The following is a 230686-nucleotide window of genomic DNA, read 5'->3' as shown; positions in this document are numbered from 1 at the left end:
GCCAAAGTGCTGAATGAACCTATCAGCAGCTTTAGCCCTTCATTGGCAAAAGAGTTGGCGAAGATGGCGGAAAGTTTGTCTATATCTACCCGCAGCGGACTAAATGATAAACCGGCGGGATCGGTTGCCAACAGTTATCCGCTGATCAGTTGGATCAGTGCGGGCAACTGGTATGAAGCAATAGAGCCCTATACCCTGCGCGATATTGAAATTTGGCCGGAGTCGACCAAGAATGCACATGACAATGCATTTTGGTTGAGTGTAAAAGGCGATTCTATGACCTCGCCGTCAGGTATCAGTTTTCCCGAAGGGATGATTATTCTCGTCGATCCGGAAAAAGAACCGATGCCAGGTAATTTTGTTGTCGCCAAACTCACTGATGATAACGAAGCCACATTTAAGAAATTGATCGTCGATGCCGGGGTTAAGTATTTGAAACCATTGAATCCTGCCTACCGATTAATTGAACTCAATGGTAACTGCAAGATACTCGGTGTCGTGGTCGATGCCCGCTGGTTAGAGATAGATTAACCAGATACATCTATTCTGATCATTTACTGCTTCGGCAAAAAAAATCTAAATTGCCTGCATAAACAAGCAGATAAAATCTCAAACAAAAAATAACCGCCAGTGATTACTCAATAAATCACCTGCGGTTATTTTCAATATAGCCAAATCGCCTAAAAAACAGTCAGTTAACCTAATTCCTTGCCCACAAAGCTAAAATCCTATTGTCTCACACCCAATATAACTGTATATTAATACAGTATTTTAATTTGAGAAAACTTAGGAAGAAGCGATGCGAGTTGAATTAATTTATGACAAACGGAATGTCGCCGGCCTGACCAATGCGAATGAAATGATTAAGGCGGAACTGACCAAGCGCGTACACCAGATATTTCCTGATGCAGAAGTTAAGGTCAAGCCGATGCAAGCTAACGGCATAAATACCGATGCCAGCAAACAAGAGAAATCGGTACTCAATCGTTTAGTTGAAGAGATGTTTGACGAGGCCGACCAGTGGTTAGTCAGTGAATCATGATTATCTTATAAGCTCGAATATTTAGCATCAATCTAGATACATCCCCGGATTTCAGCCGATTGGTGCTTATTTTACCCTTTAAATCTCTCTATTTTTTTCAACTTTATCGCTATTCAATCCAATAAATTCAAGATCAAAAAACAACCAAGTTTATGTTTTCATTGGATATCGATATCAACAAAATGGACCACTGTCGTCACTATTACATAAAAAAGAATTAACAATGGTGCATATATTACACTTTGTTACTGTGACTCAGCTCAAGTTTCCCTACGCCAAGCCGTTACTTGAATCATGCATTCCCCTTTACTTAGGACGCTCTATGCTTGATTCCATTCGTTCACGTATCTTGGCTGCCTGTATCATTATCGTGGCGTGTTCCCTTGCCATTAATACTTACTTTAACTATTCCGTTGCTAACAAATATAACAGCAGTGCCATTGATAATACTCTGACGGCAGTGACTGCCAGTCATGGTGTTGGCATTGCAGACTGGGTCGCCTCTAAAACACAAATGATTGTGTCACTCAAAGACACGGCTCTGGCGGCTGATCCAACCGCCGCACTGCGTCAGGTTGCGGCGGCCGGTAATTTTATTAATGTGTATATTGGTTACGCGAATAAGACTGCCATCTTCTCTAATCCTGAGGGTATTCCTGCAGGTTACGACCCCACTGGACGCCCATGGTATTTGCAAGCTGTGAAAGCAGGAAAGCCTGTCGTCACGCCGCCTTATGTCGATGCCGGAACAAATCAGTTAGTGGTCACCTTTGCATTACCCATCATCCAAGATGGCAGTGTTAAAGGAGTATTGGCTGCCGATGTCACCATGGACAGTGTGATTGCAAACGTAAAATCTATACACCCAGCGGAAGGTAGCTTCGGGATGTTGATTGATGCTGATGGCACCATCATCGCCCACCAAGACGCGCAATTAACCCTCAAACCACTGAGTGAAATTGCCCCCACACTGGATCTTAAGGCACTCTTGTCCGCCACTCAGCCTATGACTGCCGATATCGGTAGCAGCAGTAAGTTATTGCTGGCGCAGGCCGTGCCGGGTACACAATGGTTTACTGTTGTGGCACTGGACAAAGCTCAGTCTACTGCCGGGATGCGCTCATTATTAACCACTTCGCTGGTGACGCTGATTGTGATTATCCTCATTGCCGCAGTGATTATTGGCCTTATTACCCAGCGCGCTCTGACACCACTGACCCACGTGCATAAAGCCATGGATGCAATCAGTTCGGGTACCGAGGATTTAACACAGCGTTTGCCGGTAGAAGGCCGTGATGAAGTGGCAAAAATAGCGCGTTCATTCAATAACTTTGCTGACAAACTCAGTGCTGTCATGACTCAAATTCGCGATACCAGTGAGTCGGTAAGAATTGCCGCCAATGAAATTGCCGCTGGAAATCAGGACTTGTCGGGCCGAACTGAATCAGCGGCCGCCAGCTTGCAACAAACCTCTGCGGCATTAGAACAAATTTCAGCAACTGTGGCTCAGTCGGCCAGTGCAGCAAGGCAAGCTAACACTGCGGTGCTCTCCGCAGCCAATGATGCCTCGCGTGGTGGCGATGTTATCGCCAAAGTTATCACCACCATGGAATCAATTGAGGCGGCATCTGGCAAAATCGGCGATATCACCAGCGTGATTGATGGTATTGCCTTCCAGACGAATATTTTGGCACTGAATGCGGCGGTAGAAGCTGCCCGAGCAGGTGAACAAGGTCGCGGTTTTGCCGTGGTTGCCGGTGAAGTGCGCACATTGGCACAACGCAGTGCACAAGCCGCGAAAGAGATAAAAACATTAATTGAATCAACCGTCAGCAGTGTAGCCTCCGGTTCGGGTCAGGTACGTCAAGCCAGTAATACCATGACCGAGATTGTCAGCAGCGTCTCTGATGTCACCACCATCATGTCAGAAATCACCAACGCCGCAGATGAACAGATGCGCGGCATTCATGAAATCAATAGTGCAGTGGCTCAATTGGATACCATGGTGCAACAAAATGCGGCACTGGTGCAGGAATCAACTGCCGCCTCTGCGGCATTACAAGCTCAGGCGGCTGATTTGACCGGTGCCGTGAATCAATTCAGAATCTAGTGCATCAAATTCAATAAAAACTGAGGGTTAGCTTCAGCGGGTGGTCATTAAACCCGCTGGAACGCCCTACTCCAGCACTATCCGTGCGCCAATCTTAATCGGCGCAAAATTCTCTTGTGAAACACCGGCTTCAGCTAACGCCAGCGCTAATTGTTGCGGCGGCTCATCCAGTGACTCATCGGCCAATTCAAATACCCCCCAATGCATAGGCACTGTCATAGGTTGCTGTAATTGCTTAAATAATTGTACCGACTGCTGCGGATCCATATGTTGTGCATTCATAAACCAGCGCGGAGCATAAGCGCCAATAGGCAAGGCCGCGTAGTTGAATGGCCCCAATCTTTCGCCAATGGTCAACAGTTGCTGACAATAGCCGGTATCACCGGTGAAATAGAAGTTAACATTGTCGCGTTTAACCACCCAGCCCGACCATAGACTTTGGTTACGATCCCACGGCGTGCGCATACTCCAATGGCGCGCTGGGACACAATGAAACTCAAATTCAGCAGCCAGATGCTTGTCCCACCAATCCAACTCATGAACATGCTGCGCACCATGTTGTACGAACCAACTTTTTAGCCCTAGTGGCGCCAAAAAAACCACCTCGGGGAAGCGCCGGATTAATTGGGTAATGGTCGTCACATCCAGATGGTCATAGTGATTGTGAGAAATCACCACCACATCAATAGGTGGCAACTCTTTTACACTGGCGGGAGCCGGGGTTCGGCGTGCTGGCCCATAAAAATTGAGGGGCGAAGCACGGCAAGAGAGTACCGGGTCGAACAGGACAGTTTTCCCCCCGACGCGCAATAATAATGAGGCATGACCCAACCACCACAAGGCATCTTGTTGACCACCGAAATCCGCCGCTTGCCACCAGTCAGTGACAAACTGGGCATAACCCTGCTGCGGAGGTTTGGGTAACGACTGGCGTTTGCGCTCTTCGCGCCAACGTTTTAGATCCTGCGGGTGGTGGATAACAGGTTCCAGATTCTGAAATCCAAATTCGGTGTGGTGTGGCTTACTGGCATCATAATAGGGGTTTTTCTTCGCCATTTTACATCCTTCACTGCTAGCCACTGGTGCAGCCAGAATACATTCATATGCTACGGAACCATTCCCATATATCAAATATTGATATTTTCACTATGTACGCAACAGACTTAATACAGATGCCGATTTTTCATGCCATTGATTAAAATCTTGCCACATTTGTCACGGTGATGATTGCCGTAAAAGAGCATTATCACTCATTAGTATTCTTATGGATATTTTGTTTTTTTGCCGAATATTCCCTCCATCCATTAACTTGATTCACATCAATTTTTACTGTAATTCGCGCCATTTCAGATCGAAAAACCCTTTTTCGTGATCGACCACTCATTTTTATGAACGCCATACCTTTATAAAGAAAACGCTTATCCATTATTAATGAAACATTGTTTTAATTTGAGGTGGCGGTAAAAATGAGTAAAGCTATTACAACAAGACATACCTTGGCGTATGGGAGCGCTAACTTACTGGGGAGCGGCGCACTGGCAATTAGCGGTGCCTGGCTGATGTATTTCTACACCACCTTTTGCGGACTCTCTGTCGTAGAAGCTGCCACTATCTTTTCAATCGCTAGTATTATCGATGCCATTAGTAACCCGGTAATGGGTTATATCACAGATAACTTTTACAACACTCGACTGGGCCGCATCTTTGGCCGCCGTCGCTTCTTCATTTTAGTGGGGATCCCACTGGTATTGGTCTATCCAATGCTGTGGATGAGTGGCTTTGGCTTCTGGTATTACCTACTGACCTACGCACTGTTTGAACTGATTTACACCTCGATCATGGTGCCTTATGAAACACTGGCAACCGAGATGACCACCGATTTTGCCAAGCGCTCAAAACTGACGGGCTCTAAAGCTATCTTTGGTAAAGTCGCTAACTTTTTAGCTGCTTTCATTCCCGGCCAGTTTATTGCCATTTATGGTAAAGATTCAGCGACGCCATTCCTCTATACCGGGATCGCCTATGGTCTGATTATGTGCTGCGCCATGATCTGGCTTTACAGCTCATCTTGGGAACGTCCAGCCAGCGAAGTGGTTAGAGAAACCACGAGCAGCTTAGGCCAAGCCCTGAAAAAACTCTGTGTGGATATGGCATCAACTTTCCATCTGCGCATTTTCCGCAAACACTTGGGGATGTATTTGTTTGGTTTTGGTGCTGAATGGTTGTTCGCTTCCGCATTTACTTACTTTATTATTTTTGGTTTAGGTCAGGATGCCGCGCTGGTCTCTCAGCTCAATAGTTTTAGCTCAATCATGCAGCTGATTTCTACCGCGATCTTTATTGGTATCTGCGTCAAAATGGGCTTTGCTCGCCCGTTCCGTATCGCGCTGCAAGTCGTGATTGTCAGTGTGATTGCGTATGCCGCACTCTATTTTACTGGCTGGTCTCAGACCACCACAGTGATTGTGTTGTTCTGCATCACTGCTGTTTTCGGTTTGAGTACCGGCGGCATCTACTACATCCCATGGACGGTTTATACCTTCCTGGCTGATGTGGACGAAGTATTAACCGGCCGTCGCCGTGAAGGGATCTATGCCGGGGCCATGACTTTTGCCGGTAAAATGGTGCGCTCGATTATCGTCTTCGCCATGGGGTGGACGTTAAGTCGCTTTGGTTTTGTCTCTGGGCAATCGAGTCAGCCGGAAATGGCTGTGCAAGCCATTGTCGGGGTCTTCGCTATCGGCGTTATTGCTCTGGCATTAGTGGCTATCTACTACACCACGCAGATGAAACTGGACCGTAAAAACCACAAAATCCTGCTGGAAGAAATTGAGCGGATTAAAGGTGGCGGCGCCATGGCTGATATCCCAGCCCATGCTCGAGCCGTCGCGGAAGAACTCACCGGCTGGAAATACGAACAGTGTTGGGGCAATAACCCACTCGGTATGAAAGAGTCATCTAACGTGGTGCCTAAACCGGTCACTGAAAGCTAATAGATGTCTGATAGTCAGCGCAAACCGCACCGGCCCTAACCCGGTGCGGTTTTTTATCATGCTGAATATCATTACCATTCTACTATTTCCCCTCTCCCGCTTTCCCTTTCTATCATGCTATGGTGTTTAGCTCCCCTTTTCTCCAACAGGATATTGGCTAAAATGATTGTAAGAACTTGGCATGGTTGTGTCCCAGTAAAATATGCGGAAGGATTCAGGCAGCATTTGGAGCTCACCGGTGTGCAAGATGCCACAGGAATTGCAGGGAATAGAGGTGCATTTGTACGCCATGAAACTCAGGGGATGTGGGAGCATTTCTTTTTAGCCACTTACTGGCAAGATATTAATGCCGTTAAAGCATTCGCTGGCGAGAATTATCAGGTGGCAGTCACCTATCCCGATGACGAACAGTTCGAATTACTCTCAGACCCTTACGTTTTTCAGCACGAGGTTCGTCAGATATCCCCTATCTAAGCCACGTCTAATGTAATAACAGGATATAAAGCAGAAAAAACAGAGTGGCTCTCTTTGTGGGTTGACTCGCAATGAGGCCACTGGCCCGATAAGTTCTGCCCGCTAATGTAAATTATTCGTCTATCTGAAAATTTCAGCATGTTTTATACAAATATCCGATTACTATAAGTCCACGACCACTTATTTATTTTTTGAACATGGACAAAAGATTGCTGAAACATTTCTCCGCCCCATTGCTAGCCGCTGCATTATTTACAATCCCTATGCACAGCTATGCCAATACTGAGCTTTTGACATCACAAGTTGTTGATCAATATGCTGAACATATCTTCTATAACAGTGGGGCCATGGGAATGGCACTGGTGGTTATCGATAATAATCAAGTGGTCAACCGCAGTTTTGGTGAAACCAAGCCCGGTAATAATCTGCGCCCGCGGCCAGACTCATTGATTCGCATTGCTTCTATCACCAAGCTGATGACCAGCGAAGTGATGGTTAAGCTGGCTGAAGATGGCACGGTAAAATTGACCGACCCACTGCGAAAATATGCGCCAAGTGGGGCCAAAGTTCCGGCTTATAATAGTAAGCAGCCAATTACCCTGCTGAATTTGGCCAGCCATACCAGCGGCCTGCCGCGTGAACAACCGGGTGGCCCGCAGAAAAGGCCAGTGTTTACCTGGCCGACTAAAGATAACCGCTGGCAGTGGCTTAAACAGGCAACTGTCGCTGTTCCCCCCGGTGTAAAAGCGGCTTATTCCAATTTGGCCTACGATTTGCTGGCGGATGCACTTTCACGGGCCTCCGGCAAACCTTATACCAGCTTATTGCGCGATAAAATCACCGCTCCGCTAGGAATGCGCAATACCACCCTCACCCCGACGGCAGAGCAATGTAGCCGTTTGATGGTTGGTGTTGGCAGCAGCCGTTGTGAGAACACCACAGCCGCCGCTGGCAGCGGTGGGATTTACTCAACACCGGAGGATATGCAGCGCTGGATGCAGCAATTCTTATCTTCAGATAACAGCGCGCGTAAGAATTCAGCCAAACGTGAACAAACCCTGTATTTCCAACGCCGCGACTTAGTTTCATTAAAAGGGATGGATGTTGCCGGTCAGGCAGATGCACTGGGTTTGGGATGGGTTTATATGGCACCCAATGATGAACTACCGGGAATTATGCAAAAAACCGGTGGCGGCGGCGGGTTCATCACCTACATGGCCATGATCCCGGAAAAGAATATCGGCGTCTTCGTGGTAGTGACCCGCACGCAGTTGACTAAATTCACCAATATGAGTGATGGCGTTAATCAGCTGGTGGCCCAACTAGCCAAGAACAGCTAATGCTATTGGCGGCAGCGACGGTAGCTGCCGCCATTTCGATAGATATGAGCCACCCCGCCTCGCTGAGCCGCGATGTAAAGCTCATAGCAAAAAGCCCGCTATCTTATTCAGATAGCGGGCTTTTAATTGGTGCCGGCACCAAGAGTCGAACTCGGGACCTACTGATTACAAGTCAGTTGCTCTACCAACTGAGCTATGCCGGCGTAATTTGGCGGAAGGATAGAGATTCGAACTCTAGGACCTGTTACAGTCGACGGTTTTCAAGACCGTTGCCTTAAACCACTCGGCCATCCTTCCAATGAGCGGCATTATCATCTATAGCGTGATGATATGTCTAGTGTTTGGTTCAGAAAAAATTGAAATTCGGTTCGTTTGGTTAAACTTCATGCCGAAATTGGTCAAAAAAAGCCAGCTTGGTCAAAAACGCAACGATGCTGGATTGGGTTACTGCTCGGTTACAGCAATGACAGGTATAAAAAAACGCGGCCAAATGACCGCGTTTTATCAGAACCTACCCTGTTATCAGGATTAGAACTGGTAAACCAAACCAACCGCTACGATATCATCAGTGTTGATACCGGCATTTTTGGTGAATTGGTTTTCATCCAACAGGTTGATTTTGTAATCAACATAGGTGGACATGTTTTTGTTGAAGAAGTAAGTAGCGCCGACATCAACATATTTCAGCAGATCTTGGTCACCATAGCCGTTGCCAAGGTCTTTACCTTTAGATTGCAGGTAAGCTACGGATGGGCGCAGGCCGAAATCAAACTGATACTGAGCCACTAACTCAATGTTCTGTGCTTTGTTAGCAAAGCCGTAAACCGCGTCAGCATCGTCATTGCTAAAGTTACCGAAACGGGTCTGGTTGTAAGTCTGAGTATAAGTTGCGGCCAGATAAACGTTGTTGGCGTCATATTTCAGACCACCGGCATAGGCATCAGCACGATCACCATGACCATATGCCAGTTTATTTTGATCAGTAGTACGCAGAGAGCTTGCCATCGCAGCAGACGCACTCACGCCCCAACCAAGGTCGTAAGATACGGACATACCGTAACCGTCACCATTCTGACCTTGTACATCACGGCCATTGTTGGTTTCAGTGCCGCTGCCGTTCTTGCCTTGATATTGCAGAGCAAAGTTCAAGCCATCAACCAAGCCAAAGAAGTTGGTGTTGCGGTAAGTCGCAATGCCGTTACCACGTTGTGACAGGAAGTTATCCGCACCGTAAGTATCGCCACCGAACTCTGGCAGTACGTCAGTCCATGAGTTTACGTCGTAAAGCACACCATAGTTACGGCCATAATCGAAAGAGCCGTAATCAGCAAATTTCAAACCAGCGAAACCAATACGGGTAAAGTTACCTTGGTCTTGATCTTCAGCTTTGTTTAAATTTGCCTGATATTCCCACTGGCCGTAACCGGTCAGTTGGTCGCTAATCTGAGTTTCGCCTTTCAGGCCAAAACGCATGTAAGACTGGTCGCCATCTTTGCTCTTATCATCAGAAAAATAATGCAAACCATCGACTTTGCCGTACAGATCCAGCTTGTTGCCGTCTTTGTTGTAAATTTCAGCCGCGCCTGCACTACCTGCGACTAATAAGGCTGGAACAAGCAGGGAAAGAACTCGAAGTTTCATCGTTATTATCCTCTAATTATTAGATCTAACTATGCCACTGCTCTTGCGAGCATATAATCCCAATGGGGTTATTCTATTGTGGTAATAAGATTAGGATTTATCTATACAGAAAATGCTACCAAGTCTCGGATAATGTTTCATATGTCCAAAAATCATTTCAAAATGTAAATGGTGGCGAACTTTCACAAAAATAGAAAATACCAAGAAATATAGCACCTATAATCAAGAATGATTATTTTTTAAATAAATACAATAAGTTACAAGAAAATTCATACCGCACAAATTGACAAGTAATATCTTAGAAACAGCAACTATAATAAATCCGCTATCATCATTATTTTACTATTACTTTCATTGTGGCCTCCGCGGCCAGATAATTCGTTAGTGTTACGGCCGGTCTTTTGACCGGCTTTTTTATTGTCTGCAATATATATAGTGAAGTATATTTATAATGATGGGCATATTTCCAAAATGAAATAATAGGCAAAACATATAGTTTCATCATAATATTTGAGCACGAATAGCTTAAACATCACGGGCTAATAATTAGCCTGATTGGTTAACTAGCATCCAACTATTTATTGGCATAGTTTAAAATTTATCAGCAAATAAAGGGCATTCAGCGTCAACTGTAAAACGCCAATAGAGACAAATAATTAAGCAGCATTATTAGCGCTCCCGCAATGCTTCATTCACTTTATTCAACGGCTTTATTAGGTAGTCTAATACCGTTTTCTGCCCGGTTTTAATTTCTACACTCGCCACCATTCCCGGTAATATTGGAAATGACTTCCCGGCTTTATTCGTCAAATCAGCCCGATTAGTGCGCACATAAATACGGTAGTAAAATTGGTCTCGTTTAACTTCATCTTGCAAGGTATCCGGCGACACCGTCTCTACCTCGCCATTCAGATTGCCGTAGATGGATGAATCATAAGCGGTTATCTTTACCGTCGCCGGTAAGCCGGGGCGGATGTAAGCAATGTCACGCGGGTTAATACGCGTTTCAATCAATAATTGCTCTTCGATAGGGACGATTTCCATCAACTTACCGCCGGGTTGCAGCACCCCCCCGACGGTGGAAACCTGAATATCCTTTACGATCCCACGAACCGGTGAAATGAGTGTGGTTCGCGTGAGTTGATCCTGCTTGCCGGAGACCACCTGCAACTGTGCATCTAAATCGGCATTATTTTTAAGCTGCTCCTCTCTGGCTCTAACCGCATACTGGTTGCGAGCTTCATCAATTTTGCCTCGCAGATCACTGACTTGCCGCTGTAGCCGGATCACCTCGACCTGGCTGGCGGCACCTTTAGCCACCAGCGGTTCGGTCATGCGCAGCTCCTGCTGGACCAGTTTCAGTGATTGCTGCAAATTGCTGACAGTTTCATTGAGATTTTGCCGGCGAGAGAGATAGAACTGAGTCTCGCGCGCCACCAGTTCCGGCTCTTTTAAGGTATCGACACTGAAAGCCAATGCCGCACCGGTGAGCTCAGCGCGCAAGCGTTCTGAAGAGGCGCGCAAAGTACGCACTCTGGCGGCGGCTTCGCCGTAGTTAGATTGAAAACGGGTGGGATCAAGGCGGGCCAGAATTTGCCCTTTATTGATGATAGCCCCTTCATGCACCAGCAACTCATTAATGATACCGCCATCCAGACTCTCTATTAGCTGCGCGCGGCTCGAGGGCGTCACTTTCCCAGTACCCACAGTGACTTCATCCAGCGTGGCGAAATAAGCCCAGATAAACATCACTATCATCCCCACCAGCATGAGCCACACAATGGCCGACATGCGCCGCTCCTGCTGTACCCTTTCTTGTTGCAGGCTGAGATTGCTCATGACCAACTCCTGTTAGGCAGCACCTTGTTGAGATTTATTGCTCATCGCATTGAGAATATGGTCGCGCGGGCCATCAGCCACCACTCGGCCGTTATCCATCACAATGATGCGGTCTACCAATTTTAATAATGCAGGTCTATGGGTCACTAGCACCAACATGCGGCCATCCAACCAGCTATCCATTTGACGAATGACATAATCTTCCAGTTGTTCATCCATTGACGCCGTCGGTTCATCCATCAGTACAACCTGTGGATTACGTAAAATCATCCGGCTCAGCAATACCATCTGCCGCTGCCCGCCGGATAACCCTTGCCCCCCTTCATTAATAATCCGATCAAGGCAAGCCGCATCCTGCTGCACCATGGCGATTGCGCCACTGATCCGCAGCGCCTGAATCATCTCCTGCTCGCTGGCATGGGGGTGGCCCAGCATCAGGTTTTGCCGCAGTGAGCCAAAGAACAGGCGAGAGTCCTGCGACAGAAAGCCCAGTTGACGGCGTAAATCTGCCGGTTCTATCCGCTTGATATCAACTCCGTCAATCACCACTTTGCCTTGCGTGGCACTGGCCTGACCGGCTAACAGCTTCAGTAAAGTAGATTTACCGGCCCCTACTTTGCCCAGAATTGCCACCTTCTCACCGGGTTTGATTTCCAGAGATGCAATCGCAATGACGCTTTGCCCTTTCTCTTCATCATAGGTGTATTGCAGGTTGTGCAGCTGATAGTGGCCGTTCAGTATCGGGCAGTGAGCCAATTCACTCTCATCTGGGCGATCTAGGGGTTTTTTGAGTAATTCATTCAAGCCGGTCATGGCGCTTTTCGCATGTTGCCAACGCGAGAAAACCATGGTCAGTTGCATTAACGGCGCGATAGTTCTTGAGGAGAGCAAACTGCTGGCGACCAGTGTCCCGGTGGTTATCTCCCCGGCCAACACCAGATAGGTGCCAAAAACCAGCATGCCCGCATAGGTCAATTGTGAAACTGTCGAGGCCCAACCGGTAAGGCGCGCGCCCCATAAGCGCTGTTTCATCCCCACCGCCGCGCTCACCTCGTGGGTTTGCTCCCATTGGCGCTGAAAATAAGGTTCGGCCTGCAATGCTTTGATATCTTCAATACCTTCAATGGTTTCAACCAAAATGGCATTGCGCAGTGCCCCTTCACGCATTCCTTCCTTCGCCAGTTTCGCCATGGGGAACTGAATCAATAAGCCGGGGATAACAATTAGCGGAATAGCCAATAGCGGGATAATAACCAGAGGGCCACCCATAAAAGCCATGATGACCAGAAACAGCAGCACGAACGGCATATCGGCCGCTGCCCCTACCGTCGTGGATGTGAGTAATTCACGAACTTGATCAATTTCACGCAGTTGAGAAATAAAGGAGCCAGTCGACTTGGGGCGAGCTTCATTTTTAATCGCCATCGCGCGGACAAACAGCATCGACGAAACATTGAGGTCGATTTTTTTACCCATCAAATCAGAGATCTGAGTCCGGGTCAGCCGAATGACATACTCCATAACCGCGGCCAGCAACACACCGAAGAACAGCACCCACAATGTAGCGTAAGACTGTGCTGGAATTACCCGGTCGTAGACTTGCATGGAGAACAGAATCCCCCCCAGTGCCAGCACATTACCCAGCACCGAGGCGAGAGAGATCTCAGCAATTTTACGCCCGGCACCCCGGAAGTTTTGCCAGAACCAGTGCTTGCGATAGGGTCTGACAAACTCATCAATCCGTTGATCACGGCCGCGCATGGCGGTGCCCACCATAACCACCCGCCCCTGACTGCGCGCCAGCAACTCGGGTAGGCTCGCCTCACGAATCACATCACCGCCATCACTGAGCCAATAACTCACCTGCTCGTCATCACTCAGGTGTTCTAATACCGCCACACTGCCGGGTTCCAATTCCAGTAACACCGGCAGCAGTTCATTGCGCCAGCGGACTTTCTTCAATGGCATCACGTTGACCTGCAAACCCAGCAGGCCACTGAGTCGCTCCAGTTGACGCAAGCCATTTAATTGCTCAAACCAGCGCATTTGCTGGGTCAGAAAATTAACATCAGCGGGTTTGCCATAACGGCTGGCAACCCTCGCCATTGCGGTTATCCAGACTTCTGTTGGCGTAGATTGCGTTGTCATGTTACCCCTGTTGCGCGCACATTTGCGTCAATGAAACCCGATACCCCACCCCGTCAGTGGCAGGTGAAAATACCGCTATCAGAGTGTCGGTAACCTTTCGCCACTTTGAGCAACCCGGTCGATACCGAGCATATCGACCAAATTATCGACCGCCGAGGCATAGCGCGCGGTGGCATCCCAGCCGTCATAGAGCGCCATCAATCGCATTGAATCTGCCTGTGATACATCCTGCTCAACACTCAGTAAGTCATTCAGGCTGCGTTTGCTTAACTTATATTCATCCTGATAGACACTGCGGGTATGGCGGGCACTTTCCAGTTGCTGCTCCCCTGCTTGCTGGCGCTGTATGGCACCAATCATGTCGGCGTATGCCGTTGCGGCTTTTTGATTCACATCCAGCTTGGCTTTTTCAACTTCCGCCTGTGCCGCCGCGCGCGCACCTTCTGCCGCACGAACTTTGGCACTCACCGCGCCGCCCTGATAAACCGGGGCTTCAACTGCCAGTTGCACCTGATCATCCCAATAAGAGCGGGAGTCATTTTCATAGCGTGTCCGGCCCGCCTGAATCTTTAAGGTTGGCCAGTGTTGCGCCTGACTCTGCCGCACCCGCTGCATGGCGGCCTGCTGCTTAGCCTCGGCACTGCGCACTGCGCTGCTGGTATCGTAAGGAATAGCGTTGAGCGTGATTTTTTGCTTGAGCAGATCTTTGGGGAGATCCGGCAGATTGTCGGACACAACACCGGTCAAGACCGTCAGTTGCGCCTGCGCTGAACGCTGCTGCGCGCGATACTGTTCCAACGTGGCAACCATACCGGCGATGCGGGTTTCGGCTTGTAAAACATCAGATTGCGAGCTCAAGCCAGCATCAGCCCTGAGTTGGGCAGTCTCTTTAACACTTTCCAGCGAGGCAATATTACTGCGCGCGACCACACTTAATGCCTGATAGCGCTTGACCTGCAAATAAGCCTGAACCGTACTCAGCCCCACCGCGGTCATGGTGTTAAACAGTTCATAGCGATAAGCATCTGACAGCGCTTGTTGCTCATCAATACTGCCGCCGGTTTTACCGAAGTCATACAATAGTTGGCTCAGTTGAACCCCGGCAGAAGCATTGCTATTTAAGCTGCCAGCAGAGTCGGTTTGATGCGATTTCCCGGTCGTGCCTTGTAGGGAAATTTGCGGATACCAGCCACTTTCGGCGATATCCAAATCACCTTGCCCCACTTTGATCTGCGCCGCCGCTTGGGCAATTTGCGGATTACGGGCAAAAGCCCGCAAGATAGCTTCACGCAAGCTGAGCTCCGCCAATTGCTCTTCGCTCGGTGCGGCCTGCCAGTTAAAAGCCGCCACCGGTGGGGGTTGTGCCGCCCACAGCGGCGGCCCTCCCAGTGTGATTAACGCCGTAATACCCCATAATGCGCCGGGAATGCACCGGCCAGTAAAGCCGCTTATTTTTCTATTCATCGCCGACATACTCCCGTGCCGATCATTTTCTAAGTGTTTTTTGCTCTTAACCGAGCCGGTGGTTTCACACTAAATGCACTTGCAAACCGTGCTGAATCAACACATCTCCCAATGTGTTGCTGCTATCCAGTGATGAGTTGTGGTAGACGTCAAATGCTTGCCCATCAACATTGCGTTGCCCGACACTGCTCCACACTCCGTCTGGCGTATTGCTGAGTGTGACTTGCCCGCCCTCTGCTCCTTTAATCAACAAGTCATCTTGCGGTTTATCGGTTAGCGTCAGCGCATCATGCAAATCAAGCTGGATACTGTTGGTGCCGCTATTACCTAAATCAATGATTTCGATATGCTCCACCTTCAGCCCCAAACTGGTCAGATCCAGGACCTGATGAGTCCCGCCCAGCAGCAAGGTATCCATCCCCAAACCGCCGTCGATATGGTTGAAATTCAGGGAATTGACTGTGAAAACATCTGCGCCGCTGCTGCCGGCCAGTGCTTCACCGGACATCACCACACCATCCGCCAGATTGAGCGTGACGCCGCCGATGGTATAGCCGCCTTCGGTCACCGTGGTGGTCAACGTGCTGTCGATAGGCGCAGTCAGCGATTCAGCAGCTGTGGACTCCACCTGAGCAGTGGCTGATTGAGCCGCAACCGAGTCGGCCGAGTGCTCGCTAGTGGTCGCCACGTTTTGGCTTGTCTCTGTTTGATTGGTTGCGCTGGCAGAATGCGATAAATCACTGTCAGGGGTGACCATCATACTGGCGGCCTGAATATCCTGGTCAGCAGAGAGTAACTGAATCCCCGAGCCCGAGAGCAAACCGACCGCGATCGCTTTGTGGTTACCGGCTTCATCGGTGACCGATACCGCCACCGTGGTGGTCAATATGCTGACAACATTCAATGCACTAAGGAAACTCCCATAGAATTTGACACTCCAGTGGCCCGTGCTGTCGACCGTGCCCTCAAGGGATTGCCCCAGCAGAACCACGGTGACCTTAGTATTGGGCAACACATTTAAGCTGGAGCCAGAAACAGTCAGTCCGTTAGCCGGCAGTTGCAACAGATTGCCGACATTGCCAAGCACGTCGACCCCCAAGAGCGGTAAGGCATGGGTTTTTACTGTGAAATCAGTGTCTACCGCGACCTGATTGCCGACGGCATCAGTGACCGAGACAGCAATTTTGGCGGAACCGTCCGCCAGACCGGTCAGAAGTGACGGCGTAATCGGCACACTCCAGCTACCATCACTGGCAATGGTTCCAGTGAGAACCGTACTACCGATGGTCACCTTAATCTGCGAGCCGGCGGCGTGGGTGCTGGTACCGGAAATCACTTGTGCCGCGGTTGATTCAGCGCCATTGAGATAGTGATCGGTGGCAAAGAAAGGATTCAGTGTCAGTGTTGGTAAGCTGATCCCAACCGTAACGGGCGCGGTGGCGCTGGTACTGTGCCCGGCGGCGTTAGTCAAGCTGGCACTGGCGGTAAAACTCCCATCCAGCAGACCAGCCAACATCAATGGCGATACCGCAATGCTCCAAGTGCCGTCAGCTTTTACGGTGGTATTTAGCGTCAGATTACCGACAGTCACACTCAGATTGGATCCGGCGGCAAAAGTACTGTGCCCACTGATGGTTTGGGTCAAGAGTGCATCAGCAGCATTGAGTAGACCATCACCAAAGATAGGGTCCAGTGTCAGGGTCGGCAAACCATTGGCTATCACATTCAGAATGCCAGAACCGTTGGCCAGATTACCCACAGCATCTTGCAGCTCGGCAGTCACTGTCAGGTTACCATCGGTCACCAATGTTTTTAAATCAATAGGTTGAACCAGTACACTCCAGTTCCCCCCCGCGCCAACCGTGGCAACGTAGGGTTTACCATTTAGCGTAATATTAATTTGGGTGCCCAATGCCACATTGGTGGTAGTGCCGCTGATGGTCTGCGCCACCAGCAAATCCGCCACACTCAGGATGCCATCGCCAAAAATAGGATTGACTGACAGTGTCGGTTGGGCATGAATCAGCACATTGACTAACCCGCTGGCGCTACTGGTATTACCGACACTATCAACCAAGGATGCACTGATTGTTTGGCTACCATCCAACAACCCACTCAATATATTGGTCGGAACCTGCAGGCTCCACGAGCCATCGCCCGCCACAATTGCCGTCAGTTGGTTAGTACCCACCTGAACCAGTATCTGCGTACCGGCAATGCCATTGACGACCGTCCCGCCGATAGTTTGCGCCTTTTGGCTATCCAAAATGCTCAGCAGCCCGTCACCAAAAATCGGGTTCAGTACCAGCTTAGGCACATTATTGATAATGACATTGGCATTGCCGGATGCTGCTCCGGTGTTACCGGCTAGGTCGGTAACCGAGACGTTGACCGTCAAATTGCCATTCGATAACGCGGTCAAGTCAGTCGGTTGCAGCGTCACCGTAAAACTGCCATTGGCGGCGGTGGTCGCAAAGAACGTTTTCCCGCCGACTGTGACACTGACCTGAGTTCCAGCCGTCACTCCGCTGACGACCCCACCAATGGTTTGGGCAATCGCGGTATCCGCCAAGCTAAGTTTGCTATCATCAAAGATAGGACTTAGCGTGATGACAGGTAGCGTCACATCCACCAGTAATGGGCTCGTCGCGCTACCGCTGTTCTGGGCAGAATCGGTCACCGTGGCAGTGACATTGAGGGTACCGGCGAGCAAGCCATTCAATATGCTAGCATCGACTGGCACACTGAAAGTGCCATCCGCATTCACGGTTGCCTCTAGCGACGCCGTCCCCAATTTAATGGTGACCTTGGCACCGGCAGGCAGATTTTTAATCGTGCCGCTGATGGTTTGGGTTAGCAGCAAGTCAGCCGCATTAAGAATACCATCGCCAAAGATAGGATTAAGGCTAACCTGCGGCAGATTATGGATAAGAACATTGGCCGTGGCTTGGGTATTGACGATATTCCCCGCCACATCTTTAACCGAAATATTAACCTGTAAACTACCGTCTTGCAGGCCGCCGAGCAGGGACGGCAGTAAGTCAATATGCCACACACCCCCGGCCAGTACTTGTGTGGTCAACACTTGGGTGCCGATGGTCACCGTGACCGTCGCCCCTACAGCCACATTATTAATCACCCCACTCAGTGTTTGCGTTGTCGCCGCCTCCACCGCATTAAGAATGCCATCTGCACCAAACAGTGGGTCTAATGCGCCAAACGTCGGCAGATTGTGTGTCAGCACATTCAACACCGGTGCGGGGCTGACGTGCACCACATTATTATTGGCATCAACTATCGTGAGATCCAGTGACAGCGGGCCATCCGCTAATTGACTCAGCTGTGCCGTTGGTAGCGTCAGCGACCATTTGCCATTAGCCCCCACATCGGCCGTCAGTTCGACACCATTGATAGTCAGTTTTACCTTGGCACCCAGACCGGCATTTTGTGCCGTACCGGACAAAATTTGATCCACTGTCGAGCCAATGGCATTGAGATAGCCGCCGTTGAACAGAGAGTCGACCGCCAGAGCCAACCCTTTATTGAGCGCGACATTGACTGTCACATTGCTGCTGCTTGGGTTACCGGCAGTATCTGTCACACTTAATCCGACAACCAGTGGGCCATCCGCAATACCGGATAAATTCGCCGGAAAAACATTGATACTCCATTTACCGTCATTTCCTACCACTGTCGTCAGTAAGGTACTGCCCAAGGTCAGCGTTAAGGTTTTCCCTTCTGATCCCAGCGCCGTCCCGGACAATATTGAGCCCAGGAGATTGCTGTTAAGGATTGGCGCACTGACATCCAAGGTGATGAGTGTCGGTACCGTATCAACCAAAACAGTGATTGGCGTGGCATTGCCACTATTTCCCGCCAAGTCGGTCAAGGTCGCCGTCAAGGTATTATTGCCCTGTGGCAACGCCTGCAAATCGGCCACCGGAATAGCGACACTCCACGCGCCATCCGCCCCTATCAGAGCCGAATAATTTTTACTGTTTAGCGTTACCGTCACCGTGCGGCCAATGTCATTCGCTGAGGCAATACCGCTGACCAGTTGCGGCTCTTTGGATTCCAGCGCATCTACTATGTTGTTGAGAGCAAATGGCTCCAGGGTCAAGGTCGGAGGAACTCGGTCAACCAGCAGTCCGACCTGTTCGGAGGCAGTGCCCCCAACCAACGACACGGTTATTTGATAATTGCCATCCGGGAAGTCACCTTTGGGCAGGGTCACTGACCAACTCCCATCAACCCCGATGGTGAGCGGTACGCCAATTATGCTGCCATTGATTTTAAGTATGACGGTGTCGCCAGTGGTAGCGCCGGTAACGTTACCGCTAATAATGATGTCCTGCGGGTCATTTAGCTTATTGATAATATTGTTAGTGGTGATTGGATCTATCGTGAGCACCACCGGAGGAGCAATGATATTCACATCGACGTTAATTGGAGCGAGGGTATGGCCCTCATTGCCGACACTGTCGGTGACTGATGCATTGATCGTCACATTTCCGGGTGCCAAACTCCCCAACTGAGCACTGCTCACCGTGGTTGACCACACCCCATTGAGCCCCACAGTCGCGGTCAGATTAAGGCCACCAAAAGTAATATTGACCAGACTGCCGACGGCCATATTGGTGGTGGTGCCGCTGATAATCTGTGGCACTTTACTCTCGAGGAAGTCTAGTTCAGCGCCAAAGAGTGGAGTATCAATGGTGACCGTTGGCAAAGTATGAGTTTGTACACCGATGCTAAGCGAGCTGCTGCCGCTATTACCGCCGCCATCCAGCACATCCACCTTGATAGTAGGGTTGCCATCAGGAATAAGTTTTAAATCTGCCGTCGGCAACGTGACCGTCCATACTCCCGTCGCGGTATTAACATCGGCGTTGTATTGCTTGCCATTGAGGGTGACTTTCACGGTTTGCGCGGTGTTCAGCAATCCGGTGGTGCCAGTCAATATCTGGTCAGTCCCGGCCTCATTCAGATTCAGTACTGCGCCAAACGGCGGTGTGTTAATGGTCGGCAGAGATGGCGTTAGGAAGCTATCAAAACCGAGCAAGCCGGTATTACTGTTCCCTGCGGAGTCAGTGACAATGACATTAATTTGGTGTGAACCATTAACCAAACCATTAAGTGCCCCTGACGGGAGAGTGACCGTCCAGTCGCCGGTGATGGGATCGACCACACCAGAGTAGCTTATTCCGCCGACATCAATCTTCAACTGCACATTCTGGTTATTACCGATTATCCCGGTTTTACCGGTGATAGTGATTGCCGCTCCAGCCTCAGCAATATCAACACTGGCACCAAAGGACGGTGTATTGATGGTTGGCTGCGGCAGCAACTGTTGCGAAATAAAGATGATGGGTTGGTTTGGCAGAATATCCACCACATTGCCGCCGCGATCGGTGACCGTCACGCCAATGGTATGTGAGCCGCCACTTAACCCGGTTAATAGCCCCGTCAGCAGTGGCAGTGACCAACTGCCATCCGCACCGGCAATCACAGTTTGTATCAACCGGCCATCAATAGAGATAGCCACTGTTTGCCCGCTGCCCGTCACCCCAGTGGTGCCGGTCAATGTCTGCCCAGTCAACGCCTCCAAATGGTTTAGTACTCCATCGCCAAATGGCAATGTCAGTGTTGGCTGCGGTAAATTATGGGTCATGACCTCCACGTTTCCGCTCAGGGAGCCGGTATTGCCCGCCGCATCTTGCGCGGTAACCGTGACAACCCAAGTTCCCTCCGGCAGGGCTTGCAACACGGTTGGCGTCAAGGTCAAGGTCCATTTACCGTCTTCGGTGACAGTTGCCGCGTAACCGGTGCCATTAATATAGACGGTGACCTGTTGTAGCTTATCGCCCACAATCCCGGTGGTTCCGGTTAAAATTCCGCCAGCGGCGGCTTCAGCCGCATTGAGAATACCATTGATAATTGGCCCGGTATCAAACGTAGGGGCTGGGCTAAGCACCAATTGAGAGTTGAAGTTAACCGACTCAGTATCGCTGTTACCCACCCGGTCAGTCACTGTGACCGAAATCGTATGTGATCCGTCCAATAACCCACTTAATGCCCCGGCTGGCAGAGTGCAAGTCCAGGTTCCATCAGTAGCCACCGTGGCCGGGTAGCTCACGCCATCAATTTTCAGCGTGATGGTTTGCCCACTCCCGGTGGCTCCGCTGTTCCCGGTCAGCGTCTGGCTGGCGGCGGCTTCTAGCTTGTTTAGGTAACCATCACCAAACGGCAAGGCTGGCAGAGTAATATTGGGGACGTTATGAATTAAAATATCGAGGTTGGCGCTGGCTGAGGCACTGTTTCCCGTGTCCGCATCAATAGCACTGACCGTCACTTGAGTCTTACCGTCAGCCAGACTTTGCAAAGCTGCGGCGCTGATATTAACCGTCCAGACCCCAGCCGATGTCACACTGCCGGGGTAATCTTTACCATTAATCGACACCACAACCGCGGTACCGACAGCCAAATGGTCACAGCTGCCCGTCAAGGTTGCATTTGCACTTATCTCGTTAACACTCAATATGTTATCGCCAAAGAGCGGCGCAATTGTCAGTGTCGGCACATCATTGATAGCCACTGTGATATCAGTAATATCGTGGCTTTCATTACCGGCGATATCCGTTACGCTGACTTTAATCCCCCCCGCCAGAGTGCCATCCCCCAAGAGCAACAAATCTGCCGATGGAATCGTCAGGCTCCAGGTGCCATCACTCTGCACCGTAGTTTTGTAATCACGACCATTAAGTGTGACTGTCACGGTAAGCCCGGCATCACCGGCGCAGGTTCCTTTGACAACCACCCCCAGCAAGGCATCAGCCAGATTCAATACATTGTCGAGACTGGTTTGGACATCAACAGTGAGGATCGGCGGGTGAGTATCAACCGTGACATTGTGGCTGGTGTTGGCCGGGTTTTGTGCCACATCATTTACCGTGGCGGTAATGACATTAGTGCCCTGCGGTAGCGCCTGTACATCCGCGACAGGCACCGAGACACTCCAGCTACCGTCGGCCAGTACCACCGCCTGATAGTATTTACCGTGCAAGCCAATCGTCACTGTTTGCCCTGCCTGCACATGCAAGCTGTTGCCACTGATGGTCAGTGCTGACTGACTTTCCTGATAGTTGATGATGTCGTCACTGGTGACTGTCGCAACCGTTAAGGAGGGTTGGTCAGCCAGAGAGGCAATCACCGTCACCTGATGGCTACCACTGGTAAGGTTCCCCCCCAGATCAGTGACCGTCGCCACTGCTGTGGAAGGCCCTTCCGGCAATAGATTCACATCTGCCGCCGGGACTGTCACTTGCCAGCGACCATCACTTTGTACGATGCCCGTGTAGCTCTTGCCACCAAGAGTGACGGTGACAGTGCGCCCCGCTTCTACATGGGTCGACACCCCGTTGATGAGTGCGTCCTGCGCATATTCAATGCGATTAATAAAGTTATCGCCTGAGATAGTGTTAATGGTAACTGTCGGCAGATTAGCCGAGTCAGCATCAATTATCAGGGTGCGATCGACAACTGTCTGGTTGCCAGCGCTGTCGCTGAGGGTAACTCGAATCGGATAATTGCCATCAGTCAGGCTTTGCAACAGCGTGTTGCTCAGCGGAATACTCCAGGTGCCATCCGATTGAACCAGACTGCTGTAGGTCACACCGTTTAGCACTACAGAAACCATACGCCCGGCGTCTGACAATGGCGCGCTCCCGGTGATATTGACGGTACTCAATGCTTCGGTGGCATTGATAATATTGTCGCCACTGATAGGGTCTACCACCAATGCTGGCGCAACTTTATCCACAATGGCACCACCGGTGAAGGTGCTGCTGTTGCCTGCACTGTCCGTGGCCGTAACCGAAATGGTCAGATTGCCGTTGGGCAGATTTTGTAATTCAGATGGCGGTAGAGTGAGTTGCCAGTTGCCGTTATTGTCGGCAACCAGCTGATGGGCAACACCACCCACCGTCACTACCACCGTCTGCCCTGCACCACTGACACCGGTGGAGCCGGTCAGTGTCTGGCTGGTGGTCACTTCTGCTGCATTAAGGTAACCATCAACAAAGGGAATATTCAGTGAGGGGGCCGGAACCGCGTGAGTCACCAGTGTAATATTGCTCACTTGGGTGGTGGTATTCCCCACACTGTCGGTGGCCGAAATGGTAATCGGGTAGCTTCCGTCCGCCAATAGATTCAGGGTGTTGGCGGGGATACTCACACTCCAACTCCCGGAAATACCTACCGTGGTGCTGTAAGTTTGACCGTTAATCACCACATTGATGGTGGCCCCAACGTCATTGGAAGTACCAAATACCGAGATACTGGCTGCCGCTTCACTGGCATTTATCACTCCATCACCAGCAATTGGCCCCACCGATAACTCAGGGGCCAGAGTATCTACCGTTATCGGGGTAATCTGGCTATTGCTGTTACCGGCGGCATCCGTCACCAAGACTGAAATTGACTGCCCGCCTTGCGCCAGCCCCTGCAATACACTGCTGGGTAATGTTAGTGACCACTGGCCGTCATTGCCGACCAGTGCCGCATAGGTTTTGCCCCCGATAGTCACCATCACGCTCTGTCCGGCCCCCAAGATACCGGTGGAGCCGTTTAAGCTCTGGCTGATGCCCGCCTCGACTTTCGTTAGCGTGCCATCACCAAAGGGCAGATTAGTGATGGGTGCTGGCAGCGTATGGATATAGATCCCAAGCTCGCTGCTGGTGGAGACAATATTGCCCGTGCTGTCAGTTGCGGTAGCGGTCAATGTTACTTTACCATCCAATAACAGGGCTAAATCACCGGCGGGTATATTCAAGCTCCAATTGCCACCGACCCCGGTGATAGCGGAGTAAGTTTTGCCATTCAGCGTCAGGATAATCGTCTGATTAGGATTGAGATTACTGGAGGTGCCATTAACAGTGACACCTGCTGCCGCCTCTTGTGCGTTGATCAGATTGTCACCGGTCAACGGGCTGATACCAATCCCGCTCTGAGCATTGTTGACGATAATACCCTGGCTACCACTGGCCGCATTGCCATTCACATCGCTGACAGTCGCCGTGATGCTGGTCATACCATTAGCCAGCAACGCCAGATCAACTACCGGGATTTTCGCACTCCAATTGCCCGAAGAATCCACCGTCGCGGTATAAGTTCGGCCATTAAGAGTGATGGTAATCACCCGCCCAGCCTCTATTGCAGTCGTGCTGCCGCTGATGGTCTGACTGACCAACTGCTCAGCGCCATCAAGAATATTGTTACCGGCGAAGGTGTTAATGGTGAGAGTCGGCAAATTGAGAGGGTCGGCATCCAAGGTGACATTTTGGGTCACTGTGGTGCTGTTACCGGCAGCATCCAGCACCTGGGTACTAACCAGATAACTCCCATCACTGAGGGATGACAATGCCCCGGCAGGGATAGTGATGCTCCAACTGCCATTAGGCTGCACCACACCGGTGTAGAGTTGCCCGCCAATAGTGACCTTCACAATGGCACCAATCTCTGTACAACTGCCATTCACCGTAATACTCGCCGCCGCCTCTGCGCCATTGATAATATTATCCGTCGCAATTGGCGCAACGGATAAACCGGGCGCTTGGGTATCAACCTTAAATTGGCTGTTTAGGATATTGCTATTACCGGCTGCATCACTGGCGGTAATCACCAGCGGCTGATTACCTTGCCCCAAGCCTTGCAACACATTGGTGGGTAGCAACAATGTCCAACTGCCGTCGGCGGCAACCGTGGCTGAGTAGGTCACACCGGCGAGTGTCACACTCACCTGCTGACCACTGCCCGCAATGCCGGTGCTGCCGCGCAATGTTTGACCCAGCGCGGCTTCCGCACTATTGAGTATGCCATCGCCAAAAGGAGGAATCAGGCTGGCGGTAGGTAATGCATGGGTATAAATTCCCAAGCTAGTGGTGCTGTTGACCGGGTTGCCAGCAGCATCGGTGGTAGCAGCAGATAACGTCACACTGCCATCCGCTAACTGCGCCAGATCCCCTGCCGGGATCTGAGTGCTCCAGTTGCCCCCCGCGCCCACTGTTGCGGTATAGGTTTTGCCATTCAGTGTCAGGGTGACAGTTTGGCCGCTATTAACATTGGACGAGGTACCGCTGACCGTCACTCCTGCCGCCGCTTCAGCAGCATTGATGAAGTTATCGCCGGTAACCAGATTGATACCCAGCCCCGACGAATAATTATCAATAGTTATATTGTGGGTACCAGCGGCGGGGTTACCGCTCACATCGGTGACTGTTGCCGTAATGTTGGTGCTGCCGTTTGCCAATAAAGCTAAATCAGCCGCACTAACTTTCGTGCTCCAACTGCCATCTGCCGCGACAACCGCCGTATAGGTTTTGCCATTCAGTATGATGGTCACGACTCGACCGGCTTCCACTTTCGTGGCCAGCCCACTGATTATCTGGTCGACTCGCTGCTCTGCTCCATCCAGAATATCGTTACCGGCAAAGGTGTTAATGGTCAGGGTCGGCAAATTAGCCGGGTTAGCATCTAACGTCACATTCGAGGTGACGCTGGTCGTATTGCCTGCGGCATCGGTTATGGTGGCGGTTAATGGGTGGCTACCATCTGCAATAGCAGAGAGATCATTGGCAGGAATATTAACCGCCCAAGAGCCATTCGACGAGACGGTTGCGGTATAGGTTTTCCCTTCATAAGTGATGGTGACTGTACCGCCTAGCTCGGAACTGCGCCCACTGAGTGTTATCACTGCTGCGGCTTCAATGGCGTTAATTATACCGTCACCGGCCACCGGATTTACCACTAGCGTCGGTGCTTGAGTATCGACGTTAACCACCAGCGACTGGCTATCACTGTTACCTGCGGCGTCGCTGACCGTCACCACCAGCGGTAGACTCCCTTGGCCCAATGCCTGTAAGGCCGCGGGGGGTAAAACTAATGACCAACTGCCATTAATGTCGACTGTCGCCTGATACGTCACACCGTTAAAGCTCACCGAGACGGTCTGACCCGCTCCCGTCACCCCTGTTGACCCGGTGACGGTTTGGCTTACATTGACTTCAGCGCCATTGAGCTTCCCATCACCAAAAGGTTGATTAATGTTAACGGCTGGCAAGCTGTGGGTGTAAATACCGAGTGCAAGGCTACTGTCTGGTACACCAGTGGCCTGAACAGTTAATGTTATTGAACCATCAGCCAGTAAGGCTAAATCCCCTTTAGGGATAAGTACACTCCAGTTGCCATCTGCATCAACTAAGCCGGTATAAGTTTTGCCATTTAAAGTGACGGTAACCTGTGTGCCTAGAGCCAAGCCCGCCGACGTGCCAGTTACGCTAAGGTTAGTTTGTGCTTCGATGGCATTTATCAGGTTATCGCCCGCGACGGTGTTGATACCCAAACCGCCCTGGGTGCTATCGACGGTGATAATGCTGTCTTTACTGGCCGGGTTACCGGCGATATCCGTGACCTGTGCATGAATAGTGGTGCTGCCATTGGCAATCATTGCCAAGTCTGCCGCCGGAATCTGAGTGCTCCATTTGCCATCAGCCCCGACAGTGGCGGTATAAGTTTTATTATTCAATGTGATGAGGACTAAGCGGCCAGCCTCAACATGGCTGGTTGTGCCGCTCAATGTCTGACTGACTTTTTGCTCTGCCCCGTTAAGGTTATTGTCTACGGCAAAGTCATTTAGCGCCAAATTAGGGAGGTTGGCAGGATCGGCATCAATGGTGACACTCCCGCTAGCACTGGCACTGTTACCGGCACTGTCACTTACCGTAGCAGATATCGCTTGTGAACCATCAGCCAGCCCAACCAGATCGCTGGCAGGGACATTCACACTCCAGCGACCATCACTTTGCACCGTGCCGGTGTAGGTTTTTCCATGGAAGACCACAGTGACGGTGGCACCAATGGCCGATGACGTCCCGCTAATCGCCACTGTTGCTTTGGCTTCTGCCGCATTGATAATGCCATCCCCGGCGACCGGAGAAATTGTCAGGGTGGGGGCTGTGGTATCAACGACCAGAGTCACAGTTTGCTCCGCAGTCTGGCCGCTACCATTTGAAACGGTGACCACGACGGTATAACTACCATCGTGTAAACCTTGCAATACCGAGGCCGGAAGTAAAATGCTCCACGAGCCATCCGCTGCAACTTTCGTGGTGTAGGTCGTGCCGTTAATGCTGACATTGACCGATTGCCCAGCCGCAACACCGGTGGTGGTGCCACTCAATGTTTGGCTAACATTGACCTCACTGCTATTGAGCAGGTTATCGCCAGTCAATGGATTAACTTTCAAGGTCACTGCGGGGTCTGGGTTGCTGGTCGGTGGATCAACATTACCGCCGTTATTACCGCCGGAGTTGCTGTTATTGGAATTGCTATTACTGTGGTGTGATGCGGCAATGCCGATGCCTCCCGCTATCGCCAGAAAGCCCAGCGCCCCCGCCAATAACCCGGCAGAGCTGGCGCTGGCACCAACAGCCAAACCAGCCACACTGTCTATTGCGGTAAATTGCGGTACTAAGATGGCATCACCAGCAACTGCGGCGGCCCCTACAGCAGCAGGGAAAGTGGCATGTATCGGTGGATTAATACCATCATCAAACACCAATTCGCTGTAATTGCCGACACCATCGGTGGTGAAGAAGTGCTGGTAGCGCACGGTAGTGCCGTCTTTCATGTGCAAAATCAGGTCATTACCCTGGCGCTCATAGCTGGCAACACTTTCCGGCGTGCCATGAATACGCACAATGCTCAATCCGTTAAGCGCGACAACCTGCTGGTTACTTGCAACCTCTGAGATCAATGCCCCATTTTGCCGTGAAATAATATCAATTGAACCAGCCGCTGAATTCGCCATTGATAACCTCAAAAATCAAGCAAGATGATATCTCCACGTAAGAATATATCTGGGGGAGCCCCTGATAAGTCGGACGCTGGAGGGTAAATAAACACCTCAATAAAGAGGGTCTAAGCTTGTTTCTGGTGTGATTAACAACAACAAAGAAATCAGCACAATAGGTACATTTAGTTTTTATACATTTTTTTTAATGTGAACTCGAACAATAAGTTGGCGAGTCATTACTTAGATATAAGTAGATATTTCACAACTGTACAATAAAATTTCCCATTTTATTTACAATCATTAATAATTGAAATGATAAGAATTAGATTGAAACCAAAGGAAATGACTTCTAATGTGTAATTTAATTAATTGATTATTATCATAATTAATCGTTTCAGCATAGAGAGAAACTTAGCGTGGGCAGCAAAACAAGGTTAGATGGGCACCAGACAAATGATTAGCAAAATTAATGACTATTAGTTTACACTTATGCAACATACGCAAGAATAGATACGTATATAGTTTAGAATTATTGCATTAAATCAATCCTATCGCTTTGCCATTGATCTTCATCCTCTGTAGCGGTTATGCCAGCAAGCGAATACATAAGATTGCCAAGTATTATGATAATCCGGATAAATCCCTTCGACCCGCATTTCGCTTTGTGATAGAAACGTCTGTCTATATTTATTATTCATATCAATCGCAGATCCGATACCTCATGACCACCAAAACACTCCAATCAACAGTGCAACCAGGTGTTGCACAGCAAGTCTCGACTCGTCTGGCTTTTTTCATCGCCGGACTGGGCATGGCCGCATGGGCACCGTTGGTCCCTTTTGCCAAGGAGCGTATTGGTCTAAATGATGCGTCACTGGGCTTACTGCTATTATGTATTGGTGTCGGCTCAATGCTCGCCATGCCGTTGACTGGGGTGCTTACCGCAAAATGGGGCTGTCGGGCCGTGATTTTACTGGCCGGCGCGGTACTCTGCCTCGACCTACCCTTGCTGGTCTTGATGAACACTCCGCTGACCATGGCTCTGGCGCTGTTAATCTTCGGTGCCGCGATGGGCATAATAGATGTTGCGATGAACATTCAGGCAGTTATTGTCGAGAAAGCCAGTGGTCGGGCAATGATGTCCGGTTTCCACGGGCTATTCAGTGTCGGCGGGATAGCCGGGGCCGGTGGCGTCAGTGCTTTATTATGGTTGGGTTTAAGCCCATTGACCGCCATTATTGCCACCGTGGTATTAATGATTATCCTGCTACTGACAGCCAATAAAAACCTGTTGCATGGCAGTGGCGAACCCCATGACGGCCCGCTATTTGTTTTACCTCGTGGCTGGGTGATGTTTATCGGCTTTTTATGCTTTGTGATGTTTCTGGCGGAAGGCTCCATGCTTGACTGGAGTGCTGTCTTCCTCACGACATTGCGCGGCATGGAACCCTCTCAGGCCGGTATGGGCTATGCCGTATTTGCCATCGCGATGACTCTCGGGCGCTTAAATGGCGATCGGATTGTCAACGGATTGGGCCGATACAAGGTATTATTAGGCGGCAGTTTGTGCGCCGCTATTGGGATAATTACCGCGATAAGTATTGATAACTCACTCGCCGCCATTATCGGCTTTATGCTGGTGGGGTTGGGTGCCTCAAACGTGGTGCCCATCTTGTTCACTGCCGCGGGTAATCAAACGGTGATGCCAGCCAATTTGGCCGTCGCATCCATTACCACTATCGGCTATGCCGGGATTCTAGCTGGCCCAGCGGCAATTGGTTTTGTCGCCCAGTTAAGTAACTTATCGGTCGCTTTTGGCTGTGTGGCCCTGTTATTACTGACAGTGACTGCCAGCGCCAGAGCGGTCACGCGCTAACCAAGGAATATGCATTATTTCTATGCAAAATAATTCGCCATCCACCAGTTCAGTTAATATTACTCGCTGCTTCTGGCTATTTATTGTATTGCTGCTCATCACGATGGGGTTGTATGGCTACAACTATACCAATGCTTATCTGACAGATAAAAAGCACGCATTAACCAATATTGCCACCGGTTTGCAGCAACGTATTGATGACTATCGTTACCATACTTATCAAATCTATGATTTAGCCAATAACCCTACTCTATCTGATAAGCATATTCTCACTGCGCAGGAAATCCGTCTGCGCCCCGACATTTACTATATTGAAAAGCCGCGCAGAAAAACTGACGCCGTCATTTTTGGTAATCACGAGCCCGCAACGCTGCCTATGACATTGCAGTTGTCCGATTATCTCGACAACCACTGGGGCTCCCAGAATGATACCTACTCAATGTATTATCTGAACGGCCAAGATAATAGTCTGGCACTCATTACCACTCAGGCCTTAAAAGAAGTCACTTCGCGCTTTAAAGAGAGTTACTTGACGGCTGCGGCAGAGTCTCGCCGGGCAGAAATGCTCCAGCAGGCCAATACCTTAGATGAAAGAGAAAGTTTCTCGCCACTGCGAAAATTGCGCTTCCAGAATGCCTACTATTTTACGCTACGAACCACCTTTAACCATCCCGGTCATCTGGCGACCGTTATTGCCTTTGATTTGCCCATTAATGACCTAATTCCGCCCAATATGGCGCGTTCGAGCTTTCTGCTTCAACAGGATAAAACCCCCATTAATGAAGGTATGGCTCCAGAGGATATTGCCGCAGCCAGTGTGACACTCAATGGCTACTGGGTTGAATTCTCCGCCCCGCTGACAAACGCCACACTGAAAATTGTTTATCGTGTGCCGATCAGTGTGCTGGCCATCGATTTGCTGAGGAACAACTTCTGGCTGATCCTGGCCAATATTCTGCTGCTGTCATTGGCCGTGGTAGGAATCTATTTTATTCGCCGCCAATTCGTACGCCCTAGCGCCGAGATGGTCGATCAATTAGAAACGCAGAAGTCATTGAGCCAGGAAATCATTACCAGCCTGCCACAAGGATTGCTGGTGTATAATTTCAGCAACAATGCTGTGGTCGCCAGTAATCAGATAGCAGATAACCTGATGCCCCACCTTAATCTGCAAAAAATTGCCCATATGGCAGAGCAGCATCATGGGGTAATTCAGGGCACCGTGAATAATGAAGTTTACGAAATCCGCATGTTCCGCAGCAAAATTTCACCGGAAACTTATCTTTTCCTGCTAAATGATCAAGATAAAGAAGTGTTGGTCAATAAAAGGCTGCAACAAGCCAGACGTGAATATGATAAGAGCCTGCAAGCACGGAAACTGATGTTGCATAATTTGGGGATTGAGTTGAATCAGCCGGTGAATCAGCTCAACCAGCTAGCCAAAACATTACAAAACACCACTGATGTTGAGTCGCAGCATGAATTGACGGCTAAATTGGTCGAACAATCTGAAGATATCATTGAGTTGATTGACAACATCACCCTGCTGACTCGTCTGGAAACACAAGATTGGCAACCGGAGCAGCAAAGTTTCTCTCTATCAGCATTAATCGACGATCTACTGCTGGAGTTGCTGCCGGCGATTAATCGCAAGGGGTTGACTCTGTTTAATCACTACCGTGTCAATATTGACCAGAATTATATCGGCGATGAAAAAGTATTACGCAAAATACTTTCACTGTTGCTGCATTACTCCATTATTACGACGGCTTACGGTAAAATCACGCTAAATGTTGACCACGAACCGGGTCACCCTGAGCAACTGCTTATTCAGATAATTGATACCGGCGCGGGTATTTCTGACGAAGAGATCAGTAACCTTAATTATCCTTTCCTCAGCCAAACACTGGTCGATAGATACAATCACAGCTCGGGGTTAACATTCTTTTTATGTAACCAATTATGTAAAAAATTAGACGGTCAATTAGAGATTCGCAGCAAAGTGGATATAGGCACTCGTTATACTATCCGAGCGACAATTGCTGTTCAGAATGAAGAAGCGGAGGAACCAGAGAAGTTATTGGACGGTGTTACGGCTTTATTAGATATAACCTCTGAAGAAGTGCGTTCTATCATCACAACATTATTGAATTCGTTCGGTGCTAACTGCATTATCGTGGATGACCGTTTACCCGGTAGGGACTACGATGTAACGCTAACGGATAACCCGCAACACTATGATAATTTTACTTTATTACTGGCACCAGACGAAGTCGGCTTACAGCAGTTGCAGGATAATTATATTCGGGTAAATTATAATTTAGGAAGTGCAGTCATTGATGCAATATTATTATTAATCGAACAGCGCATTTTATCAGATGAATCCTCTGGAACTTCTGAATCCATTGCTGACGATGATATAAATGCATACGAGCAACAACTAAAATCCAGTGACTATTATTCCTTATTTGTTGAGACAGTACCGGTAGATCTGAAGAAACTGTATACTGAACTTCAGCAACGTGATTTCATATCGCTTTCGCAGACCGCACATCGATTGAAAGGCGTATTTGCTATGTTGAATCTGCTTCTCGGCAAACAACTATGTGAAACATTAGAACAGCATATCGCAGATGGCGATCGGTTGAAGATCGAAAATAGCATCAGTCAAATTGATTCTTTCGTCACCAGACTGTTGCAGCAAGGTAACCCATAACCATGAACAACCTTAATGTAATTATTGCTGATGACCATCCAATTGTGTTGTTTGGCATCCGAAAGTCGCTTGAGCAAATTGAATGGGTAAACGTTGTTGGGGAGTTTGAAGACTCCACTGCGCTTATTAACAATTTGTCTAAACTTGATGCCAATGTGCTAATTACCGACCTCTCCATGCCTGGAGATAAGTACGGTGATGGCATCACGTTGATTAAATATATAAAACGGCACTACCCTGATTTAGCCATAATTGTACTAACAATGAATAATAACCCAGCTATTCTCAGTTCAGTTTTGGACTTGGATATTGACGGGATTGTATTAAAGCAAGGCGCACCAGCTGACTTACCTAAGGCCTTGGCTGCATTACAGAAAGGGAAAAAATTCACTCCTGAGAGTGTGGCAAAACTACTAGAAAAAATCAGTGCGAATGGCTATGGTGATAAACGTTTGTCACCGAAAGAAAGTGAAGTTTTACGGTTATTTGCTGAAGGTTTCCTGGTTACAGAGATCGCCAGAAAGCTTAATCGCAGTATTAAAACCATCAGTAGCCAGAAGAAGTCAGCGATGCTGAAACTGGGCGTTGATAATGATATTGCGCTGTTAAACTATCTTTCTTCCGTCACTATCGGTCAAGATAAAGAATAACTCTCGGCCCTAAACCCGTGGTGTTATTAACAACACCACGGGTTTATTTATTTCTGCCTTTCCATTCGCGCTACAAATGTATTAATCCCTGACGACTTTAATGGCAATAGGTTTAACGCGCGCGTCGTACCTTGTCGCTGTAATAACGCAGCATTTGCCGCAAGGTATCCAAAGTCACAGGCTTAGATAAACAGTTATCCATCCCCGCTTCAATACAGCGTTGTTTACCTTCAGCTAATGCATTAGCCGTGACGCCAATCACTGGGAAGTTATGATTCAATTGACGCAGGCGCTGCGTCAAACGATAACCATCCATATTTGGCATATTCACGTCAGTCAGCACAATATCAACGTTATTAGCACTCAATACCGCCAGCGCATCCAGCCCATCATTCGCCGTAATCACTCGATAGCCCAATGTGGTGAGCTGATCGGCCAATAACCGCCGATTGATAGGATGGTCATCCACAACCAAAATTTGCAGGTCATCATTATCATCCTGATTGGTTCTAGCCGCTGGCAATTGCAATGGCGCATCCTCAGCCAATGATTGCTCCAGTAGTATGTTGTCCAATAATGGGATGATTTCCAGCAGCGTCGATGTACTCAGCAGCCAATAGCCTGGGCGCGTCTCTTGCGGCAAGCCAATATGTTCGATGGATAGCTGAATCCAGGTCGACAGTGGCGAGTTTATCTGCGGTAGATAATCACAAATCAGGACTTGATCTTGCAAAGTCTGTTCATTGCTATAGCGCTGGATGGTGGCACCGAAATGACTTAACAGATCGAGTAAATAGCTTTCGAGGCGCGCATTGCGAATATCCAACCACAGTACTTTTCCTTGCCAGCGGTCACTGGGCGGCAATACCGTATTTTTAGCCTGATACAGCGGAATACGAATAGCAAAAATACTGCCCATTCCCAGCTCGGAAACAACCTCAACGTCCCCGTCCATTAAGTTGACCAACTTCTCACAGATAGCCAAACCTAATCCCGTACCTTGAAAATGGCGCTGAACTCCAGTTCCCACTTGGAAGAAGGGATCGAATAGCTGGTTTATCTCGCGGGCATTAATTCCCACCCCAGTATCCCGTACCCGGAACTCAAGATAATAACCACGAACCCGGACCTGCAAGATGATGCAGCCAGTATCGGTAAATTTAATAGCGTTATTCAACAAGTTAGAAATCACTTGTTGTAAGCGAACCGCATCCCCCAGCATCAGACGAGGGACATCTGGCTCAATAAAGCAATACAGGCCTAAGCGCTTTTTCACGACCAGTGGCAAATAGTTTGCGGTGATATGCGTTATCACCTCCACGGTAGAAAACTCGCTCGGCTCAATTTTCAGTTGCTCAGATTCTATTTTGGAGAAATCCAGAATGTCGCTGATAATTTTCAGCAACAAACCAGATGAGTTATTCATCGCGGTAACTAACCGGTCAACGCCTTGAGGCAACTCTTTGGTTTGCAATAAATCGAGGTTACCTATAATGCCATACAGCGGAGTGCGCAATTCATGGCTGACGGTCGCCAAAAACATCGATTTGGATTGGCTGGCCTGCTCTGCTGCTGCGGCCATCTCTTGCAACGACTCCTCCATTTTTACCCGCGAACTGACATCCACCAGCACGCAGATAGCCACATCTTCATTACGATAACGCGAGTGAACAAAGCTGATTTGCAGATTGTTATTATTACTGGTCATCACATCAACAAAATTGGCTTGCTGCTCACAAATAATGCGCGTAATACGCTCGCGATCCTCATTTGTCAGCAAGTTAATATAGTTGTGTGCTAATTCATTACTGAGGATATTGGTGCCATCGCTAATCCGCAGGATGGAGATTCCCACTGGTGCAGAAGCAACAATTTTGCGATTAAATTGCTCATGTTCTTCCAGCCTTAACGCATTGTCTTCAGCCGGGTGGAACATTTTGCGCTCAAATAACCAGGCCAGAGTGAATATCACCACAGCAGAGAGCGTATTGAGCAGTAATGCATTAAAAATTAATAGCTTGAATATCTCTATAATCGTTTTAACAGGCAAAGAGTAAGCAATGCTTAGCGGGGATGGCAGTAAATTCTTTTTCAGAATAAGGTAATTATAATCATCCACATAGCCAAAATAAGAGGGTGTATCTGGATAGTCATTCAACATCGAGGCGGAGCGCTCCCCCGTTGCCAAACGCAATACCGGTTCATTGTCCTGATCCAGCAGAGTCACCCCCACTGGCAGCGGCCCTGACGAGATAAAATCTTCCAAACGAATAGTTTGCTCAGTCCCCACCAAAGCTTCTAACTTGTTGCCGACATAAAGTGGGCTCATAACATATAAGGTGCCAATTTCAGGGCGCACGCCAGGTACAATCCAATACAGGGTGCTGTCTTTATCCTGATTATTGGCCTCACGATATTTTAAAATATGTTCATTCAGTGACTTGAGTAAGCTCTCTTGCTCCATCGGGACATTACGAATATCGAAGTCCACCATGCACAAGGTATCACTGCCAATGAAGAATATCCGATTCAGGTCATAAGCGGCGGCGAAGTTCTCTTTCCAGTACAAAATAAGGTTACTGAGAGAATCTAATGACGAGTGACGCGATGAGTTAAGGGTGGCGCAGTCGGCCTGTGAGCTGAGCGGGTAATATTTGGGGGTGGTCTTATTTTTAATAAAAGCCCCGGCCGCGATATCGCTGCTCGCCGAATTCTGGCTTAAGCGGTTTTCCGCCATGTATTTGATATCGCGAATAATGTCAGAAGAGTGCCTAATGTAGCTCTGGGCTTGATCAAAGTTAGTATTATATTCCTGACGAATATCAGATTTTTTCTCATTAAGAATGTTCAGGATATAAAAAGTGGTCAACAGCGCGCCCAGTGACCATAGCATGACGGCCAATACCCGAAATAGGTAGCGGGATATTTTCAGTGTAGTGCGAAATGAAGAAAGATATTTCAATCTGATACCATGGTTAAAGCATCGCCCGACAGGCTGAGTGAGTAACAGAATACACTACCAATAAGCCATAAAAAAGCCAGCTCGTAAGCTGGCTGTTTCATTTACAGATGACGCGTTATGCGTTGTCGTCTTCTGCTTCATCGGCAGCAGTGTCATCTTCTTCCGGTGTGTTCAGTGTCGCGTTTTCTTCGCCACCTTCTTCACCTTCCAATGATTCGCCATCAAGGATTTCATCATCCTCTTCTGGCTCTGCTACACGTTGCAGGCCGACCACATGCTCATCTTCCGCAGTACGGATCAGTGTCACACCTTGGGTATTACGCCCCACGATGCTCACTTCAGACACGCGGGTGCGCACCAGAGTACCGGCATCAGTGATCATCATGATTTGGTCGGTTGGTGTCACTTGGACGGCCCCCACGACTTTACCATTACGTTCACTGACTTTAATGGAGATAACCCCCTGAGTCGCACGGGACTTAGTTGGATATTCTTCCACTGCAGTACGTTTACCGTAACCATTTTCAGTCACAGTCAGGATTTCACCATCACCGCGTGGGATAATCAGAGAAATAACCCGATCATCGCCATTGAGGTTGATACCACGTACACCGGTTGCAGTACGGCCCATAGAGCGAACCTGTGCTTCTGGGAAGCGGACCACTTTACCCAACGCGGAGAACAGCATAACTTCATTGCTGCCGTCGGTCAGATCCACACCAATCAGCTCATCGCCTTCATTCAGGTTGACGGCAATAATACCGGCACTGCGTGGGCGGCTAAACTCGGTCAATGCGGTTTTCTTCACGGTACCGCTGGCGGTAGCCATAAAGATGTGGCGACCTTCTTCATATTCCCGAACGGGCAGAATGGCGGTAATACGCTCATTTGGCTCAAGCGGCAATAAGTTGACGATCGGACGCCCACGGGCACCACGACTGGCTTCCGGTAACTGATAAACCTTCATCCAGTAGAGACGACCACGGCTGGAGAAGCACAAAATAGTATCGTGGGTGTTGGCAACCAACAGGCGATCAATGAAGTCTTCTTCTTTGATACGTGCCGCTGATTTACCCTTACCACCACGACGTTGAGCTTCGTAATCACTCAGCGGTTGATATTTGACATACCCCTGATGGGACAATGTCACTACCACATCTTCCTGATTAATCAGGTCTTCGATATTGATGTCAGAGGTATTCGCAGTGATTTCAGTGCGGCGAGCATCATTATATTGCTCTTTAATTGCCACTAACTCTTCGCGGATAACTTCCATCAAGCGCTCTGGGTTTTCCAGAATAAAGATCAGTTCACCAATGATGGTCAGCAGCTCTTTATACTCATCCAGCAGTTTTTCATGCTCCAGGCCGGTCAGTTTCTGCAAGCGCAGATCCAAAATCGCCTGAGCTTGTTGCTCGGTGAGATAATACTTGCCGTCACGGATACCGAACTCAGCTTCCAGCCATTCAGGGCGGGCAGCATCATCACCGGCACGTTCCAACATTGAGGCAACGTTGCCTAATTCCCATGGGTTGGCAATCAGACCCGCTTTCGCTTCCGCAGGGGTTGCTGCACGGCGAATCAATTCGATAATCGGATCGATGTTAGCCAATGCAATCGCCAGCGCTTCAAGGATATGCGCGCGGTCACGAGCTTTACGCAGTTCAAAAATAGTACGGCGTGTCACCACTTCACGGCGGTGGCGCACAAAGGCAACCAGAATGTCTTTCAGGTTAAGCAATTTAGGCTGCCCTTGAGACAGAGCCACCATATTGATACCGAAAGTCACCTGCAATTGCGTCAGAGAGTAGAGGTTATTCAGAACCACTTCCCCAACCGCATCACGTTTGATTTCAATCACGATACGCATGCCGTCTTTATCAGACTCATCACGCAACGCACTGATGCCTTCTACACGTTTTTCTTTTACCAGCTCGGCGATTTTTTCAATCAACCGCGCTTTGTTCACCTGATACGGGATCTCGTGAACAATAATGGTTTCACGACCCGTTTTAGCGTCAGCTTCGACTTCAGCACGGGCGCGGATATACACCTTGCCACGACCGGTACGATAAGCTTCTTCAATACCACGGCGACCATTGATAATCGCTGCGGTTGGGAAGTCTGGCCCCGGAATATATTCCATCAGCCCTTCAATGCTGATGTTTTCATCTTCGATATAGGCCAGGCAGCCATCAATAACCTCAGAAAGGTTATGTGGCGGAATATTGGTTGCCATCCCGACGGCAATACCTGACGAACCGTTAACCAACAGGTTAGGGATTCGAGTCGGCATTACGGCAGGGATTTGTTCCGTACCATCATAGTTAGGCACGAAGTCAACGGTGTCTTTTTCTAAATCCGCTAACAACTCGTGAGCAATTTTAGACATACGGATTTCGGTATAACGCATCGCTGCGGCGGAGTCGCCATCAACGGAACCGAAGTTACCCTGCCCATCCACCAGCATATAGCGCAGTGAGAACGGCTGGGCCATACGCACTATTGTGTCGTAGACCGCGCTGTCACCATGCGGGTGATATTTACCGATAACGTCCCCGACTACACGGGCCGATTTTTTATATGGTTTATTCCAGTCATTACCCAGTACATTCATCGCAAACAGTACGCGACGGTGAACCGGTTTCAGTCCATCCCGGACATCTGGTAAAGCACGTCCGACAATAACGGACATCGCATAATCCAGATAGGAGCTTTTCAGCTCTTCCTCGATGTTGACCGGTGTGATTTCTCTGGCAAGGTCGCTCATTGAGCCGCTATCCCTCTACTAATTACCGGATTTAAAGGTACGAAACTATATCACAAAACCCAGATTTTGGCGAAACTACATTACGCTCAGCTGAAACAGCATTGCGCTTAAGTCGTAGACACAAAACTGCGCCAATTGATGGGGAACATGTATAATCCGCGCAAAGAAACACAACAGTGAGAACCGGTCATGCGTGCAGATACCACAGCCCCTCATCATAATGTCGATGAACAAGAAATCGCTAAGTTTGAGGCAGTTGCCTCTCGTTGGTGGGATTTGGAGGGGGAATTTAAACCTCTCCACCGCATCAACCCCCTGCGGCTTGATTACATTTTGCAGCGCTCTGGCGGTATTTTCGCTAAGAAAGTGCTGGATGTCGGTTGCGGTGGCGGCATTCTGGCTGAAAGTATGGCGCATGAAGGGGCACAAGTGACCGGGCTGGATATGGGCTATGAGCCGCTACAAGTCGCTCGCCTGCATGCGCTAGAAACCGGCACTAAACTGGATTATGTTCAGGAAACGGTTGAAAGCCACGCGCAAAAGCACCCGCAACATTACGATGTGGTGACCTGCATGGAGATGCTGGAGCACGTTCCTGACCCCGCTTCAGTTATTCGTGCTTGCGCGCAACTCGTCAAACCCGGCGGTCATGTCTTCTTTTCCACTATCAACCGCAATACCAAATCCTGGCTGATGGCGGTAGTTGGCGCGGAATACATTCTGAAAATGGTGCCAAAAGGGACCCATGATTCGAAAAAGTTTATCCGCCCATCAGAACTTATCGGCTGGGTAGATCAAACGCCGCTGCGCGAGCGCCATATTATCGGGCTACATTACAACCCGATAACTGACCATTTTAAGCTCGGTCGCAACGTCGATGTGAATTATATGGTTCATACTCAGAAAGCAGACGACAGCACCGCGGTGTGACGTATAAAAACTAAACAATGCCCGATAGATTTCGCGTTGTGGCTAGCATCACTGCGACGCGAAAGATAAAGGATATTTCCAGCGTTTAATAAATCAGCAAACGGTCAAACTTTTAGGATTTTCAGCAGAATCTTATCCCCCAGATTGGCAACCGAAGATCGCCAGTGCTGACGCAGGTTGTGAGGGTTTCGTAACAATTCACCCCCAAGTTATCCACACAATTCATCGATCTTGTTCACTTGCCAAAAGTCTCAATACTCACTATCTTGTTATCTATCTACTACCCACCCCCTATATATTGTGTTTACATACTGAACAATACACTACGACCTCAATGATTATCGCAATCATGGAGAGCGTAAATTTGTGCTGTATAGACATAGAGTAAGGGGGAACAAAGGTCCCGAACACATGAACCAAAGCCTACTTGTTACTAAACGCGATGGCAGCAAAGAACGCATCAATTTGGATAAAATCCACCGGGTCATCGACTGGGCCGCGGAAGGTTTACATAACGTCTCAGTATCTCAAGTAGAGTTGCGTTCACACATTCAGTTTTATGATGGTATTAAAACTGCTGATATCCATGAAACTATCATCAAAGCTGCCGCTGATCTGATCTCGCGCGACGCGCCGGATTATCAGTATCTGGCTGCACGTCTGGCTATTTTTCATCTGCGTAAAAAAGCCTACGGTCAGTTTGAACCGCCGAAATTGTTCGACCATGTGACGAAGATGGTCGATATGGGCAAATACGACAAGCATCTGCTGGAAGATTACACCGCAGAAGAGTTCGAACAGATGGACACTTTCATCGACCATTGGCGCGATATGAACTTCTCCTATGCAGCGGTTAAGCAGTTGGAAGGCAAATATCTGGTGCAGAACCGCGTCAGCGGTGAGATCTATGAAAGTGCCCAATTCCTGTACATTCTGGTTTCTGCCTGTTTGTTCTCAAACTACCCACGCGAAACCCGTCTGGATTACATCAAACGTTTCTATGATGCGATTTCTACCTTTAAGATTTCGCTGCCAACACCGATTATGTCTGGTGTTCGTACCCCAACTCGCCAGTTCAGCTCTTGCGTGTTGATTGAATGTGGTGACAGCCTGGATTCTATTAATGCCACCTCCAGCGCCATTGTGAAATATGTGTCACAACGTGCCGGTATTGGTATCAATGCGGGCCGTATCCGCGCGCTAGGTAGCCCAATTCGTGGCGGTGAAGCCTTCCACACCGGGTGTATTCCATTCTACAAACACTTCCAGACCGCCGTGAAATCCTGCTCACAGGGTGGCGTTCGTGGCGGTGCGGCCACTCTGTTCTACCCAATGTGGCATTTGGAAGTTGAGAGCCTGTTGGTGCTGAAAAACAACCGTGGCGTTGAAGGCAACCGCGTACGTCATATGGATTACGGCGTACAAATCAACAAACTGATGTATCAGCGTCTGTTGAAAGGCGAAGATATAACGCTGTTCAGCCCATCCGATGTGCCGGGGTTGTATGATGCGTTCTTCGCTGATCAAGATGAATTTGAGCGCCTTTATACTCAATATGAGCAAGATGACAGCATCCGTAAGCAACGTGTGAAAGCCGTCGAGTTATTCTCTCTGATGATGCAAGAACGTGCCTCTACTGGCCGTATCTATATTCAGAACGTGGATCACTGCAACACCCACAGCCCGTTTGACCCGAAAATTGCGCCGGTGCGCCAGTCAAACCTGTGTCTGGAAATTGCGTTGCCAACGAAACCGTTGAATGACATCAACGATGAAAATGGTGAAATCGCGCTGTGTACCTTGTCAGCATTCAACTTGGGTGCCATTGACAGCCTTGATGACTTAGAAGACTTGGCCGTGCTGGCGGTACGTGCGCTGGACGCCCTGTTGGACTATCAAGATTACCCGATTGCTGCGGCACAACGTGGTGCGATGGGCCGTCGTACCTTGGGTATTGGCGTGATTAACTTTGCTTATTATTTGGCGAAGAACGGTGTTCGTTATTCCGATGGCAGTGCCAACAATCTGACGCACCGCACCTTTGAAGCTATTCAGTACTATTTGCTGAAAGCCTCGAATGCGCTGGCCCGTGAGCAAGGTGCTTGCCAGTGGTTCAACGAAACCACCTATTCGCAGGGTATTCTGCCGATCGATACCTATAAGAAAGATTTGGACAATATCAGCGACGAGCCGCTGCATTACGATTGGGAAACGCTGCGCAAAGACATTCAGACTTACGGCCTGCGTAACTCCACGTTGTCAGCGCTGATGCCGTCCGAGACCTCTTCGCAGATTTCCAATGCCACCAATGGTATTGAGCCACCACGCGGATATGTCAGTATCAAAGCATCGAAAGACGGTATTCTGCGCCAAGTGGTTCCTGAGTATGAACGTCTGAAAGATGCTTACGAACTGCTGTGGGACATGCCAAATAACGACGGTTACCTGCAACTGGTCGGTTTGATGCAGAAATTCGTCGATCAGGCGATTTCAGCTAACACCAACTACGACCCAACTCGCTTCCCGTCCGGCAAAGTGCCAATGAAGCAGTTGCTGAAAGACTTGCTGACGACTTACAAATTTGGCGTAAAAACCCTTTACTATCAAAACACCCGAGATGGTGCTGATGATGTGCAGGAAGATATTCAGAGTCAGCCTGGTGATGATGACTGTGAAGGCGGTGCATGTAAGATCTGATTTTTAGTTCCGGCCCTCCCCCGGTTCAATAAGGCGTGTTCGTGATAACGCGCCAACCGGGGGATGATTCATTTTGTCGCTAAATACAGAATGTCATGGGCCTCTCTTCATTTGCCTTTTGCTGTTCCCTGAGGAAATCATGGCCTATACCACTTTTTCGCAAAATAAAAACAACCAGTTGCTCGAGCCGATGTTCTTTGGTCAACCCGTCAATGTGGCGCGTTTCGACCAGCAAAAACACGCTATTTTCGAGAAACTGATTGAAAAGCAACTGTCGTTTTTCTGGCGTCCGGAAGAGATTGACGTCTCTCGGGATCGTATCGATTATCAGAATCTGCCAGAACACGAAAAACACATTTTTATCAGCAACCTGAAATACCAAACCTTGCTGGACTCTATTCAGGGCCGCAGCCCTAATATCGCCCTGTTGCCACTCATCTCGATTCCTGAGCTGGAAACCTGGGTTGAAACTTGGTCATTCTCGGAAACCATTCACTCACGTTCTTACACGCATATCATCCGCAATATCGTTAATGACCCTGCGATTGTTTTCGATGATATCGTGACCAACGAAGAGATCCTCAAGCGCGCGAAAGATATCTCGGCGTATTATGACGATCTGATTGAGATGACCAGTTACTACCATCTGCTGGGCGAAGGCAGTCATCAGGTTAATGGCAAAACGGTGGTGGTTAATCTGCGCGAGCTGAAAAAACAGCTTTATCTGTGCTTGATGAGTGTGAATGCACTGGAAGCTATTCGTTTCTATGTCAGCTTCGCCTGTTCCTTTGCCTTTGCCGAGCGCGAACTGATGGAAGGCAATGCGAAAATCATCAAAATGATTGCGCGCGATGAAGCCCTGCATCTGACGGGCACTCAACATATTCTGAATTTGATGCGCTCAGGCGAAGACGATCCTGAAATGGCCGAAATTGCCCAAGAGTGTCAGCAACAGTGCTATGACCTGTTTGTTTTGGCCGCAGAACAAGAGAAAGAGTGGGCCGAATATCTGTTCCGCGACGGCTCCATGATTGGTCTGAATAAAGATATTTTATGCCAATATGTTGAATATATTACTAATATTCGCATGCAAGCCGTGGGTCTCGGTGTGCCATTTGCTATTCGCACCAATCCAATTCCGTGGATCAATTCGTGGTTAGTTTCCGATAACGTGCAAGTTGCACCGCAGGAAGTTGAAGTCAGTTCTTATCTGGTCGGTCAGATTGATTCAGAAGTCAGTGCTGATGACCTGAGTGATTTCGAGCTGTAATCGATGAAATCTCTAGTGACGTTGAGCACCACCGGTGCTCAACTTACCCCCCCAGCGAATAGCCGCAATTTGTTGGAAACGCTCGAACACCATCAGGTACAAATCGAGTACCAATGCCGCTCCGGCTATTGTGGCTCTTGCCGCCTGCGTTTGCTGAAGGGCGAGGTTTGCTATCACCAGCAACCGCTGGCCTTTATCCAAACCGGTGAGATCCTGCCCTGCTGCTGTCAACCACAGGGTGATATTGAAATCGAGCTTTAGTGACCGACCCTTATCGAGAGATTGTATTGTCAAAACATAAGCTTGGCTTATTCCTCATCAAGAAAGTTCGGATTTCACCTATAATCAGACTCCCGGTTGTGTGATATTTTACTGTCGGTATTACCTGATAAATCATAGGGACAAAAAATGAAAATAGTGTCAATCGCGATAACCAGCCTGTTAATGGCAGCATCGGTCAGTACTTTTGCCGCCACAGAGCCGCAGCTTGATCGGCAACAGCCGTTAGAGAAGATTGCGCCTTATCCACAAGCTGAAAAAGGCATGAGCCGCCAGGTAATTTTCCTTGATCCACAAGAAGATGAAAGCCGCTTCAAAGTTGAATTGCTGATTGGAAAAACCCTTGAAGTTGACTGTAACCGTCATATGCTCGGTGGCAATCTGGAAACCAGAACTCTGTCTGGTTGGGGATTTGACTATCTGGTGATGGATAAAATCTCAGAACCGGCCTCTACCATGATGGCCTGCCCGGATAACAAGCGCCGCCCACAATTTATCGCCGCCAATCTGGGTGATGCCGGAATGCAGCGCTACAACAGCCGACTGCCAATTGTGGTGTATGTACCGCAAGGTGTTGATGTGAAATACCGAATTTGGGAAGCAGGCAAGGAAGTCAGAAGTGCGCAGGTGAAATAACCCGCGCGATAAACTCAATAACACAAAAGGCAGAATATAAATTCTGCCTTTTCGTTTCTGCGATAATTACAAAATCTCAACCACTTCCAGCCAGCCGTGTTGACCGCAGACTGGGCTGCCCTTCAGCCAGCGGCGTAACATATCCAATGCCAGCATGGCGCTACTTTCCTGACGAATACGCAATCCATGGCGGCTGGCCTGATAACGTACTGTCTGGGCAAAAGTCCCATCAGGGGTATGCAGCGCCACACTTAAACGATCATTTTGCATGGTACTCACAGCCAGCACCACCTGCGCACCGCACAGCATAGATAATGACTGAGCACGGCTGGCAACTTCGGTTAAGGATTCTTGGCAATGAGCCGGTAATAGCTCGCCCCCCGCCAATGGCGCGCTCGCACTCTGTAACTGCCAGTGCATCAATCCGCCAGTAAATTGCTCGCTGACCGCCAACAGCAACCCGCGCTGCGTCAATTGTTCAGCCAACAATGCTGGCAAACCTTGAGTACCTTCAAAGATGGTGCTGTCGCCCGCCACCGCCCTTACCTGCTGCCACACTTGCTCCATCGCCGCACGCTGCGAGGCTGGTCCGGTTAACTTCAATTCAATGATAGGTGCAGATGAACGATAACCGAGCACCGCCCCCTGTGGGAGTGACAGCGGGTCTAGCTCTAGCGCCAAATCACTTTCAGAGCGACCAAAGGTGGTCATTCGTAAACATAATGGTGGCTCAGCCACCTCAAAATGCTGGCGTAACCGCGGCATAATCTGCTGCTTAACCATCACTTTAAATTCTGACGGCACGCCGGGGGTGAAAAACATTAAGCACTTATTAAGCTGTAATGCGAAACCACAGGCAGTACCAACCGGGTTATCCAGCATTTCTGCATTGGCCGGAATATGGGCTTGCTTGCGGTTAGTCGACGACATCACCCTGCCGCGCTCATGAAAGAAAGCCTCCATCCGCGCAATCCATTCAGGATGCTCAATCAGCTCCGTTCCAGCGGCTCGCGCTGCCGCCAATGCACTCAGATCATCACTGGTTGGCCCAAGCCCGCCATTGACAATCAACACATCGGCCACCTGGCTGCGCTCAGTTAACACCTCAATAAGAGCCGAGAGTGAATCACCGACAGTTTCCCTACTGCTGATGGGTAATCCCTGATTAAACAAATAATCTGCCAGCCATGCAGCATTGGTATCAATAATCTGCCCATGTAGCACTTCATCCCCGGTACTCAACATCTCAACTCTGATCATTTTCTTCTCCGTTCAACCCATACCACTCACTTTATGAATCTCAGCACCTAAACACAATCATTTCCCACTGGGATAAAAAATAAGCGCAATAAATGTATCTGTTTTCATACACCTATTAATGTAAACATAATATTACACTGCGCGTAACGTCGATTTGACACAAATAGGCCAATCTACTACTCTGCTGCACTCAATAATTCCAATAAATTGTCATGTAGTAGAGGAAAGCGTGAAGAATCGCACTCTGGGCAGTATATTTATCGTTGCCGGCACCACCATTGGTGCAGGTATGCTGGCTATGCCACTGGCCGCTGCCGGTGTTGGCTTTGGCGTTACACTTGCATTGTTAATTTCTCTTTGGTTATTAATGTGTTATACCGCATTACTCTTAGTTGAAGTCTATCAGCACGAAGCGGCAGATACCGGGCTGGGTACCTTGGCTAAACGTTATCTCGGCAATCGAGGCCAATGGATCACCGGCTTTAGCATGATGTTTCTGATGTATGCACTGACGGCAGCCTATATCAGTGGTGCAGGCGAATTGCTGGCAACCAGTATCAGCCAATGGACTCAGCACTCATTTCCCACCTCACTCGGCGTGCTGCTGTTCACCCTGGTTGCCGGTGGCGTGGTCTGTATCGGAACCCACTCGGTCGATTTATTTAACCGTATCCTCTTCAGCGCCAAAATTATCTTCCTGATTGTGATGTTGGCATTGATGATGCCGCATATTGAAAAAACCAACTTATTGACGCTGCCATTGGAACAAGGGCTGGCTCTCTCGGCTATTCCAGTGATTTTCACTTCATTTGGTTTTCATGGCAGCGTACCAAGTATTGTCAATTATATGGGCGGCAATATTCGCAAACTGCGCTGGGTATTTATTATCGGCAGCGCCATTCCGCTAATTGCTTATATTTTCTGGCAATTGACCACGTTAGGCTCTATTTCCTCCCCGACTTTTATGGGTATTTTGGCGCAGCAAGCTGGTTTGAATGGGTTATTGCAAGCGGTGCGCGATGTGGTGGCCTCTCCCCATGTTGAGCTGGCGGTTCACTTGTTTGCCGATTTGGCGCTGGCAACCTCATTCCTCGGAGTGGCATTAGGGCTGTTTGACTATCTAGCAGACTTATTTAAACGCCGTAATTCAGTGCGCGGCCGCCTGCAAACCGGCGTCATTACCTTTGTGCCGCCGCTGCTGTTCGCGCTGTTTTATCCACGTGGCTTTATCATGGCGCTGGGCTTTGCCGCCGTCGCACTATCCGTGTTGGCATTAATTCTGCCCGCGATGCTGGCGTGGAAAGCACGTAAAATCCATCAGGGAAGTTATCGAGTCTGGGGCGGGAAACCGGCACTGGCCGCGGTATTTGCTTGTGGAGTTGTGGTCATTAGTATTCAGGTGGGAATTGTTACTGGCGCGCTACCTGCGGTTGGGTAAGTTTTCCCCGGTAATCAGTTTTAACCATACAACCATTAAGGCGTAGCGCGCTAAGTCAATCTGAGTGCGCCCAGCGCGGCGTGATGACGCGCAGTAGCCAAACGCCCGCAGCCATTGGGGCTACAGCAAGGCAGCAAACGAACTCATCCCGATGAGCTGACTTAAGTCAGTGGTTCGGGGGAGTAAGTGCCGCTAACACCGCTGTAGCCTCAAGGGCATATGGGAATTAGAAGTTCAGGCCGGCACCAATATACACCCCATCCGCCAGGCGATTATCACGATGCCCTTCTTTACCTTCCATATTGATATAGCGATAACCGACATCAACAGTCAGTGGGCGGAAGACACTCCAGCGCACGCCACCGTTGGCTTCGCTGTAAGATTTCATGCCGCTAGTCAACTCTTCTGGGGCGAAATAGCCTTCACCGTATAAAGTGAATGACTTGTTGATTGGATAGGTTAAACCGCCGCCAATCGCAATCGCACCGCCATTGCTACCGTCTTCTGGTGACATATAAATGCCTTTCCCGCCGACAGTGGCCATCATTGGGCCAATCGGTAAATTGAAGCCCAAGCCCATGCCGTAGATATCTCCGTCATGGTCACTACGCGCCCAGTTACCACTGATAGCCAGGCCGCCAGTGTTAGTGCCAAGGCCGAATCCTAAGTTGGTGTAATGACGCCCGGTTTCGGCGTTAAAACTCACTGCACTGGCTGAACCCGCCACAAACAGCAAGCTGGCAGCGCCCGCAATTAAATGCTTCTTCATATTTTTCTCTCATTATTCGTGATGTCACCCATGAGCAAACTCTGGCTAACAGGTTTTTCCTGTACCGAGTTTAACCGAAAAAAAGCCCATAAACACACGGAAAAAACGATTAAATACCACAGTATTTCAAATGATTGTAAATAGTTATGCAATTTATATGTCTTATGTTGGCGATAGTAACGATAAGGCGTGCCTATTTGCTGAATCGCGGCAATAAGGCTACAACTAGTGTGGAGATCAAAGAATAAATCCCTGATGTTGTTTAAGTTATTATCTTGTCAATCAGGCTTTTGGCGCGATGTAATGCTTTAAAACACCCGAAAACGCAATCAATTCAACAGCTATACTGGAGAAAATGATGAGCAAAAAGAAAGGATTAACGACCGCAGCTGGTGCTCCCGTTGTTGATAATAATAATGTTGTTACTGCAGGCCGACGTGGCCCGATGTTACTGCAAGACGTGTGGTTCCTGGAAAAACTAGCCCATTTCGACCGCGAAGTTATCCCAGAGCGCCGCATGCATGCTAAAGGTTCTGGTGCTTACGGTACGTTTACCGTGACTCACGATATTACCCGATACACACGAGCAAAAATTTTCTCCGAGATTGGTAAGCAAACTGAAATGTTTGTCCGCTTCTCAACCGTTGCTGGCGAACGTGGTGCTGCTGATGCTGAGCGTGATATTCGTGGTTTCGCCATGAAATATTACACCGAAGAAGGCAACTGGGATTTAGTCGGTAATGACACGCCAGTGTTTTATTTACGTGACCCGCTGAAGTTCCCCGACTTAAACCACGTAGTAAAACGCGACCCACGCACCAACCTGCGTAACCCAATTTATAAGTGGGATTTCTTCTCCCAGCTACCAGAATCGCTACACCAGCTCACCATCGATTTCAGTGACCGCGGCCTGCCAAAATCTTATCGCCACATGCACGGATTCGGCAGTCATACCTTCAGTTTTATCAATGCCAACAATGAGCGTTTCTGGGTTAAATTCCATTTCCGCTGCCAACAAGGCATTGAAAATCTTATGGATGATGAAGCTGAAAAACTGGTTGGCACAGACAGAGAAAGTTCACAGCGTGATTTGTACGAAGCAATCGAACGTGGTGACTTCCCGCGTTGGAATCTACAGATTCAGATAATGCCAGAGCATGAAGCATCACAAACGCCTTATAATCCGTTTGACCTGACCAAGGTGTGGCCACACGGCGATTATCCATTAATTGATGTGGGTTTCTTCGAGTTAAACCGTAACCCGGAAAACTACTTCGCCGAAGTTGAGCAAGCCTCATTTAACCCCGCCAACGTGGTTCCGGGAGTGAGTTTCTCTCCTGACCGTATGCTGCAAGGCCGTCTGTTCTCCTACGGCGATGCTGCACGTTATCGTTTGGGGGTTAACCATCATCAGATCCCGGTGAACAGTGCTAAATGTCCATTCCACAATTATCATCGCGACGGCGCAATGCGCGTTGATGGTAACAGTGGCAATACCGCGACTTACGAACCAAACAGTTTTGGTTTGTTCCAGGAACAACCTGATTTCAGCGAACCGCCATTAACACTGGAAGGGGCGGCAGATCACTGGAATCATCGCGAAGATGAAGATTACTTCTCACAACCACGGGCGCTATTCAACCTGCTCAGTGCAGAAGAACATCAACGGATGTTTGCCCGTATTGCCGGTGAACTATCTCAAGTTCCGGAAGAGATCCAACGTCGTCAGGTAGAGCTGTTTACCAAGGTTCATCCTGATTACGGTAATGGCGTGAAGAAAGCGCTGGGATTAAATTAAGACGTTTATAAAAAACCCCTCGCTTGAGGGGTTTTTATTTTGCTGTTTTTAAATGGAGTTCATTTTTAATAAACTCAGCCACCAACCGCCGCGAAACCTTAATTCCGCCGTTTTTCAGTTCATCAGGTAAACGATAAAAAGCCAGCGGGCGCTGGAATACAGCTAATTGCGGCCTAAGCCAATCGGCTAGCGCTGCTTCATCCAGCATGCTATTGGTATCAATCACGGCGACCGGACGATGACCAAATTCTGGGTCGGGGATGGGCAGTATAAAGGCTTGCTGTATGCCGGGATATTGCAGCAAAATCCGCTCGATATCTTCGGGTTGGATACCCTCGCCACCACTGAAAAAGACATTATCCAGCCGCCCAAGAATCCGCAGCTCATCTTGTTGCCACATACCGCGATCACGGGTGTGGAACCAGCCATCACTGTCGGTCAGTGGCTGTAGCTGGCCTTGTCGCCAATACCCGGCAGCCAGACAATCGGCTTTAACCCAGACTTCCTCTGCAACCAGCTTCACTTGCCGCCCCGCAAGAGCGATACCGACACCGGGTAAGCCGTCGGCCCGCTTGGCACAAACTGTCGAGGCGGCTTCAGTCAAACCATAGCCACACCAACAGCGAATACCACGAGCCTCTGCTTGCTCGGTCAGTTCGGTTGGAATACTCGCCCCCCCTAGCAGCACCTCTTGCAAGCTAAGCTTACTGTCGGCCCCCTCTAACAGACGCCAGAGTTGGGTCGGCACCAGTGACGCGTGGCTGCATCCGGCTAAGGCATCGGATAAGTTCATACCGGTTTGCACCACCAAAGTAGCTCCGACACTTAACCAGCGCCAGACAATGCCCTGCCCCGACACATGAAATAGCGGCAACGAGAGCAGCCAACTGTCTTCCGCTGTGAAATGCATTAACTGCAATACGCCCTCTGCACTGGCCAGATGGGCCGCCAGAGTATGGACCGCCGCCTTGGGCAAACCCGAGGAACCAGAGGTTAATGTCATAGTCGCCAGTCGCTGGCTATCCCATGGCACCACTTGAGGCGCGAAATTCTCAGCACTGAGATGTAGCGGAAGAAAGGTTAATGGCGCAGGTAATGGATCAGCCAGATTCAGCATAAAATCAATATCAAACTGTGGCAGCAGTGAGGTTAACAACGCCTCGGGCAATTGAGGATTGAGGGGTAAAATGCGCGCCGCACATTGCAACCCGGCCAGATAGGCCAGCAGCAATGAATAACTGTTTTTACCCCGCAGCACGATAGCGCTGCCGGGCGTTACGCCTTGCTGCTGAAAACTACCGGCCAGATTATCAATATCCGTAGCGAACTGTTGCCAACTGATCAGCTGCGACCCCACACGGAGCGCGACTGTCTGAGGCCGCTGATTGGCCCAATGTTGCCAGGGCCAGTCGGTTAGCTGTGCCATAACACATCCAGTTGGTCCAGGGTTACTAACGGCAAACTGCTCTCAGGCCATGGGCGTATTAATTGCGCTTGCATCAAATCCAGTGTATCCAACCCCGGAACCGTTGCCGGTGTCAGCCAGTTCGCTAACCGTGCTAATTGAGTCAACCCCAGACTCGACTCAATACTGGAGCTGATAACCGCCACCAACCCCGCCTGATGGGCTTGCTGCACCAGCTGTTGGCAACGTGCGATGCTGCCCACGAGCGTCGGTTTGATGACTATCGCGGCGACGCCCGGCTCGGCTTCCACCTGAAAATCAGCCTCGCGAACACTTTCGTCCCAAGCGATGGCAATCCCGGTGTCACGAGCAAACTCGCGGGATTCAGCCCGGGTTTTGCACGGTTCTTCCAGAAATGCGATGCGCGAACGCAGTTCAGGATTCACATATTTGGCAAATCCATCGGCCTTTGCTCTGGTCCAACTGCGATTAGCATCCAGCCGCAGTGTTAAGTCAGGTAAGGCTTCCAACAGCACATTGACGATCATCCCGTCACGCACAGCTTCATACAGCCCGACCTTCACCTTGGCAACCTTCTCACCGGGCAGTGCCTGAAGCACGGCGAACAACTCGTCAGGATCGCCACTACAAAGTGGCGCTTTGCGGTAATCGGCGGTCATTGGCAAAGATTGCTCAAGCTCTGCTTGCGCGCAACTGAGGCCAAAAGCCACCGAAGGCAGCGTGCCGAGTGAGAGTTCCTCACCCTTGACCCAGTTTTGTAGCCACTGAGTGGCCGCCGTTTGCGCCTGATCCAGGGTTTCCTGACTGAACTCCGGCAGGGGAGCAATTTCCCCCCAGCCGGTTTGCTCGCCTTGCTGCAACTTCACCAATAACCCATCACGACTTTTCAGCCGTTGATGACGCAGGATCACCCCGGCATCCATCGGGATGCTATAGCGGTAAAGTGTGGCCGCGCGCATTATGGATTACGCTTGAATTTGCTGAAGTCTGGCTGGCGTTTTTCATTGAATGCATTACGCCCTTCCTGGCCTTCATCTGTCATATAGAACAGCATAGTGGCATTGCCCGCCAACTCTTGCAGACCCGCCTGACCGTCGCAGTCAGCATTCAGCGCGGCTTTGAGGCAACGCAATGCCATTGGGCTGTTTTGCAGCATTTCGCGACACCAGCGTACCGTCTCTTTTTCTAACTCAGCAAGCGGTACCACGGTATTGACCAGTCCCATATCCAGTGCTTGTTTAGCATCATATTGGCGGCACAGGAACCAGATTTCACGCGCTTTCTTCTGACCCACAATCCGCGCCATATAAGCCGCGCCCCAGCCACCATCGAATGAACCGACTTTAGGGCCGGTTTGGCCGAAAATGGCATTATCAGCGGCCACGGTAAGGTCACACATCATATGCAATACATGGCCGCCACCAATAGAATAGCCAGCAACCATTGCCACAACGGGTTTTGGACAGGTGCGGATCTGGCGTTGGAAATCCAGAACATTCAGGTGATGAACACCACTGTTATCTTGATAGCCGCCGTAGTCACCACGGACTTTCTGATCACCGCCAGAGCAGAAGGCTTTTTCACCTTCACCGGTCAGAATGATCACTCCGATATTGTCATCATAGCGAGCATCAGCCAGCGCCTGAATCATCTCTTTAACCGTTAACGGACGAAATGCATTACGCACATGTGGACGGTTAATGGTGATTTTGGCAATCCCATCGCTGGATTTGTGATAACGAATATCTTCAAACCCGGCGGAGCAATCCTGCCACTCGATGGCGGCGTACAGTTGTTCTTCGCTCGGATACAGCATAGTAAGCATTCCTTTAACGGGAGAGGGACAAAAACGAAAGTACCTGCGCGGCAAAAGCGCCGGGATTTGCCCGGTGCGCATTGTGCCCAGCGCGGGCCAGTGTGCGTAATGGCAGCTGATATTGATGAGCCAATTGCTGGAATTTACTATCTTTTGCGCCACACAAATAAGTATAAGGGACATTAAGTCTCTGTAAGGCTGGTAATAGCCAAGGCTGATGCCCAAGGGAGGTGGCTTCCAGCATATCGGCCACCGCCGGGCCATGGTTAGCGGCGCGCAATAACACTAATTGTTCCCGTTGCTGCGCATCTAAATCAGCAAACACATCCTGCTGATACCAATCTGCCAATACTTGTGGCAAAGGTTCGTGACGAAAACGTTGTGCCCATTGACGGTCTTGCTGTAACCGCTGAGCCCGTAATTCATCACTTTCCAACCCGAGGTTTCCCCCTTCGACCAATAACCCCTGCATACCGCGATGGCTACCATAACAAGCATGATACATCGCGATTCTGCCGCCTAAAGAGTAGCCTGCCAGCCAATATTCGTGAATGCCGTTAGCCTGCAATGTTTGTGCTAACTGGCGGCTGATATCAGCAAAGCCGCTGGTGGTCAGAGTGGCAGAGTTACCGTGGCCCGGCAGATCAACCAGCAGTGAGGGATAATCACCACACAATTCTGCTACCGGCAGCCAATCCTGACCGCTGCCCAATAAACCATGCAGCCAGACCAGCCATGGCCCGCTATGTTGCTGCGCAGAGGATTGCGGGTGTGGATCGAGTTTACGGCAAGCCAGTGTCATAGTTGGGCCACCTGTTGCACCAGTTGTTGCAGCGTTTCTGCCCCTTGGCTTGGTGGTACCACGATTTCAATCAGTGTCACACCGCCGTGTAGCCAACATTGTTCTATCTGCTGTTGCAGCATCAACATGCTCTCTGGCCGGGCATAACCTAAGCCAAACATAGCAGCGGCATGTTCAAAATTCACATTTTGCGGCATGCAGTAAAAGCGTTGGCGGTCTGCTTCTGGGGTCGGCAACAGAGAGAAAATCTGCCCGCCATTATTGTTCATCACCAGCAGCACGGTCGGCGCTGAACTTTGGCGCAATAATGCCAGGGCATTAAGATCATATAGAGCCGATAAATCCCCGACAATCGCCAGTGTCGGCTTAGCAGTGGCTCGCTGAACACCGGCTGCAGTCGATAACAGACCATCAATACCGCTGGCCCCGCGGTTACTGTAAACCGGATAGCCCACCGGTAATTGCCCCAGAGCGTCAATCAAGCGAACAATCAAACTGTTACCGACAAAAAGCTGGCCATTATCCGGCAATAATTCGACAAGTTGATGCGCTACTGCCGCCTCACTGAATTGGTCGTTCAATGTTTGTGCCACCAGGGCATGGGCATTTTCTGACCACAGAACAAGCTCGGTCGCCCACGGAGTACGGCGCTGTGCCGGGTGCTGTTCCAGCCACTCATTTACTGGCGAAATAATTCTACGCCCCCGATGATTAGCCGGATCAAGGCGGCCCGGTAATGAATCCACCAGCCAATACTCCTGCGGCTGGCACTGCTCTTGCCATTGCAACAGGCGCTTACCGGTCAGGCTGCTACCAAACTGCAACACTATCTGTGCCTGTGCCAGAACACGCTGAGCGCCCGGATGCTCGAGCCATAAATCAGCGCAAGGTAAGGGCTGGCCGGTTTGTGAGAGCACATCGCCAATCAATGGCCAGCCCAACAGTTGCGCCCATTCAGCCAGTTGGCTCCCCTCTTCGGCACTCATCCGACCGGCAATGACGACGCCGCGTTTTTGACGCCAGGAGAACCAATCGGCTTGTTGTATATGGGGTAAATTGCGGGACTGACGTAACCACGGATGGCAATCTTGCCACCAGTCACCCAGGCTGGCAGACCAATCAGCATAAAGTTGGTCATCACCGCCATAGAGCGGCTCCGCAAATGGGCAGTTAACATGCAGGCCGCCATGATGTAATTGCGCCATGGCACTGTCGAGGGTAGACACCAGCCAACTGGCTGGAATATCGGGGGTGGGACGCGGCAAATTAAGTGTGACAGTGGGATGGCTGGCAAACAGCCCTGATTGTCGAATGGCCTGATTCGCCCCGCAATCAATTAATTCCGGCGGGCGGTCAGCGGTCAGTAATATCAAGCGCTCCCCCGTCAGTCCGGCCTCAATTAAGGCCGGATAGAGATTGGCAGCAGCAGTGCCGGAAGTGACAATCACCGCCACCGGCTCAGTGGAGGCTTTCGCCAACCCCAAGGCCAGATGCCCTAAGCCACGCTCATCAAAATGGGTATGACAAACCAGTGACGGGTTCGCGGCAGCCGCCAAAGTTAAGGGTGTTGAACGGGAACCCGGAGCAATACAGATATGACGTACACCGTGGCGAGTTAACGCCTCCAGTAGTAATGCCGCCCAACGACGGTTAAAAACGCTTGTCGACATGGTTCGCCCAAAAGTCAGTTAACAGACACTGCGATCCCGATAATCAGCACGAGGAACAAAATTGTCCTCTGAAAAATCCCGGAGTGACTGATTAATGGTTAAATTTTTACCGATCTATACAACATAAGTGGCTTACATTTGCCGAGTTGTGACCTTTTTTGACAGTTTACACCTGCCGCATAGGAGCCACAATCTATCCACATAACTGGTGCGGTTAATTACCGCATTTTATGAAATATTATGTTGCTGTTGCTGAGTGAGCAACGTTCGCAAACCAGCCGATTTATTATTAATTTCATGCCACTCTTGCTCGGCATCAGAACCCGCAACGATACCTGCACCGGCATACAGATGGAGCAATTGTTCCTCCACCCATGCTGAACGCAGAGTGACACTGAATTCACTCTGTTTCTGTGAAAGATATCCCGCCGAACCGGCATACCAGCCGCGAGAAAAAGGTTCATTTTCTGCAATAAACTGCCGGGCAATATTGCGCGGTAAACCCGCTACCGCTGCGGTTGGCTGGAGCCGTTGTAAGCAATCAGTATCACTGGTGCGATGAAGTTCGGCATGAATGCGACGGCGTAAATGCTGGACTTTACGCAACCTGATAACTTCCGGCGGCATCACATCCACCGCGACAACTCCACCTTGTAAACGCTGACAAATATCATCAACTACCAGTAAGTTTTCCCGCTGATTTTTTTCATCATTCATCAGCCAATGAGCCAGTTCGCTGGCTTGCGCGGCATCATCGTCATTTGACACCGTACCCGCCAATGCTTCGGTTTCCAGATGGCAAAGTTGGCGCAGATACAGGCGCTCCGGGCTGGAGCCGAGGAATGCCCGCGTTGCATCAAAGCGCAACATATAATGGAAACAATGGTGATTAACCTGACGGCTGGCGGCCATAAAAGCGGTGCAAGAGAGCGGTTTATTCAGCCTTAAATGAGTGGCTCGCGCCAACACCACCTTTTCCATCTTTTGCTGTTCAATGCAGCCCAGAGCTTGCTGAATCAGGCTGCTCCATTGCGGATATTCCGGCATATGGCTGGCATGCTCAATCACCTGGTCCAGCACCGGGAGCGGTTTGGCGGCAACCAGTTGATCAATAAAGGTGATGGCGAGTAACGCATCTTGCTGTAGGGAAAAGTCGCTAACCAGATTGAGTGTCAAATGGGTGTTATTACCGCGACGTAAAATTTCAATACGGGGCAAAAACAGGAAGCTGGTTTGCGTGGGTTGAACATTATCGGGATTATCAGTTGTGGGCGCGGCAACACTCACGGGTTCAAATGCATTCAGCCCCCAAACTCGCAGCCCGCTGACCGCGTGGTGCTGCTGGATAAACTGATCTGCCGATTGTACATCATTAAACTGGCGGGTTTGACCACAGACAGCGGCCTCTTCATGACCATCACGATGATGCCAATAGAATTGCGGGAAATGGCACTGAGCCGCCAGCCACTCCAGCAATTGGCTCCCCACTTGCCCCGGCGCGGGCAAGATAATTTGCCGAATACCGGCCTGGTCAGGGAAACCGGCGCGCAGCTTTTGCCGTAATTCGCCCAACAAACCAGAAAGTTGCTTCACGACCACCTCGGCAAATCAACAGAAAGAGTGGGATTATACGGGCCATGAATAATAAAAAAAGTCAGATTGAAAAGTTATTGTTCGTTATCACACTAATATTTGATATCGGTAGCTATCCTTACCTCTTAATAGGGTGAAAAGGCAGGAATACACCCACCCTTCACATGGGTTTAAGGTGCTTGGCGGGTACGAGAGGTCACTTAGCGGCGAGCCAATAATAAGCCCACGACCAACCCCACCGTTGCGCCAATCCCCACACTGCACCAAGGTTTTTCGCGCACATAATCATCGGTACAGCACGCGAGCGCTTTCGCCCGTTTGATATAGCATTCACTGCGGCCACTCAAACGGTATTGAACCTCCTTTAATGCTTTCTCCGCCCGTGCTTTGATTTCCTGATAACTTTCATCGGCAGCATCACCAGAAGCCCGCAACACCTCTTCCAGCGTATCAGTCAGCATAGTCAGATCGTCATCCAGTGAGGTTTGCTGTTCTTTATCTCGATTCATATGCGTTCTCCATGATTAAAAAAGATCATCCTGTAAGGATAGTCTATCTGAGGAGCGGTGGGGATGATTTGGGTGGATGATGAGTTTGTGGGTTAGGTGAGCCGTTTTGGCTGTTAGAGTTTCACGGCTCACTCTACCCTCCATCCTTGTCGGCAATATTCCTGATGGCGCTCAACGTCAAAACCATGAATAAAAAGATCCAAGATCTGGGGTTCAGTGCATCTTGTGCCCCTTTGGCGGCTGGGGCATCTGAGGAGAGGTGGCCACTAATCGCATGTCAACCGAAGCGGATCACCCAGCCCAAATCAACCATAAACACTACATGCCCCCTGCTCTGCGCCGGTAAATCTCTCACGTAGCGCACCAAATAACTCTCGGCCAGACCCCACGTGGAACGCTGAAATATCCGGCATTTCCGGGTGGCGGCTTGCTAATTCGGCTTCATCCACCAGCAGTGAAAGCTCACCACTAACACCATCCACCCGCACCCGATCACCATTACGGATTTTTGCCAGTAAACCGCCACAATAAGCTTCTGGAGTCACATGAATCGCTGATGGTACCTTACCCGATGCGCCGGACAGACGACCATCAGTCACCAGTGCTACCTTAAAACCACGATCCAATAACACCCCCAGTGGTGGCATCAATTTATGCAGCTCCGGCATACCAATAGCCCGCGGCCCTTGATAGCGCACCACCACCACGCAGTCCCGGTCCAGTGCACCGGATTCAAATGCTGGCCCGACGTCATGTTGACTTTCAAATACCACTGCTGGCCCTTCGATAATTTGATGGTCATGCGGCACTGCCGAGGTTTTCATCACCGCTCGCCCCAGATTGCCACTTAATACTTTGGTGCCTCCATGTGGCGAGAACGGCTGAGCTAAACAGGCAATCACTTGATCATCCAACGACTGCGCAGGCCCACTACGCCATTGCAGTTCGTCGTTTTCCAAATAGGGCTCCTGAGTATAACGTTGCAGGCCAAATCCCGCCACGGTATGCACATCTTCATGCAGTAAACCGCCTTGCAGTAATTCTCTTACCAGCAAGGCCACCCCACCGGCAGCCTGAAAATAATTAATATCAGCCGGGCCATTGGGATAAATCCGGCATAGCTGAGGAATCACTTCCGATAGCTCGGAGAAATCATCCCAATCAATCATAATGCCAGCGGCGCGTGCCATTGCCACCAAATGCATGGTGTGATTAGTCGAACCACCGGTTGCCAGCAAGGCCACGATGCCATTGACCACCACTTTTTCGTCCACCAACTGACCAATAGGCAGATAGTTGCCACTGATTTGTGTCAGGCGAGTGACCTGACGAGCCGCCGCCGCAGTTAAAGCATCACGCAGTGGCGTGTTAGGCTGGATAAATGAAGAGCCGGGCAAGTGCAGCCCCATCACTTCCATCACCATCTGATTCGAATTGGCAGTGCCGTAAAATGTACAAGTTCCGGCACTGTGATAAGAGGCTGCCTCGGCTTCTAATAGCGCATGCCGGTCAACTTTCCCTTCAGCGTAGAGTTGCCGCACCCGCACTTTTTCTTTATTGGATAAGCCGCTGCTCATCGGCCCGGCGGGAACGAAAACCGCCGGTAAGTGACCGAATGACAAAGCAGCCATCAGTAACCCCGGCACGATTTTGTCACACACCCCAAGATATAAAGCGCCATCGAACATATTGTGTGATAGGCCGATAGCCGCTGACATGGCAATCACATCGCGGCTCATCAGCGACAGTTCCATACCATCTTGCCCTTGCGTTACCCCATCACACATGGCGGGAACCCCGCCAGCCACCTGCCCGACCGCCCCCACTTTATGCAGCGCCTCTTTCAACTGTTGCGGATAATGTTCATACGGTTGATGGGCAGACAGCATATCGTTATAGGAAGTAATAATGGCAATGTCACTGCGCACCATATTTTTCAGTGCGGCTTTATCGTCAGGTTGGCAAGCAGCAAAACCATGAGCCAGATTGCCGCAAGCCAGTTGCGAACGGTGAACCGTGTTTTCTTTTGCCGCACTGATTCGCTGTAGATAAGCCGTACGAGTCGCCGCAGACCGCGCAATAATACGCTGCGTAACACGAATGAGAGTCGGGTTCATCGCCATTCCTTATTCACTCAAGGGAGTCAAAAGTTCAATACTGCCCGCAGGAAGACCGATAAAGTCGGCCAATACTTGCAACAGTAAATTGTGATCATCTAAATGTGGCGCGCCAGAAACGTTCACGCTGCCAATAATTCCGGCCTGTTTAATCTGTAGCGGGAACCCGCCACCTAGTGCAGCATAATCGCGCGAACTGACGCCATAGCGCGCCTCAAGTGAGGTCTGCCGCTGTTGCAGCATTAACCCGGCGGCATAGGAACTGGTGCCCAATAACGCCACAACATTGCGTTTACGCCGTAACCAATCACGGTTCTCAGCACTGGTGCCGGGCATGGCGTAGCTAAATAAAGTCTGCCCGTTCACCGTGATATTGATAGCCAGCGCCACACCTTGTTGCTCGGCCTGATGCTTTATTTTTTCACCTAACAACCAAGCAGTTTCATGATTGAAATGCGTCAGTTGCAACAGCTGTTGATGCTGGTGGCTGTGGGCGAGTTGCTGCGATAAATTCATGAGTTCCTCCGATGATAGTTAGCGGGCGGCATGGCTATTTCAGCGGATGCCGCCGACCGACTTAAGCGCGTTTTGCCTTGGCTAAGTCTTTGTCAGCAAGCCCCTTGGCGGTGACTTCAACATCACACTCCTTCGGCAGACTCAAGGTAATCAGCCCAGCGATAATCAAGGAACCGGCTAGCATACAAACCGCCGCGCTTTGGCCGTAGAAGAAGATCATCACACCGACCAGATATGGGCCGCAGAAACCGCCCAAATTACCTAACCCGTTAATCACACCACGCGCCCCACCCGCCACTTCCGGCACAGCAATACGCCCAGGAATAGACCAGAATGGACTGGTCGCGGCTTTCAGGAAGAAACCACACACCACCAATGCCAAATAAGAGATCAATACGTTGTGACGGAAAATAACCGATGTCACCAGACCGGCAGCAAAGCAGAACAGGGAAATCATAATTAACAGGCGGCGTTTACCGGTTTTATCCGCTAGCGCAGAGATGACATAAATACCGGCGGTAGTGGCGATAAAAGGCAGAATGGCCAGAATGCCGACAGAGGCCATATTGCCGCCAGTAAGATTTTTCAGGATAGTGGGCAACCATAAGGTGTAGCCATAATCCCCGGTCTGATAAAAGAAGTTCAGCGCGACCAGTTTCATCAAACCTTTATTCAGGAAAACAGCTTTTAGCGGTGCATTAGTCACTGGCGCATCCAGCTTACGCTCAGCACGTTCCCGAGCCAGCTCGGTGACCAGATAATCGCGCTCTTTTGCTGATAGCCATTTGGCCTCTTCTGGCCGGTCACTGATAACAAACCACCACATCACCAGCACCACGGCTGACAGCGAGCCTTCCAGGAAGAACAGCCAACGCCAATCTAGCGCATTGATGATAAAACCGGATAGCGGTGCGGTGAACATGCCGCCGATGGGGGCAAACATCATCACGAAAGCATTGGCGCGGCCAATTTCACGTTCCGGGAACCAGTTGCTGACCATGGTCAACACCACCGGTAACATGCCGCCCTCGGAAACCCCCAGCACAAAGCGCAGGAATAACAGTTGATAATGGTTAGTGACAAAGCCCGTCAAGATAGAAACGACGGCCCAAACCATAAGAGAGTAAGCAATAAATTTTCTGCCGCTGCCATGAACAGCAATACGGCCACCCGGTACTTGTAAAAATAAATAGCCAATAAAGAAAATACCGCCCGCTAAACCGGCCATTTGGCTGGTAATAGCCAGATCACTTTCCATACCGCCCGGTAGTGCAAAACTAATATTAACCCGGTCCATAAAAGAAATAATACAAGCAATCATTATTGGAACAATAACGCGAAACCAACGGGCATTAGGGATCTTACTGTCCATATATATACGCCTTATGATAATAGCAAAGTATTACCCTGCACCACGAATAAAGGTGCAGGATAGGGCGAAAGCAAATAAGGGATATTTGCTACTGTTAATTAAAATTCACAAAATATTTTTATTATTACTAATATTTAGTTTATTTATAGATGATTGCAGTTGGCGCTGTTTTACCGGAGAAATGGGCTAGAATATTTGAGAAGACAATATCGCTCATTTGAATTCGAGTTTCAGTCGTAGCACTGGCAATATGCGGCAGCAATACAACATTACCCATATCAATCAAGGCTTGTGGCACATTAGGTTCATCTGCAAATACATCTAAACCAGCACCACCAATCTCTTGCTGCTGTAATGCGAGAATTAAGTCATCCTGATTAACCATGCTGCCACGCGCAATATTGATCAGCAGTGCATGATTTGGCATAGCCGCAAAAGTGGTTTTATTCACCAGACCGGCACTGTCTTTCCCACCCGAGATAGCCACCACCAAAATATCACTTTGTTTGGCAAGAGTGATTAAGTCCGGCACATATTGGTATGGCAGGCTCTCGATATGTACAGTGTCGGTATAAGCAATTGGCATATCGAAACCCGCGGCACGGCGGGCAATGGCCTGACCAATCCGCCCCATACCAAAGATACCCAGACGTTTACCCGTCACTTTAGCGGATAATGGCAGGCTGCTATGTGGCCACTGCCCGGCACGCAGGAATTTATCGGCCTGGCATAAACGGCGCGAGGTGGCAATAATCAGCCCCAACGCGGTGTCAGCGACATCGTCAGTCAATACTCCCGGTGTCGTGGTCACAATGATATTACGCTCACGAGTCATATCCAGATCCACTGCATCCGTGCCCACCCCAAATATTGAGATAATCTGCACTTCAGGTAATAACGCCAGCACCTCGTTGGTCACACCAATATCACCGCGGGTCACAATACCTTTAATATTCTTGCCCTGCTCTGCTAGAAATTCAGCTGGATCAGTCACCTGGAAGAGTTTATGAACAGTAAAATTTTGTTCCAGCTTCTCAGTTAAATAGTCCATTACCGGGGCGATAATCAATACGGCTTGTTTGCTGTTTTTCATTACGAGTACCTGATCATGTCAATAAATCAAAAAACCAGAATGGCGGCAGGTAATCATTGGATGATTGAGCCATTCAGCGAATGTGGTTATGAGACCTGTTTTCAATGTTTTATTTTGTGATGTGGGTCACTGTAAATCATGTTAAGAAAACATGTTACCGGTAACGTGATCGACTTATCATTGCTTATGCTGAATTGTTTCAGCCAATCAAATAGGCGTTAATGATTTATGTAACTCATTAATTAAAATGTTATCGGTTGGCGCTATTTGTTATGGCGGGAAATACAATTATGCTTGGGTCATTAGCGGGGAAAGCCACTGCCATCGACGAACACAATGGCAGTTTTTGGCAGTAGACCGGCCTTTTAACAACGGCGTAAAGGTTAAATAGTTCCGCCGAGTGAAATACGATAATGGAGATCAACTTGTTCAATTGTAGGGATTTTTTTGATTTTCTTAATCAAGATTTCCGCTGCGACTTTGCCCATTTCAAAACGTGGCGTGGTGACACTGGCCAGCACCGGTGTCGTCGCCTGACCAATATCCAACCCATGGAAACCGGAAATTGCCATTTCCGCTGGCACCGCCATACCCAGTTTTAAGCATTCTTGTAACACGCCCACAGCCATATCATCATTGGTACAAAAAATAGCATCGACCTGCGGATACATTTGTCGTGCCAATGCCAACATGCCAGCACCAATAGAGACTGACGAAACTTTATTTGGGGTAATGTGCAAAGGCGAGAATCCAGCATCACTCATCGCTTGGCTATATCCTTGATAACGCTTGCGATCTCGCACATCGGACATCGAGCCAAAATAGACAATATTCTGTTTACCACTGGCCAACAGTGTTGCCGTCATATCATAGGCTGCCTGATAATTATTAAAACCCACAGTAATGCGATTGGATTGTGGCTCCAGATCCATTACCTGTGCCACGGGAAGTTCCGAAGCATTCAAATACTTATCAGCACGTAAGGTATGTTCAGAGTCAGTCAGAATCAGCCCTGAAATCTGGCAGGAGAGTAGATTGATTATCTGCTCCTCTTCACGTTCTTTATTGTAGTTATAGTTAACGACTAACGTTTGATAGCCGCTCGCCGCAGTGACCGATTCAATACCCGCCAGTAAATCAGAGAAAATCTGGTTATTAAACGATGGTACCAAGATACCAATGCGCGGGCTTTTTTGATTAAGACTAGTTTCCCCATCAGAATCAACGCTGTAATTTACTTCAGCCATCACCTGAGCAATACGCTCACCGGTTTCCGGAGCCACTTTTTCCGGCGTGCGTAAGTAGCGGCTGACGGTCATTTTAGTTACACCGGCTAGCAACGCGATATCCTGTAACGTAACACGCTGGTTTTTCATGGCTTATACCTGGCAGTCGGGTGCGGGAAGAGTGAAAATGATTATGCACTGTTAGTACGGATAATGAAAAGCATGTTACGGGTTAAAAATGCCATAACAACCATGCTGGATATTATTAAGTTAGTTTATTATCAATATGTTAATTCTATATCTCGTCCTAAAATGGTCAAGACTTTGGCTGATAGACCGATTTCGTCGTCATCAAGGCGATGTCGCTCACGTAAGTGGTAACAGCTTGTCGTAACATGATTTAAAGTGATCTGCATCACAGTTTACTAAGACGGAAAACGGTTTGATAGGCACATGTTTTCATGTCCACCACTTTATAGATTTTCATATTACTGACAGTTAAGTTATTACTGTATTAATTCGGCAGTAATCCAGCAGTGATTTTTATTTTATATGTCGCTTAATTCGCGTCATCAGGAATTAATTATGAAGAATTTATTTTCGTTAGAAAAACGCAAAGTATTAATTACCGGTTCTGCACAAGGTATCGGATTCTTATTAGCAAAAGGCCTGGCTGAATTTGGTGCGGAAATCATTATCAATGATATTACCGCGGAACGTGCAGAGAAAGCAGTTGCTGAATTACGTGCCAGTGGTTTTATTGCTCATGCTGCCGCATTTAATGTGACTGACCATGATGCAGTTAATGATGCTATTGCACAAATAGAAAACAACATTGGTGCTATTGATATCTTAATTAATAATGCCGGTATTCAGCGTCGCCATGCTTTTACTGAATTCCCGGAAAAAGATTGGGACGATGTTATTGCAGTCAACCAAAAATCCGTATTTTTGGTTTCACAAGCAGTGTCCCGCTATATGGTCAAACGTCAACGCGGCAAGATTATCAATATTTGCTCAATGCAGAGTGAATTAGGCCGCGACACTATCACGCCATATGCCGCCTCTAAAGGAGCAGTCAAGATGCTGACGCGCGGCATGTGTGTCGAACTGGCCAGATACAACATTCAGGTCAATGGTATTGCTCCTGGCTATTTCAAAACGGAGATGACAAAAGCACTGGTCGATGACCAAGCCTTCACCGATTGGTTGTGCAAACGTACCCCAGCAGCTCGTTGGGGTGACCCGGAAGAGTTGATTGGTGCCGCAGTGTACCTGTCTTCCAAAGCTTCTGATTTTGTTAATGGTCACCTGTTATTTGTTGATGGTGGCATGTTGGTCGCTGTTTAATCTTCGCCATTGACGTTGCGAAGCGTTAACCCATTAACGAATTGCCGAGGGAAGTTATGTCCGGTAAATGCATTATTGTCATGGGCGTTTCCGGCACCGGTAAATCCTGTGTCGGCCAAGCATTGGCACAAGCGCTGAGTGCCAAATTTATAGACGGCGATGACTTGCATCCTCGCGCTAATATCCAAAAAATGGCGTCAGGTCAGCCTCTTAATGATCAAGACCGTGCCCCTTGGCTCGAGCGACTAAGTGACGTGGCCTATAGCCTGCAACAAAAAAATGAAGTGGGTTTCTTAGTGTGTTCAGCCTTGAAAAAACAGTATCGCGACCGCCTGCGTGAAGGTAATCAGGGGGTGCGTTTTCTGTGGTTGACCGGTGATTATGATTTGGTATTGCACAGAATGCAGCAGCGGGCTGGGCATTTTATGCCGGAGAGCCTGTTAAAAAGCCAGTTCGCAACACTGGAAACCCCAGATGCCCGCGAGCCAGACGTGATTGCCATCGATATCTCACCCGATGTTGCCGGTGTTGTTGAACACTGCATTGCCGCGCTAGAGCAAGAGAGCAACGTGAGCCATTGTGCTTAAGCACTCTCGGCATAATGCCGACCTAAGAATTTAGGAATTGTTATGATACTTGATGAACTGAAAAATGCGGTGAATAACCCACTCTATCCAGATGCTATCCGCCGCACACTGGCTGCGATCGCTAATATGGATTTAGCTAATCTACCGGCGGGCGAACAAGAAATTGAAGGCCGCGAGATTTACCTGAATCATATTATTGCCAGCAGCAAGCCACTCTATGAACAAGCCCCTGAATTGCATCGTTACTACATTGATATTCATATTCTACTGGAAGGCAGCGAAGTGATTGGAGCGTCGCCCTCAACTCAGGGCCAGCGCCCAACAATGGATTTTGATACTGAGCGCGACTACGGCTTGTTTGAAGGGATCACCACGGAAACCTTGTTAACACTGGCTCCCGGTGATATCGCCATATTGTTCCCTGGCGAGTTGCATCGCCCAATGGGGACATTGACCGAGGTCGCCCCACTACGCAAAATAGTGGTTAAGGTTGCGAATCATCTGCTGTAATGTGACTTTGCTAAGGTTTTATCCAGCAAGCAATGGTGTCTTTCATCACCGCCAGACGTTTTTCTAATGCCTCTGGCGTGGTGAGATCCTGCTGATAAACAATCGACAATGTCGCGTTGTTTATCAGATAAAAAAACCCTAACGCGGAAATAGAAATATTCAGCTGCATAGCATCAATGCCCGGTTTAATGGTTTTTTCCCGCTCACCGCGCTCAATCAATGTTTGAGAAATACCCCGCCAGCTAAGGTTAATATCATCAATGCTTTTTGACTGCTGAAGATGTCGGGCTTTCTGTTGGTTTTCACTACTAAGCAGGCGAATAAATTCAGGATGCGCCAAATAGTAGCGCCAGGTAAAGTCCACTAATTCAAGAATGGCTTCATTAGCGGGTAAATGGTCAAGTTGCAGGGCCGCTTCTTGTTCACGAATATTACGATATGCATCTTCCAACACGCGAGTAAAAAGCTCGTCTTTATTCTTAAAATAATGATAGATAAGCTGTTTATTGATATCTGCTTGCGTGGCGATTTGCTCAACACGCGCACCATCAAAACCTTTCTGGGAAAATTCTTCGGTTGCCGCTGCCAGGATACGCATCTGTGTTTGTGCAGCATCCCGTTTACGTATTATTTTTCTATCTTCGGTCACGTTGCAGCCTCTGTCTTTGTCCAATTTACCGCCTGAAAACATGCTAATCGGCGCCTAACTAGCTGATGACTATAGCACAGCCACCACTCTCATCATAAAACTCAGCTCACGCTTAAGCCTAGTTAACATGCTCTAAAAATAATCAACCATTTGGTTGGTTATGCGAGGCAGATCATTTTTTTCTTGCCAAGAAAGCTCTAGTATCTTAATCAACCAAACAGTTGGTTAATTGTAACATAATGAATTTAATATAGATATGGAGTGAATATGGCGATTTCATCTCGACCGGTTGCTCTGGTCACCGGCTCCACCCGAGGCATTGGCCGACAATGCGCATTCTGGCTAGCTCAGGCTGGATTTAACGTGGTCATCAATGGTCGTCGTTCGCCTGACAGCATGGCGCTACAGCAGCAATTAGTGACTGAGTTGAGTCAATTTGGCGTGGAAGCGTTGGCTTGTCCCGGTGATATCGCGGAGCAAGAGCAACATGAATTGATGCTGGATGCGATTTTCGACCGCTGGGGGCGGCTTGACTGTCTGGTTAATAATGCGGGTACCGGAGCCAAGCAGCGTGGCGATATGCTGGAAATCACACCAGAGAATTATCAATACTGCATGGATGTGAATGCTCAGGCGATGTTTTTTCTCAGCCAGTCGGTCGCCAAAAGGATGTTGCAACAAGGCGAACTCGATAACCAACATCGCAGCATTATCAATATCACTTCCTGTAGCGCATCCGTCCTTTCCATTAGCCGCGCCGAATACTGTGTCTCAAAGGCGGCGGCCAGCATGATCACGCAACTTCTGGCACTGCGTTTAGCGCAAGAGAACATTGGGGTGTATGAGATTCGCCCAGGCATTATCAATACTGACATGACAAAAGTCGTGAAGCCGAAATATGACCAACTCATTGCTGATGGGTTAGTACCCATGAAGCGCTGGGGTGAACCGCAGGATATCGCGCAAGTGGTGCTCAGTTTAGCCAGCGGCAAATTGCCTTTTACGGTGGGCCAAATTATTGATGTCGATGGCGGATTGGCTAAGCCACATTTTTAACATTACCTATTTTTATCGCCTTCTTAACTTCAGGGGAATAACTCATGGCAACATTACGTATTGGCATCATCATGCACGGTGTGACTGGCCGTATGGGGAAAAACCAGCACTTAATTCGCTCGATTGTGGCGATCCGCGATCAAGGCGGCGTGACATTGACCAATGGTGACCGGGTGATACCGGACCCCATTTTGGTAGGGCGCAATGAAGAGAAAATTGCGGCTCTGGCGCAGCAATATCAGATTGAGCGCTGGACTACCGATCTTGACGGCGCATTGAGTAATCCTGACGACATTATTTTCTTTGATGCCGCTACCACACAGGCCCGTCCTGGCTTGTTAAAAAAAGCCATTGCCGCAGGCAAACATGTTTATAGCGAAAAACCGGTCGCCGTTAGTCTGGAAGAAGCGCTGGATCTCTATCATTTTGCACAAGAGCGCGGCGTCAAACACGGCGTAGTGCAAGACAAACTGTGGCTACCTGGGCTACAAAAACTGCAACTGCTCAATAATGCAGGATTTTTTGGCCGGACACTGTCAGTACGCGGTGAATTTGGTTACTGGGTATTTGAAGGCGATTTGCAGCCAGGGCAACGCCCTTCCTGGAATTACCGTCAACAAGACGGTGGCGGCATCATTCTGGATATGATCTGCCACTGGCGCTATGTCATCGATAACTTGTTTGGTGAAATCAAGAGCTTGAGCTGCCTGGGTGCCACTCACATTCCTGAACGTTGGGATGAACAAGGCCAGCCTTACGTCGCGAATGCTGATGATGCCGCCTATGCCACCTTTGAACTGCATAACGGCACTATTGTGCAAATCAATAGTTCGTGGTGCGTGCGAGTCAGACGTGATGATTTAGTCACGTTCCAGGTTGATGGGGTCAATGGTTCTGCGGTTGCAGGCCTGACAGATTGTCGTACCCAAGCACGCGTCAATACTCCGAAACCAGTGTGGAATCCAGATGTTCGGCAAACCCATGACTTCTTTGATGACTGGGTCGAAGTTCCAGATAACCAAGTCTATGACAATGCCTTTAAAGTTCAGTGGGAACTCTTCTTGCGCCATGTTTGTGACAATGGTGAGTTTAAATGGAACCTGCTGGAAGGGGCTAAAGGCGTGCAGTTGGTTGAATTGGCGCTACAAAGTTGGCAGGAACGCCGCTGGATAGATGTTCCGCCACTCACTCGTTGAAATCAGCCCATATCACATTAGGAGTGATCGCCATGTCTGGAAATACGACTTCACCATCTGTCTCGTCATCCATCTCACAACAGCCGGATGCCAACTTATTGTCAATTAATACCGCGACCGTTCGCCAACAATGGACACTGGATAAAATCATTGAAGGTTGCGCTCGCCATGAGATACGCGGTATCTCGCCGTGGCGCGATCAAACTCAGGCGCTTGGTGTGAAAGAGACTGCTCGCCTGATCCACAGCCATGAATTAACCGTCACTGGCTATTGCCGTGGCGGTATGTTCCCCGGCATCTCGCCGCAACAACGCCAGCATAACAATGATGACAACCGCCGCGCTGTAGATGAAGCGCTGGAGTTGAATGCGCAATGTCTGGTGCTGGTAGTCGGCGGCTTACCGGCGGGCAGTAAGGATTTGTCAGGGGCGCGGATGCAAGTGCGCGACGGGCTGGCAACCTTGCTCGACTATTCACGTTCAGTATCGATGCCGCTGGCTATTGAGCCACTGCACCCGATGTACGCCGCTGAGCGCGCTTGTGTCAACACACTGGAACAAGCCAACGATTTATGCGACGAACTGGGGGATAACGGCCTTGGGCTGGCTGTCGATCTTTACCACACGTGGTGGGACCCGAAGTTTTTCGCCCAAATCAAACGCGCTGGCCTGCGGCGTTTACTGGCTTTTCATATCTGTGATTGGTTGGTGCCAACACAGGATTTATTAAATGACCGCGGCATGATGGGTGACGGGGTGATTGATATCCGTGCTGCTCGGCTGGCAGTTGAAGCTGAAGGATACCGGGGATTTCATGAAGTGGAGATCTTCTCTGCTAATAACTGGTGGAAAAAAGATGCCAATGAGGTGCTGATGACCTGTAAACAGCGGCATCTGGACTGTTGCTGATGATTCAGCATGGTCACTGAGTTTTCTCTGGCCCTACACAAAAAACCGTGCTGAATCGTACTCTTACGCCGGTGTTGAATTCTATTCTCGTCATTAAAAACACAATAAGTCGAGGAAGTTATGAACACAGAAACAAAGAAAATGATATTGGTATCAGTCCTCTGCGGTCTCGGTTATATGATGTATTCCGTCGACCGCATGACCGTCTCTTCCGCCATTGGGTTAATCTCGCAAGATTTTGGTTTAGAAAAAGGCAGTTCGGGCATTTTATTAAGCTCGTTCTTTTATGGTTTTATCGGCTTTCTGTTTATTTCCGGCATTATTGCCGACAAGCTCAGCGGCAAACCGGTGCTCATCCTCGGTCTGATGATATTTTCACTGGCAACCATCTTTACTGGTCTTGCCGGGAGTTTAAGCGCGCTGATTTTCTATCGTGTGATGACCGGGATTGGTGAAGGGATATTCTGGCCTGCCGCCTCATTGGAGGTCGCTAACGTCACCACAGAGAAACAGCGCACCACGGTGATGTCATTATACTGGATGGGTTATCCCATCGGCGGCTTCCTTGGTACCTGGTTAGGAGCGATGCTGGGGCCCGTGTATGGCTGGCGCGTGGTGTTCTACGTCGCCGGTGCTATGGGGGTCGTGGTCGCTATCCTCTATGCCATTTTAGTCAAAAATGAACCCAAGCCGGCAGAGGCTAAAACCAAAGTAGTGAAAGAAAAAGTCCCTCTGCGCCTATTGTTTACCACCCCTTCCGTGATCCTGATGGCCCTCTACTACTTTGTTCTGCTGTGCGGCTGGTGGATAGTGCTGCTCTGGGCACCAACCTTCTTAATGAATGCCAAACAGATGCCCATCGGCATGGCTGGGACCATTGCCAGTTTACTGGGGCTGACCGGCGCCTTAGGAGGATTCCTGCTCGGACGTTACTGCGACCGGGGGAATTTTAACCGCAAACGCTGGGTGCTGATCAGTATTACCTTGCTCAGTGGCGTCTTGATGGCTGCACTGGTAGCCGATTTGCCTATTCCGGCGGTCGTAGTGTTGGTGATGTTACTGGGCTTTATCGGCTATCCGATCACTCCATTAGTATTGGCATTTACCTCTGAGTTGGTGCCCGCCTCAATTCGCGGCGCGGCTATCGGTTTTGTGATGAATGTGGGGATGACGGCAGGCGGCATCTCTCCGGTATTGGCGGGCTATCTGGCGGAACGTTATACCTTGTCGCCAGTCTGGCTATTCTCCGCCTGCCTGATGGCTTCAAGTAGCTTGTTATTACTGCGGGTGCGGAAAGTTGAAGTCACCATCGATGAACCCGTGGTATCTGGCGAACTGACTAAAGCTAGCCAATAACCCGGTTGGTTTTATCTGCCCCGACAACTGACTCGTTAAGAGATTGAACATGACAATGACTATCCCGCAGGAGACATTGGATCAATTAACCCATGTCCCAATGCCTAAACACGTTGCCACGCGCCAGCCTAATGAAATGCTACAGCTAGGGGCAGATATTATTCCAGTCTATCGCAGTGAAGCATTGGTGATTGGCAGCGGTGCTGCCGGGTTGCGTGCCGCCGTTGAACTGCGCCGCCGTCATATTGATGTGCTGGTCGCGACTCAGACGCTGTTTTGGGGCACCTCGGCCTGTTCCGGGTCGGATAAGCAAACACTGCATACCGCAGCTACCAGTAAGCAAGGCGATAATTTTATTAAACTGGCACAGGCCTTGGGCGCTGGTGGAGCAATGGATGCCGACACGGCTTATGTCGAGGCTGTCGGCTCAGTTGAAGCCTTTGCTGGCCTTAAATATATCGGCCTACCCTTACCAGAAGATCGCTATGGCGCTATTTTGCGCTACCAGACTGACCATGATGAAGCTGGGCGGGCAACAAGTTGTGGCCCGCGCACCTCACGCCTGATGGTTAAAGTATTGGCAGAAGAAGCTATTCGGTTGGGTGTGGCTTTTGTTGATCACTCAACCGTGATTCGTCTGTTAGTGGCGGGGGAAGGCCGTGAGCGCAAAATTGCCGGAGCCATCGCCATTAATAGTGGCGATCGCGGCGAGAATAATCCAACCGGGCTTGCTATCTATCTTTGCCCGTCACTGGTATTAGCCGCCGGTGGGCCAGGAGAGTTATTCCGCGACAGTGTTTACCCGAAGCGCTGTTTTGGCTCATTGGGTTTAGGGCTAGAAGCTGGGATCACGGCGGTGAATCTGACTGAACATCAATTTGGTATTGGTACACGCCGCGATGAGTTTCCATGGAATCTGTCGGGCACTTATGTGCAATGCATGCCTTATATCTATTCTGTCGATGACAAAGGCAATGAGCATAACTTTCTGGCGGAGTACTACCGCACCACACAAGAATTGGCAGCAAACATCTTCAGGAAAGGCTATCAATGGCCAATCCATGCGACGCGAATGTTAGATTTTGGTTCCAGTTTGGTCGACTTGGCGATATTTAGTGAGTCGCAATCTGGCCGAACCATCTTGATGGATTTTAATCGCAATCCGCAGCCGGTAGCGGGTGATGAGTCTTTTAGTCTGGAGCGGCTGGAACCGGATGTGGCATCGTACTTATCCAATAACGATGCATTATTGCCGTTACCGATAGATCGCTTGCGTCGTATGAACCCGCTCGCCATCGAGTTGTACAAATACCATGGGCAAGATATCAGCCAGGCACCGCTAGCATTTAATGTTAATCACCAGCATATGAATGGTGGTCTGGCCGTTGATACTTGGGGTCAAACTTCACTATCGGGCTGCTATGCCATTGGCGAAGCGGCGGGAACACACGGCGTGACCCGCCCAGGAGGGGCTGCATTGAATGCGGGACAGGTATTTGGTTTGCGTTGTGCCAAACAAATAGCTAACCAAACAGCGTCGCCACCCTTAGCTGTCGCCCAGCTACATAAGCAAATAGCGCAATGTATGGCAGACATAACACAGGGGCTAAGTAATGAGAGCGGGTTAAGCCTGCAACAGATTAAAGCCGATATTCAGCAGCGAATGAGTGATAAAGCAGGCTTTATTTGCTATGCCGACGAGGTGAGTGACGCTCTACAAGCCGCGCAGCAGCTAAATCAGGTTATTCAACAGCAGGGAATTGCTATTCCATATGTCAATAAAGTGGCGGTGAGTTTCCAATGGCGGCATATGGCACTGGCGTCGGAAGCGTTGCTGACGGCTCTGGATTTCTATATCTCACAAGGCGGGGGCAGCCGTGGAGCCAGAGCCATCTGTTCGGCCCAGGGGGAAGCGGTCCCTGAATCACGCCAAGGCCCACTGGCCGACTATCGCTTCATAACTGAAAAGCCTGAGCATCGCCAGCAGCAGTTGACTGTCACTTATCAGCAGGGGAAGTTTGCTGTTACTGTCTCATCTCTGCGTCAACTCGATGATCTTAATGCTATTTTCTTTGAAAAAAATTGGCCCGATTTTCTTACTGGAGCATTATATCGCTAAAATTCGTGCTCTTGTTCGCCCAGTAACCCTTGCAACCCAACGTATTCCGTGGGCTTTTTATTGCAGTAAAACGCCGCTTTACTCTGCATCGACTGAAGGTTCTAAGGTAGCCCCCTTCCCTTGGCGGCTGCGTTTTGCAGCCAACCACAGTCCGCTGTTTTTCATCGCGTAGCCAAACACAACGCCGACCAACACCGAGGCCGTCACTAATTTCCAGTCACCATTAGCGGCAAAAGTGGCACAAGCACCGATAAAGGTACCGGGTACAAAGGATAGCCATTGCTGACACGCCTGAATGCACATCAAAAATGCCACAATTCCGGTTAGAACATACCCAAGGATTGTCCATTCAGGTTGTAACGCACTGCCCTGAATAATCATCATCGCCCAGAATACTCCGCTCATACAGGTGAGCAGAGTGATTAGCAAACCTTTCAAACCACCTTGCGGACAGGCGAAATACGCCGTACAGCCAAGAAAACCGGCCCAACTGATCAGCCCCAAGCTAACCGCGACCCACCCCCAAATACCTGAAAGCACGCCGGTGGTAATAGCAATCATCAAAATAATATTCATTCACGTCACTCACGAAAAAGTCAATCAATAGGGATCAAGCAATGAACATATTTTACCCGAACTTAGGTAATATATGGCGATGAAAGTCACAAATTAAATGATACGAATGCAATTAAATTTAATTTATTGTGATTTAAATCACAAAACAATCGATGGAGAGGTTGAATGCTACACCTGCTGTGTAGATCGAAATAGATATAAATATTTAATAACCACTGAAAATTGGTGAGTATTTAGTTAGTAACCAAATAAAATTAACTATTTTAATAAAACAACAATTAAAATATATTATTTATTACATCCATCAATTGATTTACTTTAAAACATCTAAAAACAAAATTTATAGTAAGGTGTTTATATAAATGAAAAAATTTATTTATATGATGATTCCAATTATTTTATACAGTGGAACAGCCCCTGCTGATCAAATTAATCTCGTCAACACTCGTAAAGAAGATATGGCATGCTTTTATAAGGACAACAATTATTCAAATGAAATGTTTTGCGTAGAGAACAATACAGCTATTGGTCAATTAGGTAATAATCACAATAATAATGCATCCTCCATTAAAGTTCCACGAGGTTTAGCCGCAACTATATACCAAGACTCTTATTACAAAGGAGAAAGCACTATAATTTATACTGACACCAATATGAAAGAGTTAGAAGCTTTAGGGTTTCAGGATAAGATTAGTTCATTTTATATAACCTCCGCAGCGTGTTTCTATACTGAGGATAACTTCACCGGCTTACAACATTGCCTGGCAACCGATCACAATGAAAATTTCTATAAAAACTCAAAAAGTAAAATTAGAAATGACAGTATTTCATCAATTTACATCCCCAAAGACATCTTGGTGTCTATATATAAAAATGACAATTTCAACCCGCCATATTATTTAATCCATGAGAGCATAGATGCTGATGGATTACGTAAAATCGGCATGTTAAATGATATATCCAGCATTCAAACATTTAATGACAAATATGCTTTCTGTATTGATAAATGCGTTATCAATAAAGTGATTAACTATCCTCTCAATTCAATATTTGGCACCTACTGGAATAATGATAGCCTTCCATACAAATATGTACTGTTAAATATGAAGAGAACTCAGAATGATAACTATCAAATAGTTTTATTCGAGGACAGTAACATTTACGTTAACTATCCTACCATTACCTTTAAACATAGAAACCAGCAAGAGGAATTTACCTTTAACCTGAATGAACACTCTAATGAAATAACACTGCTCATCAGAATTAATGATCCTTCGATTGAGATTCAGTATGTGGAGTCTTATAACACGCAGTATATAAACAGTTCACCGTTAATTGCGTTCGAATCGGAAAATATGACAGAAATAGAACCTAACATCATTGTTTTTAATAAAGAGATGGAGTGGCCTTTAATCATTAACAGTGCCGTATTTGCCGTGAAGCAAGGGCTTTCCTTACCCAAAAGAAATACCAATAACGTTATGATTTGTATTACCAATCCATTACTGGGACTTTATAACTACGTAGTGCAAGGGCGCTGCAATCAGCCAGAACTCTTCGTCACTAAGTTAGAGAGATTGTTCAGCGACAATGCTGCCGGGCACCCCGAAAAAATATTACAGGTGGCTGGCAGTGCCAAGCCGTTGACGCCACTACAAAATAATACGCCAAAACACCCTGCGAGCGCTCATCCTCTGCTAATGCAACTCACACACATTAACGCTGATACCCGTGGGCATACACTGTCCATCGCGGGTGCGGCATTCGCCTGTAAAACTCCCTTAGTGGGTGGAATCCATCATATAACCCGCCGCCAAATAAAACCTAATCTGGACCCACATTGCATTTTATGGACTATGGATATTCTGACCGATTATACCCTGCTGTTTGGCAGTAGCATCATCACTTGGAACCGCAATCATTTTGGTCAAGTTATCAGTAATATCATCGCCCATGGCGCGACCGGATTTGCCGTTCGCGATCCTCATATAGAAGCTCGATTGGTGGCCTCGGTGTTAGAGCACCTACATCCCACAAGTCCAAATGAAATAGCGCACCTTAAAACTGCCTTTGATTATGCCCAACTGACTTATGTTGGTTATCAAGAACTCAATGCTCTTGCGACAGACCAAGAAGAGTCCTTTACTCTGGCAAGAGAACCTCGACAGGCACAGGCTTTGCCGATGGGCCGCTATGAACTTCAGCTTAGTAGTTACATGTATCGAGAAGTCGTCCCCAGGATTCGTGAATATCAACAATGGGTTGAACACCCTGAATTACGTTTTGACGTTGAGGTGATAAGCGGCACCCCAGCAGAGACATCAGCAGCCCGCCAACGAGTGCTACTTACCGCCGAACAGTGGCGGGAAACCTATTTTCGCCAGAGTATTCCCCGCGTCCCCAGTGGTCAGCCAAATTCTCAAGCCGCCACCTTTATGCAAACCGGTCGAACCGTCAGTGATATCGTCCGAAGTTGGCTGCGTACCCCTAGCGAAGATTATATTTATATTGTCGTGAGACTGCGCGGAGAGATTGTCAGTTTGGCTGTTGCCACAGATATCGGTAATGATAACGTTGGGTTAGCAGCATCAATTACCGCGCCCGCTTATGTCATTAACCCCGTCGCGGAAAATGCAGTTCGAGGTAGCGGTACTGCCGCCGTGCATGCGCTAGCCAAATATCTGAAAGAGAAAAAGAAAAAGAGTTTGGTTTCCATCGTAATATCCCAACCCTCGGCGATTGTGAAAAATAAGTTGGGCTTTAAATTCATCGAGGATATGTAGTTTGCCGATAGAAAAACAAAACCCCCTGTCAGCCGACGCTCACAGGGGGTTTATTTGACCTTTACCGCCTGATTACATCAGCGGCTGAGCCATTTGTACCAACGTAATCAGTGGTTGTGGATAGATACCCAGCACCAGTACCAAAATCGCGGAAATCAGCACCACGACACCGCCGGCAGTCAATGCCCAGTTATTTGGCGTGTCGCGAACCAAGGTTTCCGGCGCACTGAGGTACAGACTGACCGTCACGCGCAGATAGTAATACAGGCCGATGGCACTGCCCAATACCACCGCACCCGTCAGCCACCACAGGTTAGCACTGACACCCATTGCCACGACAAAGAACTTACCAATAAAGCCCAGTGTCATTGGGATACCGGCCAGTGACAGCATCATCACCGTCATCACCGCAGACAGAATCGGCTTATGCCAGAACAACCCACGGTAGGAGAACAGCGACTCTGCATCCGGGCCTTTGTATGGGCTGGACATCAAGCTGATCACACCGAAAGCACCCAAGCTGCTGAACAGGTAACCGGCCAGATAGACACCGACGGTTTCCAGTGCCAACTGATGAGTTTGTACCGCCACCAGCGCAATCAGCAGATAACCAAGGTGCGCGATAGAGGAATAACCCAACAGACGCTTAATGTTGGTCTGGCTGATTGCCATCAGGTTACCGAACAGAATCGAGGCCACCGCAATCAGTGAAAGAACCAGACGGACCGCTTCACTGTCAGCCGCGGGCGCATACAGGAACAAGCGCATCACCACGGCAAAGATAGCAATCTTACTGGCCGTTGCCAGGAAAGTAGATACCGGGGCAGGAGCGCCCTGATACACATCCGGCGTCCACAGTTGGAATGGCACCAGTGACAATTTAAAGCCGAGGCCGACAATCATCATCCCCAGACCGGCCAGAATCAGCGGCTGATGGATAACAGAATCACTCAGGCTTTTGCCCAGACCGGCGAAAGACAAGCTACCGGACTCTGCATACAACAGCGCCATCCCGAACAGCAGGAATGATGATGCTGCCGCAGACAGCAGCATGTATTTGATACTGGCTTCCAGTGAACGCTTCTGACGATAGGCGTAACCAATCAGGCCAAACAGCGGCAAGGAGATCAGTTCGATACCCAGGAACAGCGAGGCCAGATGATTGGCACTGGCCAGCAGAATGCCACCCATGGTCGCAATCAGCACCAGCAGGTAGAACTCTTCGCGGTTATCCGGATAGCCATTGAGCCACGGATAAGCAAAGGTGCTGGTTGCCAGACTGGCGGCAATCACTAACCCGGTATAGAACATCGAATAGCCGTCAACCCGCATCAGCGGTGTGACATCCATCGGCCCGACCTGACCGACAAAGTAAAGTGACAGCAATGCCAGGTTAAGCCCGATAACCGTCAGAGTGGCGTTGAGAAAGTGATCGCGTCGCCACGCAATGGACAGCATCACAACCACCACCGTCAATCCGACGATCAACAGCGGTAGCATTGCGATCAGTTGTTGAGGAGTTATTGTCATGGCGAATTACGGCCTTGTTGTTGGAATAGATGAAGCTGAGAACCACTGCTGTACATTACTCATCGCAGCATGGGAAGTGTCGAGAATTGGCTGCGGGTAAACCCCCAGCAACACTAACAACACCACTAACAGCAGGATGATGGACAGTTCCCTTGCACTCATGCCCGGCAATGCTTCTTGTGATTTTGGCGCGCCATAATAAGCACGTTGCATCATAATCAGCGAGTAAACCGAAGCAAAAACCAGCCCGAAAGTCGAGATCACGGTAATCACCGGCACCACTTGGAAGCTACCGAACAGAATCATAAATTCACCAACGAAGTTACCGGTACCCGGCATCCCCAATGTCGCTACCGCGAAGAACAGCGACAGCGCAGGCAAGTATTTGATTCGGCCCCAGAGGCCACCCATTTGGCGCATATCACGGGTATGCAGGCGCTCGTAAAGCTGACCACAGATGATGAACATACCGGCAGCAGAAAGGCCGTGAGCAATCATCTGAATAACCGCACCTTGGTAAGCCAGTTGGCTGCCGGTATAAATGGCAATCAGGACAAAGCCCATGTGCGATACGCTGGTATAAGCAATCAGACGTTTGATGTCTGTCTGGCAGAATGCCATCCATGCGCCGTAGAAGATGCCGATAACCCCCAACCACATGGCGATAGGAGCAAACTCAGCGGATGCATTCGGGAACAGTGGCAGGCTGAAACGCAGCAAACCATAAGCTGCCGTTTTCAGCAAAATCCCGGCCAAGTCAACAGAACCTGCCGTCGGTGCCTGACTATGTGCATCTGGCAACCAACCGTGCAATGGCACCACGGGCATTTTTACCGCGAAAGCGATAAAGAAGCCCAGCATCAGCAGATATTCAACATGATGTGACATCGGAGTTTTCAACAAATCTTCGTAGTTGAATGTCCAGACGCCGGTGGCGTTGTAGTGCACAAACACCAGCCCCAAAATGGCAATCAGCATGATAAGGCCGCTGGCCTGGGTATAAATGAAGAACTTGGTTGCTGCCGCGATACGGGTTTTACCGTCTGATGCTTTGTGACCCCACAAGGCAATCAGGAAGTACATCGGCACCAACATCATTTCCCAGAAGAAGAAGAACAGGAACATGTCGATGGCGAGGAACACGCCGATAACCCCACCCAGAATCCACAATAGATTCAGGTAGAAGAAGCCCTGATTGCGCTGAATTTCACGCCACGAACAGAGGATAGCCAGCACGCCCAGTAAGCCCGTCAGAACCACCATCAGCAGTGACAAACCATCCAAAGCCAGATGGAAAGCAATGCCGAACCGTGGGATCCACGGCAAGGTAAATTCTGATTGCCACTGCGGGATACCCGCTGGGTTAACCAGTGAATAGCTGCCCTGCACCCAAAGTTGCAGGGAAAGCACCAATGTCAGCCCCATCGCGAGTAGCGCTATCCAGCGCGGTACTCTAGTACCGAAGCGCTCACACTGCCAAGACAGTAAGCCGCCGATAAAGGGGATAAGAATTAGCCAAGGTAATAGCATGGCGTTTTGTGTCCCTAATTAAACGAAAAGCAACAGAGCCAGTACAACGACTGCACCCAAACCCATAGACGCGACATACCAACGCACCTGTCCATTTTCACTGACGGTCAGACCGCGATTACTCCAGCGCGAAAGTATCGCCGGGGTATTCATCAGTGAGTTCAGCGGATCACGTTGCAACAGTCTTGCAATCCACAGATACGGGCGAACAAACACGTTTCGGTACAGCCAGTCGAAGCCCCACGCATGGAACCACCAGACCGTAAAGAAGCGGCCCAGCGCACTTTGCGCAATGCTGTTTACCAACTGACGTTTACCCAGATACAGTGCCGCTGCCAGTGCAATACCGACCACTACCAGCACACCAGAGAAGATCTCCAGCGGCATTTTGCCCTCTTCACCGAAGTGAAGCTCTGGCAACACACCCGCCAGTGGTGGTGTTATCAGCGCGCCAACAAATGTCGACAGCACCAGCAACACAATCAGCGGCAGGCTATGAGTGATCCCTTTGACTGGATGCGCTTTGGTTTTTGGCTCGCCATGGAACACAATGAAAATCATACGGAAGGTATACAGCGCGGTGAGGAATGCCCCAACCAGCCCCGCAACCATCAGATTGATATGGCCACTGGCCAATGCGCCCCACAGAATTTCGTCTTTACTGTAGAAGCCTGCGGTGACGATTGGCAATGCTGCCAGCGCCGCACCACCCACCAAGAAGCAGATATAAACCAATGGGATAGTCTTACGCAGACCACCCATTTTGAAAATATTTTGCTCGTGGTGACAGGCCAGAATTACTGAACCGGAAGAGAGGAACAGTAACGCTTTAAAGAAAGCATGGGTCATCAGGTGGAAAATCGCCGCATCCCACGCCTGAACGCCCAGCGCCAGGAACATGTAGCCAATCTGGCTCATGGTGGAATAGGCCAAGACCCGTTTGATGTCGGTCTGTACCAAGGCGGCAAAACCGGCCAATACCAAGGTGACTGCCCCAATAATCCCCACCAGATGCAGAACTTCCGGTGCCATCAGGAACAGACCGTGAGTACGGGCAATCAGATAGACCCCAGCGGTAACCATGGTTGCCGCATGGATCAGCGCGGAAACCGGTGTCGGGCCCGCCATCGCATCAGCCAACCACGTTTGTAACGGCAACTGCGCCGATTTACCGACCGCGCCACCCAACAGCATCAGCGTCGCCCAAGTAATGGCGGTGGAGCCCATTTCCAGTTTCTGCGGTGCCAATACCATCAGCTCGCGAATGTTCAGCGTGCCCAGTTCTTGATAGAGAATGAACAAAGCGATGGCCAGGAACACGTCACCCACACGGGTCACGATAAAGGCTTTCATCGCCGCAGCGCCATTGGCAGGATTGGTGTAGTAGAAACCAATCAGCAAGTAGCTGCACAGGCCCACGCCTTCCCAACCCAGATACATCAGCATCAGGTTATCCGCCAGCACCAAGGTCACCATACTGGCGATAAACAGGTTGGTGTAAGCGAAGAAGCGGGAGTAGCCCTCTTCCCCACGCATATACCAAGAGGCATACATGTGGATCAGGAAGCCCACCCCGGTGACCACAGACAACATGGTCAGCGACAGGCCGTCCAGTGTCAGAGTCAGCGGAATGTTGAACGCGCCGACAGACATCCAGTTCCACAGGGTTTGGTTAAACACCTGTACCCCGGTGGCTTTTTGACTGAGGAAATCCACTGCAACATACAGTGTTACCAGCGCAGTTAGGCCAATAGAGCCAACCCCGACAGTGGCGGAGGTGTTTTCAGACCAACGCCCACGGGAGAATGCCAACAGCAAGAAGCCCAGCAGTGGCAGCAGAATTGTTAAATATAATAGGTTCATCCGCGCATCTCACTGACTGTATCGATATTCAGAGTATGACGGCGACGATACAGCTGTAGCAGCAATGCCAGGCCAATACTGGCCTCCGCTGCCGCTAGCGTAATCGCCAGGATATACATCACCTGACCGTCAGCCTGACCCCAATAACTGCCCGCCACCACAAAGGCGAGCGCCGCTGCGTTGATCATCACTTCAAGGCTTATCAGCATAAACAGCAGGTTGCGACGAATCAGCAACCCCGTCAGCCCCAGCACAAACAGAATGGCCGCCAGAATCAGGCCATGTTGTAGAGGGATCATGCTTGTTCCTCCGTTTTTCTTTTCGCTGAATCGCTGGCGCCCAGCACTTCACCCGGCTTATGTTCACGCCCGATATGGAAGGCAACCACCAGACCTGCCAGCAGTAGCATTGAAGCCAGTTCAACTGCCAGCACATAAGGGCCGAACAAGCTAATACCGACGGCTTTGGCATCCACCATTTCACCGCTGATACCTGAATCGGTGACTGAGCTAATGGCATAGATCAGTACCGACAACAGCACCAGTGCCAATAAGCCGGGGCCAATCCACAAACTTGGTTTCAGCCAGTCGCGCTCTTGTTGTTCAACATTGCCAAGGTTCAGCATCATCACCACGAACACGAACAGCACCATAATGGCACCGGCGTATACGATGATTTCCAACGCACCGGCAAAGTAAGCCCCCAGCGAGAAGAACACGGCTGAAATAGCCAGCAAAGAGATAATCAGGTACAGCAACGCATGTACCGGGTTGGTATGAGTGATAACGCGAATAGTCGCCACCACTGCCACCAATGCTGCAATATAAAATGCAAATTCCATGGAAGCTGGCTCCTAAGGCATCAGACCTTTAACGTCGATCGGTTTGGCTTCATTTTCGGCTTCGCCTTTCTGCTTGCCGTCAATTGCCATACCGGACATCCGGTAGAAGTTATATTCCGGATATTTACCCGGCCCCGAGATCAACAGATCTTCTTTCTCATACACCAGATCCTGGCGTTTGAATTCACCCATTTCGAAATCCGGCGTCAGCTGGATAGCGGTGGTCGGGCAAGCTTCTTCACACAGACCACAGAAAATGCAGCGCGAGAAGTTGATACGGAAGAACTCCGGATACCAGCGACCATCTTTCTGCTCAGCTTTCTGCAATGAGATACAGCCGACTGGGCAAGCAACAGCACATAAGTTACAGGCAACGCAGCGCTCTTCACCGTCGGGATCGCGCGTCAGCACAATCCGGCCACGGTAGCGCGGCGGCAGGTAAACCGGCTCTTCCGGATACATTTGGGTTTCGCGCTTGTGGAAGGCATGAAGGCCTATCATCCACAGGCTGCGCACTTGGGTGCCGAAACCAACCACTAACTCTTTCAACGTCATGGTTCATTCACCCCTTATTGAGCGTTGTACAAAATGACCGCGGCAGTCGCCAGCAGATTCAGCAGGGTCAACGGCAGGCAAACTTTCCAGCCGAATGACATCACTTGGTCATAACGTGGGCGCGGCAAGGATGCACGGATCAGAATGAACATCACCATGAAGAAAGCCGTTTTCAGCGCAAACCAGATAAATGGCGGCAAGAACGGACCTTGCCAACCTCCGAAGAACAAGGTGACTATCAGTGCAGAGACGGTCACGATACCGATGTATTCACCGACGAAGAACAAACCGAATTTCATGCCGGAATATTCAATGTGGTAACCATCGGCCAGTTCTTGTTCAGCTTCTGGCTGGTCAAAGGGATGACGGTGACAGACTGCAACACCCGCAATAGCAAAGGTCACAAAACCAAAGAATTGCGGGATGACATTCCAGACGTGCTCCTGAGAGTTAACAATATCCTGCATGTTGAACGAGCCTGCCTGTGCTACCACGCCCATCAGCGACAAGCCGAGGAACACTTCGTAGCTCAGGGTTTGCGCAGATGCACGCATCGCCCCTAACAGAGAATATTTGTTATTACTGGACCAACCGGCGAACAGCACGGCGTACACCGCCAGCCCCGCCATCATCAGGAAGAACAAAATACCGATATTGAGGTCTGCAACCGCCCAGGTCGGGCTGACCGGGACAATGGCAAAAGAGAGCAAAAGTGAGGTAAAGGCGATAACCGGTGCCAGAGTAAAGATAGCCCGGTCGGAGAAGCGCGGTACCCAGTCCTCTTTGAAGAACATTTTGATCATGTCAGCAACCAGCTGCAATGATCCGCCCCAACCGACACGGTTTGGTCCGTAACGGTTTTGGAACAGACCCAGCAGGCGGCGCTCACCAAAGCTCATAAATGCGCCGCAGGTCACGACCACCAACAGAATCACTACCGCTTTCAGGACAGAGATTAAAATCTCAATCAATTCAGGGGTAAACCAGCTCATAGTACTGCCTCCCGCAGATTCTCAACACGCGCACCCACCATAATCGGTGGAATGCCCGGTAAGCCAAGCGGCAAGCCGACCTGACCCTGAGCCAAGGTTTCACTCAAACGTACTGGCAGGCGCAAAGTCTGACCCGCGCAGTTGAACTCCACCAGCGTACCGAGGTTGACCCCAAGCGTGGCGGCATCAGCCGGGTTGACCATCACGTAAGGTGCAGGCATCCGTTGCTGAATCACATCTGAGCGCTGAGACATCTCTTCACTACCAAACAGGTGATAGTAAGGTGCGATCTGCCAGCTGTCGGTGTTAGCGGTAAAGGCTGCAGGTACCGAATCAAAGTAACCGAGAGTTCCCTCCCCTGCTTCAATCAGACGGACACCCGGATCGCCGAAGCGCAAATTGCCACCCACTTCTGCCTGGAATTTGTTCCATGCTTGCGGTGAGTTCCAGCCTGGTGCCCAGGCAAATGGAATCTGCTGACGATCAGCCAGTGGGCTGTTGTTCCCTTCCATTGAGAAGGCAAACGGCGTGTCGATATCTTGCGGCTGACGCGGTTCATGCACACTAATATCTGCGCGCATGGCAGTACGGCCACTGTAACGAATCGGCGAACGCGCCAGTTTCTGACCACGGATACGGAATGTCGCATCCGGCGCGGCTTCAACAATGCCTTCTAACTGCGGCAATGCAGCCACACAAGCTTGAATCACGTGATCAAGCTGAGTCCAGTCAACGTGGCGGCTGGTGTAAGTTGAGTGCAGGGAATGCAACCAACGCCAGCTCTCCAGCATAATGCTGCGGCTTTCAGGTTTTTTCGGATCATCGTAGTAAGTCGGGTCATACACTTGGAAGAAGCGCTGAGCGCGGCCTTCCTGATTGACCAAGGTACCGTCACTTTCCGCGAAACTGGCAGCAGACAGAATCAAATCCGCTTTATCCATAATCGCTGTGCGCTGGTGATCGACCACGATCAGATTTGCTGTTTTCTCCAATGCGGCATCGACTTTGTCTTTTGCAGCATGGCGATACAGGTCGTTTTCCATCACGATAACGCTATCCGCGTCACCTTGGGTCAACAACTCCAGTGCTTGATCCAGTGAACCACCGCCGATCATTGACAGACCAATACTGTTGGCGGCACTGGCAACAAAGGTAATGCCGACATCAGAGCCACGGCCTTTCAACGCTTTTGCTACGTTGGCTGCCGCTTCAATGATGGCGTCGCTGCCCGCACTGCTGCCGGTAATAATCAGTGGTTTTTTCGCACCGGCCAGCGCCTGTACGATGATATCCACTTTACCTTTCAGTTTACTGTCGAGATCAGAGACTGCCGGGGCCGACTCATCCAACGCGTGAGCAATGGCGAAACCTAAACGAGCCTGATCATCCACCGGAGCACGGTAATTCCATGCCGCGATATCATCCATGCGGGTGTTATCAACGTTAGTGATAAACAGCGGATGTTTGGCATGTTGACCAATGTTCATAATGGCGGCAATTTGCCAGTCAGCCACTTTTTGTGCGGCGGCCATTTCGCGGGCTTTACCTTTCACTGCCTGACGAACTGACAGCGCAATACGTGCGCCAGTCTGAGTCAAATCTTCACCCAGAATCAGCACGGCGTCGTAGCTTTCAATTTCGCGTAATGCTGGCGTGTAAATACCGCCCTCACGCAGCACTTTCAGCATCAATTGCAAGCGTTGTTGCTCACTTGCGGCGATACCGGTGTAGAAGTTTTCAGCACCAACCAACTCACGCAGCGCGAAGTTACTTTCCAGGCTGGCACGCGGTGAACCGATACCGATGGTTTTCTTCGCCTGACGCAGAATATCCGCCGCACCTTGCATCGCTTGTTCAGCGTTCAGGTGGATCCAGTCATTACCACGCAGTTGCTGTGGTTGACGTGGGCGATCTTTGCGGTTGACGTAGCCATAACCAAAGCGGCCACGGTCACACATAAAGTAGTGGTTTACCGTGCCGTTGTAGCGGTTTTCGATGCGACGCAATTCACCATAACGTTCGCCCGGGCTGGTATTACAGCCCACGCTGCACTGCTGGCAGATACTTGGCGCGAACTGCATATCCCATTTACGGTTATAACGTTCGGAATGGGTTTTGTCGGTGAATACACCGGTCGGGCACACTTCTACCAGGTTACCGGAGAACTCGCTTTCCAGCGTGCCGCTCTCAGTACGACCAAAGTAGACGTTATCGTGCGCGCCGTAGACACCAAAGTCAGTGCCATCCGCGTAATCTTTGTAGTAACGCACACAGCGGTAACAGGCGATACAGCGGTTCATTTCATGGGAGATGAACGGGCCGAGGTCCTGATTTTGGTGAGTCCGTTTGCTGAAGCGATAGCGGCGGAAACTGTGACCGGTCATCACTGTCATATCTTGCAGATGACAGTTACCCCCCTCTTCACAGACCGGGCAATCGTGTGGGTGGTTAGTCATCAACCATTCAACCACACTCTCACGGAACGCTTTGGCTTCGCCGTCATCAATGGAAATAAAGGTTCCATCAGTGGCCGGGGTCATACAGGACATCACCAAACGCCCACGAGTGTCGTCCGCGTTTTGGTATTGCTTTACCGCACATTGGCGGCAAGCGCCGACGCTTCCCAGCGCCGGATGCCAGCAAAAATAAGGAATATCGAGTCCCAGGGAGAGACAAGCTTGTAACAGGTTGTCGGCCCCGTTTACGTCGTATTCTTTGCCGTCTACATGAATCGTAGCCATATGCATGCTTCCAAGTGACCTGTGCGTGAACACGTTTAATATCTGTTGCGCTCGGTGATACTTCGTCAAAAATCAGCCCGAAATGCTCATTTACCAGAGTAAATTCCGCTTTCTTTCTGATTTTTTCCTCGTCTGACCGTCGCTCACGACGACTTTAAACGGTTCGTTTACAAGCGTTAATCAAAAAATCTGACCCTTACTGAAAATAGCAAGGGCGTCAATACTGCTACCAACGCGCTTTTAATAGGTTCGGTTGAATACCGGCTATGGCTCGGGTATTGCCATAATCCTTAGCTGCGATCCCGGCTTCGAATTCTTCCCGGAAATATTTGATCGCGCTTTGTAGTGGTTCAACCGCGCCCGGCGCGTGAGCACAGAAGGTTTTGCCCGGCCCCAAGAAGCGGCACAGTTGCTCCAGCGTCTCGATGTCGCCCGGCTGACCTTCGCCGCGCTCCAGTGCACGCAGGATCTTCACGCTCCATGGCAAACCATCGCGGCAAGGTGTACACCAGCCACAAGATTCACGGGCAAAAAACTCTTCCAGATTACGCACCAGCGGAACCATACCAATTTCATGGTCTACCGCCATGGCCAGTGCAGTCCCTAAACGGCTACCTGCTTTAGCGATATTCTCGAAGTCCATCGGCAAATCCAGATGGTCGGCGGTCAGGAAGTCAGTACCCGCCCCACCCGGCTGCCAAGCTTTGAATTTCAAGCCATCGCGCATGCCACCGGCATAATCTTCCAGAATTTCACGGGCGGTGATACCAAACGGCAGTTCCCACAGACCCGGATTTTTCACCCGACCAGAGAAGCCCATTAACTTGGTACCGGCATCGTTACTTTTACCGGCAGTGATCCCCTGATACCACTCCACACCATGCTCAAGAATGGCTGGAACGTTACACAGCGTCTCAACGTTATTCACGCAAGTCGGCTTGCCCCAAACACCTGAAGATGCAGGGAAAGGTGGCTTGGAACGCGGGTTGGCACGGCGGCCTTCGAGCGAGTTAATCAATGCGGTTTCTTCACCGCAGATATAGCGGCCAGCACCGGTATGCACAATCAGCTCAAAATCAAAGCCGCTGCCCATGATATTCTTGCCCAGCAAACCGGCTTCGTTAGCCTCGGCAATCGCACGGCGCAAGTTAGCGGCAGCTTCGATATATTCGCCACGTAAGAAGATATAACCACGGTAGGCTTTCAACGCGAAGGCACTGATCAGCATCCCTTCCACCAGCAAATGAGGCAATTGCTCCATCAGCAAACGGTCTTTATAGGTGCCCGGTTCCATCTCATCGGCATTACACAGCAAATACCGGATATTCATGCTTTCGTCTTTTGGCATCAGACTCCACTTCAAACCGGTGGAGAAGCCAGCGCCGCCACGCCCTTTCAGGCCCGCGTCTTTGACCAAGCTAACAACATCAGGTGGTGCCATGCCTTTTAACGCTTTTTCAGCACCTTGGTACCCGGTTTTGCTGCGATATTCATCCAGCCATACCGGCTGTTTGTCATCACGCAAGCGCCAGGTCAGCGGGTGCATTTCCGGTGTACGGACGATCTCTTTGGTAAAACCTGAAGTTGTTGTCATGGATATTGCTCCAGTAACTTCTCAATATCTTCAGGTTTCAGATAGCTGTGAGTATCGTCGTCGATCATCATGGTCGGGCCACGATCACAGTTACCCAAACAGCAGGTTGGCAGCAGTGTAAAGCGGCCATCAAAAGTCGTCTGACCTGGCTGAATACTGAGTTTTTTCGAAATCGCAGCCTGGATCCCCTGATAACCGGTGATATGGCACACCACACTGTCACAGTAACGGATCACATGACGCCCGACAGGTTGGCGGAAGATCTGGCTGTAGAATGTCGCCACACCTTCAACGTCGGAAGCCGGAATGCCCAGCACATCAGCAATGGCATGAATCGCGCCATCCGGTACCCAGCCCCGTTTCTTCTGCACGATTTTCAGTGCTTCGATTGACGCGGCGCGAGCATCTTCGTAATGGTGTTTCTCATGTTCGATAGCATCACGTTCTTCAGCACTCAATTCGAAAACGTCGGTCGTGGTCGCCGGTTCAGCCGCATTGACTGCCAGGTTCGCCACATCTTGGCTTTCGTTACTTACCTGAGTCTCTTTTTGATCACTCATAATTAGCGGTCCACATCAGACATTACAAAATCGATACTGCCCAGATAGACGATCAAGTCAGATACCAGGCTGCCACGGATAACCGATGGGATCTGCTGCAAATGGGCATAGCTAGGAGTACGTATCCGGGTGCGATAGCTCATAGTGCTGGCGTCACTGGTCAGATAGTAGCTGTTGATCCCTTTGGTCGCTTCAACCATCTGGAATGATTCGTTAGCTGGCATCACTGGGCCCCATGAAACTTGCAGGAAGTGAGTAATCAGCGTTTCGATATGTTGCAGCGTACGTTCTTTCGGTGGCGGTGTAGTCAGTGGATGGTCAGCCTTGAATGGCCCTTCTGGCATGTTTTTATAACATTGCTCCAGAATGCGCAGGCTTTGACGCAACTCTTCCACTTTCAGCATCACGCGGTCATAGCAGTCACCGTTGTTACCGATTGGCACTTCGAATTCAAAGTTTTCATAACCGGAATAAGGGCGCCATTTACGCACGTCAAACTCAACGCCTGTAGCACGCAGACCCGCACCGGTCACCCCCCACTCCAATGCTTCTTTGGAGTTATAGGCGGCCACACCGACCGAACGTCCTTTCAGGATACTGTTCTGTAACGCCGCTTTGACGTAGGAATCCAGACGTTTTGGCATCCAGTCAAGGAAGTCGCGCAGCAGACGTTCCCAGCCGCGTGGCAAGTCGTGCGCCACACCACCAATACGGAACCAGGCCGGGTGCATACGGAAACCGGTGATAGCTTCAACCAAATCGTATACTTTTTGCCGGTCGGTAAAGGCGAAGAACACCGGTGTCATGGCACCAACGTCTTGGATGAAAGTACTGATGTACAGCAAGTGGCTGTTGATACGGAACAGCTCAGACAGCATCACACGAATGGTTTTAACGCGATCCGGTACCTCAATACCGGCCAGTTTTTCAACTGCCAGCACGTAAGGCATTTCATTCACGCAACCACCGAGGTACTCAATACGGTCGGTATAAGGAATGTAGCTATGCCAAGACTGGCGTTCGCCCATTTTCTCCGCACCACGGTGGTGGTAACCCACATCTGGCACACAGTCGACAATCTCTTCACCATCAAGCTGCAACACGATACGGAACGCACCGTGTGAAGAGGGGTGGTTCGGGCCGAGGTTCAAGAACATAAAGTCCTCGTTTTCGGTCCCACGCTTCATTCCCCAATCTTCTGGTTTGAAGGTCAGTGATTCCATTTCCAGATCCTCTTTCTGCTTGGTCAGCACAAAGGGATCGAACTCGGTGGCACGCGCTGGGTAATCTTTACGCAGTGGGTGACCTTCCCAACTCTGCGGCATCATAATGCGCGTCAGATGCGGGTGGCCATCGAAAGTGATACCGAACATTTCCCAAGTTTCACGTTCATACCAGTTGGCATTAGGGAAAATCTTGGTGGCTGTGGACACGTGCATGTCTTTTTCAGACAGTGCCACTTTCAGCATAATGTCGCGGTTGCGTTCGATGGAAAGCAGATGATAGAAAACAGAAAAATCCGCAGCAGGGAGACCCTGGCGGTGAGTTCGAAGGCGTTCATCTACACCATGCAAGTCAAACAGCATGACATACGGCTTCGGTTGTTTTCTCAGGAACGTCATTACTTCCAGTAATTGTTCACGCTTGATCCATACCACGGGCATTCCGGTACGGGTAGCCTGAACAACAAAGGCCTCAGGCCCAAAACGGTTCGACAGTTCACCAATCACCGGATCATCGAGATGATCCCGGGTCTGCCATGCAGGCTGGGTGCCGTCGGACGTCGTTAAATCGGTCATTATTTATTCACCACACTGTTTTTTCACCACACTGAATGTGTCATTTTGTGGTCATTTGCCGCACACATGTTTTGGAAGAAAAACGGTTCTCTCCAAAAACAAATCACTTACGCACCAAGGTCTTAGCCGCTATTTTTACAAAAATAGCAAACTTAGATCTCGTCAGGTGTACGCAGGTTAGTTACTGCAATTCGTTCAGCATGCTTACGTTCTCTTTCTGGTTGCATGTTGGCGCGGTAAACACCTTGATCACCAACAACCCAAGAGAGAGGACGGCGCTCTTTACCGATAGATTCCTGAAGCAGTAGCAGTGCTTGCATATAAGCTTCTGGGCGCGGTGGGCAGCCAGGAATATACACATCTACTGGCAAGAATTTATCCACGCCTTGTACTACAGAATAGATATCGTACATGCCGCCAGAGTTGGCGCAGGCACCCATGGAAATAACCCATTTAGGTTCCAGCATTTGTTCATACAAACGCTGAATAACTGGGGCCATTTTGGTAAAGCAGGTACCGGCTACGACCATGAAATCGGCCTGACGTGGGGAAGCACGCAATACTTCTGCACCAAAGCGTGCCACGTCATGTACGGCGGTGAATGAGGTCACCATCTCCACATAACAGCAGGAAAGGCCGAAGTTATACGGCCAAAGAGAGTTCTTACGCCCCCAGTTCACCATGTCATGCATGGCGTTCTCAAGTTTACCCATGTAAACACTACGGTGGACATGTTGCTCGAGAGGATCGCCGCTGACGGTTTCCTGAGTTTGCAGGGGGTAACGGTCGTTCTCACCGTTAGGGTCTATGCGGGTGAGCGTATAGTCCATGTTAATGCCTCGCTATATTATTGGCGATTATCTTGTGCTTGCGGATGACTGCTGGCGTATTTGACTATGCTCGGTTTGCTCACGCGACGATTAGAACGCGCAGGAGTCCAATCCAGAGCGCCGATGCGCACCAGATAAACCAAACCAGCCAAGAGCACCAAAATGAAAATGGTTGCTTCGATAAAGCCTACCCAGCCACTCTCACGGATAGAGATTGACCACGCGTACAGGTACAGGGCTTCAACATCGAAAATAACGAAGAACATGGCGACCAGGTAGAACTTAGCAGACAGGCGCATACGCGCGGAGCCTACTGAGTCAATACCAGACTCATAGGGGACGTTTTTGGCACGGGCCCGAGCTCTCCCGCCCAGAAAGAACGCACCTAGCAGCATCAAACCGCACAGCCCGATAGCGCCGATCAGGAATACAGCGAACGCCCAATGATGAGCGATAACTTCAGTGGTTGTTGACATACTCATTGCTTACTCATCAAAAGTGGCGTCGGACATCCTGCTCTTGTGTTGGCAGTTAGTGCACCACATCGATTCAAAGGGAAGGATAAAAACCACACAAAACACACTGTCTTTACAACTGTTTAGCCAGTGTTTTACTGTGGGCTTTTTACTCCTTTCAGTAACCTTTTGTCAACTTTGACAAAAGTAACTACAGATTAATTTACAAACGCACGATCATACTTAACATTTGGTGCGACTTGATAAGCTAAATCGAGTCAGTAATTTGTTAAGTCAGAACATACACATATAAACCAACATGGATAGTTCTCTTTAACTATACCATTGTCTCAGGAATAACCTGTTCTTCCACTCACTAGCTAGGGGTATTTTTTTGATCCAGAACACGTTTTGAGTGTTATTTCATAAATATTCGGCATGAAAAGTTGCTATTAAATTTTTAAAAATAATGAAACGTCGTTTTGATAAAAAATAAATAACTAATAATAAAAACAGATATTAACCATTACATTATCAGGCTTATTCGTCATCATCTGATACGGATAAAGGGCAATAAGTGAAATAAAACGACAGTCTTCAGCAGAAATTAATCTGAAGCGAGTGAAAAAGAGTATTTAGAAAAAAATGATAAAAAAAAGCCCCTAGAATAAGGGGCTTATGATGATTACTTAGAGTAAATGCTTAATTTTGATCATCGATTAAATAATCAGAATCCAGCATCAAATCCGATCCAGACTGTAGGCCGTGTTGATGGCCGGTCTGCATAGCATCGAAGATAGCTAATGCCAGCTCGTTGCCACACTGACTGTCTTTACATAGTGAGTAATTGGTCTCAGGCAGGCGAGGTAGCCCTTCTGTTTCACCCAATACACGTAAATCAGGACTCATCATCTCTATTGGCCTGGCGGTCACACCTAACCCTGCCCTCACCGCCGCTCGAATGGCAGAAAGAGAAGAGGCAACATAGGCGATACGCCAGGCTATACCCGCTCGAGTCAGATGCTCTATTGCCATATCACGAAATGGACTTGGCTCATCCATCACCACTAAAGGTACTGATTCGCCGGGCTGGAACTGATAGTCGGCGGAGCAATACCACAGTGTCGGTGATGTTCTTAAGATCACATGAGGATGAGTGTCAATCTTGGCGGTAGTAATAGCCAGATCCACTTCGCCTTGACTCAGCATGTCAACGATGAGTGGGCTACGTTTCACCCGCACATCGATTGCCAGCCGAGGATACAGCGTTGCCACTCGGTTTAATAAGAAAGGCAGCAGCGTATCGGCAGTATCATCAGATGCGCCGATAATGAGTGACCCTTCTATATTACTGTACATAAGTGACGTACAAGCTTCATCGTTGAAACGTAAAATTTTTCTGGCATAGCCAAGTAACTGGAGACCATGTTCAGTGAGTAATTTGTTACGCCCATGACGGGCAAATAACTCCTTACCTACCAACTGTTCTAACCGTTGCATTTGTTGGCTAACTGCTGACTGAGTTCGACAAACCGCTGCCGCGGCAGAGGCGAAAGTATTCAAGTCAGCAACAGCTACAAAGGTTCTAAGCAGATCGAGGTCGAGATTAATTATCGGACGATTTGCATTTGTCATAGTGTATTCTTCACTTTTTTGAATTCTAATTACAAACTACCCTGGTGTTTAAGTATTAGCGCTATCAATAAGGAACAACGCTAAGTATGACAGTACCCCACTCATTAGAGTAGGGCAAAAAATTTACTTATATTTCGTTACCGCTATCTCTTTTTAAAAAAAACTATTGGCACAACTCTGTATTTGTTTGTGAATTCGGTCATAAAAAACCGCTAAATCTTCGATAAATGAAGATTTTTTCCTTTAGCAACTCTGAATTTTTGTGATGCTTATATGGCAACTCATCTCTATTTTAATTAAATCATCAGAGCTAACCAGTTAAGAAATATTAAAAAATATCAATGTATCTTTGTGTGGTTTTTTTATTGAATTGAGTAAATTCAACTATTAAGATTTGATAGCCAGTGAGATCTCGCAACGATAACATTAATCATTCTTAATAGTTTTCCTATTTACAATTACGTCTTTTTTTGCATTTTTAAATATGTATGATGATATAAACTGTTGAATTGAGATCTTTATAGCGACAGCAGCACACAATGGAGGGCGAGGGTTGTTTTACCACGCGGCCTTTATGTAAACGAAAATGAACCTTATCTTGGCGAAAACATTTTTTTTGTTAACGATTGTGAATCTCAAGATCCGTCAGGATAAAACTTCAGACAAACTCATCAATCGGACATAACCAAGAGGGTTAAACAGCAAAAAGCCCCGCGCAATCCCCTACTTTTTTCACTCAACAGACATTTGCACTAAAGATATGCATATAACTTCAAAAATCGGCGGCGGCGGAGTACATTGGATGCCTTGCAGTGTTCCACGCTGAGGACACGCTTTTACCAGCAAAAGGCTCAATTTTTTATGTCCCCCATTGAGAAATCCAGCAAACTGGACAACGTCTGTTATGACATTCGTGGCCCAGTGCTAAAAGAAGCTAAGCGTCTTGAAGAAGAAGGTAACAAGGTCCTGAAACTGAATATCGGCAACCCTGCGCCGTTTGGTTTCGATGCACCGGATGAAATTCTGGTGGATGTGATCCGTAATTTGCCGACTGCACAGGGCTATTGCGACTCCAAAGGCCTGTTTTCGGCGCGCAAAGCCATTATGCAGCACTATCAGGCACGCGAGATGCGCGACCTGACGGTAGAGGATATCTACATTGGGAATGGCGTTTCCGAGTTGATCGTGCAATCCATGCAAGCATTGCTCAATCTTGGCGATGAAATGCTGGTACCCGCTCCCGACTACCCGTTATGGACGGCAGCAGTGTCGCTTTCAAGCGGTAAAGCCGTGCACTATATGTGTGATGAAGAGTCCGGTTGGTTCCCTGATTTGGATGATATCCGCAGTAAAATCACTCCACGGACTCGCGGGATTGTCATTATCAACCCAAACAACCCGACTGGCGCGGTATACAGCAAAGAGCTGTTGCTGGAAATTGTCGAAATCGCCCGTCAGAATGACCTGATTATTTTCGCCGATGAGATCTACGATAAGATTTTATATGACGAAGCCCAGCATCATTCTATTGCCGCTCTGGCGCCTGACTTGCTGACAGTGACGTTCAATGGTTTGTCCAAGACTTATCGCGTTGCCGGTTTCCGTCAGGGCTGGATGGTACTGAATGGGCCGAAAAAACACGCCAAAGGTTATATCGAAGGCTTGGAAATGCTGGCATCCATGCGATTGTGCGCCAACGTGCCAATGCAGCATGCGATTCAAACAGCACTGGGTGGCTATCAGAGCATCAGTGAATTTATCCAACCCGGTGGGCGTTTATACGAACAACGTGACCGTGCCTGGGAACTCATCAACCAAATCCCGGGGGTTTCTTGTGTGAAACCTCAAGGCGCGCTGTATATGTTCCCGCGTATTGATGCCAAGAAATTTAATCTGCATGACGACCAGAAGCTGGTGCTGGACTTGCTGTTGCAAGAGAAAGTATTGCTGGTGCAAGGCAGTGCATTTAACTGGCCGTATCCGGATCATGTGCGGATTGTGACATTGCCGCGTGTCGATGAGTTAGAGATGGCCGTTAGGAAGTTGGGGCGTTTCTTAGAGACATACCACCAATAGTGAAACAGGGCTTGTTTGACAAGCCCTGTTTTTCATACCGCGATTATCCTGCACAGCCTAGTATTTCTTTTTCTTGGCGATCCACTAAAATCTTTGCCGCATCATTAAGACTAAGTGATCGCGCTGAGCGTTGTTTTGCTTTCAACTTATTACATCGCTGCTTTTGCTCGGCTGCGATATGCCGGGCACAAAACTCCTTCCCGAACGGCTCCACATTTCCCCCCTCACAAATCTTAACTTGAGCTGGCGCGGCGACGCTGAATAATAAAATGGATACGGACATAAATAATAATTTCATCTGAACATCCCTAGTTTTATAATATAAATAAATTCATATACTTATTTAATTCCCAGTCAGATGGGCAAAAGAACAATAATTGCTTCGCGTATCATACTCAATAGAGTTAATGTTAAATAATTTATATTATAATTAATGAGATAGATGAATATAATAAGGATGAAATACCAGGTAAAAATGAGGGTTTAATAAGAGTTTGAAGCATTGTGAGAGTATTTAATTAACTCATTGTCTAATCGAGAGAATCGATTTGGTGTTATCCTCGTTGCCTGAAGGTTGTTTCCATCATTTGCATGGTTCTGATATTAAAAAGAGAGAACACTATGAGTCACTTCTTCGCTCACCTATCCCGCCTGAAACTGATCAACCGCTGGCCGCTGATGCGCAATGTCCGCACTGAGAATGTTTCTGAGCACAGTCTGCAGGTGGCGTTTGTCGCTCATGCATTGGCTATCATTAAAAACCGTAAATTTAATGGCAATCTTAATGCCGACCGTATCGCACTGCTGGCGATGTATCACGATGCCAGTGAAGTCATCACCGGTGATTTACCCACCCCTATCAAGTATTACAATCCTCAGATTGCTCATGAATATAAAAAGATAGAAAAAGTCGCACAGCAAAAGCTCATCGAAATGTTGCCGAAAGAGTTGCAGCACGATTTTCGTTGTCTGTTGGATGAGCATTATTACAGTGAAGAGGAAAAAGCACTGGTTAAACAGGCGGATGCCCTGTGCGCTTATCTAAAATGTCTGGAGGAGTTATCTGCGGGGAATAATGAATTCATTCAAGCTAAGGCTCGATTAGAGAAAACCCTCGCCATGCGCCAAAGCCCGGAGATGGATTACTTTATGGAAGTATTTGTTCCCAGTTTCAGCCTGTCTCTGGATGAAATCAGCCTCGATTCACTGGATTGATCACCATAAGAAAAAATCTATAAAATAGTGGATTATCCAAAGTCATTGGCGCTACAAGTAGGCGGCCAATGAATGAATCCCGATGAGCTGGCTCACGCCAGTGATTCGGGTAAGTGAATGCAGCCAACACCCTTGTAGCCCCAAGGACACGGGATAATTAGAATGGGAATAGTAGCGGCACCACCATCACACTCACAATCATCACCAGAAAAGTAAATGGCACCCCCATTCGGACAAAATCACCAAATTTATACCCCCCGGGGCCTAACACCAGCGTATTGACTGGGGATGACACCGGCGTCATAAAGGCCGCTGAGGCTGCAATACCAATGATCATCGCGAAGGGATAGGGGGAAACTGACATTTCACGGGCAGCCGCAATTGCAATCGGCGCCATCAAGACCGCCGTGGCCGTATTAGAAATAAACAGCCCAATAGTGGCGCACAGGATAAATAAGCACAGCAACATCACCCGTGGCCCCATCCCGCCGGCGACATCCATTAACCCACGGACGATTAAATCAACCCCACCGGTTTTCTGTAATGCTTGGGCAAAGGGCATCATCCCGATAATCAAAATCAAACTTGGCCAATGAATTGAGCGATAAGCACTTTCCATATCAATACAACGGAACTGCCCCATCAACAAACAAGCCACCAATGCCGCAATCACATTTGGCACTTCATCGGTCAACATCATTGCCACCATCAGCGCCAAACAGAATAAAGCGTGAGGTGCTTGGGAGATAGCCGGGGCCACTTCGTCAACTTCAGCAGGTAGATTCAGCACGATAAAGTCGCGAGTTTTTTGCTGTAATTGACGGATCAATTTCCAGTCGCCGATCACCAGCAAGATATCGCCAAACTGCAATTTGTCATCGACCAGTTTGCCTTCCAACACCTTACCGTTGCGGCGGATACCGACTACATTTAAGCCATAGCGGGTGCGGAAAGTAGCTTCACGCAAACTCTTCCCCAGCAAAGCAGAGTCAGGAATCAGCGAAACTTCGGCCATCCCGACGTTGCGCGCCTGTTCTGAGAAATATTCACCGCGCAGCACCATCGGTTCTAACTTTTGCTCGGTGCAGAATTCGCGTAAATCCATGTCACAATCAGACATGTCAATCAGCAACACGTCATTCTCATGCAGTTCAGAGGAACCCGTCGCGCTCACCATCACTCGCCGAAAACGCTTCCAGCGCTCAATCCCCACCACATTCGCACCATAGCGGACACGCAGATGCAGTTCATCAAGAGAACGGCCAATTAGCGGAGAATCATGGCGGATAGCCAAACGACGAGCACGGCCTGTCAGTTTGTAATCGCGGATAAGATCACGAAAAGTACGGCGTTTCCACTGCTGTTCTTTCTCTGAGCTTTCCTGTTTACCCCCCAGCCAGCGCCGGGCAACTAACATGTAACCCACACCCATCAGCAAAATAATAAGGCCAATTGGCGTCACACCGAAGAAACCAAATCCTTTGATACCTTCACGTAATAATTCACTGTTAACCACCATGTTGGGTGGGGTCGCGACCAGTGTCATCATGCCGCTGATAAGCCCGGCAAAACTCAGGGGCATCATCAAGCGCCCAGGGGAGATTTTCATTCGGCTGGCCACACTCAGTACCACCGGGATAAAAATCGCCACCACGCCGGTTGAGCTCATAAAGGCCCCTAACCCCGCCACAGTCACCATCAGCAGTGCCAGCATTTTGGTTTCACTGTGACCGGCCACTTTTACCAGCCAGTCCCCGACCTGATAGGCCACGCCGGTTCTCACTAACCCTTCACCAATCACAAACAGTGCCGCGATCAAAATCACATTGGGATCGCTAAATCCGCTGGTGGCCTCGCCTAATGACAGCGTGCCACTCATCACAAAGGCAATAATCACCAACAATGCCACGACATCCATCCGCAGTTTATTGGTAGTAAACAGCACAATAGCTATCAGAAGTAGCGTCAACACCCACAATAGTTCGCTGTTCAAAATGGCCTCGTTGGCAAAAAGTGAAAGGGAATATCCGGCTATGGTAGTAAAACATCAAATTAAATCGATACCGCTGTTTGAGATCAATAATGACTGTAAATTTATGTGCTTACCATCCCACCACAGCATTAATTGCATTTTTTTTCTGAAAAAAAATTCGTCAATATGTGATGAAGGATTCGTCAGTTGAAAAAACATTGCTCAAATATTCGGATATTCACGCGTATTTAACCATCTGACTATACTGGTAATAGTGGACAGCAGGCACTCATTAGAATTATTTGGATTGGAGCACTGAATGAGCAATATTACGGATTATCCGATTGTCCTTTTTCTGCTGTCCTTGGCCCTGCTATATAGCTCAGCTTATGTGGGTCAGGCCTTTTTCCGCCGAGGACGAGATCTGGATGACAATATTCGTGAGAATTTCACCGTTATCCAAGGGGCGACACTGACCTTACTCGGCCTGATTATTGGTTTTAGTTTTTCAATGGCTATCAATCGCTATGACCTCCGTAAAAATTACGAAGAGGCAGAAGCCAATGCCATTGGTACTGAATATTTGCGTGCCGATTATCTACCAACCGCATCCAGCACCGCCACCAAAGCGCTGTTAATACAGTATCTTAATCAACGAGTCCTTTTTTATACTACCCGCGATGAAGGCCACCTAATTGAGATTAATAACCGGACCAATCAACTGGAAAATGCACTTTGGCTCGCGTTGCAAGAACCGGTAAATCAGCACCCTGACCCGATAAGAGCATTGGTCGTTGCCGGGATGAATGATGTTTTAAACTCTGCGAGTTACACACAAGCGGCGTGGTGGAACAGAATCCCGCATGCCGCTTGGTTATTGATGCTGATTATCGCGGTTTGCAGTTGTACTTTGGTAGGTTATGGTTCGAAACAGGGTAGAAATGGCAAGATTATGACATTGATATTGCCATTGGTGATTTCATTCTCTTTTATGCTCATCGCCGACATTGATAGCCCGCGAGGTGGGATTATTCGGGTCGTACCGCAAAACTTACATAGTCTGGAAGATAGTTTGCTCCCTGCCCCCACACAATCCAACGCGGCTCAGCACTGAGCCGTCAGCCTCCGATAACAAAAGAGCGCCATCAGGCGCTCTTCTTCAATAGATTCACATAATTAGCCGACAACACGAACCACTGCACCCTGTGCAGTGGCTTCGACTGCAATGTGCTCAAGTGAACTGAGAACCAAGTCCACTTGGTCTAACTTTGGCGTGTCAGCAGGGGCGTTCACAGCAATCACTTGGCAACCGGCGGCCAGACCGGACAAAATCCCAGCCGGAGCATCTTCCACCACAATGCAATCAGCCGGTGCCAACCCTAAACGCTCAGCCCCCAGCAAATAAGCATCTGGCTTAGGTTTGCCATGCTTGACCTGTTCGGCGGTCACGAACACTTTAGGCTCCGGTAAATGACCCGCCGCACGGCGAGCTGAAGCCACAGGAACAGAACCGGATGTGACGATGGCCCACGGAATAGACAGGCTGTTGAGCCGCTCCAGCAGCGATACCGCTCCCGGCAATGCCGTCACGCCATCGGTATCATTGGCTTCAATGTGCTCCAATGCCAAAAACTCGGCCTGGAGTTCCGCATCACTGGCACCTGGCATAAAATGACGAAGAGAGGTAATTGCTTGTTTGCCATGGATAAATTCGAGTACTTCCGATGGATCAATGCCGCGACCTTGCGCCCAGCCAATCCAAGCTCGTTCAACAGCAGGTAATGAATCAACCAGAGTCCCGTCCAAATCAAAAAGAAAACCTTTACACTCCACAAGCACATCCTCATCAATAAACCAATATATTCAATAGCCTAACTAGCTCATTAGGCATTGATAATTTGCGAAATTTCTACGGCACTCAAGTGATATTGGCGCGGGCATGATTGCCAGATAGCCAACATACGTTGGTATTTGTCCCACATTGGCGTTTGGGAATTAAAACCATGAGTCCCAGAGTCAAAATGGGTATAGCGCCCTTCGGTATTCACCATAAAGCGCACATAACTCAGGTAACGGGATTCAGTGGCAGCATCAAAACCGAGGAATGCAATGCGACGTTCATCCAAATCTTGCTTATCTTTAAGATTGCCGCAGGAGACTTGCAGAGCATGATGCATCTCCATGATATTAATGATGGTACGGCAAGTCTCTTCGCTCATCTCACCAAAGTCGCGGTCCAGTTCACGCATCTGCAAACCAAGGCCACGTTCGACAATAGTTTGCTGGCGACGATAGCGCTCAGCGTTTTCCGGGTCTAGCATGGTCATCATTTTGTACTGATTCGAGAGAATCAGTCGTTGGGCGTTTGTCATATCCATCACTAAACTCCTAAGACATAAATAATGAGGAAATCATCGCATACAGAGTTGGGTCATACTTTGATTTGACAGGGGATTTTGCGCTGCTGTTAACAGATGCATAAAAAACCCCGGTGGCATACTAAGCCCCGGTATCTGTTCTTCTACCATGCCACTGCGGTCAATCAAAAACAGCTGTAACCCTCAACGAGGGCTACAGGTCATCAAGAAACGTTTTATCCAACTGTTTAAAGGCGCGTTTTAGCACATCGGCCAGCGACTGGTAAGTTGGCGTCTGTTCAATTGGAGCAACCGCCTGCCCAGCTTCCGCCAGCTTGTTACGCACCTCGTGGAACCACTGTAATAATGTTGGCGGTAACGGCGTAATTGCGCGCTTACCCAACCACCATAATCCTTGCAGTGGCAAGCCGCAGGCGAACAGTGCAGTGGCTATCGCTGGGCCTAATTGACCACCCAGTGCTATCTGCCAAGTCAGCGTAAAAATGGCCAACGGGGGCATAAAGCGAATACCAAAACGAGTGGCTGTTGACACACGATTCTCCGGAAACACCGGTGCCAGGCGTTTATCAGTAGGCCAGGTCTTCATATAGTGCTGACCGCGCTGGAGTACCTGAAACCAGCTTACGGTGTCAGAAGGTTTTGTTGTCATGGCTCACCTCAACTTCACAAGCAAAAATTAAAATTATTTTTGTAATTCACAAACTAAAAATTAGTCTGTTAAATATATTTTGTTTTTAGCCGGCGCTATCGGTATCCTAGTCCGGCCTTTAGGCCGCTAGAAGATGACGCTAAATATGTCAACTTTTCGCAGCATTTAAATCATTTTTGTTAAATCGCGCAGGTTTTTACCACCAGGCATTAACGTTTTATCAGCGATTTTTTCATCATCATGCCTTTTTCGCTATCGCATGATGTTAATCATTAATGTCGACGCCAATATGCGCTACGCTTTTGGACAGATTGACGTTTTATTAACCACGTGTTTTTCGCTGTTTTTGTACTCCCGATGCACTGTTTGTATCGTTGATGCCAAAACAAATGTCGAACACGATTATAAATAGGTACTTCCATGTCGAGTAAGCTAGTACTGGTTCTTAACTGCGGTAGCTCTTCCCTGAAATTCGCAATCATCGACGCAACCAACGGTGAAGAACACCTCTCTGGTTTAGCCGAATGCTTCCACCTGCCAGAGGCACGCCTCAAATGGAAAATGGAGGGTGGTAAACACGAAGCCGCATTGGGTGCTGGTGCAGCACACAGCGAAGCACTAAATTTCATTGTTAATACTATTCTGGCACAAAAACCAGAGCTTTCCGCTCAACTGACTGCCATCGGTCACCGCATTGTTCATGGCGGCGAGAAATTCACTGCATCAGCTATCGTTACCGAAGAAGTTATTCAGGGTATCAAAGATTCCATCCCGTTTGCACCACTGCATAACCCTGCCCACCTGATCGGTATCGCTGAAGCATTGAAATCCTTCCCAAATCTGGCTGATAAAAATGTTGCAGTTTTTGATACTGCCTTCCATCAGACCATGCCGGAAGAGTCTTATCTCTACGCCCTGCCGTACAGCTTATACAAAGATCACGGTATCCGTCGCTATGGCGCACACGGCACCAGCCACTTCTATGTGAGCCAGGAAGCCGCTAAAACCCTGAACAAACCACTGGAAGAACTGAACGTAATCACTTGCCATTTGGGCAATGGTGGCTCAGTGACTGCGGTTCGTAACGGTAAATGTGTTGATACTTCTATGGGCCTAACGCCACTGGAAGGTCTGGTCATGGGTACCCGTAGTGGTGATATTGACCCGGCAATCATTTTCCACCTGCATGATTCAATGGGGATGAGCGTTGATCAAATCAACAAGCTGCTGACCAAAGAATCTGGCTTGCTGGGCCTGACTGAAGTGACCAGTGACTGCCGCTATGTTGAAGATAACTATGAAACCAAAGCAGATGCACGCCGCGCAATGGATGTGTTCTGCCACCGTCTGGCTAAATATATCGGTGCCTACACTGCACTGATGGATGGCCGTCTGGATGCTGTCGTCTTCACTGGCGGTATCGGTGAAAATGCCGCGATGGTGCGTGAACTGACGTTGGACAAACTGGCTCTGCTGGGCTTTGAGATTGACCACGAACGCAATATGGCAGCTCGCTTCGGCAAGTCTGGCACCATCACCAAAGATGGCAGCCGTCTGGCTCTGGTTATCCCAACCAACGAAGAGCTGGTTATCGCGCAAGACGCCTCTCGTCTGACCGCGTAAGTATTCTTTATACTTATATATATCCAAAGAATTTGGTGTTGCAGGCAGGTAGCAAACGAACTTATCCCGATGAGCTTACTCTAGTAAGTGATTCGGGTTATTGAGCGTAGCCAACCCACATGCAGCTTGAAGTATGACTGGTATATATACCCAATAGATTTCGAGTTACAGGTAGACGGCAACAGAATGAGCTCAAACAGTTGAGATAACTCAATGACTTGGGTGAATGATGGTAGCCAACAACTCTGCAGTTTGGAAGATGACGGGTATAAAACCGTAAAGAGGTTTAACCGTGTCCCGTACAATAATGTTGATCCCTACCGGCACCAGCGTTGGTTTAACCAGCGTCAGCTTGGGTGTCATCCGCTCCATGGAACAAAAAGGTGTACGCCTGAGCGTATTCAAGCCAATCGCACAGCCACGTGCTGGTAACGATGCACCTGACCAAACCACCACCATCATTCGTGCGAACTCCAGCATTACTGCTGCTGAGCCGCTGAATATGAACCATGTGGAAACCTTGCTGAGTTCTAACCAGCAAGACGTGTTGATGGAAGAAATTGTTGCCCGTTATCATGAAAACACCAAAGACGCCGAAGTGGTTCTGGTTGAAGGTTTAGTGCCAACCCGCAAACATCAGTTTGCCAATGCACTGAACTATGAAATCGCTAAAACCCTGAATGCTGAAATCGTGTTTGTGATTTCACTGGGTAATGATTCACCGGATCAATTGAAAGAGCGTATCGAACTGGCTCGTTCCAGCTTCGGTGGCAGCAAAAACAAAAACATCACCGGCGTTATCATTAACAAACTGAATGCCCCGGTTGATGAGCAAGGCCGTACCCGCCCTGACCTGTCTGAAATCTTTGATGATTCAACCAAGGCCAGCGTTGCTAAAATCGATCCAAAACAGCTGTTTGCCAACAGCCCGCTGCCGGTTCTGGGCTGTGTGCCTTGGAGCTTCGAGCTGATTGCCACCCGTGCAATCGACATGTGTAAGCACCTGAATGCGCGCATTATTAACGAAGGTGACATCAACACTCGCCGCGTTAAATCGGTGACTTTCTGTGCCCGTAGTATCCCACACATGCTGGAACACTTCCGTCCGGGTTCTCTGTTAGTGACTTCTGCTGACCGCCCAGATGTGTTGGTTTCTGCTTGTCTGGCAGCCATGAATGGTGTTGAAATCGGCGCTATCCTGCTGACCGGCGGCTATGCCATCGACGAGCCAATCAAACGTCTGTGTGAACGCGCCTTCCAAACTGGCCTGCCCGTCTTTATGGTTGATACCAACACTTGGCAGACCTCTCTGAGCCTGCAAAGCTTCAACCTGGAAGTCCCGGCAGATGACCACGAACGTGTTGAGAAGCTGCAAAACTACGTTGCCAGCCATATCAGCAGCGAGTGGATTGATTCTCTGACTGCAACATCTGAGCGCTCACGCCGCCTGTCTCCACCAGCATTCCGTTATGAACTGACTGAGCTGGCACGTAAAGCGGGCAAACGTATCGTGCTGCCAGAAGGCGACGAGCCACGTACCGTGAAAGCAGCCTCTATCTGTGCTGAACGCGGCATCGCGACTTGTGTGCTATTAGGTAACCCAGAAGAGATCCAACGTGTTGCTGCGGCTCAAGGTGTTGAGCTGGGTAAAGGCGTTGAAATCATTGACCCGGTTGCTGTGCGCGAGCAATATGTTCCGCGTCTGGTTGAGCTGCGTAAGAGCAAAGGCATGACCGAAGTGGTTGCGCGTGAGCAGTTGGAAGATAACGTGGTTCTCGGCACTTTGATGCTGGAGAAAGGCGAAGTTGACGGTCTGGTCTCTGGTGCCGTTCATACCACCGCCAACACTATCCGCCCACCGTTGCAGTTGATCAAAACCGCACCGGGCAGTTCACTGGTTTCTTCGGTGTTCTTCATGCTGTTGCCTGACCAGGTTCTGGTTTATGGTGACTGCGCGATTAACCCAGATCCAACGGCTGAACAACTGTCAGAAATTGCTATCCAGTCTGCTGATTCTGCTGCAGCATTCGGTATTGAACCGCGTGTGGCGATGATCTCTTACTCCACCGGTAATTCTGGTGCTGGTAGCGATGTAGAAAAAGTTCGCGAAGCAACTCGTTTGGCTCAGGAAAAACGCCCAGATCTGATCATCGATGGTCCATTGCAGTATGATGCGGCAATCATGGCTGATGTAGCGAAATCCAAAGCGCCTAACTCGCCAGTTGCCGGTAAAGCGACCGTGTTCATCTTCCCTGACTTGAACACCGGTAACACCACCTATAAAGCGGTACAGCGTTCTGCCGACCTGATCTCTATCGGGCCGATGCTGCAAGGCATGCGCAAGCCAGTTAACGACTTGTCCCGTGGTGCGCTGGTTGACGATATCGTCTATACCGTAGCACTGACAGCAATTCAGTCAGCACAAGCTGACGCGTCTTAATCTTCCAGTTAAGCCGTATACAAACGCCAGCCTCGTGCTGGCGTTTTTGTTGGGTTATTTATACCCTTGACTGATGCTGTCAGGTACTTTGCCTTGGTTCGAACTTATAGCTAAAACTCTGACTAAGAGGTTCATCTTCCTCGTCGTCGTCATTATCTAGCATATTAATCAGCATCTTACCGGCTTCTTTCCCCATTTTTTTATAATCAATGCGCATTGATGTCAGGGTGGGATGGGTTTGGTCGCAACTGTCAGAACCGTCTAAACAGGCCACTGCAATTCCGCTAGGTATTTTCAACAGCCGCCGTTGGCACTCAAATAACACACCAAGAGCAATATCTTCATGGCTACATATCACTGCATCCAATTCAGGTTGGCGCTGGAGTATTTCTGTCAGGGCATAACGACCAAACTGTAAACTGGCACTCTCCGGCGTAGTGACGGTTTGATCGCCATTCTTGTAATGCTCTAACATCGCTTTATGCCAGCCATTCAGTTGCTGGCGCTGCAAGCGGTTATCCATATGAGCGCCAATAAAGCCAATATTATGGTAACCCCGCTCCAACAAATGACGGCTCAATTCATAGGCTGACTCAAAGAAAGCCGCCTCAAGGGTAATCTTCGCCGCTTTGAAATAAGACCCAACCACGTTAACTGTTGGAATATTCGCCCGCTCAAGCAGCTGATAAGTTTTATCCGCTAATTGTGAGCCAAATATCACCACGGCGGCCGGATTGCTCTGTAACAAGGTCATCAGTATTTCAGCTTCTTTGCGCTGATTATATTCATGGCAACCAAGTAATAACTGAAACTCATTTTTATTCAGAATCTGTTGCAGCGCCTGCATAAATCGGGAGCTGGCTTTATCCGTCAATGACGGTATTAAAACGGCGATGGTATCACTGTGGCCGGATGCTAATGCCCCAGCCGCACGGTTAGGAATATAGCCCAGTGTTTCAACCGCTTGTTCTATTTTCTCACGTAACTTATCTGAAACCTGCTCCGGCGTTCGCAGCGCTCTGGAAACAGTCATCGACCCTACCCCGGCGTAATTCGCCACATCCGATAGAGTGACCCGCCCGGTATTACGGCGCTTGCGCGTTTTTTCCATGCTGATTTCCTGCCTGATTAAAATTTCTTGCCTTATAGCAACCAGCCATTCCGCATTGGCCCCGACAATACATTGCATTGTATATGGCTTATTCCTAGATAGCCAAAGCCCAGGGTGCGGCAAATGATAGCGCTATCACAAATTTTGATAGCGCTATCAGGTAGCGCTATCATTTGAGATATTCATCACATTAATAGCAGTGATAACTATCTACTCTCCTGTTAACAGTCATTGGGAGTCATAAATATCATGTTAAAAACACTGTTAACGCCAGACGTCATTCAGGTGGTCAGCCACGCAAAAGATTGGCGCGATGCCATCGCGATTTCATGCCAGCCGTTAATTGATAATGGCTCCATTGAACCTCGTTATGTCGAGGCGATTTATCGCTCCCATGAGGCCATTGGCCCTTACTACGTGGTCGGACCGGGGATTGCTATGCCGCATGCCCGCCCGGAAGAAGGGGCGAATAAACTCTCTTTGGCATTAACCGTCATCACCGAGGGCGTCACTTTCAATGCTGAAGGTAATGACCCGGTAAAACTGCTCATAGTGTTAAGCGCGACAGACAGCACTAGCCATATCGAGGCTATTTCTCAACTCGCTCAGTTGTTCGATAACGATAACGATGTGACCACCTTACTTAATGCCAAAACGCAGCAGGATATTTTGTCAGTCATTGCGCGTTATTAAGCACCACATTAGGTTCAGATAATAATTCTATACCCAAAATAATTCGAGTTGCAGGAAGGCGGCAAACGAGATAATCCCGATGAGCTTACTGTGGTAAGTGATTCAGGTTATTGAGCATAGCCAACGCACGTGCAGCTTGAAAGATGGCGGGAATAAGGGGAAAGAAAATGAAAATTACAGTGGTTTGCGGTAACGGTTTAGGTACCAGCCTGATGATGGAAATCAGCATCAAAAACATTCTGAAAGAATTGGCGGTCAGTGCTGAAGTTGATCATGTTGACTTGGGCTCTGCCAAAGGGACACCCAGTGACATTTTCATCGGCACCAAAGACATTGCCGAGCAGTTAGTTGCTCAGGCTGTCGGCGGAAAAATCGTTGCGTTGGATAACATGATCGATAAGAAAGCCATGAAAGAACGTTTGTCTGTGGCTTTAACCGAATTAGGCGCTTTGTAACCGGAGGCTGGCATGGATTTCTTTCGCTTTTTAATGAGTGATGTTCTCTCCGAACCGGCGGTGTTGGTAGGTCTGATTGCTTTAATCGGCCTGATTGCACAGAAAAAACCGGTCACGGAATGTATCAAAGGCACCGTCAAAACCATCATGGGTTTTGTGATTTTGGGTGCCGGTGCTGGCTTGGTAGTGTCATCTCTGGGTGATTTCGCCAATATTTTCCAACATGCTTTCGGTATTCAGGGCGTCGTGCCCAATAACGAAGCCATTGTGTCAGTAGCACAAAAAAGTTTTGGTAAAGAAATGGCGATGATTATGTTCTTCGCTATGGTTATCAATATTCTGATTGCTCGCTTTACACCTTGGAAGTTTATCTTCCTGACCGGGCACCACACGCTGTTTATGTCGATGATGGTGGCCGTTATTCTGGCAACTGCCGGGATCAGTGGGGTAACACTGATTGTTATCGGTTCGCTGGTAGTTGGGGTTGCCATGGTCTTCTTCCCCGCGATCGCTCACCCTTACATGAAAAAGGTGACAGGTTCTGATGACGTGGCAATTGGCCACTTCTCTACTCTGTCTTATGTCTTAGCTGGTTTTATCGGCAGCAAATTTGGTAATAAAGAACATTCGACTGAAGACATGAATGTGCCAAAAAGCCTGCTGTTCTTGCGTGATACACCGGTCGCTATCTCCTTTACCATGTGTATTATTTTCATCGTCACCTGCCTGTTTGCCGGGCCGGAAGTGGTGAAAAGCCTGAGTGGCGGCAAAAACTGGTTCATGTTCTCACTGATGCAATCCATTACTTTCGCCGCAGGTGTGTACATCATCTTGCAAGGTGTGCGTATGGTTATTGCTGAGATAGTGCCCGCGTTTAAAGGGATTTCAGACAAGTTAGTCCCTAATGCTAAACCTGCGCTGGATTGCCCGGTCGTCTTCCCTTACGCGCCAAATGCCGTATTGGTTGGCTTCTTGAGCAGCTTTGCTGCAGGTCTTATCGGGATGTTCGCGCTGTATTTGATGAACATGACGGTAATTATCCCAGGTGTCGTGCCTCACTTCTTCGTCGGTGCTGCTGCCGGGGTGTTTGGTAATGCAACTGGCGGACGCCGCGGTGCCATTCTGGGGGCATTCGCACAAGGCTTATTAATTACCTTCCTGCCAGTGTTCTTGCTGCCAGTGTTGGGCGATATCGGTTTTGCCAACACCACATTCAGCGATGCTGACTTCGGTGCTCTGGGTATTTTGCTGGGTATTATTGTTCGATAATCAGTAAGAGAAAGGCAATAACGCGAAAAGCCCCTGCTAAGGGGCTTTTTTATGGCTGATGTAGATCAATTTTCTCGCGGGGTGATTTTTCCGTAATCCTGTTCATTATTGCGTGTTAGCCACAGCGACAGGGCTTTTAGGGAGTCTGGCGTGAACTCGTCGCAGCGGGCGGTAATTTCTTCCGGCAGCATCCAACGAACTTCATCTATCTCTTCTGCCTGCAATGCAAATGGCCCATGGGAGACACAGCTGAACAAGGCCCCCCACACGCGGCAGCACTCTTCTTCAAAGTAAAACTGACCATGCTCAGCGAAAGGCACCCCTGCAATCCCTAACTCTTCTTCCGCTTCGCGACGGGCTGATTCAAGGTAGTTTTCACCACTTTGCACCACTCCACCGGCGGTTGCGTCCAGTTTTCCGGGATAGAAATCTTTGTTCTCAGTACGACGTTGTACCAGAATTTTGCCCATTCCATCGTGCACCACAATATAGGTAGCACGGTGGCGTAGTCGTTGAGCTCGCATTTGTTGACGACTGGATTGAGCAATAACTTCATTTTGCTCATCAACAATATCAACCCACTCGATGACTGCTGCTGGATTTTGCTCCACCATCCTCTGAAACCTTCTATCTGGGCGCGTATCCGCGCAATTGTTAATCAAGAGGTATATATATTTATTTAGTTTTTAATGCCAACTGGGCGACAGGTTCATCATTTTGTAGGGTCAGAACCTGTAAAACACCGCCATCCAACATGCCATAACTCGCCGGGTATCCTCCTTTTGGGATACTGACCGAGCCAGGATTAAAGCATATCACCTCATCCTGCCACTGTGCCTGAGGCAGATGAGTATGACCATAAACTAAGACGTCCCCATGACGCAACGGAGGAAGAGCAGCGGGATGATAAAGGTGACCATGCGTCAAAAATAGGCGCGTTTCTGGCATAATAATCTGCTGCCAACCCGCCATCATCGGGAACTGCAATAACATTTGATCGACTTCACTGTCGCAGTTGCCACGCACCGCGATAATGTTGTTTTTATAGGGATTAAGGCATTCTGCTACCGCCGCTGGCTGATAGCCTGCCGGTAATGCATTGCGAGGCCCATGATTGAGCAAGTCACCCAATAGCACCAACCATTGCGCCTGACTACGTTCAAAAATTTCCAGAACTTTTTCTGTAGCCGGTAGCGACCCATGCAAATCAGAAGCAAACATTAACTTCATGGTATCGTCGTCTCTTAGGTTTAATCTCATTAAATCAGGCTATGCATACAACCAAGGTAGATAATGAGAACTCAATGTGGCTTTATTCTATCATCCAATCCGTCGGATTAATCCGATAAAAGCCATTATCCGCCATAAGAAAATTTTATCGTAAAAGACACCGCCGACATTACAGAATAATGTCAGCATTGTGTGAAGAGAAATCGTTATAGTGAAGGTTGCGATACCAGTTCATCCAGTGTGAGCTGATTGAATAAATACCCTTGCATAGCATCAATATTACTGCCCTTGAGCTGTTCTGACTCATCCTGATTTTCTACGCCAACGACAATAACCCCGAGACAATATTTCTTAATATTATTTATTAAGATAGGGAAAGTGTGCTTGTTATGCTGCCAGAAGAAATGCTTATCAATTTTTACGTACTCAAAAATATTGGCAGTGACTGCATTCAAAGTGGAATCACCTCTACCCAAATCATCGAGCCATAGTGGATACAACTCAGCCAATTCACGTAGCAATGGATTATTCATTCCATCGGATAAATTGGAAAATGTCTCCATGATTTCCAGCCTTAAGAAAGGCATTTCATCTAGCATTTGGCGAGTCGAATCATCAGTAACAATCACACTGGCCAAGTCAAAATCGATATTAATCGAAAGCAAAACATTGTTAGTGATAAACCAATCGCTGTGGGCTTTCACCGCACGTAATTGGTCTTGGAATAAATCAGTCTTTCCACCCACATCCAATTCTTTAATAAAATGTTCGACATCAATGGGGGTATCGACCGATTTAGCTGAAAATCGGCTTAATAGCTCAACCGCTAATAAGCTACCGTCTTGCTTATGTATAGGCTCACACACATAAGAACAATTAACTTCGATGTTTAGCTTCATGCGCACCTGAAAAAGTGTATGAACAACAATGAGATCACAACCAGATCTCAGCCGGAGGATTTATAAGCCACCGTGAGTTTTTATAAAACACCCAACATTTTTTATAAAACATCCAACTTCACTAGGGGAAAGGGCTGGCAGCCTCTTTTCTATTCAAATTAGTATGTTTACTCTAGCAGAAAATCATCAATTCAGTGTTTTAAAAGTCGTCGCGTATGCCTTAAAACCATTGTCAGCGCTCAGAAGTAATAAAGTACTTAGGCCACAACTGCACCTGCAAACTGGTAATACCTGAACGCACAATACTGTATTAATCGGACAGAATGCGGGATTTATTTAGTTATTATTTTTTTATTTTCTCAAATGATGCCGCTGACAACATATGGACATTCTTCTTACCCGTGATTGAGCTGCTAGCGGCATACTCTCTGGATGAAAAAATTAATCCAGGATGTGCTCAGCATCGTAGGAGAAGCACCCAGAATCACCTATGCTAAAAGAGAAGCCGATAAGCAGACATTACCGCTACCACACAAAAGCAATAAGGGATAAACGGAGATTGGCTATGCGTATTTTAATCACTGGAGCTACAGGACTGATCGGGCGTAGTCTGAGTGCTTTTCTTTTGTCGCAAGCCCATCAAATAACGGCCTTAACCCGTGACCCACAGCGAGCAAATAAGGTACTCGGTTCGCAAGTCACCTGTTGGTCAACCTTGAATGATAAGCATGACCTCAATGATTTTGATGCGGTGATTAATCTGGCGGGTGAGCCTATTGCTGAGAAACGTTGGACTTCACAGCAGAAAGAAATTTTATGCCAAAGCCGCTGGCAGATAACCGAGAAACTGACAGCATTAATTAAAGCCAGTAGTCAGCCGCCGGCAGTGTTTATTTCAGGGTCTGCGGTCGGATTTTATGGCGATCAGGGGCAAGCATTGGTCACTGAAGATGAGGCACCACATGATGAGTTTACTCATCAGTTATGCGCACGCTGGGAAAGCCTGGCATTGGCAGCCTACAGCAACCATACCCGGGTTTGCTTGCTACGTACCGGTATTGTATTAGCGCCTCATGGTGGTGCATTAGCCAAAATGGTACCGCTGTTGCGCCTTGGTCTGGGTGGCCCAATCGGCGATGGCCGCCAATACCTGCCGTGGATACATATTGATGATATGGTTCATGGTATCCATTATTTACTGACCACCGATGGATTGAATGGCCCATTCAATATGGTTTCCCCTTATCCGGTCCATAACGAACAATTTATTGCCACACTGGCAGAAGTACTCGATCGCCCAGCCGTAATTCGCACCCCTGCGGCAGCCATTCGCTTATTACTGGGGGAGTCGGCGGCATTAGTATTGGGGGGACAGCGGGCAGTACCCAAACGGCTGGAAGAAGCTGGCTTCGCATTCCGCTATTTCGAACTGGAAGAAGCTTTGCGCAATGTGCTGAGAAAGCCAGCGGAATAGATTTGTAAGCTATCCCCCCTTCCTGATAGATTTTGAGTTGCAGCTAGGCGGCAATAGAATGCACCCAAGGAGTTGAGATAACTCAATGACTTGGGTGTATGATGGCGACCAACACCACTGCAGCTTGCAAGATGATGGGTATAAATTGTTACTTCAGTGCGCCAGACAGGAACTGCTGCAGGCGGGTACTCTTAGGGTTGCCAAAAAGCTCGGCGGGCGGCCCCTCTTCTTCAATAACGCCTTTATGCAAGAAGATAACGTGGCTGGAGACATGGCGCGCGAACTCCATTTCATGGGTGACAACCACCATGGTTTTCCCCTCTTCTGCCAGCTTTTGCATAATGCGCAATACTTCCCCCACCAGCTCAGGGTCCAGAGCCGAAGTCGGTTCATCAAACAGTAATACATCCGGCTCCATAGCCAGTGCCCGGGCAATAGAAACACGCTGCTGTTGACCACCCGAAAGATGTACTGGATATTTAGCCCGCGCACGCTCATCAATCCCAACTTTATCCAAATAACGAATAGCACGCTCTTTGGCCACCGCCTTACTCAATCCCAATACTTGAACCGGTGCTTCCATGACATTTTCCAGCACAGTCATGTGGCTCCACAAGTTGAAATGCTGGAATACCATCGTTAGCCGGGTGCGCAGTAATTGCAGCTCTTTTTTATCAAAAACTTTTAATTGCCCGTCTTTATCACGAACCAGGCGGATATCTTGATTATTGACGCTAATCGACCCTTCGCTGGGTTTTTCAAGGAAATTGATGCAACGTAAGAAGGTACTTTTCCCTGAGCCAGAAGAGCCAATAATAGAAATCACATCCCCTGCTTTGGCGGAAAGTGAAACGCCTTTTAAAACCTCATGCTCACCATAGTGCTTATGCAGCTCCGTCACAGACAGTTTGGTTTCAGCTATTTTAGTTTCTAATGTGTCAGTCATAGTTTTTAATGTATCAGTCATAGTCTCTCCGTACTTAATGCGATGCCTGAGGTTTTATATGTGCCAGCCAACGTTTCTCTGCCTGGCGGAACAGGCTAATTAGCGTAAAGGAGATAATCAGATAAAGTACGGCAGCAATACCAAATGCATAAAACGGCTGATAAGTCGCAGCGTTAATATCACGAGCTATCTTCAGAATATCTGGCACCGTGGCCGTAAAGGCCAACGCGGTGGAATGCAGCATTAAAATAACTTCATTACTGTAGGCCGGTAAAGCAATACGCAGTGCAGAAGGCAAAATAATGCAGCGATACATTTTAAAACGTGAGAAACCATAAGCGCGAGCTGCCTCTATTTCACCATGAGGAACCGAACGAATAGCACCGGCGAAAATCTCGGTGGTATAAGCACAAGTATTCAGTGTCAGCGCTAAAATAGTGCAATTTAATCCGCTACGGAAAAATGCATTCAGCAGATCGTTACCTCGGATAATCTCCAAACTGTACACGCCGGAATAGAACACCAATAATTGCACGTAGAGCGGCGTACCACGGAAAATATAGGTAAAGACCCAGACGGGTAAACGAATCCAGCGCTTTTCAGCCACTCGTGCTACAGCCAAAGGAATAGCTAACAATCCGCCCATCACCACGGAGGATATTAATAACCACAGCGTAACGGACAGCCCGGTAAACCGGTAGCCATCACTCCAAAGCAGGGCTTGCCAATATTGATGCAGAATATCAATCATAGTTCAGCCCTCTTCACCCCATGGGAATAGCGCCGTTCCAACCAGAGCAAAACACCATTCGAGACCGTGGTGAAGACCAGATAAACCACACCGGCCACCAATGCAAAAAAGAAGGGTTGATAAGTGCCCTTTCCCGCCAATTGTGTGGCTTTGACCACATCATTCAGTCCCAAAATAGAGACCAATGCCGTTGCTTTGAGGATGACTTGCCAGTTATTACCAATACCCGGCAAGGCATAGCGCATCATGGCAGGGAACATGATTCTGCGGAAAATCTGGCTGGAATTAAAACCAAATGCCCTTGCGGCTTCAATTTGTCCAGCCGGAACGGCCATATAAGCACCACGGAAAGTTTCGGTGAAATAGGCACCATAGATAAAACCGAGGGTGATAATCCCAGCAGAGAGAGGGTCAATATTAATTTGTTCAAAGCCAAGTGATTCAGTAATGGTGTTTAAGGTGATCTGCAAACCGTAAAAAATAAGCAGCATCAAAACTAAATCAGGTACACCGCGAATCAGCGTGGTGTAGCACTCAAACAAGCCAGATAACAACCGGTTTGATGATAACTTTCCACCGGCACCAATCAAGCCGATAATCACTGATAGCAACACTGAGCACAGTGCCAACTCCAGCGTCACCAGCGCACCTTCAAATATCAGTTTCGAATATCCATCCAGCATCTGGGTTATCCTGTTTTACTGAGTAAGGAGTCTGGTTAATTGCTCTGTGTTGGCCCCAGCCGGAATAGGCTGAGGCCATAGCGGCAAATAGGATTAACCGCCGTAAACATCAAAGTCGAAATATTTTTTCGCGAGCTTGTCGTAAGTGCCATCTTTGCGTATTTCAGCAAAGGCTTTATCCAGCGCGGCTTTCAGTTCGACATCATCTTTACGCAAGCCCATACCGGTACCTACACCAAAGAATTGATCATTTTTCACTGATGGACCGGCGAAGGCATAACCTTTACCTACTTCTTGTTTCAAGAAACCTTCACTACCGGCAACTTCATCCTGGAAAGCCGCATCAATGCGACCAGAGGCTAAGTCGGCATAGATTAAATCCTGATTTTGGTAAGCAACGACATCAATACCTTTTGGTTGCCACTCAGCATTGGCAAAAGCTTCCTGAGTCGAGCCTTGCAATACCCCGACACGTTTGCCTTTCAAGGCGACTAAAGTCGGCTCAATGGTGCTGCCTTTAGTGGCGATTAAACGGGCATTGGCGGCGTAGAGTTTGTCGGTGAAGGCAATCTCTTTTTGGCGTTTTTCAGTAATTGAGAGCGAGGAGATAATGGCATCAATTTTCTTAGCTTTCAGCGACGGGATTAATGCATCAAAGTCACTCTCAACAAAAGTGCACTTGGTATCAATCCGATTGCATAATTCTTTTGCTATATCGATATCAAAACCGACCAACTCACCACTGGCATTTTTTGATTCGAAAGGAGCATAAGTTGGATCTGTACCAATTTTGATATCTTTAGGAATGGCGGCAAAAGCACTGCTGGCAGCAGCCAATGCTAATACTAAAGGCAGAACCAAAATCTTCTTATTCATACATAACCCTCAAATTGATTTTCGATGCCACAAAGCGCGTTAGTTTTCTGTACAGCCCAGAGCGTTCATAAATCAATTTGCAGTAATCGTGCCAGTAATCATTGGGAGGGAAAGCAAATTCCATCACCGATTTCTTAGCATAATCACTACTAAATGCGGGCATCGGGCCATGAACAGAAACTGAATGCGAATGCCATGCACCAGCATGCGTCCTAACACAGCATCATTGTGGTGCATAATTCGCCCTATTTCAGTGCGATGTTGCACAAATGTATCAATTAAGGGAAATAATGTTAATTTGAACCTTGCCAGCGAATAAACAGATCTTTAGGCAGCTCAATATCAAATTGATCGATAATTCGGTTAACCGTCTGATCGACAATATCTTGAATACTTTGTGGCCGATGATAAAACGCCGGCATTGGCGGCATGATGACCGCTCCCAGCTCGGCGGCTTGTACCATCAGGCGTAAGTGACCTAAATGCAGCGGAGTTTCACGCACACATAACACCAAGGGGCGGCGCTCTTTCAATATCACATCCGCCGCACGGGTCAGTAAGCCATCGGTATAGCTATGGACAATGCCAGATAATGTTTTGATTGAACAAGGTAAAATAACCATGCCACTGGTTTTGAATGAGCCAGATGATATGCAAGCGGCGATGTCACGAGAATCGTGCACAACATCCGCTAACGCCTGCACATCTTTCACACTGAACTCGGTTTCAAGTGCTAATGTCTGACGGGCCGCATTACTGAGAATAAGATGGGTTTCCACGCCCTCGACATGTTGCAGCACCTGTAACAGCCGAACACCATAAATGGCACCGCTGGCACCACTGATGCCGATAATAAGTCGTTTCATGGGAACTGCCTCAAGCAAATGATGGATAAAGAATTATCCACAGTATAACCAGAAATCAGGCCGATTTACTGTCTTAGGTGGTGAGCAATCCAGAATAGCGACCCGACTCAATAACAAAAAAGGTGCACCGCGTCTGAACGTCGGTTGCACCTTTTTGATTCATTGATACTCTTCGGGCTTAACGCAGCAGGGTTGTTAGCAACGAGGACACAGCCAACACACCTGCAACTTGAGAGATGAAGGAGATATTAACCCTCGTTATGCATCTCTAAATTTTCTGCTTCGTTATGATTACGTAATGCTTGAGCATCATCGTTACGTAACGACTCCAGATACTCCAGATAGCTCTGATCCACATCTTTAGTGACGTAAACGCCGTTAAAGACGGAGCACTCAAACTGAGTGATATCAGGGTTATCTTCACGTACAGCCTCAATCAAGTCAGTCAGATCTTGGAAAATCAGCGCATCTGCGCCGATCAACTGACGAATCTCATCGACTTCACGACCATGAGCAATCAATTCATTGACGCTTGGCATATCAATACCGTACACATTCGGGAAGCGAATTTCAGGAGCCGCTGACGCGAAATAGACTTTCTTCGCCCCTGCATCACGCGCCATCTCAACGATCTGTTCCGACGTCGTGCCTCGCACAATAGAGTCATCCACCAATAACACATTCTTATCGCGGAATTCTGCACGGTTGGCATTGAGTTTACGGCGTACTGATTTACGGCGTTCCTGCTGGCCCGGCATGATGAAAGTACGGCCAACATAGCGGTTTTTCACAAACCCTTGGCGATAGGGTTTATCCAGGATTCGGGCAATTTCCAGTGCGATATCGCAAGAGGTCTCCGGGATAGGAATAACCACATCAATATCCATGTCTTCCCACTGTTTGGCAATTTTTGCCCCTAATTTCTGGCCCATACGCACGCGCGCACTGTAAACCGAAATTTTGTCCATAAAGGAGTCTGGACGAGCAAAGTAAACATACTCAAACAAGCACGGATTGTATTTCGGATTTTCAGCACACTGGCGAGTAAACAACTGGCCTTTTTCGGTGATGTACACCGCTTCACCCGGCGCTACATCGCGCAGGAATTCGAAGCCAAGGGTATCCAATGCCACACTTTCAGACGCCACCATGTATTCATTGCGACCATCAGCTAAAGTGCGTTTACCAATCACCAGCGGACGAATACCGTTAGGGTCACGGAATGCGACCATACCGTGGCCAATAATCATCGCGACGCAAGCATATGCCCCACGGATTAACTGATGAGTAGCGGCAACAGCGGCAAAAATGTTGTCAGATTCCAACGGGTAATGCTGGAAACGGTCCAATTCACTGGCAAAAATATTCAGCAGAATTTCTGAGTCAGAAGTGGTGTTCACATGACGGCGAGAAACTTCGAATAATTTCTTTCTCAGCTGGTGAGCGTTAGTCAGATTACCGTTATGAGCCAGAGTGATGCCAAACGGTGAGTTAACGTAGAAAGGCTGAGCCTCGGAAGCGCTGGAGCTGCCTGCTGTCGGGTAACGAACATGGCCAATCCCCATATTCCCCTGTAAGCGCAGCATATGCCGGGTTTCAAATACATCCTTCACCAAGCCGTTTGCTTTACGCAGCCGGAACCCATTATGGGCATCAATGGTAACGATGCCCGCAGCATCCTGGCCTCGGTGCTGAAGCACCATCAACGCATCATAAATCGACTGGTTTACCGGTGCAAAACCGGCGATACCGACAATACCGCACATGTTGTCTTTTCCTCATAAGCCGCTCCGAATCGGTAATTGATTCGGTAAGAAACTCGACGTGCTCTGCAGGTAGTCAAAGAACCACCTGATGATATAACTGAACTGCGGGATTAATTGTGACTGCTTCCAGTCAACACTCTGTGAGAAACCGGTAAATGTATCCAGAAAGAACAACATGGCAGAGACAATCAGCACACCTCGCAGCGCCCCAAAACAGATCCCCAGCACCCTGTCAGTCCCTGATAACCCAGTACGTTCAACCAGTGAACCAATCACATAGTTAACAATAGCCCCGACGATCAATGTCGCGATGAACAAAATGCCGATAGCAATTCCGTTGCGCACCACTTCATCCTCGAAACGAGTGAAGTAGACAGCAAGATAAGCGTAAAAATGGCTGGCAACAAAAAACGCACATCCCCATGTTACAAGTGACAATGCTTCACGGACAAAACCCCGGATTAAGCTGACTAAAGCAGAAAATCCGATAATCCCTATAATGACGTAATCAATCCAGACCATGACTATTCCAATGACGAAATCGCCGCTGCATCCTGTTCGCGGCGAATTCTAACAGAAAAAGAAAACGTTTGCGTAGGGGAATTCTTACCCGCGACAAATTAAAGTGCGGCGATTTTAAAAACAACAATCGCCGCACCAACGAAGCCGCTAGAACCCCGTACACCCTGATATCTTAACCCTTGGTCAAACTTTAACGCCCGGTACTATAAGGCCGAACCTGCCCACTCAAGCCACTCAATGAGTTAAGTTCTGGCAAAGCCGATTGCAGTTTCTGTTTTGACGCATCCGGCCCGACATACAACCGGGTAATTTGGCCCTGAACCGGCGTCGCTGGCACCGTAAATGCCCGGTGACCTGACAGACGCAACGTTGCAACAATTTCATTCACTTTAGCTGCATTTTTCAGCGCCCCCAGTTGGACGACATAAGCCTGCCCTACCGGTGCTTTTTCTTCAGTGGCCGGTTTGCTCTCCGGCTGAACGTCTGGTTTCACCTCAGGTTTTGGTTTAACTTCCTGCGGTTTTTTCTCGACCGGAATCGGTTTTGGTTCAATTGGCCGACTTTCTACCGGCTTAACTTCGACCGGTTTCTTCTCCACAGGTTTCACCTCAACCGGCTTACTTTGCATGGCTGGCGGTGCCACAATCGTCGGCTCAGATGGCAGATTACCGGCATCATTAGCAGCCTGAGAAACGGAATCATCTTTGGGGACATCCACGGCTTGCGCAGCACCTTCCGGCGGCGCAATAGGCAAAGGCTGACTGACCGGCGGAACCGCATCAATTTCTTGGCTATCACCGGGTTTTGGCACTAGTGGGATGGCAGCAAACTCATCCTCATAATGCTTCTTTTTACCATCTAATAGCCCCGGCAGCACAATCACCCCCAAGGCCACCAGAATAATGGTCCCGACTAAACGGTTCTGGAACTTACTTGCCACTCGAACTCCTTCAATTCCTTTACAGACCCCGGTACCTTTACCAATCCGGCCGTTACAAACTTAATGCTGTCACAGATTCAATGCAGCCATCACATGAGCAACCGTATGGAAAGATCCACAGACAATGACCACATCCCGTGATCCTGCATCTTGCATCGCCTGACGCCAGGCGGTTGCTACATCACTGAACTGGCGTGCTGATGCGAGATGCTCGGCTAGCTGCTCCGCACTGGCCCCACGCGGCCCTTCCAGCGGCGCACAGTACCATTCATCAACTTGCTCAGATAAGCACGCCAGCGTACCGCCAATATCTTTATCTGATAGCATCCCCACTACCGCCCGAACTTTGCCCTGCTTCGGCAATTGCGCGAGTTTGTCAGTCAAATAACGTGCAGCATGAGGATTATGAGCAACGTCCAGAATTAACAAAGGCTGTTCGCTGACTATCTGAAAACGCCCGGGTAAACTGGCGCTTTGTAAGCCCTGCCGTATAACGTCTTCGCTCAAGGGCAATCCAGAATAATGCAGCACCGCCAGTGCCGTCGCCGCATTTGCTACCGGGACATTCGGTAGCGGCAAATTGTGCCATTGGCGGTCGTCACATTGCCAGTCCCAGCTTTGGTCGTGTTGACTGAACTGCCAGGCTTTATCACGCTGGTACAGCTGCGCGCCTAACTGCGTGGCGACATCAGCAATGGACTGTGGCATATCCGGCTCACCCACTATGGCAGGTTTTCCACCCCGGAATACCCCGGCTTTTTCACGGCCAATACTCTCGCGATCAAACCCCAGCCAGTCAGTATGATCTATGGCGATGCTGGTGATAGCCGCAACATCAGAATCGACAATATTGGTCGCATCCAAGCGCCCACCCAGCCCCACTTCGAGGATCACCACATCAAGCTTAGCCTGCTTAAACAATTGCAGTGCCGATAAGGTACCAAATTCGAAGTAAGTCAGTGAGATACCTTCACGCCCGGCTTCAATTTGAGCAAAAGAGTGGCTGTGTTCTGCTTCAGAGAGCTCTTTCCCCTGAATACGGACACGCTCGGTATAACGCAAAAGATGAGGTGAGCTGTAGACCCCGACTCGCAGCCCCGCCGCCAGTAAAATTGATTCCAGGGTACAACAAGTGGTGCCTTTGCCATTGGTGCCGGCAACGGTGAATACTTTAGGAGCAGGTTTAAGCAAATCCAGACGCTCAGCAACCTGTTTAACACGTTCCAGACCCAACTCGATTGGTTGAGAGTGCAAACGTTCAAGATAATAAAGCCACGCGGCCAAAGGCGACGTGGCTTGGGGAATGAGATGATTGTTCATGAGTCCCGTCACTGGCCTTTTCTAATTTCTGACTTAAAGCTCGAGAGCTTAAGCTACGATAATGCACAATAACCGGGCACCACCTTATCAGGGAAGTGCCCGTTGGGTTAATCAGGCATCAGCCTGATTATCAGTCGTAGCAGCATCGGCCTTAGCCTCAACCACACTTGGTTGCGGTTGATGTGTCAATTTAGACAAGATACTGGCCAGCGTCTGACGCATAACCGGGCGGCGAACTATCATGTCGATAGCGCCTTTTTCAATCAAGAACTCACTGCGCTGGAAGCCTGGCGGCAGTTTCTCACGCACGGTTTGTTCGATAACCCGCGGGCCAGCAAAGCCAATCAATGCTTTTGGTTCAGCAATATTAATATCGCCCAACATCGCCAAACTGGCAGAAACTCCACCCATGGTTGGGTCAGTCAGCACCGAGATATACGGCAAACCACGCTCTTGCATTTTTGCCAAAGCCGCACTGGTTTTTGCCATCTGCATCAAAGACATCAATGCTTCCTGCATACGAGCACCGCCACTGGAGGAGAAACACACCAGCGGGCAATTATCTTCCAGAGCCTGTTCTACCGCACGAACAAAGCGAGCACCAACTACTGACGCCATTGAACCGCCCATAAAGGCAAATTCAAATGAAGCGGCAACAATCGGCATACCCTGCAAGGTGCCTTTCATGGCAACCAGAGCATCTTTCTCGCCGGTATCTTTTTGTGCGGCAGAAATGCGGTCTTTATACTTTTTGGAATCCCTGAACTTCAGGATATCCTTTGGCTCCAGCTCGCTACCCAATTCAACTTCACTGCCTGCATCCAGCACCATATGCAACCGTGCACGGGCTGACATACGCATGTGGTGATCACACTTAGGACAAACTTCCAGATTGCGCTCTAATTCGGCACGATAAAGTACCTGACCGCAACTGTCGCATTTCGTCCACACCCCTTCAGGAATACTCGCTTTACGGGTTTGTGTGATATTGCTTTTGTTAAGAATTCGTTCAATCCAGCTCATCGATGACCTTTCTGTTTGAACCTGGCTGTTGCCAGTCCGCTGTTCATGCTTTAACCATCTCCCCGAAAACGACCCAATAAAAAATGCCTAAGATATACGCTGGTACAGCGTAACTAAGGCACTGATACTCGGGTTGTCCGCAGGAACAGACCATAAATGTCACTCATTAAACCATATTGGCTCGACAGTGTAGATAAAAAACTGGTCGAACCCTCGGCTTAGGTAACGTTTTTACTGATTTTTCTGCCGTGCCGCGGCACGCCGATGCCGCCAAACCTCGAATACACCTGGCAAAATTGATACCACAATAATGACGACAATCAGCAATTTCAGATTGTTCTGTACGATAGGCACATTACCAAACAGGTAACCAGCATAGGTGAATAACAATACCCATACCAATGCCCCAATCACGTTATACGCGGCAAAATGACGGTAGGACATTTTTCCCATACCGGCGACAAACGGTGCAAACGTACGAATGATCGGTACAAATCGCGCCAAGATAATCGCTTTACCGCCATGTTTTTCATAAAACTGGTGGGTTTTATCCAGATAACTGCGGCGAAAAATTTTGGAGTCCGGGTTACTGAATAGTTTTTCACCGAACACCCTGCCAATGGTGTAGTTAATGGCATCTCCCAAAATGGCCGCCGTCACCATCAGAGCCACCATAATGTGAACATTAAGATCATTGGAAGGCAATGAGGCCAGTGCGCCGGCCACAAATAGCAAAGAATCTCCCGGCAGGAATGGCGTAACCACCAAGCCGGTTTCACAGAATAAAATCAGGAATAAAATGCCATAAACCCAAACCCCATACTGCGCAACCAGCTCCGCCAGATGAACATCAATATGCAAAATAAAATCAATAACGAAATGTATAAATTCCATAAATACTCTCGAGAGGTAAACGAGCCTAATCTTTAATTGAGCGAGCTTAGCTGAACTTCCTTAGGTATTCCTTAACCCTATGTAATCTGTCGGCCAAACTCACAAACTATTGGATAAAAGTGAGGCTATAAATCAATCATCCGCTAAAAAAAGTGGCCCCATCGGCGCTTTTGGCAACGCAAAATGTTCAGGATAGTCAACCGCAACTAAATACAACCCTTCGGCTTTCGCGGTCGCCGCAGCACGTGTTCGGTCTTTCAGTGCCAACAGCTCAGCCATCCAGGTAACGTCCTGATTACCGCAACCCACCTCGATCAGGCTACCGACAATATTACGCACCATATGATGAACAAAAGCGTTGGCCTTGATATCTACCACGATATACGCGCCATGTCGGGTAACTTTGACATGTTTTACATTTCGCCAGGGTGTGCGGGACTGACACTGCACAGCACGAAACGAGGTAAAATCATTCTCGCCGAGTAAACATTGGGCTGCTTGTTCCATTTTTTCGGCATCCAGCGGCATATAGCAATGGGTTACCCCTTGCGCCAAAACCGCCGGGCGATAGCGATGGTTAAAAATAATGTAGCGGTAGCGGCGAGCTGTCGCGCTAAAGCGGGCATGAAAGTCATCAGCAACTGTTTTCACCCAACGCACGGCAATATCTGGCGGCAAATGGCTATTGACCCCCATAGTCCACGCCGCATCTTTGCGCTCCGCCGTGGTGATAAAATGAACCACCTGCCCAGTGGCATGCACTCCAGCATCCGTACGCCCAGCACAAAATACGCCGATAGGTTCATTAGCCACTTTTGATAACGCGGCTTCAAGACAAGCTTGCACACTGGCCACTTCTTGCTGGCGCTGCCAACCAAAGTAGCGACTGCCATTGTATTCGATACCCAGCGCGATTTTTATACCCGCAGCTTCAGCCACAGGATGTTCTGGCTGAGCCAACTCAAGTTCGGACATCAGTATAGTTGCTCCTGCAACAGGCGCTCCGCCGTTTCAATCGCCATCAATGCACCACCAAAACGAATGTTGTCGGCAACCGACCAGAACTGCAACACTTCAGGAATACCATAATCATTGCGCACGCAACCAATGCTCAGCACATCGCTGCCAGAAGCATCACTGACCTGGGTAGGATAGTCATCTTCCTCAGATAGTTGGATATCTTCACAACTTTCCAATTCGCTACGCGCTTCATCGGCAGAGATTGGACGTAAAGCTTCCAGATGAACCACCTGCGCCTGACCATAGAATACCGGTGACTGAATGCAGCTCACTGAGATTGGCAAACCTTCGTCTTGCAACACTTTACGCACTTGATCCACCAGACGGCGCTCTTCACGCACACTGCCTTCTTCATCAGCCAGCAGCGGCAGCACGTTAAAGGCCAGTTGCTTAGCGAAGATACCCGGCTCGGCGGGGATACCATTGAGCAGCTTGGCACTTTGCCCAGCGAGATCATCCACCGCCGCTTTGCCATGGGCAGAAGCAGAAATCAGCGCCGTAACATGCAGGCGAGATAAACCAGCCTGTTCTGTCAATGGCTTAATGGCCGTCAGTAACTGGCTGGTCAGGCTATCGGCTACAGCAACAATATTACGATTGCGGTAATCTGCCAGAACTTGCGGGTTCACACTCGGCACCACCAGCGGAACGTCTGGTTCCATGGCGAAGAAGCCGCTGCTGTCGATAACTAAACAGCCCGCATTTCCTGCCTCTTCAGCATATTGTTCGGAGGCTTCACGGCCGGCGACAAAGAAAGCCAACTGTGCTTGAGACCAGTCAAATTCAGCGACATTTTCGACCAGCAAACTTTTACCATTGAAGCGCACGGTCGCACCGGCGCTACGCTCGCTAGCCAGAGGATACAATTCACCAACCGGGAACTGGCGCTCACTTAATAGCTCCAGCAAAGCTTCACCTACTGCGCCCGTTGCTCCTAACAGAGCAATATTCCAGCCGTCAGACATGTTGGTTTTCTCCACTAATGATTGATAAGACAAAGGCGGTAAAATACCGCCTGATATTCAGTAATGATTAATTTATATAGCGAGTTAGCGTAACTGAGCGGTAAACCCTAATTTCTGTAACAGCTCGGCGCTGGCAGCATTGTCGCACTGCACGCAAAGTGATGACCACTCGCGGCGTTCCTGATAGTGCTTGCGCAGACGATCGAATTCGCCCGGCAGGCCAGCAACACGCCGCAGCGGCGCATCATCGCGGCGCACATCATACACTAAGTGTATCAATCGTTTTAATTTGCCTTCATCCAGCTCGCCGTTGAATTGCAATTGGCTGAATTCTGGCTGTGGCAAGAGTGTGGCAAGCTCTACCGATTGCGGCTGCCCCAGATGCTGACTAAAAGCTTCAAATACCTGAGTAGTGCCCCGCGCCTTGCCTTCTAACGTGTATCCGGCGATATGCGGGGTGCCGATATCAACACGGGCCAACAGCGGCAGAGATAGCTCCGGCTCTGGCTCCCACACATCTAACACCACATTGAGTTTTTTGCCTTTTTCCAGCGCCCGGAGCAAGGCGGCGTTATCTACCACGGCACCACGGCAAGCATTAATCAAAATACGGCCATCTGGCAGAGCAGCCAGCAGCTCATCATCAGCCATATGCAGGCTTTGATAGGCTCCGGTTTTATTCAGTGGCGTATGGAAGGTGAGAACATCCGCCTCGCGCACCAGTTTTTCCAGTGGCCAGAAAGTCTCATTGTCACCACGATCCGCACGTGGAGGATCACACAATAAGGTGCGAACCCCCAGAGCTTGCAAGCGGGCATTCAGCCGTGAACCCACATTACCGACACCGATAATACCGACGGTTTTATCGCGCAGTTGAAAACCATCACGTTCAGCCATCATCATCAGGGCGGAAAAGACGTACTCCACCACCGCAATAGCATTGCAACCCGGTGCGGCAGAGAAGCCAATACCCTGTTGCCGTAACCAGTTATCATCGACATGGTCGGTACCGGCGGTCGCCGTCCCCACAAAGCCAATTGAGGTGCCTTGCAGCAATGCCTCATTCACTTTGGTTACCGAGCGCACCATCAGCGCATCTGCACCAGCCAATGCATCAAGGGGGATAGGTCGCCCCGGCACTGCCTGTACATCGCCTAACCGCTGGAATAGTGTTTCCGCGTACGGCATATTCTCATCAACCAGAATCTTCACGTTGTTCTCCGGCAGCTTACTGCCCTACCAAACAGGGGGCTTAGTATATACCCAAAAAATGTGGCGTTGCAGCTAACTCCCCGGCCTCAAGCTCGACGAAAACGTTCGGGAGTGGTGCCAGAAATCTGCTGGAACATAGCAATAAACGCAGAAGCCGAGCTATAACCCACATCCAGCGCTACGCTTTGTACGGTTTTTCCTTGTTCCAACAATGAAATAGCATGTAAAAAACGTAACCGTTGCCGCCATTCACTAAACGCCATGCCTAACTCTTGCTGGCAGCGGCGTGATAGCGTTCGTTCGGTGGTATAGACCCGTTTGGCCCACAGCGCCAATGAGGTATTATCCGCTGGACAGCGCTCCAGTGCCGTTAATACCGGTGACAGCAGCTTGTCTTGTGAAGTCGGCAGATAGGTGCGCTGAACGGGCGATTTATTGAGTTGATCAATCAGTACGCGAGCTAAACGCATATCTTGTTCGCTTTCCGGCATCAATAAACCCCGCGAGAAGCAATCCTCGACGATGGCATTAAAAATCGGGCTGATATGCATTAGGCAAGCAGAATCCGGTAGCTCATCGCAAAGCGCCTGCGCGATATCAATGGCACGAAAATGCATCGGTTTGCGGTTATAACTGGAATGTTCCACTCCAGCCGGTACCCAGACACTGAACTCTGGGGGTGCCAAAAAACGCTGGCCGCCGATATTCATTGCCAGCACACCTGATTTAACGCATATCAATTGCCCGTAGGCATGGGTGTGCGGCAGAAATTCGGTATTGGCATTATAAATCTCGCAGCGAAAGGATAAATTCTGCGGCGCAGTGGTGGCAACCACCGGAAAATCGGGATTTTTCATCGTCAACACTCTTCTGTGGCAACACATCCACCAGCTGAAATTGTCCTAATCGCAGCAATTATTGTCTGATTATCAGTATATAGAATAAATCAGACAACTGTAGACTACATCGCATAAGTTTATGGATGAGAATTTTTCGCATGAATGTGTTGTTCCCCTTATTCGCAGTGATTATTTGGTCAATCAATGCCGTTGTCAGCAAGATATCCGCCACAGCTATTGATCCGGCGGCGATCTCTTTCTATCGCTGGGTCTTGGCGTTCCTAACGTTGACGCCATTTTTACTGCTGGGTGTCATCCGCAACTGGCAAGCAATACGGGTCTATTGGTGGAAGCTGATGATTCTGGGGCTGCTGGGCATGGTGCTATACCAAAGTCTGGCTTACTACGCAGCCCACAGTGTTAGCGCCCTATTTATGGGCATCCTTAGCTCATTGATTCCGCTGCTAACCGTGCTGATCAGTATTGTCCTGTTACGCGTCGCCCCTACCGTTGGCATTGCGCTGGGCAGTGTGTTGTCACTCGGGGGATTAATATGGCTGGTCAGTGCAGGCAACCCGGCACAACTGTTGCAACAGGGAATTGGTAAGGGTGAATTGATGATGTTTGGTGCCTCGGCATCCTATGCCCTGTATGGCGTATTAACCAAACGTTGGGCGATTCAATTACCCAACTGGCAATCTCTTTATATGCAAATCGCCTTTGGTGTAGTGCTGTTGTTGCCTAACTTCTTATTGGCTCCAGATGTGCAACTGACCGCGCAAAATATCCCATTGGTCTTATTCGCCGGTATTCCCGCCTCCATTATTGCACCTTATTTATGGATTCATGGCGTGATGCGGTTAGGGGCGAATACTGCGTCGATATTTATGAACCTAACCCCGGTGTTTACCGCAATTATTGCCGTGAGCTTCCTGCATGAGCAATTGCACAGTTACCATCTGATTGGCGGCGGCATTACCCTGGCTGGGGTGATATTAGCTCAGCGCCTGCGCACCCCACTACGACGAAAAGTAACCCAATAAATATCAAGATGAGATAGTGGCGTTATTATCTGCCACTATCTCGCCCCCTAATTGCGCATTATCTTTCCTGTGCAACATTAATACCCCCAATAATACCAATGCACTGCCAAGCAATTGTGATGCGGATAAAACTTCCCCCAGCAGAAAATAAGCAATTACTGCGGTGAACACTAATTCCAGGGTTAACAATAGACTGGCTACCGCCAGTGGCAATGTTTTCAAACTAAGATTAAACAGGCCAAATCCCAGTAATGTGGGGCCTGCGGCCAAAATCAGCAATAGCCACCACCCCGACCATTGGATGCCCTCGGCCCCCATGGATAAGAAAAATAGATTTCCCACCATTTGCTGTAACCCCTGTACCGGGAACCACAGCAGCAGTTGATTAAATATCAATTGATAACCAGCAGAAAAACCAAACACGTATAAAATTGTATTCCACACTGGATAACGACGGTCGGTGGCAATCCGCCCGGCTAAGGTATAAAAGCTATAACCTACTCCCGATGCCAGACCAATAAATAGGCCGATAAAATTAAAGTCTGTCGCCGTGATATTTACCCCATCACTGACTAAAAAACAGCCCAGCAGACTGATAATAATCACCAGCAGCTCACGCCAGCCCATATATTCGTGATAAAAAATCCAGCCAAGAAAAACTGTAAAACCCACAGAGCAATAGACCAGAATAGTGGAGATTGATGCGCCATTTAAGGCAACAGATTCTGTCCATAAGCCATTAAATACTGCCAGCAATAGCCCATACGAGAGATAGAATTTCACTTGGTCGCGGCGTAATTTAGCCCACTGCGGCTTGGTCACTAATAGAATCGGCAATAACACCGCCGCCACTAATGCTGCGCGCCAAAAAGCCAAAACCGATGTTGGCAAATGATAATGTGCCGTCAGAATGCGAATAATAATGCCAGTAAACCCTAATAACATGGCACTGATAATCGCCAAGATATAGCCTTGCCGTCTACCGGTAAAAAAAACACCGCCGGTCAGCGGCGTAGCCATCGTTGATGGGGGTAATCCCGCCGGTATTGCCATAGCAGCCTCATTAGATTCACAACATCAATTAATGGGATGCAATTTTACGCTGACGTTTTTGGGCGACCAGAGCCACTTCCCCACTGATTAATACAGGCCACTTTTTCTTGCTTGAAGCCTTGTTAACATTGGGTATAGTGAAAGTCTCTTTTCTAAAGTGAGCCACTTTAGGCGCAATCACATGCACATTCCATTAGACCGGCAACAAGACATTCCACTGTATTTGCAAATTGAAGAGGCGCTACGCCGGGCTATTCTCAGTGGTGTATTTGCCGACGGCGATAAATTGCCCTCTACCCGCACCTTGGCGGCAGAATTATCGGTGAGTCGCCTGACCGTGGATAATGCCTATGCCGAGTTGGCGGCGAAAGGTTTGTTACAGCAACGCCGTGGCAGCGGGGCTTATGTACGCTATCTCCCGCCACCGCTCAGCCAGCCACAGCCACTATTACAAGGCGAATTTCCACTCGACCGTTTTACTACCGTGACTTCGCGGCTCGACGGTTATGCCGATATTCCCTTACCTGCGGACACCATCAATTTTGCCGCTGGGATTGGCAGCCCGAAGATTTTCCCGCTGGATGAATTTCGCAAAATTCTGCAATCCATATTGCGCCGTCATGCTGAAGAGGCCTTCAGCTATGGTGATTACTGCGGTTACTATCCACTGCGCGATACACTCAGCCGGATTCTTTCTGCTCAAGGTATCCCGACGCGACCAGAGCAATTGCTGATAACCAATGGTTCGCAGCACGCCATCAGTTTGGTGAGCCAATCACTGCTGGCACCCGGTGATACCGTTTTGGTCGAAGAACCCACTTATGCCGAAGCCTTAGCCCTGTTCCGCCTGCATAAAGTGAATATCGTGGCACTTCCCAGTGACCAACAGGGGATGAAGCTGGATACCCTGCCGGCGCTATTGGTTAAGCATCAGCCCAAACTTATCTATTGCATCCCCAACTTTAATAACCCGACTGGCCGCTGTATGAGTGAAAGCCGCCGCCACCAGCTATTGCAGATGACCCGAGCGGCGGGAGTGGTGATTTTGGAAGATGACTATGTCGGTGACCTGCGTTATAGCGGTAAAAAGTTGCCGTCACTGCGTTCGCTTGCCGCTCCGGGCGAAGTTATCTATGTCAGCACCTTTTCCAAAATGTTGTTGCCAAGCATGCGGATTGGCTATCTGGTGGCGGACCAACCCCACTACACACAATTGGCACGTTTGAAGCATGTCGATAGTTTTACCAGTTCGAACCTGATCCAACGGGCGCTGGATGCCTTTGTCACGGTCGGGCGTTATGACAAGCAGTTGCGCCGGGCCTGTCGTTTGTATCGTCAGCATTTGGATGCGATGACTGCCGCACTCACACAAACCTTACCACCCGATTGCCAGTTTGAAATACCGGATGGCGGGCTATTTATCTGGCTACAACTCCCTGAAAATGCGCCAGTTTCGCGCCTAATGCCACTGGCTTGGCAGGCGGGAGTGACTTTTGCAAAGGGAGGCGGATTTTACACACAAGAGTCCTGCGGCGAATTTACCCTACGCCTAAATTTTGCGGCTAATTCGCCAGAGCTGATAACCCAAGGGATAGCGCGCTTGAGTAGCGCAATTCGCCAGTGTCAGGCACAAAAAAGCCCGGTATAACTACACCGGGCATATAAAATGAAATAGCTTTATATTACAAGGATGCTAGCCACAAACGCAGCTTCATGCCCCAATAACTGGTCCAGCCGCTCGTGTGTTGCACCATCTTTCCTTGATAGAGAATCACCACCGTCGGGGTGACATTGACTTGCCATTGCGCCGATAATTGGCCTTGCGGATCATTAATCACCGGCAATTGATAGCCTTTCTTACTTAACCAGCGATCCACTTGAGCAGCATCGCCAGAACGCAAGGCGACAGTCAGAACATTTTCACCCTGTTGTACCAACTGATTGACACTGGGTGTGGTGAATTTGCACACGCCACACCATGTCGCCCAGAAATAGATAAGCAAAGGTTTTTCCTGACTCATCTCCTGCAAGGACACCGTCGTCCCTGCCAACGTCGGCAATGCCGTATTCGGCCAGTCTGCCGGTGCCTGTGGGCTACGTAGCCAATCCATGCCCAGTGAAACCACCGCCACTACGAGCAATAAAATGGCTAACTCTTTACCCCAGCGTTTTAGGCGACTCATTTACCCGCCTGCGCCAGTTGCTGTTTTACTATCTCCTCCAATTGTTGGTAAGAAATCGCGCCCGGTATCATTTGGTCGCCAATCAAGGTGGCGGGAGTGCCCTGAACCCCCAGTTGGTCAGCCAGTTTCAGGTTAGTGCGCAATACATTCAGGCTTTGCTCACTGGGCTCCACCGGCGTCACCCCGGTTTTCTTTTGCGCCGCCGCAATACTGCTGGCATCGTGGAACCCTTTTTTCGCCATTAAGCGCTGATGAAAGGCCAGGAACTGCTCTGGATGCTGTTGCCACAGTGTCAGCGCCAGTCGGGCGCTGGTAACTGAACTTTCACCTTTAAATGGCAAAGGTTTTATCACCACCGCCACTTGCGGGTACTCTTTCACTAACTTTTCCAGCAGCGGATCAAATGTTTTACAGAATGGGCAGTTGTAATCGGTAAAAGACACCAGCGTCAGTTGCGGGGCTGTAGCACCAAACCGTGGGCTACCGGGGTCCTGATACAGAGCTTGCTTATTGGCGGCGATAAACTGGCTCAGTTGTTGCCCTTGCGCTTCATTGGCTTGCTGTTGCCAGGCATTGACTGACTGCTCCAAAATATCAGGGTTCGCTATCAGCGTTTCACGGATCAGTTCTTTGATACGTACCTCTTGTTCTGGCGTAAAAGGAGCCGCGGCCCACAATGGCGTCGAAAACAGCAGGAACAACCACACAGTTAAGATTCTCATTTTTCATTTCCTTTAGCGTCGGCCAACACTTTTAATAAAACATCACGATCCAGCAGAGGAGAAAGTACCGTTCCCTGCGGCTGTTGTGGCCCATAAATTTGATTGAACGGGATGGCGACACTGCCGCGTTCACGTAGAAACTCAGTGATATCCGCCGACGGACGAGTCCAATCTCCGCGTAGTGCCACCACATCCGGTGCTTGCAGGGCTTGCTGCACATCATCACGCATCAGCACGTGTATCTTGTTAACTTTGCAGGTCACACACCAATCAGCAGTGACATCAACAAACACCCTTTTATGCTCAGCCAGCGCCTTTTTAATGGCTGACTCGCTTAATGGTTGCCACGGAATATTGTCATGCAGCGGCTTGCGCCATAAATCAGCCGTCAACGACCCTACCAACAGCAACCCGCCCACCAGCAAGATACCTATTAGGCTGACGATAGCGGCGATGCGAATGCCATAACGCCAGCCAATAGCCAGCAACAGCGCCAGTAATAATATTCCGGCAATCAACATTACGGTTTGCAGGCCAACATGGCTGATCATCAAGCTCAACAACCACAGACTGGACACCAACATCAGCACGCCCATCGCAATTCGTAGATGGTTCATCCAGCGACCGGGACGCGGCAGACACAGAGCCAGTTTTGGCCATGCGGCAACCGCCAGCCAAGGCAGGCTCATACCCACGCCGAGGGCAGTAAAAATACCCCACAGTGCTGGCAACGGCGCCGCCAAGGCAAAAGCCACCGCAGTACCGAGAAATGGTGCGGAGCAAGGTGTGGCCAATAAAGTTGCCAGTGCGCCCTGCCCAAAGTGACCCGCCATACCGCGCAAGCCCGGTTTTTCAACCCGTGGTGCGGCAATGCGGGAGTTTAGCGATGAAGATAGCTGGATTTCGAATAGACCAAATAGGTTGGCGGTGAAGAGTGCGGTGACCAACACCATAAAGCCGATAAACCACGGGTTTTGGAACTGAATCCCCCAGCCAAGTGCATGGTTACCTAAACGCAAGGCGGTCATCAACAAGGCCAGTAACCAGAATGAGGTGACTATTCCGGCACTTGAGGCGAGAAACTGCCAGCGTACCTGACGGCGTGTTTGATGTTCAGTTTGCAGAATCGAACTTAGCTTCATCGCTAATACTGGCAGCACACAAGGCATCAAGTTAAGAATTAACCCGCCAGCTAGCGCCATTAATACCCAAGACCAAAAAGTCGTCGTGGATTGCGGCAAAGTCAGTGCTTGCCCGATAGTCACGGTGGCCTCTTGCGCCAGCCCGCCATCAGTAATCACCATGGTAAGTTGCTTGCCGCGCAGGTCTGCAGTGCCCTCTCCCCAACCATCGGTTGCGGGCACTCGTACCGATAACTGATTGCCATGTACGGCAACCACCGGCTTGCCGAGATCAACATCCTCGAGCGTATCGAAGAACAGCTCTGGCCGCTGCCAGCCCTCATCACGTTGGGCGAGAATTTGCACTTCACTCTGATTAAAACCGGCCTGAATCTGCTTAGTCAGAGCATTGGCAATGGGCACCTGCCCCATCGCCTGCGCAAAATCATGTTCGAACTGCTGTTGATTTTCCGCACTGACTGGCGAGGAAAGGTCGAGGCTAAACGGGTAGTCAGTCAAAATGCAGACATTGCTGCAAGTCGAGAGGGTCAGTATTCCGCTCAATGTATTGGGGACTTTGCCGGAGATCACTATCGGTATCATCGCCTGCTCATGATATCCCTGAGTCGAAATCCCAGAGACATCAAAGCGCTGCGGAACTGGCCAATACCACTTAACCGCCTCAAGAGGTGGCGCCCAGGTTATGGTGGGAGCAATCCCGCCTTCACCCGGCGAACGCCAATACGTTTTCCACCCCTTTTCCAGTTGGACGGTCAGTAACATTCGGGTTTCATTGCCAACCGAAGGCTCGGCATGAATCCGAACTTTGGCATGGTCATTTTGCGGGCTGACCAACCAGCCGCTGTCTGCCGCCCAAAGGGTTGGCATCCAAAACAGCAACAGACAGAGCAAAGCTGTCTTGCTTAAATTGCGCATTAATCTCTCCATGAATAAATTAAGCACAGCAACAATGATGTCGCTATGGTTATTCGCAACACGCAGTTTTATGAAAAACAGCGAGTTATGAAATACAGTTATTCAAAGGGTCTGGCTATTCTCGGAAAATGCACAATCTTAGATGCACCCGTAAACCGCTGGGTGAGATGGCTCTGGGTGGCGGGAACCGCATACTGGTCGGCGCTATCGGCACCAACAACAGCAACAGTAGACCCAGAGAGAAAATCGCTAATTCGAACAGCACGGGCGGTGACGCCAGTAGGGATTTGGCGCTCAGTTCACAAGGTGTCGGTGCTTCTTCCCCATCGGCCACAATCTGTGATGATGATGTTAATAGAAGAGTTTTTTCCAACGCGTGCAAGCTGGCGATGCGTTGAGTCATACAAACCAGTATGACCAGGCAAGCCAGACAGAGGAACCACTTTGCGGCGCGTTGTCGTTTAAACATGCTTGTTACTTAATAATCCCATTCAGTTATAGCGCTTCATCTTAACGATATAATTATCATTATCAATGCTTGGTTGGTAAACAATGGTCAATTTGGATGATGTTCTATGCAATAGATCGATGAGTGACTGCCACCCACGACGTGGGCTAGCGATACGTGCGCAAGCGCGGAGAGTTCCACAAAGGGTCACACGCTGCCCCGAACCCGATACATTTTTGGCCAAGCATTCATCCAAACCCAATAAGAATATATTGGTTACTCACATTTACAGGTATCATACCGGCAGCCTACGTCTCGCGCCGGGCCACCGATAAATCTCCTCCACTGCGAAGGACAGGTTATATGCAACCTTTGAACGGCCCAGGTGTCCCCATTGCGACTGATCGCAATGTTGCACCCACTAAATTGCCCTCACCGGGCCAAGTGGAAGATCAAGCGCTTACCCCTGCGCAACGCACCACGCTGGAAAAGCTGATTGTGCGGATTATGGCTCTTAGTCCGATAAAATCGGCCGAGATTTGGGCTGGCCTGCGCCATGACCTATCCCTTGGCAGCACCAGTGATTTACTGGCTCGCCACTTCCAACCGGCTGAGCAACTGCTGCAAGGCCGGTTAACACAAGCGCAAGAAAATCATGCCAATCACCAATTGCGTCAGCAACTGACCGAACTACTGCCCCAAGGCAATAATCGACAAGCTGTCAGTGATTTTATTCGCCAGCAATTTGGTCATACGGTATTAAGTCAGTTAACCCATGCTGAGTTGCAACAAGTATTAATCTTGCTGCAATCCGGTACCTTGAATATTCCGCAGCCGCAATTGACGACGATTACGGACAGGCCATTACTTCCTGCAGAACATCAAAATATTCAATCTTTGGTGGCGAAACTCAGCGCCGCCACCGGTGAGCAACCGGCTAAAATCTGGCAAGCCCTGTTTGATCTGGTGGGAGTGAAAAGTAATGACCCACTGCCCGCACGCCATTTCCAGATACTCAGTCAGTTTTTGCAGACTAAAGTGGCACTCAGCCAGCAAACTTCCCCCACGTTGGTCAATCTGCAAACCGCACTGAAGCAACCTGCCGATGCGCAGGAACAGCAGCTATTAATTGATTACAGTCAGAATCGTTTTCACGCCAGCCCGACCACACCACTGACTCAAGCGCAGCTAAATGACATTATTAATGTTCTCTTTGCCGCCCGATTAGACCGCGCCAATGCAGCACAGCGCTTAGCGGAAGATCAGCAAACCCTTCAGCCACTGATAAACCCACTCATTGCTGCATTACCACAGTCGTTACAATCTTTATTGCAAAAGCCATCATTGGTATTTGTTACGCTGATTATTGTTATGGCTTTTTTATTGGCGATTTTTCTTTAATCAACAGCGCGCAATAATCTGTTGGCTTAGGTTTTTTTTTGCCTGAGCCAACACACTGACGACAACAATATCAAAGTGCTAATAATCCCCAACCTACCCCGGCACTCCAGAATAAAAATGGCAAAGAGTAAGCATGGAACTTCAACCAAATCGCCGGTTCACCGGACATTCTGAGCGCAATTAAATTCGCCATAGACCCCAAGGCAAAACCAAAGCCACCAATATTGACGGCATAAGCGACCAGTGCACTGGAGGGGAGATAATTAAGCAATAAAATCGTGGCAGGAACATTGCTTATCATTTGGGATAAACCGATCCCCAACACATAAGCTGCTGCCGCAGACAAGGTTTTAATTTCACCAAACAATGACTGTAAACCGGGTAATTCCGTCAGTAAGCGCACATCAATAAACATCGCTATAAAGACCACGATCAGGCTCCAATCTATCGCCAGTAAAACCCGTCGCGCCAACAGTAATAACCCTGCAAAAACAATCAGTAAGCCATAATTCGCCAAACCTAGATCTACACAAATAATAAAAATCACATACAGCGTCAGGCAACTGAGTAACAGGCGAAACTGATAGGGATAAATGGGGCTGGAGGTATGCTTATTAATTTTGCGTGCGGGGAAACGCCACCAAGTCACCGCTAATAATGTGAATAGAATAATCGCGGCCAAGGGGGCCATCTGACGGGTAAAACCAATAAAAGAGAGCTCAGAACGGCTCCATAACAGAATATTTTGTGGGTTACCGATTGGCGTTAATAATGAACCCGCATTCACCGCCAGTGCAGAGAAAATAATCAGGCGGGAAACCGGTAAAGAAGATATTTTCTTCAGTGTCAGGATCAGTGGAACAATGATAAACAGAGCCACATCATTCGTCAGAAAAGAGGATAATACCGCCGCTGACAAGACAAGAAACAACGCCAGATGCCGCTCGGTATGCAATGTGTTTATAATCTTACGGCCAATAAAATCGAAGTAGCCGCTAACCTCAACCCCTTTCGTTAGTAGCATTAATCCCAATAAAGTGACAATGGTAGTCCAGTCAATAAACTGAGGGAACTCAGCTACTTTTGCTGGCATCAATGCAGTTAAGCCGATCCCCAGAATCAATAAAATATGTAGCAGGCGGTCTTTCAGAAAAGGGCTAAAAAGCGTTTTTATTGCACGCTGAGTGGTAGCAAGTAATGTCATCAGAGAATCTACAAATAATCGGGGCTGACCAAGAAAGGTCACGTTAGCGCAGCCAATCGTTTTATGCCAGCCCCTATTATCTGTTAGCTGCTAAACCCGCAGGTCAGCAGCGCCGAACTAGATCTGGGTATTTTGTTTTACTGCCTTTCTAAAGTCATCCATTGAACAGAATCCTTTAGCATCAATCGGGCAACCTTCTATTTCCAACGTGACACGTTTTGGCGGAGCCTGAAGTGACAACGGTGTTTTATTACGAATTTGCTCGGTCGACAGATAGATATATTCAATCTTCATCAGATCTTTGTTTTGTTTAATATCTTTCCAGCGTTCAAATACCACTTTGCCACTGATCGGCGTTCTCTCAAATTGATCTGGCAATTGGTACTCTTTGGTTTTGAGCGCAGCTAACAAGGACGCAATATTAGAATCATGGCCAACCAATACCGCCAACTTGGCTTTTTGTGCCGCTGACTCATTGGGTGTTTTATCACCTTTGGGATCAAGAGCAGAACTGATAAAGCCCACTAGTTTCTCGGCGGCATTATCTGCAATAGCCGGGGAGCCAAAGAGTGTTTCATGGTAGAGGTTCTTGATATCAATTAATTTGCGCCACTCTTCCGCTGACTGTATCCGCCCCCATGCCACATCTTTTGCCGGGAAACCTTCATAATATTGCAGCATGAAAGCATCAGAGGCACCGGTACCCAATTTCAGTGGGCCAGTAATACCCGGTTCTTTATTCTGCACTAATACAATCTCAGTCGGCTGGGTGCTCCAATCACATTTTTTATCGACCAGACATGCCGGTGAGTTTTTATAATCCAGAATCTTAGAGAGTAAATCATAATTAGGCTGTAGCCGTTTATTTAAACCCTCGACCCCGCCCGGCCCTGCATGCTGGTTAATAGAGGCCAATGCTTTTTCTTTAAATTCAGGCGTCACATCCAAGGTGATAATCGGGTTAAAGACCGGATCCATCTTGCCGATCTCTTTTTGGTGAGCAACAGGGACATTACAACCTGGGAAAGCGCCGAAGAGGAAATGCTGTGCGGTATCAATCGTTCTTGGCAAGCTATTGGCATAAGTAAACACGGTGGTCGGTGCCGGGCATCCTTTTGATTTCAGTAACTTGGTCTCTGCCAACCACTGGCGGAAATACCCGCCCATCATCGACTCAAGCTCCGCGCCTTTTGGCGTCAAGTAGCCTCCTGGAGTGCTCCATTCTGGCCATTTATCCGGGGTTGCACTGGAAAGCATATCGCCATAATTCACCAGAGGTGCACGTATACCGTGCCGGCTCATCACTAAAACCTGTTCAAGCTTATAATTGCCGCTTTTATCCTGAGCCACTACCTTATCTTGAGCCGCAATATTGGCCGAAGCAGGTAAGAGTATTGCCAATAAGGTCAGGGTATAGGCCGTCTTTACTTTTATCATCCCAAACTCCATCATCCGTTGGTGGCATAAGTAGTAAATAGACTTTCGATTGCTACAGATTTGTTACAACAGAGATAATAGACGCAAGGGAGAGGTAAAAGTGGAGTCATATCACAGTTCCACTTATTATTTTATGCAGATGAATCTTGATATTACCGCAGATTTGGATGGTTATCCCCGGTCAGCACTGACTCTTGTGGAGTGCCAAGTTCAGTGCTAACGCTATTCTCTGTTAAGCGATTTTTTATCCAATGAATTAAACTCTGACAACTCAGTGATTATTTTCTGCCCGGCATATCAGGAATGATCAGATCGCCGCGCAATGCATATGAACCTAGCACACTCTCGGTTTTCTGATTGAGCCACGTCACTATTTTTGCCGCCATCGCATCCATAGAATATTCAATTGCTGGAATTGTCGGGATCCCCGGATAATGTAATGAACCGGCAAGACTGAATACCATGATGTCATCTGGAACCGATTTATTAAATGCCTGTAGCTGCGGAATAACACTCTGGGCTTCCTGTTCATCAGCCACCAGTAGAGCATTAAAATTGAGTGTTGCGCTGCTATTGAGCAAAACTTGTAATGCAACCGACGAAGAGGATGAATCCATAAAAATCAGATCGCGGTTAAAGGGCAAAAAGTTATTTTCCAGTGCGCGCTTATACCCTAACAGTACATCATCCACATAACCGCTGGTGTCAGGATTAATTAAAGCAATTTTCCTTCTACCCTGCTTTATCAAATAATTACAGGCAGTCTCTGCGGCAAATGCATGGTCGAACTGGATACTGTTAGTGGCATCGGCGTCCATACAGTCAACCAGAATAATACTGTCGTCCGCGAGATTAAGAGGAAAACGGGCACCAATAATCAACACGTCATCACACAGCCCGCAAGTTAATTCATCAAGCGCCTGCATAACTTCAGCTCTGTTGTTGGCAAAGCGCAATAACAAATGTTTTTGATGCTGGCTCAGGTGCTTTTCAAGGGCATATAAATAACCCGTTGTTTGGTTAATATTCTCTTGTGCACAGATAACACCAATACAGCCGGTTGACTGGCTTAATAGTGATTGCGCGATAACATTTGGCCGATAATTCAGCTCTTCTACCGCTTTTAGTACGGCAAGACGGCTAGCTTCCTTAACGCCGCGCGAACCACTCAACACCCGTGATACTGTGGCTTTAGAAACCCCAGCTAAACGTGATACATCGTTGATTGTAGACATGATTCTCTCCTAGCAGGCTTTAGTCCTTGCCTGTCGTTCCTCAATACAGCTTAGGCCCATCTATTGCAGCCTCCTTGAGTATAATCGTTTCCATTTGGCATGGAAACCGAATTTCCATCCTTATCCGAAATAGTTATCCAATCATCAAACCTGTGATGTCCATCAAATAAATAATCCCTATATATACTGGACTTTGATGGCTATCACAATTCCACTCACTACGGATGGAAAACGGTTTCCGTATGATATCCAATAATCGCCGAAACAGCCGCTTTGATAAAATGGAAAACGGTTTCCGTACAGTATCAAAACGTGATGAGCAAGGTATCAAAACGTTATTCGCCATGATTTTTTTATTCTGAGGATGGTTGTAGATGTTCAAGATTATGTTGTGTTGTTCCGCCGGTATGTCCACCAGCATGCTGGTTAGGAAAATGCGGACCGTTGCCGAAGAAAAAGGCATACCGGTAGAGATTGATGCGTTTGGTGTATCTGAATTTGATATTCAGTTTCCGCGCTATCAGGTCGTTCTGCTCGGGCCGCAGGTGAAATACATGTTAGGTATGCTCGCAGAGAAGGCTGCGGTTCACGGTATTCCCGTTCAGCCCATCGATATGATGGACTACGGCATGCAGCGTGCCGATAAAGTCCTGGACTATGCACTGTCGCTCATTGACGCGACCCACTAAGAAGGTATTCACATGAGTTCTTTATATCAATCAATGGTTGCTGTTATTGAACAATCAATTACGCCGCTAGCCGGGCGTCTGGGACAGCAAAAATACGTTATTGCTATTCGTGATGGTTTTACCGCTGCACTGCCTTTCATGATCATCGGCTCATTTATGTTGGTGTTTATTTTCCCTCCCTTCTCGGCCGAAACCACCGTAGGATTCGCCCGAGCCTGGCTGGATTTCTCTCAGACCTACCGCGCACAACTGATGTTGCCTTTTAACTTGAGTATGGGAGTGATGACATTATTCATTTCTGTCGGGGTTGGGGCGAGTCTGGGGCGACAGTTTAATCTTGATCCCGTGATGACTGGCTTACTAGCATTCATGGCGTTTATGCTTGTCGCCGCGCCTTATGCTGATGGCAAAATCTCTACCCAGTATCTTTCTGGTCAAGGGATCTTTACCGCGCTGATTACCGCGATTTATTCCACCCGTGTTTATGCCGCACTGAAACAACACAATATTACGATTCGCTTGCCGAAAGAGGTTCCGACGGGTGTCGCACGCTCTTTTGAAATACTGATCCCGGTATTAGTCATCATTGGTACTCTGCATCCACTCAATTTATTTATTGAGTCACAAACTGGCATGATCATTCCAGAAGCCATTATGCATTTACTGGCACCATTGGTATCTGCATCAGACTCTCTGCCGGCGATGTTACTGTCAATATTGCTGTGCCAGATTTTCTGGTTCTCAGGCATTCACGGTTCAATGATTGTCACTGGCATTATGAGCCCGTTCTGGATGACCAACCTGGCAGCAAACCAGGCAGCATTAGCTGCTGGAGCCGCCTTACCACATATCTATCTACAAGGTTTCTGGGATCACTATCTGCTGATTGGCGGCGTGGGTTCTACATTGCCACTGGCTTTCCTGCTGCTACGGAGCAAAGTTACTCACCTACGTACCATCGGTAAATTAGGTATTGTGCCGAGCTTCTTCAACATTAACGAACCTATTTTGTTTGGCGCACCAATCATTATGAACCCAATCATGTTCATACCATTTATTGCGGTGCCAATGGTTAATGCCATTCTGGCTTACACCGCCACCAAATTTGGCTGGTTGGCGCAAGTGGTTTCCTTAACACCGTGGACAACACCAGCACCTATCGGTGCTTCCTGGGCAGCAAACTGGGCCTTTAGCCCGGTGGTTATGTGCCTGATATGTATGGTGGTTTCCGCTCTTATCTATCTGCCATTCCTGCGTGCTTATGAGCATTCCCTGTTAAAAATTGAAGGGGAAAAAAGCCTCAATAACGCCCCATCGCTTTCAGATACCGTCCGTAGCAACTGATAACGACAAGAGAAAAAACGAATGAAATACCAATTTCCAGAAAACTTCTGGTGGGGGAGTGCCAGTTCGGCACTGCAAACCGAAGGCGAAAGTCTGCAAGGTGGCAAGAGCCCCACCACTTGGGATGCCTGGTACGCCAGCCAACCTTCGCGCTTCCACCAGCAGATTGGCCCGAATGACACCTCAACATTCTATCGCAACTGGCGACAGGATATTGCGTTGCTCAAGCAACTTAACCACAACAGTTTTCGCACCTCGCTAAGCTGGGCACGGTTAATCCCAAATGGGGTCGGTGAAGTCAATCCAGAGGCTGTTAGCTTTTATAACAATGTGATAGACGAACTTTTGGCGCAAGGTATTACGCCATTCATTACCCTATTCCACTTCGATATGCCGATGGCGATGCAGGAGATTGGCGGCTGGGAAAACCGTGCAGTGATCGATGCCTGGAAGCACTATGCCGAAGTGTGCTTTGAACTGTTCGGCGATCGAGTTGAACATTGGTTTACCTTCAATGAGCCTATCGTGCCAGTAGAAGGCGGTTATCTGTATGACTTCCATTATCCTAATGTAGTGGATTTCAGACGCGCGGCCACCGTGGCCTACCATACCGTGCTGGCACATGCGACGGCGGTGAAAGCCTATCGTGCGGGTCGGTATAAAGGCGAGATTGGTATCGTGCTTAACCTGACACCATCTTACCCGCGTTCGCAAAACCCGGCGGATCTGCAGGCAGCGGAATATGCAGATTTACTGTTTAACCGCAGCTTCCTTGATCCGGCATTGCGCGGTGAATATCCGCAAGAGTTAATTGATTTATTGTGTGATTACGACCAAATGCCAGTGCGCCAACCAGGGGATAAAGCGCTGATTGCGGAAGGTAAAATTGACCTTTTGGGGATTAATTACTATCAACCGCGCCGAGTAAAATGTCGTGATGCTGCAGTCAACCCACAAGCCCCTTTTATGCCCGAATGGCTGTTTGATGCTTACGAAATGCCCGGAAGGAAAATGAACCCTTACCGTGGCTGGGAAATTTATGAAGCAGGAATTTACGACATCCTCACTAATTTACGTCTTAATTATGATAACCCGCGCTGCTTTATTTCCGAGAATGGTATGGGTGTTGAAAATGAAGAACGTTTTTTACAGGATGGAATAATTAACGATCAGTATCGAATAGATTTTGTTTCTGACCATTTAAAATGGCTACATAAAGGTATTAGTGAGGGTTGTCATTGCCTTGGTTACCATATGTGGACGTTTATCGATAATTGGTCATGGTGTAATGGCTATAAAAATCGTTATGGTTTTGTTCAATTAGATTTAACCAGCCAGAAACGTACCATCAAGAAAAGCGGCGAATGGTTTACCACGACTGCGGCTAATAATGGCTTTGATTAACGTCAATGGTTTTAATTAATGTAGGAATAAATAATGGTTGAGTTAGAAGAAGCAGTAATGGAAATTATTGTTAATGCTGGGCAATCTCGTAGTCTTTGTTTTGAAGCACTTCAGGCGGCACGCAAAGGCGACATTGACCGAGCCAAAGGCTTGCTGTTAGAGGCTGACGACTTTGCCCGCCAGGCACACCATATGCAAACCAAGCTGATTGAGCAAGATGCCGGTGAGGCCAGACAACCGATGACATTAATTATGGTGCATGCTCAGGATCATTTAATGACATCTTTATTGGCTCGAGAATTATCGGAAGAAATTATTCATCTTTATCAGCGTTAATATTAGAGAAAATAAATATAGCAATATTATCCATTTTCAACGGAGAGATTATTACGCAAAAATTTAAATAACACTCAATAAAATACATTATAAAAACAACCTTACTTTGGTGATGGCATAATTATCCTGTCTGTACCCAATATATTTCGAGTTGCAGGTAGGCGGCAACTGAATGAACTCAAGGAGTTGAGATAACTCAATGACTTGGGTGAATGATGGTAGCCAATACCCCTGCGGCTTGAAAGATGACGGGTATAATTCGAACGGGATAATTATTATCTAAATAATACCTTATTAAATTGAGATAGCGATGAAAATATTTAAGCAGCTTCCATTAACAATGGCGGTTATCGCCGCGCTTTGCCCTATTTCTGTATTTGCTCAAGGAGCAACACAAACAACACAGGAATTAATTACACCTGAACAATTAAATAAAATTGTTGCACAGGCTGTGGAAAAAGCACTGGCAGAGCGCCAGGAAAAAATAGACTCGGCACTGGTTAAAAAGAAAAATATCGATATCGTTGATACCTCAGCAATCAAACCATCGCCAGAGACGGAAATTCCTTATGGCCTAAAATTTAATGCTTATGCCCGTTACGGTGCGCATTTCCAAGCGGGCGACCAAAAATATATTGGCGTGGATGGCTCCTATAATGGTTCTTCAGCCATTGGTCGTCTGGGTAATGAAGGTAATGGCGGGGAATTCCAACTGTCCAAAGCCTTTAAAGGCAGCAACGGCGCACTATGGGATGTGGTGGTCATGCTTGACCACTGGGGTGATGAAGTTAACCTGAAAAAAGCCTATGCCGGTGTCACTAACCTGTTTGAATCTCAGCCGAATGCCTATTTATGGGCCGGTCGTGATTTCCACCAGCGTCCACAGCAAGGTATTAACGACTACTTCTGGATGACCCATGATGGACAAGGTGCCGGGATTAAAAACCTGGATCTTGGTGTTCTGCAACTCGATGCCGCAGCTGTAGGTTCAGTACAATCCTGTAGCCCGCAAGTGGTCGCAGACCAAACTAACCCATCACGCATTACCTGCACCGGCGGTTCTGGAACAGGCGATAGCGGCCACTATGCCCTGACATCAAAAATCCATGGCGTGAAGATGGGGCCGATCGATTTTGAACTGTATACCAACTATGGTTTTGATTCTAAAGCTATTGAGAGTGAAGAAAAACTGAAAGCCTGGCAGACCGCTGTGGTGCTAAGCCACAAGGGTACCAATATCGAAAACAAATGGGTTACCCGTTATTCAGACAACTCAGATAATAGCGTCTACAACAAAACCAGCGACCTTCGCACGGTTTATACCAGCCTTGAAGGCACCTATAAATTCACACCACAGACATCTGTCACTTATCTCGCGGCGTTCCATGATTACGACCGAAGCAATCATAATGAAGACAACCGCCGCAACTATGGCGTAATTGTTCGTCCGATGCACTTCTGGAACGATGTCCACTCGACCTGGCTTGAGGCGGGTTATCAACGGGTAGATTACGATACAGGCGGTGACAACAAAGGTTGGAAACTGACGCTATCTCAGAATATCTCTATCGATATGGGTGCCGATTTCAGACCAATGCTGCGCTTCTATGTCACTGGCGGCGAAGTCGACAACAAACATACCGCCACCACCACCGACACAGAAGATACCCGTCTGGATTCCTTCAACATTGGGGCCATGTGGGAAGCCTGGTTCTAGTCCTGCTCGCTCAGGGTAGCCGCTTCGGCGGTTATCCTGAGGCAATATCACCTCAAAGAAATCCTATCCAGTCGTTATAAGCCTTGGTTGTCTTACTGCATATCTGGCTGTTATCTTGATATTCACATGAAATAATTCGCCCATCAGCAAACGACACTGGATAGGAATAATAATGAAAATTTTGGGTCTTATTGGCGGAATGAGCTGGGAATCAACTATCCCTTATTACCGAATGATTAATCAGCAGGTTAAAGAGCAATTAGGGGGATTACACAGCGCCAAAATTATCCTCTACAGTGTCGATTTTCATGATATTGAACAGCTGCAAGCTAAAGGTGATTGGCCAACCGCTGCACAGCTGTTGTCTGATGCTGCCGTGTCACTAAAACGTGCTGGGGCTGAGGTTATCGTGGTATGTACCAATACAATGCATAAAGTGGCAGACGAGATTGAAGCTGCCAGTGGACTACCTTTGTTGCATATTGCCGATGCTACTGCGGCACGAATTAAGCAGCAAGGGATCAGTAAAATCGGTCTGCTGGGTACCCGCTATACCATGGAACAAGATTTCTACCGTGGCCGCTTAACAGAGAAACATAATATTGAAGTGATTACGCCAGACAGTGCTGATCGCGAAATCATTAATCGTATTATTTATGAAGAGCTTTGCCTCGGTATCATCAATGAAACTTCTCGCCAGGAATACCGCCGTATTATGGGTAAATTAGAGCAACAGGGCGTGCAAGGCATTATTTTCGGTTGCACCGAGATTACCTTGTTGGTTAATGCGCAAGATGCCAATGTGCCAGTGTTCGATACCACGGCGATACATGCCAAAGCAGCTGCCGAATATGCACTGAAATTCCAATAACTTTGTCCAAAATGATTGCCGCTGCAACCTGGCGGCACAAACGAAGAATATTAGCCGCTAATAATATTCTTGCCGGCGGCTTTCGAGCTATAGAGCATTCTGTCTGCACGAAGTAATAATTGCTCCTGTGCCTCATTCGCCTCTAACTCAACCACGCCCAAGCTCATTGTCACATTTATATTGCCATCCACCGGCATTATCTCAATGAGCTGCCTAATTTTCTCAGCAATATTTTTAGCCTCAGCTAATTGCGTATTTGGTAAGACAATCATAAATTCATCGCCTCCCCAGCGGCCTAAAATGTCAACCTCTCTAATATTATTCCTAATCACATCAACAATATGTGTCAGGGCTAAATCCCCGACAGAATGGCCGTATCTGTCATTAATTGATTTAAAGTCATCTAAATCCAGGGAGAGTAATGATAATGGCTGACAAAAACGCTTAGCACGGTGATATTCATGCTTAAGTACTTTCTCCAGCAAATAACGATTTGCGGCTGAAGTTAATACATCCGTTTCTGAAAGAATCTTTTTGATATCTAATTGCTGCTTTAGCTGAAAGTTGGTTTCACGTAGCTCAGCGGTTCGCTCCTCGACTAATGCCTCTAACGATTTATTCTTTAATTCTAATTTTTCAAGAAGATGCTTTCTATCATGAATATTCCGGTGAGCGCCGATCATCCTTGATACCGAACCATCACGGTTACGTTCGACCACCTTGCCACGATCCTCAATCCAGATATAACTGCCGTCATGGGTGCGGCAACGATATTCTGTTTGGTATCTCTCGGCCTGATTACTAATATAAGCATCAAACTGAAACATTACCCTTTCAAAATCCTCCGGATGGATAATTTTCTCCCAGGTATGTACAGTATTTTCAAAAGCATGGGCCGGATAGCCCAGCATTTCATACCAACCGGTATTACGGTAAACAAATCCAGTGTTTGCATTCCAATCCCAGATACCATCACTTATCACTTCGAGAATTTCATGAACAACGCGCTCGTTTAAATCGGCAATCTTAATTTTCTGATCACTTTGATTATGGCTCATTGAACTACCCTGCTGTGTAGTAAATTAAAAGGTAGAAATAAATTTGTTTAATTATTGTTTTAATATTGTGAATTAACGTTTTTGGGCAGGCAAGGGTTTTTTTAGCTTTAAATTTGACTTTAAAAGAATATAAATGCATTAAAAACAGAATGAATTTGCGTTAATGCGTTAGCATTCAATCACCTACTTTCTATGCCGTTATTTACTTGGGTTATTTAGTATAAGATATTTTTATGAATAACAAGTGATCAACTAACACTCTTTTATAGAAAGAGATGAAATTAACAAAAAAGAGATGATTCTCTGATGATTACACTATTTTTTCGCAATTGTGTTTATTTTATAGCGAATAAAAAAGCCCGCGATCACTCGCGGGCCTTATTATTAAGCATCAACTAGCACAAATAGCTGCTTATGATCTTATTTCTGGTATTTACGCATAACCAAAGTGGCGTTAGTCCCACCGAAACCGAAGCTGTTAGACATAACAGTTGTCAGTTCACGTTTAGTTGGCTCAGTGATGATATTCATCCCCTCAGCCTGCTCATCCAGTTTTTCAATATTGATGCTTGGTGCGATAAAGCCGTGTTCAACCATTAACAGGCTAAAGATAGCTTCGTGCACACCTGCGGCACCCAGAGAGTGACCGGTCATAGCTTTAGTTGAAGAGATAGCTGGGGTGTTATTACCAAACACTTCACGAATCGCGCCCAACTCTTTCACATCACCAACCGGGGTAGAAGTGCCGTGTACGTTCATGTAGTCGATTGGGGTATCAACGCCCTGCATAGCCATCTGCATGCAACGCACTGCGCCTTCACCTGATGGAGCCACCATATCAGCACCATCTGAGGTCGCGCCGTAGCCAACAATCTCAGCATAGATATGTGCACCACGAGCCAGAGCATGCTCAAGCTCTTCAACCACGACCATACCGCCACCGCCTGCAATTACAAAACCATCACGGTCTTGATCGTAGGTACGGGAAGCTTTAGTCGGGGTTTCATTGTATTTGGTAGACAATGCGCCCATAGCGTCAAACTCACAGGCCATTTCCCAGCATAGCTCTTCACCGCCGCCTGCAAACACAACGTCTTGCTTGCCCAGTTGGATCAGTTCCACAGCATGGCCAATACAATGTGCGGAAGTGGCACAAGCAGAGCTGATGGAGTAGTTAACACCTTTGATTTTAAACGGTGTTGCCAGACAAGCGGATACACCGGATGCCATGGCTTTAGTCACCATATAAGGGCCAACGCCTTTCAGGCCGCGCGGAGTACGCATAGCATCGGAGCCAGCAACCTGGTTGCGAGGTGAACCACCACCGGAACCAACAACCAGCCCACTGCGGAAATTAGAGACTTGATCTGGAGCCAATTTAGAGTCTTCAATCGCTTCTTGCATCGCAAGATAAGCATAAATTGAGGCGTCGCTCATAAAACGCAGCACTTTGCGGTCAATAAGGTCTTTTGGCTCTGCCGCCAGCTTTACATCGCCCCATACATGGCTGCGCATACCTGCGTCTTTAAATTCCTGAGCGAAAGTAATGCCAGAGCGGCCTTCCTGCAAAGATGCCAGAACTTCCTGCTGGTTATTACCAATGCTGGAGACAATACCCAAGCCAGTAATTACTGCACGCTTCATTCAATACCTCTTCCACTTATTTTACATTCGGGATTTTGCAACGCACTTTAGCGTACAGTTGTACGCCGAACAAGTCCGATCAGCGTAATATACCCAGATAATTTTACGATTTGCACGCGGCGGGTCACATAGTTAGAATCGCCCCACCCCTTGAGATACGAGTCTTTAAACGTGAGTAATCCCCCAATCCAAACGGCAACCTTGAGCTGGAATGAACAGGGTACACCTGTATCGGAACAGTTTGATGACATCTATTTTTCCAATGAAGATGGGCTGGAAGAGACTCACTACGTTTTTCTTAAGGGCAATGGCTTCCCCGAGCGCTTTGTTCAACACCCGCGCGAAAACTGCATTTTTGCCGAAACCGGCTTCGGTACCGGATTGAATTTCCTGACATTATGGCGTGACTTCGCCCATTTCAGACAACAACATCCAGCAGCAAAACTTCAGCGATTACATTATATTAGCTTTGAAAAATACCCACTTCAGGTCGCCGATTTAGCCGCTGCCCATGACCGCTGGCCGGAATTGGCCGCTTTTGCTGAGCAGTTACGGGCGCAGTGGCCATTACCGCTTGCGGGATGCCATCGTATTTTACTGGCCGAGGGCGCCATCACTCTGGATTTGTGGTTTGGCGATGTCAACACTCTGCTGCCACAGTTGGATGCCAGTTTGAACCATCAAGTCGATGCCTGGTTCCTTGATGGTTTTGCTCCGGCTAAAAATCCGGATATGTGGAATGACACGCTATTCAATGCCATGGCGCGCATGGCAAGAACCGGGGGAACATTTGCCACCTTTACTGCCGCCGGATTTGTGCGTCGTGGATTGCAGCAAGCTGGATTTGAAGTGGCGAAAGTCAAAGGTTTCGGGCAAAAACGTGAAATGCTGACCGGTATTTTACCGCAAAGTCTCGCAACCCAATCTGCGCCTTGGTATCACCGGCCGGCTGCAGCCCATTGCAATGACATTGCGATTATTGGTGGTGGAATAGTCAGTGCGTTAACCGCTTTGGCCCTGCTACGCCGTGGTGCCAAGGTGACACTTTATTGTGCTGATACACAACCGGCACAAGGGGCTTCAGGTAACCGACAAGGGGCACTCTACCCGCTGCTGAATGGTAAAAAAGATGCACTGGAAACCTTTTTCACCAGTGCCTTTACCTTTGCTCGCCGGCAATATGATCAGTTAATTGAGCAAGGAATCCACTTTGACCATCAGTGGTGCGGCGTCAGCCAATTGGCGTTTGATGATAAAAGCCGCGGCAAGATTGATAAGATGCTGCAAATAGACTGGCCACCACAACTCGCCGAAGCCATGAGCCGTGAACAACTCAGTTCACTAGCAGGGTTGGATTGTGCTCACGACGGCATTCACTATCCGGCGGGTGGCTGGCTTTGTCCATCAGACCTCACCACCGCGCTCATCGCTCTGGCACAGCAAAATGGCATGACCTGCCATTATCAACACGAGCTGCGCCAGCTAGAGCACATTGACGGACGATGGCAGTTAGTTTTCCAGCAACCACTGTCCGCCCAACAGCATGCCACTGTCGTGCTTGCTACCGGCCACCGTTTGCCGGAGTGGGAGCAAACTCGCCATCTGCCGCTGTCTGCGGTGCGTGGGCAGGTTTCGCACATCCCCACCACACCAGAACTCAGCCAGTTGCGTCAGGTGCTGTGTTATGACGGCTATCTGACCCCAGTGAACCCTACCAATCAGCATCATTGTATTGGTGCCAGCTATCAGCGCGGCGATATCGCCACCGATTTTCGCGCCGAAGAACAGCAAGAGAATCGGGATCGTCTGCTGCGTTGCCTGCCAGAAGTGAGTTGGCCGCAGCAAGTTGATATCAGTGATAATCAGGCGCGTTGTGGGGTGCGATGTGCTATCCGCGACCATTTACCGATGGTGGGTGCGGTGCCAAACTATGCCGCTACGTTAGAGCAATATCAGGATTTGCCGCGTAAAATTCAGCAAGGCGAAGAAATAGCACTCGCCCCAGTGTGGCCGGAGTTATTTATGGCGGGGGCACTAGGCTCACGCGGGTTATGCAGCGCACCACTGGTGGCTGAAATTCTGGCGGCACAAATGTTTAGCGAACCGTTACCATTGGATGCAACAACACTGGCAGCACTCAATCCTAACCGCTTTTGGGTACGAAAATTACTGAAAGGTAAGCCGGTACAACATCGTACTCCGGCAGCTTCTGAGGCAAATATCAGTCAGTGATTCGGGTAAGTGAACGCCGCTAACAACCCTGCGGTTTCAAGGACAAAAGAAATGCCCAAAGTCATTGGAGCTGCAGGTAGGCAGCAAGCGAACGCATCCCGATGAGCTTACATCAGTAAGTGATTCGGGTAAGTAAACGCCGCTAACAACCCTGTGACTTCAAGAACAAAATAAATGCCCAAAGTCATTGGAGTTGCAGGTAGGCAGCAAGCGAACACATCCCGATGAGCTTACATTAGTAAGTGATTCGGGTAAGTGAACGCCGCTAACAACTCTGTGGTTTCAAGGACAAAAGAAATGCCCAAAGTCATTGGAGTTGCAGGTAGGCAGCAAGCGAACGCATCCCGATGAGCTTACATTAGTAAGTGATTCGGGTAAGTGAGCGCCGCTAACAACTCTGTGGTTTCAAGGACAAAAGAAATGCCCAAAGTCATTGGAGTCGCAGGTAGGCAGCAAGCGAACGCATCCCGATGAGCTTACATCAGTAAGTGATTCGGGTAAGTGAGCGCCGCTAACAACCCTGCGGCTTCAAGGACGAAGGGGATTTTGGGCTTGTTCTAGTAATCTATCCCACAACCCCAAAACTAACACCTGATCCGGCGGCGACAATTCACCCGCCTTGATGGCTTTGTCCAAACTATGCTGAACACGTGCATGTAGCTGCTCGGCGGACGTTTCACCGTGCTCTTCGGATTCCGCCACTGCTAGCGTCAAATGGCCGCGTAGATAGCCACCCGCAAAGAGATCATCATCACTGGCGTGCTCTACCATGTCGTCAATTTGCGCTAAAATATGCGTTTCGAAATCTGCGATCATTACTTTTCCTCAATAACACGCTAATTTTCAAACCACAGCGTATTGGTTGCTTTCGCTCATCCGAATCACTGACATATGTAAGCTCATCGGGATAAACTCTTTCGCCGCCTGTCTGTGGTCTGAAATTTATCGGGTATATATTCTATGTTCTGCATCCGAAGCCATTGCTCTCGAAGGATAGCAACCCTGCGGCTTCAAGTTCCAAGGATGGGGTTAAACTCAATCTTCCGGGTAAGGGAAAAGTTCGGCTGCCAGCAGCGGCGTATTGTAGAACGATTGTAGCGCCTGAATAAAGCCCGCAGGTCGTGGGGATATTCCGTTTTCCAGATGCCACAGCACCTGTTCACGTACTTTACGCTGGAAGGTTATCCGGTCTGGTTCACAATCGCCTTCCAAATTGTCGCAACTGACATTGAAAGGAAAACCGGCCGCAACACAAAACATCCACTCCAGTGCCTGGGGTTTTATCTCGACAACTTCAAACTGGCTCTGAGTTAATGCATCGCGCCCATCAGGGCAATACCAATAACCAAAATCCACCAGCTTGCGCCGCTCTTCACCAGCGATACACCAATGAGAAATTTCATGCATGCCGCTGGCATAATAGCCATGAGCAAAAATGACCCGATGATAAGCAAACTGGTCGTCGGCGGGCAGATAGATAGGTTCGTCGTCACCTTTTACCAATCGCGTATTATATTCATCACTGAAACAAGTATTAAAAATGTCGATTAACTGCTGGTAGTCATGAGTCATGCTGGGGTCCGTAAGAGCGGTATCGGCAAGGAGGCAACTTCACTATTGCCCCAGATACCTTAAGTTATGCGAAAACGTGTAATCCTAGCCAGGAGGAGATCTCGGCACCGTGGCTGTCGTACAGTAGCTTGCAGCTCATTACGAATGACACCACGACAATCATTGGGCGAATTAACTTCTGGCCTTTGGTCAATACCATATGCGCGCCCAACCGAGCGCCTAAAACTTGCCCCACCAGCATCACCAGCCCAATGCCCCACACCACTTTGCCGCCAACGATAAAGAAAATCAGGCTGCCTAAATTAGAGGTGAAATTGAGCACTTTGGCATGAGCAGTGGATTTAGCCAGATTGAAGCCGCATAGCGTCACAAAAGCCAATGCATAGAATGAACCGGCACCTGGGCCAAAGAAACCATCGTAAAAACCGACACCACCGCCAGCAATCAAGGCAAAGGGTAAAGCCGACAAACGCCGCTGCTGATCAACTTCGCCGAGCTTGGGAGTGACCAGAAAATAGACGCCGATCCCAATCACCAGCAGCGGCAGTATCTGCCGTAACAGGTCCGCGCGCATATGCTGGACCAAAATAGCCCCCAACATCGACCCCACCACGGTTAGCGCAATGGTTAGCCGTTGCTCCTTTAGATTCACCGCGCCGCGCCGAATAAAATAGAGGCTGGCGGAGAATGATCCGCCAACGGATTGCAATTTATTGGTGGCTAACACCTGTGCGGGAGGGAGCCCTACAGCCAATAGCGCCGGAACAGTCAGTAACCCGCCGCCGCCAGCAATAGAATCAATAAAACCGGCCAGCAGAGCAACTAAAAACAGTATCCCCAAAACCGCAGGACCAAGGGCAAACCAATCCATGATTTATTCCGCAGCGAAATGATTGTCCAGCAAAGCCTGACAGGAAGGTGGCAATGGTGGCGGTAAGGTTTTGCCCGGCTTAGCACTTGGCTGATGAGGCTGGAACCAACTTTCTAACTCTGCACCACAACCATCACCGGGTGGCGGTGTATCTTGATCCAAACATTTCAGACTATCTGCTGGGCAACGTAAACGCACATGCATATGGGCACGATGACCAAACCATGGGCGCACTTTATGCAGCCAATTGCGATCTGCGCCAGCATCCAGACAAAGCTGCTTTTTAATCGCTGGATTGACAAAGATGCGTGTCACTTCATTATCATTTGCCGCCAGTTTTATCAAACTTTCAACTTGCGGTTGCCACAATGCAGGAACCACTCGTTTACCGTCGGCTGCAACCAAATCAATCGGTTGCGGTTTTAGCAATTGTTGCTGACTCCAGCGCTGTGATGGCAGTTGCAGCCAAATATCCACATCCAGCCCCGACTGATGGCTGGCATGACCGCTACTAAAGCGCCCGCCAGCAGGCATTGCCATATCGCCAATCAGCACCGTTCCTAACTTATTTTGCTGGGCTTTAGCACTGAGACGATGAATAAAATTCAATAAATCAGGATGACCAAAATAGCGGCGCTGATCCGCTCGCATTACCTGATAGTCGGCTGACTCAAGCGGTAAAGGCATGGCACCAATCACACAACCATTGGCGAAACCACCAATGGCCTGCGGAGCACCCGTCACCGGGTGGGTAATTTGCTGCCAAGGGGTCGCTGCCACGGCCGGGCCAACAGCAATCAGTGCCGCCAAGGTCATGACCCCTGCAATCCATTTGTTCATTGTGTCTACCAACGCGGAACGTCAGAAACCACATCACCACACTGGGCGCGTTGGCGCAGCAAGTGATCCATTAATACAATCGCCATCATGGCTTCAGCAATTGGGACGGCACGAATGCCAACACAAGGATCATGACGGCCACGGGTAATCATCTCAACCGCTTCGCCCTGCCGGTTAATAGTTTGTCCTGGCACTGTAATACTGGAGGTAGGTTTTAGCGCAATATGCGCCACAATCGGCTGCCCGCTGCTGATCCCACCCAAGATGCCACCGGCATGATTGCTTTGGAAACCTTGCGGGGTAATTTCATCGCGATTTTCGCTGCCCCGTTTGGTTATCACCGCAAAACCATCACCGATTTCCACCCCTTTCACCGCGTTGATACTCATCAGCGCATGGGCCAAATCAGCATCTAAACGGTCAAATACCGGCTCACCTAACCCTACTGGCACATGTTCAGCCACCACAGTGATTTTGGCACCAATCGAGTCACCGGCCTTTTTCAGCTCACGCATCAAGGCATCCAGTGGTTCTAATTTACTGGCATCTGGGCAGAAGAATGGGTTTTGCTCAACCAAATCCCAGTCGATTAACTCACAGCTGATATCACCGATTTGTGCCAGATAGCCACGCACCTGTACGCCAAATTTCTGAGCCAGATATTTTTTAGCAATGGCACCAGCAGCAACCCGCATTGCGGTTTCACGGGCAGAAGAGCGGCCACCACCACGGTAATCACGCACACCATATTTCTGTTCGTAGGTGTAATCAGCATGCCCTGGACGAAACACATCTTTTATGGCGCTGTAATCTTGTGAACGCTGGTCGGTATTTTCAATCATCAACCCGATACTGGTACCGGTGGTCACACCTTCAAAAACACCAGATAGAATCCGCACCTGATCCGGCTCACGACGTTGAGTGGTATAGCGCGAGGTGCCGGGGCGACGTCTGTCGAGATCCAATTGAATATCGGCTTCAGTAATAGGGATGCCCGGTGGGACGCCATCGATAATACACCCCAGGGCAATGCCGTGAGATTCACCAAAAGTGGTGACGCGGAAAAACTGCCCAATACTGTTCCCAGCCATCACGGTTCCTCTAAGTCATTAAGTTCACTGCCAGCATAATATTAACCGGCTGGCAGTTTTAAAAGTGATGATTAATCACGATACATGCTGAAATGTGATGAGCAGTCAATAAGTTGCTGTTTAGTCAGCATAAAGACGCCATCCCCACCATTGTCAAACTCCAACCAAGTGAAGGGTACATCTGGATACTCATCCATCAAATGCACCATGCTGTTGCCCACTTCGCAAATCAGCACGCCGTCATCTTGTAAGAAATCAGGCGCACAAGCCAGAATTCGGCGCGCCAGCTTCAGGCCATCACTGCCCGCAGCCAGCCCCAGCTCAGGTTCAAAGCGGAACTCTTGTGGCAAGTCAGCCATGTCTTCAGCATCGACATATGGCGGGTTAGTGACAATCAGGTCATATTTGATTGGCGGTAAATCACGGAACAGATCAGAACGAATTGGCGTGACCTGATGCTCCATGCCATGCTGTTGGATATTATGTTCAGTCACTGCCAGCACATCGTTAGAGATATCAACGGCATCCACTTCGGCTTCTGGGAAGGCATAGGCGCAAGCAATCGCAATACAGCCACTGCCGGTACACATGTCCAAAATATGCTTAGGTTGATAACGAATAACGCCATCAAAGCGGTTGTTGATCAACTCACCAATCGGTGAACGTGGCACCAGCACGCGCTCATCGACATAATATTCCATGCCGCAGAACCAAGCTTTATTGGTCAGATAAGCCACTGGAATACGTTCATTAACACGGCGAATAACCCGCTCAACAATGCGGTGACGCTCACTGGAAGTCAGCCGCGCATTGCGCATATCTTCTGGAATATCAATCGGCAAGAATAGGCTTGGGAAAACCAACTGCACCGCTTCGTCCCACGGATTATCAGTACCGTGACCATAAAAAATATTGGCCGCATTAAAACGGCTGACTGCCCAGCGCAGCATATCCTGAATGGTGTGCAGCTCATTTACTGCTTCATCGACGAAAATCTTGTCCAAAATATTCTCCAGCGGGTACGTAAAATCATTATCTATCTGCCTAGTTTGCCATGAAGCCCGCCACAAATCAGCAGCAATACATCAGTTGCATGATAACCAAATAATGAAAGACACATTTAAGACAGATTAAAGTGGTTAATCTACGCGGGACATTAGGTAAACTGGGGAAAATGAATAAGCACGATGAATAGACAATGAAAAATAAATATCACCTGACAACTGATGAATTACAGCTGTTTAAAGAGTCGATCGCTGGGGCGAAAAAGCTGAAACAAGACACGATTGTTCACCGTGCGCCGCCTAAGCTGGGTAAAAAAATTGCGCCAGAACGATTGCTGCAAGAACAGGTCGATGCCAGTTATTATTTTTCCGATGAATTCCAGCCGCAATTGGATACCGAAGGCCCGACGCGCTATGTGCGACCCGGCGTTGACCATTTTGAAGTTAAAAAGCTGCGTCGTGGCGACTACTCGCCCGATATGTTTTTGGATTTGCACGGATTAACGCAGAAACAAGCCAAGCAAGAATTGGGGGCGCTAATTGCGGCCTGCAAACGTGAGCATGTGCACTGTGCCTGCGTCATGCATGGTCACGGCAAACATGTGTTAAAACAACAAACCCCGCTATGGTTGGCGCAACATCCTGATGTGCTGGCATTCCATCAAGCCCCTAAAGAGTGGGGTGGCACGGCTGCATTACTCGTGTTAATTGAGCTAGCTGAATAAGTAAGATTTATTTTTTTGTATTTTAGGCTACAGCTTTATTTTGTTAGTGCCTCTTAGTCCTGCTTAGCGTTGCGCGATTATCTCTGTTCATTGATCTAGCTTGAATGTGGAATTACTCGTACTGCTAAACTGACTAAGGAGCTATCAATATGATGAAAAATACCCCTATATCAAGCCAAAATACTTATCTAGACGCGGTATCAAACACCCGCGGTGGTAATGATTACACTTATAATCTGGGGGATGGTAACAAAGAACTCAAACTCCCCCGAGGGTCTCGCGATAATACCCTAATATTGGGTGCTGGCATTACTCCAGAAATGCTGCATTTCGAAGTCATTAGAGGCGGTTTCATCCCTCAAACGAAAATCACCATTAAGGGCGCCAACCCTAGCAACAGCTTAATTATTAATGAAAATCTTAACTCGAAATTCTCAGGCTTTAATTCGCTGAAAAATATAGAAGTTGGTGGTGTAAGTCTGTCAATGCGGGATATCCATGCAGCTCTGTTCCAACAGCAGCAACCTGTATTCCCGAAGATCCCGACAGAGGCAACCAATCAGGCGACAGAAACGCTTGATAGTGGCGACAATACCCTCACACTCAATGTGCAACCCGTAGCGACTGATGATGCCATTATCTTTCCACAGGCAACCAATCTGGCGACAGAAACGCTTGATAATGACGACAATATCCTCACCTTCAACAAAGGTGACGGTCATAAATTTATCGACTTCACTAAGTTTGACCGTTTTGGGGGGGAGAATACGTTGGTCTTTGGCAAGGGTATTACCGAAGATATGTTGACCTATATTGATGGGGATAGTTTTGATAAGTATGAAATCAGGATTAATGGTGGCGAGACAGGTGACCGAATTACTATCTCGAATATTTCAACTCGAATAATCGGGCCTAGATTAGACTACATCGAGGTTGAGGGTATCTTGATAACAGTGGGCGACATATCGAAGACAGAGAAAGTCGCTATAAAAAGAGAAAATATAAAACCAGAGTTTCTGTACTCCCTAGAGATTACTCCCGTCACACCGGATGCAATAGCATCATTCGGTGCTGAAAATGAGCTACAACCAACTTCCTGCCATTGCAATCCTGCAATAACTGTCAGGCCGTTGGGTCATGGTATCATTGCGGCGGCATAGTCTTAATCAGACTTCGTAAGATTCTCAGTAATAACATTTGATAATGGCAGCTTGCTTCAATACGGGCAAATCAAAAAGGGCGCAATAACAATTGCGCCCTTATCGGTTCATATTTATATGTTATAAATCAACCGTGGCAAGCCTTCGCCAGAAGCTGTGTTGGACTCACCTGCCAGTCAAAAGTCCCCTTGCCTGTCTCGCCATTCAAATCAACACAGGCGATTGCCGAAGTTGCAAACATCGGCGGGCATTGCCCCGGACAAAGTTCAGCCACCAGATACCCAACCAGTGGCAAGTGCGAGATAACCAGCACCGCCGCACAATCTTCTTTTGCCAGCGCCTGCAAATAACAGCTGACAAAAGCGGCATCCCCACCGGGCGTTAATTCTGGCATCACTTCTTGTTGTGGCGGCAGTGTCAACACTTCGCGCACCACTTCCAATGTTTGCCCTGCACGTAAATAAGGGCTGACCAGAACCTGATCAACATCGACTGACTGGTCATTTAGCCAGCTTGCTATCTGACGTGATTCATCCTGACCACACAGAGTTAGAGGCCTTTGCGCATCACTTGCTGCATCAAGAGCCGCGTCACCGTGACGCATAATGAAAACTTGCATATTGCACCGTTTTTGTTAACAAAATAACGCTATACAGAAACGCTTTGCGTGCTGTACCGCCGAAACCTTTGCCCATGAGCAAAGAAACTTCATAACGATAACGCGCCGTCTCTCTATGGCGGCCGGGCATTTTGCCTGAAACTTAAGGTAAAGAAAATGGCTGTTTTTTACACCGAGGTATCAACAGCCGCCCCTGATTGGTTACAAATTAACCATATCAATAGCTTAATCTAAATTCTATCACCTGCACAATAAGTGGCTATGAATTCATTCTGGCACGAATAGTCACTTAACGTGATTCTGATTTAAGGTAGCGCGGCTTGTTCCCGCTGTACAGCCACCTTATCCCTTAGAGTTGCAGGCGGTGATCCTGCTCACACTGTTAATTATAGAGTGTTGACCTGCACAAAAATGGGTGAAAAAACACGCTGAAAGCATTTTAGTGCCTCTAGCGGCTGGCACTATCCTTGCCCTGATCTTCGTTCACTTGGCTTTCCTGCGGGTAAAATTTCTGCTGTTGCTCCGCCATCGTAACCAGCCGTTGGCAAGGAGCAAAACGCTCACCGTATTTCTGCGCCAGCAAATTAAGTGTTTTCACCACTTTTTCGGCCCCCAAGCTATCCATATAGCGGAATGGTCCACCAAGGAATGGCGGAAAACCTATGCCAAACACCGCGCCAATGTCACCATCTCGTGGTTGACGAATAATAGATTCATCGAGGCAGCGAGCGGCTTCATTCAACATCATCATCGTGCAGCGCTGTGCGATTACCGCTGATTGAAGGTGGGCCTTGGGTGTGACGCCAAGCAAGGTATAAACACTGGTATCAACTTGCTTACCCGAGTCTCTTTTCCACTTAAAACCGGTACTTTTAGCCGGATACAAATAAAAACCACGGCCATTTTTACGCCCTTTACGCCCATCCTTCAAGATGACATCAAATGAAGCGGGTGCCGCGAAACGTGGCCCTAACTGCTCCACCAGAATTGGCATTATCTTGGTACCGACGTCAATTCCTACTTCGTCCAGCAAGGTAATCGGGCCAACTGGGAAGCCGAAATCTACTAAAGCTTTATCGATAGAATCAATAGGTTCACCATCCAGTAAGCAGCGCGCAGCTTCATTGATATAAGGTGCTAGAATGCGGTTTACATAGAACCCGGCGCAATCCGCTACCACAATAGCTGTTTTCCCTTGTTTACGGGCTAAAGCAACTGTGGTGGCAATGGTTTCTTCACTGGTTTTGGCATGAGGGATAACTTCAACCAACGGCATTTTATCCACCGGGCTGAAATAGTGCAGGCCGATAACATTCTCTGGCCGTTGTGCCTGTGCCGCAATCTGACTTATTGGCAGCGATGATGTATTCGAGGCAAAAATAGTGTGCTCGGTAGCAAAGTTCTCAATATCGGCAACCATTTGTTGCTTCAGGGATAAATCTTCAAATACCGCTTCCACAACAATATCAACATTGCTGAAGCCACAATAATCCGTGCTGCCGGAAATCAACATCATCTGCCGCTGCTGTTCAGCTGGACGCATGCGTTTACTGCGCACCCGTTTGCCTAAAACATCCCAGGTATATTTCAGTGCCTGATTAATGCCCTGTGGATTGATATCTTTGATACGCACAGGCAGGCCCGCACGGGTCGCGGTGACATTAGCAATGCCGCCGCCCATTAAGCCGCCGCCTAATACCCCGACACGATGAATAGCACGAGGTTGCGCGGCACCACCGGTCTCTTTTTTCAGTGAGGTGGTCGCAAAAAATAGACTGCGCAACGCCGCCGACTGAGGAGACATCGCCAGCTCACCGAAAGCTCTGGCCTCGGCTTCATAACCGGCAGGGCCGCCGTGATCCAGCCCTTTGCGTACCACGTCAATAATGCGCTCAGCTGCGGGATAATGGCCTTTGGTCTTCGCCAGCGTTTTTTTGCGCACAATGCTAAACAACAGTGCCTTACCTAGCGGGCCGCTGAGTAAGCGCTCCTGCCATGGCAATGTCGGCCTATCAAGCCATCCTGCTTTTGCCCGTTGGATAGCCACATCCAACAAGATATCCTGCGGTACGATATCGTCCACCAGCCCCATTTTGAGCGCCTGACGCGCACGAACCTGCCTGCCGGTCAATATCATATCCAGCGCCTTGCTCACCCCTACCAAACGCGGTAGGCGCTGTGTCCCGCCCGATCCTGGCAATAAGCCAAGCTGTACCTCCGGCAGACCCAGGACAGTTTTATCATCCAGAGAACAAATGCGGCTATGACAGGCCAGCGCCAATTCCAGACCGCCGCCCAGACATGCTCCATGAATAGCCGCCACCACTGGCACCGGAAATGCGGCAATTTGCGCCAAGATAGCCTGCCCTTTTTGCGCCAAAACGCGAGCATCCTGTGCAGTACGGCAAGCCGCTATCATGGTGATATCAGCACCGGCAATAAAAGAGTCTGGCTTGCCAGAAATAATCACCAGCCCCTGCAATTGGGTCAAAGCCTGTGCTTGTTGCAGTATCTCGGCAATTTGTTCTGCGAATTCAGTCTTTAGGGTATTCACCTTATCGCCCACAACATCAATGGTGATAACGCCGATATTGTCGGGCCGAACACTGAGGGTAAATACCGAATGGGCTGGAGCAATCATATCCACGATCACTGTTTCGTCACTGCTCTTGATGACCTTCTCCTGATTCATTACTCCACCTCCAAAATCATTGCGGCACCCAAGCCCCCCGCCGCACATGCCGTGGTTAACCCTAGTCCACCACCACGGCGACGCAATTCATTAAGTGTTTGAGTAATCATACGCGCCCCGGTTGCAGCAAAGGGGTGTCCATAAGCAATAGAGCCACCTAATACGTTGAATTTACTCATATCAACTTCACCAATTGCCTGGCTTCGGCCCAGTTTTTCACGTGCAAAACTGTCGCTGGCAAACATTTTCAGGTTAGCTAATGTTTGCGCGGCAAATGCTTCATGCATATCGATAAGAGTCAGGTCAGCTAAGGTAATTCCAGCGCGATCCAGCGCCAGTGGCGTGGCATAAGATGGGCCTAACAACATATCTTGCCAGACATCAATGGCAGAAAATGCAAAACTGCGCAGATAGCCCAGAGGCGATAACCCCAACTCTTTGGCCCTTGATTCACTCATCATCATGACTGCGGCGGCACCATCAGTCAGCGGTGTGCTGTTCGCCGCCGTAACACTGCCATGTTTGCGATCAAACGCGGGGCGTAATTTGGCATATTGCGCCATTGTGGAGTCTTTACGAATATTGTTATCTTCGACGATAGTCTCACGATAAGGTGGAATATAGGCAGTCATTACCTCATCTTGCAATAACCCCTGCTGCCAGGCTTGCGCCGCCATTTGATGGGAACGCAGTGCTAAAGCATCTTGATCCTCACGGCTGATACCATAGGTTTTTGCCATCTGCTCGGCGGTATCGCCCATGCGCAGACCGGTTGAGTATTCAGCTACCGCGGGCGCAACAGGGAGTAAATCGCGCAATTTCAACCGACTGAATAACTTCAATCGCTGGGATAAAGTGCGTGCTTTGTTCACGTCAACCAAGGTTCGCGCCAGTGCTTTACTGACGCCAATGGGCAAGACGGAAGAAGAGTCAGCGCCGCCGGCGATCGCCACAGTCACCGAACCGGCAATAATACTTTCCGCGACATTGGCTACGGCCTGAAAGCTGGTCGCACATGCGCGGGAGACACTGTAAGCATCGGTATGCACACTCATGCCGGTTCCCAGCACGATTTCGCGGGCTATATTGGGTGCTTCAGGCATTTGTACCACCTGACCAAACACCAGTTGGTCAATTAATTCAGGAGCAACACCACTTCTGGCCAATAACTCACTGACCACAATTTTGCCCAAATCGACAGCGGGCACGCCATGATAAGCAGTTGCCTGCTTGGCAAAAGGGGTCCGCAGGCCGCTTACGATTGCAATGCGATCGCCCTGACGCGTCACTAGCGGTAATGGCTTACTCATAAACGCTCCTGATAAATAAAATGGCTTCTATTAAAGCATAACAAATAACAGGTCAGACCTGATCTAATGATTGTTAACCAAACATTTACATTTGGTAAACCTATAGAGCAGGAAAGTGAGAGCAGGAGCAACTTTTAAGAATAAAAAAAGTGGGCGGCAGAGTTGAAGAGTGAAGAACCGGTGTGGGGATGATTAATCTAAGGTAATAAATTTACAGAGGAAATAGTACCAAAAGAAACGCGAAGCAAAAAGCTCCGCGTTTGATAGTAATTTAGCTTACCTGAGTAACTCAACAGCAAGGCGCAAATTAACGCAGACCTAACTGGAAAATCATGGTCTCTGCCTGGCAAGCAAAGGTGAAATCGATAGTCAGGCGTACACCGCCTTCAGTTTCTTCCAGCTTATGTTCGATAAGGCAAGGTTCGGACTCAACAGCGCGCGCTTTTTCAGTCAGCATTTTCAGCATGGCTTCAGCTTCAGCACGATTTTCGAATACGCAACTGTAGGATGCGGTGCAGTCAGTATTGTCCATGACGGTGCCAACATCTACACAACAGCAAGCCGCAGTTTCTTCAGCACTACAGCGATTAATTGCATCTGACATCTTCAATTCTCCTCAACGGATATTTCAAAATAGGTGCAAATTGCCTATCTGGTAGCGCAAACAGCACAAAAATAAGACATAAAACAAAAATAATTTCTCTACCCCTTATTTTACTCTCGTCGGTCACTTGGAACTAGAACTTACTGTTTAAAGGCCTATTAAGTGATGGAAATCACAGTCAAATTGATTGTTCGCTCATCAATATTGTATCAATTGCTATTAAATTGTGAGTTTTTTGTTAACTGCGTCTATTTTTTGCAATCAAAACTGAACAATTTCTAAAACATGCTTGCAACACTGATACAGGTCGGACCTATACTTCAGCCACTGGTCTGCTTTGTCTGACCGATAACGGACCCTACAATCCCGCATTCTCTTGTTACGGTATGTAACATTAATTAAAACAATGAGGTTTTGGTCATGAACCAGAAAAACCTGTTTACCCGATCAGCTCTGGCAGCTGCAGTAGCATTAATTTCATCAAACGTTTCTGCGGCCGGTTTCCAGCTGAATGAATATTCAGCAGCTGCATTGGGCCGCTCTTTCTCTGGTGAAGGCGCTGTTGCTGACAATGCTTCTGTTGGTAGCCGCAACCCCGCCGCAATGACTATGTTCGACCGCCCGTCTTTCTCTGGTGGCTTCGTCTATGTCGATCCAAACGTTGATATCAGTGGAACATCTCCCGTTAGCGGGAGAAGTACTAGTGCCAAGAACATCGCGCCATCAGAGTGGATTCCCAATATCCACTTTATTATGCCGCTGAATGAGCAATGGGCAATTGGTGCTTCTGGTACCTCAAACTACGGTTTGGCGACCGAGTTTAATGACGACTATATTGCGGGTTCTTTGGGTGGTGAGACTGATCTGAAAACCGCTAACCTGAATCTGAGCACCGCTTATCGTCTGAATGAAAACTTCAGCTTCGGTCTGGGCTTTAATGCTGTTTATGCTGATGCGAAAATTATACGACATATCGGTGAAGCCGGTCGTGGGGTTATACCAAACAGCACCGAAGTCACCCGTATGGAAGGGACCAAGTGGGGCTATGGTTGGAATGCCGGTGTCCTGTATGAAGTGGATAAAGAAAACCGTTACAGCTTCACTTACCGTTCAAAAGTGAAAATTGATTTTGATGGTGACTTCAGCAGCCAACTGCCACCACCAAGCGGTACCGGTGGCACAGTTATTCCAGGTGCGTTGACCCTGAATCTGCCAGAAGTATGGGAAGTGTCCGGCTACAACCGCGTGGCACCACAATGGGCGATTCACTACAGCATGGCCTACACCAGTTGGAGTCAGTTTAAAGAGCTGAAAGCCACCGGAACCAACGGCCAAACACTGTTCGAGAAGCAAGAAGGCTTCAAAGACGCTTACCGTATCGCGTTGGGTACCACCTATTATTATGATGATAACTGGACATTCCGTACCGGTATCGCCTTCGATGATAGCCCGGTTCCTGCGGATAACCGTACCATCTCAATCCCAGACCAAGACCGTTTCTGGATCAGTGCTGGTACCACTTACGCCTTCAACAAAGATGCCTCTGTTGACGTTGGTATTTCCTATATGCACGGCCAGAACGTTCATATTACGGAAAAAACCCCAGCAGCATTGGGTGGTACGACCTATGAGTTCGACTCTAAAGGGACTGCACTGCTGTACGGCGTGAACTTCAACTACGCGTTCTAATCACCAGTTTGGCAAGACTTTTGCCCACAAAAAAGCGCCTTGCGGCGCTTTTTTTATATGGCTATCGGAGGTCAACTATCAGTTAGCTGAATCGATGCTTTCCAAATCGCCTTGGATGGCTTGAGCATTGGAATTCACTTCTGGTTTCAGCTGACCGCCGCTTGCCAGGAAGTCATTACGTTGGAAGTAAGCCTCGCGCACCATCAGATACGGGTCAGAAGAGTTACGTAACAAACCATCGGAATCCAACAGCTGTGCACGGGTTTCAACCCCTTCAAGCACCCATTTACCTGCTGACATCCAGAAGGTCAGATAGCTCAACACTGGATAGACGTAATCAGCCGCATTACCCCCATCTTCACGAATCGTAAAGCTGCCATAAGCAGGTAGAACCACATATGGCCCGTAGCCCACATTATAGTGACCAAGTGTAGAACCAAAACGATGAGGAACTTGCTTCGCCAGTTTCGGGTTCGCCATGCTGGCCACATCAATTAACCCCCCCATCCCCAGAATCGTGTTCAGGAAGAAACGGTTAAAGTGCTTCATCGCATTGTACGGGTCACCCACCAAGAAGCTGTTAAGCATGCTGGCCGGCTCTTCAAGGTTACTTAAGAAGTTGCTCGTCCCATTACGTGCTGGCTGTGGCACGTAATCGCGCCAGACAACCGCAACCGGGCGCACAATATAAGGGTCAAGAACCTCATAGTTGAAATTGAACATTGCCCGGTTAAAACCTTCCAGTGGATCTGAGCGGCCCTGCTCCATGTGATCCGGTGAGCTACTGGCGCACCCTACTAACAGTACGGTTGCAAAAGTTAGCCCAATCAGGCGGTAGTTCATATTTTTCTCCATGAAATTCTTTCCAGTCCCTTATATTTAAGGGATCTGTTTGTTTATCTGAACATGAATAGTCTGAGGTGGCTCTTTCCCGCCAAAATCCTGCACATCGCTTTCACCAAACCAGTCACCCGGTTGCGAATTGGCGGTGCCATCCAGCGAGATACGTGCGCGCACCTTCACCTGCTGCAAAGATGAGAGCAACCGCTCGGACATCATTGCATTACTGTCATCCAGCATCACGGATAGCGGGAATCGGCTCAACGGCAGTTGTTTTACCGCAACCGGTATCGGATTTGCCCCATCAGTTACCGATATAATCAGCATTCCCTGTTGCGGCAACTTCTGGGCGGCATCAGATGAGAGTGAAACCTCTATTCCCAGTGTAGCTGTTTCCTGCCCTGCCTGTGATTTAGCTTGTGCAATACTGCGTTTTATCACTTCTATCCGAGAATCACCAGCAGGCAGCAATTTTAGCATAACTTCCCACGCGCCAATGGCTTGTTTAAAATCGCCCTGCTCAAAAGCATTAAAAGCTAATAAACTCATCGCGCGCAAATTGCTGTGATCCTGACCCACCATCGTGCGCAGCATCCGAGCTGCCAGCTGATTATCCTGTGGATCATTGGAACGTGTCAGCACTTCAGCATAGCCAAACCTGACATCGTCATTATCGGGTGCCAGCTGGTAAGCTTTAGCAAAAGCTTGGGTGGCCGTGGTGGCATTATTGAGTGCCATTCCGACTCGGCCCAACATCATCCAGTCATTAACGTTGCCGGGGTCTTGCTGTAAAGATGTACGTAATCCCAATCCCAGACGCGCGACTTCCTCCATAGTCAGAGGCTCTGCCCGCTCATTGGCAACACGCGCGCGTAGTTCCGGCATTTGTGCTTCAACCTGATGCCACGCCTGCACTTGAGATAATCCGCCGGTTTTCAGATATAGCCCCACCGAGACCACAACCAGAATCACCACTCCGGGTAATAACACCCAACGGTTGATCGGGCTGGCATTTTCAGATGATTGCTGCGGGATATCTGTTAGCAGGTTCTGTTGCAGCTCCTGAATCAATTCAGGTCGCTGCTCGACCACGCCCTGCGCTTCATCTTCTGCCAATTCAGATAGACGATCTTGATAAATAGCCTTATTCAACTCATCACGCGTCGTCGCCTGGAGGTTGGTCTTTTGTCGCATGGCCGGAATGACCAACAAGGCACCCGCAACCACCAGTAAAATAATCACTACTAGCCAAAAAGCCATTATGGTTGTTTCCTGTTAGTCTTTGCTTGTTGATTCAGCAGAGTTTTATCCTCTGAAGCCAATAGGCTTTGTAACCTTTGCTGCTCCTGAGCTGAAAGCGGGGCTTCTTTCTCTACCCGCCGCCGGGCGCGCAATATCACCACCGCTGCACCTATCAAGACAAACAATGCTGGTCCAACCCATAGAATTAACGTGGCAGGGGTGACCGGCGGCTCATAAGTGACGAAGTTGCCGTATCGGGCCACCATATAATCAATAATTTGCTGTTTGGATTTACCCTGCTGTTGCAGTTCATACACTTTGCCGCGCATATCAGCGGCAATAATGGCATTAGAATCCGCGATGCTATTATTTTGGCACTTAGGGCAACGTAGCTGCTCGGTCAATTCACGATATTGCTGTTCTTGCGCCACGGAGCTAAAAGTGTAGGTATCGATGGCGGCAAATGCACTCCAGCTTAATATCAGGCCGAGCGCCAAACTAAAGAGCCTCATGCGCCCCCCTGATACTTTTTATAGAGCGGCAGGATTTCTTGCTGCCACACCCGATCATTGAGATCACCGGCATGGCGGTAACGGATAATGCCCTGACCGTCGATCAAGAAGGTTTCCGGTGCGCCATACACGCCAAGATCCAGGCCCAGCATGCCATCGCCATCATACAAACTGAGGGCATAAGGGTTGCCTAGCGAGTTGAGCCACTGCACCGCTTTGCTACGATCGTCTTTGTAATTTAAGCCAACCACGCGGATGCCCTGTGCCGCCAGCGTATTCAAATATTGGTGCTCAGCACGACAGGTGGGGCACCAAGTCGCCCAGACGTTAAGCAGCATCGGCTGACCATCATGCAATACCGCCTGATCAAAGGTTTTCCCCGGTTGTTCCAGCGATTCCAATTTAAAGGTTGGCACCGGTTTGCCAATCAGCGCCGACTCCAACATCGTGGGATCGTCACCATTGGCATTACGGGTTAATTGCACTAAAAAGGCGATAACCAGCAGTAAAAACAGCACCAACGGAATAAACATCAACTTATTAAATGAGGATTGAGGTTTCATTATTCAGCCTCCGATGCAGCGCCGCGTTTTAACTTCTTACTCATCCGATACCGCGGATCGAACATACAGAAGATGCCGCCAATGGCCATAAACACCCCGCCATACCAGATCCAGCGGACAAATGGCTTGTAATACAAACGCACAGCCCATGAACCGTCATCTAATTCTTCACCTAAGGCGGCATACAGATCACGAGTCAAACCGCCGTCAATAGCTGCTTCGGTCATCATCGAGCGGGCCACCGCGTAGTAGCGTTTTTCTGCATGTAAAGTGGCTTCCGGCTTACCATTGCGAGTGACATCAATAATGCCGACACCGCCGGTATAGTTTGGCCCTTTAATATCGTGAACATCGCGGAATATGAAGTGATAATCATGGATATCAATGCTATCACCGGCCTTCATGCGCACATCACGCTCCACACTGTAATTCTGGCTAAACGCGATGCCAATCACGGTCACGGCCACCCCGAGGTGCCCCAGCACCATGCCCCAATGGCTACGGGAAAGGTGCTGCAAACCTCGCCAGAAACCATGGCGATGGGTAGCACGCTCGTGCAACTCCATCAGAGTCAGGATAATCACCCAGATAGCCATCATCAGCCCCACCACCGTCATACCGGCAATGGTATCTTGCAGCACCCACGGCACCAATATTGACAATAGCAAGGTAACTACCAGCGCGACGCCCAAACGCTTCCACAGTTTGCTCGGCTCATCACGACGCCAGCGCACCAGCGGCCCAATCCCCATTAATAGCGCCATTGGAGCCATCAACCAGGTAAACATAGTATTAAAGAAGGGTTCGCCGATAGAGATACTGCCCAGCCCCAACTGTTTGTGTACCAGTGGCAGCAATGTCCCCAGTAGCACCACCAGCATGGCGGCAATCAACAACACATTGTTGCCGAGCAAGAAAGTCTCGCGCGAGAAAACCTCATGTTGAGTACGGCTGCGCACCTGCGCACCTTTGACGGCATACAGCAGCAAAGAGCCGCCGATAACAATCACCAGATAAGCCAGAATAAACATGCCGCGTGCCGGGTCAGAGGCAAAGGAGTGCACCGAAACCAGCACGCCAGAGCGCACCAGGAAGGTGCCCATCAAGCATAAAGAGAATGCAGTGATCGCCAGCAATACTGTCCAGGCCTTAAAAGTCCCACGTTTTTCAGTCACCGCCAGTGAGTGAATCAATGCCGTACCTGCCAGCCAAGGCATAAAGGAAGCATTTTCGACTGGGTCCCAGAACCACCAGCCGCCCCAACCGAGTTCATAATAGGCCCATGCCGAACCAAGCACGATGCCCATAGTCAGGAACACCCATGCGGCTTGAGTCCACGGGCGTGACCAGCGCGCCCAGGCACTGTCGAGTCGCCCAGCCATTAAGGAAGCAATAGCAAAAGCAAATGCCACCGAGAACCCGACATATCCCATATAGAGCAGTGGCGGATGGAAAATCAGCCCCACATCCTGCAACAGTGGGTTCAAATCGTTGCCGTCAATCGGGAAGTCCGGTAAGGTGCGGTTGAATGGATTTGAGGTCAGGATAATAAACAGCAGAAAGCCGCCAGTAATCATTCCCAGCACCGATAACACGCGAGCTACCGCATCATCCGGCATAGAACGACTAAACAACGCCACCGCCAATGACCAACAACTGAGCAGTAATACCCACAACAGCAGTGACCCTTCGTGTGCCCCCCAGCTTGCGGCAATCCGGTAGTAAACCGGCAAATGTGAATTCGAGTTTGCCGCCACATAAGAGACAGTAAAATCATTTACCACAAACGCATATATAAGACATATAAATGACAGCGCGATAGTGGCAAACATTCCGTAGGTCAATGGTCTGCCGGTCGCCATCATCCGGGCATCCTGACGCGCGGCTCCCCACTGCGGGTACAGGCTCAGCAATAGCGAGATGGCCAGCGCCAGACACAATAAAAAACTGCCGATTTCAGGCATCATGAGGCATTGCCTCCGCCATTGGCACTACTGTAGGCTTCTGCCGGGCGGGTATGATTTTCTTTCATTGCCTCTTTCACTTCTGGTGGTGTGTAATTCTCATCATGCTTTGCCAACACTTCTTTCGCGTTGATGGTATTGCCAGCGGCAAATACCCCTTGTGCGACTACGCCCTGCCCTTCGCGGAACAGGTCAGGCAGAATGCCGGTGTAGGTCACGGTGACGGCACCGCGTGCATCGTAAACTTTGAAGCTCATTTCCAGTGTTTTATCATCGCGTTTCACTGAACCCGGCATCACCATGCCGCCAATACGTAAACGCTGGCCGATTTCCGGCTTCTCATGGCGCTCACCTTTGCCCTGCAAAATTTCACCTGGGGTATAGAACAGATCAATATTTGAACGCAGTGCATACAACACCAGTGTGACGGTCAGACCGATACCGATCAGCACCACAATCGCCAGATAGAGTCGGCTTTTTCTACGTGGATTCACTGTTGTTTCTCCTGCGGACGGGCAACACTTTTGACGTGATCTGATTGGGAATGATTTGCCTGCTGAATGCGTTTTTCTCGGGCTTCACGACGCTGAATATCCGCGAGTAATTGCTTATGCTGCCACCTGGTATGGGCCCATAAGCCCAGCAGTGATAATAATGTCGCCGCAACCGCCAGCCAGACATAAAAGGCATAACCGCCCATGGCAAAAAATGCCGCCCAAGAGTTAAAGGCCGGATTCATACGCGTGGCTCCTTACGCAATAGAGCAGCAACCCACGGACGATGGCGCTCTTGCTGCAAAATCAGATTGCGCAGTCGCATTAATGTCAGTGTGGCGAAGAAGAACAGATAACCAAAAATCGCCCAACGAAGCGGGGAACGCATACTCGGATCAATGCTTTGCTGCATATTGGTCGAACCTTGATGCAAGGTATTCCACCACACGACAGAGAAATGAATGATGGGGATATTGACCACGCCGACCAGCACCAGAATGCCCGCTGCGCGCCCCGCCAACTTACGGTCTTCGAAGGCATTATACAGGGCGATAACCCCCAGATAGAGGAATAACAGCACTAATTCAGAGGTCAAGCGTGCATCCCAAATCCACCAGGTTCCCCACATAGGCTTACCCCATGCCGAGCCGGTAACCAGCGCGATAAAGGTAAACACTGCCCCCACCGGAGCCATGGCAGCCAAGACGTTATCGGACATTTTCATTTGCCAGACTAAACCGACAAATGCCGCGATAGCCATCGACATATAGATACCCATCGACCAGATCGCTGCCGGGACATGCAAATATATGATACGGAAACTGTCACCCTGTTGGTAATCTGATGGAGCGAAGCCAAAACCCCATACCCAGCCCACGCTCAAGCAGATAACTGCCGCCAGGCCCAGCCACGGAATAAATCGCCCACACAGCTGATAGAGCCGTTCGGGTTTAGCGAATTGATGAAACCATTTCCACATTTTTCATTGCTCACGTTGAAATTGGACCGGTATCACCCTATGGGTTACCTCGGTGCAGGGACGGCGCACAATCTGCTGTAATCTGCGTTGGCTACCGCGCTTAAGCTTATGAAAATCTTTACTCTTTTGACTGATATTTTTTACACGCACTTTTTAACGGATAGCCTATTGTGGCCTGCGATAATGAGCTAGTGCACACTCACTCTCAATGCCGCCGCGGTAGCAAAAGGTGCCAGTGTGGCACTCCCTGCCAACATCGCCCCCAGAATAGCCAGATAACCATCAATCGGCAGTGCCATCGACGCCGCATCAATAGCCGCAGTGGCAAATATCAACACCGGGATATACAGCGGCAGAACCAATAAACTCAGTAGCACCCCACCTTTGCGCAAACCCACAGTCAACGCGACACCAATAGCCCCGATAAAACTTAAGGTCGGCGTCCCCAGCAGCAGTGTCAGCGCCATCGCCATCGCCGTATTACTGTCGAGAGACAGCAACAATGCCACCAATGGCGATAAGATCAGTAAAGGCAACCCGGTAACAACCCAGTGAGCGCACACTTTGCCTAACACCGTGAGTGCTAGCGGGCTGGGTAATAACAGCAACTGCTCCAGAGAGCCATCGTGGAAATCATCACGGAATAGCCGCTCCAGCGATAATAACGACGCGAGCAATGCGGCAACCCAGACGATACCTGGCGCAATACGCGCCAACAGTTGCGGTTCCGGGCCAATACCCAACGGAAACAAGGTGATAACAATCAGAAAAAACCAGAGTGGGTTAACGATTTCTGCGCCTTTTCTGAAGGCTATTTTTAATTCACGGCGCAACACGCTGATAAACATTAATTCTCCTGCGTGTTGGTTAAGCGGATTTTACGCACCTGCTGGCTGACGCCATCTAAATCCTGATGCGTGGTGAGCAACACCATGCCCCCCTTGGCGGCATGTTCCACAAATAGGGCCAACAATGTGCTGACGCCCTGCTTATCAATTGCGGTCAGAGGTTCATCCAGAATCCATAACGGTGCCCGACTTAGCCACAATCGGGCTAAAGCTACCCGCCGTTGCTGACCGGCAGATAACTGCGATACCGGCAAATCTTCATAGCCCACCAGCCCAACCAGCGACAAAGCCTGCCAAATGGCGGCGCTATCCACTGGCTGAAATACCGACTGGTAGAAGGCCAGATTTTCAAAAGGTGTCAGTACCGATTTGATCCCCGGCTGATGGCCTAAAAACAGTAAATCCTGATGATAACGGGCGCGATCACGGCGAATATTCTCACCCAGCCAGTTCACCTGCCCAACATCGGCATCAGCAAGCCCGGCTAAAATGCGCAGCAAGCTGGTTTTACCCGCCCCGTTTTGCCCCTCAATCTGCACAATCTCCCCCGCAGCCACACAGAAACTGAGCTGTTGAAACAAGCTTCGTTCATCTCGGACGCAAGTTAGATTTATAGCTTCCAGCATGAGGGATTGCCTTCCATAGGAGGATTGCCAGTTCGTGAAGACTAAATGATAACATAAGGCTTAATCCTTACGTAGCATGGGTCTAATGCGATCCCTACCCTTATCGAGGTAATATTCGGGTTAAGATCAAATTTCTGAAGAAAAAACCAGCAACATTAGAATTGGATAACCTCGTGGCTGCAATTCTCACCGACAAAAAAATCGCGGACAGTCATTAACGACTATGCTTATTACTTTGCTATTTTCTTATTTTCCTGCACCCAGCCCAAACAACCATTTAATCGACCAACCAGGAAATCCCCTATGAGTGATGAAAAAACGTCCCCAGATAAGGATGAACTGAAAGTGGAAAGTGATGAGCAGCATGAGGGAAAAGAGATTGAAGTAAATGAAAAGAACCTGCCTTCCAAAGCGGCGGCAATTCATGAAATTATCCGCCTCGACGGGGAAAAGGAGTTAGAACGCGATAGCTTTGCATTATTATGGTCGGCTATTGCGGCTGGCCTTTCCATCGGAGCATCACTGATTGCCAAAGGTATCTTTCACGCAAAATTACCGGATACCCCGGCCAGTTTTCTGCTGGAAAATATCGGTTATACATTCGGTTTTATTATTGTCATTATGGCCCGCCAACAGTTATTTACTGAAAATACAGTCACGCCGGTGCTGCCAATCATGCAGAAACCTAGCCGCCAAAACTTCATTCTATTATTTCGCCTTTGGGGGCTGGTGCTACTAGGCAACCTGATCGGCACGGCTATCGCGGCCTATTCCTTTATTCATATGCCGGTATTTGATGATGCCACACGAGCGGCATTTGTCAGTATTGGACAAAGCGTGATGGATAACTCATCAGGTGAGATGTTTGCTAACGGTATATTTTCTGGCTGGATCATTGCCACCATGGTATGGATGATGCCTTCTGCGGGAGGCGCCAAGATTTGGGTGATCTTTCTGATGACCTATTTAGTGGCATTATGCGACCTGACTCATATCGTGGTCGGCTCAGTAGAAATCTTCTATCTGGTGTTTAACGGCTCACTACCTTGGCAGCAATTTATTTATCCCTTCGCCATCCCAACACTCGCAGGCAACATTATCGGCGGTACTTTTATTTTCGCCCTGATAAGCCATGCACAGATCCGCAGCGATATGCCCCACCGACCGAGAAAAAACCGCTAAGTGGAGAACCGCTCATCACCAGCACACCGATAACCGCCCTCATCTTATTGCGGTGTGCTGGTGTTTTTGCACATAGAGAGCATTTATTCACTGCACATTGGTGACAGAGTAACCAAACAGACAGCTAACTGCTTATTATTTGGGTCAAAATGCGTATAATGCTCCGGCAGTCCACTTTATCGGCAGTAACTCTGCCAATAAAAAAGGTCCCCGTAGTTAAACGGATATAACAAGCCCCTCCTAAGGGCTAGTTACTGGTTCGATTCCAGTCGGGGACACCACTACAGCATTACCTCGCAATACCACGACACACCAAAAACCCTTTTCACGGCAACATCTCCAGACAATCGACATAACCACACGTAACCACAAATAACCGTGAATAAAGCATAAAGTGGGGGTAGTATCAGGGGTATTGAAACGGCCTCTACATAGGATACCCCCGAAATGCCATTATCAGCCAGACAGGTGGAAACAGCCAAGCCGCAAGAAAAAGCCTATAAACTGTCTGACGGTGGGGGGTTATTTCTTTATGTATCTATCACAGGCGCTAAGTCATGGCGGCTCAAGTACCGCATTAACGGCAAAGAGAAGCTGTTAACGATTGGGCTGTTCCCTGCAACCACCCTAGCCGACGCCCGACAAAAAAGAGATGAAGCTAAATCACTGCTTGCTGATGGTGTGGATCCATCTCAAGACAAGAAAGCAAAAAAAGTTTCTCAGCGCATATCAGCTGAAAACACTTTCGAGGCAATTGCAAAAGAATGGCATAGTTCAAAAAAGAAAGTATGGACGCCAGACTACAGTGATTTAGTGCTATCCATGTTTGTTCGTGACATCTTTCCTTTTATAGGACATATGCCAATAAAAGATGTGAAGCCATTAATGCTTTTGGATGTACTCAGGAAAATTGAAGGGCGTGGCGCTATGGAGATGGCGAGAAAAACAAGAAGGCGGTGCGGGGAGGTTTTTAAATATGCGATCGTTACTGGTCGGGCTGAATATAATCCGGCCCCAGATTTAACGGTGGCAATGACGCCACCGAATAGCACTCACTATCCATTCCTCACTGAAGCTGAAGTTCCAGATTTTATTATTGCGCTGAACTCATACTTTGGCAGCGTGATAGCTAAGGCCGCCACTCAGATATTAATGCTGACTGGTTTACGTACCAAAGAATTACGCCATGCAAAATGGAATGATGTAGATTTGGAGTCGGGAATATGGACCATCCCAATTGAAGTAATGAAGAAACGCCGATTGCATATAGTGCCACTATCAACTCAAGTCATTAACCTGTTCAAGCAGCTACAACCAGTAACCGGACACTTTCAATTAGTCTTCCCCGGACGAAATGACAGAACCAAGCCAATCAGCGAAAATACCGTGCTTGGGGTGATCCGCAGGGTTGGCTATGAGGGCAGAACGTGCGGTCATGGATTCAGGCACCAAATGAGTTCAATACTTAATGAGCATGGTTTCGAAGGTGATTGGGTTGAGCGTCAACTTGCCCATCTGGACAAAAGTAAAATCAGAGGCGTATATAACCATGCCCAATATATTGACGACCGCAAGCGCATGATGCAATGGTATGCCGACTATCTTGATTCGATGATCGCTAAGTAAAAGTAAGCGGCGTTATTCAGCGCCGCCACCTCAAGGCACCCCTGCCCACTCATCACTCCGGCGATACAGGCCACTCAATATCCGGCACTAGGGAAACATCGATGTTCTTCACTTTTACACGATACTGTTTCCATACTTTCAAATCAGTGCGCAGTTTATCCGGTACAACATCATCGCTATCCTCCAGACCCTCTATTTCATCTGACAACGCACCTATCATGTCGGATGCCTGTGATAAAATAGTCGTCTGATTTTCTCTGGCTTCAATTCTCATTTGTTGCAGAACTTGCGGCGATGGGCCAGCCAACCACTCTCCGTTTTCATCTGCGTAGTATTCATCAGTTGGACGCTCTTCTTTCATTAATATCCAACCACTCCATATTGTTGCGTCTTCATCTAAATCAATTCCGTATGCGTTAGTCCCGATAATTCCGTAATGTTTAATCATTAGTCTATCGTCCATACTTTCAATCTAAATGGTAGGCTGGTGTATGCCGTAGCCACACCGTGTGGATTACCGTCGTTTACGGAGTAATTCATTACATCGCGCGACCCGGATTGTATGACGAGGTATTTATCGTTATCAGCACCCACAGTTAACGGTGTCGCTTTTGTTCCAAGAGAGATAGAGGTATTGTCCAAATATATCCAGCCTGGCTCCCCCCACTGATTTACAGAAGAAACTGCAACTCTTAATTCGACCGCGCAATCAACACGCCTGCCGGCAAAGGGATTTGCTACCGTTAACCTTGTGCTGGCTCCAATTGATGCTGGAGATGCTTCTGTACCATTTGGGTAGAGAATGGTAAACAATTGATCTACTATTCCTAGCGCTGATTGAGCGCCGGCTAAAGTATTAGCGCCAGTACCCCCGCCAGAAATTGGGATAGGGTTGGCTGAGTTCCATTCTTCACGCACAGTGAATACGCGAGATCCGGCAGCGCCAACTGAAAGAACTTTGTAGACTTTAAAGTTTACGGAAGTTGCTGTGTTAGGAATTAATGTTAGGCCAATTTGATTACTTGAAACCGTAATGTAATCAACGGTTATACTGATGGCTAATGCCGTTGGGTATCCAACCCCTGCCGGGGTATTGATCCAACTTGTGGACGCGGCAAGATAGTTGGCCCCAGATGTGAAAACGAAGTTCTGCCAGTCGAAATTATTAATAAGTGTCATGCTTGGCAACCCAATGCCAAGCGGTGGAAGGTTTACACTAGCGGCGGCGGCTTCTGCTGCGGTCTTAGCCGCAACGGCATCGTTCTTAGCCGTGGTGGCGGTGGTAGCCGCTCCGGTAGCCGTTGCTTCGGCGTTGCTAGCTGTTGTTGCGGAGTCTACCGCAGTTGTCTTTGCTGCTTGCGCCGCCGTGTTAGCTGCTACCGCTTGGTCACGCACCGTCTCAGCTCCAGCCACCGCCTCGCCTGCATTCTCTATCAACTCTTTATTTGTATCAAACCACGTTTTTGAATCACTAATCCACGATAGTGCAGGAATAACTACCTCAGTGCCGTCCGGTGCAATAATTGTGACATCGCCGGTGCCAGTTGTTATATTTTGCCAATCTTCAAGCAACTGCTGATATAAATCCAATTGCACCGCTGTTCTACGCGCCAGGTCAGACATTGAATTTGATACAGTCGTAACAATTGCATATTCAGAATTGGTAATTGCTGTAGCAATATTTCGGGTTACTCGGATTTTAGTATCGCTATCGACAGAAAGTATTTCATATATAAAAACCTGACCCGCTCCGGGTACAAAAATCATTTGTCCCGGAGCAATACCAAATACATTATTGGCCCATAACGTTCCGACACCAGTAATAACATTACTTCCAGCCACGGACGAAGCCCGACCTGTTCTATACCAAGCCATAATTTATTCTCGCTATTATTTACGCTATAAAGGATTAGTAATTAAATTTATTATTTACGTAGCTACGTTATTAGGGCCAACACGAACACCGCCGCTCCCTTTTTTACACACTAATACTGTTGCATTAAATGTGGGAGGGACATTAGAGCTTCCCCCACCAAAGCTGTTATATTTAATACTCAGTACGTCACGACCACCTATAGAAGTCGCAGGGATATTAAAAGAAACGCCACCAACGGTAGATGCAGGAGTTGAAGCACCTCCGGTTACAAAGTTAAGAACAGCGACACCATTTATAAGAACACCCAAATCATTACCAGAGTAAATATTACCCCATGTCACATCTCCGTTAATGATTAATGTTCTATCAAAATCCGCAGAATCAAAGGAAAAAACTCTCCATAACACACCACTTGGTACTCGTTCCGCTACTGTTCCTGTTACTAATCCTGTCGAGGTTATATATCCTTTTAAATGGGTTCCCTGAACAACATCGCCAATAATTTTTCGGGCATAAACAGTGCCACCAAAATAACCATCATTACTCTCAATCGTACCGCTGAATTTGCCTGCCGTTGCATATACAGTTCCCCGAATAGTGACATTATTAAACCAAGCATCTCCATTTTTATTTACATGCCAACCTATAGTTGAACCATTCCAATTACTAGACTGGATGTATTCGCCTATTTTTGCATTGGTTATAGATCCGTCTTGAATAAATGCTTCGTTAATAAACGTCTGCCCATTCTCTATTGCGAATGCAAGTTTATAACTGTTATCGCTTGGGTTATAAACACCGAAAGTATTTGCGGAAAATAGAACCTGACTTGTCCAGTTGGCACCATCAAATTCTACCCCTATCGCCATACCTGCTGATTTATATACCCCATTAAATTCAGCTCCAACTTTAAGCGTAGTAATGGCGCTACCCGTACCATCAACTTTAACAACCGTTTCTGCTCGTCGTTCAATAGCGGCTGAGTTTTCACCGACCTGTGATTGAACACCTTCAATTATTGTTGCTGTTGCTGCAAGCTCTGTAATAACTGTTTGTCGTATATCGAATATCTCAGCTCTGAAATCACCGTTTTGTTTCTTCCAGCGATGAACATCAGCATCATTAGCCAAGGCATTCTCAATAATTGCTTCAGCATTCATATCCAGATCGGATGACAGTTGCCCGAAGGTTTCCGAACCCTTTATGGCCTGGTCGATATAATCAATCATGCCAGGAATATCTGACGACGCCACGCCAGAGGATTCAACAAACTCAGAAACACCAAAGGCATTACGAGTTCTGACGTAAACATAATAAGTTGTGTCAGCCTTGAGTCCGTTCAGTGTCCATTGAGTTGAACGCCCTAAAAACTGAGCCTCATTCTCAATATTTGCCGCGCTAGATGCTGGTATTTCTCCTGTCCACCAAAACTCGAATGTCGTGTCTGTTGTCGCTGTGATGTTCATTACTGGCACAACATCAGCAGAGAATATGCCTGGCGTCCATCGAACTGAAGATGGCATGGGGGGTGCACCAATGAGCAAGCTAACCTGTGTTTCAGCCCCTTTCATACCGTTATCATTACGCCCACGAACGCCAAGTGAATATGTTCCGGCTGGGATACCAAAGAAGTCATAGCGGAATTGATCTGTTTCGTACTGAGCGAAAACTTTTCCATCCAGGGTATAAACCAACAACTCAAACACCAGTTTTCTGGTTGTAGTGGCGGTTTCCCACGAAGCGCTCACTTGAACAGTTTCACTGTTTGTATTGATGACCCGAAGGTTCTCAATATTTGGGACACGGTAGCCATTTAGCGTATCGGAAGGGACATCAAATACAGCACCTTCGTCAACGATGGCTTGCTTGTTGGGGTTATGCAGCGTTGCAGATATGCTGTAGATAGAGCTATTTTCATCTTCAGAAACACCCATTATGCGAAATAGCCGCGTAGATACTTCACTGGTTGAAATTGCAAACGTAGTGCCATCTCTAACCCATGCTGGAGCTACTTTCAGCGTGATAGCAGAACCATTAACTGAGGCAATTTCATATTTAGTGAATTTCGCGTTAGGTCCCATGATAGACATGGTGTCACCATTGCCAGCCAATGCCGACACATCTGCGTCAACATTGATCACCACACCGCTGTGACTAACTATGCGGCCACCGAGCCTGGTTGCTGCTCTGTTGTTATCCATTAACTCAATGATGTCGCCTGGAATGAAACCGATAGCATCCCGCGCCATACGAAACGTTACTTTGTCCTTTTCAAGCTTGGCGCTTTCAACCAACCATTTTGCTGTCCTACGGGCCTGACCGCGTGACGTACAACCAAAGGCTTCAATAGTGGTCTCGTTGTATGCACCACTGCTGCTGATCATCTCATCATCAGAGTAGTATTCCTTCACTTGCTCCCAGCCGTTATTTGGGTCAGTCCATGACACGACAACCGCGTTGTAACGCTCTGACCGCTTCATTGCGCTATAAGTGAATAGCCCATCAACGACGCTGGCATTCGTTACAACGGTTACCGGATCTTGTGGCCGGTCTATCATGATGGAAAAACGCATACCATCCCACAAGGCTATGCCGCGGAACATGCCAGCAATATCATCCAACAGCTCACGTGCACTTTTCTGCTCGGTGATGTAGGCATTCAAGGTAAAACGCGGTTCTTCGCCACCGAAACCATCATCAACCTTTTGATCACAAAATTGGGATAATACATACAGACTGCCGTCATCAACATCGATGTACCCAGCGCGGCGAGCCAGCCCATAGCGCGTATTTTTGACCAACATACGGAATATCCACGCAGGGTTATTGGTCCATGCAGATGTGAAACCACCCAACCATATCCCGGTATATGTGCGTGTTATCGGGTCGTAATTGTCGGGGACATCAACAATTATGCCTCTTAAATGAGAAGTTCGATTTGGTGTATCGGTGTACTGATCTCGGTCAATTACGGCACCACAAACAGCGGTGTATGGGTAAGAAAGGTTATCGTCAATGATTTCAGTGTAGCTATTCCACGCAGTGCCATTATTTAGAAGGTCACTCGTGCTATCTGGAGTTACGCGGCGCACACGGATATCAAATGGCTTGGTCTCTGGGGCATCAATAACATGGGCCTCCAGATATTCACCTGAAATCTTGCCTGTGATCGTTACCGTTTTTATCGGCGTAAATGCACCATTTTCCACCCTTGTCTCAATAACCATCGTTACCGAGGTATTTCTTTGGTTACCCTGTGTATCCTGCTCAACCAAGGCATTAACGCCCACATTAAACCGGACGCGCGTTACGTTATTATCAGTAACCGTACGCACAAGAGGAGTGGCCTGCGTAACGTCCGTATTAACAATGGTGGTGGACTCGATAGCAGAGAAACCATTGATTGGGAGCTGTGTTGCTGATCCTGGACGCCACGCGACACTCACACCAGGGACACTGACGACACCGGTATTATTGGTAATTGGCGTTTTATTCAATCTGAATGAGGAGAGGTGTTCCTGATCTACTGGGCCGTAAATTGGCCCCTCAGAAATAATGTCCAGAACGCGATAGAACTGCTTTGACGTGAGGTTGTCATTAATAAGTGTTGGCGTACTTCCGCCACCGCCGCCTGAACTCATATTTTCACCTTAGCTAATAGAGATGTTCCAGTCTTTGTTATTGCTGGTATCAATACCAAGTGACCCCACGTTTGACCCAACAACCATTTCACCCAACAGCAATGGAACAGGACGCCCCTGTCCGACTTTGTTTTCAGCGCTAGTGTATGAGTTGTTCGTTATCGAACCGCTTTGTGCTGATTCAGCCGAGGTCTTGGTTTTCATGTTCGAGGTCATATAGAGCGAATAAGCTACAGAGGCCACGGTAACGGCGACCATGATCCACGCTGCGGCCACAGCAGTTATTGCCCCCTCAACAACCGGAACAAACAAGACCGTCGCGCCATCCCTTAAGTGCCGATCCATATGGAAATTAAGTGTGTCACTGGAAACGTCATTACCATCAATCCGTATTCGAATTTTTGATTTATAGAAGTCACGTTTGAATTCAGGACATTGAGCGAGAAGAAGGCGCAACCCCTGCGAAGTGGTATCCACTTTTAAAGTGACCTGGCGGAAATGTCGTCGAAGATTCCCCGCAAATCTAAAGATGAGCATTGTTCATGTCTCCAGATTGAATGAGTAAGGCGCAAATAAACAGGCCGCAAAGGTTCGCGGCGGCTTAGGCGACCGGTATTTTCATGATGAAGAATGGTGTTATCACCAAGGTAAATCATGGCATGGCAAGGGTCTGACTCTGGAAAAGCTCGCCGAATAAACACATCACCCAGCTGGACGTCTTGCATATCTACTTCATGAAAACCATTGGCTGCCATGTTTTTCAGATAAAGGTTTTCGCCCCGCAACCACCACCCGTTAGTGCGTTCAAAATCAGGCAAGTCGATGCCGCACAGGTGATAGGCGTCACGAAATAGCGTGTAGCAATCCACGACCCCATGAATAAAAGTCCGTCCCAGCAAATGCGCCACTGGCCTAAATTTCCGTATCTTCCCACCGCTCGCTAGCCACCAATCGATACCGGTTGCCAGTTGGCCGGTTCGGTCTGCGCCAGACAGCACAAGTTTTAGCTCTGGGTGAGAATGAAAAACGGCGGTGATCTCTCCCGCCGCCTCAGCATTCAACCAATCATCATCGCTTATCCTGAAATGTCGCTCAGGTGTCGGATGGCTATTCCTACACCTAACCAGACTCCTTCCATCAACTATCAGGCCGCAAACCTCATCACCAGACGAGGCCGCGAACTCAAGGCATTCATTCTCAAGCATCATGACACCTTAGCTGATCCGGGGAAGCAGCCTATTGGTAGCGGTGAAGGTTTTGGATGGCGAAAACGGCACCCTGATGGATGCTTCGAGCACTTATCTTTTGACGGGTCAGAGGTAGGGTTATCTTTATCATCAGCAACTGGCGGCCCTGAGTAACCACAGCCATCACCGCGATATATCCACTGGCAAACGTCAGCCAGAATGGTTCGCGCGGGTATAATGGCATTATCGCAGTCAACCGGAGTGGCAAGGTTGTAAGTCACTGTCTCGAAAGTTTCCTCAACCATTTCTTCAATCACGTAGCGGGAAACAGCTTCCATTGTGGTGTCCGCATCTGGATTGCCACCAGGGAAATTAACCGCATCGAGATTTTTAACCAGAACCTGCCGCCGCGTTACGACCGCACCCAGTGCATCATCAAAGTCGCTGTTAATACCGGTGATTAGGCCTGTGATGTTGGCAACCTTCATTGTTGGCCGCGAGTAAGTCCCTTCTGACTTAACTTCAAACCCTTCAACCGCTATTGGATAAGCCGAATATTGCTGCCCTTTCCAGATAACATCACCGTAATAACCGTTGGTTCCAGAGTGAAAACGGATAACATCACCGCCAAATGACTGCAAATCAACCTCGAACAGGTCAATCATTGCGCCAACGCCAGCATCAACGCTCGCAATAATGAGTTCTGCTGGTATATCTCTCATATTTCACCTATAAAAAAGCCCACTAAATGTGGGCATTGGCGTGTTTATTGATCAACTCAATGGCGATTACCGGCTGATCTTCTATTGTGTAAGGTCAGCCCACCCTAGCCATGCGCGGCTTGAGTGTTATCTATCGGAGGAATGGCTGATTAACTCTGGGATAAGGAAATGATATGAATCAACAAAAACAAAGTGTTATTAACAATTTACGTGTAACCACAGATAATACTGATTTGAATGCTCTTGGTGCGGAAGTAACCGCACTGAAAGTGGCACTCGGCCTTATGTTTCAGAAGTTACAGGAGCCATTGAGAGAAATATTTTTGAAAGAATTACGTCAAACAAATACACCAGCCCTTAACGATTTGGCTGACCAGTTAGAGCAATTCAGAGTTTAACTATGAATGTGAAATCTTCCTGAGTAAAAAGTAGTTGTAGCGGCCTGAGATATGGCCGCATTTTCTCGACGCTCAGACCGATAAAGTAATCCACCAGGACGACGCTCTTTTTTAATAGCCTCCGTGATGGTTTTCTTCATCAACTCCGCGATATCTTTATTATCCTTTTGCTGCGTTTTCATTTTTTCCAGTTCTGCTTCTACTGCTGCTAACCGCTGTTCTAAAGTCATAACTCACTCCTGCCTTTCGGCGTTAATTAACGTGGTACTTGCTCAAACGTGCATGACAATTCAAATACTTGGCCGGTCTTTTTCATTGACCACGAACGGCACACGTAAAGCGCCCGGACTCCGGTATCTAATGGTGTCCAATAGAACGATTCAACCGCCATTCTCGCCTTAATGAATGCTTCTGCTTGCTTTGCTACATTCGGTTTATTGCATTGCCCATCAGTTCCCATGAATGTAAGTGAATAGCTATCCATCAGCGGGTTAATACCTTTGACCTGCCGCTGTTCGTAACCATCGCCAAGTTTAACGACTGCGACATTTGGCGCGCGGGAAGCCGTGAAGCCTTTTTGTGGGCTCCATGTGAATGTTTCTGGCATGGGACACTCCGGATAATAAAAAACCCGCCGGAGCGGGTTAGTATTTTGGTACAGGAAGAACTTAAATTTCTGATGCCAGTTCTTTTAATTGCTTCTTGGCTTGCTCGAAAATTCTCTGTTCAATTACTGCAAGGGATGAATTCTTATCATGCGGAATACAAACGAAAACTTTAATGTTTCGATTATGATCTTCATAAATAAAGTTTACCGTTCCAACAATTCCAGACTCATTATCATCCGGATAATCGAAAGCAGCGATCTCTTCAATTTGATAACGCATTTAAAACTCCTTTTTAGCTTGTAACTAATGATTACTTCAGTGTCACCTCTACCTGCTCAACAACCCTCGTGGACGCTGCTGGTCTTTGAGAATAAGCATTGTATCCGTTTTCCATGCCTGCCTTAACTGTTTAATAGTGGCATCATCCAGCCCGTTAGTAGTGTTCACAGTAATATTCATTACTTGATTTAGTGATGTTCCTCCACCACTCCCTCCCTGCATATCCTTATTGCTGATGACCTTTCCATTATCGCCGGGGATCATGTATTGCTTGCCGGTTCCAGCCTGGTATATCTCAGGTGCACCGCCCTCACCGACTCGATACATTGAACCTGCTGATACCGGGCCGCCGTTCTTACGAGCACCTCCGAAAAGCCCAATCATTGCCGGTATTGCCGCGGTCATCGCCGCCAATCCGAAGGTTGCAGCCGTTCCCATTGTCGCCACGCTTGTAGCTGCCGCCGCTGGGGCCATTGATGCGGTTATACTGGCACCTGTTGCTGCCGCACTTGTCACAGCGGTAGTGTTAGCAACTTGTCCCATAGCCATGTTTTTGACCTGCTGCATCCCCATTTGGACTAATGCACTAACGCCCTCTTGAATTATTGTTGCGGCAAGGTTCTTCATGGCCTCTTCTGCTGACTGAGTACCGGTAAGAAGCCCGGTCAGCATATTGGTTGTGCGCTGGCCTAAAGCATCAATGGAGCTAGCCAGGTATTGGTTAGATTGGCTCTGGTTTCTCCAGATATCCCACTGAGCAGCTAGTCGAGCTTGCTCGTACTGGGTATTTGCTGCATTGCGGAGAGATAGCGCCTGCTGCTCAGTTAACGTTTTGTCCTCTTCAAACTTCTGAATCAGTGCTAACTTTTGAGCGTTTTCATTTGCCAGCGCCTGCACCGGATCAACTAATGCGGCATTTTGCTGTTGTGGAGATACCGAGCTAGCGGCTGATGCCTCAGCAATGGCCTTGGAGTAATTAGCGGCTATTTGAGCTCTACGCTGTTGAGATTGCTCGAAGGAAATATTACCCGCTGCAAGCTGTCGGTCTAACTGTGATAAATCTAACTTACGTTGCTGCTCGGCCTTGACGACACTATCAGCATCAATTGCAGCCTTTTTATCAGCCATGCGCTGTTGAATATCAAATATCTGACCGGCTTGTTGCGTTGCCTGCTGGATTTGCTGCTGAGACGCGCCGGCACCTAAATCTTGAACGGCAGCAAGCTGCGCGGCTTCGCGATTGAGTCCTTTTGTCTTTAATTCAGCAACGGCCATTTCATTGCTTAAATCTTGCAATGATTTAACCCGGCGTTTCTCTGCTGCTTCGGCGGCGGTTTCTTCCTTAGCTGCTGCGGCAGTTTCCTTCTTGGTATTCTTTTTGGCCTCGCCTAAATTGTATTCTTCAACAGCCAAATCCTGAGTTCGCTGAATTGCCCGATCGTCGGTTTCTCCAGCATCTTCAGCATTATACCGCGCTTGCAGTTTAGCTTTTTCCACGCCCTCCGCTTTAGCTAAGGCAACTCGTCGTTCAGCGGCTTTAATCAGGGCTTTCGATTTATCACTTAATGGTTTCATTAAGTTAACTTGCCCGTTATAACCAGCAACGGCGTCAGCAGATAAACCAAATGCATGTGCAACAGCATTCTGCACGCCAGCAAGCACCCCTCCACGGCTAATAGCAGAATCTGTTGCTGTGATGTTATTTTGCATGGTGACTAGATATTGCTGAGTGATGATATCTAGGTTTTTTTGAGTGCCAGATAACTGACCTTTGGCGTTTTCAAGTTCTGCCGATTTTATTGCTACAGCATTTTCAGCTTCAGCAACTCGGCCCAATACTTTTGAATATTCTTCAGTCCCTGTATCGCCAATAGCATCAAGCGCGTTTCTACGCGCCAATTGTACTGATAATGAATCGTTCAGCTTTTTCAGCTCACCGTCCAGTTCACTGACAGCATCTTTCTGTGTCTCTATTGATTTAGCAGCCTCAGCCATAGTGCCGCGCAATTGCGTAGCACTCATCTGATTCATCTTTTCAATAACACCATCTAATGAATTGGCAAATTTAACCGCTTCTGCTTTTGCTTCTTCTGTTTTTTGATACCAATAGTAGATAGCTGCTGCCGCAAGCATTATGACGCCGCCAGGGCCACCTAATAGTGAATAGACAGAACTAAGCGCACTAATGGCTACTTGTTTAGCTCTAGCCGCTACCGTTGCCGCGGCGGTGGCTAGTGTGAATCTTTCTGTAGCAACTACGACCGCATTTGTAGTTACCGCTTGCTTAGCTTCTGCTGTAGACGCCGCAGTTGCCGCCACAGCCCTATTGGCCTGCGCTGCCGTCAATGCATCATCAGCCATTATCAAACGCTCTACAGCACCTTGCCTTTTAGCGTCCAGCGCCATTTGCTCGGCGGCTAATTTTGCCTCTAGCGCGCCGCGAGACTTAATTGATGCCTGTAAATAATCTTCTGCAACAGCCCTTGCTTCTGCCGTTGTGGCTGACTTGATATTCGCTCTTGAGCTGGCCTCGACAGATTTAACGTACTCAATCTCTGTCATGGTTTGTGCGATGGTTTTTTCACTGAGCAGAATGGTGGCATTGCCACGCTCGACAGCAGTTTCCATTGCTGTGACGTTGGCTTTCGCGGTGGCAACGGCAGCATCGGCAGCGGCTAAATCACTCTTGGCCTTTGCTGATGCTGATGCGGTGGCCTTATCCTCTGCATTGGCCCTAAAAAGCACATCCTTAGCGAGTTCAAGCTCGCTTATTGCTGCTTTTGAATTGGCAGCTACTTTCTCAATGACAGCTTTTGATGAGTTACCAATTGAATTTAAATACTTACCCAACATAACCGATGCAGCAGACCCAAGTGCAACAGTTACCGCGTCCAAGTTTTCACTTAGGGTTACCAGAACTCCGTTAAATACAGATACAGATGATTTAACTGTTGCAGACTCACCGACAAACTTAGTGACGTTATTGGTTGCAATCTGCATTGATTGCCCGATTGTTGCTGTTGTCTTGGCGAACTCAGCCTCTATTGTTGGGGCCATCTGCTTAAATGCGGTGATCAGGACATTAGTTGTTAACTTGCCCTCTGCCGCCATTGCGCGTAATTGCCCGATGTTAACACCGAGGGAATCTGCAAGCCCTTTCATTAATGCCGGTGCTTGTTCACTCATTGAGTTGAATTCTTGCCCTCGCAATACACCGGATGCTAACGCTTGCGATAGCTGAACCAATGCCCCCGCCGATTCTGAAGCAGTAGCACCAGAGATTGTCATTGCTTTGGATATGGTGGTTGTAATATCACCCAACTCAGCACCGCTCATGCCAGTGCTTCTCATTGCGCGTTCTAATCTAGAATAAAGGGTTGCGATGCTATCCAGACTTGAGCGGCTGTTCTGGGCAATATCGAAAACACGCTGATTGACCTCAGCAAGGGTCTCACCTGTTTTTATTGCGTTAACCAGTTTGTTATTGAGTACCGTCCATGACTCTGCGTAATCAGCAATCGCCTTGACTGATAAAGCGGTGGTTAGTGCGCCAGCGACTTTGCTTAATGAAAAGAATGATTTTTCGGTATTATTGGCTGATTTAGATGTTGAATCGAAATTACGCTCCAACTTATCAAGTCTTCCGCTAACCTGCTGCTGAGCTAATATTAGTTGCCCGACTTCCATCTGAACTTGATAGACAATGCTCCCTATCTCTTTTTCATCAGCCATTTTTCGCTAACCTCACCTTTTCTTCTGCAATTAAACGCTCCTGGAGGCGATCATCTGCGTCCATGATTTCATCGTATTCTTCGCGGGTGAAACCTTTCTCTTCTGGATATTTAGCCTTGAGCAATAACTGGAACTCAGTCATTGTTAACTGTTCGGCTTCTGCCCGACTTATCCCAAAATGAATTCTTGCCGAGTTGATGTAGTCCATTGCATTAAACTCAGAACTGTAATCATTCTTGCTTTCATTTTTTTGTAGCTTTCTTATTTTCGCTTTGCCGATTACACCATGCTCGATTAATTCTCTAGCAATGGTAATCACTACTTCTTTTGAAACTTTACCGGGCCGATAAACAATGCAATTTCTCCACCCTTTAAACTCACCTACAAGCGCCGATACCGAATTATCACAACAAGCTTCGATAACCCTTATCGCGGCAGCGAGAATGTGCTCTGAGCATTGTTTGATAGCCTTGTTTGGCATTAGTGATGTTGGCAGGCTGGCATTTATTACCGGCGTCAAAACCTGATTTAATTCAGACCCATTCAGCACTGCATATATTTCGACAATCTCAGTTGCTGCACCGATTTTTGTCATGTTCTTTAATGATGGGCGGAAGAAATAATCTTGCTGACTCACAGTGTCAGACAGGAGCATTTCGCCAATATCAAGCATCGGTGTCATTGGGGATCCTGAGATTTATGTAATAAAAAACCCCGCGGTGGCGGGGTTCATTGGATGTTTATTTCAGTAGTTATTTTTTTTCGATTCTGCCTCTTCATTTTTTACTGATTTTTTATTTATTTCTTTTATTTTATTTACCATTTCATCAGTAAGATATTCATATTCTATCGTTATCCACGCTTTACCCATAGAACCCATTAATTGCCCAGGAACCGGATTTACCTTCAATGTTACCTTTACATTGTCTTTTTCATACTCTCTACTCCACACCCCACATGACTCATCTTGCAGACAAAAATAGAAATCATCGCCATCCTTATCTGCTTTTTCAGTTATTTTCTTCGGGATACCATACTTTTCTTCAAGCATTGACGACAACTTCAAATATAAGCTTCTGCCATTATTAAAATAAAAGCTATTTTCATCTACTGATTTACTATACATCTTTATGTTTGTTAGCCCAAGATGCGGCATAAATACCAAAAGAAATCTTTCTGCGTCATAAACCTTGGATGGGGCACCATCAGTACTAACAATTTGTACGGTATTTGCTTCTCCATCCACTTTAAAATCAGGCAGACTCAACTTCTTCACATCTTCTACGCTTTGTCCCCACTTAAATCCAAACGGCGCTTGTGGTTTTTGATCGCATCCTGCCAATACAATCGAACAGGCAATTATTAAAATTGCTGCAACCTTCTTCATATCCCTATCCCCATCCATAACAGTTCGTTACATGATAGCAGGGGGATGGTGCAAGGCAACGCAAAATGGTGGGAGTTAGAATGCAAGAACCCGCCGGAGCGGGTTTGGTAATTCATTTAAAGAAACCTAGTACCTGTAACAAAGTCATCGCTACCAAGCCGATGGCTCCCATAAACCGCATCATACCCAACCCCAAGCTCGGCGGACTTAGTTTCAGCGACATCTTTCGTGGCATATATGCCAACAAGATGCCACGGCGATGATCGCACTACGCCCCAACCAAGAACCCACCCATTATTATCTGGGTCAGCCTTTAACCCACTCGCTACAAACATACCTATCTCCTTTGGTTAACCAGATAGCATGTTATTTCGAGGGTGAAAGGAAAGGCAAGGTGTGGCACTCAGGATAGCGAAGCGATCACGTTTAATCCCTGAATATTACTATCTTGTATGACAACACTAACCGGCCCCTTTCCAGCTTCCACCTCAAATGTTCGAACGAAGCTCGATGACAGCCTGCCTGACAAACTATCTTCAACAAGAGTCTTCTCGCCCTGAACCACTGAGTATTTAAAATTTTCAAGTTCGATACCACTCGATGACAATTCAATCGATAACTTCATTTATTCTTTCCTCTATTTTCGATTAAAGGATGAGGCAAATTACGGGTTCATTGCGTGACCATCATCAAGAGCACCAGTAAGATGCTCTTTGTGATAATTACGCGGTAATAGTGATATTACTCGTTCCGGTTTTAGCGCCATCATTCGTGGTGAATGTAATTGTCGCTGTGCCGACTGCAACGCGGGTGACCAAACCCGTTGAGCTAACCGTTGCCTTGGTTGCGTCAGAGGTTGTCCATACACCAGTTTTATCAGTAGCGTCCGCAGGCAGGACAGTGGCGGTAAGTTGAACTGTTGCGGCAACTGCACCAGTGCTAGTTGCAGGAGCAACTGTTACGCTAGCTACTGGGATCGCCGAGCCATCAACGAAAGTGACAGAATCCGCATCAGCAACTTTCCATTCACCGGAGTAAGTAGCGAAGTCAGAAGAGCCAAAGTCTGAACTCCACGACGTGGTATTGAAGTAACCCTGAATATAGGTGCCATCATCCACGCCGAGGAAATCAAAGCGAACCCAAACCCCCGGCTGACGCCCTGCCTGCACCTCAGTGAACAGGTATTTAGACATACTTACCGGGCCAATCTCAGTTGCTTTAGCCCGTTTACGCCACTCACCCTCGCCTGAAATGGTCAAATCCATATTAGTGACTAGGTTCTCAACTAGCCCCTTAGAATCATCTGCATCTGAAGAGATGGTATTCATTGAGTAGTCGAGCCCCTTGGTAGTCAGCGCACCCATGCGCTTCCAATCAGCCGCTAATGGTGGTGTTTCTGGGCAACCAAACGCCATCCGTAAAACGGCGACACGACCAACCAGCTTGCCGTAATCATTTTGGCAACCTTGCATATTTTTTACCTCTATTAGTTCGGCTTAGTCGCCGTATTTAATTGCGAATTGAAGTCTGTAAACCAGACGTCCTTCAGTGGTGGTAACGGGAGATGGGATACTGCCGAGGTTTTCAATGTAGCCAATGCAGTCATTTGGATTTGGATTAGCCTGAACGTGCGCAATTATCACCTGTACTGCATTGTCCGCCGCTTCGTCCTCGTTAACCGCGCCAATTACATCAACTAGGACGTAATACTCACTGCCAAGGTCGTTACGAATTGAGCTACCGCCATTGGGCCGGAAGACAATGAATTGTTCAGTCAGCTTGCCAGTGTCACGCCACTTGAGCATTTGAGTAGTGAAGCCAGTAGTTAACCCAGCATCGACAAAGTAATCCCGGACGCGCCTGTGCATTAATGGAGTCATAGCTTCATTTCCTCCATAATCGCCTTTTCAATGGCTTGTTTACTATCCGCGAAACCTTTCGTAAGAAACTCTTTCTCAGCCGTGGCCCTGCGGAATACCTGCTTAACATTCGGGTCGTGAACATACATGGCGTAATTTGCCGAGTACCCCACACGCCCTGTCAGTCTGGTGCCGTTCACGTTGATGTCACGAAACTGAGAATTGATAAGTGTTGATGTATCGATGGGGGTATAGAGTGCAGCTTGTGACGCTCCGATAATTATTGCCTTGGTGATTGCCCTGACAGCTTTCCGGCCTTGAATATCCCCTATCAGCCTATCCAGATTGGCCTTTGCCTCTCTGATGCCTTTAACCTTCGCGCCCATGTCATACTCCAGTGATAATTGCGTAGTCGTCTGCAATGCGCTCGAATGTGTCGGCATAACGAATGATATGCTTCACCTCATCCGCGCCATCCACCTTGGTTGGGTCAGTCGCTACCGAATCGCCAATCAGGATATAGTCGCCCCGCTCGGCGTCAGCGTACTCAGTCCAGTGCGTGTTTTTGATAACGAACTCCAGACCGATATCACCCAGTTTCGCCGTAGCATCACCGCCGTAATCGCACATAATCTGAATGGGAGGAAGCCAAGCCTGTTTACCGTACTCATCGGGCGGGCCATCCTTCTTCCAAACAGTGGCTTTAGCCGTATAACTCCAGTCTGCGGCGCTGCTCATAAGTGGTACTGCTCATACTGGTATGGATCACACTCTTTACAGCCAACAACTGTGAATCCAGAAAGCTTTTTGTCATCGCCATAAATTGCTGCCAGATATCCAGTGCCAGGCGCTGCCAATCCATTAAGTATTCCGACTGTGCCGACTGTTAAAACTCCGTCAGAGTCTCGGCCTAACATAATCGGACAGTCTGAAGATGCCATAACCTCGTCAACAATGACTCGGTTCGAAATAATTGAGTCAACAGCTATGGGGTCAGACTTGAACATCATATTCATCAAGTCAGCGAGTTTTTTTGCTTCAATCATCAATCACCTCCAGTGCACATGCAGCCGCCCTTGCCAATCCAAATGCCAGCAAAGGCTGCATTGTTTGGGTTAGGTGGCGTTATCGCAGCGGCACAACCATGCTTATCAAGACCCCTCAGTAATGAGAGAGAGCCATTCCAGCGGTCAGTGAATGATTGATACCGAAACGAGCGCGACGCACCAGACGGGGCTGTTTGAGAGCTAATGTACTTATCACCCTGCCCCAGCCCCATCAATCCGAGCAGATAGAGCTGAATAAGCAGCGCTGTTGATGCTGGGTAATGTTCATCCAGGCATTCCTGAATGCTATTAACCTGCTCAATAAGCGCCTGTAAAATGAAGTCTGGAAGAGTTATACCAACCGTCTCCAGATACTGTTTGGCCTGCTCGATGGTCACCATGACTCACTCCAGAATAAAAACCCTCCGAAGAGGGCATTAAAAAAGCCGCTCAAATATGGCGGCTTATTTGGTTACTTCATTTTTCGGTTGCTTTCGTTTGCCAGATGTCGCTTCTGGAGTTGCTGGAGTCAAGTCACCTAAAGCCTCACCTGACAGTGGACGGACGTTAGCTTCAAGCGCCGGATGTAGCGTATCCAAATCCACCACATCGCCATGCTTAACCCCATTCCAAGGGCGAATAACTTCATACTTAGCCATCGCAACTCCTTAAGCCAGATTAGCGCCGTAAAGCACGCCTGACTTGCCCTCACTATCTCGCTTAATCTGCAAGCCCATAGCTGCCATGATCTGGAAGTTCCAGTTTGACTGCGGCATAGGGCGCGGCAGAGGAACAACACCTGTAGCCATACCAACCAGAGGCGAAATGACATCCTGACGACGTTGATAAGCAATAAACTCATTGCCTGACAATGCGAAGGTCTGACGAACTTCACGCGCTGGAATGAAACCAGTGATAACGCTTAGAACAGTACCGCCTGACAGCAGAGTGTTGCCGCCGATGGTTACCGTTGCAGGCCTCATCAAGTTGGCCCAAATATGCGGAGATACCCACAGGACGTCGTAGGCTTCAACGAAGTTATTGCGCGCGGTTTGACCGAATGCGCCAGACGTGAAGAACGCAGCAATATCAGCTTGTGCGGCAGTGGTCAGGTCAATGTTTGCACCGCCAGATCCTGCGCCAAGGTTCAGCTTAATGGTGTTGCGGTGGTTGCGCATACCCTGCGCCGGATAGTTCTGCACCTGAATAGTGCTATCACCGTCCAGAACATAGGAGACGATGCGCTTGTTAAACTTGCGCAGTTTTGCCGCTTGAGAGTCGAGTACCAAATCAATACCAACGGTATTTAGCCCAGCAGCTAAACGCCAGTTAACACCATAACCAGCAGTGAACACCGGGATCGGGTCACCATCACTAGAGTATTCGGTGTGGTCGAATGAATATGGCGGTTGCCCGTCCAGGCTGATAGACACATCATCAGCAATATCACCAACCATGTTATACAGTTTTGCGGTTTTCCCAATAGGGAGAACGGTCTGGATACCCATCAGATCAGTGACGATTTCCATACCGGTTTCCTGGTCACGTAACTGAATAATTTGACGGTCGATTTCAGCCCAAAAGTCGCGGCCCAAGCCATCGCCAAGCAGTGCGTTTGCAGCCAGCATTTCAGGCGTCATTAAGCTCTGGTTAGCGGCAACCATGCCACGGTGTTGCGCATCGAACATATTGCGGTTCGCCCACAATTCATTCCAGTGACCGCGCAGGCGGCTATTCGTAGCCAGCGTATTAGCATCAAAATACATCTGATTCTCCTTAGGATACAGTTACGCTGTCAGCGCGAACGCGGATGCGGATAAAATCAACTGCCGCAGTTACAACGGCATCTTGGCAATAGCCAATAATTTTGTATGTCCCAGCAGCGGCGGGAACAGCAGCTGCCAAGCCTGCAACAACGGTAATCGGTTGGTCTTTGGTGTAGGTGCCGGCCGCAACACGCACAGCAAACTCGCGACCTTCTTCCAGGTAGTTACCAATTGCGGAGTGGCCGGAAGGGATCTGATCAGTGATGCCCAGACCTTCATGGTATGCATTATCCAGCACGTACATGCGGCCAACTGGAGTAGTAGCCTGTGCAAACAGTTTGCTACCGTTGATCACAACAAGAGTGCCAGGGTAAAGTGCGGCGGCGGTTTTACGGGTTTCCGTTTTGAACAGGGAATCACCGTCAATATTAACGCGACGATAACGAGACATTATTTAGCACCTCCGAAATGGGTTGCTGGATCTGGCGCTCCGGTTTCCACCTGAGTTTGTGCTGAGTTGGTACCCAGCGGGGCTGCTTTGCCAAGCGACTTAAACATTGCATCCAGCGCTTCGCCGGACAGTGCGTTAGCCACAATTTCACCATGAATTTTCGCCACTTCTGAGCGCTTAGTTACTTCTTCGGCGCGTGAGTTAGCAGTCAGTGTGTCTGATAGCGTTTTTTGGTTAGCTTGTAGCGCATCAACCTTGTCAGAAAGTGGCTTCAACGCCTTTTCTGTATTGGTAGCCACAGCCTCACCAATCATGCTGCCGATTTGTTCCATTTCTTCTTTGGTTAAAGGCATGTCGCCCTCCGTATTATTGCTATTGGTTGCAGGTGAATCCTGCGGAGTAAAAAGGGATTTAACTTTGTTTGCGATGATGGAAACCCATGACTCTTGACGGGTTACCGCTGTTCCTGTGTCGGAAAAAGTAATTTTCCCACCTTCAGATTTGTAGCCGTAGACTTGCGCGTCACCGCCGTTCTTGATGATGACTACCTGAGAATCCGTGAAGTCGGCAATCCATGCGTAGTCGTTATCTCCAGGTGCAAACCTGTCCTTTGCGGCTTTCTCTAACCGGCGCTCACGCTCACGAAAAGACTCGCCAATCAGTGCACCAGAATTAGCCTGCAACGGAGTTGCAAGGTCAGCGTTAACCATGAGGCCAACACCTTGCTCTGGCGTTGCAGCCCCGACTTCATGCAGCAGGATTGCGTCGTGATCCATTGCGTGAATTTTCACTATCCAATCCGCACCTTGAGCCTTGAGGTCATCTGGCGCTTCACTCCTTTCTCTGAATACCGCCACGCTTGTATGAATCGGTGGCACATCTTCCCCACGCTCAATCTGTGCGACTCGCGCCAGTAGTTCGCGCCCACCTTCAGTACGATTAGCAACTTCGATATCAACCCACTTTTCCACGAATACGCGATTTCCTGACTTTTTCACGTTCCTGTTAAATGCGCCGATATGCCCGATATTTATGCCTTCAGGGGAGAATGCAGATACGTGCTGACCGTTGACTGTGGGGTGACCTAGTGGCGCAAGAGTTCCTTCCAACCCTTGATAGTGAGCGCTGATTTCGCTTTCTGGATAGAACTCTTTGTTCATGATTACATTTGCAGGGAGCGTGTAACTTGGAATAACAATATGATCCCTGCCGTTATAAGTTTCTCGACGTATAGACGCGTTATTAACCTGCACCGTTACGTTAACTTGATTTGACATGATTTATTCCTCAGCCCACGGATAGCCTCGTTCAGCCATTTTTTTGCGTTCCTCTTTGAGCTTTTCAATAATTGAAGGGGCTAACGGCTTACCTTTGTCGTCAACTAGCGTTTCAACCTGGCTGCAATGGCAGTTGATTGAGTTACCGTTAATGGAGTACCAGTCGCGAACATCTTCGACGGTGTACAGATGTGAGTGACGAACTGCATGCGTCCTACGCGTGGTAGGCAATAATGCAGAGATATGAACGAGCATCGTTTTCAGCCCAAGGCTCTGCGCATCTTCCGCCTCTTCCCACCTTGCCCGCCTTAATGCGCCGGGTATTTCGGTCTGCGCTATACGATTAGCTCGCCGCGTTTCAATACCTATTTGGTCACGCAGGTTACGGCTAACCTCTTTCGGATTAAGTCCTCGCCCTATTCCATCAGTGAGCACTCTCGCCATTTGCTGCTTGGTTTTAGCTGTGAACCCCTTCATTTCTTCAAATACTCGCGCATAAGTCAGGGCCATGCGGCGCTGATACGGAGTGCTCAAGAGGATGGCTTGCAGAGATTCGCGACTGGCTGCGTAGGTTGCTGATTGCTGGCTAAGGTTGACGTAAGCCTGATTTGTGCCTCGTATCGCAGCAGGCTCGACATAATCCTCAGAAAACCACAGATAGTTTTGCCCGCCTTCCAATAGAACAGCATCGACGAGAACGCTCGCATCATTCAGGATGAGGTTCAGCATTAGCGGGTCGAGTTGGTATTCATATCTGCGGTTGACTACGGGTGAGGCGGGGAATCTATCAAGTGCTTCGGTGTATGCTTTCTGAACCTTCTTTAGCCGCCTGGCAAAATCAGCCATCGCCTTTCTCTCTAACGCATTAAGTCCGGTCGGGTCACTCTTATTCTTCGGTATTATCGCCGGTTTCTGTTTCGTCGCCATCGGCATTCTCTCCTAGTGGCTCAATACCATCCGGCTCGTAACCTGCCGCAACACGAATCTCCTCACCACTAAATACCGCCTCACCAGTTGCCATTGACGAGCTGTTGATTTGCGACATCTTCACAGCACTATCTAGCTTCTCAGATGCTGTTTGCTCATTCAGCTCATCCCAGATAACCGTTTTCATTGAAACTGAATTAATGATGCCAAGGTCGATTAACTTGTTGCAGAAATCCTCTATATCAAATGACAGTTCGCGATTACGGCGGGATTGGCATCGAGTGTTGAAGTAACGATTATCTTCTGTACTGGCTCGCTCACCGGTTTGTGACATAGCCAAAATTCGCGCAGGGATATCAACACCAGATGAGACGGTTTGCAGGTTAACGTTATAAGTTGGTTCGGGATCGGCCACTGCGGATACAAGTGGAGTAACGCTAGCACCTTGAGTTGTCAGTGTGGTGTCATTTCCTCGGTTTACCTCAACTGCTACTTCATTGAACTTACCTTGGAGCTCATCAACGCTAACGCCATAAAGAGAAGCAAGATTGCTAAAATCTATTTCTTTTTCAAAGTTGATATTAAGCTGCCTAGCGGCGTTCTTGAGGAATGACTCACCAGATCCGCCCTCAACCTTTTCTAAACTAACAAAGGCGTTATATGCAGGCTCAAGGAAGCCGATAGCGTCACGACTATAATCACCCAAGATGAAAACGCGGTCAGGGTGAATTCTCACACGCCGACTCGACCCGTTAGGGAGCATTTCGGTGTATTGCCACATCTTCGGATTACCGTATGAGGTGGAATTCAGGTCAGTATCCCACTCAGCCGGAACTAATGAGCCAGCCCATACAGGCGTTATTTTCTCTAATCCGCGTCCTTTGACTACTTTCGTATTCCACGCACCACTATCTCTAACATGAAGCAAAATCCCAGAATAGCGCCCAACCAAGCGCCGCATGTCAGCATCAGCGAATTGTTGCCATAGCCGATTTGTGAAGACTGATTTAAGGCTTTTTTCCCACGGAGTTACAGTGCCTGATTCATCCTTTTCCTCACCTTCGATAATTTCTGGATTACTCAGCCAGCATGTGCCAACAAGCTTATTTACCGCACCATGGGCGATACCACCACGGCGATAGAGTTTGTACAGGTCGTCAAAGGTCAATTCCTCTTTGAATCCGTACTCGCACCATGCGTTAGCACGTTTAGCGTCAAGCCCCATGCCGGTATTGAGCAGGCCCATGCGAGCGCGAGCTATAGCTGACTCACTGATTGCGCTGTTAATCTGCAATGCATGGTTAACAGCAAGCTGTAATTTGTCTGTCATGCTGTACCCATTAAGGTTTCTTCGGTGGTGGTTCAGGAGTGGGTGGCGGCTTCATAAATGATTTCGGTGGCGGCGGGTTTCGCCCGGCCTTATCCATTGGTGGGATTTTAGGGCCATTTGCAGGCGTAAAACTTTTCGTTGGTCTGCAACCACTGCAAGACTTGGTGGATGGTGTAGTTATGCGCAATCCGCAATGATGGCAACACATTGGATCAGATCGATCATTGTTGATAGCAAAAATTACAACCACAAATGCAGCAAGACATAGGAAGGCTAATATTTCCATAGGCTCGCCTTATCGAAGGCAAACTTCACATCTTTCATGTTCTTTCCTGTTTTTCAGGCAATAAAAAAGGCCGCCCAAGCGACCTTATTGGATTGGTGAGGTGACTGGACTCGAACCAGTACTCAGGTTCAGCATTATCATCATGCCTGCCCTGCCAGATAAACTGGTTAATGCATTACTCTACCCATCTAACCCGCAAGCGGGAATTGAGTTACACCTCATTTTCAGTTTATCTACCCATTAGTCGCTTCGGAATCATCATGCCCATAGACTGCGGTTTGTGTTTTATATAGCCGTCCAATCCATAACGAACGCCATCCCAGCAGTGGTTGTTCTTATCCTCGATAACCGGTAACACTTCGCCAGTAGTCCGGTCGGTCTTGTAAGAATATAGCCTGGCTTCTTTGGCTGTTTCTTTACAGCGCGGATGAATGATTATCTGCTTGAACCCGCGAAGGCAGGTGATACCGTCCTCAACACTGCCGGGCCACTTCTGAGCAGAGGCAATATTGAACCCCTGCGCTTTGATATGGCTTATTGTCTCTGGTCGTGAGTTATCAGCTTTAATAGGCCATTTACGCGACTGAGGAATTCCGGGGAATTTAGCCTCGTCTGTAACTTTCCATTCTTCTATTTGTTTAGGCTTAGCATCTTCTTTCCCAGCGTAGAATTTCCACATATCGTCGAGTTCTACGTGGTTACCGTAAGCCTCGTATTCGATGTATAAATTACTATCGAGAATAAACATACGAATAAGCGTGCTTGGGTCTTTGGCGAAACCGAAGTCAGCACCAAATAACAGTCTTTCTGACTTCTCCCACAAGTCATCAGGGAAGCTTTGAACGACATATTTATTAGCCAGAACCTGCTTATCAGAGTTTTCAAGGTAAGCCCCCTCCCAAATCCATGCGTAATCCGCATAGTCCATGCTGGCGAGGTCATCCTGTCGTTCTTCTTCTAGCACGTCAGGGAACCATGGGTTATCGCCATAGTTCATCTCGACAATCATTGAGTTTTTCGGAGGGGTTTTCCTGAATCGCTTATCAGTGGCGCTACCGTCTTTCTCTGGGTTCCATGTTACCCATATCTCTGAGCCAGCTTCGCGAACGGTGGGCCTGAGTTTCTTCCATGCAATATCAGAAACAGATTCAGCTTCATCCACCCATGCAACCAGAATGCGGGCCTTAGATTTTATGCTGTCAAGGTTGTGCCGTAAGCCGCAGAATACATAGCTCACATTTCGGTTTTTAGTCCGAATGTACTTCTCGCCAATATCGAAATAATCATCAAGCCATGGAACAGAACGAATAGCCTGTTTCACTTCCTGCATAGATGACTCTTCGAGAGAGTTCATATATTCACGGGCGCAGAGTATTACACCACTTAATCCCTGTTCTGCTGCCTGATACGCTTTCACTGCGCTCATCAATGCGAATGTGCGTGTCTTGGCAGAACCGCGTCCACCATAAGCGCCACGGTAACGGACGCCTTCAGTTGCAAATACAGGGACTAGCTTGGCGGGGATAGGTAGGTCAACTTGGCTTTCCATTATTTGACTCTACCCCTACCAATCTGATTATTGTTGGCTTACTTGCCATGCTGCCATCCGATGATGTGTGATCGACCTTCTGGCGGTTGGTATACGCATCGCCAACCTCTTTCGCGGCCTGCTCCATTAGTTGGGCTGTCATAGCAAAGTTTTTCATGGTCTCAGCCTTTGTAGCCATGCGGTCGAGCGCCCTAAGTCGATAAGCGCGATTGGCAATTGGGATATCGGATATTTCAGTTTGAAAGCGGGAGCGAGTCGAGTTGAATAGGTCTACCCATTTCTGCCCCAGATTCTTCGCGATGGCCTTTGTCGGGTCGTATGACGACACCTGCTGAAGAGTTAACGTGAGGCTGAATTCTTGTTTCACCTGCGCGACCACTTGCGATGGTGTGTCATAGCAGGCCAAGGCTTGAACTATGAAGGCTTTGACCTCTGGTTTTAGTGCAGCCATTGGCATCCTCCATGACTAACGTAATGTAACTAATCAGGCCAGTTTCAGCAGGCACGTCCCGCACGCTCTCGCTATATTTAGATTGCCTACTTCTGGTTTATTGTTTGCTGCGTCAATCATCTCTTGGACTTCAACGCTAGCACCATATCTGCGAACTACACCGACAAATTCTTCAACGTCATGTCCGCGCAGCTTCAATACCGGCTGCCCTTCTTTGTTGAACTTGGGTGCTCCGAATTCGTCCTTTGCATGACTGATGTGATAAAGCTCATGTTCTATCAGTGCACAGAACTCAAGGTCAGAACATTGAGCGCAATAATCAGCAGCCAGGGTGATGATGAATGTCGGCACATCACCGAACCATTCGTACATCTGCTGCTCCATTCGGGCCTTTTGCCAGCCACCGGCTCTCATGGCTACCTGTTCAGCTTGACCAAGAACAGTACGACCCTGCTTTTCAAACGCAGATGATGCCCACATAATTTTTATGTCAGCGTCAATTAAGTGCCCGTGGTCGGGATTGTGTAGCTCACCTTCGTCACTGAGTATTTGGCTGTTAACCCACTCAAGAACTTCAGTGGCGGGAACTAATTCAATGTGCGGCCTGAACTCATTGACGAATGACAATGGCGGATATGGCCGCTTCATTTGTGTGTCTGAATTAGCCATAACAGAATATTCCGCTGGTTGGTAAAGTCTCCCACTCGGTAATAGTGAGACCGACATGATTGCAAACATCTATAAGATTCTGTCAAAGGCACTTGTGAGTACCTTTTGCAGAGTTTTATAAATTACGCACATTGCAATTGAATGCCGGTTTCCGGTTCTACTTTGCTTAGCCCAAAGTATCGAGATACCGTCTTTCCTGCTTCATTAGCCACGTAGACAGTAGTGCCGGGACTCAGCTCAACTACATCAGTTGTCTTGTCTGGGCGCGTGACGTGCAGGTTACCGCTCTTCGATAACCGGACTTCTGTCGCTTCGTGGATTCGCTCTTCTGATTCTTTGTAGACAAACTTAATCGTTAGCATTCTTCTGTTCCTTCTTCTGGTTTATGTCTGTAATGATTGAGAGCCGTTGTGAAAGTGGCTCTCAATTTGTCTTTATTATCAACGGGCTCATTTTTGAGCCGGTCATGGCACCCATAGATGAGGGGTCGCGTAAAACTTTTACGTAACCCATAAATCATCAAGTTATCAGGCCGCCAACCGGTGCTGCTCTTCAATGAGTGGAGCCTTGTGATTTCTCTCAAACATCCTGGTCAGCTCAGACTTACGCTTTTCAAAGTCCCATCCCATGTTGATGAATACCGTATCTGCCCGCTGAAGCTCAGTAATGGCCCGGATTTGCTCAGCAGTCAGATAGTCACGAATCGCCTCAGCCTTTCCGATTTCATTCTCTTTCCTGAACTTCGCAGAAGTTGCGCCAAGCACAATGCGGTTTATCAGGTTAGCTTCATTGCTGAAGTGATAATGTTCGGCCTCTTTCCCTTCCGCTTCTTTGCTGATCTTGATCGCATTGGTCATTGGTCGGTATTCAACCCTAGCTAAATCCCGCTCTGCTTGAATAGCCGCTTCACATTTAGCTTTTTCCCGGTAAGCAATAAAACTATCAACCAGACGAACCTGCCCATCTCTTGCTTTATCACCACCAATGAATGGCATGGCGATCAGAAACCCGCGCTCTGTCAACTCATAACATGGTTGGTTTTTGTTCTGTCTGTCGGTATAAGAGGAGGGCTTGAAATCAAGCTCACCTAAATGGCCGCTATCAATAAGTGAACGCAGATTTTGCATGAGGTTTTTATGCTCACGACCAAATTCATCAGCGACAACTTTGCTGCTTACAACAGGCTGACCATTTGCGATTTTAATTAGGTGCTTCATAGCGATTACCTTTTAGAAAGATGAGCCTGTTCACCAGAATGCCGCCCGAGAGAAGGTCGCCACCTTATAGCGGCAATTCTCAGACTCAGCTTTCTGAAAGACTCTCGTTTGAAATGCGCGGTGAATGCGCGGAGATATTGCACTTACAAAAAAGCCCCACCGAAGTGAGGCTTGATATCTGAAGATGTGCTCAAATTTGAGCTTATCTATTCGCAGCTTTGCCACGTCTTCACAGAGTTGCTACACCACTTACGGCTTACCCGTCAGCAAGAATGGCCCAGTGAAACAGGCGATCACCTCCATCGAGAGAAGCTATCTATTCCTTGTCGGGGGGAATTCTTTCTTTAGTTTGGAATAAGCTGACTCAAATCCTATCTGCTCACGCCAGTATCTGAATCTCTGCCAATTGATATGCCAAGCTTGATACCAGGACATTATTTGCTCTCAATGCGTGACTGTTCGATTTGCCGAATACTCGCCTTATCTGCGTTGCACTGCTCTATCAGCGTCAGCAGAGTGTCATTCAGTAATAGGCTATTACCCCACGTTAATATCTCGGGTATCTCTGGAGGGATGCAGTCAGAAAGTAAGCTTGCTGGTATCGGTACCTGTGGCACCTGAACGTATTTGATTTGCGTGTTTCCGCAAGAGGTCAGCAGTGGCAGTAGGAACAAGCCGAACAGCACACTCATCTCCTGCAATATCTTTTTTAATCGCAGCAGCTCGCACCTCACCATTATTGCTAATGCGGTTTTTTTCATGCTCGTTGGCCTTGGCGATATCGTTGAATAGACGAACTGTCGTGGTGTAATTTCCTAGCGTGAATTGAGCTTCATTCCTTTCACCGGTTACTGTAGTGATGGTTTTATCCTTCTCTACCGATTGCCCGTAGTAGTGAAAAGCTAACCAGGCCAACCCAGTGAAGATGGCTATCAGCACAGCAATGAGTATTGCCGTTACCCGATTCATGATAGGAACAGCGCCCTTTCTCGCTGGCGGCGTGGTAGCAATATCTCTGGGTCATTACCGGCTTTCTTCCACATAAGGAATGCATCAGCAGCCCCCTTGTAGTCACCAGCGTTAAGGCGTTTCAGCACGGTAGAATTAGAAAATGCTGTCGGCCCAATGTTGAATATCAGACTACACAACGCATCGTACTGGTTCTGAGTAAGTGGGACTTTCACGTTAGTTGCGATGGACTTTTCAACCCAGGTTAAGTCAGAACGTAGCAACTCAGATGATTTGTTTTTGGTGATGACCATGCCAACAGCGACCGGCTTTCCATCAACTACGCCAGTGTGTCCAACTCCAACAGTGGGGATGCCGCGAGTATCTTTATAGCCGATGAGCTTTTCACCCTCTTCGGCCTTAAGTTTGTTTATTCCGTTATCACTGATTTGCATTGCCAGCCCCTGTCTTGTTGCCAACGATGCGCTTAAGCACCGATCCGATATAGTCAGTGCCGAGGTAACCAATAAAGACACTCGACACCATTGCCCAGCCTTGGTCGATACTGAGCAATACAAAGATGTCTTTTAGGAACCAGGCGATGATTGAGCACATCGCTGCATCAAGCATTCGTTGAGTTCGCCCACCACCCGCGTACCATCCGCGCAGTAAAGCCATAATTGCAGCAACCAACGCACTTAGTAATTCACCTCTGTGCTCTGCAACCCATGCAGCTATCAGCGTCCATACATCTGGGGAGTTGTGCATTTTCATATCCTGCCTCCCCATTGGGGAAATTAATCCCGCCGCTGGTCGGGTTCGTATGCTGTTGTGTAGGGAATAGCCCTTCCGCCGTTTCCACTTTTCGCTAAAGGGTGTTTGCGGTTGATTGGTGTAGACGGAGGGCTAAATAAAAAAGGCCCACCGAAGTGAGCCTTAAAAATCGTACGCTAATGTTTTCATGGAATTACATTCGGCTGAACACCAACCACTTCTTGCAGCAGCGGCCCGAATAGATTGGGATATGAACCCGTTATTCAGTGATGCTCATGCGAATGTAGAAAAGCAAAAAGGCCCAGTCGTTAAACTGAGCCTTCTTTGATTTGCAAACCTCTCAGCTTGCTTAGTTGGAGTTCCAGCCCTTAGGCGAAGTGACCAACTCGGCGGTATCAAATGGGTAACAAGCGCCGCCGCGTAATCCTGCCACCCTGTCAACAATGGACAAATTCCCACTGTTAGTAACTCTAACCCCAGCTTTCGGAAAAGTAAATAGCTAGCGATAAAATAATGCACTATTTTTTAGTGAGCTATCTAGTTACCTCCTTAAGGGCTCTTTCTGCGTGACTTTCCTCAACATGCAATTGCTGAATTAATGAGTCATAAAACGGCTTTATCGTCTTATCCCACGTTGCCGCACTGATTAAATCAGTGAATGCACAAATAGCCCTGAACGCGTCTGCCGCTGGTATCCGCTCATACCCCAAGCCATTACAGCGCTTACAGTCCCGTATAACTGGCACCCCTTGCTTTTCTGTTTCTTTTTGGTCAACTGCAACGCATCTACCTCGACAGTCACGACACGCAACTGAAAGGTGTCCCTTGCCATTACAATGAGTACAAATATCGTCTACAGCCTCATTTTTAACCTTGGCTGGCGTCATTTCACCGCATCCAGGATGTTTAACTACGTCCTTTTTCGTGCTGATAAATTTACGGCCCTTGCAACGTGGGCATTCTTCTACCCCTAAAGCACTCCGGCAGTAATCTTTGTATGCGAAAGTTGCGAGCTTTTGCACTACTTTCACCTTAATCTTTGTATCTAGCTTGCGTAAGGCTGCAACCTTATCGCAGTGCTTCATTCCGTATTTAGTAAGTAATTGAATTGCACGTTTAACATCATCTTGGCTTAACCCTAACTTCCCCCAGAAAGCTTTAATGCCAAGCTCCGCTCTTGACTGGCACATTCCAAAGGCACCCATGTGATCTGTGCCAGTAAGAGTGTCGCCAGTGCATCGAGAAGAATCAGTGAATGATTGGGTTTTACAGAAGAAATATTTCGATGCTGATTCTAAGCTCATGCTGCCCTCTGCTCGTCAGTGTTAACCGTTCCACCTAGCCTGTCTCTATCAGTGCTGTACACAATCCGGTGCATGCTTAGAATGCTGTCATTCCGGTATATGCGTAGGCCTGAAATAGATTGAACAACTGAGTAGTCATCGCACTTGCCATCCGATAAGCGCTTATCTCTTCTTTCCCTGGCTATTGATATTGCTTCTGAAAGATTCATCTATGCGGCCTCCAGGTATCTCTTGCGTAGTTTTTCGTAATGCTTCGCCCGGCGGGTGAATATCGCTTTCACTCGTTGCAGGTATGGGATGTCAAATTTTCTTGGGGTGTTATCTGTTTCAAGGCGATCAACTCGGTCGATGCCTATCTTGATAATGAGATTTCGTCTGAATGGAATGAGGTTTCCGGACATTTCCCGATTGCAGCGAACGCAACCAGCGTGAATATTGAAAAGGTTAAATCTGAGATGTGATGCTGTTCCTCTTGACCGGTAATGACTGGCATCAACAGCCCCACCCCTTACTCCGTAATTTAATGCGTTTCCACATGCGATACAGGGCTTGCCGTAGTCCCTCCAGAACACGTATCTATTGACTGCTACCTGTGCCTCTTTATTCCAATCGGATGCTGTCTTGAGGCTCTCCTTTCGCTTTTGCCATGCCTTGCGGTCTATCGCCTGTTGCTTGGCGTCAGCATCTTGCTTGGCAATGATTCTGGCGCATGGAATTGAGCAGGCTTTTTGAGTGGAAGAGAATGGGGTGAACTTGGTGGGGCAGACTTTGCACTTCTTTAGCTTTACCGGTTTATTCTTCGGCTTGCCGGTTATCATCGGCGGCCTCCTTCGCTGCTTTATCAATGAATTTCTGATGAGCGTAGGTTTCGCCTTTGTTAAGCATCAGGAAGCAATACACGCAGATTGATTGGGGGAGTTCAGTCATCACCCTTCTCCTTCATCATCAGAAACACAATCATGGCGGCGCGGAGTGGGTTATCGTCATAGCAACCAATCATGGTTTCATTGGACAAGGCATAAGGTTTAAAAGTGTCGTCCTTGTACTCATGCCATTCCACGTTGATTCTGTTCGCTGCGATAATCGGCCATGCGTCCTCGATGTTTTTGCAGTAGCTGAGTACCCCAAAATCGAGCGCCTGCAACTGCATGGGGTGGATCTCCCCAAATACAATTTCCGCTACCAATGTGTTAATTTCGAAATCACTCATTGCTGAATAGTCTTTCATCGCGTTCTCCTTACTCTGTCGAATTTGGCGCGCAGCAATACGAAAACGTGGTCATACGTTTTTATCTGGCTGGCGGGGATTTGGGGTTTAGGCTTGGTTCGAGAGGTCTTGCGGAAGATTAGGTTGTCTAAGGCTATCTGGGTACTGCTTCGTTGTGTCATCTGCGGCACCACCTATAAAAGTGAATGCTCATGGTTATAATAGATATCGGCAACCACAGTGCAGCAATGGGCATTGCCCAGAGTGAGCTTATTTTGGATTCCTCAAGGGATCTGGAAACATAACCTAAAACATAAATAGCCATGACACTGTATATAAAAAATGCATCACTCATCTTCGCCAAGCCTTCCACCATATCGGCAGTATCCAGTAAGGCCATGTGACGCCAACACCAAGAGCTTTTGCATACCCCATGACGGTTTCTTTGCTGCCGTTAATGTCATGGGCCCATTCAGATACAACGCCAGCCATCCAGAAATAAGTTGCGACTAATATCAGAGTAATCATGCTGCCCTCCCAAAATAATCATTGGTGTAGCGAACCTCTCGCAGCTTCACACCACTTCCGACCGCCCACGCTGTGCTGTACTCAATCAGGCTAGTCATGCGCTTAATGCCCATCTTGGCGGTTGATTCTCTAATGTTGCAGAATTCACCTTCAAGACCAGATACCACTTCCGCGCCCATGCCGGTTGCCATTGCGTGGCCCGACACGAATAACGTTTTCCACTGAACCAGATTGCGCTCTTTCTCCATCCACAAAGCCTGTTTAGCAACGTCACCACACAATGCGTGGAACATGCTGTTTTGCAGTAGGGATCGGTCAAAGTCGGTAATGCGGATTGTTATGGGGTGGTGGTCATCGAGGGGGAGTTGGTTTATTGCTGCTATCAGGTTTCGTCTTACTTGCTCGTTTCGTAGAAAGAATATTTGTTTATCCATTGGCGGCCTCCTTTTTCAATTATCCTCCACCGATGTGCAGATATGCATATCCCCATGATTAGGATGAAATCCATATTTAGCTTCAGCGGCTTTTCTGGCTGATATGGCATCATTAACATCTTTAAATCTACCAAGATGTTTTGGCTTTCCATTGACAGTTATCTTTGCATACCACTTTTTTTCAGACTGACGCCAACCTACCCCGCATGCTCCACTTGTGTTGTTTTTTGGTATTGTTCTATTTTGGTTATTCTGTTGATGGGTTACTATGCGCATATTCTCTATCCGGTTGTTTGTTCGGTTGTGATCAATATGATCAACCTGTATTCCTTCTGGTATTGGCCCATTGTTCATCTCCCATATAATCCTATGAATCATACGATTCTTGCCTAAAATCATTGCCTGCAAATAACCACTGCTATTAACGCAGCCGCACGGTGCGCCGGCGAGAGCTTTACTGCTACGCGATATTTTATTTATCAGCACGCCTGTATTTTGATCATATTTAAAATACTTATTCCAACACTCGTATCCGCCCACGCAAGGCCAATCGATTTTTTTCATTGGATTTTTACCTTTTATTATTGCCATCCGGCGCGTCGGCTAGCTGCCTGATTATTAATTTAATATCCTCAATCCTGTCATCATCAGCTGAGTCAATCGTGTCAATTCTGTCCAGCATCACCAATGCTGCATTGGCAGGGCCGCTGCTTGTCCAACCATCCGGTATCTCCGGAGAGTTCAACTGTGGGGTGGTGTAGATTTCCTTAATCCAATAGCCGCGATGCCAAGGCTTAATGTGGTTTTCGGCATCATAACGGGTTTTATAGCGAGCCTGCCAAACACCAGCGCTTGTAATGACGAAATACGAATCAGGCTCAGCCCTCTTTGCAGCTAACGCGATTCGGGCTAGGGCTACGGTATCTTCGTGACAATAAAAGTCTCGACTACGAATAATCTCTTCCAGTCTCTCTACAGTAAAACTATCTAATGCTTTCATTGTGTTACCTCCCATCTGCGCGCCCATAGCCTTTGACCATGCAGTGATTGTTTATATATACCGCTGTAGTGTTCAGCTCTTTTGCTAGGCGATCTTCGCAGTCTTTGCGGTCTGATTCGGACGCGAAATTTAACAGCAACACAAAGCCAGAGATGCCAATAACCCAAAGCAATATGTTTCTCACCACTTTCATTCACTCTCTCCCTTGATTCGAATACCGGCAGTGCGGAGGGCCCCGGCGCATTTTTTAACAGAATCATTCCGGCAAAAGTTATGCATTGCGCCATCTGAATAACCTTCCTCAGGCAACAGTGCTGGCAACTCCACCTCGATGCTTTCTCGCGACGCTTTCCAAATCCTAAAGCCCCACCCCATTGCGAAACTGTCTCTCAATTCAGTTTGTTCTGGAGCGTTCCACCAAATTTCAAAGTCAGACTGCGATTTAGTTATGTCCATCATGCAGCCCTCGACCGGTAGCTATCCCACGTAAACGCCAGCGTACAACCGCCACCATCATTCATCCGATCAATCACTCGCTCACCGATAAAGGCGCTGAGTTCGTCTTTCGGAAGGTTGCTTATCAGGATGGTTGGCCGCATTTTTTCGTAGCGGGTATTGATGATTTCAAACAGGATTAACTTTTCAGACTCAGACCCAAACTGAACACCAACTTCATCGATGATCAGCAGATCAGGACTGGTGTACGCCTCGATAACTTCCTGCTCAGTAACTTCAGCGTTCTTGCCCCATGATGACTTAAATTTTCGGGCTACCCGCAGAGCTGTAGTGAACAGTGCTGAGCTTTGGTGTTCGGTGATGACGTGCTTTGCAATTGCCAAAGCAAGGTGATTCTTACCAGTGCCCGGCTTACCGGTCATAACCATTCCTCCGCCCTGCTTCAGGCGCTCTCTCCACTTGGACGCATAGGCTTTGCAAACATGCAGACAGCGAGCCGCCTCGTCGTTCTGGGGGTGATAGTTTTCCAGCGTGGCACTGGCGAACCGGTCTGGCAGTTGTAGGTCTGCCATCAGTCGCTTGATGTTTGCCTGTTTAACTCGGACATCCTCACCAGCCTGTTTTTCTTTCAGTGACTGAAGCTTTTCCATCAAGCAGGACGGGCAGGATGTTTTTGTCTGCAAGCTGCCTAAAGCTTTCATGGAACGAACAAGCTGCTGAAATTCCCCATGGGTATCACAAACGGCTTGGCGATATTCGAATACCGTTCCCTCGATAACCGCCGCTGGTTTCTTGATGTTTTCCAGAGAGGTTTCAAGCTTGGCAATCTCTTCTACGTAACTAAGCATAATCATTCCTCCATCCAGCCCGGCGCGTCAGTCACACCGTAGTTCTTGGCTGAAAAGTTATCGGCGGTAGCACGGGCCGGAGCTGTTGGATTCTTGCCTTGGGTGCCACGGTTTGATTTCCCGCTGAACTTCGCGGCATTCCGGATCCACGTCCTAAGGGCGGCATCCCAACTCTTGAATGTTGAACCTTTTGCCTCGTGATAATCACAAAAAGCCCCAAATTCGCTTTGCAGGTTAACGCCCATCTCATATGCCATTTCTGTGTGGGCTTCTGATGGGGAAAATCCTGCTGGTCGCTGAGTGGATTTCGATGTCTTTTCGGAAGGGGATTTCTTTGGCTCGGGTAATATCTTTTTAATGTCTTTATTGTCTTTTGTATTATTGTCTTTTGTGTTTAACAGATTCTGTAAAGTCGGATTTACTGATTCAGTAAAGGTTTTCTTTACAGATTCTGTAAACTTTACAGTTTCAGTAAATGGTTTACAGATACCGTTAAACTTCGTCTTCCAAGATGATATTTCCTTGTTGATTCCCACCTGTCTGCCGGTCATCGTCAGGATGTTCATTTTGACGAGCTTATTGCGTTCCGTGCTGCACCGCGTTTCAGGTAGTCCAGTTAGTTCTGATAACTGGGAATTCCCCACCCAGTCAGCCGATTTGTTATAGCCGTATGTTTTGCGAATGACCGCCAGAGTGATCAGGAGTTGATTCTGAGTTAACCCAGAGCCTATGACCGCCTCAAGTAGTTCGTTAGCGATACGGGTATAACCGTTTTCGGTATCCACCACACGTCGCTCCTGCCCTCCTGATTCAGAGGGAAATTGAAGTATCTCCGCTGTATTCATTTGGCCTCCATGCGCTCAAACTCAATTACCCATACCCATGGGTTAGCCTGCCAGCTTTCGTCTCCGTAAATTGACTTCCAGAGCCGAGCAAACATATCTGACAAGCATTCGCCAGACTGCATTGATGAAATTTTGCATCCCTCCGCTGAGGCATCCGCATCACTGATATCCTGCAACCTCTCAACACGAACGCCAGTAATCAACAGGTTTATGCGGGACGCCCAGCGCGGCATGTGGATTGATGGCGTCCATTTGATGGTTTCGCCCCAGCCCTCTTCCAAGTCTTCCGTCTTGTGAGTTGCTCGGTAAGCTAACGTTGATTCAGTGCATAGCCCGGCAGCGAACGCCTCTCGAACCCATAACTGATCGCCGGGCTTACCAAGTGGGCAAAAATCCAAGTAGTAGGATTGACTGCGTTGGTCACATAGCTCTATCGGATGACACTGACCAGCGCTGGCGGCTACGCCGAACAGGTGAAGAGTCTTTTCACTGATGATCCGGCGCGTCTGCGTCTTGCGACCACTGAGAATGGCGTTGACCATCTCAGCATTGAAAAGTATTGGCTTCTCGTTCATAATTACTCCTGTGAATTGATCCAGTTAAAAGTTCATAGTGAATTGTTCAGAGTCCCCACCTAGCCGTGGGGATTTTTGTTTTGCGAGCAACAACGCCACTGACTTAGCCAGCCTTGCCATCTCGTCATCGACTACCCCCCATTCCAATACAGCCAGAAGCATTGATATCTTCGGAATGAAGCTTTCTTTCCAGCGTGATATCTGTGACTTATCCACGCCTACAGCGTCAGCAATGTCAGTGACGCCTCGTAATGCAATCTTGTTCAGTAGTTGGCTCTCAATGATTCGAGCCTTGTTGCGTGTGGTTGCACGTTCCATTGCGTACTCTTCCCTTGTGATTTAGATGTTGTTGTTCCTCCCCGATGGTCTGGGGATTTAGTTTTGATGGGCGCTTTTCAGCGCAGAGGATTTAATGAGCGGGTGGTGATTAAGCGGCGTTAAGTTGATTTGTAGGTAACCCGTCAGTTTTGTTCGGGTAGTCATCACTGTTTAATTCATGAGGTGTTACCGCCCAATTGGTTGCCTCTGACCATTGAATGGCCTTGCGTCCCTTTGGTTTGTAACGACCAGCAATAACTTGACTAACAAAACCCTGAGTAACACCGGCAGCAACCGCATAGTCAGCTTGGCTAATGCCGTTCTGTTTTAGGTAATCATTCAGATTCATATCTATCTCCATTTGCTAGATACGACAATATTAGTGCTACTGATTAAGAAAAGCAATAGCTGCACTATTTGTTAATTATTAGCAATACGAATAAAGTCGCGAGCATGGCAAAGAAAAATGTAATTACTGAAGAAGACTTGAAAATTGCGGATCGCTTAAAGCAAATTTGGGATAGAAAAAAAGACCAGTTAGGACTTAGCCAGGAAAAGGCGGCGGGAATACTTGGTTTTAGCACTCAAGCAGCTATAAGCCAATTCCTTAATGGCAAGACTTCTCTTAACACAGAAAATATCCTCAAATTCTCTGCGCTGCTTGATGTAGCACCGGAGGAAATTAATCCATCTATCGGGCCACTGCTTGCACATGTAAGGGCAACGGCACAGACAACTAATTATAAGGATCCGACTCCAGCTTATGGTTACCCATTGATTAGTTGGGTTCAGGCTGGAGCATTTAGCGAGATTGATGGGTCATTCACTGAAAGAGATGCCATCAGGTTAGTGGACTCCACTAAAAGAGCCGGGAATAACGCATTTTGGCTGGAAGTTAAAGGCGACTCAATGACGGCTCCTGTAGGGGTTAGTTTCCCAGAAGGCATGCTCATTCTTGTTGATCCTGATAGGGCAGTTCACGATGGTGACCTGTGTGTCGCATATTTGACGAACAAAAAAGCAGCCACCTTCAAGAAATACGTTGAGGACGCTGGTGATCACTTCCTTAAACCGCTAAATCCCGCGTGGCCTTTGACTGAAATCAATGAAGACTGCCGCATCATTGGGAAGGTCATCGATGCTACGTGGGAAGATTTGGACAGCTAACCCACTGCTAGCCCATAACTTAGGGGGCGCAATGAAAAACTATGCAGTTCCAATAATTCTGATTGTGATAGCTATCATAGGTCTCCTATACGCCAACCGCACATCAGAGAGAATAGCTCAATGGGTTAGCCAGGTGTTATCGTTTATCTTCACTGCTAGCCCATAGAGGGGTGGGGGTAAATCACATGGATAAAACTACACGTTCCCTTTTTGGGAACTGCGTATATAATAACTTTATAGGATACTGTGGCGAATGCGCTTAGTAGGTAAAAAGTTAATTGGTGATTACTACAGGAAGCATTCGCAATCAAAGAGTTCCCTTCAATCTTGGGTCGACGAAGTAGAGCGTGCAAGCTGGAAGCACATTTCAGACCTAAAAAATAGGTACCCGAGTGCCGATTATGTTAATGGATTTACAATCTTTAATATAAATGGGAATAATCATAGGCTTGCAGTTGAAATAGTATTCCTTAACGGTACTGTTGTCGTTAAATGGATTGGAACTCATGCTGAGTACAACCGAAAAAATGCAAAAGGAGGGTTCACGCTATGACTACATGTCTTTCTATCATCAAAAATGATGAACAGTATGAAGATTATATGTCTGAGCTTACAACTATCCTTGATAGTGGGCTTGTTGAAGGGACTGCTGCATTTGAAAGGTTCGAAATGCTATCTCTTCTGATAGAAGACTACGAATCAAAAAATTATCAAATCGATAAACCATCACCTATTGATGCAATCAAATTTAGAATGGATCAGGCTGGCTTATCTCAAGCCGATATGACTCAGTACTTAGGTTCAAAATCAAAGGTCTCAGAGGTATTAAGTGGTAAAAGAAAACTCAGCCTATCTATGATTAAAAGACTTCATGATGGGCTCGGAATTCCTGTTGACATACTAATTCAAGATACTAACGCTGTTGAGTGGAGCTATATTGACACGCTCAGAAAAACTATAGAACTAGATGCCGATGTAAATCAAGAAGAGTCATTGCCGATCTTAACTTATACAAACCCATTAATAAAATATCGCTCCAAGGCTGGGGAAATACTTTCAGGGAAAAAACCAACTAGGGATTCTAGTATTTTTACTGCTATCCCTGGAAGCAAAAAGTCAGTAACAAGGGAGCTGACTCAACAATTAGTCCAAACCCTTTCAAAAGATATTTTTTCAAGGTTATCATGAATATAAAATTAACAGCCAAAAAAGTAATCGGGATTCATTTAGAACCCATTGGTGATGACCAATCAAAAAAAGCGACCGGAGCAAAAGTAACATTAAACAACGAAGTTTATTCAAATAAGAAAAACACTAATGTATTTCGAGTCAGATATAACGCTACTATCATCATAGAGCCAATAGTAAAACTGGATGTCACTTATGATTTTGACTTTAGCTCTATCACTGAAATTGATGATGATTTCGTTAGGTCGCTAGAAGTAAGATCTACCGTTCCATCACTTGCTTACCCATATATTAAAAACTATGCAGAACAATTATTGGGGATGTCAGGTTACGGTTACTTTAATCTTCCATATTTTGACTTCATTTCTGATCCTCTAGAACTCCCCGCAAAATAACCGCCCCACTAACCCGGCCCCGCTGCCGGGTTTTTTGTGCCTGTAATCTTGCAATGTAAAGAAACTCATCTACGCTAAGAGCACAACATCAGGGATTACAAATATATAAACTTAGTCTTTACCTTTGCCCACCGCGTCCCGTGTGGGCTTTTTTATGTCTGTAATCAGCCTTCTGGCGGTAATCTCAGAATATCAATAGCTAGCTCGACGGCTAAAGTTACCTGTTCCTCCTGATACAGTACCTCTATCATCTCTGCTATCGAATCCTTCGACACCTCCCCACTCTCTATTAGTAGCTGCATCACAGCAGTACCGATAACTTGCGCCACTTCCGGCCGCTGCTGCTCGAAAAACTCTTGTTCGCTATCCATATATCACCCCTCACAGAATAAATTTCACCCAATCTAGCACACTTGACGACGTTTTTTCGGCTGGATGCCTGAGGGTAAACACTACATTGAAAAAATAAATACATATAGAAATCAATAATAAGTAGCACTACTATAAATAATTATTAGAAGCACTATTGACCTTAATAATTAGTAGCACTATTATGAATCCATCAACACGGCAGGAAGCCAAAAGTACGACAGGAAGTGTTCTTTAAGATAATAGCGCTGAAAAGTGCAAAACAACCAAAGCGAATGAGTTTTGGGATGGTGAATAGCTGGAGCTAACGACGGGTAATGCCGCGGGACTGAGAAAGCTATCGAGAGCGCTGTGATTGAAATAGGCACAGACACCATCACCAAAGCTCATTAACTGGAGGTAACACCATGGCTCATCAAGGTTATGACAACGCCAGACAGCGCCGTAACGATAAGCGCTTGGCTCTCACAGCAGCATACAACGCACAACACGGCATCGTAGAACCAGAGTCACGCGAAGTTAAGCGCCCTACTCTGCGATTGAACCGTAAGCCAGCCAGTCGCATAGAAAGCGCTATCAAGCCTATCAGCTTCGAATACAGAGCACAGATAGAGAAAGCTGCTGAGTTTTACGTGGCACTGGCAGAGAAAGAATCAGAGAAACGCCAGCGCGACAATCTGAAAGTTCGCGGCAACTACGACCAGCAAGTCAACGCTCGTCAGAAGATGCGCGGTAAAAGCATACCGCTTATTTAGAAGCCCACCACATAGTTAAGGGGTAAGAGAATGGAACTTAATAAATTACTTCAAGAAGTTCAGTCCATAAATCACCGACTAGACCGAGTTAATCATGTCATTAGCCAGCGAGAAAAGTACGGACTTGAATTAGTTATAGCCATAGGAAGCAACATTTCAATTAATGCCACGGCAGACATCGACTTTCTTTATGAAGCATTGCTAACTCAGCGTGAAGTTCTAACCGAAAGAAAGGAAAAACTAAGCGAAGCAGTTGAGGTTGCGCAAAAAGTTGTAGCGGGATTATTAGCAGAGTAGCAGTTGGGTCACTTAGGTGGCCTTTTTTATTGGCGGGTAAATGAGGAATGAATGATGAGTAAGTTAGAAATACCAGCCTCATGTGATGATGAGTGGCAAAGAGAAATGCTCTCAAATCTTTCTAAGCACGTTGATGCCGCATGGGAGGAATTAGACCCTGAAGGCCACAATCAAGATATTAGTTCAGCGAGAGATATTATCGAAGCATTGCGTGAATATTCAGGCTACTGAGCGGCCTTACCCCTGCCACTTAACCGGTGGCAGCAATAAGACCACTGAAACAAACAACGAGCTGCTTAATGCGGCTTTTTTTGTACCTAAAATCGAGGTAACCAATGAACCTGACCGATTTAAACAAAATCCTTGGCGAGCATAAAATCTGGGTTGAGTCGTACAGAGAAAACGGATCCAGAGCCAACCTGCGCGGTGCCAACCTGAGCGGTGCCAACCTGCGCGGTGCCAACCTGAGCTGTGCCGACCTGCGCTGTGCCAACCTGAGCGGTGCCGACCTGCGCTGTGCCAACCTGAGCGGTGCCGACCTGCGCTGTGCCAACCTGAGCGGTGCCAACCTGCGCGGTGCCAACCTGAGCGGTGCCAACCTGAGCGGTGCCAACCTGAGCGGTGCCAACCTGAGCGGTGCCAACCTGCGCTGTGCCAACCTGCGCTGTGCCGACCTGCGCGGTGCCGACCTGCGCGGTGCCGACCTGCGCGGTGCCGACCTGCCTGATCGCACTTACGTCATTATGGGTGAGAAGTATTATCTGCAAATTAGTAACGGAGAGAATGTTCGGGCTGGCTGCCAGAACCACACGGTAGAAGAATGGCGCAAATTCAGTAAGCGCGATATTGCGGACATGGACGGCAAGACGGCGCTTAAGTTCTACCCTCGCCTGTTAGACATTATCGACTTCTATCTCGGTAAAGGTGAGCGTCCTGAGTGGCTTAATGAGCCAGATGAAGAAGTAGAAGCGGCCTAAGACCACTAGATGAGGTGATGTATGACAGATGAAATTAAAACAGGCGGATTAGCATTTCCGTTTAATGATATTGGTGGGGATTGCGACCCAGGCATGACACTACACAATTACTTTTCAGCTAAAGCGATGGCGGCATTAATTCCCAGATACGCAGATGTGAATATTGATGCCCCTGGAGTAATGGAAGAAATCGCAACCCGAGCAAGCAATATGGCAGACGCAATGATTAAGGCGAGAGGGTGAGATATGGCATGTAAATGTTTTGATGAAGTAGCTGACCGGATGAGAGACCGGATTAAGGAAAGAGTAGGTGATTCAATCGCCAAAGTAGCTGAGACAGGTTTCGCTAACACCGTGCTTCGTTTCGATCGTGGCGACTACTGCAATGTTATGTTGCCGTTCACTTTCCGCTACTACAAAAAGAAAAAAAATGGCGAACTGGAACAGCGCCAGACAAATGCTGATTGCAGCGTTGCAATTAACTTCTGCCCGTTCTGCGGCACTAAATTCGAAGGTAAGGCGAGAGGGTGAGATATGAGCACTGCAAAAACATTCGTTGCAGACATGATAAAACATCGTGGCATCGACTTTGCCAGAATCGGAATGATGGTTGAAGTATATGGAGATTTGGGAACCATTGTCGGCATGAACTATAGCGCAAATCTGGATGTTGTTTTTGCCAACCAACTGAAGCATGGAAAGCATAAGCAGAACTGCCACCCAACTGACCAGGTTAAATATTTCGGGAAAGACGGACAAGTAATCGCTGATTACACAACCCAAAAACGTAGTTAATCCCCACCCCCACCAATCCCCAGAGTAAATAACTGACAACTGTCGGTGTTTTGCTGTGGGCTAAACACAAGGAAATGAGCATGAGTGAAGCAACCGGCTTATCGATTGTTATCGAAGCTAAGAACGCTCTCGCAGTATTTACCCAGCCTGACCACATCGAATCAATTCTTCAGCAGGTTGAGAAAGAAGTTAATTCGTTTGTTCCAGATGTCAGCACAAAGAAAGGCCGCGACGCTATTGCTTCTCTCGGCTTAAAAGTGGCTAAGACCAAAACTTATTTGGATGGTCTGGGTAAGGATTTGGTTACCGAATACAAAGAGGTGCCAAAGAAAATTGATGCCAGTCGCAAGACGGTTCGTGACCGGCTGGACGCACTGAAAGAAAAGGTATTGCTGCCAAAATTAGAGTTTGAGGCCGAACAGGAACGGATAAAGCTTGAAGCTGAACGTATCGCAGCCGAAGAAGCTTACTCGGCTATGTGGCAGGAAGCCCACGATATGGATGTCATTATCACTATCAGAATTGCAGAAAAGGCAGCGGCCAAGAAAGAAGCAGACCACGAAATGGCTCTGCTGATGAATGATGCTTTTGACCGTGCTCAGGCCGATAAGAAGGCTGAAGATGAACGCTTACAGAAAGCCCATGAAGAATTCATTGCTCAACAGGCAGCAGAAAAAGCGAAGCGGGAAACTGAAGAAAAAGCCAAACGTGATATTGAAGCAGCAGAACAACGTGAACGCGATGCAAAACTAGCTCATGAGCGAGCAGAGCAAAAAGCAGAACAAGACAAAAAGGATGCAGCCGCTAAAGCCGAACGTGAGAAGCAGGAAGCTATCGCAGCCGAACAACGTAAAGCGCAGGAAGCAGCAGATCGCATTAAGCGTGAAGCGCAGCAGAAAGAAGATGCCCGGCTAGCTGAAGAGAAACGCATTGCTGATGAGGCAGCGGCGCGAGCAGCTAACGAAGCACATCGCAAAACTGTTGGCACCGCCGTGGTAAATGGACTGATTGAACACGCAGGGCTAACCCGCGAACAAGCCATTGCCACTCTCTGCGCGATTAAAGACAGCAAAATTCCTCACACAAATATCCACTACTAATTAAACCGGAGTATCCCATGCATACCTTTTGTATAGCAGGGTGGCCTTGCGTGGGCTGCTCTGAGACTTTGCTCGACCGTATATTCCGCAATGCTAAGAACGCAGCTAAGCGGCTTGTTGAGATATTGAACCAGCGAGGTGAGCCATGAAATTTCAGATAATTGGCGGCCGGTTATTTATCCGCATCGGTGACAGTGAGCACTACTACCCAAACAATGAAACCGGCTATCGACTTATGTCGCTGGCGTTTTGTGAAAGTAAGGGGCTGCTATGACATACGCAGAAATGAATGAAGCACGGAAGCTTTACAGCTCATTGAGCGAGCAAGAATTGGAACAAGCTGGACAGGTAGCCATTCAGCAAGAGAAAGCACTGAAAGTCAGTAATCTGATTAAAGTCTTTGAGCAACTACCTGACTTTGACCGTGAGGCTTTTGGCATTTTAGTTGATGAGTACGACTTCGAAGGACTCGATACCGCGCTCTACAACGTTCTATTCGACAATGCCAAATGGCAACGGGCGCTTGAAATACAGCGGCGTCTGGCTGAACACGATGAGGCGGCATGATGAGCTTAGATATCGTTGAGTTTGTAAAACAACAAGAGCCGCTATTCTCCAGTGCCTTGACGGATCAAGGAGTGACATGGGCCAAGGAAAGTCAGTTCGCAATTCAGGCGTTTCAGAAAAATGAAACTCTTTACAACACAGCCGTAGGTAACCCACCCAGCGCACAGAATGCCATCATTAACTTGGCTGCCATTGGCATTACTCTTAACCCAGCTAGTAAGTTGGCGTATTTAGTCCCTCGTAAAGGTGTTGTATGTCTCGACATAAGTTACATGGGACTTCTGCATCTTGCTCAGTCAACAGGTTCCATCTTATGGGGGCAATGCAAGTTAGTTCATTCTAATGATGTGTACGAGTCCAATGGATTGGATCGCGCCCCGACGCATAAATACAATGCGTTTGGTGAAAGAGGAACGGTTGTTGGTGGCTACTGCACGGTTAAAACTCCAGAAGGTGACTATCTCACGGAAGAGATGAGCCTCGCAGAGATTAAGATAACGGAGGCCACAAGCAACGCCAAAAACGGGCCATGGAAGAATTTCTGGGATGAGATGGCACGGAAGACCATCGTTAAACGAGCCAGTAAGTATTGGCCCCGCGCCGAGCGCCTTGATGCTGCTATCAACTATGTAAACACAGAAGGTGGTGAGGGCAATAATTTTGATAATGCAAAGTCGCCAGAGCGAGATGTCACGCCAATTACGACTGAGCAAAATGACAGAATTAACTCCATTCTCATAGAGGTTAAATCCACATTCGACGGCCTGAAAAAAGCCTGCAAAACACTCACAGGACGTGAAGTAAATAATCAGTCTGAGCTTACTAGCAAAGAGGCAGGAATGCTCATATCCAGCATGGAGCGCCGGTTAGCTAATAGCAAGGAGGCCGCAAATGCTTAGCGACGCAATAGCATCACAGCGGCTTAGCTTTGACATTTCCACTATTGAGCAAGGAAGCGACGAGTGGAAAAAATGCCGGTTAGCCTGCATCACCGCATCAAGGGTTGGCGATATTCTGACAGAGCCGAAAGCAAAAAAAGATAAGGACGCTGGCTTGCTGTCAGGGATGGCAGAAACCTACATGAACGAGTTGATAGCAGAAGTGTGTACTGGTGCAATTCCAGACGAAATACCAGCACGCCCCCTACTCTGGGGAAAGAAACACGAAGAGGCTGCCCGGCTACTTTTCGAATTCGAAAATGACGTCACTACTGAACTCCCACCAATATTCTACAAAGACGAAAGCATGCGCTGTGCGTGCTCACCTGACGGCATGTGCAGTGATGGGCGCGGGCTTGAACTGAAGTCACCTTACACATCAGCTCAGTACGTTAAGTTTCGCCTTGGTGGCATAGAGGCAGTAAAAAAAGAGTATATGGCTCAAGTGCAGTATTCGATGTGGGTATCAGGCTGTAACCAGTGGTGGTTTAGCAATTATGACCCACGGATGCGCCGCGAGAACATGCATTCAATCATTATCGATAAAGATAGCGAATTTCAGGATGCCTTTGAGTTAAAAATCCCGCAATTCATCAAGACTATGGATGAGGCTCTTGATGTCTTAGGTTTCCAGTTCGGGGACCAGTGGAGGTCGTAATGAACCATCCTCATGACCACATAACAGTAGGCTGCATAACTCTCTTTTACTCATCAATACACCACGGATGGATTACCCCTTATAACTCAGTAATTGCCAACCCATTTATAGCTCAACGGATTGCTGAGCGGATGAATAACAACCTGAGATTGTCAATCGCCGCCAACGGACTGGCGGCTTAACTCCTCCCCCCATTTAACCGGCAGTCAATCTGCTGAGGAATAGTTATGTCTGAAATAAAAGTATACGGACTCGATAGCAGCCTCATTCATGACGCTGACCCGAAAGACGGCTTTGTCGTTGATGTTGTGAGATTCAGTGATTACGCGGAGCTAGAGAAAAAGTATCTATTTATTGTAGGAGAAACGTCACGAGTTATCGGGGAACGAAATGATATCCGAGCGGCAATGCATCGGGCATTTCATTACTTAATGCTTGGACGTCATGTTGATGCGGAAAACGCAATTAAATGCGTCACTCAGCGCGGAGAAGTGCCAACCCAAGCCACGGATGCGGCGATTAACGAGATAAAGGCGCAGGGTGTTGATGAGTGGATTGCCAGCCGTAATGGACGATGGAACGGAACAACAAAAGAGGCTGAAAAGTTCGCCGCCAGCCTGAGGGGTGAGGAGAATGCCTAAATCATTACCACCACGCCTCACCGAGCAGGAAATGCAGGATCTGGCTCACAACACCATTGAGAACTTCGTTAACGCCTGCCACTGCAAAAACAAAGACGATATTTTGCTAGCTATCTCATTCTTGCTGAGTGAGGGCTTAAGCGCTGGTGAGACTGTTAAACATGGCGAAATGGAGTTGCTGCAATGAATAACATCGAAGAATTGAAGTCCGCATATCGCGATGTCGAATTAACAGCTCGTAATATGCGCGGAAAGCCAGAAGAATATCGAGTTGTAACTGGATTTTGCCCGGTCAACGTTGTTGAAATGCAGGCTCAAAAAATCCAAGCACTGATAGCCCAACTGGAAGGGGCGCAGAAAGAGCGTGATGATCTGCGTGAAAAGGTCAACCAAGCTGATAGTGAATGGCACAAAATGGCAGATCGGATTCTTTCCGCTGGTAAGCGTGCCGAGAAAGCAGAAACAGCGTTATCAGCGGCAAACGATAAGCTACTTGTGCCTGTCAAAAAGTTCGGTCACAACTTTGGAAAGCCTATGGGATGGGCTGTTGTGACGAATGACGGAATGCTTAACGGCGGGGTGCACGATACTGAGCGATATGCGCGAGCAGTTGCTGACAGTAAAGAATATGCCGGTAAACATAGAGTTATTCCGCTAGTTTCTGGCTTTGTTGAGGGGAATGCAGATGCCAGTTAAATGCCCAAGCGAGCGAGAGCAATTCAAAAGCGCAATTCGCGCAATTTGTAAAAATATTACAGGCTCAGGCTGGCAGTCACGTTATGTATTACATGATTGGGATCTTTATTTTGATTTGGGGTTTCGTGCAAAAAATGCACGTGAAGCCTTCGATATGGCTATTGAGTGCGAGTGAGGGGAATGCAGATGCTGAGTAAAGTTTGCAAAGAAAGGCTTGAGTATCTCGCCAGCCTAAAAGGTCATGTAGGGCAAGCGGTAACTATGTGCCGAGTTGAACTATCAGACATATCCACTGAGCTGCTATCACTGCGTGAGCAACTTGCAGAGTTGAAAGCGTTGGAGCCATTTGGTTATATCGACGCAGTTCATAATTGGAATTACACAAACCTCAAAAGTGAACTAAATACGGTGGCTTTCATTTCAAAAACGCCAGATGGGCTTATTCGTCCGGATTATGGGATGGCACTATTCACAGCAGCCAAGCCAGTGGCGGGTTTGGGTGTGGAGGATATTACTGAATTTATGCGCAAAGCATTCTGGCGCGGATTTGAATCAGCTAGAGGTACAGAAAATTCAAATATCCCTGAGCACTGGAAAGACTCAAAACCTAATCTTCTACTCGCTTTGAAAGCAAAAATATCGGGTGCCTAATGCTAATCGGCTTTGTTCTTCTCGTCAGCTCATGCGGCCTTGATGCCTGTGATGCTCTACCTGTTACCGAAGATATCTACCCTACTCAATCTGAATGCCAACAAATATCAACGCTGATAAATGAGCGGCGGCCTGATGCTGTGCTTATGTGCAGCGAAGTCTATCGGCAGTAAATAACCTTACGGACTCACAGAAACGGATTTCACTATCTGGAGTGTCCCCATGTCAATCATCGTCAAATTACCCCGCGCTCACTTCACTGCGGGTCGCGTTAGCACGGATGAATTAGCGCAAATTCTGCATCAGGGATTGTGGAAAAAACACGAAGTTCTGCCAGCGCAGGTGAGCGTATCACTGCATGAAGGAACTCACATCCTGTCTTCTGGTTGCTCAGTGGAAGACGTCGAAGAAATTCTAAATCTGTGAGGTGTCCTGATGGACGATATCAGCGAACTAATTCTGACCGTATCCCGCGCACCTGATGACGGACGCGACCACAAAGACTGCTATCTGTGGGATATGCGAATAAAACAGCGGCTACGAACCGGCGATAAATCAAAGAGACCGGTACCGCGGCAAGTTGTTCCACCGACCCCAGTTAAAACGGTGAAGTCAGTGAAAGCTAAAGTGAGAAAGATAATGGAGGCGGCATGAGTGATTTTGGCGGCAGCCACACCCCGGATAACCTGAAAGATTTATGGATGACACCCGCCGATATATTTACCGCACTAGACATCGAGTTTGGCTTTTACCTCGATGCGGCAGCCAGTCAGAAAAGCGCCCTGTGCGCTCGATATCTCACAAAGCAAAGCGATGCATTGAATAGTGCATGGGAAAGTTACGGGGCTATCTGGTGCAATCCACCCTATTCCGATATTTCACCATGGGTAAACAAGGCCGCCGAGCAATGCAAAGTACAACTCCAGCCAGTGGTGATGCTTGTTCCTGCTGACTCATCGGTTGGTTGGTTTAGCCAGGCACTGCAATCGGTAGATGAGGTGCGATTCATTACTGATGGGCGTATATCGTTTCTTCGCTCTGACACTGGCAAGCCAATCAACGGCAACAACAAGGGCTCGCTGTTATTCATCTGGCGGCCATTCATCAAGCCTCGCTGCATGTTCACCACGGTTAAGCGCGATGAGCTAAAGGCGATTGGGCAGGAAATATTGACTGGGAGTAAAGCAGCATGAAACTACCAAAAATACCAGATGTAGCATGGTTCTTTATCGTCATTATCGCATGGGCGGCACTGGTGACTATTTACACTATTGAGAATGAAGCTGTGAGGGGGATGTTCGGATGAATGTGCTTAGCTTTGTAATGACCTACCTCGACTGGATACTTCTGGTTATCGGTGGCGCTGCTGCGTTCTGGCTGGTGTGGGTAAAGGGATGGTGAGTATATGGATGCAACCATTGAAAATGCTATCAGGTCAGTAGCGCGATGTTGTAGAACAGAAATAATTGAAGCCACGGATGGCAAACCAATCTCAGAACATGACTCGCTCATCACAGAAATCCTCGACCGCCACGCAAAAAAAATCACCGCCCTACACCCTAACACTTTTCCGGCTAAACGCTGGTTGAGCTATTACGTTCGTCGGATTGATAAAGAGATAAGAGGCCAGATATGACAATCAATAAAGAGTCACTTAGCCCTGACTCGCTAGTAGACATGAAATTTATTACTGCGGACACCGGCATGACGTCCAAATGGTTTTATGATCTGATTAAGCGAGGGGCATTCCCAAAGCAAATTAAGCTTGGACGGATGTCTCGTTGGAAGTATTCTGATTATCTTGCGTGGAAATCGAACCTGGAAATCGAACCACGGAAAGCAGCATGAAAAACGAATTGGGGGTGTTATTGGGGGTATCCATATAGCACCACAATTAAAAACCCTTTTAAATAGCACCTCTCAGGCGATTTAGTGAAGTCAGTCGGGGACACCATTAGCACTTCTCAGTAAGTCTAATAAAGTCTAAAAATCCTTTTAAAACAAATACATTAAAAAACTCACATCCAAAGAAATCTCAAAAACACCCATAACAGCCACGCAAAACTTGTATAGAAAGTTGTATAACGCTAGGTTCGATCTTACGGTTATACAAAAATGCTGCTAAATGATTTCAAAATCTGCTCCGCAAAACCGTCAGACAAAGCTTATACACTCAATGATGGCAAAGGCTCATATGATTTCATTTGGTGTCTATGGCCCCGTATCACTGGCTGATGCTCGCCGCCCACGTGAAGAAGCAAAATCAGCTTTAGCCAATGGCGCCCCCCAGTGATACCCGTAAAGCGGAAAAGGTTACCTTAAAGTATCCGGCTAAAAATACCTTTGAAGATATTGCACGCGAATGGCATACATCCAAACTTGCGACATGGACACCAGAATATGCCGATGCGGTCATGCGTGGCTTCGATAACAACGTATTTCCTTATATCGGCAAGCGCCCAATTGACCAGATAGCACCATTGGAACTGCTATCAGGTCATTCAAATCCCCAATGAAAAGGGCTCATGTCAAAGAGAGCCAAAGACTCATGCATTTTTTTAAGAGCGCTATAAATACCGAGCTTTTCTTGTTATTCGACGAATTGGCTTAAATCCGATCATTCACTTAGGTCGCTGATACAAGGGAAGTTGTGGGGGTTCTTTGCTACCTTGTGACTCAACCAATTTCCATATTTGAAATTCACCTAAAAGCTACGCAACAAAAATACAAATTAATGTTTTAACCATATGTTTTCCAAATTTTTACTCCGCAAATCCACCCCAGACTCCCTCTCATTTCAAACCGTACTTAGATAAAAATCCCGCTATCTATTGTTCTAGAGCAAAATTTTTAACAACAGATGTCAAAAAAGGTTGCAACAACACCAAAATTGATCAATTTTTAACCACATTAACTTATTGAAAGTTGCATCAAGGCACAGTAATGAATAATAAAATAGAGGAAAAACAGAAAGTTAATGTTGTCCAATACTTGAGGATGTCAACTGAACATCAAGTCTTCTCAGCTGATAACCAGGCTGAGTTCATCTCCAAATATGCGCAAAGTCACAATATGGAAATCGTTGGAACATACGATGATAGGGGCAAGAGTGGCCTATCAGCAGACGGGAGGGATAGCTTTAACAAGCTGATTGAAGATGTTGTAACTCATACAATAAAAATAGCGGCCGTCTTAGTTTATGATGTTAGTCGCTTTGGGAGATTTCAAGATAATGATGAGGCTGGACACTATAGTTTTTTGCTAAAATTACATGGCGTTAAAGTAATATATTGTGCTGAAAACTTACCAGAAGAGTCTCCAGAAATTCAAATGCTTACTTTACCTGCACTAAGATACGCAGCAGGTGCTTACAGCAGAAACCTTTCAATAAAAGTGTTTGCGGGACATGTCAATCTAGTAAAGAGAGGTTATTTTCAAGGTGGTTTACCTGGTTATGGACTACACAGAAAATTAGTTGATTCCAACAATTCTCCCAAAATGATTCTATCGCATGGTGAACGTAAAAGTTTACAAACCGATAGGGTTATCTTAGTTCCAGGCGAAGAAAAAGAGCTTGAGATAATAAGACTTATTTTCAATATGTTCATTTTTGAGTCATACAATGAATATATAATAGCTAACAAGCTTAATGATCTTGGATATAGATATAAATATAGCCAGTGGACTCGAAGTAATGTCCATCAAATATTAATTAACGAACGATATACTGGTAAATACATATATAACAAAACATCTTCAAAACTAAAATCAAAAAGGATAAAAAATCCAGAAGAAAATTGGGTTCAGTATATGAGCGCATTCGAACCAATTATCTCTATAGAAAAATTTAACATGGCTCAGGATATTATAAAAAACAGAAGCTTAAACCTAAGCAATGAACAAATACTTTCATATCTATCAAAAAAACTAAAGAGCAACGGCAAGCTTTCAGGAGTAATTATTGACGAGGATGATACAGGTCCATCCAGTAGTATAGTTGCCAGCAGATTTGGTGGACTATTACGAGCATACAAGCTTATAGGATATACTCCAGAAAGAGATTATTCATATATCGAAACTAATGAAAGCTTAAGAGAAATGCATAGTAATGTAATTAATGATTTTTTTGAAAGACTAGATAATGCATCTTTACATCCTAAAACAGACAAAAAAAAGAAGCAGCTTACAATAAATGGCTCATTGAAATTATCCTTAATATTATCAAGATGTCACAAACTGAAATCAGGCAAATTAAGATGGTTGGTACGATTTGAAAGTAATTTAAAGTCAGATGTTAACATTATTGCAAGAATGAACTCTTCAAATAGTGAACCTGTTGATTATTACATACTACCTTCGATTGAAAAATTCGAAAACGAAATTAAAATAAAAGAAAACAATGCTTTATTATTAGAGTTATACCGTTTTGACGATATTGATTTTTTCTTTAAATTGCTCATGCCATTGACAACAGAGGAAGCAGCATAATGTCAGATAAAAACAGTAACATAGCTATGATTGAAATATCATCAATAAAGATTGAAAACCCAAGGACCAGAAGTAAATTCAAGCATGATGAAATTACGGAAAGTATTGATAAAGGAGGACTAAGAAAACCGATAACAGTTAGAAAGATAAATGATGAGAAATATGAGTACGCGCTAATTTGTGGACAAGGGAGATTAGAAGCAATATCTAAACTGAATGAGGAGTCTATACCAGCATTTATTATAGATATAGATGAAGAAGGTGCGTATATAATGAGTTTAGTAGAAAACTTTGCACGTATAAATCCCAGAGCGGGAGAACAATTTCATAGAATAAAAGAGATGAAATTGGAGGGTTTTAGTGAAAAGGAAATCGCAAAAACTGTCGGCTGCACAGTCAGTTGGATAAATTGCATCTCAACATTATTAGAAAAAGGAGAGAGTAAACTTCTCTCAATAGTCGAATCAGGAAAAATGCCTTTATATTTAGCTGTTCAGATAGCTCGTTCTGACTTCAATGATTCTCAGAATCTTATCGTTGAGGCATTTGATGAAGGGAAAATCAAAGGTAAAAATATAACTAAAATAAGAGATATCTTAGACTCAAGAAATGAAGGGCTTAAAGGAGTATTTAACCGTGCGTTTGGCTATTCTAGGACTCAAAAAAAGCTAACAACAGATGAAATTACAAAATTATATCAGAATAACATTAATGAACATCGATCCTTAAAAAATAAAGCTAATTTTATTGAGGAAAATATTATTCTTGCGAGGCAAATCCTGAGTGAATTAATGAAAAATGATGAATTTGTAAAGATTATTGAAAATGAAAAGTTAACAAACATCCCCCAAGTAATATTAGGAAAAAACAATAAGGATAAAATATGATTAGTTATTGTTTCGAGAAAAACTCCGTAAAATTTAGCATTAATGATTTGATGCCAACAAAGAAATCACCACTAAATGTCAAAAAGAGCCAAAAATACCTACAAATTAAAAACACGATAAATAACATAGGTATAATTGAACCAATTGTGGTTTATTTAGATAGCAAAAATGGAATAATAAAAATCATTGATGGACATCTGAGAGTTGAAGCTCTAAAAGAGTTAGGTGAAACTGAAGTTATCTGTTTAATCTCAACTGTTTATGATACATACACACCTAATAGTAAAGTAAGCCGAATCACAATAATTCAAGAGCAAAAAATGATAAAAAAAGCACTTAAGTCTGGAGTTTCTATTGAAAAGTTGGGTGAAGCATTGGGTATATCAATTGATAATTTGAAAGGAAAAGTTAAGTTATTAGATGGCATAGATCCCGAGGTTATAAATTTACTTTCTAACCAAAATGTTCCAAAATCCACTTTTGAAGTTCTGAGGAAAATGAAAAAAATCAGACAAATAGAATGCGCCTGTATAATGAACAATATGGATAATTACTCCAAGAAATTTTCACTTTCATTACTACACAATACTCAACCTAACTTGCTTTTAAATGGCCAACAGGAACATGACAAAGAAGGCCATAGGAAAACGATAGATCGATTAGAAAGGGAAATGGCGCAAGTCCATATTGAATCAGAAAAATTAAAAGACTCTTATGGGGAGAACACTCTAAGACTGGTAATCATAAAGTCTCATATTCAGAAAATACTAGACAATACAAAAATATTACATTGGTTATTAGATAACAAAAACGAATTATTGATAGAGTTAAGGAAAATATCTAATATTAATTCCTTAACAAAGTGATTAATCATTTA

224 protein-coding genes, 4 tRNA genes and 1 pseudogene (1 of these 229 cut by a window edge) are annotated in these 230686 nt (G+C 48.1%); 84 read left to right on the top strand and 145 right to left on the bottom strand.

Annotated features, from left to right (window positions below; all coding sequences use genetic code 11):
- The 3 genes from FTA96_RS15130 to FTA96_RS15120 all read left to right on the top strand — a co-directional run.
- Positions 1–531: the 3' portion of a LexA family protein gene (locus FTA96_RS15130; RefSeq protein WP_004708676.1), read on the top strand. The gene continues 192 nt to the left of window position 1, outside the view; 531 of the gene's 723 nt are visible here — the last part of the coding sequence; its start codon lies beyond the left edge, outside the window; the stop codon is at positions 529–531.
- 268 nt (positions 532–799) lie between these two features.
- Entirely contained in the window at positions 800–1042 is a 243-nt protein-coding gene (locus tag FTA96_RS15125; RefSeq protein WP_050120872.1) for a DinI-like family protein, read from the top strand.
- A 322-nt stretch (positions 1043–1364) separates the two neighbouring features.
- The gene (locus FTA96_RS15120) at positions 1365–3152 is read left to right on the top strand and encodes a methyl-accepting chemotaxis protein (protein WP_145574218.1); all 1788 of its coding nucleotides are present in this window, start codon (positions 1365–1367) and stop codon (positions 3150–3152) included.
- Between the two features lie 66 nt (positions 3153–3218).
- On the opposite strand, the gene FTA96_RS15115 is transcribed toward FTA96_RS15120, so the two are convergent.
- Complete coding sequence (locus FTA96_RS15115) at positions 3219–4208, bottom strand: MBL fold hydrolase (protein WP_050132972.1); 990 nt, start codon at positions 4206–4208, stop codon at positions 3219–3221.
- A 410-nt stretch (positions 4209–4618) separates the two neighbouring features.
- On the opposite strand from FTA96_RS15115, the gene FTA96_RS15110 reads away from it, so the two are divergent.
- The 3 genes from FTA96_RS15110 to ampH all read left to right on the top strand — a co-directional run bounded on the left by FTA96_RS15110 (position 4619) and on the right by ampH (position 7959).
- Entirely contained in the window at positions 4619–6145 is a 1527-nt protein-coding gene (locus FTA96_RS15110) for an MFS transporter (RefSeq protein ID WP_145574216.1), read from the top strand.
- Positions 6146–6307: 162 nt separating this feature from the next.
- Entirely contained in the window at positions 6308–6619 is a 312-nt protein-coding gene (locus tag FTA96_RS15105) for a hypothetical protein (RefSeq protein WP_145574214.1), read from the top strand.
- A 197-nt stretch (positions 6620–6816) separates the two neighbouring features.
- Positions 6817–7959 carry a D-alanyl-D-alanine-carboxypeptidase/endopeptidase AmpH gene (gene ampH / locus FTA96_RS15100; protein ID WP_050120868.1) on the top strand — a complete coding sequence of 381 codons (1143 nt, stop codon included), beginning with the start codon at positions 6817–6819 and terminating at the stop codon, positions 7957–7959.
- Positions 7960–8086: 127 nt separating this feature from the next.
- Here ampH and FTA96_RS15095 read toward each other — a convergent pair.
- The 7 genes from FTA96_RS15095 to FTA96_RS15065 form a co-directional block, all read right to left on the bottom strand.
- A tRNA-Thr gene (locus FTA96_RS15095) sits at positions 8087–8162 on the bottom strand.
- Positions 8163–8168: 6 nt separating this feature from the next.
- Positions 8169–8256: transfer RNA gene (locus tag FTA96_RS15090), tRNA-Ser, on the bottom strand.
- A gap of 231 nt (positions 8257–8487) precedes the next feature.
- A complete protein-coding gene (ompC, locus tag FTA96_RS15085; RefSeq protein ID WP_145574212.1) occupies positions 8488–9600 on the bottom strand; it encodes a porin OmpC in 1113 nt (370 codons plus the stop codon).
- A gap of 669 nt (positions 9601–10269) precedes the next feature.
- Entirely contained in the window at positions 10270–11439 is a 1170-nt protein-coding gene (locus FTA96_RS15080) for an HlyD family efflux transporter periplasmic adaptor subunit (protein ID WP_050106143.1), read from the bottom strand.
- A 12-nt stretch (positions 11440–11451) separates the two neighbouring features.
- Positions 11452–13587, bottom strand: coding sequence for a type I secretion system permease/ATPase (locus FTA96_RS15075; RefSeq protein WP_072077465.1), 2136 nt, complete (start codon positions 13585–13587; stop codon positions 11452–11454).
- Positions 13588–13665: 78 nt separating this feature from the next.
- Positions 13666–15051 carry a TolC family outer membrane protein gene (locus FTA96_RS15070; protein ID WP_050132965.1) on the bottom strand — a complete coding sequence of 462 codons (1386 nt, stop codon included), beginning with the start codon at positions 15049–15051 and terminating at the stop codon, positions 13666–13668.
- A 64-nt stretch (positions 15052–15115) separates the two neighbouring features.
- On the bottom strand, positions 15116–27916 hold the full coding sequence (locus FTA96_RS15065) for an Ig-like domain-containing protein (RefSeq protein ID WP_145574210.1): 12801 nt from the start codon (positions 27914–27916) through the stop codon (positions 15116–15118).
- A 706-nt stretch (positions 27917–28622) separates the two neighbouring features.
- Between FTA96_RS15065 and FTA96_RS15060 the strand changes: the two genes are divergently transcribed.
- The 3 genes from FTA96_RS15060 to rcsB are packed head-to-tail and all read left to right on the top strand — an operon-like array spanning position 28623 to position 33143.
- Complete coding sequence (locus tag FTA96_RS15060) at positions 28623–29777, top strand: MFS transporter (RefSeq protein ID WP_050106140.1); 1155 nt, start codon at positions 28623–28625, stop codon at positions 29775–29777.
- A gap of 22 nt (positions 29778–29799) precedes the next feature.
- The gene (gene rcsD, locus FTA96_RS15055; RefSeq protein WP_050120863.1) at positions 29800–32493 is read left to right on the top strand and encodes a phosphotransferase RcsD; all 2694 of its coding nucleotides are present in this window, start codon (positions 29800–29802) and stop codon (positions 32491–32493) included.
- Between the two features lie 2 nt (positions 32494–32495).
- On the top strand, positions 32496–33143 hold the full coding sequence (gene rcsB / locus FTA96_RS15050) for a response regulator transcription factor RcsB (RefSeq protein ID WP_004389433.1): 648 nt from the start codon (positions 32496–32498) through the stop codon (positions 33141–33143).
- A 112-nt stretch (positions 33144–33255) separates the two neighbouring features.
- Here the strand turns inward: rcsB and rcsC are convergent, their stop codons facing one another.
- A complete protein-coding gene (rcsC, locus tag FTA96_RS15045; protein WP_050132958.1) occupies positions 33256–36105 on the bottom strand; it encodes a two-component system sensor histidine kinase RcsC in 2850 nt (949 codons plus the stop codon).
- A 115-nt stretch (positions 36106–36220) separates the two neighbouring features.
- A complete protein-coding gene (gene gyrA, locus FTA96_RS15040) occupies positions 36221–38875 on the bottom strand; it encodes a DNA topoisomerase (ATP-hydrolyzing) subunit A (protein ID WP_145508429.1) in 2655 nt (884 codons plus the stop codon).
- Positions 38876–39064: 189 nt separating this feature from the next.
- On the opposite strand from gyrA, the gene ubiG reads away from it, so the two are divergent.
- The 5 genes from ubiG (at position 39065) to eco (ending at position 44687) form a co-directional block, all read left to right on the top strand.
- Positions 39065–39805, top strand: coding sequence for a bifunctional 2-polyprenyl-6-hydroxyphenol methylase/3-demethylubiquinol 3-O-methyltransferase UbiG (gene ubiG / locus FTA96_RS15035; RefSeq protein ID WP_050106136.1), 741 nt, complete (start codon positions 39065–39067; stop codon positions 39803–39805).
- Between the two features lie 411 nt (positions 39806–40216).
- Complete coding sequence (gene nrdA / locus FTA96_RS15030; protein WP_050120860.1) at positions 40217–42502, top strand: class 1a ribonucleoside-diphosphate reductase subunit alpha; 2286 nt, start codon at positions 40217–40219, stop codon at positions 42500–42502.
- 139 nt (positions 42503–42641) lie between these two features.
- Positions 42642–43772 carry a class Ia ribonucleoside-diphosphate reductase subunit beta gene (gene nrdB, locus FTA96_RS15025; protein WP_050106134.1) on the top strand — a complete coding sequence of 377 codons (1131 nt, stop codon included), beginning with the start codon at positions 42642–42644 and terminating at the stop codon, positions 43770–43772.
- Positions 43773–43775: 3 nt separating this feature from the next.
- Positions 43776–44033, top strand: a complete 258-nt coding sequence (yfaE, locus tag FTA96_RS15020; RefSeq protein WP_050120859.1) for a class I ribonucleotide reductase maintenance protein YfaE — start codon at positions 43776–43778, stop codon at positions 44031–44033.
- Between the two features lie 147 nt (positions 44034–44180).
- Entirely contained in the window at positions 44181–44687 is a 507-nt protein-coding gene (gene eco / locus FTA96_RS15015; RefSeq protein WP_050106132.1) for a serine protease inhibitor ecotin, read from the top strand.
- Between the two features lie 66 nt (positions 44688–44753).
- Here eco and FTA96_RS15010 read toward each other — a convergent pair whose 3' ends face one another.
- On the bottom strand, positions 44754–45947 hold the full coding sequence (locus FTA96_RS15010; RefSeq protein WP_050106131.1) for a nicotinamide mononucleotide deamidase-related protein YfaY: 1194 nt from the start codon (positions 45945–45947) through the stop codon (positions 44754–44756).
- Positions 45948–46176: 229 nt separating this feature from the next.
- Here FTA96_RS15010 and tyrP point away from each other — a divergent pair, with 229 nt between their 5' ends.
- Complete coding sequence (gene tyrP / locus FTA96_RS15005) at positions 46177–47385, top strand: tyrosine transporter TyrP (protein ID WP_050106130.1); 1209 nt, start codon at positions 46177–46179, stop codon at positions 47383–47385.
- A gap of 226 nt (positions 47386–47611) precedes the next feature.
- Here tyrP and FTA96_RS15000 read toward each other — a convergent pair whose 3' ends face one another.
- Complete coding sequence (locus FTA96_RS15000; RefSeq protein ID WP_050120856.1) at positions 47612–48154, bottom strand: YfaZ family protein; 543 nt, start codon at positions 48152–48154, stop codon at positions 47612–47614.
- Positions 48155–48512: 358 nt separating this feature from the next.
- On the opposite strand from FTA96_RS15000, the gene FTA96_RS14995 reads away from it, so the two are divergent.
- Positions 48513–49952: a catalase gene (locus tag FTA96_RS14995; RefSeq protein ID WP_050106128.1), complete on the top strand. Its 1440-nt coding sequence runs from the start codon at positions 48513–48515 to the stop codon at positions 49950–49952.
- 34 nt (positions 49953–49986) lie between these two features.
- Here FTA96_RS14995 and menE read toward each other — a convergent pair whose 3' ends face one another.
- The 12 genes from menE to FTA96_RS14935 form a co-directional block, all read right to left on the bottom strand.
- Positions 49987–51378, bottom strand: a complete 1392-nt coding sequence (gene menE, locus FTA96_RS14990; RefSeq protein WP_145574208.1) for an o-succinylbenzoate--CoA ligase — start codon at positions 51376–51378, stop codon at positions 49987–49989.
- Positions 51366–52337, bottom strand: a complete 972-nt coding sequence (menC, locus tag FTA96_RS14985) for an o-succinylbenzoate synthase (RefSeq protein ID WP_050106126.1) — start codon at positions 52335–52337, stop codon at positions 51366–51368. The genes menE and menC overlap by 13 nt, the downstream gene beginning before the upstream one ends.
- Positions 52337–53194, bottom strand: a complete 858-nt coding sequence (gene menB / locus FTA96_RS14980; protein WP_050106125.1) for a 1,4-dihydroxy-2-naphthoyl-CoA synthase — start codon at positions 53192–53194, stop codon at positions 52337–52339. The genes menC and menB overlap by 1 nt, the downstream gene beginning before the upstream one ends.
- 13 nt (positions 53195–53207) lie before the next feature.
- The gene (gene menH / locus FTA96_RS14975; RefSeq protein ID WP_050132945.1) at positions 53208–53996 is read right to left on the bottom strand and encodes a 2-succinyl-6-hydroxy-2,4-cyclohexadiene-1-carboxylate synthase; all 789 of its coding nucleotides are present in this window, start codon (positions 53994–53996) and stop codon (positions 53208–53210) included.
- Entirely contained in the window at positions 53993–55666 is a 1674-nt protein-coding gene (gene menD, locus FTA96_RS14970) for a 2-succinyl-5-enolpyruvyl-6-hydroxy-3-cyclohexene-1-carboxylic-acid synthase (RefSeq protein ID WP_050106123.1), read from the bottom strand. Before menD ends, menH begins: the two co-directional genes overlap by 4 nt.
- Before the next feature lie 228 nt (positions 55667–55894).
- Positions 55895–57259 carry an isochorismate synthase MenF gene (gene menF / locus FTA96_RS14965; protein WP_145574206.1) on the bottom strand — a complete coding sequence of 455 codons (1365 nt, stop codon included), beginning with the start codon at positions 57257–57259 and terminating at the stop codon, positions 55895–55897.
- Positions 57260–57459: 200 nt separating this feature from the next.
- Complete coding sequence (locus tag FTA96_RS14960) at positions 57460–57768, bottom strand: DUF883 domain-containing protein (protein WP_050106121.1); 309 nt, start codon at positions 57766–57768, stop codon at positions 57460–57462.
- 305 nt (positions 57769–58073) lie between these two features.
- Positions 58074–59885: a phosphogluconate dehydratase gene (edd, locus tag FTA96_RS14955; protein ID WP_186372881.1), complete on the bottom strand. Its 1812-nt coding sequence runs from the start codon at positions 59883–59885 to the stop codon at positions 58074–58076.
- 9 nt (positions 59886–59894) lie between these two features.
- A complete protein-coding gene (locus tag FTA96_RS14950; protein WP_050120850.1) occupies positions 59895–60401 on the bottom strand; it encodes a heme-degrading domain-containing protein in 507 nt (168 codons plus the stop codon).
- A gap of 61 nt (positions 60402–60462) precedes the next feature.
- The gene (locus FTA96_RS14945; protein ID WP_050106118.1) at positions 60463–61773 is read right to left on the bottom strand and encodes an MFS transporter; all 1311 of its coding nucleotides are present in this window, start codon (positions 61771–61773) and stop codon (positions 60463–60465) included.
- Positions 61774–61912: 139 nt separating this feature from the next.
- Complete coding sequence (locus FTA96_RS14940; protein WP_050132940.1) at positions 61913–62866, bottom strand: 2-hydroxyacid dehydrogenase; 954 nt, start codon at positions 62864–62866, stop codon at positions 61913–61915.
- Between the two features lie 383 nt (positions 62867–63249).
- Complete coding sequence (locus FTA96_RS14935; RefSeq protein WP_050106116.1) at positions 63250–64242, bottom strand: substrate-binding domain-containing protein; 993 nt, start codon at positions 64240–64242, stop codon at positions 63250–63252.
- Between the two features lie 435 nt (positions 64243–64677).
- Here FTA96_RS14935 and idnO point away from each other — a divergent pair, with 435 nt between their 5' ends.
- Genes idnO through FTA96_RS14920 form a run of 3 tightly spaced genes read left to right on the top strand, consistent with a single transcriptional unit; the run spans position 64678 to position 66539 of the window.
- Positions 64678–65442 (top strand): gluconate 5-dehydrogenase, encoded by a 765-nt coding sequence (gene idnO / locus FTA96_RS14930; protein ID WP_050120848.1) that lies wholly within the window; start codon positions 64678–64680, stop codon positions 65440–65442.
- Positions 65443–65498: 56 nt separating this feature from the next.
- On the top strand, positions 65499–66029 hold the full coding sequence (locus FTA96_RS14925) for a gluconokinase (protein ID WP_050106114.1): 531 nt from the start codon (positions 65499–65501) through the stop codon (positions 66027–66029).
- Between the two features lie 42 nt (positions 66030–66071).
- A complete protein-coding gene (locus FTA96_RS14920) occupies positions 66072–66539 on the top strand; it encodes a YhcH/YjgK/YiaL family protein (protein WP_050106113.1) in 468 nt (155 codons plus the stop codon).
- Positions 66540–66549: 10 nt separating this feature from the next.
- Here FTA96_RS14920 and FTA96_RS14915 read toward each other — a convergent pair whose 3' ends face one another.
- On the bottom strand, positions 66550–67230 hold the full coding sequence (locus FTA96_RS14915; protein WP_080987026.1) for a TetR/AcrR family transcriptional regulator: 681 nt from the start codon (positions 67228–67230) through the stop codon (positions 66550–66552).
- Positions 67231–67455: 225 nt separating this feature from the next.
- Here FTA96_RS14915 and FTA96_RS14910 point away from each other — a divergent pair, with 225 nt between their 5' ends.
- The 5 genes from FTA96_RS14910 to FTA96_RS14890 all read left to right on the top strand — a co-directional run bounded on the left by FTA96_RS14910 (position 67456) and on the right by FTA96_RS14890 (position 73823).
- Entirely contained in the window at positions 67456–68244 is a 789-nt protein-coding gene (locus tag FTA96_RS14910) for a 3-ketoacyl-ACP reductase (RefSeq protein ID WP_050106112.1), read from the top strand.
- A 44-nt stretch (positions 68245–68288) separates the two neighbouring features.
- The gene (locus tag FTA96_RS14905) at positions 68289–69440 is read left to right on the top strand and encodes a Gfo/Idh/MocA family protein (RefSeq protein ID WP_050106111.1); all 1152 of its coding nucleotides are present in this window, start codon (positions 68289–68291) and stop codon (positions 69438–69440) included.
- Between the two features lie 32 nt (positions 69441–69472).
- A complete protein-coding gene (locus FTA96_RS14900; protein WP_050132935.1) occupies positions 69473–70348 on the top strand; it encodes a sugar phosphate isomerase/epimerase family protein in 876 nt (291 codons plus the stop codon).
- Between the two features lie 177 nt (positions 70349–70525).
- Positions 70526–71704 carry an MFS transporter gene (locus FTA96_RS14895; RefSeq protein WP_172677679.1) on the top strand — a complete coding sequence of 393 codons (1179 nt, stop codon included), beginning with the start codon at positions 70526–70528 and terminating at the stop codon, positions 71702–71704.
- 55 nt (positions 71705–71759) lie between these two features.
- Positions 71760–73823, top strand: a complete 2064-nt coding sequence (locus tag FTA96_RS14890; protein ID WP_216594349.1) for an FAD-binding protein — start codon at positions 71760–71762, stop codon at positions 73821–73823.
- Positions 73824–73901: 78 nt separating this feature from the next.
- Here the strand turns inward: FTA96_RS14890 and FTA96_RS14885 are convergent, their stop codons facing one another.
- Positions 73902–74399 carry a DUF1097 domain-containing protein gene (locus FTA96_RS14885; RefSeq protein WP_050106107.1) on the bottom strand — a complete coding sequence of 166 codons (498 nt, stop codon included), beginning with the start codon at positions 74397–74399 and terminating at the stop codon, positions 73902–73904.
- A gap of 362 nt (positions 74400–74761) precedes the next feature.
- On the opposite strand from FTA96_RS14885, the gene FTA96_RS14880 reads away from it, so the two are divergent.
- A complete protein-coding gene (locus FTA96_RS14880; RefSeq protein ID WP_145507120.1) occupies positions 74762–77182 on the top strand; it encodes a peptidase inhibitor family I36 protein in 2421 nt (806 codons plus the stop codon).
- A gap of 72 nt (positions 77183–77254) precedes the next feature.
- On the opposite strand, the gene nuoN is transcribed toward FTA96_RS14880, so the two are convergent.
- The 14 genes from nuoN to rovM form a co-directional block, all read right to left on the bottom strand.
- On the bottom strand, positions 77255–78712 hold the full coding sequence (gene nuoN / locus FTA96_RS14875; RefSeq protein WP_050106105.1) for an NADH-quinone oxidoreductase subunit NuoN: 1458 nt from the start codon (positions 78710–78712) through the stop codon (positions 77255–77257).
- Between the two features lie 6 nt (positions 78713–78718).
- On the bottom strand, positions 78719–80242 hold the full coding sequence (nuoM, locus tag FTA96_RS14870; RefSeq protein WP_050106104.1) for an NADH-quinone oxidoreductase subunit M: 1524 nt from the start codon (positions 80240–80242) through the stop codon (positions 78719–78721).
- 18 nt (positions 80243–80260) lie between these two features.
- Positions 80261–82105, bottom strand: a complete 1845-nt coding sequence (gene nuoL / locus FTA96_RS14865; protein WP_050106103.1) for an NADH-quinone oxidoreductase subunit L — start codon at positions 82103–82105, stop codon at positions 80261–80263.
- Positions 82102–82404 carry an NADH-quinone oxidoreductase subunit NuoK gene (gene nuoK / locus FTA96_RS14860; RefSeq protein ID WP_032815102.1) on the bottom strand — a complete coding sequence of 101 codons (303 nt, stop codon included), beginning with the start codon at positions 82402–82404 and terminating at the stop codon, positions 82102–82104. Before nuoK ends, nuoL begins: the two co-directional genes overlap by 4 nt.
- On the bottom strand, positions 82401–82946 hold the full coding sequence (gene nuoJ, locus FTA96_RS14855; RefSeq protein ID WP_004708772.1) for an NADH-quinone oxidoreductase subunit J: 546 nt from the start codon (positions 82944–82946) through the stop codon (positions 82401–82403). Before nuoJ ends, nuoK begins: the two co-directional genes overlap by 4 nt.
- A gap of 12 nt (positions 82947–82958) precedes the next feature.
- Complete coding sequence (nuoI, locus tag FTA96_RS14850) at positions 82959–83501, bottom strand: NADH-quinone oxidoreductase subunit NuoI (protein WP_050106102.1); 543 nt, start codon at positions 83499–83501, stop codon at positions 82959–82961.
- A gap of 14 nt (positions 83502–83515) precedes the next feature.
- Entirely contained in the window at positions 83516–84493 is a 978-nt protein-coding gene (gene nuoH / locus FTA96_RS14845; protein ID WP_005159221.1) for an NADH-quinone oxidoreductase subunit NuoH, read from the bottom strand.
- The gene (gene nuoG, locus FTA96_RS14840) at positions 84490–87234 is read right to left on the bottom strand and encodes an NADH-quinone oxidoreductase subunit NuoG (RefSeq protein WP_050106100.1); all 2745 of its coding nucleotides are present in this window, start codon (positions 87232–87234) and stop codon (positions 84490–84492) included. The genes nuoH and nuoG overlap by 4 nt, the downstream gene beginning before the upstream one ends.
- 226 nt (positions 87235–87460) lie before the next feature.
- Positions 87461–88828 carry an NADH-quinone oxidoreductase subunit NuoF gene (nuoF, locus tag FTA96_RS14835; protein ID WP_050106099.1) on the bottom strand — a complete coding sequence of 456 codons (1368 nt, stop codon included), beginning with the start codon at positions 88826–88828 and terminating at the stop codon, positions 87461–87463.
- A complete protein-coding gene (gene nuoE, locus FTA96_RS14830) occupies positions 88825–89388 on the bottom strand; it encodes an NADH-quinone oxidoreductase subunit NuoE (RefSeq protein WP_050120843.1) in 564 nt (187 codons plus the stop codon). Before nuoE ends, nuoF begins: the two co-directional genes overlap by 4 nt.
- A 2-nt stretch (positions 89389–89390) precedes the next feature.
- Positions 89391–91187 carry an NADH-quinone oxidoreductase subunit C/D gene (gene nuoC, locus FTA96_RS14825; protein WP_050106097.1) on the bottom strand — a complete coding sequence of 599 codons (1797 nt, stop codon included), beginning with the start codon at positions 91185–91187 and terminating at the stop codon, positions 89391–89393.
- Positions 91188–91339: 152 nt separating this feature from the next.
- Positions 91340–92017 carry a NuoB/complex I 20 kDa subunit family protein gene (locus FTA96_RS14820; protein WP_002210278.1) on the bottom strand — a complete coding sequence of 226 codons (678 nt, stop codon included), beginning with the start codon at positions 92015–92017 and terminating at the stop codon, positions 91340–91342.
- 17 nt (positions 92018–92034) lie between these two features.
- Positions 92035–92499, bottom strand: a complete 465-nt coding sequence (gene nuoA / locus FTA96_RS14815) for an NADH-quinone oxidoreductase subunit NuoA (protein WP_050106096.1) — start codon at positions 92497–92499, stop codon at positions 92035–92037.
- A 675-nt stretch (positions 92500–93174) separates the two neighbouring features.
- Positions 93175–94107 carry a virulence transcriptional regulator RovM gene (gene rovM, locus FTA96_RS14810; protein WP_050106095.1) on the bottom strand — a complete coding sequence of 311 codons (933 nt, stop codon included), beginning with the start codon at positions 94105–94107 and terminating at the stop codon, positions 93175–93177.
- An 861-nt stretch (positions 94108–94968) separates the two neighbouring features.
- Between rovM and FTA96_RS14805 the strand changes: the two genes are divergently transcribed.
- Positions 94969–96183, top strand: a complete 1215-nt coding sequence (locus tag FTA96_RS14805) for a pyridoxal phosphate-dependent aminotransferase (RefSeq protein ID WP_050106094.1) — start codon at positions 94969–94971, stop codon at positions 96181–96183.
- 43 nt (positions 96184–96226) lie between these two features.
- On the opposite strand, the gene FTA96_RS14800 is transcribed toward FTA96_RS14805, so the two are convergent.
- Positions 96227–96481: a hypothetical protein gene (locus FTA96_RS14800; protein WP_050106093.1), complete on the bottom strand. Its 255-nt coding sequence runs from the start codon at positions 96479–96481 to the stop codon at positions 96227–96229.
- Positions 96482–96804: 323 nt separating this feature from the next.
- On the opposite strand from FTA96_RS14800, the gene yfbR reads away from it, so the two are divergent.
- Complete coding sequence (gene yfbR, locus FTA96_RS14795) at positions 96805–97398, top strand: 5'-deoxynucleotidase (protein WP_050096896.1); 594 nt, start codon at positions 96805–96807, stop codon at positions 97396–97398.
- 157 nt (positions 97399–97555) lie between these two features.
- Here yfbR and FTA96_RS14790 read toward each other — a convergent pair whose 3' ends face one another.
- Positions 97556–99391 (bottom strand): SLC13 family permease, encoded by a 1836-nt coding sequence (locus FTA96_RS14790; protein ID WP_050106092.1) that lies wholly within the window; start codon positions 99389–99391, stop codon positions 97556–97558.
- Positions 99392–99689: 298 nt separating this feature from the next.
- Between FTA96_RS14790 and FTA96_RS14785 the strand changes: the two genes are divergently transcribed.
- On the top strand, positions 99690–100484 hold the full coding sequence (locus FTA96_RS14785) for a bestrophin-like domain (protein ID WP_134956893.1): 795 nt from the start codon (positions 99690–99692) through the stop codon (positions 100482–100484).
- A 62-nt stretch (positions 100485–100546) separates the two neighbouring features.
- Here the strand turns inward: FTA96_RS14785 and FTA96_RS14780 are convergent, their stop codons facing one another.
- From FTA96_RS14780 to yfbV, 3 genes are all read right to left on the bottom strand, one after another.
- Complete coding sequence (locus FTA96_RS14780; protein WP_050106090.1) at positions 100547–101203, bottom strand: sugar phosphatase; 657 nt, start codon at positions 101201–101203, stop codon at positions 100547–100549.
- Positions 101204–101253: 50 nt separating this feature from the next.
- Positions 101254–101748 carry a YfbU family protein gene (locus tag FTA96_RS14775; RefSeq protein WP_145574204.1) on the bottom strand — a complete coding sequence of 165 codons (495 nt, stop codon included), beginning with the start codon at positions 101746–101748 and terminating at the stop codon, positions 101254–101256.
- 193 nt (positions 101749–101941) lie between these two features.
- Positions 101942–102397: a terminus macrodomain insulation protein YfbV gene (gene yfbV, locus FTA96_RS14770; RefSeq protein WP_145537120.1), complete on the bottom strand. Its 456-nt coding sequence runs from the start codon at positions 102395–102397 to the stop codon at positions 101942–101944.
- 420 nt (positions 102398–102817) lie between these two features.
- Here yfbV and ackA point away from each other — a divergent pair, with 420 nt between their 5' ends.
- Both ackA and pta read left to right on the top strand, forming a co-directional pair.
- The gene (gene ackA, locus FTA96_RS14765) at positions 102818–104020 is read left to right on the top strand and encodes an acetate kinase (RefSeq protein ID WP_050106088.1); all 1203 of its coding nucleotides are present in this window, start codon (positions 102818–102820) and stop codon (positions 104018–104020) included.
- A 307-nt stretch (positions 104021–104327) separates the two neighbouring features.
- Positions 104328–106460, top strand: a complete 2133-nt coding sequence (gene pta, locus FTA96_RS14760) for a phosphate acetyltransferase (protein ID WP_050106087.1) — start codon at positions 104328–104330, stop codon at positions 106458–106460.
- 79 nt (positions 106461–106539) lie between these two features.
- On the opposite strand, the gene FTA96_RS14755 is transcribed toward pta, so the two are convergent.
- On the bottom strand, positions 106540–107571 hold the full coding sequence (locus FTA96_RS14755) for a LacI family DNA-binding transcriptional regulator (protein WP_050133072.1): 1032 nt from the start codon (positions 107569–107571) through the stop codon (positions 106540–106542).
- Between the two features lie 249 nt (positions 107572–107820).
- Between FTA96_RS14755 and FTA96_RS14750 the strand changes: the two genes are divergently transcribed.
- The 3 genes from FTA96_RS14750 (at position 107821) to FTA96_RS14740 (ending at position 109988) form a co-directional block, all read left to right on the top strand.
- Complete coding sequence (locus FTA96_RS14750; RefSeq protein ID WP_050106086.1) at positions 107821–108264, top strand: PTS sugar transporter subunit IIA; 444 nt, start codon at positions 107821–107823, stop codon at positions 108262–108264.
- Between the two features lie 167 nt (positions 108265–108431).
- Positions 108432–108719 carry a PTS sugar transporter subunit IIB gene (locus tag FTA96_RS14745; protein ID WP_004714840.1) on the top strand — a complete coding sequence of 96 codons (288 nt, stop codon included), beginning with the start codon at positions 108432–108434 and terminating at the stop codon, positions 108717–108719.
- A 12-nt stretch (positions 108720–108731) separates the two neighbouring features.
- A complete protein-coding gene (locus FTA96_RS14740) occupies positions 108732–109988 on the top strand; it encodes a PTS ascorbate transporter subunit IIC (protein ID WP_005277900.1) in 1257 nt (418 codons plus the stop codon).
- A gap of 65 nt (positions 109989–110053) precedes the next feature.
- On the opposite strand, the gene yfcD is transcribed toward FTA96_RS14740, so the two are convergent.
- From yfcD to FTA96_RS14725, 3 genes are all read right to left on the bottom strand, one after another.
- On the bottom strand, positions 110054–110602 hold the full coding sequence (yfcD, locus tag FTA96_RS14735) for an NUDIX hydrolase YfcD (protein WP_145574202.1): 549 nt from the start codon (positions 110600–110602) through the stop codon (positions 110054–110056).
- A 61-nt stretch (positions 110603–110663) separates the two neighbouring features.
- A complete protein-coding gene (gene yfcE, locus FTA96_RS14730; protein ID WP_050106085.1) occupies positions 110664–111218 on the bottom strand; it encodes a phosphodiesterase in 555 nt (184 codons plus the stop codon).
- 206 nt (positions 111219–111424) lie between these two features.
- Entirely contained in the window at positions 111425–112117 is a 693-nt protein-coding gene (locus FTA96_RS14725; protein ID WP_050106084.1) for an EAL domain-containing protein, read from the bottom strand.
- Positions 112118–112682: 565 nt separating this feature from the next.
- Between FTA96_RS14725 and FTA96_RS14720 the strand changes: the two genes are divergently transcribed.
- Entirely contained in the window at positions 112683–113591 is a 909-nt protein-coding gene (locus tag FTA96_RS14720; protein ID WP_050132928.1) for a TIGR01777 family oxidoreductase, read from the top strand.
- Positions 113592–113739: 148 nt separating this feature from the next.
- Here the strand turns inward: FTA96_RS14720 and hisP are convergent, their stop codons facing one another.
- From hisP to FTA96_RS14645, 15 genes are all read right to left on the bottom strand, one after another.
- On the bottom strand, positions 113740–114537 hold the full coding sequence (hisP, locus tag FTA96_RS14715) for a histidine ABC transporter ATP-binding protein HisP (RefSeq protein WP_072077482.1): 798 nt from the start codon (positions 114535–114537) through the stop codon (positions 113740–113742).
- Between the two features lie 34 nt (positions 114538–114571).
- Positions 114572–115288: an ABC transporter permease gene (locus tag FTA96_RS14710; protein WP_050120836.1), complete on the bottom strand. Its 717-nt coding sequence runs from the start codon at positions 115286–115288 to the stop codon at positions 114572–114574.
- Complete coding sequence (locus FTA96_RS14705; protein ID WP_004708838.1) at positions 115285–115971, bottom strand: histidine ABC transporter permease HisQ; 687 nt, start codon at positions 115969–115971, stop codon at positions 115285–115287. The genes FTA96_RS14710 and FTA96_RS14705 overlap by 4 nt, the downstream gene beginning before the upstream one ends.
- Positions 115972–116064: 93 nt before the next feature.
- Complete coding sequence (gene hisJ, locus FTA96_RS14700; RefSeq protein WP_004708840.1) at positions 116065–116847, bottom strand: histidine ABC transporter substrate-binding protein HisJ; 783 nt, start codon at positions 116845–116847, stop codon at positions 116065–116067.
- A gap of 293 nt (positions 116848–117140) precedes the next feature.
- Complete coding sequence (locus FTA96_RS14695) at positions 117141–117713, bottom strand: UbiX family flavin prenyltransferase (protein WP_050106081.1); 573 nt, start codon at positions 117711–117713, stop codon at positions 117141–117143.
- Between the two features lie 248 nt (positions 117714–117961).
- The gene (gene purF / locus FTA96_RS14690; RefSeq protein WP_050106080.1) at positions 117962–119479 is read right to left on the bottom strand and encodes an amidophosphoribosyltransferase; all 1518 of its coding nucleotides are present in this window, start codon (positions 119477–119479) and stop codon (positions 117962–117964) included.
- Between the two features lie 12 nt (positions 119480–119491).
- On the bottom strand, positions 119492–120001 hold the full coding sequence (gene cvpA, locus FTA96_RS14685; protein WP_050106079.1) for a colicin V production protein: 510 nt from the start codon (positions 119999–120001) through the stop codon (positions 119492–119494).
- Positions 120002–120191: 190 nt separating this feature from the next.
- A complete protein-coding gene (gene dedD, locus FTA96_RS14680; protein ID WP_050106078.1) occupies positions 120192–120941 on the bottom strand; it encodes a cell division protein DedD in 750 nt (249 codons plus the stop codon).
- 69 nt (positions 120942–121010) lie between these two features.
- Positions 121011–122261 (bottom strand): bifunctional tetrahydrofolate synthase/dihydrofolate synthase, encoded by a 1251-nt coding sequence (gene folC, locus FTA96_RS14675; protein ID WP_145529325.1) that lies wholly within the window; start codon positions 122259–122261, stop codon positions 121011–121013.
- 111 nt (positions 122262–122372) lie between these two features.
- On the bottom strand, positions 122373–123284 hold the full coding sequence (gene accD / locus FTA96_RS14670; protein ID WP_050106076.1) for an acetyl-CoA carboxylase, carboxyltransferase subunit beta: 912 nt from the start codon (positions 123282–123284) through the stop codon (positions 122373–122375).
- Between the two features lie 231 nt (positions 123285–123515).
- Positions 123516–124178 carry a DedA family protein gene (locus FTA96_RS14665; RefSeq protein ID WP_050106075.1) on the bottom strand — a complete coding sequence of 221 codons (663 nt, stop codon included), beginning with the start codon at positions 124176–124178 and terminating at the stop codon, positions 123516–123518.
- 132 nt (positions 124179–124310) lie between these two features.
- Positions 124311–125153, bottom strand: a complete 843-nt coding sequence (gene truA, locus FTA96_RS14660; RefSeq protein ID WP_072077775.1) for a tRNA pseudouridine(38-40) synthase TruA — start codon at positions 125151–125153, stop codon at positions 124311–124313.
- A complete protein-coding gene (locus FTA96_RS14655; protein ID WP_050106074.1) occupies positions 125153–126163 on the bottom strand; it encodes an aspartate-semialdehyde dehydrogenase in 1011 nt (336 codons plus the stop codon). Before FTA96_RS14655 ends, truA begins: the two co-directional genes overlap by 1 nt.
- 84 nt (positions 126164–126247) lie before the next feature.
- Positions 126248–127375, bottom strand: coding sequence for a 4-phosphoerythronate dehydrogenase PdxB (gene pdxB / locus FTA96_RS14650; RefSeq protein ID WP_050106073.1), 1128 nt, complete (start codon positions 127373–127375; stop codon positions 126248–126250).
- An 86-nt stretch (positions 127376–127461) separates the two neighbouring features.
- Positions 127462–128232 carry an AraC family transcriptional regulator gene (locus FTA96_RS14645; RefSeq protein WP_145574201.1) on the bottom strand — a complete coding sequence of 257 codons (771 nt, stop codon included), beginning with the start codon at positions 128230–128232 and terminating at the stop codon, positions 127462–127464.
- A gap of 140 nt (positions 128233–128372) precedes the next feature.
- Here FTA96_RS14645 and FTA96_RS14640 point away from each other — a divergent pair, with 140 nt between their 5' ends.
- Entirely contained in the window at positions 128373–129257 is an 885-nt protein-coding gene (locus FTA96_RS14640) for a DMT family transporter (RefSeq protein WP_050120828.1), read from the top strand.
- A gap of 3 nt (positions 129258–129260) precedes the next feature.
- Here the strand turns inward: FTA96_RS14640 and FTA96_RS14635 are convergent, their stop codons facing one another.
- Positions 129261–130310 (bottom strand): DMT family transporter, encoded by a 1050-nt coding sequence (locus tag FTA96_RS14635; RefSeq protein WP_050150973.1) that lies wholly within the window; start codon positions 130308–130310, stop codon positions 129261–129263.
- Positions 130311–130491: 181 nt separating this feature from the next.
- Between FTA96_RS14635 and pdxR the strand changes: the two genes are divergently transcribed.
- Positions 130492–131958, top strand: a complete 1467-nt coding sequence (gene pdxR, locus FTA96_RS14630; RefSeq protein ID WP_050120824.1) for a MocR-like pyridoxine biosynthesis transcription factor PdxR — start codon at positions 130492–130494, stop codon at positions 131956–131958.
- Positions 131959–131992: 34 nt separating this feature from the next.
- On the opposite strand, the gene FTA96_RS14625 is transcribed toward pdxR, so the two are convergent.
- From FTA96_RS14625 to FTA96_RS14610, 4 genes are all read right to left on the bottom strand, one after another.
- On the bottom strand, positions 131993–132493 hold the full coding sequence (locus tag FTA96_RS14625; protein WP_145574200.1) for a protein disulfide oxidoreductase: 501 nt from the start codon (positions 132491–132493) through the stop codon (positions 131993–131995).
- Positions 132490–133215 (bottom strand): DsbA family protein, encoded by a 726-nt coding sequence (locus FTA96_RS14620; RefSeq protein WP_050132920.1) that lies wholly within the window; start codon positions 133213–133215, stop codon positions 132490–132492. Before FTA96_RS14620 ends, FTA96_RS14625 begins: the two co-directional genes overlap by 4 nt.
- Complete coding sequence (locus tag FTA96_RS14615; protein WP_145574198.1) at positions 133212–135272, bottom strand: protein-disulfide reductase DsbD family protein; 2061 nt, start codon at positions 135270–135272, stop codon at positions 133212–133214. Before FTA96_RS14615 ends, FTA96_RS14620 begins: the two co-directional genes overlap by 4 nt.
- 115 nt (positions 135273–135387) lie before the next feature.
- On the bottom strand, positions 135388–135741 hold the full coding sequence (locus tag FTA96_RS14610; protein WP_050106065.1) for a hypothetical protein: 354 nt from the start codon (positions 135739–135741) through the stop codon (positions 135388–135390).
- Positions 135742–136083: 342 nt separating this feature from the next.
- On the opposite strand from FTA96_RS14610, the gene flk reads away from it, so the two are divergent.
- Positions 136084–137121, top strand: coding sequence for a flagella biosynthesis regulator Flk (flk, locus tag FTA96_RS14605; RefSeq protein ID WP_050106064.1), 1038 nt, complete (start codon positions 136084–136086; stop codon positions 137119–137121).
- Between the two features lie 70 nt (positions 137122–137191).
- Here flk and FTA96_RS14600 read toward each other — a convergent pair whose 3' ends face one another.
- From FTA96_RS14600 to FTA96_RS14590, 3 genes are all read right to left on the bottom strand, one after another.
- The gene (locus FTA96_RS14600) at positions 137192–138325 is read right to left on the bottom strand and encodes an SLC13 family permease (RefSeq protein ID WP_050145460.1); all 1134 of its coding nucleotides are present in this window, start codon (positions 138323–138325) and stop codon (positions 137192–137194) included.
- A gap of 117 nt (positions 138326–138442) precedes the next feature.
- Positions 138443–139762 carry a bifunctional glucose-1-phosphatase/inositol phosphatase gene (gene agp, locus FTA96_RS14595; protein ID WP_050106062.1) on the bottom strand — a complete coding sequence of 440 codons (1320 nt, stop codon included), beginning with the start codon at positions 139760–139762 and terminating at the stop codon, positions 138443–138445.
- Between the two features lie 278 nt (positions 139763–140040).
- A complete protein-coding gene (locus FTA96_RS14590; RefSeq protein ID WP_050120818.1) occupies positions 140041–140997 on the bottom strand; it encodes a LacI family DNA-binding transcriptional regulator in 957 nt (318 codons plus the stop codon).
- Positions 140998–141371: 374 nt separating this feature from the next.
- On the opposite strand from FTA96_RS14590, the gene FTA96_RS14585 reads away from it, so the two are divergent.
- From FTA96_RS14585 to FTA96_RS14560, 6 genes are all read left to right on the top strand, one after another.
- The gene (locus FTA96_RS14585; protein WP_050106060.1) at positions 141372–141686 is read left to right on the top strand and encodes a PTS sugar transporter subunit IIB; all 315 of its coding nucleotides are present in this window, start codon (positions 141372–141374) and stop codon (positions 141684–141686) included.
- Positions 141687–141698: 12 nt separating this feature from the next.
- Positions 141699–143030 carry a PTS sugar transporter subunit IIC gene (locus tag FTA96_RS14580; protein ID WP_050106059.1) on the top strand — a complete coding sequence of 444 codons (1332 nt, stop codon included), beginning with the start codon at positions 141699–141701 and terminating at the stop codon, positions 143028–143030.
- 21 nt (positions 143031–143051) lie between these two features.
- A complete protein-coding gene (locus FTA96_RS14575; RefSeq protein WP_050106058.1) occupies positions 143052–144434 on the top strand; it encodes a glycoside hydrolase family 1 protein in 1383 nt (460 codons plus the stop codon).
- Positions 144435–144467: 33 nt separating this feature from the next.
- A complete protein-coding gene (locus FTA96_RS14570) occupies positions 144468–144770 on the top strand; it encodes a PTS lactose/cellobiose transporter subunit IIA (RefSeq protein WP_050106057.1) in 303 nt (100 codons plus the stop codon).
- A gap of 310 nt (positions 144771–145080) precedes the next feature.
- Positions 145081–146487: a carbohydrate porin gene (locus FTA96_RS14565; protein WP_050106056.1), complete on the top strand. Its 1407-nt coding sequence runs from the start codon at positions 145081–145083 to the stop codon at positions 146485–146487.
- Positions 146488–146659: 172 nt separating this feature from the next.
- Positions 146660–147358 (top strand): aspartate/glutamate racemase family protein, encoded by a 699-nt coding sequence (locus FTA96_RS14560; RefSeq protein ID WP_050106055.1) that lies wholly within the window; start codon positions 146660–146662, stop codon positions 147356–147358.
- A gap of 50 nt (positions 147359–147408) precedes the next feature.
- Here FTA96_RS14560 and FTA96_RS14555 read toward each other — a convergent pair whose 3' ends face one another.
- Positions 147409–148416, bottom strand: a complete 1008-nt coding sequence (locus FTA96_RS14555; protein WP_050106054.1) for a sensor domain-containing diguanylate cyclase — start codon at positions 148414–148416, stop codon at positions 147409–147411.
- Positions 148417–148836: 420 nt separating this feature from the next.
- Positions 148837–150060, bottom strand: a complete 1224-nt coding sequence (gene fabB, locus FTA96_RS14550; RefSeq protein ID WP_145574197.1) for a beta-ketoacyl-ACP synthase I — start codon at positions 150058–150060, stop codon at positions 148837–148839.
- A 171-nt stretch (positions 150061–150231) separates the two neighbouring features.
- On the opposite strand from fabB, the gene mnmC reads away from it, so the two are divergent.
- Positions 150232–152292, top strand: coding sequence for a bifunctional tRNA (5-methylaminomethyl-2-thiouridine)(34)-methyltransferase MnmD/FAD-dependent 5-carboxymethylaminomethyl-2-thiouridine(34) oxidoreductase MnmC (gene mnmC / locus FTA96_RS14545; RefSeq protein WP_145574195.1), 2061 nt, complete (start codon positions 150232–150234; stop codon positions 152290–152292).
- A 528-nt stretch (positions 152293–152820) separates the two neighbouring features.
- Here the strand turns inward: mnmC and FTA96_RS14540 are convergent.
- The 6 genes from FTA96_RS14540 to prmB all read right to left on the bottom strand — a co-directional run bounded on the left by FTA96_RS14540 (position 152821) and on the right by prmB (position 157670).
- Complete coding sequence (locus FTA96_RS14540) at positions 152821–153108, bottom strand: YfcL family protein (protein ID WP_050101560.1); 288 nt, start codon at positions 153106–153108, stop codon at positions 152821–152823.
- A gap of 219 nt (positions 153109–153327) precedes the next feature.
- Positions 153328–153864, bottom strand: coding sequence for an elongation factor P hydroxylase (locus FTA96_RS14535; RefSeq protein ID WP_145574194.1), 537 nt, complete (start codon positions 153862–153864; stop codon positions 153328–153330).
- Between the two features lie 64 nt (positions 153865–153928).
- A complete protein-coding gene (locus FTA96_RS14530; protein WP_050109487.1) occupies positions 153929–154735 on the bottom strand; it encodes a sulfite exporter TauE/SafE family protein in 807 nt (268 codons plus the stop codon).
- 3 nt (positions 154736–154738) lie between these two features.
- Entirely contained in the window at positions 154739–155575 is an 837-nt protein-coding gene (gene mepA / locus FTA96_RS14525; protein ID WP_145574192.1) for a penicillin-insensitive murein endopeptidase, read from the bottom strand.
- 5 nt (positions 155576–155580) lie between these two features.
- Positions 155581–156666: a chorismate synthase gene (gene aroC, locus FTA96_RS14520; RefSeq protein ID WP_050109485.1), complete on the bottom strand. Its 1086-nt coding sequence runs from the start codon at positions 156664–156666 to the stop codon at positions 155581–155583.
- 71 nt (positions 156667–156737) lie between these two features.
- Positions 156738–157670, bottom strand: a complete 933-nt coding sequence (prmB, locus tag FTA96_RS14515) for a 50S ribosomal protein L3 N(5)-glutamine methyltransferase (protein WP_050109484.1) — start codon at positions 157668–157670, stop codon at positions 156738–156740.
- Positions 157671–157864: 194 nt separating this feature from the next.
- Here prmB and smrB point away from each other — a divergent pair, with 194 nt between their 5' ends.
- Positions 157865–158395, top strand: a complete 531-nt coding sequence (gene smrB, locus FTA96_RS14510) for an endonuclease SmrB (protein WP_050109483.1) — start codon at positions 157865–157867, stop codon at positions 158393–158395.
- A 149-nt stretch (positions 158396–158544) separates the two neighbouring features.
- Entirely contained in the window at positions 158545–159555 is a 1011-nt protein-coding gene (locus FTA96_RS14505) for a hypothetical protein (RefSeq protein WP_145574191.1), read from the top strand.
- A gap of 127 nt (positions 159556–159682) precedes the next feature.
- On the opposite strand, the gene sixA is transcribed toward FTA96_RS14505, so the two are convergent.
- The 4 genes from sixA to FTA96_RS14485 form a co-directional block, all read right to left on the bottom strand.
- Positions 159683–160174, bottom strand: a complete 492-nt coding sequence (sixA, locus tag FTA96_RS14500; RefSeq protein WP_050109481.1) for a phosphohistidine phosphatase SixA — start codon at positions 160172–160174, stop codon at positions 159683–159685.
- Between the two features lie 448 nt (positions 160175–160622).
- Complete coding sequence (fadJ, locus tag FTA96_RS14495; protein WP_186372880.1) at positions 160623–162866, bottom strand: fatty acid oxidation complex subunit alpha FadJ; 2244 nt, start codon at positions 162864–162866, stop codon at positions 160623–160625.
- Complete coding sequence (gene fadI / locus FTA96_RS14490; protein WP_145574190.1) at positions 162866–164176, bottom strand: acetyl-CoA C-acyltransferase FadI; 1311 nt, start codon at positions 164174–164176, stop codon at positions 162866–162868. The genes fadJ and fadI overlap by 1 nt, the downstream gene beginning before the upstream one ends.
- A gap of 307 nt (positions 164177–164483) precedes the next feature.
- Complete coding sequence (locus tag FTA96_RS14485; protein WP_004708926.1) at positions 164484–164780, bottom strand: YfcZ/YiiS family protein; 297 nt, start codon at positions 164778–164780, stop codon at positions 164484–164486.
- A gap of 420 nt (positions 164781–165200) precedes the next feature.
- Here FTA96_RS14485 and fadL point away from each other — a divergent pair, with 420 nt between their 5' ends.
- A complete protein-coding gene (gene fadL, locus FTA96_RS14480) occupies positions 165201–166469 on the top strand; it encodes a long-chain fatty acid transporter FadL (RefSeq protein ID WP_050109478.1) in 1269 nt (422 codons plus the stop codon).
- Positions 166470–166547: 78 nt separating this feature from the next.
- On the opposite strand, the gene mlaA is transcribed toward fadL, so the two are convergent.
- From mlaA to ccmA, 10 genes are all read right to left on the bottom strand, one after another.
- The gene (gene mlaA, locus FTA96_RS14475; protein ID WP_072077952.1) at positions 166548–167312 is read right to left on the bottom strand and encodes a phospholipid-binding lipoprotein MlaA; all 765 of its coding nucleotides are present in this window, start codon (positions 167310–167312) and stop codon (positions 166548–166550) included.
- Positions 167313–167348: 36 nt separating this feature from the next.
- Positions 167349–168569, bottom strand: coding sequence for a c-type cytochrome biogenesis protein CcmI (gene ccmI, locus FTA96_RS14470; protein ID WP_145574188.1), 1221 nt, complete (start codon positions 168567–168569; stop codon positions 167349–167351).
- Complete coding sequence (locus FTA96_RS14465) at positions 168569–169063, bottom strand: cytochrome c-type biogenesis protein (RefSeq protein WP_050109475.1); 495 nt, start codon at positions 169061–169063, stop codon at positions 168569–168571. The genes ccmI and FTA96_RS14465 overlap by 1 nt, the downstream gene beginning before the upstream one ends.
- Positions 169060–169626, bottom strand: coding sequence for a DsbE family thiol:disulfide interchange protein (locus FTA96_RS14460; RefSeq protein WP_050109474.1), 567 nt, complete (start codon positions 169624–169626; stop codon positions 169060–169062). Before FTA96_RS14460 ends, FTA96_RS14465 begins: the two co-directional genes overlap by 4 nt.
- Positions 169626–171593, bottom strand: a complete 1968-nt coding sequence (locus FTA96_RS14455; protein ID WP_145574186.1) for a heme lyase CcmF/NrfE family subunit — start codon at positions 171591–171593, stop codon at positions 169626–169628. Before FTA96_RS14455 ends, FTA96_RS14460 begins: the two co-directional genes overlap by 1 nt.
- Positions 171590–172084 (bottom strand): cytochrome c maturation protein CcmE, encoded by a 495-nt coding sequence (gene ccmE, locus FTA96_RS14450; protein ID WP_050109472.1) that lies wholly within the window; start codon positions 172082–172084, stop codon positions 171590–171592. The genes FTA96_RS14455 and ccmE overlap by 4 nt, the downstream gene beginning before the upstream one ends.
- Positions 172081–172329 carry a heme exporter protein CcmD gene (gene ccmD / locus FTA96_RS14445; protein WP_145532459.1) on the bottom strand — a complete coding sequence of 83 codons (249 nt, stop codon included), beginning with the start codon at positions 172327–172329 and terminating at the stop codon, positions 172081–172083. Before ccmD ends, ccmE begins: the two co-directional genes overlap by 4 nt.
- Positions 172326–173063: a heme ABC transporter permease gene (locus FTA96_RS14440; protein ID WP_050109470.1), complete on the bottom strand. Its 738-nt coding sequence runs from the start codon at positions 173061–173063 to the stop codon at positions 172326–172328. The genes ccmD and FTA96_RS14440 overlap by 4 nt, the downstream gene beginning before the upstream one ends.
- A 188-nt stretch (positions 173064–173251) precedes the next feature.
- A complete protein-coding gene (gene ccmB, locus FTA96_RS14435) occupies positions 173252–173911 on the bottom strand; it encodes a heme exporter protein CcmB (RefSeq protein WP_050109469.1) in 660 nt (219 codons plus the stop codon).
- Positions 173911–174537, bottom strand: a complete 627-nt coding sequence (ccmA, locus tag FTA96_RS14430; protein WP_050109468.1) for a cytochrome c biogenesis heme-transporting ATPase CcmA — start codon at positions 174535–174537, stop codon at positions 173911–173913. The genes ccmB and ccmA overlap by 1 nt, the downstream gene beginning before the upstream one ends.
- A 303-nt stretch (positions 174538–174840) precedes the next feature.
- Here ccmA and FTA96_RS14425 point away from each other — a divergent pair, with 303 nt between their 5' ends.
- From FTA96_RS14425 to FTA96_RS14415, 3 genes are all read left to right on the top strand, one after another.
- Positions 174841–175719 carry a formate/nitrite transporter family protein gene (locus FTA96_RS14425; RefSeq protein ID WP_145505230.1) on the top strand — a complete coding sequence of 293 codons (879 nt, stop codon included), beginning with the start codon at positions 174841–174843 and terminating at the stop codon, positions 175717–175719.
- A 206-nt stretch (positions 175720–175925) separates the two neighbouring features.
- Positions 175926–176000: transfer RNA gene (locus FTA96_RS14420), tRNA-Arg, on the top strand.
- 166 nt (positions 176001–176166) lie between these two features.
- A complete protein-coding gene (locus FTA96_RS14415; protein ID WP_145574185.1) occupies positions 176167–177345 on the top strand; it encodes a tyrosine-type recombinase/integrase in 1179 nt (392 codons plus the stop codon).
- Positions 177346–177397: 52 nt separating this feature from the next.
- Here FTA96_RS14415 and FTA96_RS14410 read toward each other — a convergent pair whose 3' ends face one another.
- The 6 genes from FTA96_RS14410 to FTA96_RS14385 form a co-directional block, all read right to left on the bottom strand.
- Positions 177398–177808, bottom strand: coding sequence for a tail fiber assembly protein (locus FTA96_RS14410; RefSeq protein ID WP_145574184.1), 411 nt, complete (start codon positions 177806–177808; stop codon positions 177398–177400).
- A complete protein-coding gene (locus FTA96_RS23540; protein WP_235897497.1) occupies positions 177793–179187 on the bottom strand; it encodes a hypothetical protein in 1395 nt (464 codons plus the stop codon). The genes FTA96_RS14410 and FTA96_RS23540 overlap by 16 nt, the downstream gene beginning before the upstream one ends.
- Before the next feature lie 87 nt (positions 179188–179274).
- A complete protein-coding gene (locus FTA96_RS14400) occupies positions 179275–182862 on the bottom strand; it encodes a phage tail tip fiber protein (RefSeq protein WP_145574182.1) in 3588 nt (1195 codons plus the stop codon).
- Positions 182863–182871: 9 nt separating this feature from the next.
- On the bottom strand, positions 182872–183399 hold the full coding sequence (locus FTA96_RS14395) for a tail assembly protein (protein ID WP_057631165.1): 528 nt from the start codon (positions 183397–183399) through the stop codon (positions 182872–182874).
- Positions 183342–184070: a C40 family peptidase gene (locus FTA96_RS14390; protein WP_057631164.1), complete on the bottom strand. Its 729-nt coding sequence runs from the start codon at positions 184068–184070 to the stop codon at positions 183342–183344. Before FTA96_RS14390 ends, FTA96_RS14395 begins: the two co-directional genes overlap by 58 nt.
- The gene (locus FTA96_RS14385; RefSeq protein WP_050133454.1) at positions 184067–184771 is read right to left on the bottom strand and encodes a phage minor tail protein L; all 705 of its coding nucleotides are present in this window, start codon (positions 184769–184771) and stop codon (positions 184067–184069) included. Before FTA96_RS14385 ends, FTA96_RS14390 begins: the two co-directional genes overlap by 4 nt.
- Before the next feature lie 173 nt (positions 184772–184944).
- Between FTA96_RS14385 and FTA96_RS14380 the strand changes: the two genes are divergently transcribed.
- Positions 184945–185169: a hypothetical protein gene (locus FTA96_RS14380; protein ID WP_145574181.1), complete on the top strand. Its 225-nt coding sequence runs from the start codon at positions 184945–184947 to the stop codon at positions 185167–185169.
- On the opposite strand, the gene FTA96_RS14375 is transcribed toward FTA96_RS14380, so the two are convergent.
- From FTA96_RS14375 to FTA96_RS14280, 20 genes are all read right to left on the bottom strand, one after another.
- Positions 185166–185399: a hypothetical protein gene (locus tag FTA96_RS14375; protein WP_145574179.1), complete on the bottom strand. Its 234-nt coding sequence runs from the start codon at positions 185397–185399 to the stop codon at positions 185166–185168. The genes FTA96_RS14380 and FTA96_RS14375 overlap by 4 nt on opposite strands.
- A 26-nt stretch (positions 185400–185425) precedes the next feature.
- A complete protein-coding gene (locus tag FTA96_RS14370; RefSeq protein WP_145574178.1) occupies positions 185426–185776 on the bottom strand; it encodes a phage tail protein in 351 nt (116 codons plus the stop codon).
- 61 nt (positions 185777–185837) lie between these two features.
- A complete protein-coding gene (locus FTA96_RS14365) occupies positions 185838–186056 on the bottom strand; it encodes a hypothetical protein (RefSeq protein ID WP_108087603.1) in 219 nt (72 codons plus the stop codon).
- A gap of 48 nt (positions 186057–186104) precedes the next feature.
- Complete coding sequence (locus FTA96_RS14360; RefSeq protein WP_145574177.1) at positions 186105–189788, bottom strand: tape measure protein; 3684 nt, start codon at positions 189786–189788, stop codon at positions 186105–186107.
- Positions 189781–190470 (bottom strand): DUF6246 family protein, encoded by a 690-nt coding sequence (locus FTA96_RS14355; RefSeq protein ID WP_145574175.1) that lies wholly within the window; start codon positions 190468–190470, stop codon positions 189781–189783. The genes FTA96_RS14360 and FTA96_RS14355 overlap by 8 nt, the downstream gene beginning before the upstream one ends.
- Positions 190471–190533: 63 nt before the next feature.
- Positions 190534–191175 (bottom strand): hypothetical protein, encoded by a 642-nt coding sequence (locus FTA96_RS14350; RefSeq protein ID WP_145574174.1) that lies wholly within the window; start codon positions 191173–191175, stop codon positions 190534–190536.
- 116 nt (positions 191176–191291) lie between these two features.
- Positions 191292–191510, bottom strand: coding sequence for a hypothetical protein (locus tag FTA96_RS23535; protein WP_087815616.1), 219 nt, complete (start codon positions 191508–191510; stop codon positions 191292–191294).
- A 68-nt stretch (positions 191511–191578) separates the two neighbouring features.
- Positions 191579–191800, bottom strand: a complete 222-nt coding sequence (locus FTA96_RS14340; protein ID WP_145574172.1) for a hypothetical protein — start codon at positions 191798–191800, stop codon at positions 191579–191581.
- 97 nt (positions 191801–191897) lie between these two features.
- Positions 191898–192647, bottom strand: a complete 750-nt coding sequence (locus FTA96_RS14335; RefSeq protein ID WP_145574171.1) for an Ig-like domain-containing protein — start codon at positions 192645–192647, stop codon at positions 191898–191900.
- A 24-nt stretch (positions 192648–192671) separates the two neighbouring features.
- Positions 192672–193055: a phage tail termination protein gene (locus FTA96_RS14330; protein ID WP_145574169.1), complete on the bottom strand. Its 384-nt coding sequence runs from the start codon at positions 193053–193055 to the stop codon at positions 192672–192674.
- On the bottom strand, positions 193052–193420 hold the full coding sequence (locus FTA96_RS14325) for an HK97 gp10 family phage protein (RefSeq protein ID WP_145574167.1): 369 nt from the start codon (positions 193418–193420) through the stop codon (positions 193052–193054). The genes FTA96_RS14330 and FTA96_RS14325 overlap by 4 nt, the downstream gene beginning before the upstream one ends.
- Before the next feature lies 1 nt (position 193421).
- Entirely contained in the window at positions 193422–193772 is a 351-nt protein-coding gene (locus FTA96_RS14320) for a hypothetical protein (protein ID WP_145574165.1), read from the bottom strand.
- Positions 193769–194080 carry a hypothetical protein gene (locus FTA96_RS14315; RefSeq protein ID WP_145574162.1) on the bottom strand — a complete coding sequence of 104 codons (312 nt, stop codon included), beginning with the start codon at positions 194078–194080 and terminating at the stop codon, positions 193769–193771. The genes FTA96_RS14320 and FTA96_RS14315 overlap by 4 nt, the downstream gene beginning before the upstream one ends.
- Positions 194080–194481, bottom strand: coding sequence for a DUF7370 family protein (locus FTA96_RS14310; RefSeq protein ID WP_145574160.1), 402 nt, complete (start codon positions 194479–194481; stop codon positions 194080–194082). The genes FTA96_RS14315 and FTA96_RS14310 overlap by 1 nt, the downstream gene beginning before the upstream one ends.
- A 63-nt stretch (positions 194482–194544) precedes the next feature.
- On the bottom strand, positions 194545–194739 hold the full coding sequence (locus tag FTA96_RS14305) for a glycoprotein (RefSeq protein WP_145574158.1): 195 nt from the start codon (positions 194737–194739) through the stop codon (positions 194545–194547).
- Between the two features lie 9 nt (positions 194740–194748).
- Positions 194749–195846 carry a major capsid protein gene (locus tag FTA96_RS14300; protein WP_145574157.1) on the bottom strand — a complete coding sequence of 366 codons (1098 nt, stop codon included), beginning with the start codon at positions 195844–195846 and terminating at the stop codon, positions 194749–194751.
- A gap of 10 nt (positions 195847–195856) precedes the next feature.
- A complete protein-coding gene (locus FTA96_RS14295; RefSeq protein ID WP_057631149.1) occupies positions 195857–196297 on the bottom strand; it encodes a hypothetical protein in 441 nt (146 codons plus the stop codon).
- A complete protein-coding gene (locus tag FTA96_RS14290; protein ID WP_057631148.1) occupies positions 196297–197574 on the bottom strand; it encodes a hypothetical protein in 1278 nt (425 codons plus the stop codon). Before FTA96_RS14290 ends, FTA96_RS14295 begins: the two co-directional genes overlap by 1 nt.
- 3 nt (positions 197575–197577) lie before the next feature.
- Positions 197578–198501 carry a phage minor head protein gene (locus FTA96_RS14285; protein WP_057631147.1) on the bottom strand — a complete coding sequence of 308 codons (924 nt, stop codon included), beginning with the start codon at positions 198499–198501 and terminating at the stop codon, positions 197578–197580.
- Positions 198461–199831: an anti-CBASS protein Acb1 family protein gene (locus FTA96_RS14280; RefSeq protein WP_145574155.1), complete on the bottom strand. Its 1371-nt coding sequence runs from the start codon at positions 199829–199831 to the stop codon at positions 198461–198463. The genes FTA96_RS14285 and FTA96_RS14280 overlap by 41 nt, the downstream gene beginning before the upstream one ends.
- A gap of 38 nt (positions 199832–199869) precedes the next feature.
- Between FTA96_RS14280 and FTA96_RS23290 the strand changes: the two genes are divergently transcribed.
- Positions 199870–200028, top strand: coding sequence for a hypothetical protein (locus FTA96_RS23290; protein WP_154582097.1), 159 nt, complete (start codon positions 199870–199872; stop codon positions 200026–200028).
- A 184-nt stretch (positions 200029–200212) separates the two neighbouring features.
- Here the strand turns inward: FTA96_RS23290 and FTA96_RS23285 are convergent.
- The 24 genes from FTA96_RS23285 to FTA96_RS14170 all read right to left on the bottom strand — a co-directional run bounded on the left by FTA96_RS23285 (position 200213) and on the right by FTA96_RS14170 (position 213589).
- Positions 200213–200338 (bottom strand) — tRNA-OTHER (locus tag FTA96_RS23285).
- Between the two features lie 8 nt (positions 200339–200346).
- Positions 200347–201666 (bottom strand): PBSX family phage terminase large subunit, encoded by a 1320-nt coding sequence (locus FTA96_RS14275; protein ID WP_050127184.1) that lies wholly within the window; start codon positions 201664–201666, stop codon positions 200347–200349.
- Positions 201650–202117 carry a DUF2280 domain-containing protein gene (locus FTA96_RS14270; protein ID WP_057631145.1) on the bottom strand — a complete coding sequence of 156 codons (468 nt, stop codon included), beginning with the start codon at positions 202115–202117 and terminating at the stop codon, positions 201650–201652. The genes FTA96_RS14275 and FTA96_RS14270 overlap by 17 nt, the downstream gene beginning before the upstream one ends.
- A 33-nt stretch (positions 202118–202150) precedes the next feature.
- A complete protein-coding gene (locus tag FTA96_RS14265) occupies positions 202151–202786 on the bottom strand; it encodes a putative metallopeptidase (protein ID WP_145574153.1) in 636 nt (211 codons plus the stop codon).
- 122 nt (positions 202787–202908) lie between these two features.
- A complete protein-coding gene (locus FTA96_RS14260; RefSeq protein ID WP_145574151.1) occupies positions 202909–203148 on the bottom strand; it encodes a hypothetical protein in 240 nt (79 codons plus the stop codon).
- 165 nt (positions 203149–203313) lie between these two features.
- Positions 203314–204003 carry a Rha family transcriptional regulator gene (locus FTA96_RS14255; RefSeq protein WP_145574149.1) on the bottom strand — a complete coding sequence of 230 codons (690 nt, stop codon included), beginning with the start codon at positions 204001–204003 and terminating at the stop codon, positions 203314–203316.
- A 434-nt stretch (positions 204004–204437) separates the two neighbouring features.
- Positions 204438–204695 (bottom strand): Rz1-like lysis system protein LysC, encoded by a 258-nt coding sequence (gene lysC, locus FTA96_RS23855; RefSeq protein WP_145574147.1) that lies wholly within the window; start codon positions 204693–204695, stop codon positions 204438–204440.
- Complete coding sequence (locus FTA96_RS14245) at positions 204583–204972, bottom strand: exotoxin (RefSeq protein ID WP_145574145.1); 390 nt, start codon at positions 204970–204972, stop codon at positions 204583–204585. The genes lysC and FTA96_RS14245 overlap by 113 nt, the downstream gene beginning before the upstream one ends.
- Positions 204969–205406: a lysozyme gene (locus tag FTA96_RS14240; protein ID WP_145574384.1), complete on the bottom strand. Its 438-nt coding sequence runs from the start codon at positions 205404–205406 to the stop codon at positions 204969–204971. Before FTA96_RS14240 ends, FTA96_RS14245 begins: the two co-directional genes overlap by 4 nt.
- Positions 205393–205725 (bottom strand): phage holin, lambda family, encoded by a 333-nt coding sequence (locus tag FTA96_RS14235; RefSeq protein ID WP_050162858.1) that lies wholly within the window; start codon positions 205723–205725, stop codon positions 205393–205395. The genes FTA96_RS14240 and FTA96_RS14235 overlap by 14 nt, the downstream gene beginning before the upstream one ends.
- Positions 205726–206258: 533 nt before the next feature.
- Positions 206259–207029, bottom strand: a complete 771-nt coding sequence (locus tag FTA96_RS14230) for an antitermination protein Q (RefSeq protein WP_145574143.1) — start codon at positions 207027–207029, stop codon at positions 206259–206261.
- Between the two features lie 209 nt (positions 207030–207238).
- Positions 207239–207847 (bottom strand): recombination protein NinG, encoded by a 609-nt coding sequence (locus FTA96_RS14225; RefSeq protein ID WP_145574141.1) that lies wholly within the window; start codon positions 207845–207847, stop codon positions 207239–207241.
- On the bottom strand, positions 207822–207956 hold the full coding sequence (locus FTA96_RS23715; RefSeq protein ID WP_261172629.1) for a hypothetical protein: 135 nt from the start codon (positions 207954–207956) through the stop codon (positions 207822–207824). Before FTA96_RS23715 ends, FTA96_RS14225 begins: the two co-directional genes overlap by 26 nt.
- On the bottom strand, positions 207949–208257 hold the full coding sequence (locus tag FTA96_RS14220; RefSeq protein ID WP_145574139.1) for a phage protein NinX family protein: 309 nt from the start codon (positions 208255–208257) through the stop codon (positions 207949–207951). Before FTA96_RS14220 ends, FTA96_RS23715 begins: the two co-directional genes overlap by 8 nt.
- A 330-nt stretch (positions 208258–208587) precedes the next feature.
- Positions 208588–208764 carry a hypothetical protein gene (locus tag FTA96_RS23280; protein ID WP_186372879.1) on the bottom strand — a complete coding sequence of 59 codons (177 nt, stop codon included), beginning with the start codon at positions 208762–208764 and terminating at the stop codon, positions 208588–208590.
- Positions 208761–209198 (bottom strand): recombination protein NinB, encoded by a 438-nt coding sequence (locus FTA96_RS14210; RefSeq protein WP_071704709.1) that lies wholly within the window; start codon positions 209196–209198, stop codon positions 208761–208763. The genes FTA96_RS23280 and FTA96_RS14210 overlap by 4 nt, the downstream gene beginning before the upstream one ends.
- A 15-nt stretch (positions 209199–209213) precedes the next feature.
- On the bottom strand, positions 209214–209762 hold the full coding sequence (locus FTA96_RS14205; protein WP_145574135.1) for an HNH endonuclease signature motif containing protein: 549 nt from the start codon (positions 209760–209762) through the stop codon (positions 209214–209216).
- A 7-nt stretch (positions 209763–209769) separates the two neighbouring features.
- Positions 209770–210198 carry a hypothetical protein gene (locus FTA96_RS14200; RefSeq protein WP_145574133.1) on the bottom strand — a complete coding sequence of 143 codons (429 nt, stop codon included), beginning with the start codon at positions 210196–210198 and terminating at the stop codon, positions 209770–209772.
- Between the two features lie 189 nt (positions 210199–210387).
- The gene (locus FTA96_RS14195) at positions 210388–210657 is read right to left on the bottom strand and encodes a hypothetical protein (RefSeq protein WP_145574131.1); all 270 of its coding nucleotides are present in this window, start codon (positions 210655–210657) and stop codon (positions 210388–210390) included.
- Complete coding sequence (locus FTA96_RS14190; RefSeq protein ID WP_050158267.1) at positions 210654–211508, bottom strand: ATP-binding protein; 855 nt, start codon at positions 211506–211508, stop codon at positions 210654–210656. Before FTA96_RS14190 ends, FTA96_RS14195 begins: the two co-directional genes overlap by 4 nt.
- A complete protein-coding gene (locus tag FTA96_RS14185; RefSeq protein WP_145574130.1) occupies positions 211505–212347 on the bottom strand; it encodes a replication protein in 843 nt (280 codons plus the stop codon). Before FTA96_RS14185 ends, FTA96_RS14190 begins: the two co-directional genes overlap by 4 nt.
- Positions 212344–212922 (bottom strand): ASCH domain-containing protein, encoded by a 579-nt coding sequence (locus tag FTA96_RS14180; RefSeq protein ID WP_145574127.1) that lies wholly within the window; start codon positions 212920–212922, stop codon positions 212344–212346. The genes FTA96_RS14185 and FTA96_RS14180 overlap by 4 nt, the downstream gene beginning before the upstream one ends.
- Before the next feature lie 24 nt (positions 212923–212946).
- Complete coding sequence (locus FTA96_RS14175) at positions 212947–213240, bottom strand: CII family transcriptional regulator (RefSeq protein ID WP_050296274.1); 294 nt, start codon at positions 213238–213240, stop codon at positions 212947–212949.
- Between the two features lie 109 nt (positions 213241–213349).
- Complete coding sequence (locus tag FTA96_RS14170) at positions 213350–213589, bottom strand: helix-turn-helix domain-containing protein (RefSeq protein ID WP_057631540.1); 240 nt, start codon at positions 213587–213589, stop codon at positions 213350–213352.
- Positions 213590–213693: 104 nt separating this feature from the next.
- Here FTA96_RS14170 and FTA96_RS14165 point away from each other — a divergent pair, with 104 nt between their 5' ends.
- The 4 genes from FTA96_RS14165 to FTA96_RS14150 all read left to right on the top strand — a co-directional run bounded on the left by FTA96_RS14165 (position 213694) and on the right by FTA96_RS14150 (position 215990).
- Positions 213694–214407, top strand: coding sequence for a LexA family protein (locus FTA96_RS14165; RefSeq protein ID WP_057631539.1), 714 nt, complete (start codon positions 213694–213696; stop codon positions 214405–214407).
- A gap of 253 nt (positions 214408–214660) precedes the next feature.
- The gene (locus FTA96_RS23785) at positions 214661–214960 is read left to right on the top strand and encodes a type II toxin-antitoxin system HigB family toxin (RefSeq protein ID WP_145574125.1); all 300 of its coding nucleotides are present in this window, start codon (positions 214661–214663) and stop codon (positions 214958–214960) included.
- Complete coding sequence (locus FTA96_RS14155; protein WP_145574123.1) at positions 214957–215595, top strand: helix-turn-helix domain-containing protein; 639 nt, start codon at positions 214957–214959, stop codon at positions 215593–215595. The genes FTA96_RS23785 and FTA96_RS14155 overlap by 4 nt, the downstream gene beginning before the upstream one ends.
- Complete coding sequence (locus FTA96_RS14150) at positions 215592–215990, top strand: hypothetical protein (RefSeq protein WP_145574121.1); 399 nt, start codon at positions 215592–215594, stop codon at positions 215988–215990. Before FTA96_RS14155 ends, FTA96_RS14150 begins: the two co-directional genes overlap by 4 nt.
- Positions 215991–216154: 164 nt before the next feature.
- Here FTA96_RS14150 and FTA96_RS14145 read toward each other — a convergent pair whose 3' ends face one another.
- Positions 216155–216361 carry a hypothetical protein gene (locus tag FTA96_RS14145; protein ID WP_050144656.1) on the bottom strand — a complete coding sequence of 69 codons (207 nt, stop codon included), beginning with the start codon at positions 216359–216361 and terminating at the stop codon, positions 216155–216157.
- 405 nt (positions 216362–216766) lie between these two features.
- Between FTA96_RS14145 and FTA96_RS14140 the strand changes: the two genes are divergently transcribed.
- The 28 genes and pseudogenes from FTA96_RS14140 (at position 216767) to FTA96_RS14010 (ending at position 230675) form a co-directional block, all read left to right on the top strand.
- Complete coding sequence (locus FTA96_RS14140; RefSeq protein WP_057631536.1) at positions 216767–217114, top strand: hypothetical protein; 348 nt, start codon at positions 216767–216769, stop codon at positions 217112–217114.
- Between the two features lie 30 nt (positions 217115–217144).
- A complete protein-coding gene (locus tag FTA96_RS14135) occupies positions 217145–217411 on the top strand; it encodes a hypothetical protein (protein ID WP_050928931.1) in 267 nt (88 codons plus the stop codon).
- A gap of 54 nt (positions 217412–217465) precedes the next feature.
- On the top strand, positions 217466–217642 hold the full coding sequence (locus FTA96_RS14130) for a hypothetical protein (RefSeq protein WP_154393690.1): 177 nt from the start codon (positions 217466–217468) through the stop codon (positions 217640–217642).
- 104 nt (positions 217643–217746) lie between these two features.
- Complete coding sequence (locus FTA96_RS14125) at positions 217747–218388, top strand: pentapeptide repeat-containing protein (RefSeq protein WP_145574119.1); 642 nt, start codon at positions 217747–217749, stop codon at positions 218386–218388.
- Positions 218389–218409: 21 nt separating this feature from the next.
- Positions 218410–218631, top strand: a complete 222-nt coding sequence (locus FTA96_RS14120; protein WP_098057301.1) for a hypothetical protein — start codon at positions 218410–218412, stop codon at positions 218629–218631.
- A gap of 3 nt (positions 218632–218634) precedes the next feature.
- Positions 218635–218919 (top strand): hypothetical protein, encoded by a 285-nt coding sequence (locus FTA96_RS14115; RefSeq protein WP_145566174.1) that lies wholly within the window; start codon positions 218635–218637, stop codon positions 218917–218919.
- A 3-nt stretch (positions 218920–218922) separates the two neighbouring features.
- Positions 218923–219183, top strand: a complete 261-nt coding sequence (locus FTA96_RS14110) for a hypothetical protein (RefSeq protein WP_057534224.1) — start codon at positions 218923–218925, stop codon at positions 219181–219183.
- An 80-nt stretch (positions 219184–219263) separates the two neighbouring features.
- Positions 219264–220283 (top strand): hypothetical protein, encoded by a 1020-nt coding sequence (locus FTA96_RS14105; RefSeq protein WP_145574117.1) that lies wholly within the window; start codon positions 219264–219266, stop codon positions 220281–220283.
- Between the two features lie 17 nt (positions 220284–220300).
- The gene (locus tag FTA96_RS14100; RefSeq protein WP_099466446.1) at positions 220301–220432 is read left to right on the top strand and encodes a protease FtsH-inhibitory lysogeny factor CIII; all 132 of its coding nucleotides are present in this window, start codon (positions 220301–220303) and stop codon (positions 220430–220432) included.
- Positions 220429–220557: a hypothetical protein gene (locus FTA96_RS23710; RefSeq protein WP_259705570.1), complete on the top strand. Its 129-nt coding sequence runs from the start codon at positions 220429–220431 to the stop codon at positions 220555–220557. The genes FTA96_RS14100 and FTA96_RS23710 overlap by 4 nt, the downstream gene beginning before the upstream one ends.
- Positions 220554–220850, top strand: coding sequence for a hypothetical protein (locus FTA96_RS14095; RefSeq protein WP_145574115.1), 297 nt, complete (start codon positions 220554–220556; stop codon positions 220848–220850). Before FTA96_RS23710 ends, FTA96_RS14095 begins: the two co-directional genes overlap by 4 nt.
- Complete coding sequence (locus tag FTA96_RS14090; RefSeq protein ID WP_145574382.1) at positions 220850–221749, top strand: RecT family recombinase; 900 nt, start codon at positions 220850–220852, stop codon at positions 221747–221749. Before FTA96_RS14095 ends, FTA96_RS14090 begins: the two co-directional genes overlap by 1 nt.
- Positions 221742–222446: a lambda exonuclease family protein gene (locus tag FTA96_RS14085; RefSeq protein WP_145574114.1), complete on the top strand. Its 705-nt coding sequence runs from the start codon at positions 221742–221744 to the stop codon at positions 222444–222446. Before FTA96_RS14090 ends, FTA96_RS14085 begins: the two co-directional genes overlap by 8 nt.
- Complete coding sequence (locus FTA96_RS14080) at positions 222446–222628, top strand: DUF1317 family protein (RefSeq protein WP_145574111.1); 183 nt, start codon at positions 222446–222448, stop codon at positions 222626–222628. The genes FTA96_RS14085 and FTA96_RS14080 overlap by 1 nt, the downstream gene beginning before the upstream one ends.
- A gap of 45 nt (positions 222629–222673) precedes the next feature.
- Positions 222674–223087, top strand: coding sequence for a hypothetical protein (locus tag FTA96_RS14075; RefSeq protein ID WP_145574109.1), 414 nt, complete (start codon positions 222674–222676; stop codon positions 223085–223087).
- Entirely contained in the window at positions 223080–223274 is a 195-nt protein-coding gene (locus FTA96_RS14070) for a hypothetical protein (protein ID WP_145574107.1), read from the top strand. Before FTA96_RS14075 ends, FTA96_RS14070 begins: the two co-directional genes overlap by 8 nt.
- Positions 223271–223783, top strand: coding sequence for a hypothetical protein (locus FTA96_RS14065; protein ID WP_145574105.1), 513 nt, complete (start codon positions 223271–223273; stop codon positions 223781–223783). Before FTA96_RS14070 ends, FTA96_RS14065 begins: the two co-directional genes overlap by 4 nt.
- Positions 223773–223958, top strand: a complete 186-nt coding sequence (locus FTA96_RS14060; protein WP_145574103.1) for a hypothetical protein — start codon at positions 223773–223775, stop codon at positions 223956–223958. The genes FTA96_RS14065 and FTA96_RS14060 overlap by 11 nt, the downstream gene beginning before the upstream one ends.
- Positions 223959–223969: 11 nt before the next feature.
- Entirely contained in the window at positions 223970–224434 is a 465-nt protein-coding gene (locus FTA96_RS14055; RefSeq protein ID WP_145574101.1) for a hypothetical protein, read from the top strand.
- Between the two features lie 222 nt (positions 224435–224656).
- Complete coding sequence (locus FTA96_RS14050; protein WP_145574099.1) at positions 224657–224860, top strand: hypothetical protein; 204 nt, start codon at positions 224657–224659, stop codon at positions 224858–224860.
- A gap of 9 nt (positions 224861–224869) precedes the next feature.
- Positions 224870–225088, top strand: coding sequence for a hypothetical protein (locus FTA96_RS14045; protein ID WP_145574098.1), 219 nt, complete (start codon positions 224870–224872; stop codon positions 225086–225088).
- Positions 225085–225627 carry a phage N-6-adenine-methyltransferase gene (locus FTA96_RS14040; protein ID WP_145574096.1) on the top strand — a complete coding sequence of 181 codons (543 nt, stop codon included), beginning with the start codon at positions 225085–225087 and terminating at the stop codon, positions 225625–225627. The genes FTA96_RS14045 and FTA96_RS14040 overlap by 4 nt, the downstream gene beginning before the upstream one ends.
- Before the next feature lie 212 nt (positions 225628–225839).
- Positions 225840–226070, top strand: a complete 231-nt coding sequence (locus FTA96_RS14035; protein WP_145574094.1) for a hypothetical protein — start codon at positions 225840–225842, stop codon at positions 226068–226070.
- Positions 226067–226282, top strand: coding sequence for a helix-turn-helix transcriptional regulator (locus FTA96_RS14030; RefSeq protein ID WP_050945889.1), 216 nt, complete (start codon positions 226067–226069; stop codon positions 226280–226282). The genes FTA96_RS14035 and FTA96_RS14030 overlap by 4 nt, the downstream gene beginning before the upstream one ends.
- A 267-nt stretch (positions 226283–226549) precedes the next feature.
- Positions 226550–226929: pseudogene (locus FTA96_RS23850) on the top strand (tyrosine-type recombinase/integrase); the annotation flags it as partial.
- Positions 226930–227377: 448 nt separating this feature from the next.
- Positions 227378–228922: a recombinase family protein gene (locus FTA96_RS14020; RefSeq protein WP_050132903.1), complete on the top strand. Its 1545-nt coding sequence runs from the start codon at positions 227378–227380 to the stop codon at positions 228920–228922.
- Positions 228922–229809, top strand: coding sequence for a ParB/RepB/Spo0J family partition protein (locus tag FTA96_RS14015; protein WP_050132901.1), 888 nt, complete (start codon positions 228922–228924; stop codon positions 229807–229809). The genes FTA96_RS14020 and FTA96_RS14015 overlap by 1 nt, the downstream gene beginning before the upstream one ends.
- Positions 229806–230675 carry a ParB/RepB/Spo0J family partition protein gene (locus FTA96_RS14010; protein WP_050132898.1) on the top strand — a complete coding sequence of 290 codons (870 nt, stop codon included), beginning with the start codon at positions 229806–229808 and terminating at the stop codon, positions 230673–230675. The genes FTA96_RS14015 and FTA96_RS14010 overlap by 4 nt, the downstream gene beginning before the upstream one ends.
- The last annotated feature ends 11 nt before the right edge of the window (positions 230676–230686 follow it).

Origin of the sequence: Yersinia alsatica (assembly GCF_902170305.1) — a bacterium.
GTDB lineage: Bacteria > Pseudomonadota > Gammaproteobacteria > Enterobacterales > Enterobacteriaceae > Yersinia > Yersinia alsatica.
The sequence above is the reverse complement of the archived record's forward strand: the minus strand, read 5'-3'. Positions and strand labels throughout refer to the sequence as shown.

Excerpts from the sequence above, each read along its gene's own strand:
- FTA96_RS14570 (WP_050106057.1), top strand. The coding sequence starts at position 144,468 with ATGGTTGAGTTAGAAGAAGCAGTAATGGAAATTATTGTTAATGCTGGG.
- FTA96_RS14505 (WP_145574191.1), top strand. The coding sequence starts at position 158,545 with ATGATGAAAAATACCCCTATATCAAGCCAAAATACTTATCTAGACGCG.
- FTA96_RS14565 (WP_050106056.1), top strand. The coding sequence starts at position 145,081 with ATGAAAATATTTAAGCAGCTTCCATTAACAATGGCGGTTATCGCCGCG.
- FTA96_RS14105 (WP_145574117.1), top strand. The coding sequence starts at position 219,264 with ATGAGTGAAGCAACCGGCTTATCGATTGTTATCGAAGCTAAGAACGCT.
- FTA96_RS14335 (WP_145574171.1), bottom strand. The coding sequence starts at position 192,647 with ATGCAAGGTTGCCAAAATGATTACGGCAAGCTGGTTGGTCGTGTCGCC.
- FTA96_RS14235 (WP_050162858.1), bottom strand. The coding sequence starts at position 205,725 with ATGAAAATGCACAACTCCCCAGATGTATGGACGCTGATAGCTGCATGG.
- FTA96_RS14925 (WP_050106114.1), top strand. The coding sequence starts at position 65,499 with ATGTCCGGTAAATGCATTATTGTCATGGGCGTTTCCGGCACCGGTAAA.
- FTA96_RS14050 (WP_145574099.1), top strand. The coding sequence starts at position 224,657 with ATGTCAATCATCGTCAAATTACCCCGCGCTCACTTCACTGCGGGTCGC.
- idnO (WP_050120848.1), top strand. The coding sequence starts at position 64,678 with ATGAAGAATTTATTTTCGTTAGAAAAACGCAAAGTATTAATTACCGGT.
- FTA96_RS14230 (WP_145574143.1), bottom strand. The coding sequence starts at position 207,029 with ATGAGCTTAGAATCAGCATCGAAATATTTCTTCTGTAAAACCCAATCA.
- FTA96_RS14580 (WP_050106059.1), top strand. The coding sequence starts at position 141,699 with ATGAGTTCTTTATATCAATCAATGGTTGCTGTTATTGAACAATCAATT.
- FTA96_RS14640 (WP_050120828.1), top strand. The coding sequence starts at position 128,373 with ATGAATGTGTTGTTCCCCTTATTCGCAGTGATTATTTGGTCAATCAAT.
- fabB (WP_145574197.1), bottom strand. The coding sequence starts at position 150,060 with ATGAAGCGTGCAGTAATTACTGGCTTGGGTATTGTCTCCAGCATTGGT.
- nuoK (WP_032815102.1), bottom strand. The coding sequence starts at position 82,404 with ATGATCCCTCTACAACATGGCCTGATTCTGGCGGCCATTCTGTTTGTG.
- purF (WP_050106080.1), bottom strand. The coding sequence starts at position 119,479 with ATGTGCGGTATTGTCGGTATCGCCGGTTTTGCACCGGTAAACCAGTCG.
- FTA96_RS15110 (WP_145574216.1), top strand. The coding sequence starts at position 4,619 with ATGAGTAAAGCTATTACAACAAGACATACCTTGGCGTATGGGAGCGCT.
- rcsB (WP_004389433.1), top strand. The coding sequence starts at position 32,496 with ATGAACAACCTTAATGTAATTATTGCTGATGACCATCCAATTGTGTTG.
- nuoJ (WP_004708772.1), bottom strand. The coding sequence starts at position 82,946 with ATGGAATTTGCATTTTATATTGCAGCATTGGTGGCAGTGGTGGCGACT.
- FTA96_RS14745 (WP_004714840.1), top strand. The coding sequence starts at position 108,432 with ATGAAAATTACAGTGGTTTGCGGTAACGGTTTAGGTACCAGCCTGATG.
- yfcE (WP_050106085.1), bottom strand. The coding sequence starts at position 111,218 with ATGAAGTTAATGTTTGCTTCTGATTTGCATGGGTCGCTACCGGCTACA.
- FTA96_RS14995 (WP_050106128.1), top strand. The coding sequence starts at position 48,513 with ATGAGCAAAAAGAAAGGATTAACGACCGCAGCTGGTGCTCCCGTTGTT.
- FTA96_RS14030 (WP_050945889.1), top strand. The coding sequence starts at position 226,067 with ATGACAATCAATAAAGAGTCACTTAGCCCTGACTCGCTAGTAGACATG.
- FTA96_RS14655 (WP_050106074.1), bottom strand. The coding sequence starts at position 126,163 with ATGTCTGACGGCTGGAATATTGCTCTGTTAGGAGCAACGGGCGCAGTA.
- FTA96_RS14015 (WP_050132901.1), top strand. The coding sequence starts at position 228,922 with ATGTCAGATAAAAACAGTAACATAGCTATGATTGAAATATCATCAATA.
- FTA96_RS15010 (WP_050106131.1), bottom strand. The coding sequence starts at position 45,947 with ATGATCAGAGTTGAGATGTTGAGTACCGGGGATGAAGTGCTACATGGG.
- FTA96_RS14395 (WP_057631165.1), bottom strand. The coding sequence starts at position 183,399 with ATGCTCATCTTTAGATTTGCGGGGAATCTTCGACGACATTTCCGCCAG.
- FTA96_RS15120 (WP_145574218.1), top strand. The coding sequence starts at position 1,365 with ATGCTTGATTCCATTCGTTCACGTATCTTGGCTGCCTGTATCATTATC.
- FTA96_RS14915 (WP_080987026.1), bottom strand. The coding sequence starts at position 67,230 with ATGTTTTCAGGCGGTAAATTGGACAAAGACAGAGGCTGCAACGTGACC.
- FTA96_RS14100 (WP_099466446.1), top strand. The coding sequence starts at position 220,301 with ATGCATACCTTTTGTATAGCAGGGTGGCCTTGCGTGGGCTGCTCTGAG.
- FTA96_RS14135 (WP_050928931.1), top strand. The coding sequence starts at position 217,145 with ATGGAACTTAATAAATTACTTCAAGAAGTTCAGTCCATAAATCACCGA.
- FTA96_RS23715 (WP_261172629.1), bottom strand. The coding sequence starts at position 207,956 with ATGACTGAACTCCCCCAATCAATCTGCGTGTATTGCTTCCTGATGCTT.
- ccmA (WP_050109468.1), bottom strand. The coding sequence starts at position 174,537 with ATGCTGGAAGCTATAAATCTAACTTGCGTCCGAGATGAACGAAGCTTG.
- nrdB (WP_050106134.1), top strand. The coding sequence starts at position 42,642 with ATGGCCTATACCACTTTTTCGCAAAATAAAAACAACCAGTTGCTCGAG.
- FTA96_RS14540 (WP_050101560.1), bottom strand. The coding sequence starts at position 153,108 with ATGATCGCAGATTTCGAAACGCATATTTTAGCGCAAATTGACGACATG.
- FTA96_RS14705 (WP_004708838.1), bottom strand. The coding sequence starts at position 115,971 with ATGCTGGATGGATATTCGAAACTGATATTTGAAGGTGCGCTGGTGACG.
- FTA96_RS14695 (WP_050106081.1), bottom strand. The coding sequence starts at position 117,713 with ATGAAACGACTTATTATCGGCATCAGTGGTGCCAGCGGTGCCATTTAT.
- FTA96_RS14090 (WP_145574382.1), top strand. The coding sequence starts at position 220,850 with ATGAGCTTAGATATCGTTGAGTTTGTAAAACAACAAGAGCCGCTATTC.
- FTA96_RS14890 (WP_216594349.1), top strand. The coding sequence starts at position 71,760 with ATGACTATCCCGCAGGAGACATTGGATCAATTAACCCATGTCCCAATG.
- FTA96_RS15070 (WP_050132965.1), bottom strand. The coding sequence starts at position 15,051 with ATGAATAGAAAAATAAGCGGCTTTACTGGCCGGTGCATTCCCGGCGCA.
- FTA96_RS23535 (WP_087815616.1), bottom strand. The coding sequence starts at position 191,510 with ATGTTTGTAGCGAGTGGGTTAAAGGCTGACCCAGATAATAATGGGTGG.
- menD (WP_050106123.1), bottom strand. The coding sequence starts at position 55,666 with ATGTCGACAAGCGTTTTTAACCGTCGTTGGGCGGCATTACTACTGGAG.
- FTA96_RS14320 (WP_145574165.1), bottom strand. The coding sequence starts at position 193,772 with ATGAGCAGCGCCGCAGACTGGAGTTATACGGCTAAAGCCACTGTTTGG.
- FTA96_RS14055 (WP_145574101.1), top strand. The coding sequence starts at position 223,970 with ATGCTGAGTAAAGTTTGCAAAGAAAGGCTTGAGTATCTCGCCAGCCTA.
- FTA96_RS14040 (WP_145574096.1), top strand. The coding sequence starts at position 225,085 with ATGAGTGATTTTGGCGGCAGCCACACCCCGGATAACCTGAAAGATTTA.
- FTA96_RS14185 (WP_145574130.1), bottom strand. The coding sequence starts at position 212,347 with ATGAATACAGCGGAGATACTTCAATTTCCCTCTGAATCAGGAGGGCAG.
- sixA (WP_050109481.1), bottom strand. The coding sequence starts at position 160,174 with ATGCAAGTTTTCATTATGCGTCACGGTGACGCGGCTCTTGATGCAGCA.
- accD (WP_050106076.1), bottom strand. The coding sequence starts at position 123,284 with ATGAGCTGGATTGAACGAATTCTTAACAAAAGCAATATCACACAAACC.
- FTA96_RS14325 (WP_145574167.1), bottom strand. The coding sequence starts at position 193,420 with ATGGGCGCGAAGGTTAAAGGCATCAGAGAGGCAAAGGCCAATCTGGAT.
- FTA96_RS14150 (WP_145574121.1), top strand. The coding sequence starts at position 215,592 with ATGAATATAAAATTAACAGCCAAAAAAGTAATCGGGATTCATTTAGAA.
- fadI (WP_145574190.1), bottom strand. The coding sequence starts at position 164,176 with ATGAGTAAGCCATTACCGCTAGTGACGCGTCAGGGCGATCGCATTGCA.
- FTA96_RS14365 (WP_108087603.1), bottom strand. The coding sequence starts at position 186,056 with ATGCGTTATCAAATTGAAGAGATCGCTGCTTTCGATTATCCGGATGAT.
- FTA96_RS14200 (WP_145574133.1), bottom strand. The coding sequence starts at position 210,198 with ATGAAAGCATTAGATAGTTTTACTGTAGAGAGACTGGAAGAGATTATT.
- FTA96_RS14800 (WP_050106093.1), bottom strand. The coding sequence starts at position 96,481 with ATGAAATTATTATTTATGTCCGTATCCATTTTATTATTCAGCGTCGCC.
- rovM (WP_050106095.1), bottom strand. The coding sequence starts at position 94,107 with ATGACAAATGCAAATCGTCCGATAATTAATCTCGACCTCGATCTGCTT.
- hisP (WP_072077482.1), bottom strand. The coding sequence starts at position 114,537 with ATGACTGACACATTAGAAACTAAAATAGCTGAAACCAAACTGTCTGTG.
- ccmI (WP_145574188.1), bottom strand. The coding sequence starts at position 168,569 with ATGGCTTTTTGGCTAGTAGTGATTATTTTACTGGTGGTTGCGGGTGCC.
- menB (WP_050106125.1), bottom strand. The coding sequence starts at position 53,194 with ATGCTGTATCCGAGCGAAGAACAACTGTACGCCGCCATCGAGTGGCAG.
- menE (WP_145574208.1), bottom strand. The coding sequence starts at position 51,378 with ATGGCACAGCTAACCGACTGGCCCTGGCAACATTGGGCCAATCAGCGG.
- ubiG (WP_050106136.1), top strand. The coding sequence starts at position 39,065 with ATGCGTGCAGATACCACAGCCCCTCATCATAATGTCGATGAACAAGAA.
- FTA96_RS14305 (WP_145574158.1), bottom strand. The coding sequence starts at position 194,739 with ATGGCTAAGTATGAAGTTATTCGCCCTTGGAATGGGGTTAAGCATGGC.
- FTA96_RS14010 (WP_050132898.1), top strand. The coding sequence starts at position 229,806 with ATGATTAGTTATTGTTTCGAGAAAAACTCCGTAAAATTTAGCATTAAT.
- FTA96_RS14295 (WP_057631149.1), bottom strand. The coding sequence starts at position 196,297 with ATGTCTCGTTATCGTCGCGTTAATATTGACGGTGATTCCCTGTTCAAA.
- cvpA (WP_050106079.1), bottom strand. The coding sequence starts at position 120,001 with ATGGTCTGGATTGATTACGTCATTATAGGGATTATCGGATTTTCTGCT.
- FTA96_RS14560 (WP_050106055.1), top strand. The coding sequence starts at position 146,660 with ATGAAAATTTTGGGTCTTATTGGCGGAATGAGCTGGGAATCAACTATC.
- FTA96_RS14725 (WP_050106084.1), bottom strand. The coding sequence starts at position 112,117 with ATGAAGCTAAACATCGAAGTTAATTGTTCTTATGTGTGTGAGCCTATA.
- FTA96_RS14440 (WP_050109470.1), bottom strand. The coding sequence starts at position 173,063 with ATGTGGAAATGGTTTCATCAATTCGCTAAACCCGAACGGCTCTATCAG.
- FTA96_RS14775 (WP_145574204.1), bottom strand. The coding sequence starts at position 101,748 with ATGGATATGACAAACGCCCAACGACTGATTCTCTCGAATCAGTACAAA.
- FTA96_RS14410 (WP_145574184.1), bottom strand. The coding sequence starts at position 177,808 with ATGGACGATAGACTAATGATTAAACATTACGGAATTATCGGGACTAAC.
- FTA96_RS14555 (WP_050106054.1), bottom strand. The coding sequence starts at position 148,416 with ATGAGCCATAATCAAAGTGATCAGAAAATTAAGATTGCCGATTTAAAC.
- FTA96_RS14035 (WP_145574094.1), top strand. The coding sequence starts at position 225,840 with ATGGATGCAACCATTGAAAATGCTATCAGGTCAGTAGCGCGATGTTGT.
- FTA96_RS14755 (WP_050133072.1), bottom strand. The coding sequence starts at position 107,571 with ATGGAAAAAACGCGCAAGCGCCGTAATACCGGGCGGGTCACTCTATCG.
- yfaE (WP_050120859.1), top strand. The coding sequence starts at position 43,776 with ATGAAATCTCTAGTGACGTTGAGCACCACCGGTGCTCAACTTACCCCC.
- FTA96_RS14130 (WP_154393690.1), top strand. The coding sequence starts at position 217,466 with ATGAGTAAGTTAGAAATACCAGCCTCATGTGATGATGAGTGGCAAAGA.
- fadJ (WP_186372880.1), bottom strand. The coding sequence starts at position 162,866 with ATGAATCAGGAGAAGGTCATCAAGAGCAGTGACGAAACAGTGATCGTG.
- FTA96_RS14045 (WP_145574098.1), top strand. The coding sequence starts at position 224,870 with ATGGACGATATCAGCGAACTAATTCTGACCGTATCCCGCGCACCTGAT.
- FTA96_RS15105 (WP_145574214.1), top strand. The coding sequence starts at position 6,308 with ATGATTGTAAGAACTTGGCATGGTTGTGTCCCAGTAAAATATGCGGAA.
- FTA96_RS14080 (WP_145574111.1), top strand. The coding sequence starts at position 222,446 with ATGAACCATCCTCATGACCACATAACAGTAGGCTGCATAACTCTCTTT.
- yfbV (WP_145537120.1), bottom strand. The coding sequence starts at position 102,397 with ATGACAACAAAACCTTCTGACACCGTAAGCTGGTTTCAGGTACTCCAG.
- FTA96_RS14110 (WP_057534224.1), top strand. The coding sequence starts at position 218,923 with ATGAGCACTGCAAAAACATTCGTTGCAGACATGATAAAACATCGTGGC.
- FTA96_RS14935 (WP_050106116.1), bottom strand. The coding sequence starts at position 64,242 with ATGAAAAACCAGCGTGTTACGTTACAGGATATCGCGTTGCTAGCCGGT.
- FTA96_RS15080 (WP_050106143.1), bottom strand. The coding sequence starts at position 11,439 with ATGAGCAATCTCAGCCTGCAACAAGAAAGGGTACAGCAGGAGCGGCGC.
- FTA96_RS14255 (WP_145574149.1), bottom strand. The coding sequence starts at position 204,003 with ATGAAGCACCTAATTAAAATCGCAAATGGTCAGCCTGTTGTAAGCAGC.
- ackA (WP_050106088.1), top strand. The coding sequence starts at position 102,818 with ATGTCGAGTAAGCTAGTACTGGTTCTTAACTGCGGTAGCTCTTCCCTG.
- FTA96_RS14710 (WP_050120836.1), bottom strand. The coding sequence starts at position 115,288 with ATGATTGATATTCTGCATCAATATTGGCAAGCCCTGCTTTGGAGTGAT.
- FTA96_RS14535 (WP_145574194.1), bottom strand. The coding sequence starts at position 153,864 with ATGACTCATGACTACCAGCAGTTAATCGACATTTTTAATACTTGTTTC.
- FTA96_RS14880 (WP_145507120.1), top strand. The coding sequence starts at position 74,762 with ATGAAAAAATTTATTTATATGATGATTCCAATTATTTTATACAGTGGA.
- FTA96_RS14180 (WP_145574127.1), bottom strand. The coding sequence starts at position 212,922 with ATGAACGAGAAGCCAATACTTTTCAATGCTGAGATGGTCAACGCCATT.
- FTA96_RS14145 (WP_050144656.1), bottom strand. The coding sequence starts at position 216,361 with ATGGATAGCGAACAAGAGTTTTTCGAGCAGCAGCGGCCGGAAGTGGCG.
- FTA96_RS14275 (WP_050127184.1), bottom strand. The coding sequence starts at position 201,666 with ATGGAAAGCCAAGTTGACCTACCTATCCCCGCCAAGCTAGTCCCTGTA.
- FTA96_RS14665 (WP_050106075.1), bottom strand. The coding sequence starts at position 124,178 with ATGGAATTTATACATTTCGTTATTGATTTTATTTTGCATATTGATGTT.
- hisJ (WP_004708840.1), bottom strand. The coding sequence starts at position 116,847 with ATGAATAAGAAGATTTTGGTTCTGCCTTTAGTATTAGCATTGGCTGCT.
- FTA96_RS14610 (WP_050106065.1), bottom strand. The coding sequence starts at position 135,741 with ATGTTTAAACGACAACGCGCCGCAAAGTGGTTCCTCTGTCTGGCTTGC.
- FTA96_RS14940 (WP_050132940.1), bottom strand. The coding sequence starts at position 62,866 with ATGAAAAACAGCAAACAAGCCGTATTGATTATCGCCCCGGTAATGGAC.
- FTA96_RS15060 (WP_050106140.1), top strand. The coding sequence starts at position 28,623 with ATGACCACCAAAACACTCCAATCAACAGTGCAACCAGGTGTTGCACAG.
- FTA96_RS14910 (WP_050106112.1), top strand. The coding sequence starts at position 67,456 with ATGGCGATTTCATCTCGACCGGTTGCTCTGGTCACCGGCTCCACCCGA.
- folC (WP_145529325.1), bottom strand. The coding sequence starts at position 122,261 with ATGAACAATCATCTCATTCCCCAAGCCACGTCGCCTTTGGCCGCGTGG.
- FTA96_RS14960 (WP_050106121.1), bottom strand. The coding sequence starts at position 57,768 with ATGAATCGAGATAAAGAACAGCAAACCTCACTGGATGACGATCTGACT.
- mepA (WP_145574192.1), bottom strand. The coding sequence starts at position 155,575 with ATGAACAAATGGATTGCAGGGGTCATGACCTTGGCGGCACTGATTGCT.
- FTA96_RS14615 (WP_145574198.1), bottom strand. The coding sequence starts at position 135,272 with ATGCGCAATTTAAGCAAGACAGCTTTGCTCTGTCTGTTGCTGTTTTGG.
- edd (WP_186372881.1), bottom strand. The coding sequence starts at position 59,885 with ATGAACCCGACTCTCATTCGTGTTACGCAGCGTATTATTGCGCGGTCT.
- smrB (WP_050109483.1), top strand. The coding sequence starts at position 157,865 with ATGAAAAATAAATATCACCTGACAACTGATGAATTACAGCTGTTTAAA.
- nuoA (WP_050106096.1), bottom strand. The coding sequence starts at position 92,499 with ATGAGTATGTCAACAACCACTGAAGTTATCGCTCATCATTGGGCGTTC.
- FTA96_RS14400 (WP_145574182.1), bottom strand. The coding sequence starts at position 182,862 with ATGAGTTCAGGCGGCGGTGGCGGAAGTACGCCAACACTTATTAATGAC.
- FTA96_RS14785 (WP_134956893.1), top strand. The coding sequence starts at position 99,690 with ATGAGCAATATTACGGATTATCCGATTGTCCTTTTTCTGCTGTCCTTG.
- FTA96_RS14740 (WP_005277900.1), top strand. The coding sequence starts at position 108,732 with ATGGATTTCTTTCGCTTTTTAATGAGTGATGTTCTCTCCGAACCGGCG.
- FTA96_RS15125 (WP_050120872.1), top strand. The coding sequence starts at position 800 with ATGCGAGTTGAATTAATTTATGACAAACGGAATGTCGCCGGCCTGACC.
- FTA96_RS14140 (WP_057631536.1), top strand. The coding sequence starts at position 216,767 with ATGGCTCATCAAGGTTATGACAACGCCAGACAGCGCCGTAACGATAAG.
- FTA96_RS14165 (WP_057631539.1), top strand. The coding sequence starts at position 213,694 with ATGGCAAAGAAAAATGTAATTACTGAAGAAGACTTGAAAATTGCGGAT.
- FTA96_RS14115 (WP_145566174.1), top strand. The coding sequence starts at position 218,635 with ATGGCATGTAAATGTTTTGATGAAGTAGCTGACCGGATGAGAGACCGG.
- FTA96_RS14340 (WP_145574172.1), bottom strand. The coding sequence starts at position 191,800 with ATGAAGTTATCGATTGAATTGTCATCGAGTGGTATCGAACTTGAAAAT.
- FTA96_RS15065 (WP_145574210.1), bottom strand. The coding sequence starts at position 27,916 with ATGGCGAATTCAGCGGCTGGTTCAATTGATATTATTTCACGGCAAAAT.
- rcsD (WP_050120863.1), top strand. The coding sequence starts at position 29,800 with ATGCAAAATAATTCGCCATCCACCAGTTCAGTTAATATTACTCGCTGC.
- FTA96_RS14390 (WP_057631164.1), bottom strand. The coding sequence starts at position 184,070 with ATGATGCTTGAGAATGAATGCCTTGAGTTCGCGGCCTCGTCTGGTGAT.
- nuoC (WP_050106097.1), bottom strand. The coding sequence starts at position 91,187 with ATGACCGATTTAACGACGTCCGACGGCACCCAGCCTGCATGGCAGACC.
- FTA96_RS14380 (WP_145574181.1), top strand. The coding sequence starts at position 184,945 with ATGAATCAACAAAAACAAAGTGTTATTAACAATTTACGTGTAACCACA.
- FTA96_RS14155 (WP_145574123.1), top strand. The coding sequence starts at position 214,957 with ATGACTACATGTCTTTCTATCATCAAAAATGATGAACAGTATGAAGAT.
- FTA96_RS14120 (WP_098057301.1), top strand. The coding sequence starts at position 218,410 with ATGACAGATGAAATTAAAACAGGCGGATTAGCATTTCCGTTTAATGAT.
- FTA96_RS14805 (WP_050106094.1), top strand. The coding sequence starts at position 94,969 with ATGTCCCCCATTGAGAAATCCAGCAAACTGGACAACGTCTGTTATGAC.
- FTA96_RS15075 (WP_072077465.1), bottom strand. The coding sequence starts at position 13,587 with ATGACAACGCAATCTACGCCAACAGAAGTCTGGATAACCGCAATGGCG.
- FTA96_RS14355 (WP_145574175.1), bottom strand. The coding sequence starts at position 190,470 with ATGACACCGATGCTTGATATTGGCGAAATGCTCCTGTCTGACACTGTG.
- FTA96_RS14415 (WP_145574185.1), top strand. The coding sequence starts at position 176,167 with ATGCCATTATCAGCCAGACAGGTGGAAACAGCCAAGCCGCAAGAAAAA.
- FTA96_RS14620 (WP_050132920.1), bottom strand. The coding sequence starts at position 133,215 with ATGAGAATCTTAACTGTGTGGTTGTTCCTGCTGTTTTCGACGCCATTG.
- FTA96_RS14125 (WP_145574119.1), top strand. The coding sequence starts at position 217,747 with ATGAACCTGACCGATTTAAACAAAATCCTTGGCGAGCATAAAATCTGG.
- FTA96_RS14280 (WP_145574155.1), bottom strand. The coding sequence starts at position 199,831 with ATGACAGACAAATTACAGCTTGCTGTTAACCATGCATTGCAGATTAAC.
- FTA96_RS14075 (WP_145574109.1), top strand. The coding sequence starts at position 222,674 with ATGTCTGAAATAAAAGTATACGGACTCGATAGCAGCCTCATTCATGAC.
- FTA96_RS14575 (WP_050106058.1), top strand. The coding sequence starts at position 143,052 with ATGAAATACCAATTTCCAGAAAACTTCTGGTGGGGGAGTGCCAGTTCG.
- FTA96_RS23280 (WP_186372879.1), bottom strand. The coding sequence starts at position 208,764 with ATGATTACTCTGATATTAGTCGCAACTTATTTCTGGATGGCTGGCGTT.
- nuoM (WP_050106104.1), bottom strand. The coding sequence starts at position 80,242 with ATGCTATTACCTTGGCTAATTCTTATCCCCTTTATCGGCGGCTTACTG.
- FTA96_RS14720 (WP_050132928.1), top strand. The coding sequence starts at position 112,683 with ATGCGTATTTTAATCACTGGAGCTACAGGACTGATCGGGCGTAGTCTG.
- FTA96_RS14060 (WP_145574103.1), top strand. The coding sequence starts at position 223,773 with ATGCCAGTTAAATGCCCAAGCGAGCGAGAGCAATTCAAAAGCGCAATT.
- FTA96_RS14585 (WP_050106060.1), top strand. The coding sequence starts at position 141,372 with ATGTTCAAGATTATGTTGTGTTGTTCCGCCGGTATGTCCACCAGCATG.
- menC (WP_050106126.1), bottom strand. The coding sequence starts at position 52,337 with ATGCGCGCGGCCACACTTTACCGCTATAGCATCCCGATGGATGCCGGG.
- FTA96_RS14885 (WP_050106107.1), bottom strand. The coding sequence starts at position 74,399 with ATGAATATTATTTTGATGATTGCTATTACCACCGGCGTGCTTTCAGGT.
- FTA96_RS14485 (WP_004708926.1), bottom strand. The coding sequence starts at position 164,780 with ATGTCAGATGCAATTAATCGCTGTAGTGCTGAAGAAACTGCGGCTTGC.
- FTA96_RS14285 (WP_057631147.1), bottom strand. The coding sequence starts at position 198,501 with ATGGCGACGAAACAGAAACCGGCGATAATACCGAAGAATAAGAGTGAC.
- FTA96_RS14905 (WP_050106111.1), top strand. The coding sequence starts at position 68,289 with ATGGCAACATTACGTATTGGCATCATCATGCACGGTGTGACTGGCCGT.
- FTA96_RS14205 (WP_145574135.1), bottom strand. The coding sequence starts at position 209,762 with ATGAAAAAAATCGATTGGCCTTGCGTGGGCGGATACGAGTGTTGGAAT.
- FTA96_RS14095 (WP_145574115.1), top strand. The coding sequence starts at position 220,554 with ATGACATACGCAGAAATGAATGAAGCACGGAAGCTTTACAGCTCATTG.
- FTA96_RS14175 (WP_050296274.1), bottom strand. The coding sequence starts at position 213,240 with ATGGAACGTGCAACCACACGCAACAAGGCTCGAATCATTGAGAGCCAA.
- truA (WP_072077775.1), bottom strand. The coding sequence starts at position 125,153 with ATGTCCGAACTTGAGTTGGCTCAGCCAGAACATCCTGTGGCTGAAGCT.
- FTA96_RS14225 (WP_145574141.1), bottom strand. The coding sequence starts at position 207,847 with ATGATAACCGGCAAGCCGAAGAATAAACCGGTAAAGCTAAAGAAGTGC.
- fadL (WP_050109478.1), top strand. The coding sequence starts at position 165,201 with ATGAACCAGAAAAACCTGTTTACCCGATCAGCTCTGGCAGCTGCAGTA.
- FTA96_RS14310 (WP_145574160.1), bottom strand. The coding sequence starts at position 194,481 with ATGGTGACCATCGAGCAGGCCAAACAGTATCTGGAGACGGTTGGTATA.
- FTA96_RS14425 (WP_145505230.1), top strand. The coding sequence starts at position 174,841 with ATGAGTGATGAAAAAACGTCCCCAGATAAGGATGAACTGAAAGTGGAA.
- FTA96_RS14350 (WP_145574174.1), bottom strand. The coding sequence starts at position 191,175 with ATGAAGAAGGTTGCAGCAATTTTAATAATTGCCTGTTCGATTGTATTG.
- pta (WP_050106087.1), top strand. The coding sequence starts at position 104,328 with ATGTTGATCCCTACCGGCACCAGCGTTGGTTTAACCAGCGTCAGCTTG.
- FTA96_RS15000 (WP_050120856.1), bottom strand. The coding sequence starts at position 48,154 with ATGAAGAAGCATTTAATTGCGGGCGCTGCCAGCTTGCTGTTTGTGGCG.
- nuoG (WP_050106100.1), bottom strand. The coding sequence starts at position 87,234 with ATGGCTACGATTCATGTAGACGGCAAAGAATACGACGTAAACGGGGCC.
- FTA96_RS14820 (WP_002210278.1), bottom strand. The coding sequence starts at position 92,017 with ATGGACTATACGCTCACCCGCATAGACCCTAACGGTGAGAACGACCGT.
- FTA96_RS14245 (WP_145574145.1), bottom strand. The coding sequence starts at position 204,972 with ATGAATCGGGTAACGGCAATACTCATTGCTGTGCTGATAGCCATCTTC.
- pdxR (WP_050120824.1), top strand. The coding sequence starts at position 130,492 with ATGCACATTCCATTAGACCGGCAACAAGACATTCCACTGTATTTGCAA.
- FTA96_RS14950 (WP_050120850.1), bottom strand. The coding sequence starts at position 60,401 with ATGAATTTATCGCAGCAACTCGCCCACAGCCACCAGCATCAACAGCTG.
- FTA96_RS23710 (WP_259705570.1), top strand. The coding sequence starts at position 220,429 with ATGAAATTTCAGATAATTGGCGGCCGGTTATTTATCCGCATCGGTGAC.
- nuoN (WP_050106105.1), bottom strand. The coding sequence starts at position 78,712 with ATGACAATAACTCCTCAACAACTGATCGCAATGCTACCGCTGTTGATC.
- FTA96_RS14085 (WP_145574114.1), top strand. The coding sequence starts at position 221,742 with ATGCTTAGCGACGCAATAGCATCACAGCGGCTTAGCTTTGACATTTCC.
- gyrA (WP_145508429.1), bottom strand. The coding sequence starts at position 38,875 with ATGAGCGACCTTGCCAGAGAAATCACACCGGTCAACATCGAGGAAGAG.
- FTA96_RS14170 (WP_057631540.1), bottom strand. The coding sequence starts at position 213,589 with ATGAATCTGAATGATTACCTAAAACAGAACGGCATTAGCCAAGCTGAC.
- FTA96_RS14385 (WP_050133454.1), bottom strand. The coding sequence starts at position 184,771 with ATGAGAGATATACCAGCAGAACTCATTATTGCGAGCGTTGATGCTGGC.
- nuoH (WP_005159221.1), bottom strand. The coding sequence starts at position 84,493 with ATGAGCTGGTTTACCCCTGAATTGATTGAGATTTTAATCTCTGTCCTG.
- FTA96_RS14900 (WP_050132935.1), top strand. The coding sequence starts at position 69,473 with ATGTCTGGAAATACGACTTCACCATCTGTCTCGTCATCCATCTCACAA.
- aroC (WP_050109485.1), bottom strand. The coding sequence starts at position 156,666 with ATGGCTGGGAACAGTATTGGGCAGTTTTTCCGCGTCACCACTTTTGGT.
- nuoI (WP_050106102.1), bottom strand. The coding sequence starts at position 83,501 with ATGACGTTGAAAGAGTTAGTGGTTGGTTTCGGCACCCAAGTGCGCAGC.
- FTA96_RS14020 (WP_050132903.1), top strand. The coding sequence starts at position 227,378 with ATGAATAATAAAATAGAGGAAAAACAGAAAGTTAATGTTGTCCAATAC.
- FTA96_RS14315 (WP_145574162.1), bottom strand. The coding sequence starts at position 194,080 with ATGATTGAAGCAAAAAAACTCGCTGACTTGATGAATATGATGTTCAAG.
- ampH (WP_050120868.1), top strand. The coding sequence starts at position 6,817 with ATGGACAAAAGATTGCTGAAACATTTCTCCGCCCCATTGCTAGCCGCT.
- FTA96_RS14265 (WP_145574153.1), bottom strand. The coding sequence starts at position 202,786 with ATGGCTAATTCAGACACACAAATGAAGCGGCCATATCCGCCATTGTCA.
- FTA96_RS14590 (WP_050120818.1), bottom strand. The coding sequence starts at position 140,997 with ATGTCTACAATCAACGATGTATCACGTTTAGCTGGGGTTTCTAAAGCC.
- eco (WP_050106132.1), top strand. The coding sequence starts at position 44,181 with ATGAAAATAGTGTCAATCGCGATAACCAGCCTGTTAATGGCAGCATCG.
- ompC (WP_145574212.1), bottom strand. The coding sequence starts at position 9,600 with ATGAAACTTCGAGTTCTTTCCCTGCTTGTTCCAGCCTTATTAGTCGCA.
- ccmB (WP_050109469.1), bottom strand. The coding sequence starts at position 173,911 with ATGTTTATCAGCGTGTTGCGCCGTGAATTAAAAATAGCCTTCAGAAAA.
- FTA96_RS14530 (WP_050109487.1), bottom strand. The coding sequence starts at position 154,735 with ATGGATTGGTTTGCCCTTGGTCCTGCGGTTTTGGGGATACTGTTTTTA.
- FTA96_RS14920 (WP_050106113.1), top strand. The coding sequence starts at position 66,072 with ATGATACTTGATGAACTGAAAAATGCGGTGAATAACCCACTCTATCCA.
- lysC (WP_145574147.1), bottom strand. The coding sequence starts at position 204,695 with ATGAGTGTGCTGTTCGGCTTGTTCCTACTGCCACTGCTGACCTCTTGC.
- mlaA (WP_072077952.1), bottom strand. The coding sequence starts at position 167,312 with ATGAACTACCGCCTGATTGGGCTAACTTTTGCAACCGTACTGTTAGTA.
- FTA96_RS14240 (WP_145574384.1), bottom strand. The coding sequence starts at position 205,406 with ATGCAAATCAGTGATAACGGAATAAACAAACTTAAGGCCGAAGAGGGT.
- FTA96_RS14210 (WP_071704709.1), bottom strand. The coding sequence starts at position 209,198 with ATGGATAAACAAATATTCTTTCTACGAAACGAGCAAGTAAGACGAAAC.
- nrdA (WP_050120860.1), top strand. The coding sequence starts at position 40,217 with ATGAACCAAAGCCTACTTGTTACTAAACGCGATGGCAGCAAAGAACGC.
- FTA96_RS14360 (WP_145574177.1), bottom strand. The coding sequence starts at position 189,788 with ATGGCTGATGAAAAAGAGATAGGGAGCATTGTCTATCAAGTTCAGATG.
- FTA96_RS14290 (WP_057631148.1), bottom strand. The coding sequence starts at position 197,574 with ATGTCAAATCAAGTTAACGTAACGGTGCAGGTTAATAACGCGTCTATA.
- FTA96_RS14635 (WP_050150973.1), bottom strand. The coding sequence starts at position 130,310 with ATGGCAATACCGGCGGGATTACCCCCATCAACGATGGCTACGCCGCTG.
- FTA96_RS14270 (WP_057631145.1), bottom strand. The coding sequence starts at position 202,117 with ATGGCTGCACTAAAACCAGAGGTCAAAGCCTTCATAGTTCAAGCCTTG.
- FTA96_RS15115 (WP_050132972.1), bottom strand. The coding sequence starts at position 4,208 with ATGGCGAAGAAAAACCCCTATTATGATGCCAGTAAGCCACACCACACC.
- FTA96_RS23785 (WP_145574125.1), top strand. The coding sequence starts at position 214,661 with ATGCGCTTAGTAGGTAAAAAGTTAATTGGTGATTACTACAGGAAGCAT.
- FTA96_RS14455 (WP_145574186.1), bottom strand. The coding sequence starts at position 171,593 with ATGATGCCTGAAATCGGCAGTTTTTTATTGTGTCTGGCGCTGGCCATC.
- FTA96_RS14070 (WP_145574107.1), top strand. The coding sequence starts at position 223,080 with ATGCCTAAATCATTACCACCACGCCTCACCGAGCAGGAAATGCAGGAT.
- FTA96_RS14465 (WP_050109475.1), bottom strand. The coding sequence starts at position 169,063 with ATGAGGCTCTTTAGTTTGGCGCTCGGCCTGATATTAAGCTGGAGTGCA.
- FTA96_RS14895 (WP_172677679.1), top strand. The coding sequence starts at position 70,526 with ATGATGTATTCCGTCGACCGCATGACCGTCTCTTCCGCCATTGGGTTA.
- nuoF (WP_050106099.1), bottom strand. The coding sequence starts at position 88,828 with ATGACAACAACTTCAGGTTTTACCAAAGAGATCGTCCGTACACCGGAA.
- FTA96_RS14625 (WP_145574200.1), bottom strand. The coding sequence starts at position 132,493 with ATGAGTCGCCTAAAACGCTGGGGTAAAGAGTTAGCCATTTTATTGCTC.
- yfbR (WP_050096896.1), top strand. The coding sequence starts at position 96,805 with ATGAGTCACTTCTTCGCTCACCTATCCCGCCTGAAACTGATCAACCGC.
- FTA96_RS14375 (WP_145574179.1), bottom strand. The coding sequence starts at position 185,399 with ATGACTTTAGAACAGCGGTTAGCAGCAGTAGAAGCAGAACTGGAAAAA.
- FTA96_RS14645 (WP_145574201.1), bottom strand. The coding sequence starts at position 128,232 with ATGAAAAATCCCGATTTTCCGGTGGTTGCCACCACTGCGCCGCAGAAT.
- nuoL (WP_050106103.1), bottom strand. The coding sequence starts at position 82,105 with ATGAACCTATTATATTTAACAATTCTGCTGCCACTGCTGGGCTTCTTG.
- agp (WP_050106062.1), bottom strand. The coding sequence starts at position 139,762 with ATGATAAAAGTAAAGACGGCCTATACCCTGACCTTATTGGCAATACTC.
- menH (WP_050132945.1), bottom strand. The coding sequence starts at position 53,996 with ATGACACTGGCTTGCCGTAAACTCGATCCACACCCGCAATCCTCTGCG.
- flk (WP_050106064.1), top strand. The coding sequence starts at position 136,084 with ATGCAACCTTTGAACGGCCCAGGTGTCCCCATTGCGACTGATCGCAAT.
- FTA96_RS14460 (WP_050109474.1), bottom strand. The coding sequence starts at position 169,626 with ATGAAACCTCAATCCTCATTTAATAAGTTGATGTTTATTCCGTTGGTG.
- FTA96_RS14945 (WP_050106118.1), bottom strand. The coding sequence starts at position 61,773 with ATGGACAGTAAGATCCCTAATGCCCGTTGGTTTCGCGTTATTGTTCCA.
- FTA96_RS14370 (WP_145574178.1), bottom strand. The coding sequence starts at position 185,776 with ATGCCAGAAACATTCACATGGAGCCCACAAAAAGGCTTCACGGCTTCC.
- FTA96_RS14330 (WP_145574169.1), bottom strand. The coding sequence starts at position 193,055 with ATGACTCCATTAATGCACAGGCGCGTCCGGGATTACTTTGTCGATGCT.
- FTA96_RS14300 (WP_145574157.1), bottom strand. The coding sequence starts at position 195,846 with ATGTATTTTGATGCTAATACGCTGGCTACGAATAGCCGCCTGCGCGGT.
- FTA96_RS14600 (WP_050145460.1), bottom strand. The coding sequence starts at position 138,325 with ATGACATTACTTGCTACCACTCAGCGTGCAATAAAAACGCTTTTTAGC.
- nuoE (WP_050120843.1), bottom strand. The coding sequence starts at position 89,388 with ATGAGTGATCAAAAAGAGACTCAGGTAAGTAACGAAAGCCAAGATGTG.
- ccmD (WP_145532459.1), bottom strand. The coding sequence starts at position 172,329 with ATGAATCCGGCCTTTAACTCTTGGGCGGCATTTTTTGCCATGGGCGGT.
- FTA96_RS14195 (WP_145574131.1), bottom strand. The coding sequence starts at position 210,657 with ATGATGGACATAACTAAATCGCAGTCTGACTTTGAAATTTGGTGGAAC.
- FTA96_RS14750 (WP_050106086.1), top strand. The coding sequence starts at position 107,821 with ATGTTAAAAACACTGTTAACGCCAGACGTCATTCAGGTGGTCAGCCAC.
- FTA96_RS14190 (WP_050158267.1), bottom strand. The coding sequence starts at position 211,508 with ATGATTATGCTTAGTTACGTAGAAGAGATTGCCAAGCTTGAAACCTCT.
- FTA96_RS14260 (WP_145574151.1), bottom strand. The coding sequence starts at position 203,148 with ATGCTAACGATTAAGTTTGTCTACAAAGAATCAGAAGAGCGAATCCAC.
- yfcD (WP_145574202.1), bottom strand. The coding sequence starts at position 110,602 with ATGGTGGAGCAAAATCCAGCAGCAGTCATCGAGTGGGTTGATATTGTT.
- FTA96_RS14065 (WP_145574105.1), top strand. The coding sequence starts at position 223,271 with ATGAATAACATCGAAGAATTGAAGTCCGCATATCGCGATGTCGAATTA.
- FTA96_RS14220 (WP_145574139.1), bottom strand. The coding sequence starts at position 208,257 with ATGAAAGACTATTCAGCAATGAGTGATTTCGAAATTAACACATTGGTA.